This is a genomic window from Rhizobium sp. Root482, assembly GCF_001426565.1.
GTDB lineage: Bacteria > Pseudomonadota > Alphaproteobacteria > Rhizobiales > Rhizobiaceae > Pararhizobium.
Genome location: NZ_LMFA01000024.1, coordinates 56528 through 280838 on the forward strand (window position 1 = coordinate 56528; position 224311 = coordinate 280838).

The 224311-nt window shown below is 62.1% G+C and carries 221 protein-coding genes and 1 tRNA gene (2 of these 222 cut by a window edge); 111 read left to right on the top strand and 111 right to left on the bottom strand.

The annotated features are described in order from the left end of the window. The 3 genes in view from otnK to acnA are tightly spaced (at most 59 nt apart) and all read left to right on the top strand, a layout consistent with a single transcriptional unit that may run on beyond the window. On the top strand, positions 1-645 hold the 3' portion of the coding sequence (gene otnK / locus ASD31_RS20495) for a 3-oxo-tetronate kinase (RefSeq protein WP_056338440.1). The gene continues 627 nt to the left of window position 1, outside the view; 645 of the gene's 1272 nt are visible here — the last part of the coding sequence; its start codon lies off the left edge, out of view; the stop codon is at positions 643-645. After that, positions 642-1289, top strand: a complete 648-nt coding sequence (gene otnC / locus ASD31_RS20500) for a 3-oxo-tetronate 4-phosphate decarboxylase (protein ID WP_056338443.1) — start codon at positions 642-644, stop codon at positions 1287-1289. Before otnK ends, otnC begins: the two co-directional genes overlap by 4 nt. Before the next feature lie 59 nt (positions 1290-1348). Continuing rightward, positions 1349-4000: an aconitate hydratase AcnA gene (gene acnA, locus ASD31_RS20505; protein ID WP_056338444.1), complete on the top strand. Its 2652-nt coding sequence runs from the start codon at positions 1349-1351 to the stop codon at positions 3998-4000. 35 nt (positions 4001-4035) lie between these two features. Here acnA and ASD31_RS20510 read toward each other — a convergent pair whose 3' ends face one another. Both ASD31_RS20510 and ASD31_RS20515 read right to left on the bottom strand, forming a co-directional pair. Continuing rightward, the gene (locus tag ASD31_RS20510; protein ID WP_056338447.1) at positions 4036-5232 is read right to left on the bottom strand and encodes a diaminopropionate ammonia-lyase; all 1197 of its coding nucleotides are present in this window, start codon (positions 5230-5232) and stop codon (positions 4036-4038) included. 208 nt (positions 5233-5440) lie between these two features. Continuing rightward, positions 5441-6337 carry a LysR family transcriptional regulator gene (locus tag ASD31_RS20515; RefSeq protein ID WP_056338450.1) on the bottom strand — a complete coding sequence of 299 codons (897 nt, stop codon included), beginning with the start codon at positions 6335-6337 and terminating at the stop codon, positions 5441-5443. Between the two features lie 173 nt (positions 6338-6510). On the opposite strand from ASD31_RS20515, the gene ASD31_RS20520 reads away from it, so the two are divergent. The 6 genes from ASD31_RS20520 to ASD31_RS20545 all read left to right on the top strand — a co-directional run bounded on the left by ASD31_RS20520 (position 6511) and on the right by ASD31_RS20545 (position 12838). Then, positions 6511-7716: an ABC transporter substrate-binding protein gene (locus ASD31_RS20520; protein WP_056338451.1), complete on the top strand. Its 1206-nt coding sequence runs from the start codon at positions 6511-6513 to the stop codon at positions 7714-7716. A gap of 15 nt (positions 7717-7731) precedes the next feature. Beyond that, positions 7732-8514, top strand: coding sequence for an ABC transporter ATP-binding protein (locus ASD31_RS20525; protein WP_056338454.1), 783 nt, complete (start codon positions 7732-7734; stop codon positions 8512-8514). 1 nt (position 8515) lies between these two features. Beyond that, on the top strand, positions 8516-9217 hold the full coding sequence (locus ASD31_RS20530; protein WP_056338456.1) for an ABC transporter ATP-binding protein: 702 nt from the start codon (positions 8516-8518) through the stop codon (positions 9215-9217). A 2-nt stretch (positions 9218-9219) separates the two neighbouring features. After that, positions 9220-10107 (top strand): branched-chain amino acid ABC transporter permease, encoded by an 888-nt coding sequence (locus tag ASD31_RS20535; protein WP_056338459.1) that lies wholly within the window; start codon positions 9220-9222, stop codon positions 10105-10107. After that, positions 10100-11110, top strand: a complete 1011-nt coding sequence (locus ASD31_RS20540) for a branched-chain amino acid ABC transporter permease (protein WP_082520650.1) — start codon at positions 10100-10102, stop codon at positions 11108-11110. The genes ASD31_RS20535 and ASD31_RS20540 overlap by 8 nt, the downstream gene beginning before the upstream one ends. Before the next feature lie 132 nt (positions 11111-11242). Continuing rightward, a complete protein-coding gene (locus tag ASD31_RS20545; protein ID WP_056338464.1) occupies positions 11243-12838 on the top strand; it encodes a GMC family oxidoreductase in 1596 nt (531 codons plus the stop codon). A gap of 99 nt (positions 12839-12937) precedes the next feature. Here the strand turns inward: ASD31_RS20545 and ASD31_RS20550 are convergent, their stop codons facing one another. Further along, on the bottom strand, positions 12938-13642 hold the full coding sequence (locus ASD31_RS20550; RefSeq protein ID WP_082520651.1) for a 5-formyltetrahydrofolate cyclo-ligase: 705 nt from the start codon (positions 13640-13642) through the stop codon (positions 12938-12940). A 117-nt stretch (positions 13643-13759) separates the two neighbouring features. Between ASD31_RS20550 and ASD31_RS20555 the strand changes: the two genes are divergently transcribed. Together ASD31_RS20555 and ASD31_RS20560 are read left to right on the top strand one after the other, a co-directional pair. Continuing rightward, positions 13760-14668 carry a LysR substrate-binding domain-containing protein gene (locus tag ASD31_RS20555; protein ID WP_056338470.1) on the top strand — a complete coding sequence of 303 codons (909 nt, stop codon included), beginning with the start codon at positions 13760-13762 and terminating at the stop codon, positions 14666-14668. Between the two features lie 71 nt (positions 14669-14739). Then, complete coding sequence (locus tag ASD31_RS20560; RefSeq protein ID WP_056338473.1) at positions 14740-15852, top strand: HPP family protein; 1113 nt, start codon at positions 14740-14742, stop codon at positions 15850-15852. A 57-nt stretch (positions 15853-15909) separates the two neighbouring features. Here the strand turns inward: ASD31_RS20560 and metB are convergent, their stop codons facing one another. Next, positions 15910-17073 carry a cystathionine gamma-synthase gene (gene metB, locus ASD31_RS20565; RefSeq protein WP_056338477.1) on the bottom strand — a complete coding sequence of 388 codons (1164 nt, stop codon included), beginning with the start codon at positions 17071-17073 and terminating at the stop codon, positions 15910-15912. A 201-nt stretch (positions 17074-17274) separates the two neighbouring features. Between metB and ASD31_RS20570 the strand changes: the two genes are divergently transcribed. Both ASD31_RS20570 and ASD31_RS20575 read left to right on the top strand, forming a co-directional pair. Beyond that, positions 17275-17484 carry a DUF2945 domain-containing protein gene (locus tag ASD31_RS20570; protein WP_056338482.1) on the top strand — a complete coding sequence of 70 codons (210 nt, stop codon included), beginning with the start codon at positions 17275-17277 and terminating at the stop codon, positions 17482-17484. Positions 17485-17486: 2 nt separating this feature from the next. Next, entirely contained in the window at positions 17487-18011 is a 525-nt protein-coding gene (locus ASD31_RS20575) for a DUF488 domain-containing protein (RefSeq protein ID WP_320409412.1), read from the top strand. On the opposite strand, the gene ASD31_RS20580 is transcribed toward ASD31_RS20575, so the two are convergent. Beyond that, a complete protein-coding gene (locus ASD31_RS20580; protein ID WP_056338488.1) occupies positions 17999-18427 on the bottom strand; it encodes a group III truncated hemoglobin in 429 nt (142 codons plus the stop codon). The genes ASD31_RS20575 and ASD31_RS20580 overlap by 13 nt on opposite strands. 373 nt (positions 18428-18800) lie before the next feature. On the opposite strand from ASD31_RS20580, the gene ASD31_RS20585 reads away from it, so the two are divergent. The 3 genes from ASD31_RS20585 to ASD31_RS20595 all read left to right on the top strand — a co-directional run bounded on the left by ASD31_RS20585 (position 18801) and on the right by ASD31_RS20595 (position 21446). Then, positions 18801-20054: an O-antigen ligase family protein gene (locus ASD31_RS20585; protein WP_056338491.1), complete on the top strand. Its 1254-nt coding sequence runs from the start codon at positions 18801-18803 to the stop codon at positions 20052-20054. Between the two features lie 45 nt (positions 20055-20099). Next, entirely contained in the window at positions 20100-21134 is a 1035-nt protein-coding gene (locus ASD31_RS20590; protein ID WP_056338494.1) for an acyltransferase family protein, read from the top strand. A gap of 90 nt (positions 21135-21224) precedes the next feature. After that, positions 21225-21446 (top strand): hypothetical protein, encoded by a 222-nt coding sequence (locus ASD31_RS20595; RefSeq protein WP_056338496.1) that lies wholly within the window; start codon positions 21225-21227, stop codon positions 21444-21446. A 3-nt stretch (positions 21447-21449) separates the two neighbouring features. Here ASD31_RS20595 and ASD31_RS20600 read toward each other — a convergent pair whose 3' ends face one another. The 8 genes from ASD31_RS20600 to ASD31_RS20635 form a co-directional block, all read right to left on the bottom strand. Further along, on the bottom strand, positions 21450-23783 hold the full coding sequence (locus tag ASD31_RS20600) for a polysaccharide biosynthesis tyrosine autokinase (protein WP_056338500.1): 2334 nt from the start codon (positions 23781-23783) through the stop codon (positions 21450-21452). Between the two features lie 59 nt (positions 23784-23842). After that, on the bottom strand, positions 23843-24799 hold the full coding sequence (locus ASD31_RS20605; RefSeq protein WP_056338504.1) for a glycosyltransferase family 2 protein: 957 nt from the start codon (positions 24797-24799) through the stop codon (positions 23843-23845). After that, positions 24796-25731, bottom strand: a complete 936-nt coding sequence (locus ASD31_RS20610) for a glycosyltransferase (protein ID WP_056338507.1) — start codon at positions 25729-25731, stop codon at positions 24796-24798. The genes ASD31_RS20605 and ASD31_RS20610 overlap by 4 nt, the downstream gene beginning before the upstream one ends. Before the next feature lie 8 nt (positions 25732-25739). After that, a complete protein-coding gene (locus ASD31_RS20615) occupies positions 25740-26738 on the bottom strand; it encodes a glycosyltransferase family 2 protein (protein ID WP_056338510.1) in 999 nt (332 codons plus the stop codon). After that, positions 26735-27946 carry a hypothetical protein gene (locus tag ASD31_RS20620; RefSeq protein WP_056338513.1) on the bottom strand — a complete coding sequence of 404 codons (1212 nt, stop codon included), beginning with the start codon at positions 27944-27946 and terminating at the stop codon, positions 26735-26737. Before ASD31_RS20620 ends, ASD31_RS20615 begins: the two co-directional genes overlap by 4 nt. A 30-nt stretch (positions 27947-27976) precedes the next feature. Then, positions 27977-28705: a glycoside hydrolase family 16 protein gene (locus tag ASD31_RS20625; RefSeq protein WP_244483929.1), complete on the bottom strand. Its 729-nt coding sequence runs from the start codon at positions 28703-28705 to the stop codon at positions 27977-27979. Positions 28706-28763: 58 nt separating this feature from the next. Further along, entirely contained in the window at positions 28764-29858 is a 1095-nt protein-coding gene (locus ASD31_RS20630; RefSeq protein WP_274534276.1) for an acyltransferase family protein, read from the bottom strand. 428 nt (positions 29859-30286) lie between these two features. Further along, complete coding sequence (locus ASD31_RS20635) at positions 30287-31765, bottom strand: lipopolysaccharide biosynthesis protein (RefSeq protein ID WP_056338519.1); 1479 nt, start codon at positions 31763-31765, stop codon at positions 30287-30289. Positions 31766-31930: 165 nt separating this feature from the next. Between ASD31_RS20635 and ASD31_RS20640 the strand changes: the two genes are divergently transcribed. Together ASD31_RS20640 and ASD31_RS20645 are read left to right on the top strand one after the other, a co-directional pair. Continuing rightward, the gene (locus tag ASD31_RS20640) at positions 31931-32890 is read left to right on the top strand and encodes a glycosyltransferase family 2 protein (RefSeq protein ID WP_056338523.1); all 960 of its coding nucleotides are present in this window, start codon (positions 31931-31933) and stop codon (positions 32888-32890) included. Between the two features lie 89 nt (positions 32891-32979). Then, entirely contained in the window at positions 32980-33930 is a 951-nt protein-coding gene (locus ASD31_RS20645; protein ID WP_056338525.1) for a polysaccharide pyruvyl transferase family protein, read from the top strand. A 22-nt stretch (positions 33931-33952) separates the two neighbouring features. Here the strand turns inward: ASD31_RS20645 and ASD31_RS20650 are convergent, their stop codons facing one another. Together ASD31_RS20650 and ASD31_RS20655 are read right to left on the bottom strand one after the other, a co-directional pair. After that, a complete protein-coding gene (locus tag ASD31_RS20650; protein ID WP_056338528.1) occupies positions 33953-34945 on the bottom strand; it encodes a glycosyltransferase family 2 protein in 993 nt (330 codons plus the stop codon). 136 nt (positions 34946-35081) lie between these two features. Next, positions 35082-35372, bottom strand: coding sequence for an exopolysaccharide production repressor protein (locus ASD31_RS20655; RefSeq protein ID WP_056339105.1), 291 nt, complete (start codon positions 35370-35372; stop codon positions 35082-35084). Between the two features lie 778 nt (positions 35373-36150). Here ASD31_RS20655 and ASD31_RS20660 point away from each other — a divergent pair. The 7 genes from ASD31_RS20660 to ASD31_RS20690 all read left to right on the top strand — a co-directional run bounded on the left by ASD31_RS20660 (position 36151) and on the right by ASD31_RS20690 (position 43199). After that, entirely contained in the window at positions 36151-36831 is a 681-nt protein-coding gene (locus ASD31_RS20660; RefSeq protein ID WP_056338531.1) for a sugar transferase, read from the top strand. Between the two features lie 69 nt (positions 36832-36900). Then, positions 36901-38169 (top strand): polysaccharide biosynthesis/export family protein, encoded by a 1269-nt coding sequence (locus ASD31_RS20665; RefSeq protein ID WP_082520654.1) that lies wholly within the window; start codon positions 36901-36903, stop codon positions 38167-38169. Between the two features lie 219 nt (positions 38170-38388). After that, on the top strand, positions 38389-39216 hold the full coding sequence (locus ASD31_RS20670; protein WP_056338534.1) for a transporter substrate-binding domain-containing protein: 828 nt from the start codon (positions 38389-38391) through the stop codon (positions 39214-39216). Between the two features lie 71 nt (positions 39217-39287). Continuing rightward, positions 39288-40568 (top strand): NAD(P)/FAD-dependent oxidoreductase, encoded by a 1281-nt coding sequence (locus tag ASD31_RS20675; RefSeq protein WP_056338537.1) that lies wholly within the window; start codon positions 39288-39290, stop codon positions 40566-40568. Between the two features lie 20 nt (positions 40569-40588). Next, positions 40589-41560 carry an amino acid ABC transporter permease gene (locus ASD31_RS20680; RefSeq protein WP_056339108.1) on the top strand — a complete coding sequence of 324 codons (972 nt, stop codon included), beginning with the start codon at positions 40589-40591 and terminating at the stop codon, positions 41558-41560. Then, positions 41550-42434 (top strand): DMT family transporter, encoded by an 885-nt coding sequence (locus ASD31_RS20685; RefSeq protein ID WP_056338540.1) that lies wholly within the window; start codon positions 41550-41552, stop codon positions 42432-42434. The genes ASD31_RS20680 and ASD31_RS20685 overlap by 11 nt, the downstream gene beginning before the upstream one ends. Before the next feature lie 12 nt (positions 42435-42446). Continuing rightward, positions 42447-43199 carry an amino acid ABC transporter ATP-binding protein gene (locus tag ASD31_RS20690; protein ID WP_056338543.1) on the top strand — a complete coding sequence of 251 codons (753 nt, stop codon included), beginning with the start codon at positions 42447-42449 and terminating at the stop codon, positions 43197-43199. Positions 43200-43253: 54 nt separating this feature from the next. Here ASD31_RS20690 and ASD31_RS20695 read toward each other — a convergent pair whose 3' ends face one another. Both ASD31_RS20695 and ASD31_RS20700 read right to left on the bottom strand, forming a co-directional pair. Beyond that, on the bottom strand, positions 43254-44066 hold the full coding sequence (locus ASD31_RS20695; RefSeq protein ID WP_056338546.1) for a PfkB family carbohydrate kinase: 813 nt from the start codon (positions 44064-44066) through the stop codon (positions 43254-43256). A gap of 85 nt (positions 44067-44151) precedes the next feature. After that, positions 44152-45165 (bottom strand): SIS domain-containing protein, encoded by a 1014-nt coding sequence (locus ASD31_RS20700; RefSeq protein WP_056338549.1) that lies wholly within the window; start codon positions 45163-45165, stop codon positions 44152-44154. 229 nt (positions 45166-45394) lie between these two features. Between ASD31_RS20700 and ASD31_RS20705 the strand changes: the two genes are divergently transcribed. Next, on the top strand, positions 45395-46126 hold the full coding sequence (locus ASD31_RS20705; RefSeq protein ID WP_056338552.1) for a GntR family transcriptional regulator: 732 nt from the start codon (positions 45395-45397) through the stop codon (positions 46124-46126). 21 nt (positions 46127-46147) lie between these two features. On the opposite strand, the gene ASD31_RS20710 is transcribed toward ASD31_RS20705, so the two are convergent. Together ASD31_RS20710 and ASD31_RS20715 are read right to left on the bottom strand one after the other, a co-directional pair. Then, the gene (locus ASD31_RS20710) at positions 46148-48124 is read right to left on the bottom strand and encodes a CHASE2 domain-containing protein (RefSeq protein WP_056338556.1); all 1977 of its coding nucleotides are present in this window, start codon (positions 48122-48124) and stop codon (positions 46148-46150) included. Next, entirely contained in the window at positions 48124-51765 is a 3642-nt protein-coding gene (locus ASD31_RS20715; protein WP_056338559.1) for a FecR domain-containing protein, read from the bottom strand. The genes ASD31_RS20710 and ASD31_RS20715 overlap by 1 nt, the downstream gene beginning before the upstream one ends. Before the next feature lie 136 nt (positions 51766-51901). On the opposite strand from ASD31_RS20715, the gene ASD31_RS20720 reads away from it, so the two are divergent. Continuing rightward, entirely contained in the window at positions 51902-52444 is a 543-nt protein-coding gene (locus ASD31_RS20720; protein WP_413813826.1) for a Pycsar system effector family protein, read from the top strand. A 42-nt stretch (positions 52445-52486) separates the two neighbouring features. On the opposite strand, the gene ASD31_RS20725 is transcribed toward ASD31_RS20720, so the two are convergent. From ASD31_RS20725 to ASD31_RS20735, 3 genes are read right to left on the bottom strand one after another with little or no spacing between them, the layout of a single operon-like run. Then, the gene (locus ASD31_RS20725; RefSeq protein WP_056338562.1) at positions 52487-53626 is read right to left on the bottom strand and encodes an aminotransferase class I/II-fold pyridoxal phosphate-dependent enzyme; all 1140 of its coding nucleotides are present in this window, start codon (positions 53624-53626) and stop codon (positions 52487-52489) included. Continuing rightward, complete coding sequence (locus ASD31_RS20730; protein WP_056338565.1) at positions 53623-54267, bottom strand: transcriptional regulator; 645 nt, start codon at positions 54265-54267, stop codon at positions 53623-53625. The genes ASD31_RS20725 and ASD31_RS20730 overlap by 4 nt, the downstream gene beginning before the upstream one ends. 53 nt (positions 54268-54320) lie before the next feature. Beyond that, positions 54321-55058 carry a sulfate transporter family protein gene (locus ASD31_RS20735; RefSeq protein ID WP_056338569.1) on the bottom strand — a complete coding sequence of 246 codons (738 nt, stop codon included), beginning with the start codon at positions 55056-55058 and terminating at the stop codon, positions 54321-54323. Between the two features lie 210 nt (positions 55059-55268). On the opposite strand from ASD31_RS20735, the gene ASD31_RS20740 reads away from it, so the two are divergent. Genes ASD31_RS20740 through ASD31_RS20750 form a run of 3 tightly spaced genes read left to right on the top strand, consistent with a single transcriptional unit; the run spans position 55269 to position 58272 of the window. Next, on the top strand, positions 55269-56630 hold the full coding sequence (locus ASD31_RS20740; RefSeq protein ID WP_056339113.1) for an amidase: 1362 nt from the start codon (positions 55269-55271) through the stop codon (positions 56628-56630). Further along, on the top strand, positions 56627-57547 hold the full coding sequence (locus ASD31_RS20745) for an ROK family protein (protein WP_056338572.1): 921 nt from the start codon (positions 56627-56629) through the stop codon (positions 57545-57547). Before ASD31_RS20740 ends, ASD31_RS20745 begins: the two co-directional genes overlap by 4 nt. Next, a complete protein-coding gene (locus ASD31_RS20750; protein ID WP_056338575.1) occupies positions 57544-58272 on the top strand; it encodes a copper homeostasis protein CutC in 729 nt (242 codons plus the stop codon). The genes ASD31_RS20745 and ASD31_RS20750 overlap by 4 nt, the downstream gene beginning before the upstream one ends. 4 nt (positions 58273-58276) lie before the next feature. Here the strand turns inward: ASD31_RS20750 and nagA are convergent, their stop codons facing one another. From nagA to ASD31_RS20770, 4 genes are read right to left on the bottom strand one after another with little or no spacing between them, the layout of a single operon-like run. Next, positions 58277-59437: an N-acetylglucosamine-6-phosphate deacetylase gene (gene nagA / locus ASD31_RS20755; RefSeq protein ID WP_056338578.1), complete on the bottom strand. Its 1161-nt coding sequence runs from the start codon at positions 59435-59437 to the stop codon at positions 58277-58279. Further along, positions 59434-60456, bottom strand: a complete 1023-nt coding sequence (locus tag ASD31_RS20760) for an SIS domain-containing protein (protein ID WP_056339115.1) — start codon at positions 60454-60456, stop codon at positions 59434-59436. The genes nagA and ASD31_RS20760 overlap by 4 nt, the downstream gene beginning before the upstream one ends. A 28-nt stretch (positions 60457-60484) precedes the next feature. Continuing rightward, the gene (locus tag ASD31_RS20765; protein WP_056338581.1) at positions 60485-61249 is read right to left on the bottom strand and encodes a GntR family transcriptional regulator; all 765 of its coding nucleotides are present in this window, start codon (positions 61247-61249) and stop codon (positions 60485-60487) included. Then, positions 61246-62130, bottom strand: coding sequence for an N-acetylglucosamine kinase (locus tag ASD31_RS20770; protein WP_056338584.1), 885 nt, complete (start codon positions 62128-62130; stop codon positions 61246-61248). Before ASD31_RS20770 ends, ASD31_RS20765 begins: the two co-directional genes overlap by 4 nt. A gap of 193 nt (positions 62131-62323) precedes the next feature. Here ASD31_RS20770 and ASD31_RS20775 point away from each other — a divergent pair, with 193 nt between their 5' ends. From ASD31_RS20775 to ASD31_RS20815, 9 genes are all read left to right on the top strand, one after another. Continuing rightward, the gene (locus tag ASD31_RS20775) at positions 62324-63223 is read left to right on the top strand and encodes an N-acetylmuramic acid 6-phosphate etherase (protein WP_056338587.1); all 900 of its coding nucleotides are present in this window, start codon (positions 62324-62326) and stop codon (positions 63221-63223) included. A gap of 52 nt (positions 63224-63275) precedes the next feature. Continuing rightward, positions 63276-64538, top strand: a complete 1263-nt coding sequence (locus ASD31_RS20780) for an ABC transporter substrate-binding protein (RefSeq protein WP_056338589.1) — start codon at positions 63276-63278, stop codon at positions 64536-64538. A gap of 310 nt (positions 64539-64848) precedes the next feature. Then, positions 64849-65799 carry a carbohydrate ABC transporter permease gene (locus ASD31_RS20785; RefSeq protein ID WP_056338592.1) on the top strand — a complete coding sequence of 317 codons (951 nt, stop codon included), beginning with the start codon at positions 64849-64851 and terminating at the stop codon, positions 65797-65799. A gap of 13 nt (positions 65800-65812) precedes the next feature. Next, positions 65813-66652 (top strand): carbohydrate ABC transporter permease, encoded by an 840-nt coding sequence (locus ASD31_RS20790; protein WP_056338594.1) that lies wholly within the window; start codon positions 65813-65815, stop codon positions 66650-66652. After that, a complete protein-coding gene (locus tag ASD31_RS20795; protein WP_056338597.1) occupies positions 66652-67707 on the top strand; it encodes a Gfo/Idh/MocA family protein in 1056 nt (351 codons plus the stop codon). The genes ASD31_RS20790 and ASD31_RS20795 overlap by 1 nt, the downstream gene beginning before the upstream one ends. 66 nt (positions 67708-67773) lie before the next feature. Beyond that, the gene (locus tag ASD31_RS20800; protein ID WP_056338599.1) at positions 67774-68775 is read left to right on the top strand and encodes an ABC transporter ATP-binding protein; all 1002 of its coding nucleotides are present in this window, start codon (positions 67774-67776) and stop codon (positions 68773-68775) included. A gap of 222 nt (positions 68776-68997) precedes the next feature. Next, the gene (locus ASD31_RS20805) at positions 68998-70254 is read left to right on the top strand and encodes an efflux RND transporter periplasmic adaptor subunit (RefSeq protein WP_056339117.1); all 1257 of its coding nucleotides are present in this window, start codon (positions 68998-69000) and stop codon (positions 70252-70254) included. 10 nt (positions 70255-70264) lie between these two features. Further along, entirely contained in the window at positions 70265-73408 is a 3144-nt protein-coding gene (locus ASD31_RS20810; protein ID WP_056338602.1) for an efflux RND transporter permease subunit, read from the top strand. Between the two features lie 47 nt (positions 73409-73455). Beyond that, a complete protein-coding gene (locus ASD31_RS20815; protein ID WP_056338606.1) occupies positions 73456-74094 on the top strand; it encodes a TetR family transcriptional regulator in 639 nt (212 codons plus the stop codon). Positions 74095-74128: 34 nt separating this feature from the next. On the opposite strand, the gene polA is transcribed toward ASD31_RS20815, so the two are convergent. Then, positions 74129-77155 carry a DNA polymerase I gene (gene polA, locus ASD31_RS20820; RefSeq protein ID WP_056339119.1) on the bottom strand — a complete coding sequence of 1009 codons (3027 nt, stop codon included), beginning with the start codon at positions 77153-77155 and terminating at the stop codon, positions 74129-74131. Positions 77156-77565: 410 nt separating this feature from the next. Between polA and ASD31_RS20825 the strand changes: the two genes are divergently transcribed. The 3 genes from ASD31_RS20825 to ASD31_RS20835 all read left to right on the top strand — a co-directional run bounded on the left by ASD31_RS20825 (position 77566) and on the right by ASD31_RS20835 (position 80553). Next, the gene (locus tag ASD31_RS20825; RefSeq protein WP_056339121.1) at positions 77566-77997 is read left to right on the top strand and encodes a MarR family winged helix-turn-helix transcriptional regulator; all 432 of its coding nucleotides are present in this window, start codon (positions 77566-77568) and stop codon (positions 77995-77997) included. A 103-nt stretch (positions 77998-78100) separates the two neighbouring features. Beyond that, complete coding sequence (locus ASD31_RS20830; RefSeq protein ID WP_056338609.1) at positions 78101-79489, top strand: dipeptidase; 1389 nt, start codon at positions 78101-78103, stop codon at positions 79487-79489. Positions 79490-79590: 101 nt separating this feature from the next. Continuing rightward, positions 79591-80553, top strand: coding sequence for a lysylphosphatidylglycerol synthase domain-containing protein (locus ASD31_RS20835; RefSeq protein WP_056338612.1), 963 nt, complete (start codon positions 79591-79593; stop codon positions 80551-80553). A 4-nt stretch (positions 80554-80557) separates the two neighbouring features. Here ASD31_RS20835 and ASD31_RS20840 read toward each other — a convergent pair whose 3' ends face one another. The 3 genes from ASD31_RS20840 to ASD31_RS20850 form a co-directional block, all read right to left on the bottom strand. Further along, positions 80558-81052: a hypothetical protein gene (locus ASD31_RS20840; RefSeq protein WP_056338615.1), complete on the bottom strand. Its 495-nt coding sequence runs from the start codon at positions 81050-81052 to the stop codon at positions 80558-80560. A gap of 224 nt (positions 81053-81276) precedes the next feature. Further along, a complete protein-coding gene (locus tag ASD31_RS20845) occupies positions 81277-81486 on the bottom strand; it encodes a cold-shock protein (protein WP_056338617.1) in 210 nt (69 codons plus the stop codon). Between the two features lie 323 nt (positions 81487-81809). Further along, positions 81810-82208, bottom strand: a complete 399-nt coding sequence (locus ASD31_RS20850; protein ID WP_056339123.1) for a DUF1236 domain-containing protein — start codon at positions 82206-82208, stop codon at positions 81810-81812. 331 nt (positions 82209-82539) lie between these two features. Here ASD31_RS20850 and ASD31_RS20855 point away from each other — a divergent pair, with 331 nt between their 5' ends. Together ASD31_RS20855 and ASD31_RS20860 are read left to right on the top strand one after the other, a co-directional pair. Continuing rightward, positions 82540-82806, top strand: coding sequence for a hypothetical protein (locus ASD31_RS20855; RefSeq protein WP_056338620.1), 267 nt, complete (start codon positions 82540-82542; stop codon positions 82804-82806). Further along, positions 82784-84655, top strand: a complete 1872-nt coding sequence (locus tag ASD31_RS20860) for an AAA family ATPase (protein WP_082520655.1) — start codon at positions 82784-82786, stop codon at positions 84653-84655. Before ASD31_RS20855 ends, ASD31_RS20860 begins: the two co-directional genes overlap by 23 nt. 136 nt (positions 84656-84791) lie before the next feature. On the opposite strand, the gene ASD31_RS26385 is transcribed toward ASD31_RS20860, so the two are convergent. Together ASD31_RS26385 and ASD31_RS20865 are read right to left on the bottom strand one after the other, a co-directional pair. Then, positions 84792-84947 carry a hypothetical protein gene (locus tag ASD31_RS26385; RefSeq protein ID WP_200952241.1) on the bottom strand — a complete coding sequence of 52 codons (156 nt, stop codon included), beginning with the start codon at positions 84945-84947 and terminating at the stop codon, positions 84792-84794. A gap of 320 nt (positions 84948-85267) precedes the next feature. Next, positions 85268-85465: a hypothetical protein gene (locus ASD31_RS20865; RefSeq protein ID WP_056338626.1), complete on the bottom strand. Its 198-nt coding sequence runs from the start codon at positions 85463-85465 to the stop codon at positions 85268-85270. 370 nt (positions 85466-85835) lie between these two features. Between ASD31_RS20865 and ASD31_RS20870 the strand changes: the two genes are divergently transcribed. From ASD31_RS20870 to ASD31_RS20885, 5 genes are all read left to right on the top strand, one after another. Then, positions 85836-86903, top strand: coding sequence for a hypothetical protein (locus tag ASD31_RS20870; protein ID WP_056338629.1), 1068 nt, complete (start codon positions 85836-85838; stop codon positions 86901-86903). A 37-nt stretch (positions 86904-86940) separates the two neighbouring features. After that, on the top strand, positions 86941-87213 hold the full coding sequence (locus ASD31_RS26090) for a hypothetical protein (protein ID WP_156392742.1): 273 nt from the start codon (positions 86941-86943) through the stop codon (positions 87211-87213). A gap of 158 nt (positions 87214-87371) precedes the next feature. Then, positions 87372-87602, top strand: coding sequence for a hypothetical protein (locus tag ASD31_RS26095; protein ID WP_156392743.1), 231 nt, complete (start codon positions 87372-87374; stop codon positions 87600-87602). Then, complete coding sequence (locus tag ASD31_RS20880) at positions 87599-88207, top strand: hypothetical protein (RefSeq protein ID WP_056338636.1); 609 nt, start codon at positions 87599-87601, stop codon at positions 88205-88207. Before ASD31_RS26095 ends, ASD31_RS20880 begins: the two co-directional genes overlap by 4 nt. Before the next feature lie 53 nt (positions 88208-88260). Further along, positions 88261-88896, top strand: a complete 636-nt coding sequence (locus ASD31_RS20885) for an HK97 family phage prohead protease (RefSeq protein ID WP_210168919.1) — start codon at positions 88261-88263, stop codon at positions 88894-88896. A gap of 104 nt (positions 88897-89000) precedes the next feature. On the opposite strand, the gene ASD31_RS20890 is transcribed toward ASD31_RS20885, so the two are convergent. Further along, positions 89001-89210 carry a hypothetical protein gene (locus ASD31_RS20890; protein ID WP_056338642.1) on the bottom strand — a complete coding sequence of 70 codons (210 nt, stop codon included), beginning with the start codon at positions 89208-89210 and terminating at the stop codon, positions 89001-89003. Between the two features lie 160 nt (positions 89211-89370). Here ASD31_RS20890 and ASD31_RS20895 point away from each other — a divergent pair, with 160 nt between their 5' ends. Together ASD31_RS20895 and ASD31_RS20900 are read left to right on the top strand one after the other, a co-directional pair. Further along, positions 89371-89595, top strand: coding sequence for a hypothetical protein (locus ASD31_RS20895; RefSeq protein WP_056338647.1), 225 nt, complete (start codon positions 89371-89373; stop codon positions 89593-89595). Then, a complete protein-coding gene (locus ASD31_RS20900; protein ID WP_056338650.1) occupies positions 89592-92054 on the top strand; it encodes a hypothetical protein in 2463 nt (820 codons plus the stop codon). Before ASD31_RS20895 ends, ASD31_RS20900 begins: the two co-directional genes overlap by 4 nt. Here ASD31_RS20900 and ASD31_RS20905 read toward each other — a convergent pair. The 4 genes from ASD31_RS20905 to ASD31_RS20920 form a co-directional block, all read right to left on the bottom strand. Then, entirely contained in the window at positions 92047-92790 is a 744-nt protein-coding gene (locus ASD31_RS20905) for a CatB-related O-acetyltransferase (RefSeq protein WP_156392744.1), read from the bottom strand. The genes ASD31_RS20900 and ASD31_RS20905 overlap by 8 nt on opposite strands. Before the next feature lie 177 nt (positions 92791-92967). Beyond that, positions 92968-93648: a hypothetical protein gene (locus ASD31_RS20910; RefSeq protein WP_156392745.1), complete on the bottom strand. Its 681-nt coding sequence runs from the start codon at positions 93646-93648 to the stop codon at positions 92968-92970. Positions 93649-93966: 318 nt separating this feature from the next. Next, a complete protein-coding gene (locus tag ASD31_RS20915) occupies positions 93967-94182 on the bottom strand; it encodes a hypothetical protein (protein ID WP_156392746.1) in 216 nt (71 codons plus the stop codon). A 145-nt stretch (positions 94183-94327) separates the two neighbouring features. Then, complete coding sequence (locus ASD31_RS20920) at positions 94328-94528, bottom strand: hypothetical protein (protein ID WP_156392747.1); 201 nt, start codon at positions 94526-94528, stop codon at positions 94328-94330. A gap of 137 nt (positions 94529-94665) precedes the next feature. Between ASD31_RS20920 and ASD31_RS20925 the strand changes: the two genes are divergently transcribed. The 4 genes from ASD31_RS20925 to ASD31_RS20945 all read left to right on the top strand — a co-directional run bounded on the left by ASD31_RS20925 (position 94666) and on the right by ASD31_RS20945 (position 97955). Further along, positions 94666-95439: a hypothetical protein gene (locus ASD31_RS20925; protein ID WP_056338665.1), complete on the top strand. Its 774-nt coding sequence runs from the start codon at positions 94666-94668 to the stop codon at positions 95437-95439. Further along, positions 95399-95848 (top strand): hypothetical protein, encoded by a 450-nt coding sequence (locus ASD31_RS20930; protein WP_156392748.1) that lies wholly within the window; start codon positions 95399-95401, stop codon positions 95846-95848. The genes ASD31_RS20925 and ASD31_RS20930 overlap by 41 nt, the downstream gene beginning before the upstream one ends. Continuing rightward, a complete protein-coding gene (locus tag ASD31_RS26100) occupies positions 95845-96699 on the top strand; it encodes an HNH endonuclease (RefSeq protein WP_156392749.1) in 855 nt (284 codons plus the stop codon). Before ASD31_RS20930 ends, ASD31_RS26100 begins: the two co-directional genes overlap by 4 nt. A gap of 266 nt (positions 96700-96965) precedes the next feature. Beyond that, positions 96966-97955 (top strand): exonuclease domain-containing protein, encoded by a 990-nt coding sequence (locus ASD31_RS20945; protein WP_056338676.1) that lies wholly within the window; start codon positions 96966-96968, stop codon positions 97953-97955. 123 nt (positions 97956-98078) lie between these two features. On the opposite strand, the gene ASD31_RS20950 is transcribed toward ASD31_RS20945, so the two are convergent. Continuing rightward, positions 98079-98618 (bottom strand): hypothetical protein, encoded by a 540-nt coding sequence (locus ASD31_RS20950; protein WP_056338680.1) that lies wholly within the window; start codon positions 98616-98618, stop codon positions 98079-98081. 217 nt (positions 98619-98835) lie between these two features. Here ASD31_RS20950 and ASD31_RS20955 point away from each other — a divergent pair, with 217 nt between their 5' ends. The 12 genes from ASD31_RS20955 (at position 98836) to ASD31_RS21010 (ending at position 110457) form a co-directional block, all read left to right on the top strand. Continuing rightward, positions 98836-99090, top strand: coding sequence for a hypothetical protein (locus ASD31_RS20955; RefSeq protein ID WP_156392750.1), 255 nt, complete (start codon positions 98836-98838; stop codon positions 99088-99090). Next, positions 99087-99470 carry a hypothetical protein gene (locus ASD31_RS20960; protein ID WP_056338687.1) on the top strand — a complete coding sequence of 128 codons (384 nt, stop codon included), beginning with the start codon at positions 99087-99089 and terminating at the stop codon, positions 99468-99470. The genes ASD31_RS20955 and ASD31_RS20960 overlap by 4 nt, the downstream gene beginning before the upstream one ends. Before the next feature lie 90 nt (positions 99471-99560). Next, a complete protein-coding gene (locus ASD31_RS20965; protein ID WP_244483916.1) occupies positions 99561-99857 on the top strand; it encodes a hypothetical protein in 297 nt (98 codons plus the stop codon). Next, the gene (locus tag ASD31_RS20970; protein WP_156392751.1) at positions 99836-100231 is read left to right on the top strand and encodes a hypothetical protein; all 396 of its coding nucleotides are present in this window, start codon (positions 99836-99838) and stop codon (positions 100229-100231) included. Before ASD31_RS20965 ends, ASD31_RS20970 begins: the two co-directional genes overlap by 22 nt. 67 nt (positions 100232-100298) lie before the next feature. Next, positions 100299-101060 (top strand): hypothetical protein, encoded by a 762-nt coding sequence (locus tag ASD31_RS20975; RefSeq protein WP_156392752.1) that lies wholly within the window; start codon positions 100299-100301, stop codon positions 101058-101060. Between the two features lie 158 nt (positions 101061-101218). Further along, positions 101219-103477 carry a transglycosylase domain-containing protein gene (locus ASD31_RS20980; protein ID WP_056338697.1) on the top strand — a complete coding sequence of 753 codons (2259 nt, stop codon included), beginning with the start codon at positions 101219-101221 and terminating at the stop codon, positions 103475-103477. Between the two features lie 318 nt (positions 103478-103795). Continuing rightward, on the top strand, positions 103796-105718 hold the full coding sequence (dnaK, locus tag ASD31_RS20985; protein WP_056338700.1) for a molecular chaperone DnaK: 1923 nt from the start codon (positions 103796-103798) through the stop codon (positions 105716-105718). Between the two features lie 295 nt (positions 105719-106013). Continuing rightward, the gene (gene dnaJ / locus ASD31_RS20990) at positions 106014-107144 is read left to right on the top strand and encodes a molecular chaperone DnaJ (protein WP_056338703.1); all 1131 of its coding nucleotides are present in this window, start codon (positions 106014-106016) and stop codon (positions 107142-107144) included. 114 nt (positions 107145-107258) lie between these two features. Continuing rightward, a complete protein-coding gene (locus ASD31_RS20995; protein ID WP_056339128.1) occupies positions 107259-107984 on the top strand; it encodes a glutathione S-transferase in 726 nt (241 codons plus the stop codon). A gap of 108 nt (positions 107985-108092) precedes the next feature. Continuing rightward, positions 108093-109214 (top strand): DNA replication/repair protein RecF, encoded by a 1122-nt coding sequence (gene recF, locus ASD31_RS21000; protein WP_056338706.1) that lies wholly within the window; start codon positions 108093-108095, stop codon positions 109212-109214. Positions 109215-109223: 9 nt separating this feature from the next. After that, positions 109224-110009 (top strand): molybdopterin-synthase adenylyltransferase MoeB, encoded by a 786-nt coding sequence (gene moeB, locus ASD31_RS21005; protein ID WP_056338709.1) that lies wholly within the window; start codon positions 109224-109226, stop codon positions 110007-110009. Next, positions 109987-110457: a GNAT family N-acetyltransferase gene (locus ASD31_RS21010; protein WP_056338712.1), complete on the top strand. Its 471-nt coding sequence runs from the start codon at positions 109987-109989 to the stop codon at positions 110455-110457. The genes moeB and ASD31_RS21010 overlap by 23 nt, the downstream gene beginning before the upstream one ends. Positions 110458-110474: 17 nt before the next feature. Here ASD31_RS21010 and ASD31_RS21015 read toward each other — a convergent pair whose 3' ends face one another. Then, on the bottom strand, positions 110475-111479 hold the full coding sequence (locus ASD31_RS21015) for a 2-hydroxyacid dehydrogenase (RefSeq protein WP_056338715.1): 1005 nt from the start codon (positions 111477-111479) through the stop codon (positions 110475-110477). Positions 111480-111668: 189 nt separating this feature from the next. On the opposite strand from ASD31_RS21015, the gene ASD31_RS21020 reads away from it, so the two are divergent. Then, positions 111669-112208, top strand: a complete 540-nt coding sequence (locus tag ASD31_RS21020) for an SH3 domain-containing protein (RefSeq protein WP_056338717.1) — start codon at positions 111669-111671, stop codon at positions 112206-112208. Between the two features lie 3 nt (positions 112209-112211). On the opposite strand, the gene ASD31_RS21025 is transcribed toward ASD31_RS21020, so the two are convergent. Both ASD31_RS21025 and ASD31_RS21030 read right to left on the bottom strand, forming a co-directional pair. Beyond that, on the bottom strand, positions 112212-113204 hold the full coding sequence (locus ASD31_RS21025) for an adenosine kinase (protein ID WP_056338719.1): 993 nt from the start codon (positions 113202-113204) through the stop codon (positions 112212-112214). A gap of 110 nt (positions 113205-113314) precedes the next feature. Continuing rightward, positions 113315-113740 carry a VOC family protein gene (locus ASD31_RS21030; protein WP_056338722.1) on the bottom strand — a complete coding sequence of 142 codons (426 nt, stop codon included), beginning with the start codon at positions 113738-113740 and terminating at the stop codon, positions 113315-113317. A gap of 83 nt (positions 113741-113823) precedes the next feature. On the opposite strand from ASD31_RS21030, the gene ASD31_RS21035 reads away from it, so the two are divergent. Beyond that, positions 113824-114405, top strand: coding sequence for a TetR/AcrR family transcriptional regulator (locus tag ASD31_RS21035; RefSeq protein ID WP_056338726.1), 582 nt, complete (start codon positions 113824-113826; stop codon positions 114403-114405). Here ASD31_RS21035 and nth read toward each other — a convergent pair. Next, on the bottom strand, positions 114398-115153 hold the full coding sequence (nth, locus tag ASD31_RS21040; RefSeq protein ID WP_056339131.1) for an endonuclease III: 756 nt from the start codon (positions 115151-115153) through the stop codon (positions 114398-114400). The genes ASD31_RS21035 and nth overlap by 8 nt on opposite strands. Positions 115154-115175: 22 nt before the next feature. Between nth and ASD31_RS21045 the strand changes: the two genes are divergently transcribed. Further along, entirely contained in the window at positions 115176-115673 is a 498-nt protein-coding gene (locus ASD31_RS21045) for a DUF2244 domain-containing protein (protein ID WP_056338729.1), read from the top strand. 79 nt (positions 115674-115752) lie between these two features. Further along, entirely contained in the window at positions 115753-116625 is an 873-nt protein-coding gene (locus ASD31_RS21050) for a methylated-DNA--[protein]-cysteine S-methyltransferase (protein WP_056338732.1), read from the top strand. Positions 116626-116853: 228 nt separating this feature from the next. On the opposite strand, the gene ASD31_RS21055 is transcribed toward ASD31_RS21050, so the two are convergent. The 6 genes from ASD31_RS21055 to mepA form a co-directional block, all read right to left on the bottom strand. Then, the gene (locus ASD31_RS21055; RefSeq protein WP_056338735.1) at positions 116854-117489 is read right to left on the bottom strand and encodes a 2,3-bisphosphoglycerate-dependent phosphoglycerate mutase; all 636 of its coding nucleotides are present in this window, start codon (positions 117487-117489) and stop codon (positions 116854-116856) included. A 27-nt stretch (positions 117490-117516) separates the two neighbouring features. Further along, positions 117517-118335 (bottom strand): 4-hydroxy-tetrahydrodipicolinate reductase, encoded by an 819-nt coding sequence (dapB, locus tag ASD31_RS21060; RefSeq protein WP_056338737.1) that lies wholly within the window; start codon positions 118333-118335, stop codon positions 117517-117519. A 20-nt stretch (positions 118336-118355) separates the two neighbouring features. Continuing rightward, positions 118356-120158, bottom strand: a complete 1803-nt coding sequence (locus ASD31_RS21065) for an ABC transporter ATP-binding protein (protein WP_056338740.1) — start codon at positions 120156-120158, stop codon at positions 118356-118358. 96 nt (positions 120159-120254) lie between these two features. Further along, on the bottom strand, positions 120255-121280 hold the full coding sequence (locus ASD31_RS21070; RefSeq protein ID WP_056338743.1) for a glucokinase: 1026 nt from the start codon (positions 121278-121280) through the stop codon (positions 120255-120257). A gap of 38 nt (positions 121281-121318) precedes the next feature. Next, positions 121319-121699: a methylglyoxal synthase gene (locus ASD31_RS21075; RefSeq protein WP_056338746.1), complete on the bottom strand. Its 381-nt coding sequence runs from the start codon at positions 121697-121699 to the stop codon at positions 121319-121321. Positions 121700-121795: 96 nt separating this feature from the next. Continuing rightward, on the bottom strand, positions 121796-122857 hold the full coding sequence (gene mepA / locus ASD31_RS21080; RefSeq protein ID WP_056339133.1) for a penicillin-insensitive murein endopeptidase: 1062 nt from the start codon (positions 122855-122857) through the stop codon (positions 121796-121798). A 204-nt stretch (positions 122858-123061) separates the two neighbouring features. Between mepA and ASD31_RS21085 the strand changes: the two genes are divergently transcribed. The 5 genes from ASD31_RS21085 to ASD31_RS21105 all read left to right on the top strand — a co-directional run bounded on the left by ASD31_RS21085 (position 123062) and on the right by ASD31_RS21105 (position 129910). Beyond that, positions 123062-124903: an extracellular solute-binding protein gene (locus ASD31_RS21085; RefSeq protein ID WP_056338750.1), complete on the top strand. Its 1842-nt coding sequence runs from the start codon at positions 123062-123064 to the stop codon at positions 124901-124903. Positions 124904-125075: 172 nt separating this feature from the next. After that, the gene (locus ASD31_RS21090; protein ID WP_056338753.1) at positions 125076-126161 is read left to right on the top strand and encodes a microcin C ABC transporter permease YejB; all 1086 of its coding nucleotides are present in this window, start codon (positions 125076-125078) and stop codon (positions 126159-126161) included. Continuing rightward, positions 126161-127303: an ABC transporter permease gene (locus tag ASD31_RS21095; RefSeq protein WP_056338756.1), complete on the top strand. Its 1143-nt coding sequence runs from the start codon at positions 126161-126163 to the stop codon at positions 127301-127303. The genes ASD31_RS21090 and ASD31_RS21095 overlap by 1 nt, the downstream gene beginning before the upstream one ends. Further along, a complete protein-coding gene (locus tag ASD31_RS21100) occupies positions 127300-128940 on the top strand; it encodes an ABC transporter ATP-binding protein (protein WP_056338759.1) in 1641 nt (546 codons plus the stop codon). The genes ASD31_RS21095 and ASD31_RS21100 overlap by 4 nt, the downstream gene beginning before the upstream one ends. A gap of 10 nt (positions 128941-128950) precedes the next feature. Continuing rightward, positions 128951-129910 carry a 2-hydroxyacid dehydrogenase gene (locus tag ASD31_RS21105; protein WP_056339135.1) on the top strand — a complete coding sequence of 320 codons (960 nt, stop codon included), beginning with the start codon at positions 128951-128953 and terminating at the stop codon, positions 129908-129910. Here the strand turns inward: ASD31_RS21105 and ASD31_RS21110 are convergent, their stop codons facing one another. The 4 genes from ASD31_RS21110 to xseA form a co-directional block, all read right to left on the bottom strand. Next, positions 129911-130765: an NlpC/P60 family protein gene (locus ASD31_RS21110; protein ID WP_056338763.1), complete on the bottom strand. Its 855-nt coding sequence runs from the start codon at positions 130763-130765 to the stop codon at positions 129911-129913. A 6-nt stretch (positions 130766-130771) separates the two neighbouring features. Continuing rightward, on the bottom strand, positions 130772-131122 hold the full coding sequence (locus tag ASD31_RS21115) for a MarR family winged helix-turn-helix transcriptional regulator (protein ID WP_056338766.1): 351 nt from the start codon (positions 131120-131122) through the stop codon (positions 130772-130774). A 63-nt stretch (positions 131123-131185) separates the two neighbouring features. Then, the gene (locus ASD31_RS21120; RefSeq protein WP_056338768.1) at positions 131186-131776 is read right to left on the bottom strand and encodes an NAD(P)H-dependent oxidoreductase; all 591 of its coding nucleotides are present in this window, start codon (positions 131774-131776) and stop codon (positions 131186-131188) included. 25 nt (positions 131777-131801) lie between these two features. After that, complete coding sequence (gene xseA / locus ASD31_RS21125) at positions 131802-133388, bottom strand: exodeoxyribonuclease VII large subunit (RefSeq protein WP_056339136.1); 1587 nt, start codon at positions 133386-133388, stop codon at positions 131802-131804. Positions 133389-133492: 104 nt separating this feature from the next. Between xseA and ASD31_RS21130 the strand changes: the two genes are divergently transcribed. The 3 genes from ASD31_RS21130 to ASD31_RS21140 all read left to right on the top strand — a co-directional run bounded on the left by ASD31_RS21130 (position 133493) and on the right by ASD31_RS21140 (position 135328). Beyond that, on the top strand, positions 133493-133795 hold the full coding sequence (locus ASD31_RS21130; protein WP_413813827.1) for a hypothetical protein: 303 nt from the start codon (positions 133493-133495) through the stop codon (positions 133793-133795). After that, positions 133795-134856, top strand: coding sequence for a hypothetical protein (locus ASD31_RS21135; RefSeq protein ID WP_056338770.1), 1062 nt, complete (start codon positions 133795-133797; stop codon positions 134854-134856). Before ASD31_RS21130 ends, ASD31_RS21135 begins: the two co-directional genes overlap by 1 nt. Positions 134857-135103: 247 nt before the next feature. Continuing rightward, positions 135104-135328: a hypothetical protein gene (locus ASD31_RS21140; RefSeq protein WP_056338772.1), complete on the top strand. Its 225-nt coding sequence runs from the start codon at positions 135104-135106 to the stop codon at positions 135326-135328. A gap of 33 nt (positions 135329-135361) precedes the next feature. Here ASD31_RS21140 and ASD31_RS21145 read toward each other — a convergent pair whose 3' ends face one another. Continuing rightward, positions 135362-136348, bottom strand: coding sequence for a Gfo/Idh/MocA family protein (locus ASD31_RS21145; RefSeq protein WP_056339140.1), 987 nt, complete (start codon positions 136346-136348; stop codon positions 135362-135364). A 165-nt stretch (positions 136349-136513) separates the two neighbouring features. Here ASD31_RS21145 and ASD31_RS21150 point away from each other — a divergent pair, with 165 nt between their 5' ends. Beyond that, complete coding sequence (locus ASD31_RS21150; RefSeq protein WP_056338775.1) at positions 136514-137464, top strand: aldo/keto reductase; 951 nt, start codon at positions 136514-136516, stop codon at positions 137462-137464. Between the two features lie 30 nt (positions 137465-137494). Here the strand turns inward: ASD31_RS21150 and ASD31_RS21155 are convergent, their stop codons facing one another. Then, on the bottom strand, positions 137495-138127 hold the full coding sequence (locus ASD31_RS21155) for a hypothetical protein (RefSeq protein WP_056339143.1): 633 nt from the start codon (positions 138125-138127) through the stop codon (positions 137495-137497). Between the two features lie 190 nt (positions 138128-138317). Between ASD31_RS21155 and ASD31_RS21160 the strand changes: the two genes are divergently transcribed. Next, positions 138318-138677, top strand: coding sequence for a nuclear transport factor 2 family protein (locus ASD31_RS21160; protein ID WP_056338777.1), 360 nt, complete (start codon positions 138318-138320; stop codon positions 138675-138677). Between the two features lie 1320 nt (positions 138678-139997). Here the strand turns inward: ASD31_RS21160 and pheT are convergent. The 5 genes from pheT to infC all read right to left on the bottom strand — a co-directional run bounded on the left by pheT (position 139998) and on the right by infC (position 145124). Further along, the gene (pheT, locus tag ASD31_RS21165; RefSeq protein WP_056338778.1) at positions 139998-142424 is read right to left on the bottom strand and encodes a phenylalanine--tRNA ligase subunit beta; all 2427 of its coding nucleotides are present in this window, start codon (positions 142422-142424) and stop codon (positions 139998-140000) included. A gap of 83 nt (positions 142425-142507) precedes the next feature. Then, positions 142508-143593: a phenylalanine--tRNA ligase subunit alpha gene (gene pheS, locus ASD31_RS21170; RefSeq protein WP_056338780.1), complete on the bottom strand. Its 1086-nt coding sequence runs from the start codon at positions 143591-143593 to the stop codon at positions 142508-142510. A 103-nt stretch (positions 143594-143696) separates the two neighbouring features. Then, the gene (rplT, locus tag ASD31_RS21175; protein WP_056338782.1) at positions 143697-144101 is read right to left on the bottom strand and encodes a 50S ribosomal protein L20; all 405 of its coding nucleotides are present in this window, start codon (positions 144099-144101) and stop codon (positions 143697-143699) included. Positions 144102-144139: 38 nt separating this feature from the next. Beyond that, complete coding sequence (rpmI, locus tag ASD31_RS21180; protein ID WP_018323613.1) at positions 144140-144343, bottom strand: 50S ribosomal protein L35; 204 nt, start codon at positions 144341-144343, stop codon at positions 144140-144142. Positions 144344-144587: 244 nt separating this feature from the next. Beyond that, positions 144588-145124 carry a translation initiation factor IF-3 gene (gene infC / locus ASD31_RS21185; protein WP_082520657.1) on the bottom strand — a complete coding sequence of 179 codons (537 nt, stop codon included), beginning with the start codon at positions 145122-145124 and terminating at the stop codon, positions 144588-144590. 214 nt (positions 145125-145338) lie between these two features. Between infC and ASD31_RS21190 the strand changes: the two genes are divergently transcribed. Beyond that, a complete protein-coding gene (locus ASD31_RS21190) occupies positions 145339-146142 on the top strand; it encodes an alpha/beta hydrolase (RefSeq protein ID WP_056338786.1) in 804 nt (267 codons plus the stop codon). A 215-nt stretch (positions 146143-146357) separates the two neighbouring features. Next, positions 146358-146978 carry a transglutaminase-like cysteine peptidase gene (locus tag ASD31_RS21195; protein WP_056338788.1) on the top strand — a complete coding sequence of 207 codons (621 nt, stop codon included), beginning with the start codon at positions 146358-146360 and terminating at the stop codon, positions 146976-146978. A 56-nt stretch (positions 146979-147034) separates the two neighbouring features. Here the strand turns inward: ASD31_RS21195 and mbfA are convergent, their stop codons facing one another. Further along, positions 147035-148015, bottom strand: a complete 981-nt coding sequence (gene mbfA, locus ASD31_RS21200) for an iron exporter MbfA (protein ID WP_056338790.1) — start codon at positions 148013-148015, stop codon at positions 147035-147037. A gap of 105 nt (positions 148016-148120) precedes the next feature. Here mbfA and ASD31_RS21205 point away from each other — a divergent pair, with 105 nt between their 5' ends. After that, positions 148121-148960 (top strand): lipo-like protein, encoded by an 840-nt coding sequence (locus ASD31_RS21205; protein ID WP_244483919.1) that lies wholly within the window; start codon positions 148121-148123, stop codon positions 148958-148960. 24 nt (positions 148961-148984) lie between these two features. Here ASD31_RS21205 and ASD31_RS21210 read toward each other — a convergent pair whose 3' ends face one another. Both ASD31_RS21210 and ASD31_RS21215 read right to left on the bottom strand, forming a co-directional pair. Then, positions 148985-150223 carry an SAM-dependent methyltransferase gene (locus tag ASD31_RS21210; protein WP_056338792.1) on the bottom strand — a complete coding sequence of 413 codons (1239 nt, stop codon included), beginning with the start codon at positions 150221-150223 and terminating at the stop codon, positions 148985-148987. 110 nt (positions 150224-150333) lie between these two features. Beyond that, on the bottom strand, positions 150334-151233 hold the full coding sequence (locus tag ASD31_RS21215) for an EamA family transporter (RefSeq protein WP_244483921.1): 900 nt from the start codon (positions 151231-151233) through the stop codon (positions 150334-150336). A 169-nt stretch (positions 151234-151402) separates the two neighbouring features. On the opposite strand from ASD31_RS21215, the gene ASD31_RS21220 reads away from it, so the two are divergent. After that, the gene (locus ASD31_RS21220) at positions 151403-151654 is read left to right on the top strand and encodes a GlsB/YeaQ/YmgE family stress response membrane protein (protein WP_056338795.1); all 252 of its coding nucleotides are present in this window, start codon (positions 151403-151405) and stop codon (positions 151652-151654) included. A gap of 46 nt (positions 151655-151700) precedes the next feature. After that, on the top strand, positions 151701-152030 hold the full coding sequence (locus tag ASD31_RS21225) for a hypothetical protein (RefSeq protein WP_056338798.1): 330 nt from the start codon (positions 151701-151703) through the stop codon (positions 152028-152030). Positions 152031-152084: 54 nt separating this feature from the next. On the opposite strand, the gene efp is transcribed toward ASD31_RS21225, so the two are convergent. Further along, positions 152085-152654 (bottom strand): elongation factor P, encoded by a 570-nt coding sequence (gene efp / locus ASD31_RS21230; RefSeq protein WP_056338800.1) that lies wholly within the window; start codon positions 152652-152654, stop codon positions 152085-152087. 192 nt (positions 152655-152846) lie between these two features. Here efp and epmA point away from each other — a divergent pair, with 192 nt between their 5' ends. Then, the gene (epmA, locus tag ASD31_RS21235) at positions 152847-153914 is read left to right on the top strand and encodes an EF-P lysine aminoacylase EpmA (protein WP_056338802.1); all 1068 of its coding nucleotides are present in this window, start codon (positions 152847-152849) and stop codon (positions 153912-153914) included. Beyond that, a complete protein-coding gene (locus ASD31_RS21240) occupies positions 153911-154969 on the top strand; it encodes a lysine-2,3-aminomutase-like protein (protein WP_056338803.1) in 1059 nt (352 codons plus the stop codon). Before epmA ends, ASD31_RS21240 begins: the two co-directional genes overlap by 4 nt. A 69-nt stretch (positions 154970-155038) precedes the next feature. On the opposite strand, the gene ASD31_RS21245 is transcribed toward ASD31_RS21240, so the two are convergent. The 4 genes from ASD31_RS21245 to ASD31_RS21260 all read right to left on the bottom strand — a co-directional run bounded on the left by ASD31_RS21245 (position 155039) and on the right by ASD31_RS21260 (position 157500). After that, complete coding sequence (locus ASD31_RS21245) at positions 155039-155704, bottom strand: OmpA family protein (protein ID WP_056338805.1); 666 nt, start codon at positions 155702-155704, stop codon at positions 155039-155041. 147 nt (positions 155705-155851) lie between these two features. After that, on the bottom strand, positions 155852-156229 hold the full coding sequence (locus tag ASD31_RS21250; protein ID WP_056338808.1) for a hypothetical protein: 378 nt from the start codon (positions 156227-156229) through the stop codon (positions 155852-155854). Positions 156230-156377: 148 nt separating this feature from the next. Beyond that, positions 156378-156923 carry a GNAT family N-acetyltransferase gene (locus ASD31_RS21255; RefSeq protein ID WP_056338810.1) on the bottom strand — a complete coding sequence of 182 codons (546 nt, stop codon included), beginning with the start codon at positions 156921-156923 and terminating at the stop codon, positions 156378-156380. A gap of 4 nt (positions 156924-156927) precedes the next feature. Further along, positions 156928-157500, bottom strand: a complete 573-nt coding sequence (locus tag ASD31_RS21260; protein WP_056338812.1) for a helix-turn-helix domain-containing protein — start codon at positions 157498-157500, stop codon at positions 156928-156930. Between the two features lie 189 nt (positions 157501-157689). On the opposite strand from ASD31_RS21260, the gene lepA reads away from it, so the two are divergent. Genes lepA through ASD31_RS21275 form a run of 3 tightly spaced genes read left to right on the top strand, consistent with a single transcriptional unit; the run spans position 157690 to position 160114 of the window. Beyond that, positions 157690-159525, top strand: a complete 1836-nt coding sequence (lepA, locus tag ASD31_RS21265) for a translation elongation factor 4 (protein WP_056338814.1) — start codon at positions 157690-157692, stop codon at positions 159523-159525. A gap of 59 nt (positions 159526-159584) precedes the next feature. After that, positions 159585-159815 (top strand): type II toxin-antitoxin system CcdA family antitoxin, encoded by a 231-nt coding sequence (locus tag ASD31_RS21270; protein WP_056338815.1) that lies wholly within the window; start codon positions 159585-159587, stop codon positions 159813-159815. Next, positions 159815-160114, top strand: a complete 300-nt coding sequence (locus ASD31_RS21275; RefSeq protein ID WP_056338818.1) for a CcdB family protein — start codon at positions 159815-159817, stop codon at positions 160112-160114. Before ASD31_RS21270 ends, ASD31_RS21275 begins: the two co-directional genes overlap by 1 nt. Here ASD31_RS21275 and ASD31_RS21280 read toward each other — a convergent pair. The 3 genes from ASD31_RS21280 to ASD31_RS21290 form a co-directional block, all read right to left on the bottom strand. Continuing rightward, positions 160111-160569 carry a GFA family protein gene (locus ASD31_RS21280; protein WP_056338820.1) on the bottom strand — a complete coding sequence of 153 codons (459 nt, stop codon included), beginning with the start codon at positions 160567-160569 and terminating at the stop codon, positions 160111-160113. The genes ASD31_RS21275 and ASD31_RS21280 overlap by 4 nt on opposite strands. A 68-nt stretch (positions 160570-160637) precedes the next feature. Further along, positions 160638-161411, bottom strand: a complete 774-nt coding sequence (locus ASD31_RS21285; protein ID WP_244483923.1) for a pentapeptide repeat-containing protein — start codon at positions 161409-161411, stop codon at positions 160638-160640. Between the two features lie 88 nt (positions 161412-161499). Beyond that, complete coding sequence (locus ASD31_RS21290; protein WP_056338822.1) at positions 161500-162252, bottom strand: type 1 glutamine amidotransferase; 753 nt, start codon at positions 162250-162252, stop codon at positions 161500-161502. Positions 162253-162441: 189 nt separating this feature from the next. Here ASD31_RS21290 and rbfA point away from each other — a divergent pair, with 189 nt between their 5' ends. From rbfA to ASD31_RS21330, 8 genes are all read left to right on the top strand, one after another. Next, positions 162442-162861 carry a 30S ribosome-binding factor RbfA gene (gene rbfA, locus ASD31_RS21295; RefSeq protein ID WP_056338824.1) on the top strand — a complete coding sequence of 140 codons (420 nt, stop codon included), beginning with the start codon at positions 162442-162444 and terminating at the stop codon, positions 162859-162861. Next, entirely contained in the window at positions 162861-163316 is a 456-nt protein-coding gene (locus ASD31_RS21300) for a hypothetical protein (protein WP_056338826.1), read from the top strand. The genes rbfA and ASD31_RS21300 overlap by 1 nt, the downstream gene beginning before the upstream one ends. A gap of 19 nt (positions 163317-163335) precedes the next feature. Further along, positions 163336-164271 (top strand): tRNA pseudouridine(55) synthase TruB, encoded by a 936-nt coding sequence (gene truB / locus ASD31_RS21305; RefSeq protein WP_056338827.1) that lies wholly within the window; start codon positions 163336-163338, stop codon positions 164269-164271. A gap of 135 nt (positions 164272-164406) precedes the next feature. Next, positions 164407-166128, top strand: a complete 1722-nt coding sequence (locus tag ASD31_RS21310; protein WP_056339149.1) for a sensor histidine kinase — start codon at positions 164407-164409, stop codon at positions 166126-166128. 194 nt (positions 166129-166322) lie between these two features. After that, on the top strand, positions 166323-166592 hold the full coding sequence (rpsO, locus tag ASD31_RS21315; protein ID WP_056338830.1) for a 30S ribosomal protein S15: 270 nt from the start codon (positions 166323-166325) through the stop codon (positions 166590-166592). Positions 166593-166947: 355 nt separating this feature from the next. Continuing rightward, positions 166948-169080, top strand: coding sequence for a polyribonucleotide nucleotidyltransferase (pnp, locus tag ASD31_RS21320; protein ID WP_056338831.1), 2133 nt, complete (start codon positions 166948-166950; stop codon positions 169078-169080). 163 nt (positions 169081-169243) lie between these two features. Beyond that, positions 169244-170260, top strand: coding sequence for a class I SAM-dependent methyltransferase (locus ASD31_RS21325; protein WP_056339151.1), 1017 nt, complete (start codon positions 169244-169246; stop codon positions 170258-170260). A 95-nt stretch (positions 170261-170355) separates the two neighbouring features. Then, positions 170356-170598 carry a hypothetical protein gene (locus tag ASD31_RS21330; RefSeq protein WP_056338833.1) on the top strand — a complete coding sequence of 81 codons (243 nt, stop codon included), beginning with the start codon at positions 170356-170358 and terminating at the stop codon, positions 170596-170598. 223 nt (positions 170599-170821) lie between these two features. Here the strand turns inward: ASD31_RS21330 and htpG are convergent, their stop codons facing one another. The 4 genes from htpG to fabA form a co-directional block, all read right to left on the bottom strand. Then, the gene (htpG, locus tag ASD31_RS21335; RefSeq protein ID WP_056338835.1) at positions 170822-172708 is read right to left on the bottom strand and encodes a molecular chaperone HtpG; all 1887 of its coding nucleotides are present in this window, start codon (positions 172706-172708) and stop codon (positions 170822-170824) included. 97 nt (positions 172709-172805) lie between these two features. Further along, a complete protein-coding gene (gene fabI, locus ASD31_RS21340) occupies positions 172806-173612 on the bottom strand; it encodes an enoyl-ACP reductase FabI (RefSeq protein WP_056338837.1) in 807 nt (268 codons plus the stop codon). A gap of 4 nt (positions 173613-173616) precedes the next feature. Continuing rightward, on the bottom strand, positions 173617-174840 hold the full coding sequence (fabB, locus tag ASD31_RS21345; RefSeq protein WP_056338839.1) for a beta-ketoacyl-ACP synthase I: 1224 nt from the start codon (positions 174838-174840) through the stop codon (positions 173617-173619). A 79-nt stretch (positions 174841-174919) separates the two neighbouring features. Beyond that, the gene (gene fabA, locus ASD31_RS21350; RefSeq protein WP_056338841.1) at positions 174920-175435 is read right to left on the bottom strand and encodes a 3-hydroxyacyl-[acyl-carrier-protein] dehydratase FabA; all 516 of its coding nucleotides are present in this window, start codon (positions 175433-175435) and stop codon (positions 174920-174922) included. Between the two features lie 318 nt (positions 175436-175753). On the opposite strand from fabA, the gene irrA reads away from it, so the two are divergent. Continuing rightward, positions 175754-176173, top strand: a complete 420-nt coding sequence (gene irrA, locus ASD31_RS21355) for an iron response transcriptional regulator IrrA (RefSeq protein ID WP_056338843.1) — start codon at positions 175754-175756, stop codon at positions 176171-176173. Between the two features lie 10 nt (positions 176174-176183). Here irrA and ASD31_RS21360 read toward each other — a convergent pair whose 3' ends face one another. From ASD31_RS21360 to ASD31_RS21410, 11 genes are all read right to left on the bottom strand, one after another. Continuing rightward, entirely contained in the window at positions 176184-176819 is a 636-nt protein-coding gene (locus ASD31_RS21360; protein ID WP_056338845.1) for a trimeric intracellular cation channel family protein, read from the bottom strand. Positions 176820-176900: 81 nt separating this feature from the next. Next, complete coding sequence (locus tag ASD31_RS21365) at positions 176901-177689, bottom strand: YdcF family protein (RefSeq protein WP_056338847.1); 789 nt, start codon at positions 177687-177689, stop codon at positions 176901-176903. Between the two features lie 78 nt (positions 177690-177767). Then, a complete protein-coding gene (locus tag ASD31_RS21370) occupies positions 177768-178958 on the bottom strand; it encodes a TMEM43 family protein (protein WP_056338849.1) in 1191 nt (396 codons plus the stop codon). A gap of 238 nt (positions 178959-179196) precedes the next feature. After that, positions 179197-179757: a transglutaminase-like cysteine peptidase gene (locus ASD31_RS21375; protein ID WP_056338850.1), complete on the bottom strand. Its 561-nt coding sequence runs from the start codon at positions 179755-179757 to the stop codon at positions 179197-179199. 219 nt (positions 179758-179976) lie between these two features. Then, the gene (locus ASD31_RS21380) at positions 179977-182127 is read right to left on the bottom strand and encodes a GumC family protein (RefSeq protein WP_056338852.1); all 2151 of its coding nucleotides are present in this window, start codon (positions 182125-182127) and stop codon (positions 179977-179979) included. A 132-nt stretch (positions 182128-182259) separates the two neighbouring features. Further along, on the bottom strand, positions 182260-183036 hold the full coding sequence (locus ASD31_RS21385; protein WP_056338854.1) for a metallophosphoesterase family protein: 777 nt from the start codon (positions 183034-183036) through the stop codon (positions 182260-182262). After that, positions 183033-184430, bottom strand: a complete 1398-nt coding sequence (locus tag ASD31_RS21390; RefSeq protein ID WP_162251176.1) for an O-antigen ligase family protein — start codon at positions 184428-184430, stop codon at positions 183033-183035. Before ASD31_RS21390 ends, ASD31_RS21385 begins: the two co-directional genes overlap by 4 nt. Before the next feature lie 61 nt (positions 184431-184491). After that, complete coding sequence (locus tag ASD31_RS21395; RefSeq protein ID WP_056338859.1) at positions 184492-185157, bottom strand: hypothetical protein; 666 nt, start codon at positions 185155-185157, stop codon at positions 184492-184494. A gap of 271 nt (positions 185158-185428) precedes the next feature. After that, positions 185429-185845 (bottom strand): hypothetical protein, encoded by a 417-nt coding sequence (locus ASD31_RS26105; RefSeq protein ID WP_156392753.1) that lies wholly within the window; start codon positions 185843-185845, stop codon positions 185429-185431. A 140-nt stretch (positions 185846-185985) separates the two neighbouring features. After that, entirely contained in the window at positions 185986-186990 is a 1005-nt protein-coding gene (locus tag ASD31_RS21405) for an NAD-dependent epimerase (RefSeq protein ID WP_056338864.1), read from the bottom strand. 42 nt (positions 186991-187032) lie between these two features. Beyond that, complete coding sequence (locus tag ASD31_RS21410; RefSeq protein ID WP_056338866.1) at positions 187033-188340, bottom strand: UDP-glucose dehydrogenase family protein; 1308 nt, start codon at positions 188338-188340, stop codon at positions 187033-187035. A 229-nt stretch (positions 188341-188569) separates the two neighbouring features. On the opposite strand from ASD31_RS21410, the gene ASD31_RS21415 reads away from it, so the two are divergent. After that, positions 188570-189457 (top strand): hypothetical protein, encoded by an 888-nt coding sequence (locus ASD31_RS21415; RefSeq protein WP_056338868.1) that lies wholly within the window; start codon positions 188570-188572, stop codon positions 189455-189457. A gap of 61 nt (positions 189458-189518) precedes the next feature. Here the strand turns inward: ASD31_RS21415 and ASD31_RS21420 are convergent, their stop codons facing one another. The 4 genes from ASD31_RS21420 to ASD31_RS21435 all read right to left on the bottom strand — a co-directional run bounded on the left by ASD31_RS21420 (position 189519) and on the right by ASD31_RS21435 (position 191991). Next, a complete protein-coding gene (locus ASD31_RS21420; RefSeq protein WP_056338869.1) occupies positions 189519-190256 on the bottom strand; it encodes an HIRAN domain-containing protein in 738 nt (245 codons plus the stop codon). 1 nt (position 190257) lies between these two features. After that, positions 190258-191211: a HipA domain-containing protein gene (locus ASD31_RS21425; protein ID WP_056338871.1), complete on the bottom strand. Its 954-nt coding sequence runs from the start codon at positions 191209-191211 to the stop codon at positions 190258-190260. A gap of 111 nt (positions 191212-191322) precedes the next feature. Further along, positions 191323-191398, bottom strand: a tRNA-Ala gene (locus tag ASD31_RS21430). Positions 191399-191598: 200 nt separating this feature from the next. After that, entirely contained in the window at positions 191599-191991 is a 393-nt protein-coding gene (locus tag ASD31_RS21435; protein WP_056338873.1) for a TIGR02300 family protein, read from the bottom strand. Positions 191992-192238: 247 nt separating this feature from the next. On the opposite strand from ASD31_RS21435, the gene ASD31_RS21440 reads away from it, so the two are divergent. The 3 genes from ASD31_RS21440 to rpsA all read left to right on the top strand — a co-directional run bounded on the left by ASD31_RS21440 (position 192239) and on the right by rpsA (position 195415). Continuing rightward, on the top strand, positions 192239-192889 hold the full coding sequence (locus ASD31_RS21440; protein WP_056338875.1) for an FMN-binding negative transcriptional regulator: 651 nt from the start codon (positions 192239-192241) through the stop codon (positions 192887-192889). 24 nt (positions 192890-192913) lie between these two features. Next, a complete protein-coding gene (cmk, locus tag ASD31_RS21445) occupies positions 192914-193540 on the top strand; it encodes a (d)CMP kinase (RefSeq protein ID WP_056338877.1) in 627 nt (208 codons plus the stop codon). A 171-nt stretch (positions 193541-193711) separates the two neighbouring features. Next, positions 193712-195415: a 30S ribosomal protein S1 gene (rpsA, locus tag ASD31_RS21450; protein ID WP_056338879.1), complete on the top strand. Its 1704-nt coding sequence runs from the start codon at positions 193712-193714 to the stop codon at positions 195413-195415. A 78-nt stretch (positions 195416-195493) separates the two neighbouring features. On the opposite strand, the gene ASD31_RS21455 is transcribed toward rpsA, so the two are convergent. Continuing rightward, complete coding sequence (locus ASD31_RS21455) at positions 195494-197365, bottom strand: hypothetical protein (RefSeq protein ID WP_056338881.1); 1872 nt, start codon at positions 197363-197365, stop codon at positions 195494-195496. A gap of 313 nt (positions 197366-197678) precedes the next feature. Here ASD31_RS21455 and ASD31_RS21460 point away from each other — a divergent pair, with 313 nt between their 5' ends. Continuing rightward, positions 197679-199061, top strand: a complete 1383-nt coding sequence (locus tag ASD31_RS21460; protein ID WP_056338883.1) for a nicotinate phosphoribosyltransferase — start codon at positions 197679-197681, stop codon at positions 199059-199061. A 65-nt stretch (positions 199062-199126) separates the two neighbouring features. Then, positions 199127-199462, top strand: coding sequence for a DUF6665 family protein (locus ASD31_RS21465; RefSeq protein ID WP_056338884.1), 336 nt, complete (start codon positions 199127-199129; stop codon positions 199460-199462). 9 nt (positions 199463-199471) lie between these two features. On the opposite strand, the gene ASD31_RS21470 is transcribed toward ASD31_RS21465, so the two are convergent. Beyond that, positions 199472-200836 (bottom strand): hypothetical protein, encoded by a 1365-nt coding sequence (locus ASD31_RS21470; RefSeq protein ID WP_056338886.1) that lies wholly within the window; start codon positions 200834-200836, stop codon positions 199472-199474. 105 nt (positions 200837-200941) lie between these two features. Further along, on the bottom strand, positions 200942-201568 hold the full coding sequence (locus ASD31_RS21475; protein ID WP_056338888.1) for a ribonuclease D: 627 nt from the start codon (positions 201566-201568) through the stop codon (positions 200942-200944). 140 nt (positions 201569-201708) lie between these two features. On the opposite strand from ASD31_RS21475, the gene ASD31_RS21480 reads away from it, so the two are divergent. Then, positions 201709-202020 (top strand): hypothetical protein, encoded by a 312-nt coding sequence (locus ASD31_RS21480; protein WP_056338890.1) that lies wholly within the window; start codon positions 201709-201711, stop codon positions 202018-202020. 76 nt (positions 202021-202096) lie between these two features. Further along, entirely contained in the window at positions 202097-203128 is a 1032-nt protein-coding gene (locus ASD31_RS21485) for a hydroxyacid dehydrogenase (RefSeq protein ID WP_056338892.1), read from the top strand. Positions 203129-203195: 67 nt separating this feature from the next. On the opposite strand, the gene ASD31_RS21490 is transcribed toward ASD31_RS21485, so the two are convergent. From ASD31_RS21490 to ASD31_RS21520, 7 genes are all read right to left on the bottom strand, one after another. Next, a complete protein-coding gene (locus ASD31_RS21490) occupies positions 203196-203405 on the bottom strand; it encodes a hypothetical protein (protein WP_056338895.1) in 210 nt (69 codons plus the stop codon). A 132-nt stretch (positions 203406-203537) separates the two neighbouring features. Further along, positions 203538-203726, bottom strand: coding sequence for a hypothetical protein (locus tag ASD31_RS21495; protein WP_056338897.1), 189 nt, complete (start codon positions 203724-203726; stop codon positions 203538-203540). Positions 203727-203883: 157 nt separating this feature from the next. Next, complete coding sequence (gene scpA / locus ASD31_RS21500) at positions 203884-206022, bottom strand: methylmalonyl-CoA mutase (RefSeq protein WP_056338899.1); 2139 nt, start codon at positions 206020-206022, stop codon at positions 203884-203886. Positions 206023-206124: 102 nt separating this feature from the next. Next, positions 206125-208128, bottom strand: a complete 2004-nt coding sequence (locus ASD31_RS21505; protein WP_056338901.1) for an acetyl/propionyl/methylcrotonyl-CoA carboxylase subunit alpha — start codon at positions 208126-208128, stop codon at positions 206125-206127. A 179-nt stretch (positions 208129-208307) separates the two neighbouring features. Further along, complete coding sequence (locus ASD31_RS21510; RefSeq protein ID WP_056338903.1) at positions 208308-208685, bottom strand: hypothetical protein; 378 nt, start codon at positions 208683-208685, stop codon at positions 208308-208310. A gap of 10 nt (positions 208686-208695) precedes the next feature. Beyond that, on the bottom strand, positions 208696-209607 hold the full coding sequence (gene yghU, locus ASD31_RS21515) for a glutathione-dependent disulfide-bond oxidoreductase (protein ID WP_056338905.1): 912 nt from the start codon (positions 209605-209607) through the stop codon (positions 208696-208698). A 183-nt stretch (positions 209608-209790) separates the two neighbouring features. Next, positions 209791-211323, bottom strand: a complete 1533-nt coding sequence (locus ASD31_RS21520) for an acyl-CoA carboxylase subunit beta (RefSeq protein ID WP_056338907.1) — start codon at positions 211321-211323, stop codon at positions 209791-209793. 164 nt (positions 211324-211487) lie between these two features. On the opposite strand from ASD31_RS21520, the gene ASD31_RS21525 reads away from it, so the two are divergent. Further along, positions 211488-212105: a flavodoxin family protein gene (locus ASD31_RS21525; RefSeq protein WP_056338909.1), complete on the top strand. Its 618-nt coding sequence runs from the start codon at positions 211488-211490 to the stop codon at positions 212103-212105. A gap of 19 nt (positions 212106-212124) precedes the next feature. On the opposite strand, the gene ASD31_RS21530 is transcribed toward ASD31_RS21525, so the two are convergent. From ASD31_RS21530 to ASD31_RS21555, 6 genes are all read right to left on the bottom strand, one after another. Continuing rightward, on the bottom strand, positions 212125-213237 hold the full coding sequence (locus ASD31_RS21530; protein ID WP_056338912.1) for an ABC transporter permease: 1113 nt from the start codon (positions 213235-213237) through the stop codon (positions 212125-212127). Beyond that, positions 213237-214370: an ABC transporter permease gene (locus ASD31_RS21535; RefSeq protein ID WP_056338913.1), complete on the bottom strand. Its 1134-nt coding sequence runs from the start codon at positions 214368-214370 to the stop codon at positions 213237-213239. The genes ASD31_RS21530 and ASD31_RS21535 overlap by 1 nt, the downstream gene beginning before the upstream one ends. Next, complete coding sequence (locus ASD31_RS21540; RefSeq protein WP_056338915.1) at positions 214367-216130, bottom strand: ATP-binding cassette domain-containing protein; 1764 nt, start codon at positions 216128-216130, stop codon at positions 214367-214369. Before ASD31_RS21540 ends, ASD31_RS21535 begins: the two co-directional genes overlap by 4 nt. Next, complete coding sequence (gene hlyD, locus ASD31_RS21545; protein WP_056338917.1) at positions 216127-217137, bottom strand: secretion protein HlyD; 1011 nt, start codon at positions 217135-217137, stop codon at positions 216127-216129. Before hlyD ends, ASD31_RS21540 begins: the two co-directional genes overlap by 4 nt. Further along, positions 217134-217832, bottom strand: a complete 699-nt coding sequence (locus tag ASD31_RS21550; RefSeq protein WP_056338919.1) for a CerR family C-terminal domain-containing protein — start codon at positions 217830-217832, stop codon at positions 217134-217136. The genes hlyD and ASD31_RS21550 overlap by 4 nt, the downstream gene beginning before the upstream one ends. A 195-nt stretch (positions 217833-218027) precedes the next feature. Next, on the bottom strand, positions 218028-218864 hold the full coding sequence (locus tag ASD31_RS21555; protein ID WP_056338922.1) for a phytanoyl-CoA dioxygenase family protein: 837 nt from the start codon (positions 218862-218864) through the stop codon (positions 218028-218030). A 111-nt stretch (positions 218865-218975) separates the two neighbouring features. On the opposite strand from ASD31_RS21555, the gene ASD31_RS21560 reads away from it, so the two are divergent. After that, entirely contained in the window at positions 218976-220028 is a 1053-nt protein-coding gene (locus tag ASD31_RS21560) for a LacI family DNA-binding transcriptional regulator (protein ID WP_056338923.1), read from the top strand. Positions 220029-220091: 63 nt separating this feature from the next. Here the strand turns inward: ASD31_RS21560 and ASD31_RS21565 are convergent, their stop codons facing one another. Further along, positions 220092-220346 (bottom strand): hypothetical protein, encoded by a 255-nt coding sequence (locus ASD31_RS21565; protein ID WP_056338925.1) that lies wholly within the window; start codon positions 220344-220346, stop codon positions 220092-220094. A gap of 200 nt (positions 220347-220546) precedes the next feature. Between ASD31_RS21565 and ASD31_RS21570 the strand changes: the two genes are divergently transcribed. Continuing rightward, positions 220547-220801 carry a hypothetical protein gene (locus ASD31_RS21570; protein ID WP_156392755.1) on the top strand — a complete coding sequence of 85 codons (255 nt, stop codon included), beginning with the start codon at positions 220547-220549 and terminating at the stop codon, positions 220799-220801. Positions 220802-220834: 33 nt separating this feature from the next. Here the strand turns inward: ASD31_RS21570 and ASD31_RS21575 are convergent, their stop codons facing one another. From ASD31_RS21575 to ASD31_RS21595, 5 genes are all read right to left on the bottom strand, one after another. Beyond that, complete coding sequence (locus ASD31_RS21575; RefSeq protein WP_056338929.1) at positions 220835-221392, bottom strand: DNA-3-methyladenine glycosylase; 558 nt, start codon at positions 221390-221392, stop codon at positions 220835-220837. Positions 221393-221489: 97 nt separating this feature from the next. Beyond that, complete coding sequence (locus tag ASD31_RS21580) at positions 221490-223001, bottom strand: NnrS family protein (RefSeq protein ID WP_056338931.1); 1512 nt, start codon at positions 222999-223001, stop codon at positions 221490-221492. Then, positions 223001-223672, bottom strand: coding sequence for an iron-sulfur cluster repair di-iron protein (gene ric / locus ASD31_RS21585; RefSeq protein WP_056338933.1), 672 nt, complete (start codon positions 223670-223672; stop codon positions 223001-223003). Before ric ends, ASD31_RS21580 begins: the two co-directional genes overlap by 1 nt. Further along, on the bottom strand, positions 223669-224292 hold the full coding sequence (locus ASD31_RS21590) for a UbiX family flavin prenyltransferase (RefSeq protein WP_056338935.1): 624 nt from the start codon (positions 224290-224292) through the stop codon (positions 223669-223671). Before ASD31_RS21590 ends, ric begins: the two co-directional genes overlap by 4 nt. Further along, positions 224289-224311, bottom strand: partial view of a UbiD family decarboxylase gene (locus ASD31_RS21595; protein ID WP_056338937.1) — the 3' portion only. The gene runs 1489 nt beyond the window's last position; only the last 23 of its 1512 coding nucleotides appear in the window; its start codon lies off the right edge, out of view; the stop codon is at positions 224289-224291. Before ASD31_RS21595 ends, ASD31_RS21590 begins: the two co-directional genes overlap by 4 nt.

Consider the following 224311-nt stretch of genomic DNA (forward strand, 5'->3'; position numbering starts at 1 on the left):
CTTGTCGCCATTGGCACGGCTATTGCGGACAGCAAGCTTGTCACCGGAGGGTCCGGCATTGCCATTGGGCTTCCGGCAAACTTCATACGAGCCGGTCTTGCAGCCGGCAACTCTGGCGGCTCGGCGGGCGTGGAGGGGCCGGAGGCAATCCTCGTCGGCAGCTGTTCGGGTGCGACGCGCCAGCAGGTCGAGATACACAGCCGGAACCACCCCAGTCTTCCGATAGACGTCCATTCTGTCATGGGCGGAGAGACCACAGCGGACATGCTGCTGGAATTTTTGACCAGTCATCAGCGACAGGCGCCACTCGTCTATTCCTCCGGAACGCCGCAGGAGGTTGGAGCCTTGCAGAAGCGATATGGTCGTGAGGCTGTAGCCAACTGGCTTGACACACTCTTTGCCGAGACGGCGCAAAAGCTGGTGGCATCCGGCGTTCGCCGCCTCGTCGTCGCCGGTGGCGAAACCTCGGGTGCCGTCGTTTCCGCGCTCGATCTCGGCGCGCTGACGATCGGCACGGAAATCGACCCCGGCGTTCCCGTGCTTCTGTCGAACGGTGATCAGCCGATCGCGCTTGCCCTGAAATCCGGGAATTTCGGCGCGCCGGACTTCTTCGAAAAAGCGTTGGAAAGGCTGGCTGGCCGATGACCACCGAATCCAGGCTCCGCGAGCATATTGTTCGACTTTCTAAATCCCTTTTCGACCGGGGCTTTTCGGTTGGCTCCGCCGGCAATATCAGTGCCGCGGTCGAAGATGGAATCCTGATGACACCGACAAATTCATGTCTCGGCTTTCTTGATCCCGCGCGGATCAGCAAGCTGGACCGGAATGGGAATCTTGTTTCGGGCGACAAGCCCTCCAAGGAGATATTCCTGCATCGCGCCTTCTATGAAACGCGCCGGCAGACGGGAGCGGTCGTCCATCTTCACTCCACCTATGCGACGGCGCTCTCCTGCCTTGCGGATACCGATGCGGAAGACTGCATCCCGCCCCTGACGCCCTACGTGGTCATGCGCGTCGGTCGCGTCAGGCTCATCCCCTATGTGCGCCCCGGCGACGAGAAGGCAGGCGATCTCATTCGGGATCTGAAGGGCGCCTATGCCGCGGTGCTTCTTGCAAACCATGGACCGGTCGTCACCGGACATGACATCGAATCCGCCGTCTATGCGAGCGAGGAACTCGAAGAGACCGCCAAGCTGCTGGTCCTGCTGCGCGGCGCGCCGATCAGGTTGCTGACGGACGATCACGTTCAGGAATTGAAAGCCGTATTCGGCGAAGGACTTAAGCGATGAAAACTGCCGACCTGGCCGCTGCAAGGCAATTGGCCGCGGAGCTTGGGTGAGGCGACGCCATGACAGGGATTGCCAGCATCACCGTCAACGCCACCCGCTATGACATCATCGACCTGCCGGCCGAAGCGGGAGACGCGCTTGAGCACCTGCCTTACATTCACCGGATACTGCTCGAAAACGCACTGCGCACGGCAGGCAAGGACGCCGGCCTGGCAAGGCAGGCCATTCTCGACTGGCTGGAAACAGGCACGAGCGAGAAGGAAATCCCGTTTCTTCCCGGCCGGGTGCTGATGCATGATACGACCTGTGGCCCGGCGCTGGTGGATATCGCCGGAATGCGTTCGGCGCTTGCCGAAGCCGGAGGAGACCCGCGGCTCCTGAATCCTGTCGTTCCGGTCGATGTTTCCACCGACCATTCCATCGGGGTCGATGTGTTCGGAGAACCGGGTGCGCTGGAGCGCAACATGGCGCGTGAATTCCAGCGCAATGCCGAGCGCTACCGGTTCATGAAATGGGCGACCAACACGCTTGATGGTTTTCGGGTTCACCCGCCCGGAACCGGCATCATGCATACCCTCAATCTCGAAAAGCTGGCGACGGTCGTCACGAGCGGGGAGAGTGGCGGCAGGCTCTGGGCAATGCCGGACACGCTGATCGGAACAGACAGCCATACGCCGATGGTCAACGGCATCGGTGTTCTCGCCTGGGGTGTCGGCGGGCTGGAGGCGGAAAGCGTCTTGTTCGGCATGCCTGTTTCGCTGCGCGTGCCCGATGTGGTGGGCGTGCGCCTGAGCGGTCATCTGAACAACGGCGTGCTGGCAACCGATCTCGCTCTGGTCCTGACCCAAATTCTTCGCGGGATCGACCTGCAGGACAAATATGTGGAATTTTTCGGACCGGGGGTCTCGACCCTGACGGCGGGGGACCGGGCGGTCGTCGCCAATATGACGCCGGAATTCGGCGGCAATAGCGGCTATTTCCCGATCGATGACAGGACGCTGCACTATCTTCAGGCCACCGGGCGACCTGCGGAGAATATCGCCTTCGTCGAGCTTTATGCGAAGCGCACCGGTCTCTGGTTCGATCCGCTTGCCAATCCCCGCTATACCAGCGTGATCGAACTCAATCTCGCCACGGTGGAGGCAAGCCTCGCCGGTCCGACCCGTCCCCAGGACAGGATCGCGATCGGCGATACCGCAGCTGCCATTGCGCCCATGAGGAAGAATGCGGCAAGAGAGGAGAGCGGTGCAGGACCAGATGATGGCGCCGTTGCCATTGCAGCCATCACCAGTTGCACCAATACCTCCGACCCGCGGCTGGTGATCGCCGCCGGGCTTCTGGCACGCAAGGCACGAGCCTATGGCCTGAAGCCGCCTCACTGGGTGAAGACATCGCTCGGGCCGGGATCGCCGGCCGCCAAGCGCTATCTCGAACGGTCCGGACTGCTGGAGGATCTGGAGGCGGTTGGCTTCGCCATCGTCGGCTATGGCTGCACGACCTGCATCGGAAATTCTGGACCGCTGACGGATGTCATGTCGCAGGCAATGGCGGAGCGGAATATCCTTCCGGTGGCGGTACTGTCCGGAAACCGGAATTTTCCCGGCCGCGTGCATCCGCAACTGGAAGCCGGCTTTCTTGCCTCTCCGCCGCTGGTGGTGGCGTTTGCGCTGGCCGGAACCGTCGATCTTGATATTTCCAGCGACACGATCGGCAGGTCGGCGCATGGAGAGGATGTCACGCTTTCGATGCTGTGGCCGACGAGCGGGGAGATCGACGAAGCGGTCAGCCAGGCCGTTAAGGCCGAAGATTTCTTGCCGGCCTACGCCGAAGCCGAAGCGAGCGCCGCATGGAAGGCGCTGAAAGCGCCGACAACGACGCTGTTTCCCTGGGATGACGCATCGACCTATATCCGCCGGCCGCCCTTTGCCGGCTTTGGCAAAGGCACGTTGCTCGGCACATATGAGGCCCGGCCGCTCCTCGTTCTTGGCGACGATATCACCACCGATCACATCTCGCCCGCCGGAGCCATACCGGCGCGGAGCGAAACCGGCCGTTATCTCGTTGCCCGCGGCGACAGCCCCGCCGACCTGAACGTCTATGCCTCCCGGCGCGGCAATTGGGAAGCGATGGTGCGCGGGCTCTTCACCAACCGAAGCGTCGTCAATCTGCTGGGACGGGACATTCCCCCAGGCGAGACAGTGCATTCGCCATCCGACGAGATCATGTCTCTGCCGGATGCGGCGGAGCGTTATCGAGCCGAGGGTCGATCCGTGGTGATCGTCGCCGGCGAGCGATACGGCATGGGCTCGTCCCGCGACTGGGCGGCAAAGGGCGTTTCCCTGCTTCATGTCCGCGCCGTGCTGGCGACAAGCTTCGAGCGGATCCACCGGTCAAATCTGGTGGGCATGGGTATTCTGCCCATGCGGCTGCCGCCCGATCTGGGTCCACGGCAGCTCGATCTCAAGCCCGGCGACACAATCCTTATCCGTGCGGACTGTGATGACATCTCGCCGCGCTGCGAAGTGCAGGTTTCGGTCCGTCGTTCGAATGGCAGCCTGTCTACGTTCAAGGCGATGGCGGCGGTCGAAACCAGCGCCGAGGTCGAAATCCTGAAGCAGGGCGGAATCCTGCCGCTCATCCTGAGAGGCAAGTTGCCGTCGGCTCGCGTCGGCAAGGACAGGGATCTGGTTGATCTCCCCGCCGCCCGTTAAGCGGTCGAGTGTCGGCTGGATCGATGGATCGTTGCTCATGCACCCCGTGACAGGACCTGATCAGGCGAACGTCCGACGATCTCCTGATATTTGCCGGGATCGGTCGCGCCCTCCGTGTTGACGAGGAAAATGCGGGATTCGGCGCCGATGGCAAGGGCCGTCCTGATTTCGGGATCGGCGGTGGCCTTGAGGAACCCGGCAAGGCCGACGCCGCCGCTTTCGCCCGCGACAAGGGCCGGATCCGTTGCGAGCGGATCGGCAAGACGCCGCATCACCGCGATGGCGTCGTCCTCGTCGACGGTCATGAAGGCATCGGCGACGCGCGACAGGATGCGCCAGGCGACGAGCGATGGTTCGTAACATTCCAGCATGGCCATGATCGTCGGTTCGACATGCCGCACGGTCACGGGACGGCCGGCCCGCGCCGTCTCGAACAGGCAGGCGGCACGGGCCGGGTCGACGACGGTAAAGACAGGACGCTGCTCCTTAAACGCGATCGCCAGATGGCCGGCAACCGCAGCGGCGATGCCGCCGACACCGGACTGGATAAAAACATGCGTCGGCGGCGCCGGCATCTGCCGCAGCGCCTCGCGCACCAGCGCCGTATAGCCTTGCATCACCAGGCCGGGAATGCGCTCATAGCCCGGCCAGGAGGTGTCGGAGAGGATGATCCATCTGCGCTCACCGGCAATATGCGCGGCCTCTTTCACGGAATCATCGTAGTTTCCGGCGACGCGGATGATCTCGGCGCCGAACCGCGCGATCGCCGCCACGCGCTCGTCGCTGACGCCGGCATGGACGAAGATCGCGGAACGGGCGCCGACGAGGTCGGCACCCTGAGCGACGGAACGGCCGTGGTTGCCGTCGGTGGCACAGGCAAAGGTCATGGTCCTGGCGATCCTGCGAATGTCAGGTGTATGAAGCTCGTCCATATCGACCGGCCGCCCCAATCGCGTTCGCGCCTCTTCGAGAACGAGCCGGATGACGGCATAGGCGCCGCCAAGCGCCTTGAAGCTGCCGAGCCCCAGTCGCTGTCCTTCATCCTTCATGTGAATGGCCGCGACATGCGTAGCCGCCGCAAGGGCCGGGAGGGAGACAAGCGGTGTTTCGGCATGCCGGTCACGGTAGCGGAGGTGACGTTCCACGCCCGCCGCAGCGTCGAGGCCGAGAAGATCGGCATCACCAGGCTGGAGCGGAGATCGATAATCCGCATGGGTGTTGAGAATGAACATATCTGCCTCGCTTGCTGATCGTGCCGAACGATATCGCAAGGCACGCGAAAAAGGCTTTGTTATGTGAGTAGGGATTTGCAAGTTTGCTGTGGATCAACGCTTGCCGCATTGGGATTTTCTCCAGAGCGCCAACACAAAGCGCAAAGGATGACCGTCAGGATTGCCCAGGGCGGCGGATCAAAGGTCATGCGGCCAAGCGGGTGGTCGGTCACGGGCGCAGGAAGAGGGACTGGCCGGTGCGGGCCGCCTCGAAGATGAAGTCGATGACGCCGCGGATGCGCGGCACCTGGCGCAGGTCCCGGTGGCATAAAAGCCAATAGCTTCTCCGCAGTTCGACTGTATCAGGCAGCACGATCTGGAGTTCCGGGTAGCGCGACGCGATGAAATGCGGCAGGACGCAGAGCCCAAGCCCCTGCCGGGTGGCGGTGAGTTGCGCGAAAATGCTCGAACTCTGGAAATTCGCCCGGATGCCGCGGTGGACATCGCCGAGATAATCGAGGCCGGGGGCAAAGATCATGTCTTCGATATAGCCGATGAACGGGTGCCTCAGAAGATCGTCGAGAGCGACAACCGCCGGATTTTTCTCAAGATAATGCCGTGCGCCATAGATATGCAGGCTGTAGTCGCCGAGCTTCTCGCAGAAATAGGGGCCGGCCTTCGGCGGATCGAGCGCGACCGCGACATCGGCCTCCTTGCGCGACAGCGACATGATCTGCTGGATCGTCACGAGCTCGAGCGAGATGTTCGGATGGCTTGCGGTAAACGCCCCCAACCGTTCGGCGAAAAAGAAATTGGCAAAGCCTTCCGGCGCGCTCAGCCGCACCACGCCCCGGTGGAACAGCGGCCCGGACGCGATATCGGCGTGTAGCCGTTCGGCCTCCGCTTCCATCCGCTCGGCCGTCTCGATGAAACGCTGGCCGACCGCGGTCAGCACATAACCGCGCGAATTGCGTTCGAACAGCTTGACGTTGAGAGCAAATTCCAGCCGGTCGATGCGACGCGACACCGTCGCATGGCTCGACCGCAACTGACGCGCAGCCATAGACAATTGGCCGGTGCGCGCCACGGCGAGGAAAAACTGAAGATCGTCCCATGTAAATTGCATGACATCTCCAAGGTCTGTTCAAAAATGAACAGACCTTGTTCGCAATTAGCGTTGTCGCTGCTCTTGTGTCAACGGCCGAATTCCTGGAACCTGTGTGCAGGCCTGTCGCCTTGAGGAGGGCGACGATCCATTTTTGAACAGACGCGCAACTGGTATCTCTGGGAGGAGAAAACATGCGGAAGACAATCATCGCATCCGTCGCCCTGCTTTTGGCAAGCAGCACCGCCGCCTTCGCCGATGCATCGGACGGCAAGGTCAAGATCGGCATCCTGAACGATCAGTCCGGCGTCTACGCCAATTTCGGCGGCAAATATTCCTACGAGGCCGCCAAGATGGCGGTGGAGGATTACGGCGGCAAGGTGCTGGGCGTGCCGGTCGAAGTCGTCACCGCCGACCACCAGAACAAGGCCGACGTCGCGTCCAACATCGCCCGACAGTGGTATGATACCGAACAGGTCGACAGCATCATGGAGCTGACCTCGTCATCGGTCGGTCTCGCGGTCCAGGCGCTCAGCAAGGAAAAGAAGAAGATCACCATCAATACCGGTGCCGCCACGACGGAACTGACCGGCAAGCAGTGCAGCCCCTACGGCTTCCATTGGGCCTATGACACCCACGCGCTTGCGGTGGGCACCGGCGGCGCGCTGGTCAAGCAGGGCGGCGACAGCTGGTTCTTCCTGACGGCCGACTACGCCTTCGGCTATTCGCTGGAGGAAAATACCGGCAACTACGTCAAGGAAAACGGCGGCACCGTCGTCGGTTCCGTTCGCCATCCGCTGGCAACCACCGATTATTCCTCCTTCCTTCTGCAGGCGCAGTCTTCCGGCGCCAAGGTGATCGGCCTTGCCAATGCCGGTCTCGACACCGCCAATTCGATCAAGCAGGCGGCCGAATTCGGCATCGTCGCCGGCGGCCAGCGCCTTGCGGCACTGCTCTTCACGCTGGCCGAGGTCCATGGGCTCGGGCTCGAAGCGGCGCAAGGGTTGACGCTGACGGAAGGTTTCTACTGGAACCGCACGCCGGAGACGGCCGAATTCGGCAAGCGCTTCCTCGAGCGCACCGGCGCCATGCCGAACATGGTGCATGCCGGCACCTATTCCGCCGTCACCCAGTACCTGAAGGCAATCGAAAAAGCCGGGTCGGACGATGCCGACGCCGTTTCCAAGGCACTGCATGAGATGCCGGTCAGCGATATCTTCACGGACAATGGCAAGGTTGCCGCCAATGGGCGGATGATCCACGACATGTATCTGATGCAGGTGAAGAAGCCGGGCGAAAGCGACATCCCCTGGGATTATTATACCGTGCTTGCTACCATTCCGGGCGACCAGGCCTTCATCGATCCTGCCAAGAGTGGCTGCGATCTGGTGAAGCAGTAGGCGCCGGTCGACGCCATGTCGCTTGATCAGGCGAAAACGCATGAACAGCCGCGGGTGGTTCTTTCCGCCCGCGGCCTCAGCAAGACCTTCGGTTCCTTCGATGCGGTCAAGAATGTCGATATCGACGTCCTTGATGCGCGCGTGCATGCGCTGATCGGCCCGAACGGCGCGGGAAAGACCACGGTCTTCAACCTCCTGACGAAGTTCCTGCAGCCGACGCGCGGAACGATCTCGCTGCTGGGCACGGACATCACCGGCCTGGCGCCCGACAGGGTCGCGCGCATGGGGCTGGTGCGTTCCTTCCAGATTTCGGCGGTCTTTCCGCATCTGAGCGTGCTCGACAATGTCCGCGTCGCGCTGCAGCGGCCAAACAGGCTGGCGACCCAGTTCTGGAAGCCCATGTCGTCGCTCGACCGGCTGAACGGACGCGCCGACGAACTGATTTCCGCCGTCGGTCTTGGCAAGGAGCGCAATGCGATCGCGGCCGATCTTTCCTATGGTCGCAAACGGGTGCTGGAGATCGCCACGACCCTGGCGCTCGATCCCAAGGTGCTGCTGCTCGATGAGCCGATGGCCGGCATGGGGCAGGAGGATGTCGGCGTGATTGCCGAGATCGTCCGCAATGTCGCGCGCGAGCGGGCCGTGCTGATGGTCGAGCACAATCTGAAGGTGGTCGCCGATATCTGCGACCATGTGACGGTCCTTCAGCGCGGCGAGATTCTTGCGGAAGGCGACTACGCCACCGTCAGCGAGGATCCGCGCGTTCGCACGGCCTATATGGGCACCGAGGAGGCCTGAGATGAAACCATTGCTTCAACTCGGCAATCTCAACGCCTGGTATGGTGAAAGCCATGTCCTGCACGGTGTCGACATGACCGTCGGCGAAGGCGAGATGGTCACCATCCTCGGCCGCAACGGCGTCGGCAAGACGACGACGCTTCGGACGATCATGGGCATCATCCGCGAGCGCAAGGGCGAAATCCGGTTCGACGGCCGGGACATGCTGTCGGTGCCGCTGCACCGCACCGCCCATGCCGGGATCGGCTTCGTGCCGGAAGAGCGCGGCATCTTCGCGACCTTGAGTGTCGAGGAAAATCTGATGCTGCCGCCGGTCGTGGCGGAAGGCGGCATGCCGCTCGACGAGATCTACGAGCTCTTTCCAAATCTCCTGGAGCGGCGGACGAGCCCCGGCACCAAGCTTTCGGGCGGCGAGCAGCAGATGCTCGCCATGGCGCGCATCCTGCGCACCGGCGTGCGGTTGCTCATCCTGGACGAACCCACGGAAGGACTTGCGCCGGTCATCGTCCAGCGCATCGGCGAGGTCCTGAAGAAGCTCAAGGCGCGGGGCATGACCGTGCTTCTGGTCGAGCAGAACTTCCGTTTCGCCAGCAAGATCGCCGACCGTTTCTATCTCATGGACCACGGCAAGATGGTCGCGGACTTTCCCGTGGCGCAATTGCCGGAACGCATGGGAATGCTCAACACGGTGCTGGGGGTCTGACGATGATGATGATATTCGGAATCCCCCTGCAGGCCTTTCTCGGGCAGTTGCTGATCGGGCTGATCAACGGCTCCTTCTACGCACTTTTGAGCCTTGGCCTTGCCGTGATCTTCGGCCTGTTGCGCGTCATCAATTTCGCCCATGGCGCGCAATATATGCTGGGCGCCTTTGCGGCCCTTCTGCTGCTGAGCTATCTCGGCATCAATTATTGGGTCGCGCTTATCATAGCGCCGCTCCTGGTAGGTCTGTTCGGGGCAATCGTCGAGCGCACCATGCTAAGTCGGCTCTACAAGCTCGATCCGCTCTATGGGCTGCTCTTCACCTTCGGCCTGGCGCTGACGATCGAGGGCACGTTCCGCTATCTCTATGGTGCGGCGGGACAGCCCTATTCGGTCCCGCCAGCGCTTGCGGGCGGCACCAATCTCGGCTTCATGTTCCTGCCGATCTATCGCGGCTGGGTCGTCGTCGTCTCGCTCGTCGCCTGCATCGGCACCTGGCTATTGATCGAGAAGACCCGGCTTGGCGCCTATCTGAGGGCGGCGACGGAGGATACCGTGCTCGTCCAGGCCTTCGGCATCAATGTGCCGCTGCTGCTGACGCTCACCTATGGCCTGGGGTCGGCACTCGCGGCCTTCGCCGGCGTGCTTGCCGCGCCGATCTACCAGGTCTCGCCGCTGATGGGCACCAATATCATCATCGTCGTCTTTGCCGTCGTCGTCGTCGGTGGCATGGGGTCGATCATGGGCGCCATCGTCACCGGATACATGCTTGGCATCGCCGAGGGGCTGACCAAGGTGTTCTATCCGGAAGCCTCGAATATCGTGATCTTCGTGATCATGGCGGTGGTGCTGCTGTTGAGGCCGGCCGGCCTGTTCGGGAAGGATGCGTGACATGACCGACGCCATCGACACGGCAAAAACGGGATCCGCCGCCGCACCTGCGCGATCGGTAGGCACGGCGCAGATCGTCATCCTGGCGGCAGGGCTTCTGTTCCTGCTGCTGGCGCCCATGTTTCTCTATCCGATCTTCCTGATGAAGCTCCTGTGCTTCGCGCTCTTTGCCTGCGCCTTCAATCTCCTGCTCGGCTATACCGGCCTTCTCTCCTTCGGCCACGCCGCCTTTTTCGGCGGGGCTGCCTATTTCACCGCCCATGCGGTCAAAGAATGGCACTTGACGCCGGAATTCGGTCTGTTGCTGGGGGCAGCGGGTGCCGCGTTCCTCGGTCTCATCATCGGCTTCTTCGCGATCCGCCGAAAAGGCATCTATTTCGCGATGATCACGCTGGCATTGTCGCAGATGTTCTATTTCTTCTGCCTGCAGGCCGAGTTCACCAAGGGCGAGGATGGGATCCAGAGCGTGCCGCGCGGCCATCTCTTCGGCGTCATCGACCTCCTGGTCCCCACCAACATGTATTATCTGGTGCTGGCCGTCTTCGTCATTGGGCTGCTGATCATCTGGCGTTTCATCAACTCGCCGTTCGGGATGATCCTGAAGTCGATTCGCGAGAACGAGCAGCGGGCGATCTCGCTCGGCTATTCCGTGCAATATTACAAGCTTGGCGCCTTCGTGATGTCGGCGGCGCTGGCCGGGCTTGCCGGTGGGCTGAAAACCCTGGTCTTCCAGTTCGCGACATTGACCGACGTGACCTGGCAGATGTCGGGCGAAGTGATCCTGATGACGCTTCTCGGCGGTATCGGCACCCTGATCGGCCCCATTTTCGGCGCCGGGCTGGTGGTGACGCTGCAGAACTATCTCGCGACCTCCGATTTCCCGGTGACGATCATCACCGGCGTCGTTTTCATGGTCTGCGTACTGCTGTTCCGCCGCGGGCTCATCGGTGAGTTCTATGCCTCGCGACTGGGTCGCAAGCTCGGCTTCGAGCACCGCCAATAGGGGGCCTCGCCGCCTGAACGCGGCGCGCTGCCACGACAGGATGCCGGGCCATCCGGCTCCGATCAATATTCAGAGGACAAAGCCTCGCGCCTGCGAACAGGCGGGCGCGACCGATCGGCTGCGGAGTGCGCAATGGACCAGTACGACTATATCATCATCGGTGCCGGCAGCGCCGGCTGCGTTCTGGCGAACAGGCTTTCAGCCGATCGCTCCCACCGCGTGCTTCTTCTCGAGGCGGGCGGCAACGATAATTATCCCTGGATCCATATTCCCGTCGGCTATCTCTACTGCATCAACAATCCGCGTACCGACTGGTGCTTTTCCACGGAAGCCGAAGCCGGGCTGAACGGCCGCTCGCTCAATTATCCGCGCGGCAAGGTGCTCGGTGGCTCCTCGTCGATCAATGGCATGATCTATATGCGCGGCCAGGCGCGTGACTATGACCTCTGGCGCCAGATGGGCTGCGAAGGCTGGGCCTGGGACGAGGTCCTGCCCTTCTTCCGTAAATCCGAGGATTTTCATCAGGGAAACAGTGATTTCCACGGCGGTGGTGGCGAATGGCGGGTCGAGAAACCACGCGTGCGCTGGGCCGTTCTCGATGCCTTCCAGAAGGCGGCCGAGGAGGCCGGCATTCCGGTGACCGAAGATTTCAATCGCGGCGATAATGAAGGCTCGGCCTATTTCGACGTCAACCAGCGCTCCGGCATCCGCTGGAGCAGCGCCAAGGCCTTTCTGAAGCCGGCGCGGGGACGCGCCAATCTGACGGTTTTGACGCGCGCGCAGGCCCGCCGGCTCCTGGTGGCGGAGCGAGCGGTTACCGGCGTCGAGTTCCAGCACGAGGGCGAGACGAAGACCGCCCAGGCTCGCCGCGAGACCGTTCTATGCGCCGGCGCCATCGGCACGCCGCATCTGCTGGAGCTTTCAGGCATAGGTCACCCGGACATCCTCTCGGAGGCTGGCATCGAGGTGGTGCATGCGTCACGAAATGTCGGCGAGAACCTGCAGGACCATCTGCAATTGCGCCTCGTCTACAAGGTGACCGGCGTGCCGACCCTCAACGAAAAGGCAAGCACCTTCCTCGGCAAGGCGGCGATCGGTCTAGAATATGCGCTGAAGCGTTCCGGGCCCATGTCGATGGCACCGAGCCAACTGGGCATCTTCACGAAATCCGGTCCCGACAAGGATACGGCGGATCTGCAATATCATGTGCAGCCGGTCTCGCTCGAGAAATTCGGCGATCCCGTCCATGCCTTTCCGGCGATGACCGCGAGCGTCTGCAATCTGAGGCCCGAAAGCCGGGGCTCGGTCCATCTCAAGGAGCCCGGTTTCGCCGCGCAGCCGCGGATAAAGCCGAACTATCTGACGACGCAGGCGGATAGGGACGTGGCGGTGCGGGCCATCAGGCTGACGCGGGAGATCGTCAGCCAGCCATCCTTTGCGCGCTATCATCCGCAGGAATACAAGCCGGGGCCAGCCTATGAAAGCGATGCCGACCTCATGCGCGCCGCCGGCGATATCGGCACGACCATTTTCCATCCCGTCGGAACGGCGCGAATGGGCTCGGATCCCGATAGCGTCGTCGATCCCCGCCTTCGGCTTCGCGGCCTTGCCGGGCTTCGCATCGCCGATGCCTCCATCATGCCGTCGATCACCTCGGGCAATACCAATTCGCCGACGATCATGATTGCCGAGAAAGCGGCGGAGATGATTCTGGCCGACAATCGCTAACGCATGTCGCGCAAAAGTGTGCAGCGGTTTTGCGATAACGACATGCGTAGAAACAAGATTTTAAAGTGCGGGTGCGAATCCGAAGGATCGCGACGCGCTTTAAATGTTTGGCGAAGGCCGAAGCGTGGTTTCCCGGTAGCGGACCTCGCTGTCGGTGACGATCACATCCATCGGAATATCATGTGGCAAGGGATGGATGGTCGCGATCGCCTGCTGCGAAAAGCCGACGCCGATGACGAGTGGCGCCCGGCCGAGATGCGCCAGCGTGCGGTCGAAGAAGCCTCCGCCATAGCCCAGCCGGTAGCAGTCGTGGTCGAAGCCGACGAGCGGCGCGATGACGATATCGGGGATCTGTTCCGGCCCATTGGCGGGAAAGAGGATGTTCCAGACGCCCCGTTCGAGTTTCTCGCCCTGTTTCCAGGCGCGGAAGGTGAGCGGCTGGCCCTTCGCCGTCACCACGGGCAGAAGACAGGTGCCGCCGGCTGCGTTGACCGAGGCCATCCAGCCGCGCAGGTCGGGCTCGCCCTTGAACGGCCAGTAGAGGCTGACACGCTTGCCCGCGACATCGGTGACAACAGTATCGAGCCGGGCTATGAGCGCCGCGGTGAGGCTGTCTCTCTGGGTCTGGTCAACAAGCGAAGACCTCTCCTCGATCAGCCGCTGCCGCTTGCCGCGTCGCCATTCGGTGATCCACTCTTTTGATGGCGCTGGCGCCGTCAATCCCATATAGGCGGGATCGATCTCGTGCATCGAGCATGCCGGAGAAGCATAGCCACGGGATTTACCGTCGTCATCAGCGTTCATGGAACAGCCTTCTCAGCGGCGACACAATTTTGGAATGATGTTCGGCGCCCGCGGGTTGCTTATCGTTTCGACTAACAGAATAATAATGCGAGATAATTCCGCAACCGAGATTTTGATTTGGACCTCTCCTCGCTCGATATTTTTCTGGCCGTTGCCGACCACCACAGCGTCACCCGCGCCGCCACGGCGATCGGTCGCGTGCCGTCGAATGTGACGATTCGCATTCGCCAGTTGGAGGACGATCTCGGCGTCCTGCTGTTCAGCCGCGACGGCAAGAAGATGACCTTGACGCGCGAGGGGAGGGTCTTTCTCTCCTATGCGAACCGCATCCGGGCCCTGGCGCTGGAAGCCAGGCACGCGGTTAGCCCGCCAGGCCCCTCGGGCAGTTTGCGGCTCGGCAGCATGGAAAGCACGGCAGCCAGCCGGCTGCCGGACGTACTGGCGCGGTTCAACGCGCTTTGGCCTTCCATCTCCCTCGTTCTGACCATGGGATCGACCCGCGAGCTGGTTCGCGGCGTCCTTGCCGACGAACTGGATTGCGCGCTGATCGCCAGGCCGCCGATGGCCCTTGCCAGCGACCGGAACAGACTTGATCCGGAACTGGACCAACTGGACGCGCTGCCTGTCTATGTCGAGGATCTCGTGCTTGTCCTGCCGCTCAGTCACCCCGAGATAGAAACCGCGGCCGATCTCAAGGCCGGCGCGCTCGCGGCGCTCGAACCGGGCTGCACCTATCGGCGTGTGGCCGAGGATTGGGTTCGCAAATCGGCGTCGGTGCGCACGCTCGAGCTTGGCTCCTACCACGCCATCGTCGCAAGCGTTTCGGCCGGCAATGCCATCGGCGTCATGCCGAAATCCGTCCTCGACCTGATGACCTGGCCTTGCGGTATCAAAACGCATGATCTGGGGCCGGTCGAAACCCTCCTCGTGCGCCGGAAAAACGAGCGATCACCGGCCTATGACGCTTTTCTCGACGTGCTTTTGAAGCCGAAAGACGACGAGGCCGGATTTTTAAGAGCCGGATAACCTTCCAACGATAAGCCCTCCCACCATGTCCTGCGGCACCCGTCGCCGCCCCCATTCGCGGTAATTCTCCCATGTCAGACGCCATTGATCTTCGCTCGGCCCCCGGCCGGCGCCCTCGCTTTCGCCTGTTCCATCCCATTCTCGCAGGCGCGACGCTGCGCGACCGCCTGCTCGCCTGCCTCGGCGCGCTGGTCGGCATTGCGCTGACGGGCATGATCTGCGGTTATGTCTTTGGCCAGGGCGCCCATCTGCCGCTGATCGTCGCCCCGATCGGGGCATCGGCGGTCCTGCTCTTTGCGGTTCCCGCAAGTCCCCTGGCGCAGCCCTGGTCGATCATCGGCGGCAATACGATTTCGGCCCTGATGGGTGTCATCGCGGCAAACCTTATCCAGGACCCGATCCTTGCCATCGGCGTCGGCGTGTCGCTTGCCATCGGTGCCATGTCGTTCACGCGCTGCCTCCATCCGCCCGGCGGCGCCGCCGCCCTGACGGCGGTGCTCGGCGGACAGGTGGTGGCCGGCTGGGGCTTCCTGTTCCCGTTCGTGCCGGTCGCGCTCAATTCCTGCATCCTGGTCTGCGTCGGTCTGCTGTTCCACCGGATGGCGCGGCGCAACTATCCGCATGTCCCGCCCGCTCCGGCGGTCAATACCCATCAGACCCAGGATCCGCCGCCCTCGACCCGGGTCGGCTTTCGGGAAGAAGATCTCGACGCGGCTCTCGTGGCCCTCGACGAAACCTTCGATATCGACCGGAGCGATCTCAGCCGGCTGCTGCACCAGATAGAGCTGCAAGCGGCGGTGCGCTCCCATGGCGATATCCGGTGCGCCGACATCATGTCCCGTGACGTGATCTCGGTTGGCGAGGATACCCCGACCGAAGAGGCGCGGGCCTTGCTTCTGAAGCACAATATCCGGACGTTGCCGGTCAAGGACAGGAACGGTCATCTGATCGGAACGGTAGGGTTGCGCGAACTCGCCGAGGCCGGCGATCATATCGGCCATCACGTCTCGCAGGCCGCCACCGCCTTCGCAACCGCGCCGGCGCTGAGCCTGCTGCCGGTGATGACGGACAGCAAGACCCATGCGGTCATCGTCACCGACAATGACGGCCGCATTATCGGCCTGATCTCGCAGACCGACCTCCTGAGCGCGATTGCCCGCGCCCTGCCGAAAGCCGCTGCCTGACGTGCAGCGAAGGCGATGCGACGCCTAGGCGCCCGATGGCGCCGGGCATGATCGATATCAGGCTGCCGCGGCGTCGGCGAGGCTCGCACGGAGATCTTCGAGAAGGTCGTCGGCCGCTTCCAGCCCCACCGACATGCGCACAAGTCCGTCGCCGATGCCGGCGGCCAGGCGCGCCTCCGCCCCCATCCCCACATGCGTCATCGTTGCCGGATGGGCGACCAGGCTCTCGACCCCGCCCAGCGATTCCGCCAGCGTGAATATTCTGATCCCCGAAACGAATTTCCGCACGGCCTCCAGGCCGCCGGCCAGTTCGAAGCTCAGCATGGCTCCGAAGCCGGATTGCTGGCTCTTGGCGATGCCATGGCCGGGATGGCTGGCGAGCCCGGGATAATGGACGGCCGAGACTTGGCGTTGGCCGGCCAGGAATTCCGCGGTCGCCTGCGCCGTGGCTTCCTGTCGTTCGATTCGTGGAAACAGGCTGCGGATGCCGCGCAGCGTCAGATAGGCATCGAAGGGAGAGCCGGTCACCCCGGTCATGTTGGCCCAGCTCCGCAATGGCTCGACATCCTCTTCTGCGGCCGCGATGACCGCGCCGCCGACAACATCCGAATGGCCGTTCAGATACTTGGTCGTCGAGTGGATGACATAGTCGGCGCCGAGTGCGATCGGCTGTTGCAGCGCCGGCGACAGGAAGGTGTTGTCGACCACCAGTCGCGCGCCTGCTGCTTTCGCCCGCCGGGCAAGATCGCGGATATCGGTGATCCGCAGCAGCGGATTGCTCGGCGTCTCCACCAGCACAAGCTGCGGCGACAGCGCGAAGGCGGCCGACAGGGCCTCCCCATCCGCCTGGTCCACGAAGGTAACGTCGAAATGACCCTTGTCGCGGCGCGCGCACAGCAGCCGATAGGTGCCGCCGTAGCAATCATGCGGAGCGACGATCCTGTCCCCGGGCTTCAACTGGTCGAAGACAAGATTGATGGCGGCCATTCCCGAGGAGGTGACGACGGCACCGGCGCCCTTTTCAAGCTTGGCGATTGTCTCGCCCAAAAGGTCGCGGCTGGGATTGGAGGTGCGCGAATATTCGTAGGCCTGACCTTGCTCAAAGGTGGCGAAGGCATAATTGCTCGAAAGATAGAGCGGCGGCGTGACCGCCCCGAAAGCCGTATCCGTCGCAATGCCGTTCGCAGCCGCGATGGTGCGGGCATCTCTTGGTTTGTTCATGTTCGTTCCTGTCTTCCGCCTGTCTCGTCATCATCCTCATTCCGGCAATGTTACCGCGCGAATGAAGGATGACCCCTTTGCAAAGCCAGTATAATTTCTAGTTAGGCAATGACAATGGCCCATGGTTCTGCCTGCGGGAATTTCAGGCAAGGCCCGTCAGCACAAACTGTGGCAATCGAGGTTACGGAAGGAGATCGGAAAGTGGCAAAATATCAGATCGGAGACCATGTCACCTGGAATTCCGAAGCCGGTCATGTCAGCGGCAGGATCATCAAGATCCACGAGAAGGATTTCGTCTACAAGGAGCACAATCGTCGTGCGTCCACTGAGGAGCCGCAATATGAGATCAAGAGCGACAAGACGGATCATATCGCCGCCCACAAGGAAGGCGCCCTCTCCAGGAAGAGCTGATCGTGGCCGTCTATTCCGTCGGCCATTCGAACCGGACGTTTGAGGAGTTCGCCGACATCCTCGCCGATGCCGCGATCGATCTCGTTGTCGATGTCAGGACTTTTCCGCGCTCCCGCAGCAATCCGGTCTTCAATATCGATGTTTTGCCCGACAGCCTGCAAGAGCGCGGCATCGCCTACGAGCATTGGCCGGATCTCGGCGGGCGTCGAAAACACCAGGATGACGTGCCGGAAGCGTATAATGCGCTGTGGCGCAACCGAAGCTTCCACAATTATGCCGACTATGCGCTTTCGGACCCCTTCCAAGCTGCCCTGAAGGCGCTGATCCTGCGCGCTCAATCTTCCAATCTTGCCATGATGTGCTCGGAAGCGGTGTGGTGGCGCTGCCACCGCCGTATCATCACCGATCACCTGATCCTGCGGGGCCATTCCGTCCATCATCTGATGGGCAATGGCAGGATCGATCCGGCGAAGGTAACGCCCGGCGCCGTGCTTACCGATGAGGGCGAGGTTCTCTATCCGGGATGAGCGACATCCGTATCGGCCGGCGGCCACGGGCGGTCGGGGCGGTAAAAGAGCGCGAGCTTCAGGCTTTCGGCAATCCGGGCCGCTTTCTCGCGGAAAATCTGCGCCACGTCTTCCTCGAACAATTCGTCGCAGCTCTGGCGGAACAGTCCGAGCCAACGGTCGAAAAGGCCGATCTCCAGCCCCTCGATGCGCTGGTGGACCGCAACCGGATTTCCCTTGTAGCGGCCCGTCGTCCGCACCACCGAAGACCAGAAGGCATACATGATGTTGAGATGTGGACCCCAGTCGCCCGGAATCGCGCGCTCGAAAATGGGACCGAGCACGGCGTCGGCGCGGATCTTGTCGTAGAAATTGTCCACCAGCGCCCGGATATCTTCCTCGGACACGATGCTATGGGTCGGTTCTTGGCTGCTCATCTAAGCCCTGCATCTACACCATGCAGCCTTCCGCCGCCAGCGCCGCGGCAACGACGCGACAAAAGGTCCGCATGAGACATGGACCATCGAAGCCGTCCAAGGTGGTGCCGGCGTGGCTGTTGGCAAGCGGTCTGTCATGCGGGAATTGCCGTGCGGCTGTTATCGTCGTGCAAGGACGCGGCAAGCTCGGGCTCGTGAAAGAACCGGATTGAGGTTCAAAGGACTGTCCCATCCCCACATTGCCACCATATTCCTGGGGGATATCGAGGGATCACAACGATGCCGTCGAAGGCGGTCGTCCGGCACGAGCCTGCCGTCAGACCAACGCGCCGCGCCCTGCAGGGCGGCAACCGCGCAAAAACAAGGACCGCTTGTGAGATTTGCAAAGGCCAGCCTGATCAGTCCGGGGCAGAACAGCGGCTTTGCCGTCCCCGCGATCGCCGTTTCCCTGTTCGTGTTCGCCTATTCAGCGCGGCTCGGCCAGGCGTCGATCCTCGTCTACTATGCGCTCTGGCTGCCGCTGGTGCTGGTCGATTACCGGCGCGTTCTCGGCGGCTACGGTCGATATGGGTGGATCTTCGCCTTTACCGTCTTTGCCTGCCTGTCCGTCTTCTGGTCGGCGGCGCCCTCCGTCACGGCCAGGGCATCGGTGCAATATCTGTCGCATGTCGTCTGCGCGCTCATCGCCATGCGCATGGTCGATACGGCAGGGCTTGTCCGCGGCATGGTCGCCGGCATTGGCCTTGTCCTCGTCTATTCCCTGCTTTTCGGCGTCTATCACTTCGATCCGCTGGATGGGACCTATAGTTTCGTCGGTGCCTTCGCCTCCAAAAACCAGTTGGGCCTCTACGCCTCCCTCGGTGTCTATTTCTGCTTTGCCGCTCTTTTCATGCTTCGCGAGCGCGGCCCGTGGCGCATCGTCTGCATCCTCATCGGACTTCTGGCAGGCTATGCGCTCCATGCGTCCCAGTCGGCAACCTCGATGCTGACGACGGCGGCGGTTATCGGCGTCGGCCTGGGGCTTCAGGTTCTATCGGCGCTGTCGCCGCGACACCGGAAGATCGTATTTTCCATCGTGGTCCTTTCCGGCGGCGTCGCGGCCATCGGCGCGCTCCAGGGCGGTGCGGTCGATAGCGTGCTGGCGGTCTTCGGCAAGGATTCGACCCTGACCGGCCGAACCTATCTTTGGCAGCAGGGAATCGCGGCGGCACAGGCTTCGCCCCTCATCGGCACCGGCTACCAGGCCTATTGGGTCCAGGGGTTTTCGGAAGCGGAGCGGCTCTGGGAGGAATTCTATATCGGCTCGCGCAGCGGCTTTCATTTCCACAATACCTTCATCGAAACCATGGTGGAGACCGGTGTCATCGGCCTCTTGCTGTTGTGCATGGTGCTTCTTGTCACCTTCTGCGGCCATCTGCGGCGGCTGCTTTCCCGGCCGCGGGCCGTCGAGCCATCCCTGCTTTTCGGCGTGGCCGTCCTGCTTGTCATGCGGGCTTTCGTGGAGGTCGATATTCTCAATCCTTATCACGTCGGGTCCTTCCTGCTTTATTTCGCAGCCGGGCGGCTGACGACAGCGGAAGTCCGCGCCCCGGCCGGGCAGTTCCGCCTGCAGGTGCCATCCTATTGAACGGCGATCGGCAAAGCGCAGGGGACAGGAGATGAGAGAGCAAAGATGAAAACCATCTTCGGAATCCAGTATCTTCGCGCCCTTGCGGCGATCGCCGTCGTGCTGTTTCACGCCGCCGAAAAAACCGGCCATTCCTTTGCCATCGGCGCGGCCGGGGTTGATGTCTTCTTCGTCATCAGCGGCTTCATCATGTGGATGATCAGCGACCGGCGGGCGATGAGCCCGGCCGGCTTTCTCCTCGAGCGTGCCCGCCGCATTGTCCCGGTCTATTGGGCGGCAACGGCGGTCATGGTTCTTGGCGCCTTGCTCGGTCTTTTCCCGAATCTCACGCTCAGCCTCGAGCATGTGCTTGCGTCGTTGTTCTTCATTCCGGCGCACTCCCCGAGCAGCGGCGAAATCTGGCCGGTCCTGGTGCAGGGCTGGACGCTGAATTTCGAAATGTTCTTCTATCTGGTCTTTGCCCTGTCGCTCAGTCTCGCCCGGCGCTGGCGCCTTATCACCGTCGCCGCGCTTTTCGCCGCCCTGGTCGCCATCGGCGCAACGATCGACACCGGCAATGCACTCCTTTTCACCTATACGCGGCCGATCATGCTGGAATTCGTCGCCGGCATGGTCGTCGGGCAGATCTGGCTCAAGGGGAAAATTCCGGGGCAGGCAGTCGGGCTCGGACTGGTCATGTTCGGGATGGCTGGCTTCGCCATCATCGCCCTGTTCAAGCTCCCCTTTGACGTCCTGTCCTGCGGCCCTCTGGCCGTTGCCCTCGTCACCGGGGTTCTCTCGCTCGAAGCCGCCGGCAGGCTGCGCCCGTGGCGCGGCCTCGTCTTTCTCGGCGATGCCTCCTATTCCATCTATATCTGGCACACATTCGCGATCTCGGTGATCGCCAAGCTCGGCGCGGTGGCCGGCTTTCCCGCCGGCGCGGTTTTCGTCGCCGCCGTTTTCGGCGGCACTGCCCTGGGTTCCGCCGCCTATCTGCTGCTTGAGCGGCCGCTGGCGAAATATCTGAGGTCACCGAAATCCGCGCCCGGCTCAAATCTTGCGACTGCGGCAGCGAAAGAGGCGCCGCGTCTGTCTTCGTAAGGCGGCTGTGCCTGGCCTTCCTTTGCCTTGGTCCCGGCCTGTTTGGTCAATAATGTCTTTGAAAGTGAAGGAAAGGCGGAGCGATCACCCTTGGCCCATGTCACGCACCGTTACGAGAATTTCCGCAGGAACGGCATGCGCGGCTGGGCGCGTTCGCAGCCGCGCCTTCTGCACCCGCTGTGGCTGATCGTCGGCCTGATCGAATATATGGCGTTCAGCCTTCTATGCCTCGCAGGCCTTGCCGTCGTCATCGTGCTGATGGCGCTGGTCGCCCTTTCGGGTCTTGATCGGCCCGAACCGCCGGCGCGCTGAGGATTACTGGGCCGGTTTCAGCGGCTGCTCGACATAATATTTCTCGTAGCTCTTGCGGTATTTTTCCGCCGCGCCGAAATCGCTGTATTTTCCAAGCTGGTCCATGTCGGTCTTGTTCAGCATCACGCCAAGGATCTTGGCGTTGAACTGCGGATCGGATTGCAGCAGGTCGCGGACCAGCCGGAACGGCGTCCTGCCCCATTCCACGACCATCAGGAAGCCATCGGCCAGGGGCGAGAAAGCCTTGGCATCGATGACCGGCGCGAGTGGCGCCAGATCGACGATGATATAGTCGAAGGTCTTGCGCGCCTGGGCGATCAGCGCCTCCATGCCCTGCGAGGCCAGCAGTTCGTTGGTATGGTAGAGACGTTCGCGCGGCGCGACCGGCAGGATGGCGAGCCGCGTCTGAGGATCGACCCGAAGGCCCGCCGTCCATTCCTCCTCGCCCAGCACGGCCTCGACCAGCCCTGTTTTCGGCGGCGGCGAAATCATGCCGCTGACCGAGGGATTGCGCAGATCGGCGTCGATCAGCAATGTGCGCTTGCCGCTGGCCGCCAGGAGGCCGGCGAAATTCGCGGCGATCGTCGATTTACCCTCGCCCGGCAGGGCCGAGACCACGCCGATCACCCGGTTCGGGCGACCCTGAAGGATGACGTCGCTTGCGAGTTTCGCGTTGCGCAGTGTCTCGGCAAAAGCCGATCGCGGCGCCTCGACGGCAATGCGGGTCATGCGCGACAGGGGAATTTCGCTCTCGGCGGCGATGTCGGAGCCTCTACGGGAATGGCTGTGCCCTTTACCCCAGAAGGTCTTCGGCGCCTTGCCGACAAAGGGGAGATAACCGAGTGATTTGTGCCCCAGGATGGAGCGCACGTCTTCTTCGAGACGGAAGAAGCGCTCGCGAAATTCCAGGAACCCGGCGATGGCGGCCGCCAGCATGGTGCCGAGCACGATGGAGAAGGCGAGAACCATGGTCTTCTTCGGACTGGACGGCGAGGATGGGATGCCGGCCTGCGAAATCACCCGCGCCTTTGCAATGGGGAAGGATTGCTGCTGGGATGCTTCCTCATAGCGGCCGAGATAGGATTCATACAGCGTCTTCAGCGCGGTGGCCCTCTGCTCCAGCTCGCGCAGCTTCACCAGCGACCGGTTGGCTTTGGAATTATTGCCGGCCACGCCCTCGATGCTCTCGCGCAACGAGGCTTCGCGCGATTTCGCGACTTCGTATTCGTTGCGGTAGCTTCCGGTCAGTTGCTGCAGCTCGCGGAAAATCTGGCCGGAAAGCTCGGCCTTCTCGGCCCGCAGCGCGACGGCCTGCGGGTGATCGGGTTTGAAATTCTCCGCGATGGCCTGCTCGCGCTTGCTGACGGCGAGATAGCGGGTCCGCAGATCCTGGATCACGGAATTATTGGTCTGCGCGGAGGAGATCGTCGCGTTCTTCACCGCATTTTCGGCGCCCTGTTCGAGGATCGCCTTGAACTGGCTGTAGCGGGCAAAGGCGCTTGCCGTATCCGCCTGCGCGACGATCAACTGGCCGTTGAGCTCGGTAAGCTGCTGTTCCGACATCAGTTCGCCGCGGGTCAGCGTCAGCCCGTTTTCAACCTTGAACCGTTCCGCGTCCAGCGATGCCTTCTCGGAGCGCTGGCGCAGGTCTGTCAGGCGCTCCTGCAGCCACACCGAGGCTTTTTCGGTGGCGTCGAAATTGGCGTTCAGCTGGTCGGTCAGATAGGCGCCGGCATAGGCATTGGCGATCGTGGCGGCGAGCTGAGGGTCGGTCGACCGGAAGGATAGGGCGACGACCGAGCTTCTGGCGACCCGTTCCACGCTCAGACCTTGCTGAAGCAGGGCGGCCGCCTTCTGCCGCCTGCCGTTTTCCGCCTGGGCTTCGGTTATTTCAGTTCCGCCGCCAAGGCTGAAAAGCGATTTGACGGCAGCCTTGGCCATCGCTGGCAGCGATTTCGGCGGATTAAGGATGGTCTCGTTTTCCGAAAGCTTTTGCGCATCGGTGACGCGCAGCGCCAGTTCGCCCGATTTCAGGATCTCGACGGCACTGGAAATCTTCGTATCGGCCTGTTGTGCGCTTTGCGGCGATGGCTCTTCTTCCGCATATTTGGAAAGATTTTCATCAAGCAGGATCTGGGTCTGCGACGTATAGACCGGCGTCGCGACGACGAGATAGACCACGCCCAGCGCGAAACAGACAAGAACGCAGGCGGCTGCCATCCGCGCTCGCCGCGCCACGATCGCGGCCAGCCGGTTCAGATCGATGAACGAATCCGTCTCATCGCCGCGCAGCGTCGGAACAGGGGTCAGCGGAAGGGGTCTCTGGTTCATGGGCATCCTGTCTTGGAATTCTCTGCTATCTGTCTCGTCGCCGCGATCGGGCGGGTCGTCGGCGGTCAGGCGGCGCGCCGGCCCGCAGCCGGGAAGTTCACCAGGCGTCTTAGTCTGGCGGCGATGGGCATGCGCAGATGCCGGACGGCCGCGGGATTGCGCCAGGCGGTTTCGAGCGCGCCTGAAAATGATCTCGTCTTGATCTGCTCGACGAGAGTGAGGAAGGAGCGGGCCTCCTCGATGCTGCGCGTACGTCTCCGCTGGGCCGCCATTGCGGCCTTGTCCAGTCGGTGCCCTTCGAGAAACCTGATGTCGCCGGCCTGCATGGCGTCTATATGAGGCAGTTTCAGGACGCGGGAAATCGAGCCGTCACGGATATGATAGACATAGCCGGCTTCCGGCTCGATGACGCAGCGCCCGCCGCGGGCAAGGGCCGTGGCAAGGAGCAGATAATCCTCGCCGATCGCCAGTGTTTCATCGAACCGCAGCGCTTGTTGCCGCAGGAAGCGGCGCTCGAAAACCGGCTTCATATAGCCAAAATTGTGCTCGGATCTGAACAGGACATTCGAGTTGATGAAGGCGGGCAAGGTGAGGATCGAAAGCGCCGCCAGCCGCTTGCCGTCGAACATGCGCCGCCTGTGGCCGCCTTGCGTAACAACATCGATATTGTCGACTGCGATCTGCGCCTGTGCGGCCTTGGCCCGGGCGATCATCCGCCGGGTCCGGTCGGGTGCGACCCGGTCGTCGGAATCCAGAATGACGATCCAGTCGCCACGGGCGGCATCGAGCCCGGCATTGCGGGCGCCGCCGGGGCCTCGGTTTTCCTCAAGGCGGACCAGGCGGACCCGGTTGTCGCCATAGGCTTCGACGATCTCGGCCGTGCGGTCGCGCGAACAATCGTCGATCACCACCACCTCGACGCTGACGCCGGTTTGCGCCAGCGCGCTGTCGATGGCCCGCTCGATCGTATCGGCGGCATTATACGCGGCCACGACGAAACTGGCGTCCGGGTTCCCGGTCATGACGGCCTCGCTTCGGCCATGCCGTATTGCTCGATTTCGCTGAACCCCATAAGCCCGCTGACGACGCCTGCATGCAGCAGGCAGCGCAGGGCGGATCTGTTCCGGCGAACCGGCGAGAAAAGGCTGACGGCACTGCTCAAGGCGCAAAAGCCGCTCTTGGCGAGCGCAAGCGCCACCTGGGCGGCAAGACCCGCCGGCTTTGCCTTCGTGGCCAGCAACCGTCCATGCGTCTGGCCGAACCGGAATTTTCGCCGGGCAAGCCAGGAAAAGCTGGCGCGCCTGTCCGGCACCGGTTCATGCACCCAGGCGGCCGGCGCATAGGCGATCGTGCCGCCCATCCGGTGCATATGGGTGAAGAATTCGGTATCTTCGCCGCCGCTGCGGCCAAGCGACAGATCGAAGCGGCGCCCCTTGATCCCGGGGGCGGAAAGACGCAGCAGCGCATTGCAGGTGTAGCCGGTGACGATCCGCCCGCCCACCCAGACCGGATGGGTCGAATGGAAATCGCCCTGCCGCATCCAGCGCGGCGCATCCCCGTCATAGACGGCTTTGACCGGCCCCAGAACCGCATCCGCGCCGGTCACCGCCGCCGTCTCGGCAAGGCGGATGAGCCAGTCGGAGGAGGCCGTCTCGTCATCGTCGATAAAGGCGAGGAAATCGCCGTTTGCATTGTCCAGGCAGGCATTGCGGGCAATCGAGATATTGGAGGCGGGGCAATGGACATAGAGAATGTCGTGCGGGATCGAAGCCCTCAGCGCCTCCACGCGCTTTGCGGCGCTCGGATCGGCGTCATTGTCCGCAACGATGATGCGGATCGTCGTCTCCTCGGGAACGGCAAGGGCGCCCAGCGACCTGAGCGTCTGCTCGAGTTCGGTCCGCCGGTAGGTGCAGACACCGATGTCGATGGAAATGATCTGGCTTCTCTGATCCATATCCGTCCTCATGAGCTTGCCCGGTGGCTGCGGAAATCGAGAAGCTCGCGCCAGAAGCCGGCCGACCAGGCGAAATGCATGACCATGGCGGACATCGCGGCGAGCGGCCCGTAAGGGTTTTTCTGTGAAAGCGCCATCCAGGCGCCGTAGCCGAGACAGGCCACGGCCCAGAGCACGAAGGGGATGGCCGCCGCCCAATTGACCAGGGCCAGAAGCGCGCCGGCGGCAACCGGCACCACCGCCAGCGGCAGCATCTGGCGGAGGCCCGGCAAGGCGCGGTGCTTAAGGGCGTTTCTTGCCCGCCCGCGGCCATAGGCGAAATACTGGCGAAACAGGGTGCCCGCCGTGCTGCGCGGATAATAGATCATGCTTGTCCTGTCGGTCATCCAGATCCGGTAGCCGGCCCGGGTGAACCTGTAGTCGAATTCCGCGTCCTCATTGTGGCTGAAACGCTCGTCGTAACCGTCGATCGCCTGGAAGGCGGAAATCTGCATCAGGGCATGGTGGCCGTGATCGGCCCAGTGGCCGACGGCGCCGGTGCGATGCTTGGAGCCGCCATTGCCGAGCTTGGAATTCTGGGCGAAGGCGGTGGCCTTCTGGAAGGTCGAGAAACCGACGGTGCGCATGGCGACCACGACCGAATCGGCACCGGTCGCCATGGCCTCCTCCATCAGGCGCTGGCAATAATCCTCCGGATATTCGCCATGCGCGTCGATGCGGATCAGATAATCGTAGCGGGCGCCAAGCCTCGCGACGGCGAGATTGATGGCAGCACTCTGGATCCTTTTCGGATTGTCGATCAGCGTCACTCTCGAATCCATCGCCGCGATCCGCTGAACGACAGTGCGCGTTCCATCGGTGCTTCCCCCATCGACGACGACGAGATCGGCATCGAGATCGTCCAGAGCGCTGCCGAGCCTTTCGATCAGGGCCTCGATATGCCCGGCTTCGTTCAGGCAGGGAATGACGAGAAGGCAGCGTGCATGCGTCAAGCCGGCATCGGTCATGGCTGTTCACCCTTGCTGAGCGTGGTTTGGGAAATGGCGTGAATGGAACCGGTTGTCGGCACGGAACCGCGCAACGCGGCAAGCCGGCTGACCAGGGCTTCGCAGTCGGTCCTGCCGAAGGTCCATGTGCCGGGGTCCACGCGGGCGACGCGGTCCCGGGCTGCCTGGTAGAGCGCCGGCGTCATATCGGCCATCAGACCCGCAAGCGCCTCTCCGTCGTCACGCTCCAGGACAAGGCCGATCTGCTTCTCGCGGATGAAGCGGGCGGTTTCGGTGCCGGCCATGGCGATCGGCACGGCGCCGTAGCGGCATCCCTCGTAAAGCCGGTTCGGCAGCAGCCAGCTCGAATTTTCGCCTTCCTCGAAGAAATCGATGCTCCAGGAAAATTGCACCTCGCTGTAGATATCGGCGAGATCGTCTGGATTCCGGTAAGGCCCATGGAAGGACATGAAGGGCTCGTTCTCGACGAAAGTGTCGAAATCGGGAAATTCCGAATAGGCGGGGCGCCCGCGCAGGACGATTTCGTATCTTCCCTCCATCAGACGGGTGAATTTTGCCAGCAGCTGCAGGGATTTCCGGCATCTGAGCGCCCCGAACCACCCGATCCTGAAAGGTTCGCCCCTGAAGGATTCGCCAGGCCGCGGCGGAAGGGCGCGCATGCTGGCGTTCGGTACGCCTTCCGGTTCGAAGACCTTGTTTTCGAGAAGCATCACCGGCGCCTCCAGCCGCGAGACCGGCTTGAAATAATTCTCGATGAAGGCCGGGGAACTGGTGATCAGCAGGCGGACATTGCGGCCGAGATACTGTTCGGCGGCACGAAGGGCATGTCCTGCGGCATCCCGGCGCAAGAGCAGGCGGTGGATATCGAGGCATTCATAGACGATCGCCGCCCTGCCGCCGAAGATCGCATTCGCCCTGTTGGCAAGCGCCAGCATTTCGAGATTGCGGGCGAGGATGACGTCCGGCGCCGGTATCCCGCGAAGCTTCCGCCGCAGAGCCGCCGTCGCCATGGCGACGACGGCGATCCTTTGGCCGAACCGGCCGTCGCGCGTCAGCCCAAGCTCGATGAAGTCGCTGTCGACAGGACGCGCGTCGCCGCGCCGGAAACCGGCCAGCGTCACCCTGGCGCCACCCGTCTTCAGCGCCAGCAGGCGGCGCGCGATCGCAGGATCCGTCACATCATGGGCGAGATACAAGATATCCAGCATAAGCTTTCCGTTTCGCTGCGCGGTTCGCGCTCAATCGAGCGTGCAGGTCAGGGATTCGGGAAAGAGGCATTTCTCGCCCGGCGCCGTATAGGCCACGCGGTCGATCTGCATCCCTGCCGGTCCCTGATAGGCGAATTTTCCCATCCAGTCGCTCAGCGTGTCGGTGCCCCAGAGGCTGAAGAAGATCTTCTGGGCATTGACGGGGATTTTTGTCGGATCAGTCACCTCCTGCACCAAGTTGCCATTGAGATAGAAGCGCAGCCGCTCCTTCTCCCAAACGAAGGCATAGTCGTTGAAGGCCGCATTCGCGCCGCCCTCGACATCGACAAGTTTCTCATTGCCGCCCTTTGCGGAGATATACTGATTGACCTGCACCCTGGAGGAATCCTTGCCGAGCACTTCGAAATCGATCTCATCATGCGGCTTCTTGTCGGTCGGGCCGATATAGGTGAAGAAGGCGGAGTTCAGGCCGGAGCCCTCGGCCGTCTTGATCCGCGCCTCGAAAGTGCCGTAGCCGAAGCGCTGGCGCGTCTGGATTTCACCGCAGGCAAAGTCCCGTTCGCCGGTCTTGCGTTCCTCGAAGCTCAGTTCAAGCACGCCCTCCTGCACCGACACCTGATCCTTCGACCATGTGCAGTTCTGATGGCTGCCATTGTTCCAGCCGTCCGAAACGTACCAGAATTTCTGGTCCAGCCGGTCGAAGTTATCGACGAAGGACGGCGCGGTGCCGGAGGTCTGGGAATGGGCAATTGCGGGCATGCCAGCGGCAAGCACCGCGGCGACGGCGAAAATGTTGCAAATGGCTTTTGTCGTCATGTCACGTTCTCCTCTGGAGAATATCGGTCGCGCCAGCCGTCTGGTGCGATTGTTCCGTGGCCGTCCGTTTCGGTGGGCCACCGGTGCGGCTGCCGGTGAGAATGGCGTGCAGGCGCGGCAGCATCCGCCGTGCCCCGGCATGCGAGGTCGTCAGGATGAAAAGCGCGAGCGGCGGTGCTGCCATGTAGAAAAGCGGATAGAGTTCCGGCGATCCCGTCCGGTTCCACACCATCCAGAAAAGGATGAGCAGGGGATAATGGGCGCAGAAAATCCAGAAACTCAGGCCTTCCGTCTTCGACAGCGGACGCGCGAGGGGCAGGCGCACCAGCAGCGCCGAAATCGCCCAGGCGGCGGGAATGCCGCAGATCGCGGTCAGGCTGCGCAGCATGTCGAGCCAGACCGGAAATTCAGGCCCCGCCCGGTAAAGGCCGATCGCCAGCAGCGCCGTCGCGGCAAGGAACAGGACCGCGATTTTGCCCGCATGCGAATCAAGTTGACGGATGTCGACCCGGTGCAGGCTGGCGCAGATGCCGCAGCTGAAGCCGAACAGGATCGATTTCTTCAGGAAAATCCCATTGGCAACCGGAAGCACCGCATAGAGGAAGAAGATCAGCAGCGTTGCAGCCGGATAGCGCCTGATGGCGATGGCGAGCACCGGTGCAAGCAGGATGCACAGGATGAGGTCGCGCAGGAAATAGAGCGGCACGTTGATCGGCAGCGCCTCGGTCGAAAAGGCAAGCGTCGCCAGGTCGCGCGGGCTCGCATGGATCACGTCCGGAAGATATCCGAAGCCTATACCGCTTTTCTGGGCGAGCGCGACGAGAACCAGGAAGGAGAGGTTCCACAGGAGAAACGGCAGAAGGATCGTGCGCGCCTTCGAACGGATGGTCTTGCCGAAGTCGAAATCGTCGAGCCCGCGCCGAAACAGAAGATAGCCGGATATGGCGCTGAGGCAGGGAACGCCAGCGCGAAACAGGCTGTCGCCGAGAAAAACCCGGAGCCAGTCGAAGAGGCCGTTCGTACCGAGAAACGGGCTTGTCTGCGGATCGTAGGGAACATGAACGAAGACAATTCCCGAGATGAGCAAGATGCGCATCAGATTGATCCGCGATGAAATATTCGCGTCGATAACCAAGGCACCGTCCCCTGTCGGGCCGCTCTCTCCCCAAGCGGCGTTTTCAATCAGAGCAGATCAGACTGCACCGCGAAGATAGAGCAGCCCGTTCCAGAAAATATGGCGCCGCAGCAGAAAACTGGAGCGTCATGCTGCAATGCACGCAAAAACAGTGACTGGGATTTGTCGGCTCTGTCATCTGGTCATCCCGCCCCAAAAGCGAAAAAACAGCCCCGCTGTGGGACGTTGCGGCATATGCGCGTGTGTCGATAAGAGGGCTCTCAGTCACCCGGCTTGGCCGGAATCTTTCTCGGAAAAATACCTCGGTTTGCACCCTGCGGTTTAGCGCTTCTGCGCAGGCCAACCCCTTATTCTCCGAAATATGGCGCCGGCCGTCACGATCCTGCCATTCAGCCGGTGCCTTGGGTCCGATCCTGCCGTGGCTTTTTCACCAGCTGATGGATTTTCAAGAGCAGCGGCCGTTCCGTCAGGAAAATGAGGCCCGCATAGATGACCCCGCCGCACGCCGCACCAGCCAGAATCTGCAGCACCGGGTTCGGCAGCAGTTCGGCGCCGGCATTAAGCAGGAGGCGCACCGCCAGCGCCATGACGAAGGCGGTCAGCATCGGGCGGCTGCTGATGGCGAGGCCTTTCAGAAATGGCCTGCCGTCGGCGCGGAACACCACCCGGGAATAGCCTATCAGCGTCAGTCCGTTGACGATGCAGAGCCAGATCATCGCCCCGGTAAGGCCGCCGGTGCTGGCGCCATAGGCAACCGCCGCCGTGGTCGCCACTGCCCGGATGATGGCCGACCAGAACAGCGCGCGGCCATGGCCTGCCCCTTTCAGATAGGGAATGAAGGTGCTGCAGGGGGTCAGAATGCCCTTGGACAGTGCCAGCAGACCCAGCACCGGCCAGGCATAGGCCCATTGCGGCCCGAACAGCACGCGCATCGCCGGCTCGGCTACGGCCCAGAGGCCGAACATCATCGGCGCCAGGAGAACGGTGGTCACCTGGGTGCTGAACATCAGCGCCTGCGACCGGCGCTCCCTGTCGTCCATCATGCCGCTGAAGGCTGGAAACAGCACGCCCATCACGGCCGAGAGAACGATCTGGTTGGGTATGCTGGCAAAGCGGTTGGCCGCCGAATAGGCGCCGGCATCGGCAAGGCCGAGCGCGCGCGAAACGACCACCATCGGTGATTGGAACGTGATGAAATTGGCGACTTCCGAACCCATCATGCCGAGACTGAAGCGGCTGAGCGCCAGAACGCGCCGCAGTTGGAAGACCAGGCGCGGCCGATAATGCGAGACGGCGAAAAGACCGCAGAGGCGCACGAGCGCCGAGACGAAAAGCTGGGCCATCAGCGCCCAGACGCCCCATCCGAAAAGCGCCATGACGACGGCGACGACGGCGCCGAGCGATTCGGAAATCATGCTCCAGACCGCGTCCTTGCTGAAATTCATCCGGCGGGCAAGCAGCGCATAGGCAACGTCGCCGCCCAATTGCAGCGGAATGAGGAAGCTCATCACCCGCAGCAGGGGGGCCGCTTCCGGGGCGCCGAGAAAGGCGGCAAACAGGTCTGCCGAGAGGAACAATCCAAGCGCCATGAGGCAGGAAATCGCCAGATTTGCCCAGAAGACGGAATGGACCGTTTCCATATTCTCGTCGCGCTGGATGACCAGCGCCGAGGTCAGCCCCGCCCCGCCGATCATCGCCAGAAACTGCACAACGGTCAGCGCCACGGCAACGGCGCCGAACTCCTGCGGGCTCAGAAGGCGGGCCAGAATGGGCACCGTGACAAACTTAAGCCCGAATGTGCTTGTCTTGGATAAAATGCTCCAGCCGACATTGCTCGTGACGGATTTGACGTTAACTGCAGGGCGCATGGCGTAAATCCCGTGGAGGCGATGGGAGGATGAGGAGCAGGAAAACGGGCGCTCGTGAAAATGCCGGGACATGTGAAACGCACGTCCTGGTCTTCCGGCAGTCCAGGCCGCGACCTGATGGAGGAACCGGGAAGCATCTTCTAGGAAAACCGCAGGGGCAAAAAGATGGCGAAGTTTACAGTTATTATTCCCTACTACCAGAAACAGGCCGGAATCCTGCAGCGGGCGCTGATGTCCGTCTTTGCGCAGACCTGCCAGGATTTCGATATTCTCATCATCGACGATCAATCGCCCTTCCCGGTCGAAACCGACCTCGAAGGCCTGACGGAGCAGCAGCGGGCGCGCATTCGTGTGATCAAGCAGTCGAATGCCGGGCCTGGCGGCGCGCGCAACACCGGGCTTGATCATCTCGACGCGCAGACCGATTTTGTCGCCTTTCTCGATTCCGACGACCTCTGGACGCCTGATCATCTGCGCAATGCTCAGGAGGCGATGAGCCGCTTCGGCGCCGACTGCTATTGGGCCTCGATCACCGGCGGCGATGCCTTCTACTATCATTTCGACATGGCGGAACTGGAAAAGACCGAGACGGTGACAAGGCTTTCAGAAAGCCCGCTCCTCCTCGAAGTCGCCGAATTTCCGCGGGCCATGCTGCGCAACTGGAGCTTCCTGCACCTGTCTTGCATGGTCATCGGCCGGCCGCTGTTTAAGGCGATCCGCTTCGAGGCGGAACTGCGCCTGGCAGCGGAGGACGTGCTGTTCTTCTGCGATTGCGCGCTTTCGGCCGAGCGCATCATCCTGTGCAACGCGCCGGGCGCGGTGCGTGGGGAAGGCGTCAATATCTTCCACAGCATCGATGGCGATTCCCCGCAATTTCTTTCCCAGCAGTTCAATACCTGGGTGGCGCTCGATACATTGGAAGGGCGCTTTTCGCGCAAGCCGGCGGAAATTTCCTCGATCCGCTCCTACAAGCACACGGCCCGGCGCCAGGCCCTGTGGAGCCAGGCAAGGCGGATCAGGCGGCGGAAAATGCCGCAGTTCGGTCTGCTCGCACGCTGGGCTTGGCGCGATCCGAAATTGCTGCGCAGCGCGCTGCAGCTTGCCGCCGGAAAACTGTCCCGGTAGCCCTCGCGGGTGCCGCATTCTTGCGGCACCCTTTGAAGCGCGTGACCGCGCGCAGTTGACGCCCTTGGCGATGCATACAGGAGACGGTCATGGACCCCTATTACTGGGAATCCGTACACGGCAATTTCGGCGACGATCTCAATCTCTGGCTCTGGGATTTCCTCCTTCCCGGGCTTCGCGAGGTGCGCCAGGATACGCTCCTGGTGGGCGTCGGCACCGTTCTCAATCGCGCGCTCTTGCCGGCCGGCCGGCACAAGCTGGTGCTCGGCAGCGGCTTCGGCTACGGCGCCCTTCCCGATATGAGCGACAGGCGGGAATGGGACATACGCTGCGTTCGTGGGCCGCTGACGGCGAGAAAGATCGGCATCGATCCCAAGCTTGGCATCATCGATCCGGCCGTGATGGTCACCGAAATGCCGACATTCCAGAACCTGCCGAAAATCTATCGGAAAAGCTTCGTTCCGCATTGGGAATCGACCATCGCCGGCCTGTGGCCGACAATCTGCGCCACCGTCGGCCTCAATTATATCGACCCGCGCGGCGAGGCGAATGAGGTGATTCGCCAGATCGCCCAATCGGAACTGGTCGTCGCCGAATCCATGCATGGCGCCATTCTCGCCGATGCCTTCCGCGTGCCCTGGGTCGCGGTGACGACGTCAAGCAGCATCAACAGCTTCAAATGGTCCGACTGGGCAGAGACCGTCGGCGTCACCTACCGCCCGCGCCATGTCCCGGTATCCAGCCGGGCTGAGGCGATCATCAAGGGCGCGCGCTTCTGGGGTGTCGATTTCGACGCGCACCAGCCGCCGCCGGATGATCCGAACAAACGCCCGATCGATGAGGGCCTCCTCGTTGCAACCCGCGAACCCCGGCAGACAACATTGCGTCTTGCCGCCAAGCAGATGCTTGCCGCCCCCTCGACGCTTTCCCTTTGGCAGGCCGCACGCGCGACGCCGCAGCTTAGCGCCGACCATGCGCTGGCCGAGCGCAAGGAGCGTTTTCTCGATGTGATCGCCGGTGTGCGTCGCGATTATTTCTAGCTCGCGATCCTGATCCTGCAGGTCACGATCCGGCATCCGAGGGTGGCTGCAGCAGATAGCGCAGGGGCGCCATGTCGGGACGGCGCCGGAAGGCTTCCGTCTTGTCGGCAAATATTCCGGCGGCGATGGCCGGAACCGCGCCCGGATGCCGCAGGGCATGGCGTATCGCCGCCCCGGCGCCCGACTGACGCTTGATGTCGAGGAATGCCCGCAATTCGTATCGCCCGCGAATATGCTGCTCATGGCGGCGGATCAACGCCCGGGCCTGATCCGAGAGGCCCGGTTGCGAGAGAATGGCCTGGTCGGCCTCGTAAAGCCGTTTGAGATCGTCCGTCCGATGGCTGCCGCTCAGGGAATTGCCGCGAACGACGGCGCCGTAGCCGCAGCTATGGATGATCTTGTAGCGTGCGCCCCGTGCCAGGGCGCGGGCATAGAGATCGTAATCCTCGCCGAGCCGCAAGGCCTCCTGATAGCGCAGCCCGTGCCAGTCGAGGAAATCACGCCGCATGAGCGGTTTCAGGAAGCCGATTTCGCCGCGCCGCACGCCGCGCCTCGAAATATTGCCCTCGATGAAGGCATCCAGTCTGAGCAGGCGCGGCGCCGGTGGAAAGACGGCAACGGAAAGATGCGCCTCCGCCGCATGTTCCTCGTCGGTGAAGACGATATTGTCGGCGATGAAGTCCCAGTCCGGCTCCACAAGGAGAGCCCGCAGCCGGCCCGGCAGGAAAAAATCATCCGCGTCCAGAATGGCGAGGATAGGTGACGAGGACTGCGAAATGGCATGATTGCGGGCGGCGGCCGGGCCTTTGTTGTCATCGAAGCGCACCACTTTCAGCCGGCCGCTGCCATCGTCCTCTTTCAGGGAAATGCCTGCGGTATCGTCGGTGGAACCGTCGTCCACAACGATGATTTCAGCGGTCTGCGGCTCTGCAAGAGCTGATCTGATGGCGCGCCCGATCGTTTCGGTCGCATTTTTCGCTGCAATGATCACGCAGACATCCGCACTGGATTTCACGATCGCGCTCCTTTGTTTGGTGCGGCCAAACTAGGTTTGCCGGCGCCGAACGGCAAGGTGCGATGCTGCATGTGCGAAAGGATTTGCCATTTCCGCATGGTGACGGACTATGAAAATCGCGTCACGCCAAGCGGTGTCATGAATTCAGATGGCGGGGAGGATTGGACACCTGGATGGATTTGGCATCGCTCTCATCGATCTTCGAGGATGTGGATGATCTGGACTGGTCCACCGTCGCCGCGCGGCGCTCCTTCCCGGCTTTCCACACCAGAGCCAGCACGGCGACAAAATAGCCGATCTGCAGCAAGACCGCGCAAACAAGCGTCTGCCAAAACGTCGTCCAGGCGGAGCCGGTCAGGATAAAGGTGGCAAGGGCAAAAACGCCGAGCGCGCCGATCATGCTGACGAAGACACGGGGTGCGAACATCAAAGCGCCCCTGAAATCATGTCTTGCCGTGAAAACAACATCGAAAAACGTCTCCTCCCAGCCCATTATGAGCATATCGGACATGGTTTGTGGTTTCAACAAACGGTGAACGGCTAAGTTCCCGTGTTTTTACGTGCTTTTATCGAAGAAGTTCTGAGTTTGCGTTAAACGATGCTGCAGAAAACGCGCATTGGCCGTTTTCTTTCACCGTTGGACGCGCTCGCGGGCCTTGCCTGGAATGTTGCGGCCACGCGGCCACATTTCGGCCGGCATTTGCCCTAAACGCACAACCAGAACGGGATTTTTTCATATCGCGTTCCGGAGCGCCTTTCCAAAAGCTCCGGCGCGAATAAACTTTTGTTACAAATTTAGCATTTGCGCGGGGAAAAATGTGCAACGCAAAATAATGTTGCGGTGCAATATATTTGATAATTCGAAGTCTGGACTTCACTTAAATCCGGTATTTGGAGAAAAATTAAATAACGAAGGAAAGAGATTTTACGATACATGGCGTAAAAATCGAAGAAATCCTTTCTGTTGTCCAAATAGGCCTCGGGGAATATCAAAATGAAACTTGTCCGAGGCTCGGAGATTCCTTTTTTGATGGCCGTGGAGCTAGTGTGACAAATTTCCACTTGGACACATTCTTCCCCGCATTGTCGACCGGCCGGCGCGTCGCCTTTAAAAAGCAAAAACTGCCTCTAAACTCTCAGGCGGATCTGAACGTCATGCCCCTTGGGGACCCGACCAATCGCCAACCCAAATGGAGTTATCTCCCATGAAGTCTGCGACACGATCGGCAAGCTCGCCGTATTTTACGACCACCGAAACCGGGATACACCGGCCGATAGGGGGAATGTCAAAGAGGGGTTTCGATATCTTCGCGGCGTCGCTGGCGCTTATCCTCTTCAGCCCGATCTTCCTGCTCCTCATGGCGCTGGTGAAGTTTTCCGATGGCGGCAGCGTGTTCTACGGGCACCGCCGCGTCGGCCATAATGGCCGTTTCTTCCATTGCCTGAAATTCCGCACCATGGCGCCGGATGCCGACCGGATTCTGCAGGAGCATCTGCGGAAAAATCCCAAGGCCTATGAGGAGTGGCGGGCGTCCCGCAAACTTCAGGACGATCCCCGCGTGACCGCCGTCGGCAGCGTCCTGCGAAAGTTGAGCCTGGATGAACTGCCCCAATTGCTCAATATCATCCGCGGTGAAATGAGCGTCGTCGGCCCGCGCCCGGTCGTAGAGGACGAGCTTGAACTCTACGAGGCCTCGGCCGTCTTCTATCTCCAATCCCGCCCTGGTCTCACGGGCCTCTGGCAGGTCAGCGGACGCAATGATGTGTCCTATGCTGCCCGCATTGCCTTCGACACGCATTACGTCACCAACTGGTCGCTGGTGAAAGACATGGTCATCGTGGCCCGGACCATTCCCGCCGTCTGCCTGTCGCGCGGCAGCTACTGATTGCCGCGATCCTCTTCGGGACGATCGTTCCCGCCAACGGCCTCACCGGCCGCTATGAACGGAAATATCATGAAAACACGCGCCCACACCGGGTTCCAGATTGCGGATCGGCAAGGACGAAGCGCGTTGCGCTGCATCTTTCTTGCCGTCGTTTTCTGTCTTTCCGGCCTTCATCCGGCCTTTGCCGAAGACTATCGCCTCGGCGCCATGGACAAGCTTCGGATTCGGGTCGCCGAATGGCAGACCGCCGAAGGCGCCGTGCGTGACTGGTCGGCCATCAGCGGCGATTACATGGTGGGTGCCGCCGGCGACATATCCCTTCCCTTTCTCGGCGCACTGCCGGCCTCGGGAAAAACGACCGCCGAACTTGCCGACGAGGTCGGGCTGAAGCTGCAGAAACTGTTCGGGCTTCCCGACCGACCGTCCGCGTCCGTCGAGCTTGCCCAATACCGCCCGATCTACCTGGCCGGCGAGGTTCAGACGCCTGGCGAATATCCTTTCGCTCCGCAGATGACGGTTCTGAAGGCGGTAAGCCTTGGCGGCGGCCTGCGTCGGGCCGAAGGCGGGCAGCGGTTCGCCCGTGATTTCATCATGGCCCAAGGCGAATCCTCAGTGCGCATCGCCGAACGGAACCGGCTTCTGATCCGGCGCGCCCGCCTCAAAGCCGAGATCGCCGGGCAGAGCGAGATCGAGGTTCCCGCGCAATTGAAGGATGTGGCCGACGCGGCAAGTCTTGTCGAAAGCGAGACGGCCCTGATGGTCTCGCGCGACAAGAGGCTCAAGCTGCAATTGACGGCGCTCGCCGAACTCAAATCGCTTCTGAAAAGCGAAATCGAGGCACTCGGCAAGAAATCTACCACCCAGAGCCGGCAATTGATGCTGGTCATGGAGGACAAGGATCGGGTGGATGGGCTGGCGGAGAAAGGCCTGGCGCTCAGCGCCCGCAAGCTTGCCATCGAACAGAGGGTGGCCGATCTGCAGGCGGCCCTTCTCGATATCGACACCGCCTCGCTGAAAGCCAAGCAGGATGTCAGCAAGGCGAGCCAGGACGAAACAAATCTGCGCAATGATTTCGACGCGCAACTTGCCCAGGAACTGCAGAACACGGAAGCCGAGCTGGATACGCTGTCCCTCAAACTTGTTACCAGCCGCGACCTGATGACGGAAGCGCTGCTGCAATCGGCCGATACGGCACGCGCGCCCGGTGTTGCCGCGAGCGTCACCTACGCGATCGTGCGCCAGAGTGACGGCAAGACGGTCACGCTCCCCGCCAGGGAGGACACGCCCGTCCAGCCGGGCGATGTCGTCAAGGCCGAGGCCGTTCTCGGCAGCCAGTAACAAGGCGCGATACGGATAACGGCCGCCGGCCTCATGCGTCGGCGGTCTTCGCCTGCGCGGCGTATCCGCGCCATCACAAATTCGCATTGCTTTATCATCTTGTTTCATAGACTGCGCCGTCTCGGCCACTTGACTCCACCGCCTCCTTCTTTTCTATTCATGTTGTCAGACATCTTACACAACGGGAACTATGGCTGACCGATCGAACAGGAGGATTGCGTGAAAAAACTTTTCGCACAGCTGGCCCTTGGGGCGGCGGTAATTGCTTTCGCCACGATGGCGCGCGCCGGTGACACATTGGACCGCGTCATGGAAAAGAAGGCGATGGTCGTCGCCACCAATAGCGGCTGGCCGCCGCAGAGCTTTCTCGACGACAATAACGAGATGGTTGGTTTCGATATCGACGTTTCGCGGGAAATCGCCAAGCGCCTCGGCGTCGAGGTCAGCTTTGAAACGCCCGATTGGGCAACGCTGACCGGCGGACGCTGGCAGGGCCGCTACGATCTCGGCGTCGGATCGGTCACCCCGACCAAGGCGCGCGCCCAGGTCATCGATTTTGTCGGCATCTACTACTACAGCCCCTATGTTTACGTGCTTCACAAGGACAGCGAAGCAAAGACCCCTGCCGATCTCAACGGCAAGATCATCGGCGTCGAAACGGCCACGACATCGGAAGACTTCATCAATCGTCGCCTCGAAATCGACGCGCCGGGCCTGCCGCCGATCGAATACAAGGTCGAGCCCGGCGAAATCCGCACCTTCGCCGATTCCATGCTGCCCTTCGACGATCTTCGTCTGGGCGCCGGCGTTCGCCTCGATGCGGTCATCGCGCCGGAGCAGACCGCGCTGAACGCCATCAAGAACGGCTATCCGCTGCGCATCATGGAAGGTGAATATGCCTTCCGCGAGCCGCTCGTCGTCATCGCCGAAAAGGTCGATCCGGAATGGACCGCGAAAGTCGGCGATATCATCGAGGAGATGAAGAAGGACGGTACGCTCGGAACGCTGACCACGAAATGGTACGGCAAGGACTACAGCGCCGACTGATATGACCATCTCGCACGGGCGGCTCCTGCCGCCCGTGCTTTCCTTGTCGCCCATTCTGCGAGCCCATTCCCATGTCCTATCCCGATACCTACTACAAGCGGACCATGACCGAGACGAAGGCACGTGCGCCTCTCGCCGGAACGACCGACTGCGACACCGTCATCATCGGCGGCGGACTTGCCGGCCTGACGACGGCGCTGCAACTGGCCCGAGCGGGACAGAAGGTGGTGGTGCTGGAGGCCGAGAGCGTCGGCTTCGGCGCATCGGGCCGCAATGGCGGCTTCGTCAGCCCCGGTTTCGCGACGGGAACCACCGAGATCGCGCGAACGGCCGGTGCGGATGCGGCGCACAAGATCCACCTTCTTTCCATCGAGGGCGTCGATTTCGTGCGCGACACGATCCGCGATCTTTCGATCGACGATGCACTCCCGCAGCCGGGCATCACCAGCGTGCTGCGCTATGACGACGGCCCGAGCCTCAAGGCGCATGCCGAGGAGATGAAGCGGAGCTACGGTTACGAGCTGGAATATCTCGACCGCGACCAGGTGCGCGCAGTTTTGAAATCGAAGCGCTATTATCAGGGCCTGCGCGACGCCAAGGCCTTCCATATCCATCCCTTGAACTATCTGCGGGGGCTTGCCACCGAGATCGAACGTCTCGGCGGCACGATCCATGACGGTTCGGCGGCAACGGGTTGTGACCTGTCATCGGCACAGAAGCGCGTCCATACGGCCGGCGGCCAGGTGACGGCGCGCAATGTCGTGTTCACGACCGGCGGCTATACCGGCGCCCTTGATCAGCGCCTCAAGCGCGCATTCCTGCCGATCGCCACCTATGTCATGGTCAGCGAGCAGGCGCCGGATCTTATCCGCTCGGCCATCGCCACCACGGATGCGATCGGCGACAATCGCCGCGCCGGCGATTATTACCGCGTCGTCGATGGCGGCACCCGGCTGCTTTGGGGCGGACGCATCACCACCCGCGCCGCGTCCGCGGCGGCGCTTGCCGCGGAACTTCGCCAGGAAATGACCGGCACCTACCCGCAGCTCGCCGGCCTCAAGACCGAACTGGCCTGGTCCGGCCTGATGTCCTATGCGCGCCATCTCATGCCCCAGATCGGCGAAATGCAGCCAGGCGTCTGGCATTGCACGGCCTTTGGCGGGCATGGTCTGAACACGACGGCAATCGGCGGAAAGCTCGTGGCGGAAGGCATTCTCGGACAATCGGACCGCTACAAGCTGTTCAAGCCTTTCGGCCTCGTCTGGGCCGGCGGCATGGCCGGTCTTGCGGTTGCCCAGCTCACCTATTGGAAACTTCAGGCACAGGATTGGTGGCGCGAGCGCGCCGCCTGAAATCCGGAGAGAACGAGAACATGATCGGTCGTTTGATACTCAGCTATCCCGATGCCGCGCGCCGTACCGGCGGCCTGCTTATCCTTGCCCTAACGACGCTGGGGCTTTATGCGCTCGGCGTCAGTTCGGCCTGGCTGGGTTATCTGGCGCCGCCGGCCGCCGGCTGGCTGGACGAAAATCCGGCGCTCGGCCGCTTCGTCGCTGCTTTGCTGATCTCGCTGATCGTGGCTGCCAACTGGAAGGCGCTGCAGCAATTGTCGCGCCGGCAGCAGATCATCGGCGTCTGGATCGAACTTTTCGCGCTCTTGATGCTGTTCTTCTTCTCCTTCGACCTGTCCTTTACCTTCATCGCCAAGAAGATCGGCTTTCTGATCACCCAGGGCGTCACCACGACGCTTTATATTTCGGCGATTTCCATCGTCATCGCCACGATCATCGCCTTTATCGGCGCCATCGCGAAACTGTCGAAGAACGGCGTGGTCTATGGTCTGGCGACGTTCTACACCTCGCTGTTCCGCGGCCTGCCCCTTTTGATGCAGATCTACATCATCTATCTCGGCCTGCCGCAGGTCGGCTATGTCATCAGTGCGGTTCCGGCCGGCATCATGGCGCTTTCGCTGTGCTACGGCGCCTATATGACGGAAATCTTCCGCGCCGGCATCGAGAGCATTTCGCGCGGGCAGACGGAGGGCGCCACCGCGCTCGGCCTCAGCCCGAGCCAGACCATGGGCCTCGTCATCCTGCCGCAGGCCATGCGCGTCATCATCCCGCCGACCGGCAACCAGTTCATCGCCATGCTCAAGGATTCCTCGCTGGTCTCCGTCGTCGGCGTCTGGGAAATCATGTATCTTGCCCGCACCCTGGGGCAGACCGAGTTCCGCCATATCGAGATGCTGATCACCGCCTCGATGATCTACTGGGTCCTGTCCATGGGGCTCGAACTGATCCAGTCGCGCATCGAAGAGCGGTTCGGTCGTTTCAATGCCCGCTGACACGGCACTGCCTTCGAGCACGCTTGTCTCCGGAAAATCCAATGCAAGGGCGGCGCTGATCGTGCTCGTCGCCTTTGCGGTCTTTTCGGGAACCGATGCGATGGTCAAGCTGCTTTCGGCCCGGCTTGCCGTGCCGCAGGTGACCTTCATGATCACCGCGACGGCGCTGGTCCTGCTCGGCCTGCAATCGGCGGTGAAAGGCACCGGCCGCAGCCTTGTGCCGCGCTATCCCGGCCTTGCCTTCCTGCGGGCGCTGCTGCTTGCCGGCGATACGCTGCTCATCTACTACGCCTTTGCCATGCTGCCGCTGGCGGAGGCCTATCTCCTCGCCTTCCTGACCCCGGTCCTGGTCGCCATCCTTGCCTTCGTGCTGCTTGGCGAACGACTGTCGGCGGTCGCCTGGGGCGGCGTGCTCATCGGCTTTCTCGGCGTGGCGGTGGCGCTGCAGCCGGGCGTGGCGCCGCTCAACAGCGGCCATGCGGCGGCATTGGGCTCCGCCCTCCTGTTCGCGCTGTCGCTGATCCTGCTTCGCCGCACGAAGGCCGCCGAATCCGACAGGGCGCTGGTGGCAAGCCTGCTGGTCGTGCTCACCATCATGGCTTTCGTCGTGGCCGTTGCAAATGGCGGGCTGGTGGCCGTGACCGCCTTCGAATGCATCCTCGCCCTCGGCGCCGGGCTTCTGCTGCTTGCCGGCCATGCCCTGCTGGTGCGGGCTTTTCGCACCGGCGATGCCGCCGTGGTCTCGTCTTTCCAATATAGCCAGATCATCTGGGGCTGCCTCTATGGCAGCCTGCTTTTTGCGGCGCCGATCGAACTTCATACGCTGGCCGGGGCAGGGATCATCATCCTTTCCGGTTGGCTCGTCCTCAGATAACCGGGAGATTTCATGCCCACTTCACCAGATATTTTGTCGGAAATCCTGCTGCGTGGCGTCCATAAATGGTATGGCAGCTACCATGCGCTCGACGATATCAATCTGTCGATCGCGCCGCGCGAAAAGGTCGTCATCTGCGGCCCGTCCGGATCGGGCAAATCGACCCTGATCCGTTGCGTCAACAGGCTTGAAGCGCACCAGGAAGGCCAGATCCTGGTGGGCGGCGTCGAGCTCGACGGCGACGAACGCAAGGCCGAGGCAATCCGCCGCGAGGTCGGCATGGTGTTCCAGCAGTTCAATCTCTTCCCCCATCTGACGATCCTCGAGAACTGCGTGCTTGCGCCGATGTGGGTAAAGAAGATGCCGCGGCGCGAGGCGCGCGAGATCGCCATGCATTTCCTCAACCGCGTCCGCATTCCGGAACAGGCCGATAAGTATCCCGGCCAGCTTTCCGGCGGCCAGCAGCAGCGCGTGGCGATCGCAAGGGCGCTGTGCATGAACCCGAAAGTGATGCTGTTCGACGAGCCCACCTCCGCGCTTGATCCCGAAATGGTCAAGGAAGTGCTCGACACGATGGTCGAGCTCGCCGGCGAGGGCATGACCATGGTCTGCGTCACCCATGAAATGGGCTTTGCCCGCCAGGTCGCAGACCGGGTCATCTTCATGGACCAGGGCCGCATCGTCGAGGAAGGGCAGCCGGAGGATTTCTTCGCGCGGCCGAAATCGGAACGGGCCAGCCTGTTCCTGAGCCAGTTGCTCCACTAGACGGCGTTTAAGGCGGGCGCCGCGGCGGCCCGCCTCTTTCGCGATTTGAACCGATCAGAGCGGCTGCGGTACCTGCGGAAAGCCGCCGATATGGCCGCAGGTCGCGGCGGCCTGATCGCGGCCCGCCTCCAGGCACCCAGAGAGAGAAAGGCCGCCGACATGGGCGGCGATGAAGCCGGCGATAAAGCTGTCGCCGGCGCCGGTGGTATCCACCACCTCGACCGGCCGGATGCCGGTCCGCGCCCGCGTCCCGCCATTGTCCGCCATCGCGCCGCGTGCGCCGCAGGTCACGACGGCGATCCCGGCACCCTGGGCCAGAAAGGCCGTGATCATCGCCTCGGCGGCAGCCTCGTCCTCGCCGGCCGAGCCGAAGGCGATCGCAAGGCCGGCGACGCCGAGATTGGCCGGATCGGCATTGACGGAAATATCTTGCGAAAGGCTGACGCCGGCGGCCGCAAGCGTTCGCCGCAACTCGCCGCCATCGTCCATCCAGCCGATATGCACATGGTCCATGCTCTTCAGGATGTCGATCTCGCGCCTGTCCGGCCGGTAGCCGGCGCAGACGCCGAAATCCTCATGGCCGATGACGCGTTCGCCGGAGGCAAGCACGGCAATATCCGTATAGGCGGTAATGCCGGCACGGCTGTGCAGATGCGCGACATCCACGCCGTTTTCCGCAAGCAGGTCTCGTGTGCGTGTTCCGTCCCTGTCGGCGCCGACTGCTCCAAAATAGGAAGAGGATTGGCCAAGCCGGGCAAGCTGCACCGCCACATTGACGGCATTGCCGCCGACCAGCGATTGGGCAAGCGGCGGCAGGAAGCGGTCGATGCAATTGTCGCCGACGGCGGCGAAGCGGAAAATCGTCATGGAGCCTCGTCTGGTATCGGACGGCAAAGCCGCGAACACCTCTTGGCATTCGCGGCTTTGCCGTCTTGCTGTCAAGCGGTCGGGATCAATAGGCGACGCGCTTGTAGTAACGGCGCGTCGACAGCGGATGATTGCGCATGACCTCCAGATGGGCGCTGATGCGCTCCAATACGCAGGACAGAAGGGCAGGCGAGACGAGCGCGCGCACCTCATTGCTGATGCCGGGAAGCTCAAAGCCGGCGGTGTCGAGCACGGTCACCTTGTCGGTATAGTTCGGGGCGAAGTTTTCCACCCGGTCAGCCAGCGGCCGCAGCGCGTCCTCGCCCTTGAAGAGAATGACGCTGACGCCTTTCTCGACGAGTTCCAGCGTGCCATGAAAGAAGTCCGAGGCATGAACCGGGCGTGTCCGGATCCACTGCATTTCCTCGAGAATGCACATGCCGTAATAATGGGCCTGCGGCCAGGCGTTTCCGGCGCCGGTGACGATATGGTAATCCGATCCGGCAAGGATCTTGGCAAAGCCTTCCGCCTGCGGCTCATAGGCGCGCTTGACCTCCAGGAGAAGCTTGGGAAGCTGGGCGATCTCGCCGGCCAGCTGGTCGTAATTGCTGATCTCGCCGCGATGCTTCATGACCGAAAGAGCGATCAGCAGCGACTGAAGATAGAAGGATTCGCAGGACGTGTCGTCTTCGGCGAAATTGACGAAGACATGGTCGCCACCCTTGCCGAGCGGCGTTTCCTCGTGGCCGACGAGGGTCAGCACCGTCGCGCCGATCTCCTTCAGCTTGGCAAGCAGGGCGACACTTTCCTTGGTCGTGCCGGAAAGCGACGGCATGACGATGATGGATTTCTCGGTGAGATTGGCCGACCCCGTCAGGATCAGTTCCGCCGGCATGTCCAGGAAGGCCGGGAAGCGGGATTTGCGCTGCAGCAGCTGCGCTGCCGGCTGCATCAGAATGGCGGCACCGCCGGTCCCCAGGAAGAAGATATTCTCCGCGCCGGCGGCAAGGGCCGCGCCGATCACCGCATCGAAGCGTTCGGCCAGCGCCACGGCGCCCGTCTGGATGCGCACATATCTCTGTTCGTCAAAATTCAGCATGATTGGTTCTCACTGGTGGATCGCGGACTGTCCGCATATCGGGCTGACAAGGAATGTTGTAAGACAACTGACATCTTCGTTTTTTACTGTCAAGCCCGAACGCGGTGATTTCGTGGCGGAAACTGCTCCGGATTTGTCATCGGCCCGGCATATAGGCCGCGACGCAACTTGACCTGTGCAAATTTGTCAGACAAGAACAGGGGGACGAAACGACGACTGAGGTGATGATTTGGTCGAGCCCCTTCGCGATACGCGAACACTGGTCATCCAGCTTCGTGACCGCATTGCCGATCTCATTCATGACGAAGACCTGGGGCCGGGCGACAAATTGCCCACCGAGGCTCAGCTCACCCAGCGTTTCAAGATTTCCAGGCCCGCCCTTCGCGAAGCGCTGAAACTGCTGGAGCAGGACGATATCATCTATGTCGAGCACGGGCGCGGCCGTTTCGTTTCGGCCATGTCGGCGATCCGCGTCGAAAGGCCGATCACGGTATTCGAAAGCGTCACCGACATGGCGCGCCACTATGGCTACAATACCGTCAACAAGGTCTTGTCCATTGCCGAGGAGACGCCCGACAAGACGACGGCGGAAAAGCTGAAGCTGGCCGCCGGCGAGCGGGTGATCCGCATCGAGCGGCTGCGGCTGCAGGACGACGAGCCGATCATGTATTGCCTCGATTACGTTCCACGCAGCATCATTCCAACGCGGCTCTACGATATAGACTGGAGCGGCTCGCTGCTGGCGCTGCTCGAGCAATACCGGCAGCGGCCGCGGATGTCGGCGGCCACCGTCTCGGCCGTCATGCTGCCGGATGACGTCGTCGAGCGCAACGACCTGCGCGATTTCGGCCCCGCCCTGCTGATCACCGAAACCTGCTACAGCGCAGCGGGCGTGCCCGTCGTTCTTGCGATCGACTATCATCGCGGCAGCCATTTTTCTTTCAGCCTCGCCCGCAAATAGCGGCGGAGGCGGCCAGGCCCATCAGCCGATCCGCGCGCGCAGCAGCCGGTAATAATCGCGCAGTTGCGGGATGTCGCGCTCCAGCCGGTCGAAAACCGTATCGTCGGAACGCAGTGCCCCGGCATATCTGGCTTCGAGCATCAGCCTGTGTTCGCCAAGAACCTGTTCCGGCAGCGAGCCGGCAATGGTGAAGATCGGCGACAATGCCGTGCGGCCCTTGACGGTGATGCTGTCGAGCTCGACGAAGGTAAAATCGGCGGCGCATTGCGCGGCCGTCTCGCTGCCGATCAGCAGCGGCACGCCGTAATTCTTTGATTCGCCTTCAAGGCGCGAGGCAAGATTGACGCTGTCGCCAAGCACCGAATAGTCGAACCGGCGCGCCGAGCCCATATTGCCGACGACGCAGTCGCCGGTATTGATGCCGATGCCGATCTTCAGCACCCAGGCCGTTCGGTGCTCACGCCCGGCTTCTTCGCGCAGTTCCATATTCAGCCGGTCGATCGCCTCCAGCATCCGCAGCGCCGCCGCCACCGCATGGCTGGCATGGTGGGGATCGTCGAGCGGTGCGTTCCAGAACGCCATCAGGCAGTCGCCGATATATTTGTCGATCGTCCCGCCGCTTTCCAGCACGATCTCGGACAGCGGCGTCAAAAGCCGGTTGATCAGTGTCGTCAGTTGCTCGGGGTCGTCCTTCAGGGCTTCCGAGATGGTGGTGAAGCCGCGCACGTCGCAAAAGAGGATGGTGAGCGTGCGCCTTTCGCCGCCCAGCTTGAGCTGGGAGGGATCATTGGCCAGCCGCTCCACCAGCGCCGGCGAGAGATAGCGCGAAAAGGCCCGGGTAATGTCACGCCGGCTGCGCCGCTCGGCGGCATAATCCAGGCCTGCCTGGCCGACAACGACCGCGAGATAGGCGAGAACGGGCCCAACCGGCGAAATGAAGACATGGCCAAGCCGCAGCGCCGCATAACTGGCAAGCACAAAACCGCCTAGCACCGGCAGGCTGAGGGCCGCGGTCTGCCATCCGGTCGAGCGGAACACCATGGCCGATGCCAGAAGACCCGCCAGCACGATCGCCGCGATCACCGCCGCCGGTCCGGCGCGATCAATGAACAGGCCATTGCCGAGATTGTCGAAGATCGTCGCCTGTATTTCCGCCCCCGCCACCAGTTGGCCGGTATGCACGGTGAAGGAGGTGGCAAAGACATCGGCGCCGCCGGCCTGAAGCGTCGGCGTATTCTGCAGGCTCAGCCCGACGATGACGACACGGTCGCGGAAGAAGCCATCGGGCAGGAAGGCATCCGGTTCGAGCGCCTGGTAGTAGGAAACGGTCGGGTAGGTCCGTGCCGGCCCGAACATCTGGAGGAGCGCCATGCCGGTTGCCGGCTCTGCCTGCCGTCCGGCGACCTGCGCCAATTGCGCTGCAAATCCGTCGGGATAGGCCGGCACCTGCCGCAGCACGCCGTCGCCGCTCAAGGGTACCGAGGCGATACCGGTCTGCGCGCCGGTTGCGGTGAATCCCGCCAAGGGCTCGGTGCGTACGAACTGGTCGGCCTGCGGCGTCTGAATCAGCGTCTCGTCGCCCGCCAGCACCACATCCGGACCGAGCACCGCCGCCAACGCCGCGTCGTTTTCCGGCATGGTGGAAGGTTCGGCGAAGATCACGTCGAAGGCGATCGCCTTGGCACCGGCCTTGCGCAACGCCTCCGTCAGCCGTGCATGCAGCGCCCGCGGCCAGGGCCACTGGCTGCCGATCTCGGCCATGGACGGCTCGTCGATGGCAACGATCACCGGCCCATCGGCTGGCAGCGGCGGCGGCGAAAGGGTGGAGAGATAATCGAAGCTGCGCAGTTCGGTGAGCGACCAGGGGGCGGTAAGCGAGGCGAGAGAAAGCACAGCCACCGTCAGCAGGGCGAGCACGCCCAGCCCGGTTCGACGGCGCCGGATTCGTTTTGCCGTCAGATCGATACTGGGTTTGCGGCGGGTTCTGATGGCGGCCATCAGAATCGTACTTTGACCGAGCCCTTGACGGTGGGCCCCCAGCCCGAAACAAAGGGAGCGACTTCGAACTCCTCGTCGAGCAGGTTGAAGGCTGAAAGCTCGACCTCGACGCGCTTGTCGAGCGGCTCCCATGTCAGGGCGGCGTCAAGGGTCCAGAAATCGTCCAGCCGGGTGCCGTTCGCATCGCCGACGCGCTCGCCAATATAGTTGGCCGCAACCGTTGCCCTTATATTGGCGGTGTTCACCCAGGTCAGCGCAATCTGGCCGGTCTTGTCGGGAATGAAAGGAATAGGGCCGCCGATCGCTCCGGCAACCGGATCCCGGTTTTCCGTATCGATGTGAGCAGCGGTGGCGGAAAGTCCGAAGCCGTTTCCAAGTGCCAAGTTGGCGGTAAGAGCGAGCCGATCAATGCGGCCCTCCGATAAGGCGAGGCTGTCGATCCTGAAGGGGATGGAAAGGCTTAAGTTCTTTACCGCCTGATGCTGGAAATCGACGGCGGTGAAAAACCGATCGGTCCATTCGGCATCCCAACGCAACGCGAGCGTGTCGGTATAGCCGTCCGTGGCGAGACTGGTCTGATTGGACTGCAGACCGACGATGCCGATTGGTGACAATGTCGGCGTGTCGGCGCTTTCCCCTTCGCGCAATAACCCGGCGCGCAACCAGTGGCCGTCAGCCGGCTCAAAGGCGAGGCCCAGTCTCGGCTCAAGAAGAATGTCGTGATCATTGGCCGCCCCGATATAGCGGCCGAACAGACCGGCTTCCGCCTTCAGATGGGGCGTGAATTCATAAAGTGCATCGACATAGCCGCGAACGAGCCCGTGGCGTTCGGATTCACGGCCTGAAGCAAAAATATCAGGCTCGGCGGGCCTATAGATCGTCAAGGATGGCGTGTTGCTTTCCTGTACAAGGCCTCCCTCCAGCCCATAACGCCAGGTAATTTCGCCCTCGGTATAAAGATGGTTGATCGCTGCGATATAGCTTTTTTGAGACAGGTCTATATCGAGTGCCAAGCCATTCGGTCCGGCACCGGTATTGAGAATGCTGGTTATAGTGGTTGATGTATCTCGACCGCTATAGAGAAGCGCCAGGTTCAATATGCTCCTCTCGCTGAAACTGTGGCTCCAGCCCAGGCCGGCATTTGTCTGGGAATAATCCATGTTCAGCGAATCACTGCCGCCTAGCGGAAAAGCACGGGAATCCAGATAGTTATCCAGAAAATCCGTTGACTTGGCATGATTGACATAGGCGACGAGGCGGTCGTCCGGAGAGGGTGTCGCCGTCACATAGCCATTGCCGCCCAGAACATCGATGTCCCGATAAATGTCCGGGGTCGTAGGGACGGTGTCCTCACGGGCCTGCCATTCGAAATTTCCGTAGACGCTGACGGGGAATGGCGATTGCATCAATCCTCGGATTTCTGCTTCGCCTGTCCAGCCTGTATGTTCTTCATCGGCGATGATCCCGCCGCCTGCCGCTACTTCGAAGAACGGCATCTGAATGAGATTGGCCGTTCGCTCGCGGCCTGCCAGCATATGCGGGGAGATCATCAAGCCTTGGAAAAAGGCTGAAAAAGCGTCGCCATTGGCGCTGTTCACGATGGTGGTGCCGTCATAGCTGTAGATATTGCCAAAAGGATTGATACTCCCGCGCACCGCCTGGTCGATATAGCTTGATCCGGCGAAAGGATCGAACACCGCGTCGCCGTAATATTGACCCCAGGCATCCAGTCCTTGCAGGCGGAAGGCGTCGTTGAGGGTCGAGCCGGCGGACTGGTTGGCGCCGAGCGGGGCGGAATCGCCGCCGCGCGCGCGTGTCCTGCGCATGATTTCCTGGGCATTGCGGATTGCCGCATCCGCGTCATACTCGTCGATGGCGATCGCCGTGCGCACCACCGGAACGACCGGATCATGGGGGTCGAGCCGTTCGGCATTGTCGAGCGCCTGGGCGGCCGGCACGCGGTCGCCTTTTTCGTAATGGGCGGCAGCAAGCAGCAATTGCGCCTGGGAATAGCCGGGATTGGCGGTGGAGCCGGCCAGCAGGTCCTCCAGTGCCTTGTCCACTTCGCCGGACTGCATGTAGTAGCGGCCGCGTGCCACCAGCCCGATATCGAAAGCAGGATCGACCCTCAGCGCCTCGTCGATCTCGTGCTTGGCCTCGGCCATCCGCATTTCATCGAGATAGAGGATTGCCAGATTGGCATGGCCGACGGGATCCAGCGGATCGAGTTCGATCGCCTTTTTAAACGCTTCTTCCGCCTTCCGGTTGGCATCGCGATCGGACTGGACAAGACCGATCGTGTTCCAGACGGAACTGGCGCCGGGAGCGGTCTTCAGGGCGCGGTTCAGATCGTCGAGCGCGCCTTTCCGGTCGTTGGTTATGCCCATCTTGTAGAGGGCTCTTGCCTCCAGCGCGGTCGGATCCTCCGGATCGAGCGCCAGGGCCCGGCTGATCCCGTCGAGAACCTCCTTTTCGTCGGCCAGCAGGATGCCGATCTGGGCGCGCGCGGCCGGCAGCGTCGGATCGTTCGGGTTAAGCCTCTCGGCCGCCTTGATTGCCTCAAGCGCCGCCGGAATATCCTCGCGGAACCCGGCGGTCCAGGCCTTCGCCATGGCCGCATAGCCGCTATTGACCGTTGTGGGGGGCTGTTCGACATGGTTTGGATCGGCAAGCGAGCGAGCGAAATAGCCGCCATAGGCGGCGATCGCCCGACGCCTGGCGTCGAGGCGCGGTGCGGCTTTTTCGAAAAGGGCGGCGGCGTCGCGATAGCGATTTTCGGAGCCGGCCAGTAGCGCCTCGACGAGATCGGCGCGCGCCGCCTGGCCGCCGCGAAGGCCGCGGGCTCTTGCTTCTTCGAGAGCGGCCCTCGCCTTGGCGCTGCCGTCGAGTGTCAGATAGATTTCCGACAGACCAAGCCAGTCCTCCGCCGAGCGGGCATTCGCCTCCTGTGTCTCGATCCGTTCCCGCTCCAGGCGCATCTGCGGCACGATCAGCGGCGTCGCCGGCATCCATTGGAATGCATTGCGCAGTGACAGGTTGAACAGCATCTGTTCCCTGTCCTTCGGCTTGGCGATGATGATCTTCGACGGCGCCTGGCCGATCGCGGCGACAGCGCCTTCCCCTTCGGATACCTGGACACTGCCATAGGCATTGCTGAGCTCGACCAGGCCTTCGAGCACGATCAGCGAAGTCTTGCCGTCGGCGCCCACAGTCATCGTCCAGTCGGTGCCGCGAATGGCGGCGGCTGCCGCCGGCGTGTCGATGGTCAGCCCCGCGCCACCGCGCTCGGCCCGCGCCCAGAGTGTGCCGGATTGCAATTCGAGCCCGGTATCGGCACCGGCGCCCATCTTCTTGACCAGAAGCGATGTGTTGCGGCCGAGCCGGACCTGGGTGCGATCGGAAAACAGCACCGCCAGTTGGCCTGTGGCATTGGTGCGCAGCACGTCGCCGCTCAACAGATCCTGGTTGAGATCGACATAGCGCCAGTCCGAAATATCGACGAAGCGAACCTCCTCGCCGGACTTGCGGGCGATCACCGATCCGGCCGCGGGCAGCGGGCGTGCCACGGGCTCGGCCCCCGCCGGCATGGCGAGACAGAGCGCTCCCAAGGCGCAGGCAAGCCGCGTCGATGCGTATTTCATGCAATTCCCCAATAATGCACTGGTGATCACTGTATTTGACCGCCGGGAAAGTCAAGCGCAACAGACCTGCCCCTGTTGCTTTGCGCTTAAGGTGTATTAAGAGAGAAACACAATGGGATAGCGAGAGAGAGTTACCGTGGATACAGGCGCGAGGCAGGATACGCAGTTCAAGCCGCAGGAACCGGATAGCAAACTCGGCGGGCGCGACTATTTCGATCACGTCAAGAAGGTGAACGATATCTTCTACGACCAGATCAAGATTTCAGACCAGAAAGCCGCTTATATATTCACCTTCATGCTGGCCTTCCTGATCAGTTCCGGCGAGGGACGGGGCGTATTTACGCCGGAAAAATATTCAGGCGGCCATCCGGTGATCGCGTTTTTCTCGCTGCTTCTTGCGCTTTCCTCGATATTTTCGGTCATCTGCGCCATCCTGGTCATTCTCCCGAGGCGGAGCGCCAAAACCACGACATTGTTCTGGGGTGGCTGGCCCATGCACCGCGACGCCTTTCGCGAGGCGGCACGCGAAGCGGATGGCGGCTATCTGTTCCAGCAATATCTCGACAATGCCGATACGCTCTCGGTCATCGCGCGCGGCAAATACAGGTTCGTCGCCCTCGCCTTTCGCGGGCTGGTGGTAACGGTCCTGTCCTATGTGGGTTTGCTGATGGCCGCGTGAAGGCCGCCCTATGCGCCCCGGTGCCGCACACAGAGTTCGTGGTTACAAGCCGTTACGATTCAGCCAGTTGCGCAGGGCGGTTATGCCCTCCGGCACATGCAGCCGGCCGAAGCCGACCCGCAGGCAGTTTTCGGGCACGTCGGTCAAATCCGAGCGATAGACGCTCGACGGCAGGAAGAAGACGCCCGCTTCCTCCACCAGCCGCCGCGTGAAGGTCTCGACCCCGTCGGCGCCCTTGTAGCGGATGAAGGCGACGCAGCCGCCGTCCGGCTCGCGCCAGTCGAACAGATGCGGGAATTCGGCAAAGAACAGGTTCAACTGGGCGATATTGCTGCGCACGATCGCGCGCGTGCGCTCCAGGATGGCCTGCCTGTTCTTCAGGGCCATCCGCGCCAGAACTTCCGAAGGCGCGGAATTGCAGATCGACAAGAAATGCTTGTAGCGCTCGCAACGCGTCAGGAAATCGCCGTCGCGGCAGGCCAGCCAGCCGATCCTTAATCCCGGCAGGCCATAGGCCTTCGACATGACGTTCAGCGAAATACCGCGCTCATAGACGTCGACGGCCTGCGGCAGGCGCAGCGCCTCGTCCCTTTCGATCAGGCGATAGACCTCGTCGCTGAACAGCCAGAGACCGTGCTTGCGGCAGAGATCGATCAGAGCGTCGAAGCTGTCCCGGGGGAGGATCTTTCCGGTGGGATTGTTGGGAAAATTGACCGAGATCAGCTTCGTATTGGGCCGGAGCGCGGCCTCGATCCGGTTGATATCGAGATCCCAGTCCCTGTCGATATCGAGCGCCACGCCGGTGACGGCGCAGATACTGAGCGGGAGGGTTTCGGCCGCCTGGTAATTGGGGGTGACGACGATGGCATGGTCGTCGGCTGTCAGGAGCACCTTCATAGCCACATAGATCGCCTCCTCCGCGCCTGCAAAGCAGAGGATATTTTCCGGGCCGACATGATCATAGGTCCGGGCGATCTCCTCTCGCAGCGCCGGCGCGCCGAAGGTCTCGGTATAGCCGAGGCTCAGATTTTCGAAATCGGCCCGGTCGTCTTCTGTCGCCATGGCCAGAAGGTCCGGCAGGCGCAGGCTTTCCGCGTCCGAGCCGGTCATGTTGTATTTGGCGACGAATTCCCATTTGGACATGTAGGTTTCCAGCGCAAAGTCGCGCATCGGCAGCGTCATGACAGGTCCTTTCCGGATGCTGAATCCTGCGTCCGGCGGATTGCGCCCAGCCGGTTGTAGATCGTCGCGCGCGACAGTTTCAAAATCTCGGCGACATAGGGAACGGCCTTGCGGATGGCAAAGACGCCGCGCGCCTCCAGCATGCCGATCAGGGCATCGGTCTCCGCGCCCGTAAGGCCGGCAAGCGTGGTCCGATGCTCGGCCAGGAAGTCACCGATCGCCGCGTTGACGGCCTCGCGCCAATCCTGCGCCATCAGTGTCGAGGACTGGGGCAGGGGTGCCGCGATATCGATCATGGATTTCAACTGGTCGAACAGGCCGGCAAAGGCCTCGACATCGTGATTGATGCAGAGGAGCCCGATCGGCTCGCCGTCACGATCGCGCAGGACGGAGGTGATCGCCTTCAGCCTGCGGCCATCCCAATTGGTCTTGCCATAGGGACCGATCACCGGCTGATCGAGGGACGAAGCGAAGCCGGCTTCGTTGAGCGAATCGTCGCCGGCCCGCCGCTTCGAAAATGCGTTGGCGATATGGAAGATCAGCCCGCTTTCGAGATCATGCAGAACGGCTTCCGCATGCGGTGAAAACAGGGCGGCGATCGCGTCGCAGACGGGAATGAAGGGAGCCAGGGGATGAGCCATGGCGCCTTATCGGCGATATAAGACGTTTTGTCAATATGGATTGATTGTCTAAGTCAGCGCTGCAAAGCATCTCCGGAAAGCCGGCCGAATTCTGGATCGCGCCGGGAGATCGCCTTGTGCAGGTGGACCATCATTCCGGCCGCAAAAAGCGGGGTCAGTAGATTGAGCAGGGGCACGGCAAGAAAGGCGGCCAGCACCAGGCCGGCGAGGAAAACCGTGCCCGCATGTTTTGCTCTGAGAAGCCGTGCCTGTGCCGGCGAGCGATGGCGCATGGCGGCGAACTCGAAAAATTCGCGGCCCAGCAGATAGCCGTTGACGAGGAAAAACGCGATCAGGTTCACGCCTGGGATGAGAAGCAGCAGCAGCGCGATGATATTGCCCACCACAATAACGCCGAGAAATTTCAGGGTTCCGACGATCGCTTCGCCAAGCGGCAGGGGTTGTCCCGCCGGGTCTTGAGGATAGTCGCGCTTTTCCACGACCTCCGCCACATCGTCGAGAAAAAGACCGGCGATCAGGGCGGTCACGGGCGCCAGCAGCAGGGCAAGTCCAAGCGCAAGCCCGAAACTGGCGAGAATGCCAACGATGAACGAAATCCAGCCGCCCCAGGCCGGCGTGCCCGGTATCAGCGTATCGACGAATGGAAGGGCGAGATAAAGAAAGGTTTCACGCAGGCCGAACCAGAGTGCGACCAGCGCCAGGAGCGTCAGGCCCAGCACTTTCCAGAACACCGAACGGGTTTCCGGGGCGAAAAGATTGGCAAAGGAAAGCCGCGCCGCCTCGATGATCATCAACAACTCCCTGGGTTGGCACGGCGACAAGCCGCCAAGGCCATGTAGGCGGCGTGGCGACCGCCGACAAGTGCGCCGCGCCTGACGGTGAAGCGGCTGGCGGCCAAATCCGGCAAGATTCATGTGCGCAGGCGGGCCCGGGTGCTGGTAAGCGGCGCCCATGCCGATATGGTGGCGCGTGAATGCAGTGGCAAAGGGACATTGAGCGAAATGAAGGAAGACAATTCGATTGCGGGCCTCTCCGTATTGCTGCAATCGGGCGCGCTCGACCCTGTGGTGCTTGCGACCGCCACGCTGGAAAAAATAGCCGGCTATAAGGACCAGTCGATCTTCACGAGCCTCCTCGAGGAGAGAGCCCTCACGGAGGCAAAGGCGTCCGCCCGGCGTATCCGTTCCGGCCGGTCGCTCGGTTTGCTTGATGGAATTCCGGTGGCGTGGAAGGATTTGTTGGATACGGCAGGAGCCGTTACCACCTCAGGTTCGATCGTCCTGTCGGACAGCCCGCCGGCCACTGCCGATGCCGCCGTGGTCAAGGCGCTTGCCGGAGCCGGGATGGTTTCCGTCGGGCGCACCAATATGAGCGAGTTCGCCTTTTCCGGCCTGGGCATCAACCCGCATTACGGAACGCCGCACAATCCGGCCTCGGGCGATGTACCGCGCATTCCGGGTGGGTCGTCTTCCGGATCGGCCGTCGCTGTTGCCGCCGGGCTCGTTCCCGTCGCCATCGGCACCGATACCGGCGGTTCCATCCGGATTCCGGCCGCCCTGAACGGCATTGTCGGCTACAAGGCGACGCGCGGCCGCTATGCCATGGACGGCGTCTTTCCCCTGGCGCAAAGCCTGGATTCGCTCGGGCCGCTCTGCCGCACGGTGCAGGATGCCGTCTGGATCGATGCCGCCATGCGTGGCCGCACCGCGCCCGATATCGGCCGGACGGACCTGCGCGACATGAAGATCGTCATTGCCGAGACGGTGGTCTTCGACGATGCGGAGCCGGGCGTCGTCGCAGCCTTCGAGGCGGCCGTGGATCGTTTGGCAGGTGCCGGCGCGCGCGTCGAGCGGCGGGCTTTTCCGGCTTTCGCCGAGGTCTTCGACCTCATCACCCGACATGGCGCCCTCGTCACCGCCGAAGCCTATGCCTTGCACAAGGAGCGCCTTGCGGGAGACGAAGCGCGCCGCATGGATCAGCGGGTGGTCGTGCGCACCCGCCTGGGCGAGAAGATCGGCATGACCGATTATGTGGCGCTTCTGGACGCGCGCCGGCGGTTGATCACGCAGTTTGCAGCGTGCCTTGCGCCCGGCGAACTGATCGCCCATCCGACCCTGCCGCATGTGGCGCCGCCGATTGCGCCGCTGGTGGCCGATGACGACCTATTCTTCAGGACCAATGGCAAGACGCTCCGCAACACGCTGATCGGCAATTTCCTTGATGGCTGCGGCATTTCCATTCCTTGTGGCACGGGCGAGGCGGATATGCCGGTCGGCCTGCTCCTCTCCGGCCAGCGCAATGAAGACGAGCGCCTGCTCTCGGCTGCGCTGGCGGCCGAGGCCGTCATCCGGGGCGAGGCATGATCGTCTGCTTCGATATCGGCGGCTCGGCCATCAAGGGCGCTGTCGCCCATCCCAGCGCCCATGCCGAGGATCGTGTCGAACCGATGGGGCGATGGCCAACGCCGCTTGATGATTTCGATGCCTTTACCCGGACGCTCGCCAATGTCATCGCCAAGGCCGGATCGAGGCCGGACCGCATCGCCATCTCGATCACCGGCGTCGTCGATCCAGACAGCCAGGTGATCAAATGCGCCAATATCCCTTGCATCGATGGCCGCCGGCTTTCCGCCGAGCTTGCGGAGCGTCTCGGCCTGCCGGTGCTCGTCGCCAATGACGCCGATTGCTTTGCCCTGGCCGAAGCGGGTGCCGGCGCCGGACGCGGCCACCGGATCGTGCTTGGGGCCATTCTCGGCACCGGTGTCGGCGGCGGTCTCGTCGTGGATGGGCGGCTGATCAATGCTGAGGGCGGCTTTGCCGGCGAATGGGGCCATGGCCCGGCGGTGGCGGCGCAGGCAGGCACGCCGCCAGTCGCGATCCCGGTTTTCGATTGCGGCTGCGGCCAGCGCGGCTGCGTCGATACGGTGGGCGGCGCTCGCGGCATGGAGCGTCTGCATCAGGTGCTCCATGGCAAGACGCTTGCCAGCGAAGAGATCACGCAATCCTGGCAAGAGGGCGATGCCGCGGCGGCCCGTACCATCGAGGTGCTGGTCGATCTGGTCGCATCGCCTCTTGCGCTGACAATCAACATCACCGGCGCGACCATCGTCCCGGTCGGCGGCGGTCTGTCGAAGGTGGCGCCGCTGATTGCCCGGATCGATGAGACCGTGCGCTCGCGAACCCTGAGGCAATTCGACAGGCCACTGGTCGTGCCCGGCGAGTGCCGCATCGAACCGGGCCTGATCGGTGCGGCCCTTCTCGGCCTTGGAGAAAGCGGATGACGGATATTCTCCTCGAAGTCTGCGTCGAGGACGCTTCAGGATTGATCGCGGCCGTCGAAGGCGGTGCCGACCGGATCGAACTCTGCAGCGCCCTGTCCGTCGGCGGCCTGACGCCTTCGGCCGGGTTGATGGCGCTCGGCGCCCGGCTGCCCGTTCCCACCTATGCAATGATCCGGCCTCGAGCCGGCGATTTCTGCTTCAGTCCGGCCGATATCGACATCATGCGCCGGGATATCGACGCAGCCCGCTCAGCCGGGCTTGCCGGTGTCGTGCTGGGCGCCAGCCTTGCCGACGGAAGCCTCGATGTCGCGACGCTGCGGCGTCTGGCGGATCACGCCGCCGGGCTCGGCCTGACGCTGCACCGGGCTTTCGACCTGGTTTCCGATTTCGCGGAAGCCGTGGAGATCGCCGTGGCGCTTGGTTTCGAGCGCATCCTGACATCGGGTGGCGCAAGGAGCGCGCCTGAGGCTGTCGATGCGCTGGAAGAGATCATCGCTGCGGCCGGTGGGCGGATTTCGATCATGCCAGGCTCGGGCGTGACGGCAAGAGCCGTGGATGCGCTTCTGCCGCGGCTCAGGATAACGGAACTGCATTCCTCCTGCTCGGCCGATGTCCCGGCTCAGGATTCCCGGCTCGTTTCGCTGGGCTTCGTGACGCCATCTGCGCGAAGGACGGATGCAGCCTTGGTCAAGGCGCTGAAAGCGCGGCTTTCCGACGTCCGATGATGAATCAGGCCTGAAAAACGCGTTTGCCGCCAATCCAGGTCGATGCCATCTCCAGTTCTTCGGTCAGCAGCACGAAATCGGCATCGAGACCCTGCAAAAGCCGGCCCTTGCGTGCTGCAATGCCGACTGCATCGGCGGGATAGGCCGAGGCCATGCGCAAGGCTTCTTCGAGGGGCAGGCCGAGCGTCTGATGCGCAGAGCGCACCGAGGACAGCATGTCGATATCGGCGCCCGCCAGCGTACCGTCGGCCAGCGTCAGTCGACCGTCCTTGCGGTAGATCTCGCGGCCATTGAGCCGGAAGCTGGTCTGGTCGGAGCCGATCGGCGACATGGCGTCGGTAACGATGAAGATGCGCCCCGGCCCGCGTTTTGCCCGGAGCGCCACGCCCATCGATATCGGGTCGACATGAAAACCATCGACGATCAGCCCGGCATGAAGGCTGCCGATGTCGAGGGCCGCCCCCACCACGCCGGGCTCGCGATGGCCAAGCGGGCTCATGGCATTGAACAGATGCGTCACCGTGCGGGCGCCGGCTTTGGCATAGGCCGAGACCGTTCCGTAGCCCGCATCGGTATGGCCGATGCTGACGATGAAACTGGCCTCGGCAAGGGTGCGGACCTGATCCACCGTCGTGTTTTCCGGCGCCACGGTGATCATCATCGCATCGAAGATCCCGGCGCAGGCGAGCAGGGCTTCCAGATCCGCCTGATCCATCGGCCGGATCAGCGCCGGGTCATGGGCGCCCTTGCGGGCAACCGACAGATGCGGACCTTCCAGATGCAGCCCGAGGAAACCCGGAACCGCCTCCATTTTCGCCTGCCTGCCCGCCGCGATCGTTTCCGCGCGGATGTCGAACGTGTCGGTGATCAGCGTCGGCAAGAGGGCGGTCGTGCCGAATTTTGCGTGCGCCGCGCAAATGGCGCGGATGCCCTCCACATCGCGGCGATCATTGAGCATGACGCCGCCGCCGCCGTTCACCTGCAGGTCGATGAAGCCCGGCACCAGAAGGAGACCACCCGCATCTACCGTCTCCATGCCGGGCGGCAGATCGGACGGCGCCATGATGGCGGCAATGGTGCCGCCGTTCACCAGCAGCGCTTGCCCCTCGTGCCAATGCTCGCCGTCGAAAATGCGGGCGCCGGTAATTGCTGTCTGCGTGCTCATCGTGTCTCCGTGACCTTCTTGAGGGCGACGGGCGCGTCCGGGTTGAGGCCACGCGAGCGCGACCAGGCTTCGACGAAGCCGTAAAACGGCAGCACCAGCGCCAGCGCATCGGTGATCGGATGTCCGGTTTCGACGAAGGGCAGCATTTTCGCCGATTTGGCCCTGGAAGACGTGACGAAGGCCGATGCGCCCTTGGCACTGAGACCGTCGAGAATGTCGGTAACGGAGCCTTCCGCGGCATCGCGTGCCGCAAGGCCGATGACCGGGAAGCGCTTTTCCACCAGCGCCACCGGCCCGTGCAGCACTTCGGCGGCCGAATAGGCCTCGGCATGCATGCCGGAGGTCTCCTTGAATTTCAGCGCCGCTTCGCTGGCGATCGCCAGCGCCGGCCCGCGCCCGAGTACGAACAGCGATTCCGCGTCGCCGAGCTGGTCGGCAAGCATCTGCCAGTCGAGTTTCACGGCTTTCGCAAATTGCGCCGGCAGATCGGCGACCGCCCGCTGCAGGGCTTCGTCGCCCGTCCATTCGCCCAGCACGGCCAGGCCGGCGACGATGGAATTGACATAGGACTTGGTCGCGGCGACGGCGATTTCCGGGCCGGCGAGAATGTCGAGCGGATGGGTGCTTGCCTGCGAGATCGGCGAGGGCAGCGTGTTGGTGAGCGCGATCGTCACCGCTCCGGCCCGGGTTGCGGCCTCTGCCATCGCAACGATATCCGGGCTCTTGCCGGATTGTGAGATCGCGATCGACGCGGCACCCTGGAGCTGCATCCTCGCCCCGTAGATCGAGGCGAGCGAGGGGCCGAGCGAGGCAACCGGCCGGCCGGTCATCAGCTCGATCGCATATTTCAGGAATAGCGCGGCGTGATCGGACGAGCCGCGGGCGATGGTCACGAAGAAGGCGGGGTCCTTCGCCCGCAGTGCCGCTCCGGCTTCCTTCACGGCGGTTCTCGACTGGTCGAGAAGGCGGGCCGCGGCTTCGGGAATCTCGTCGATTTCACGGCGCATATTCGTCTGCATGGTCATATCTCTCTTCGTGGTATCGCTTTCAGGAATCCGACAGCGTCAGTTCCGCGACAAAATCATAGGCGTCGCCCCGGTAGAGCGAGCGGGTGAATTCCACCACGCGGCCGGAGGAAAGGTAGGAAATGCGTTCGATGGAAAGGCTGGCGGAGCCCGCCGGCACGCCGAGCATCGCCGCATCGGGGTCCTTCAGGCTGCAGGCCGAAATCCGCTGCACGGCGCGCACGGGCCGTGATTTCGTCTTGTCGAGTGCTGCATAGAGCGAGGAACCGATGCCGACCGGGTCGGGCAGGAATTCCGCCGAAATACTGGCTCTCTCGATGGCAAGCGGCATGGAATCGGCAATGCGCAGCCGGCCGAGACGGGCAACCAGAGCATCGGCCGGCAGGCCGAGCGCCATCATCTCATCCGGCGAGGGATGGAAAAGCCCGCGCTCGATCCACTGCGCGGTCGTGGTCAGCCCGCGGCGCGTCATGTCCTCGGTAAAGGAGGTCAGCCGCGAAAGCGATTGCTGCACGCGGTTCACCGGCTTGACCACGAATGTGCCCGAGCCGTGCCGGCGCACCAGGAGGCCGTCCTTCACCAAGTCGTCCACGGCCTTGCGGACCGTCACGCGGCTGATACTGGCATAGTCGGCAAGGTCGCGTTCAGGCGGCAGGGCATCGCCATGGTTCAGCTTGCCGGAAAGGATCGCCTCCTCCAGCGACTGGCGAAGCTTTAGATAGAGCGGCCCGGATCCTCCGGCCTGCAAGCCATCGAGCGGCAAGAGGGTTTCCAGGTGCTGGGTCATGCGCCCACCTCCGCCGATACGCCGAAGCGCTTGGCTGCAAGCGCCACCGATCCCGTCAGCGCATCCGCTTCCGCCTCGACGAACAGGGCTTGATGCCGCTCGGCAAGCCAGGGGCGATAAAGCGGCGCCAGTCCGCCGAGCAGGCAGAGCCGGCGGCTGCCACGCGACACGATGACGTCGAGCGCTTCGTCGATCGTCTGTGCCGACATTCGCAGGAGTGCGATCGCCACCGGATCATCCCGGCCGGCGAATTCGAAGACTTTCGGTGCATAGCGGCCGAACTCACCGGGCCGCGCAAGGCGGGCGAATTCCACCACCGCACGCGGGTCGGAGTTGAATTCCGCCATGACCAGATCGGTCAGTGGCGAGGACAAATGGATATGATCGAATGCGAGCACGCTTTCCTGCAGCAGCGCATGGCCAAGGCGCGCACCGCTGCCGAGATCGCCGATGTGGAAGCCCCAGCCGCCGATATAGCGGATATCCGCGCCCAGCCGGGAGATGTAGATCGAGCCGGTGCCGAGGATCGCCACAGCGCCGTCGCGGTCGCCGAGCGCGCCCTGGAGGGCGATCAACCCGTCGGATTCGATATCGGCCTTCGCAAAAGGCAGGCGCTCTTTCACATAATGCACGGCATCGCCGACATTGCTGCCGGCAAGGCCGAGCAGCGCGCTGGCAGAACCGATCTCGGAGGCGGCAATGCCGGCTTCCTCGAAAGCAGCCCTGGCCGCGCCGATGATATGGATCAGCGCATTGTCGGGATCGGTGAGGATATTGGCGGCGCCGCTTTTCCCGCGGCCAAGTACCCGTCCACCGGCATCCGCCACGGCCGCCCGGCAGCTCGTGCCGCCGCCATCGATTCCCAGAATATAATGTGGCATTGATACCTCCAACGAAAATGATACCAAAAAAATACCATTAACCAAGGGGGATTTACGTGCCGGCTGGAAATATCGGTTAAGAGGCTGACAAATTTCGACTATTTCATTCCGGCGGAAAAAACATCGCGGTGCCGTTAATTTTTCCTAGACAATTGGTATTTTTTTGGCATTAATTTACTGAGAGGAGATCAGAATGCCGGCAGCAAGGACGGAAGAGCGTCACGACAAGGCGGCGGGGTTGGATGTCATGCATCCGGCACTGGCGCTTCGCCTGCTTGCTTCCGGCCAGCAGGCCGCCGCTAGGGCCGTCGATTCCGCCATCGAGCCCCTTGCCGAGGCGGCCCGGATCGCCGCCGAGGCGCTCGCCGGCGGTGGCCGCCTGGCTTATGCCGGGGCGGGAAGTTCGGGCCTCATGGCCATGACCGATGCGCTGGAATTGCCCGGCACGTATGGCATCCCTCTCGACAAGATTATCGTGCTCCTGGCTGGCGGTGCGGCAAGCCTTTCCGATCTGGCCGGCGGTTACGAGGACGACACGGATCTGGCTCGCAAGGATGTGCGCAATGCCGGCATCGGGACGGGCGACTGCCTGGTCGCCGTTTCCGCCAGCGGGTCCACGCCTTATGCGCTTGCCGCAGCCGACGAGGCGCGCCAGCGTGGCGCCAGGGTTATCGCCATGGCCAACAATGCCGGTGCCCTTCTCTTCGGCAATGCCGATGTCGCGATCCTGTTGCAGACGCCGCCGGAAGTCATTTCCGGCTCCACCCGCATGGGCGCAGCCACGGCGCAGAAGATCGCCTTCAATATGTTTTCCACGCTTGTCGGTATTCATCTCGGCCATGTCCATGACGGGCATATGGTCAATCTGAAAGCCGACAACGAAAAATTGCGCGGTCGCGCCGTCCGCATAGTGTCCGATATTGCCGGGATCGATGCCGCGGAAGCCGGCCGCCATCTCGCCACCTCATACGGTTCGGTGAAGACCGCCATCCTGCTCGCCGCCGGCGCAAGGGACGCGGCCGAGGCGGAGGCCCTGCTTTCGCAAGCCGGACAAAACCTGCGCCGCGCCTTGTCCAGCCTTGCGGCACATTGACAACTGGGTTTCAAAACCGCGCCAAACCGGCGCATATAAAAGGGAGAACGGAATGACCCGCACGACTTTGAAAGGCTTGCTGCTTGCATCCAGCATTCTCGGCTCCGCCGGGCTGGCGCATGCGGAAGACGTCACGCTGACGATCGAAAGCTGGCGCAATGACGACCTCGCCATCTGGCAGGAAAAGCTGATTCCGGCCTTCGAGGCCAAGAATCCGGGCATCAAGGTAAAGTTCGCGCCGACGGCGCCGACCGAGTACAATGCCGCCCTGAACGCCAAGCTTGATGCCGGCTCGGCTGGCGACCTCGTCACCTGCCGCCCCTTCGACGCCTCGCTCGAACTCTACAACAAGAAGCATCTGGCTGATCTCACAGGCCTTGCCGGCATGGAGAATTTCTCGCCGGTCGCCAAGTCCGCCTGGACGACGGATGATGGTTCGGCCACGTTCTGCGTGCCGATGGCCTCGGTCATCCACGGCTTCATCTACAACAAGGATGCCTTCGACCAGCTCGGCATCGCCATCCCGACGACCGAGGCCGAATTCTTCGCAGCCCTCGACAAGATCAAGGCCGACGGCACCTTCATCCCGCTCGCCATGGGCACGAAGGACCTCTGGGAAGCCGCGACCATGGGCTACCAGAATATCGGCCCGACCTACTGGAAGGGCGAGGAAGGCCGCGCCGCCCTCATCAAGGGCGAGCAGAAGCTGACCGACGAAGGCTGGGTCGAGCCGTTCCGCGTTCTTGCCAAATGGAAGGATTATCTCGGCGACGGTTTCGAAGCCCAGACCTATCCGGACAGCCAGAACCTCTTCACGCTCGGTCGCGCGGCCATCTTCCCGGCCGGCTCGTGGGAAATCGGCCTGTTCAACACGCAGGCTGACTTCAAGATGGGCGCCTTCCCGCCGCCGGTCAAAGCCGCTGGCGACGCCTGCTACATCTCCGATCACAACGACATCGGCGTCGGCCTGAACGCCAAGAGCGCGCATCCGGAAGAAGCCAAGAAGCTTCTGACCTGGATCGCCTCGCCGGAATTTGCCGACATCTACGCCAATTCGCTGCCGGGCTTCTTCAGCCTGAATTCGACCCCGGTGAAGATGGCCGATCCGCTCGCCCAGGAATTCGTCTCCTGGCGCGAAAAGTGCAAGCCGACCATCCGCTCGACCTACCAGATCCTGTCGCGCGGCACCCCGAACCTCGAAAACGAGACCTGGGTGGAATCGGCCAATGTGATCAACGGTACCGATACGCCGGAAGCTGCCGCCGAGAAGCTGCAGAAGGGCCTCGACAGCTGGTACAAGCCTGCCGGCAAGTAATCTGGGTTCCAGGGGGCAATGCCCCTCACCCTAGCCCTCTCCCCGCATGCGGGGAGAGGGGATAACAGAGTTTGCGGCTTGTCCCTTCTCCCCGTTCGCGGGGAGAAGGTGCCCGAAGGGCGGATGAGGGGCTTCACGCGGTCGGATTCCTGACGCGAAAAGCAGAATCTCGTGCAAAAACATGTAATCTGAAAACACATCCTGCCAGCACCCCCAAGGCGCTGGTGATGGCATGCGCGGCGGGGACCGGCAGCGTAGCGCCTTGTCGTCCTGCGGCAATCACGAAGAACGGGTCGGAGCGGCTAAAGCCATGAGCAGCGCCATATCGTCAGAGGACATTATACAGGTTTCGGCACGGCCGAGACGCTGGCATATTCTCGTTTTCCTGCTTCCGGCCGTTATCGTCTATTCCGCCGTGATGATCCTGCCCCTGATCGAAACGCTGCGCCTGTCGCTGTTCAACACCGTCGATGGGCAATCGACCTTCGTCGGTTTCGGCAATTTCCAGGTTCTGTTCGGCGACGATCGCTGGGCCGCCGATTTCTGGCGGGCGCTGAAGAACAATTTCGTGTTCTTCGCCATCCATATGCTGGTCCAGAATCCGCTCGGCATCGCGCTTGCCGCCATGCTGTCGATCCCGAGGCTCAGGCTCGCCGCCTTCTACCGCACGGCGATCTTCCTGCCGACCCTGCTTTCCTTCGTCATCGTCGGCTTCATCTGGAAGCTGATCCTGTCGCCGATCTGGGGCATCACGCCTTTCTTCATGGACCTGGTCGGCCTGAAAGCCTTTTTCGGCCCCTGGCTCGGCAAGCCCGGATCGGCGCTGATTGCCGTATCGCTGATCTCCGTCTGGCAGAATGTCGGCATCCCGATGATGCTGATCTATGCGGCCCTTCTCACTATTCCCGACGAGGTGATCGAGGCCGCCGAATGCGACGGCATTACCGGCTGGGGCCAGTTCTGGAAAATTAAGCTGCCATTGGTCCTGCCGGCGATCGGCATGGTTTCGATTTTGACCTTCGTCGGCAATTTCAATGCCTTCGACCTGATCTACACGGTTCAGGGCGCGCTTGCCGGACCGGATGGGGCGACCGATATTCTGGGCACGCTGCTCTACCGCACCTTCTTCGGCTTCCAGTTGCAACTGGGCGACCGCTCCATGGGCGCGACCATCGCTACGGTGATGTTCCTGATCATCCTTGCCGGCGTCTCGCTCTATCTCTTCGGCATCCAGCGGCGCGTCCGCCGCTATCAGTTCTAAGGGGGACGGATCCATGTCGAAAGCACGCATGTCGCCGCTGCGCACCAGTTTCGTGCATCTGGCCCTGGCCGGCTACACGGTCATCGCCCTGTTCCCGGTTCTCCTGACCATCCTGAATTCGTTCAAGGACAAGAATTCGATCTTCCGCACGCCGCTGGCACCCCCGACGGCCAAGAGCTTCAGTCTGATCGGCTACGAGACCGTGCTGAAGCAGGGCGATTTCATCGGTTATTTCCAGAACAGCCTGATCGTCACGGTCGTCTCGATCTTCTTCGTGCTCCTGTTCGGCGCAATGGCGGCCTTCGCGCTGGCGGAATATCGTTTCCGCGGCAATACGCTGATGGGCCTCTATCTTGCCATCGGCATCATGATCCCGATCCGGCTCGGCACCGTCGCCATCCTGCAGGGCATGGTCGCCGCCGGACTGGTCAATACGCTGACGGCACTGATCCTCGTCTACACAGCGCAGGGCCTGCCGCTCGCCATCTTCATCCTGTCGGAGTTCATGCGCACAGTTTCCGACGACCTGAAGAATGCCGGCCGCATCGACGGACTGTCGGAATATGCCATCTTCTTCCGCCTGGTCTTGCCGCTCGTGCGACCCGCCATGGCAACGGTCGCCGTCTTCACGATGATCCCGATCTGGAACGATTTGTGGTTCCCGCTGATCCTCGCGCCCGGCGAAGCCACCAAGACCGTGACGCTCGGCAGCCAGATATTCATCGGCCAGTTCGTCACCAATTGGAACGCGGTCCTGTCGGCCCTGTCGCTGGCGATCTTCCCGGTTCTGATCCTCTACGTCATCTTCTCGCGGCAATTGATCCGCGGCATTACCGCAGGAGCAGTCAAGTAATGAACAAGCCCATCCGCGTCCTCGTCGCCGGTCTTGGCAATATGGGCCGCAGCCATGCGCTCGCCTATCACAACAATCCCGGTTTCGAGATCGTCGGCCTCGTCAATCGCAGCAAGCCGGCGCTGGCCCCGGAACTTGGCGGCTACACGATCCATCCGGATTTCGAGGCGGCGCTCAAGGAACTGAAGCCCGATCTCTGCTCGATCTGCACCTATTCCGACAGCCACGCCGATTATGCGGTCATGGCCTTCGAGGCCGGCTGCGATGTCTTCGTCGAAAAGCCGCTGGCGACCACGGTGGCGGATGCCGAGCGCGTCGTGGCCGCTGCCCGCAAGGCCGGTCGCAAGCTTATCGTCGGCTATATCCTGCGCCATCATCCGTCCTGGATGCGGCTGATCGCCGAGGCCCGCAAGCTGGGCGGTCCCTATGTCTTCCGCATGAACCTCAATCAGCAGTCGAGCGGCCCGACCTGGGCGACGCACAAGGCGCTGATGGAGACGACGCCGCCGATCGTCGATTGCGGCGTGCATTATGTCGATGTCATGTGCCAGATCACCGATGCTAGGGCCGTCGAAGTGCGCGGCATGGGGCTGCGCCTGTCGAACGAGGTCGCGCCGGACATGTATAATTACGGCCATCTCCAGGTGCTCTACGAGGATGGTTCGCTCGGTTGGTACGAGGCGGCCTGGGGGCCGATGATCTCGGAAACTGCCTTCTTCGTGAAGGACGTGATGACGCCGAACGGTTCCGTCTCGATCGTCATGGACCCCAACGCCAAGTCCGACGACATCGACACGCATACCAAGACGGCCGTCATCCGCGTTCATCGGGCTGAGACCGGCCCGGACGGAAAATTCGTCCACAAGGACGAGGACCTGAAGATGGACGGCGAGCCCGGGCACCAGCAGCTCTGCGATCTTGAACAGGCCTATGTGCTGAAAGCCATCACCGAAAACATCGATCTCGAACGGCATATGGACGATGCCGTCCAGTCGCTGCGCATCTGCCTTGCGGCCGATGAAAGCGTGCGCACCGGCCAGCCGGTCAAACTGTAGCGAGCCCGCCCGTCCGGCGCCGGCGCCGGACGAAAGGCTGGGCGATCATCATAAAAGGGGCCTCTCGTGGGATCACTGCAACTGAAATCCATCCGCAAGGCCTTCGGCACCCACGAAGTCCTCAAGGGCATCGATCTCGACGTCAAGGACGGCGAGTTCGTCATTTTCGTCGGCCCGTCCGGCTGTGGCAAATCGACGTTACTGCGCGTCATCGCCGGCCTTGAGGATGCGAGTTCCGGCAGCGTCCGGATCGACGACCAGGAAGTGATCAACACGCCGCCCGCCAAGCGCGGCATCGCCATGGTCTTCCAGTCCTATGCGCTCTATCCGCATCTGACGGTGAAGGACAATATGGGCCTCGGCCTCAAGCAGATGGGCGCGCCGAAAGCGGAGATCGACGCCAAGGTGGGCAAGGCATCCGCGATGCTGTCGCTGGAACCCTATCTCGCCCGCCGCCCGGCCGAACTGTCCGGCGGCCAGCGCCAGCGCGTCGCCATCGGCCGCGCCATCGTGCGCGAGCCGAAGCTCTTCCTGTTCGACGAGCCGCTGTCCAATCTCGATGCGGCCCTGCGCGTCCATACGCGCCTCGAAATCGCCCGCCTGCACCGCAGCCTGAAGGCGACGATGATCTATGTGACGCATGACCAGGTCGAGGCGATGACGCTGGCCGACAAGATCGTCGTGCTCAATTCCGGCGTGATCGAGCAGGTCGGCTCGCCGATGGAACTTTACAACAGGCCGGCCAACACTTTCGTCGCCGGCTTCATCGGTTCGCCGCAGATGAACCTCATCGAAGCCGAACGGCTCGGTGATGGCGAGGCAAAGACCATCGGCATCCGGCCGGAGCATATTTCCCTGTCGCGCGAGAGCGGCGACTGGAAAGGCAAGGTCATCCATGTCGAGCATCTCGGCGCCGATACGCTCGTCTATCTGGAAACCGAAATGACCGGCCTCCTGACGGTCCGCCTGTTCGGCGAACATCGGTACGATGTCGATGAGATCGTTTACGCGACGCCCGACCGGGCGTCCCTGCACCGTTTCGGGGCGGACGGCCGGGCCTTGCGCTGATCTCTCGGGTCGGCACGCACGCAGCATCGTGCAGGCAACCTGCGTTGTGCGTCGCAACATCCGCTTGCGTGGTCGGCGATTTTAACATACAGCTGCGTTTGTATAAATTTTTGCGGTTGTCCGGGTGTCCCGCCCGGCGTACCGTCGTCACTGATAAATTTGATCTTCCGGCCGCCGGCGCTCTCCTTCTTCGACAGGGCCGGCCAGTGCCGGGCTTTTTGCATGGAACCGACGATGCGGATGAATCGACTGTACTTGACCGCGGCCCTGGCGGGGCTCGCCCTCCTGGCCGGGTGCCAGAAACAGGACGAGCAGGCTGCCCCTGCCGCCTTTCCGCCTTCGGCGGTCGCCGTCGTCACGACGAAGGCGGAAGCCCTGCCGATCACAAACGAGCTTCCGGGGCGCATCACCGCGACTCGTATCGCCGAGGTTCGTCCGCGCGTGTCCGGCATTGTCGTCGATCGGGTGTTCGAACAGGGCTCGATCGTCAAGGAGGGCGATGTGCTCTACAAGATCGATCCGGCGCCGTTCCAGGTCCAGGTCGATAGCGCCGAGGCCACGCTCGCCCGCGCCAAGGCCGTGCAGCTCCAGGCACGCCAAGCCGCCGAACGCCAGACGCAGCTGCGCAAATCCGGCGCGGCCGCCCTGCAGCAATATGACGATGCGATCGCACAGCTGGCGCAGGCCGATGCGGATGTCGCTGTCGCCGATGCCGGCCTCGCGACTGCCCGGCTCAACCTGCAATATGCCAGCGTCACCGCGCCGATCAGCGGCCGGATCGGCCGCGCGCTGATCACCGAAGGCGCGCTGGTCAGCGCCAACGGTCAGGAAAACCTGGCAACGATCCAGCAGCTCGATCCTGTTTATGCCGACTTCACCCAGTCGGCCACGGATCTGATCCGCCTGCGAAAGGCGATGCGGGAAGGCAAGCTGATGACGGCGAGGGACGAGGCCTCGGTGCAGCTGATGCTCGACGATGGCACGCTCTACGATCACAAGGGCAAGCTTTTGTTCTCGGAAGCCGCAGTCGATGCGACGACCGGACAGGTGACACTGCGCGGCGAGTTTCCCAATCCGGACGGCAATCTTCTGCCCGGCATGTATGTGCGCGTGCAGATCCAGCAGGGCGTCGAGGAAAACGCCATTGCCGTTCCGCAGCAGTCCGTCCAGCGCACTAGCGGCGGCCAGTCGCAGGTCTATGTCGTCAATGCCGAAAACAAGGTGGAGTTCCGCAACATCACCCTTGGCCGCACTGCCGGCAATCGCTGGATCGTGACCGACGGTCTGAAGCCCGACGAGAAAGTGATCGTCGAAGGTTTCCAGAAGATCGGCCCCGGAGCAGAAGTCGTTCCGTCCGAATGGAATCCGGACGCCAAGCCGGCCGCGGATGCGGCCAAGGCCGAGCCTGCAAAGGCGGAAGCCGGCAAGGGCGAGACGGCGCCGGCCGAGGGCGAAAAGCCCGCAGCCGAGCAGAAATGAGGACTGCAGGATGCCAAGTTTCTTCATAGACAGGCCGATTTTTGCCTGGGTCGTCGCCATTTTCATCATGGTGGCAGGCGCCATCGCCATCCCGCAGCTGCCGATCTCGCAATATCCGGATGTGGCCCCGCCGCAGATCACGATCAATGCGAATTACCCCGGCGCCTCGTCGCAGGATACCTATCAGAGCGTGACGCGGCTGATCGAGGACGAATTGAACGGGGTCGATGGGCTCCTCTATTTCGAATCCACCTCCAGCGCTTCCGGCCGCGCCGAGATCAACGTCACCTTCGCACCGGGTACCGATCCGGGCGAGGCTGCCGTCGATGTGCAGAATCGCGTCCGGCGCGTGGAACCGCGCCTGCCCGACAGCGTCAAGCAGCAGGGCGTCCAGGTCGACGAGGCCGGGTCCGGCTTCCTCTTGATCATCGCGCTGACCTCGACGGACGGCTCGATGGATGCCATCGGTCTCGGCGACTACCTGAACCGCAACGTGCTGAGCGAAGTCCAGCGCGTGCCCGGTGTCGGCCGCGCCCAGCTCTTTGCCACCCAGCGTTCCATGCGCGTCTGGCTCGATCCGGACAAGATGTTCGGCCTCAACCTGACGGCCAGCGATGTCACGCAGGCGATTGGCGCGCAGAACGCGCAGGTCGCCGCCGGCTCGATCGGCGCGCAGCCGAACCCGATCACCCAGCAGATTGCCGCACCGGTGATCATCAAGGGCCAGCTCTCCTCGCCTGAAGAATTCGGCGCGATCGTCCTTCGGGCCAATGCCGATGGATCGGCAGTGCGCCTGCGCGATGTCGCGCGCATCGAGGCGGGTGGCGAAAGCTACGCCTTCTCCACCCGCCTGAATGGAAAGCCTTCGGCCGCCATTGCGGTGCAGCTTGCCCCGACCGGCAATGCCATGGAAACATCGGCGGCGATCAAGGCGCGCATGGACGAGCTTTCCGGCTTCTTCCCGGATGGCCTCGAATATTCGATGCCCTATGACACCTCGCCCTTCGTCAAGGTCTCGATCGAGAAGGTGCTGCACACGCTGATCGAGGCGATCGGCCTCGTCTTCCTGGTGATGTTCCTGTTCCTGCAGAATATCCGCTACACGATCATTCCCACGATCATTGTCCCGGTGGCGCTGCTCGGCACCTGCGCCGTCATGTATTTCATGGGTTTCTCGATCAATGTGCTGACCATGTTCGGCATGGTGCTGGCCATCGGCATTCTCGTCGATGACGCCATCATCGTCGTGGAGAATGTCGAGCGCATCATGTCGGAGGAGGGGCTGAGCCCCCGTGAAGCGACACGCAAGGCGATGAAGCAGATCACCGGCGCGGTCATCGGCATCACGCTGGTACTGGCCTCGGTGTTCATCCCGATGGCCTTCTTCCCCGGTGCCGTCGGCGTCATCTATCGCCAGTTCTCGCTCACCATGGTGGTGTCGATCCTGTTCTCGGCGCTGCTTGCCCTGTCGCTGACGCCGGCGCTCTGCGCCAGTTTCCTGAAACAGGTGCCCAAGGGTCATCATCACGCCAAGCGTGGTTTCTTCGGTTGGTTCAACCGCCTGTTCGATCGAACTTCGCATCGCTATAGCGGCTCCGTCTCCTGGATGATTCGCCGCACCGGCCGCTTCATGATCGTCTATCTGATCCTGCTCGTCGGTCTCGGCTATCTGTTCGTCAAGCTGCCGTCTTCCTTCCTGCCGGACGAAGACCAGGGCTTCGTCATCGTCATGATGCAGCTTCCCTCCGAAGCGACGGGCCACCGGACCGACGAGGTGATCGAGCAGACCGAAGCGATCTTCGGCAAGGAACCGGCGGTCGACACGATCGTTGCGATCAGCGGCTTCTCCTTCTTCGGTGCCGGGCAGAATGCGGCTCTCGCCTTCGTCACGCTCGACGATTGGTCGGAACGCGGGCCGGAAAATGCCGCCCAGGCAATTGCCGGCCGTGCCACCATGGCCATGAGCCAGATCAAGGATGCGATCAGCTTCGCGCTGTCGCCGCCGCCGATCCAGGGTCTCGGCACGACGGGCGGCTTCTCGTTCCGTCTGCAGGACCGCGGCGGTCTCGGTTCAACGGCGCTTGCCCAGGCGCGCGATCAATTGCTCGGCCTTGCCGCGCAAAGTAATGTCGTTGCCGGCGTTCGTTTCGAAGGCATGCCGGATGCCGCCCAGGCCAACGTCATGATCGATCGTGAAAAGGCCAATACCTTCGGCGTCACCTTCGCCGATATCAACCAGACGATCTCGACCAATCTCGGTTCCACCTATGTCAACGACTTCCCCAATGCCGGGCGCATGCAGCGCGTGACGGTGCAGGCCGACGAAGCTCAGCGCATGCAGATCGCTGATCTGCTCAACCTGACTGTGCGCAATTCGAATGGCGGCATGGTGCCTCTCTCCGCCTTCGCCACCGTCGAATGGGTGAAGGCGCCGACGCAGACCGTGGGCTACAACGGCTATCCCTCCGTCCGCATCAGCGGCGATACAAAGCCCGGTTACTCCTCGGGCGATGCGATCACCGAGATGGAGAACCTCGTCAAGCAGCTGCCGGCCGGCTTCGGCTATGAATGGACTGGCCAGTCGCTGCAGGAAATCCAGTCGGGCACCCAGGCGCCGATCCTGATCGCGCTCTCCTGCCTTCTGGTGTTCCTGTGCCTTGCGGCGCTCTATGAAAGCTGGTCGATTCCGGTTGCGGTCATCATGGTCGTACCGCTCGGGGTCATCGGGGCGGTGCTTGCCGTCACGCTGCGCGAAATGCCCAACGATGTCTACTTCAAGGTCGGCCTCATCGCCATCATCGGCCTTTCCGCGAAGAACGCGATCCTGATCATCGAGTTCGCCAAGGAGCAGATGGAGGCGGGCAAGTCGCTTCTGGAAGCCACCGTCGAGGCATCGCATCTGCGCTTCCGGCCGATCCTGATGACCTCCCTTGCCTTTACGCTCGGCGTCCTGCCGCTGGCGATCGCCACCGGCGCAAGCTCGGGCAGCCAGCGCGCCATCGGCACCGGGGTGATGGGCGGGATGATCTCGGCAACCGTGCTGGCCGTGTTCTTCGTGCCGGTCTTCTTCGTCTTCGTGATGAAGCTTTTCGGACGGATAAGACGTCGGCCGGCCGAGGAAACGGCCGGAACGGCAGCAACACCAGGTGAATGACGACGAGGGGCCCGCCGGCAAGGCGGGCCTTTTGTCGAGGAGTGGGCATGCGCAGGACAAAGGCCGAGGCAGAGGAAACACGCAGCAGCATCATTCGCGCGGCGGAGCGCGTCTTCTATGCCAAGGGCGTCTCCAATACGACGATGGAGGATGTCGCCAATGCCGCCGGCGTCACGCGCGGCGCCGTCTACTGGCATTTCTCCAACAAGACCGACCTGTTTCTCGAACTCTACAATTCCGTGCCGATGCCGCAGGAAGATATGATCGCCCGCGAGATCGAGCAGCCGGGGCGGGAGGTTCTCTGTCAGATCGAGAAGGCGGCGGGCGACTGGCTTGGCGAGCTGGCGGGAGACGAGCAGCGCCAGCGCATTTTTTCGATCTTGCTGCGCTGCGAATATGGCGAGGAGCTCATGCCGGTCCTCGAAAAACAGCAGGAAGTCGATGACAGGCACACGGCCTCGCTTGAAAGGGCTTTCTCCAGGGCAAGGAGCGAAGATGCTCTCGGCACGAGCTGGACGCCGCAATCCGCGACGCGGACCTTGCGCTGGATGATGAAGGGACTCTGTAGCGAATGGCTGCTGTTCGGCCGCCGCTTCGATCTGGAGGCTCAAGGCAGGGAAGGGCTGAAACATCTTTTCAGCAGCTTCCGGGAGAAGGCAGCCTCCATCGGCTCTCCCCCGGATTAAGACAATCCGGCAGACTGAGGGCGGCTTCCCGCCGTCAGTGCGCCTCGTCCCAGTTCTGCGCGGCGCGGGCATCGACCTTCAGCGGCACCTTCATGTCGAGCGCCGGCATGGCCGCGTTCTCCATCACCGAGACGACCAGCGGAATGGTGCGCTCGACATCCGCATCCTCGACCTCGAAGATCAGTTCGTCATGCACCTGCAGCAGCATGCGGGCGCGCTCGGACAGACCCGCCTCCTCCAGCGCCGGCTCCATCTTCACCATGGCGCGGCGAATGATGTCGGCGGCCGAACCCTGAATCGGCGCGTTGATCGCCGCCCGTTCGTTGAAGGCGCGATGCGAGGGGTTGGACGAGCGGATATCCGGATAATGCGCCCGGCGCCCGAAGATGGTTTCCACATAGCCGTTCTCGCGCGCGAAAGCCTTGGTGCTCTCCATATAGTCGCGGATGCCGGGGAAGCGTTCGAAATATTTCTTGATGTATTCGCCCGCTTCCGAGCGCTCGATCGACAGCTGGTTGGCAAGGCCGAAAGCTGAAATGCCATAGATGATACCGAAATTGATCGCCTTGGCGCGCCGGCGGATTTCGCTCGGCATGCCCTCGACCGGCACCCCGAACATTTCCGACGCCGTCATCGCATGGATGTCGATGCCATCGGAAAAGGCCTGCTTCAGCTGCGGGATTTCCGCGACATGGGCAAGCACCCGCAATTCGATCTGGCTGTAATCCGCCGAAACCAGCTTGTGTCCCGGCGTCGAGATGAAGGCGGTGCGGATCTTGCGGCCCTCGGCCGTGCGGATCGGGATGTTCTGCAGGTTCGGCTCGGAAGAGGAGAGGCGTCCCGTCGTGGTCGAGGCCAGCGCATAGGAGGTGTGAACCCGCTTCGTCTGCGGATGCATGAAGCCGGGCAGCGCGTCCGTATAGGTGGATTTCAGCTTGGTCAGCTGGCGCCAGTCGACGATCTTGCGGGGCAGTTCGTGACCTTCCGCAGCCAGTTCCTCCAGCACCTGCGCCGAGGTCGACCATTGGCCGGTCTTGGTCTTGGCACCGCCGGGCAGCCCCAGCCGGCCGAACAGGATATCGCCGAGCTGTTTCGGAGAGCCGATATTGAAGCTCTCGCCGACCAGCGCGTAGATTTCGTGCTCATAGCCGGCGGCACCCTGCGCCAGTTCGCCCGAAAGGCGCGACAGGATCTGCCGGTCGACGGTGATGCCGCGCTCTTCCATGCGCGCCAGAACCGGCACCAGCGGGCGCTCCAGCCGCTCATAGACGGTATTGAGGTTCTTCGCCGCAAGCCGGGGTTTGAGCACCTGCCACAGCCGTAGCGTCACATCGGCATCCTCGGCCGCATAGGCCGTCGCCTTGTCGATATCGACATGGTCGAAAGTAAGCGCCGATTTGCCGCTGCCGGCGATTTCCTTGTAGGGGATCGGCTGATGGCCGAGCCAGCGCTCGGAGAGCGAATCCATGCCATGCGTCCCGGCGCCGGCATCGGCGACATAGGACATCAGCATCGTATCGTCGAAACTGGCGATGCTGATGCCGTGGCGTCTCATCACCAGGTAATCATATTTGAGGTTCTGAGCGACCTTGAGGACGGACGCGTCCTCGAGCAGGTCCTTCAGCCGTTCCAGCGCAACGGTGATCGGGATTTGGTCGGGGGCCAGCTTCACGCCGTCGCTGAAAAGATCGTTGCCGCCGGTCTTGTGGAGAAGCGGTACATAGCAGGCGCGGATATCGAGACCGGACGGATCCTTCCGGTTGTCGGCGATCGCCAGCGAGAAGCCCACCAGTTCGGCCTGCATGGCATCGAGCGACGTCGTTTCCGTGTCGAAGCCGACGAGCCCGGTTTCGCGTGCGTCGGCGATCCACTGGTCGAGCGTGGCGACATCGCGGATCGTGACATAGGTGCTGCGGTCGATCTTCGCCGTTGCGAAAAGTGCCGCGCGCGACTGTGCCAATGCCTGTGGCGTCGCCGCATCGGCTCCGCTCCCGGCAAGCGCGGCGAGCGAGGTTGCCGCCTGCGCCGCCGTGCCCCGCGCCGGTGAATTCGCGGTCGACAGCGCCGATGGCGGTGGGGGAGAGGAAAGCTCGCCCTTGTCGAGATCAGGGCCATGCGCCTGCGCACCCCATTCGACCGGCACGAAAGCGGCCTCCACCGCCTCCGCGTCCGTCTCGGTCGCCGCCGCGACGCGGCGGGTCAGGCTGGTGAATTCCATGGCCTTCAGGAAGGCGACGAGCTTCGGCCCGTCCTGCGCATGCAGCTCGAAATCCTCGAGCGGCGTGTCGATCGGCGTATCGGTCTTCAAGGTCACCAATTGGCGCGACAGGCGGGCAAGTTCGGTATTGGCGATGATGTTCTCGCGACGCTTGACCTGCTTGATCTCGCCGGCGCGGGCAAGAAGCGTTTCGAGATCGCCGAATTCCTCCAGCAATTGCGCCGCCGTCTTCGGGCCGATGCCGGGAATGCCCGGCACATTGTCGGTGGAATCGCCGGTCATGGCCTGCAGGTCGATCATCTTCTCCGGCGGCACGCCCCATTTCTCGATCACTTCGGGGATCGAGATCTGCTTGTCCTTCATGCTGTCATACATCGACACATTGGCCGTAACGAGCTGCATCAGGTCCTTGTCGGAGGAAACGATCGTCACGTCGGCGCCGGCCGCCTCCGCCATCCGCGCATAGGTGGCGATCAGGTCGTCGGCCTCATAGCCCTCCTTCTCGATGCAGGGCAGGTTGAAGGCGCGGGTGGCATGCCGGATCAGTCCGAACTGCGGAATGAGATCCTCCGGCGGCGCGGTGCGGTTGGCCTTATAGAGATCGTAGAGCTCGTTGCGGAAGGTTTTCGAGGAGTAATCGAAAATCACCGCGAAATGGGTGGGTGTCACCCCGACCGACGTATCGCGCGCATCCGTCAAGAGCTTCCACAGCATGTTGCAGAAACCGGAGACGGCATTGACCGGCAGCCCGTCGGATTTGCGGTTGAGCGGCGGAATGGCATGGAACGCCCGGAAGATGAAGCCGGAGCCGTCGATGAGGAAGAGATGATCGCCTTTTTTCATGGCCACAGGGATAGCGCGGGCCGCGATGGGCGTCCATATTTCATTGGTGCGGCATGGGAATTTTATGGCGCTCGGCGCCCGTGCCCAAGGTTACGAATTTGTAATGACGCGGTTTCGCGTGCATCCCTTGAAAAGCCACATTTGCCACCACAAATGACAGTCAACGGCAGTCAAGCACGCCGTCGTCTGGTTGAAGGCCTGTCCCCCGCCGAAACCAGATGCAAGGACAAAGGCCTATCCCCCCTCTCCGGGCCTTTGTCCAATTCTGACAAGACCGCCGTGGCCCCGCCTCCGCCACGGCGGTTTTTGTTTGTCGGCGGGGTGATCACATCACCGTGAAAGAGGGGCTTTGGCGGTGCATCGTCTGCAATGTAACTTGTGCTGCCGCATGCCGGGAGGTACCCATGGCTATGGCCTTCGACCGTATGGAGTCTGCGACATATTTGGCCAGTCTGCTGGCAAAGTCCCTCTCTCGCGCCCTGCAGGAGAGAGGCAATAAGCTCGGCTTCGCGCCCGGCCAGTTTCCAGTGCTCCTGGAATTGTGGAGCGAGGAAGGACTGACACAGAAGCAGCTTCTCGACCGTCTCGACATCGAGCAGGCAACGATGGCAAATACACTGGCCCGGATGGAGCGAGACGGACTTGTCGTCCGCAAGAAGCATCCGACCGACAGGCGCGCCCAGCAGGTTTTTCTCACCTCCAAGGCAAGGGACATGGAGACCGAGGCCAAGGAGGCGGCGCTGGCCGCCGATCAGTCGCTATTCACGGGCTTTCGCCGTTTCGAGCGCGAACTCATGCTGGAATATATGCGCATGGCAATCGCCAACGACACGCGGAACTGATGCCGGCCACCGTTCTGGCAGAACTGATGGTTCGATCAAAATATTTTGCTTCAAGCCGCCACGATCTTTGTCTAGGTTCCGCCCCGACAGGAAGGATCAACACATGACAGATACGGCCAGCATTCTCACCCGCGCAGACGACAATCTCCCGAAGTCTCTCGAAAGGCTTTTCGATCTGGTGAGAATCCAGTCGATCTCCACCGATCCCGCCTACAAGGCGGAATGCCGCAAGGCGGCGGAATGGCTGGTGGCCGAGTTGCAGGGCCTCGGCTTCACGGCCTCGGTGCGGGATACGCCCGGTCATCCGATGGTGGTCGCCCATCATGCCGCCGCCAAGCCGGGCGCCCCGCATGTGCTGTTCTACGGCCATTACGACGTTCAGCCGGTTGATCCGCTCGATCTCTGGGATACCGCGCCCTTCGAGCCGACGATCAAGGAACTGGCCGGCGGCCGCAAGGTCATTACCGGTCGCGGCACCGCCGACGACAAGGGGCAGCTGATGACCTTCGTCGAGGCCTGCCGCGCCTATAAGGAGACTGAAGGGGCGCTGCCCTGCGAGGTCACCATCCTGTTCGAGGGCGAGGAAGAATCCGGCTCACCGTCGCTGAAGCCGTTCCTCACCGCCAATGCCGCCGAACTGAAGGCCGATTACGCGCTGGTTTGCGATACCAGCATGTGGGACCGCGATACGCCCGCCATTTCCGCCGGCCTGCGCGGCCTGGTCGGCGAGGAGATCGTCATCACTGCCGCCGATCGCGACCTGCATTCCGGTTATTTCGGCGGTGCCGCGGCCAATCCCATCCATATTCTCACCCGCATCCTTGCCGGCCTCCACGACGAGACCGGCCGCATCACGCTCGATGGTTTCTACGACGGCGTCGAGGAGACCCCGAATGAGATCAAGGCTGGCTGGGAAACGCTCGGCCAGACGGCAGAAAAATTCCTCGGCGAGATCGGGCTCTCTCTTCCCTCAGGCGAAAAGGGGCGTTCGGTCCTCGAACTTACCTGGGCCCGGCCGACGGCGGAGGTGAACGGAATCTGGGGCGGATATACCGGCGAAGGCTTCAAGACGGTGATCGCCGCCCAGGCCTCGGCCAAGGTTTCGTTCCGCCTGGTCGGCGGGCAGGATCCGGACAAGATCCGCGCCGCCTTCCGCGCCTATGTCACCTCGAAAATCCCGGCCGACTGCTCTGTGGAATTCCACCCCCATGGTGGCTCCCCGGCGATCCAGCTTCCCTATGATTCGGCGCTCCTGAACATGGCCAAATCGGCCCTCTCGGATGAATGGCCGAAACCGGCCGTCGTCATCGGCATGGGCGGCTCGATCCCGATCGTCGGCGATTTCCAGAAGATGCTCGGCATGGAATCGCTCCTGGTCGGCTTCGGCCTGTCGGACGACCGCATCCATTCGCCGAACGAGAAATACGAGCTGCAGTCCTTCCACAAGGGCATCCGTTCGTGGATCCGTATCCTCGGCGCGCTTGCGGCTTGATCTGAAGAACTGACCACGCCACCCTTGACCCACCGGGCCGGGGGTGGTCTCATCCCGACGATGAGACTTTTTACGAGACAGACTTCCAGAAGCCTTGCTCCATGAGGATGGCACGCAAATTTGCCTGGCCGCTCATCGGGTTGGCGGCGATCCTGTTTTCGCTCTATGGCCTCTACCACGAACTGCACGGCCTATCGGTCGATGATGTGCTGGCAAGCGTCGAGGCCGTACCCCTGAGGGGCTGGATGCTGGCCGGCTGCGCAACGCTCGTCGCCTACGCGGCACTGGCTGCCTATGATCATCTGGCGCTGGAGCATCTCGGACACCGCATTTCGCTCTGGTTCATCACCGTCTGCTCCTTCACGGCCTATGCCCTGTCGCACAATATCGGCGCCTCGGTGTTTTCCGGAGCTCTTGTCCGTTATCGCGCCTATGGTTCCAAGGGGCTTTCGGCCAGCGAAACCGGCATTCTCGTGGCGTTCTGTTCGTTCACCTTCCTGCTCGGAACAGTGACGCTCTCGGCCATCGTGTTGTTGATCGAGCCGGAGATCACCGCCCGTTTCGTCGATTTTCTGCCGGTCGAGGCCTCAGTCTCCACCGGCCTTGTCGTTCTTACGCTGATTTTGCTTTACCTGATCGGCAGCCTCGTCGGTTTCAAGCCGCTCAAGACTCGATGGTTTCGGCTCGAATATCCCAAGCCGTCACTGGTGCTACGGCAATTGCTGATCGCCCCGGTCGAATTGATCGGTGCGGCGGCGATCATCTATTTCGCCCTGCCGGAAGCCGGAAATCCGGGCTTCATGGTCATTCTCGGAGTGTTTCTCGCCTCCTTCTCGGCCGCATTGCTGTCCCATGCTCCGGGCGGGCTGGGCGTGCTCGAACTGGTCTTCATCGCCGCCCTGCCGGACATGGACCCCGCCGCCATCCTGGCGGCGCTGGCGATCTTCCGGCTCTTCTATCTGCTGATCCCTTTCCTGTTTGCGCTCGCCGTCGTGTTCGTCTTCGAACGCGCCCGGTTTCTGGATCATAGCCGGGGCGGCACCGGAGAAGACGAACGAAGCTGAGCGCTTACGAGGGCGGGGGGCAAGTTGCCGGAAGGGCCTTTTCGAAGGGAAGCTCGACCGCCTTCAAGGCGGCGCTTTCGATATGAAGCGGCGCGAACGGCGGCTCCTGGATGCCCGGATTGACGATGCGGGTCACGTAGCAGCCAGCAAAGACCTGTTCCTTTCCGCCTTTCTCCGTCGATTTCACGGCAACCGGTACCGGCGCATAAATGCTTCCTGCGGCCCCTTCCGGCTTCGCCGTGCCGATGATCACCTGTACATCCACCGTCCCGGCATAGCCTTCGATGAAGGATTTATAGTCGCCGGTTCCCTTCCGGTCGTCGAAATAGCTGTAGGCGCGGGCGTATTCCTTCCGGTTGATCGCATTGTAGAGCGAGCGGACCAGGGCTGGGCCATCGGACCGGTCATCGAGATAGGACGCCTGATCCTGCGCCAGGGCAGGCAGGCTGCTCGCCGCCGTTGCGACCAGAAGGGACGTAAAGAGGATTTTCATACGCATTGCTCCCGTTGTCCGGCAACAGTTTCAACGCGGATAAGGCGATTTGAGGATGTGAGGGAGATTTGCCGAAACAAAAAGGCCGCTCGACAAAAGCCGGCGGCCGGAAAAACAAAAAGGCCGGGAAAACCCGACCTTTCACAATGCACTTCGACACTTCGCCGGTACATCCGTGGTCAACCGCGGAAGCGCATTTCCCCGGCGCGTTCATCGCGCCAGATTTGATATTAGGCAGCCTGCAGGTTGTCAGCAGACATCTTGCCCGACTTGCGGTCCTTGACCAGCTCGAAGCTGATCTTCTGGCCGTCATTGAGGCCACGCATGCCGGCGCGCTCGACAGCGGAAACGTGTACGAACACGTCCTGGCTGCCGTCATCCGGCTGGATGAAACCAAAACCCTTGGTGGAATTAAACCATTTTACTGTGCCAGTGGCCATAACGATCCCTTTCTCTAGCAAATTATAGCGTACAACACCGTGAGATTACGGAGTCGTTTTTGTTCGAATCTGAAGGAAAGTTCGTCCGATTGCGCACTAAGTCGCAAAAACCAAAGTCATCTAACAAATATCGACCAAAGCCCAGATAAGTTACCTGCACATCGCCGTCAAGTTTTATTATCTTGATTTTCGGCGAACCGTTGATTTCATTGGCGCTTATCGACGCGAGTCCCACTGTGAGAGGGGATTTATTTCGTCCTGCGCCGATCGGATATCCCACCTGTGGTGACGGGCCGCCCACGGCGGCCCGTCCTCGTTTAGGCCTATTGAACGACCTGGACGACCGTATAGGTGTTGGGGTCGACGATGACCCTCTGGTCGTTGACGATCGTATAGGCATAGCGCGGATCTTCGGCGACCGGGGTCAGAACCACCTGGCGGGGAAGCGGTTTGCCGACGACGATTTCCTGCTCGATCGTCACGGACTGCGGAGCAGGCTGCTGCTGCACATAGGTGACGACCTGGGCCGGCGGCGGCTCGACGGCTGCACCCGCGACCGCGCCAACCACGGCGCCGACGCCGGCACCGACCGGCCCGCCGATAATGGCGCCGGTGGCCGCGCCGCCGACCATGCCGGTCGTGGCGTTCGAGCTGTCCTGGGCATAGGCATTGCCGGCGAGGGCGCCAGCAAGTGCGGCGGCGGCGATGATCATCCTGTTCATCTTTTTCTCCTTCATGGTTTCACCGGCAAGGAAATGCGCCTGCCGAGGCTTTGGTTCCACGCTGGCCGGACCCGGCGCGTGCCGGGTAAGCGGGCGAGCCGCTCGCAGGGGGCGCGGTTAACGCCCCCTTAGTGGCATGTTCTTGATTCCGTTGAAGGCCGTTACCGCTCCCGAAATTGAACGACCGATTCGGGGGTAAGCAATCAAATCCGATTTGTTTGCCTAATCATTCTCCGCCGCACGGCGTAGGATCTTAAAACCGCAACATCACCTCACCACTCAACCTGCCGGCACCGCTGGCGGGCGAGCATTGCTGCGCAGAAAGGCACCCATGAGAATCCTCTATCTTCAGCCGATCGACGAGCCATCCGGGGGGCATCGGGCCATTGCCGTTTTCGACCTCGAGCTAACGCCGGAAGCAAGATTGTACGGCCTGCGTCTCCTGCGGATGCGCGACGGACGACTGCTGACATTCGCGCCGCAATCGGGTTCCAGGCGGGTGGCTACATTCGCCACTGAACTGGCCGCGCGGATCACCTCCCTTGCAATCGACGAGCACAAGGCATTGACAGCCCATGACAGCCAAAAAGCAGCCTAAGTCAGATCCCCGCCGACCGGCCTGGAAAGAGTTTCGCGCGTTCTGCAACATGCTCGCGGGAGATCCGGTTCTCATGCCACTCAAGGATGGCGTGCTGGACTGGGATAGCGTCACCCGCGACACCCTCACCAAGATTTCTCATTGGTCTGACATCGAGATCGACGACATGCCTCGCCTCGCGATTCTCACGGACAGCTTCGCTCGATTTATAGGGAAGGGGGAAGACGCCTCGGTCGTTACCGCGTGGCGCGACGGCACACCTGAAATCCGCCAGATCGACGGGGAGCCATGTATTCGAGCCGTCGACCTGATCGCGGAGGCAATCGCCGATGACGTGTCGCTGGAAGAGATGCTTGGTTTGCCTTTCGCCGAGCCGTTCGACGCACCAAAAGAACCGCCTTCCAAGATGCGCGCCGACCTAGATGCACTCGCGGAAAAGTTCGAGGCGCGCAACACACCAGTTGCGGCTAACGACAACTTGCCAGCGGACGAACGGCTGCTCCCTTACTTGGCGGCCTATGGCGGTCCAAATGCCATCATAACGGCCGGCGCTTTGTTTGGTGCCGTCGTCGATGGCGTTGCCGGCCAGATTCGCATCATGGACGACGGACGTGCACTGTTTGCCTCGCGGCTGGCCAGTAGGTACATCACGCTGCCGGTTAAGCCGAAGCGGCTGACGGCTACGCGGTTTTCCCTTCGTTCGTCCACAGCGATACCGCAGCGGGAATGGCTTCACGCCGCTCACTATATGCGGCGCTTTCTCACCGTGACGGTAGGTGCTGGCGGCGGCGGCAAGTCCGCTCACGCCGTCACCGAGGCGCTTGCAATGGTGACAGGTCGCCCTTTGCTGGATCCATATGGGCCGCTCACGAAGCCGCTCCGCGTCTGGTTGATCAATGCCGAAGACCCCGCCGACGAGATCGAGCGCCGTGTTACCGCGGCTGCCATACATTTTGGCATCAACGCCGAAGCAATAGGCGATCGGCTCTTTACCGATTCCGGTCGTGATCAGGAATTTGTAATCATGCGCCAGGAAGGACGCGACACAAAAGTCTGCGAGCCGATGATTGCCGACATGCTCGACGCCATCCGCCAAAATCAAATCGACGTGGTTGTCCTTGATCCGTTTGTCAGCAGTCACGAAGTCCCCGAGAACGACAACAGTCTCATACAGCGCGTGGCCAAGGCTTGGCTGCGGGTGGCCGATGAAGGAAATTGCAGCGTCGAGTTGATCCATCATGTCACCAAGGGCAACTTCGAAGTGACGGCCGATTCCGCGCGTGGCGGTGGTGCCTTGAAGGACAAGGCGCGTTCCGTCCGTACGATTAACCCCATGACGAAAGAAGAGGCAGAACGGGCCGGACTGGACGATCCGCATGGATATTTCCGGATTGACTTCGGCAAAGCCAACATGGTGGCTCGCACGTCATCCTCAGAATGGCGCCGGTTCGAGCCGGTATCGCTGGGGAACGGCAAGGGTCTACTGTCGGCGGGCGACAGCATTGGCGTTGTTGAGCCGTGGTGCTGGCCGACGCGGGACGCAATCGCTGAGCGGGCGGCGGCAGAGCGCTCCACGTTGATTTCCGACGTTCCTGCCGAGACGTTGGCGGGGCTGAAAACGAGACTTAGCGCAGGTGGCTACAAAGCCAGCGCGCAAGCGTCGTCATGGGCGGGAAAACTGGTTGCAGAGTTCTTCGACATTGACCTGACGATCAAGTCTGAGAAGCGCCGAGTGAAAGAGATGCTTGCCGCCTGGATTGACGCTGGGGAACTCGAAATCGTCCAACTGCAGGACGCCTATCGGAGAGTGACACCACACGTGAAACCCGTTGCGGCACCACCTGTTTGAGGTGCCGCAAAAGCAGTGCCGCAGTCTCACAAATACTTGCGGCACCACCCCCCAATCCCTTGTGGATGGGGGTGTGCCGCAGTGTGTTGTATAAAAAATAGTGGTGCCGCAAAACGGAGGTGCCGCACTACTGAAATTACAGAGCGATCCGGCGAGCCGCTTTGTCCGCGGACTTCCGATCCGTGCCATGCTGGTCTAAAATGTTCTGAGCATCCGTCATTTCAATGCGATGCTTCTGCGCGAATGCCTTCACGTCTTTCAAAGGCGTTGCCGCCTGCTTTTCTAGGGTCATCGTCTTCTCCTGGGAAGGGACGGCACTGGGCGCGGTCGGCGCGAGTGGTGCCATTCGTGTCTATATGGGGCGCCAGCTGGGAATTGCCAGGCGCACCCGGGGGGGTAGGCGGAGATTGCCCGCCTTTGGCGCTGCGTACCGCCGTCACCCAATCGCACGAATGCTAACTCAGAAATTCCTTCACGCGCGATCGCGCGTAACGCGCGCGCGAGAAATCATTGAGGAATTTTGAATAGACTACGTCCTCCCCCTCAAGACGAACAGCGCGCGACCAGTCAGCGAACTGGGGCCGGAAGTAGGGTTGGACAAGTTGTCCACCCCTAGTCCATCAGGTCGTCGATATCCTTATCCAGCGCACGCTCAATTCCTTTGCGAACGCCCATCAAGAATGCAGTGCTGTTGCCGCGCGTACCAGGCTGCCCTGGCGTGCCTGGCATACCCACCGAGGTTCCTTTGACGGCACGATATCCGACCTCAAAACCATCCCTGAAACTGCCTGCTCGTATGATATCGACCATCGTTGCTCCCCCTCGATAGCATGACCATCGCACAACCCGGGGTCGGTCGTCAATTTTGGCCTCCTGGCTCCCTACCACCCGCGCCCTCCAACTCGCAATTTAATCGAAATAGGAATTTCAGGTGGGGTGCCTCGATCTTCAAAGATCGGGAAACCGCCCAACCCGCGTCACAAACACGTGTGCACAATTTTGGATTCTTTGATTATTCGAAAATCAAAGCCGGCGCACAAGCACATCTCGATGACTGTGTCAATAGAAAATCCTTGACAAATTTGATAAAATAGCATATGGTCAAAAATCACTGCAGCCGCAACGACGGCCACCCCGGAAGACCCTGAACGGGCGCCATCCTCCTTCCCTGCGAGACCGTATGAAAACCACTGAAGTGAACCGTGCCGCTGTTGCGGCGGGGCGCATGATTGCGCCTGCCAATGATTCCCAGATCTCGACCGACACGAAGCAGTCAAAACCTCGACATTCCGAACTATCCGAGACGCTGGGGGCGCTCCTGACCTGGCGCGCCATGAGCAGAGCGCCACGCGAGCCTCTGCAGACTAACTGGCGCATCGTCCCGGCCAATGACAACCGACCGGAAGAGTATCGGGAAGATCTCGAGGCCGCCGAGCCCGAGCCCATCTTGATGGATTGCATCCACGAAATCCGGCCGCGTCCTGCCGAGTTGATCCGCGCTGTACGGCAGGTGGAATTCTCCGGCAGGCGCGAGCGGCTTCCCGTCGGCGGCGACATCGAGACCCGCGGCGGCGCTATCGTGCGTCTAGGTGATCTCCGGTTCGGGACGCTTCCCACTAGTGCATTCGGATGCTCGACCCTTCCGGGCAACGACCGTCACATCGTCAAATGGCGTGGGCGCTGGCCGGTGGACCGGTTCACTTCGGCTAAAGGCCCCGACATCGACGAGGACAAGGAACGTGAGCGACGTGAACGTCTGGCTGATTGGCTTGGTTGCGAACCCGGCTGGCACGTCGTGTCGACGAAAGAGGCCAGACAGGCGGCAAGGGAGAAGCGAAAACGGCTGGCTGGGCTACCTGATCCCAAGTTACCCCTCACTACGCTATCCTTGAACGAGGCACGTGCCTTCGCCGGCCTAGAACCAGTGACACCGGATGAGCGTCCCGCGTTGCCTCTAGGATCGCCGGATATTGGCAACATTTTCTCAAGCTGGCTGAGTATGCCCAAGAAGGGCAAGGGCGGCGCGGTCGCTCGTGACGATGACGGGGACTTCGAGCGAGAAGTGGTCGCTGCGAATTTATCTCAGCAGGACGTGGCAATCCTCGATGCCGCCATCACGGTCCCGAACATGAAAGATGTCGGCGCCATCTTGGGAGCGACCGGCAAAACTGCGGAGCGCGCCGGAAAGAAGGCGCTCATCAAGGCCGTTGCCAATCTTTCGAAGGTTTTAGACAAAATCGCCGCATAGCTGTCCCTTTTGTCCGAGTTGCGCGGATTAACAGTAGATGGTCCCGCAGACCCGACTCACCGGCCGCAGAAATGCGCGCCGGTTTTTCTTTGCCTTCATCATTGCGGCGTGCCGCACCCATAACCTCATCGCGCCGGAGCGTCCTGCCGGCGTGTGTGTCCCGCTGCCGTTTGAGTTCGCTCCGGCAGCGGGCATCTTAAAAAAGGAAACCATATGGATAAAAAATACACTCTTGCGCTCGCCCGGAGCGCGAGCAGATCCGCGTCCAACGCTCGCCAAATCCTCCGCGCCCTCCGAGAAGCAGGCTTAGTACCTGGCCATAGCGGGCTCCCCACATCAACGCACATAGCTCGGATCGTCATGGCGCTGGCTGCGGACCTAGTTAAGGACGTAGTGCCCACGGTGACAGTGCTGCGCACGCTGCCGATTAGCACGCCTTGCGGGTTACCCGCGACGGCGGAGGCCATGTTGACGCGCCTGATCGACATTCTGCCGCATGGCCCAGTTTTCGGCGACTACGATGTTGATGATGGGTTCGTCCATATCGCCGACGACAGTATCAGTCTGGAGTGTCTGACACTCGCCGGTCACCGAGCTTGCGCACGGTATGGCGCTTTGTTCACCGGCATTGCCCACACGGTTACCATCCCCGTTTCAACCATCCGCGCAATTACCGTGGCTATTAAGGACCAGAAATGAAACCGATTCCGATTCCAAGGCTTTCGAGCTTTTCAACCGCAATCGCCGACGTCACAAAACGGCGTGACGATATGGGCGCGCAAATCGTCGCCGCCGAAAAGGAGCGCCATGAGACTATCCTAGCCATCCACCGCCGCGGCATACTAGAGTCACCACCGCCAACCGAACCTGCCGCTCTGCGTGTCTCCCGTCTGCTTGGCGAGGCGCCTCCGCCGATCGTGCCGGAAAGCCGTGCCCAACTTGCGGAAATGGCCCAACGGATCTTTGACCTAAAAGCGGCGTGGGCAATCCTCGATGCCCGCCTGAAGGTCGAGCAATCGAAGGCAAACGCGCATGCGCTCGCAGTTGTGGCTCCCGAATATCGAAAGCGTATCCGTGCAGTTTGTGAGGCCTTGAGGGGCGTCCACGCGGCCAACGTCGAGCTTCACGCATTCACGAACGCACTCGACAACGAAGGCATCGCGTGGGCTTCTCTGGGCATCGTGGCGCCCAACGCGGTCGGAAATCCGGGCAACCCTTACTCGCCAGCAGGCCAGTACCTGAAGGACGCCGCGGACCAGGGATTTATAGAGCGCAACGAAATCCCCGAAAGCATCCGGCAATGAGACCGGCCGCCATTCACATACCCGGCGGGCGTCCACGTTCGGTTGAAGACTTCATGGGATGGTCTCGCGGCCAGTCTCGGCAGCCATCTATACCTAAAGCAAAGTTCTTCACAGCATCCGGCCGTGAGATTAAGCGACCGGCGATTCAGGGTTGGGCGTGCCTCTACGGACAAGCGTTCTTCGCCTCTGGTCGATACCGAGTCATGAAAGCCGGCGCGTTCATTGACACCATCTACGATTGTCAATCCAAGCGGATGCTGTTCGACCACAATGATAGCGACGTGGTCGGTGGCACGTCTTCAGGACTGGAGTTTGCGAACTCGCTTGATGGGCTGGCATTCCGCATGCCGCTCGATCGAAACGCTCGCGCTGCCGAGATTGTTGACGCGGTCAAGTCGAACAGCAGGGCTTGCGTTTCCGTCGGTGTCGAGTTGGTCGAGAATATTGTTAGAAAAACCACGGATGGCGTGGAGTTCGACTATTGCTTGAAAGCGAAATTGACCGAAATCAGCCTGGTTCCAGAGGGCGCGATTAGCGGGACTTACAGCGCTATAGTAGACCTTGACGACGAAAATCCAAATCTTTGGTTAGCCTGCCGGGCTAACGCATTTGCGACGGCTAAGGCGGTCGCAAATACCACCGCCCGAGGGCAACGGATCGTCGATATGCTCGCACGGCTGAAGGCATGACCCCAGCCGGGGGGCGATCGAGATCGCCATGGCCCCTGCCAAATCAACTACCGGTCGTGGGGGTTTTTGCACATTTTCTTGATTGAAATGTTGGGGGTCAGCCCCTACTCGGCGGCCGTTTCTGCCGGCATGCGATCACCCTTCAGCAGTACGTCGGCACCTTCAGTGCTCTGGGCGTCTGCCGCAATGCTTGCCGTCGTGATCGTCTTATCGACGTCTACCGCGGCATTGACTTTAGAATGGTACTCGCAATCGGCGAAAGCGGCTGGTGCCGAAAGGCCCATTGCAGCGGCAATAATCAGAACGGATTTCATCGAGTAGTCCTCCAAGTTGCGCGGTGATCATACTCCGTTTCGAAGAAAACGCGAAATCACAATTGCGGCCGGCCGCTCGTTAGCACGTCGAGGCCGCCCCCAATAATTCCCAGCCCTCTTTGCCCGCCTTCGCGCGGGCTTTTCCGCATGGAGAAACCTCTTGAACAATCACGATTTCTGCATCTGTGCAGGCAACCTGCTCGGGGCCCTCGTCGGGTCCGGGGCACTTCAGCGCTCCGTCGCTATCGGACTTGCCAACGAAATGGCCGCGGCAGCAGACCCACGCGTTGTTGAATATTTCCGCGTTACGGCGGGACTTTTGGCCGACATACCGGTCACGGAGAACGCCTGGCGCGACTGGGATCCGTCGGAGGCCGGCCAATGAGCATTCACATAAAGCCGGGGCAGCAAATCTTTGCGCCCGTGGATGAGAACGGTGACGCGCGTTCGGTCTCCAATCAGGAGGTCCAGGTCTGGTCGACTGAGGTTGAGCGGGTCATCGGGCTATTTGTCTCGTCGGGCGGCCTGATCTTCGAAAGCAAGGCATCTCTGGACGCCGACCTCGCCCATGCCACCAACAGCATGGCATGGGTACTTGGCGACGCCACGGCCGCCAACAATGGGATTTACCAGAAGCAAGGCGCGTCCGGCGCGGGATCGTGGACGCGCCTTGCTGACCTGCCGTATTCGTTCATCATCGCGTCTGATGCTGGCGCCGGCACCCCTAACGCCATCATTGCGACCACGGCGATCCCGGTTTCGGAATCCGCGCTGATCTTACTGAATATCGCCGACACGAATACCGGCTCGCCGGTAACGGTTGCCTTCAATGGCGGGGCAGCGCTCGCCATCAAGACGAACAGCGGCGAGAACGTATCTGCCGGTGGTCTTGTGTCTGGCATGGTCCTCATGGGCATTGTGTCGGGCTCGACGTTTCGGCTGGCCAGCGACGAGGCAATTGCATCGCTGGTGTACGCCGCTCGGGATGAGGCGGAGGCACAAGCTGACCGGGCACAGCTTATCGCTGATACGGTGGCTGCACTCTCTGCCGGGCCGGGTTTCGTCAGCGTGGCCGAAGTACCGTTCAGCGCCACTCCATCTGAGGTTCAGACTCCGGCTCAGCGTCGTGCGGCAATGCAGGATGCTATCGATTATGCTGCTCTGGCTGGCCTGGAAGTGCGCATCCCCCTCGGGACATGGACTATCGACCGAGACCTTGTCTGGCATAGCGGATCACGCATTTCAGGCTATGACCGCGACTTGACCATCATCAAGCTCGACTTGACGGCGGATATCGAATGCGCTGGCTTCCGCCCCAATTTGAGAGACAGCTCTATTACCGGCTGCGTGATTCAAAACCTCACTGTTGACCTTGATGCTGATTTCCGTTCGCCTACGAGCGCCGGTACGCTTCGCCCCGGCGGGTCGTGCGTCTCGACTGACGGCGCAAAGTGGGTGTACCTCAAGAACTTGAGGCTAAAGAACGCGGTCCTGCACTGCCTGGACATCTGCTCGGGTGGCGAGGTCGATGGAGACGTCCGGTATTACGTCAATCCAGCGAATTATACTGGCGACGAATATCCTACCTATTACCCGGCCAACGCTTCACAGTTCGTTTTTGCTGATGATGTGATCGTAGATAACCCGGGTGATGACGGGATCACGACGCACTATAGCCGCTATATCTGGATCAACCGTCCGCGCTGCATGAACGGTTCGCGGCGCCATTCCGAGGGCACAGGCGCCGGTTCCGGCGTCGGCATTGAAATCGATGACGGTTCGCGTGATGTTTGGATCAACTCGCCACACATCACCAACTTCCTCGGCGGTATCGGCGTCAAGGCCCACGACTTCAATCCGGCTCCGCAGAACGTTCACATCAACGACCCGCTTATCGAGGACTGCCACTGGCCAATCAATTGCCAGATCCCATACAATTATTCTCACGTTCCGGCTGAAGCGAGAAACATCTGGATCACCAATCCGCACATCAAAGATTGCGCGGTTTGGGCTGGATTTGAGGCCGAGACCGTCACCGCAATCCGCGTCTTGGCGTATCAGGGTGTCCGCATTGTCAATCCGGTGATCGAGGGCACAGGAGCAATCACAACCGGCTTCGGCTCCGCCATCGTCGCTGGAAGCTACACGCTTGATCTTTCCATCGAAAACCCTCGCATCGTGAACTGGCAGCCTGGCGGCTCCGATCCTGTGATTGCTCTCTCAAGCAGCGTCCAGGAATGGGCAATCATCGGTGGCAGGGTGCTTAATTCTGGCGGCGATGTCGGGCTCTCGTATGGTGGCAGCGCCAAGTTCACTCTTGATGGCCTTCGCTTGCAGGCGGGTGCGAGCATCGCGGGCGGCGCGGGTGTCGTTCTCACGAGTTCGCCTGAAGATAGCAGATCGGCTATACTTGGATTGGAAGTTTCAGGCTTCCCCGTCTACACCAGAATTGCTGGCGTAGAGCGAACGATCGGGCAAGGTTTTGTGCCGGGCGGCCTTACTGTTCCCGGCGTCTTCAGCGTCGGGAAAAGTGTTGTGAGTACGATTGCAGGAGGCATTATCGCACTCGGCAGTTCTTCGCATATTCGCCTGGTCGGTGAAGGGGGCGTTGCTGACAATCTCGACCGGATTACGGGTGGGAGCGAAGGCGACATAGTGATCCTACGTGCAGGATCAAACTCGGTCGATATCACGGTGCGTCATAACCAAGGAACTGACGGTAGCAATATTTTGCTGAACGGCGCGGCAAACTTCGTGCTCGATCATGGGCGAGACAAGCTCGTCCTCATTTGCGACAGCGCAGGCGACTGGTGCGAAATGGGTAGAGGCAACAACTTCACGTAAGCGCCTTAACCTGTTCGTACAGGTTGGTGGTTTTCGGCGACCACAGTGACAAGTCTGGCTCCATGGCATCAAAACCTTTGATGAATGCCATGGGGTCGGCGAAATCGAGCGTCATGACCTGCCCCGGATCGTAGCGCCACCACTGACTTTCCACCAGGCTCTGCCGCAACCCCTCGTCTTCGAACCGCCATCGGATAAAATCAGCCTTGTTTCCTCCGACAATAGCATAAGGGGCCACGTTTCGGGTGACGTTGGCGCCCCCTGCTAAAACCGCTCCATCGCCAATGGTGATCCCGCGCGCGAGAGAGACGTTCTTGCCTATCCAGACATCGTTTCCGATCACAGGCAAAGGTTTTTGGGGCGCCTCGACGTAGTGGAAGTTTTCGACGTTGAAATCTGCCTTGGCTTGTTGCACCCACCGCACATCCGGGATGCAGGCGATAGGGCTGGTCGTAACTGCTGCTACCGGGTGGTTCCACCCGGCTATCTCGACGCCGCCTGCGATCGAGCAGTAGCGCCCGATCTGGATATTCATCGGGAACTCTGAGTTTGTGTAAGAGAAGGCCCCAAGTGGCGTCAGACGGTTGCCGGTCCTGAAAGTAACGTAGGGTTCGAAGTTTGCGTCTTTTCGGAAGGTCAGTCGGTCTTCGACTTTCCAACGGCGCGGCGAACCCTTCTTCTGTTCGTGACAATAGATACGGCGGTCATCGAGCAAACTCAACAGCGCGTCCGTCACGCGGACGGTCACCTGTGCTTTATTCTCTGCGATGAACGTAGACTGAGGCTTTGTTCTTAACACAAGAACACACTAATCAAAGTGCGCGGAAGTTGTCTAGAGGGTGTAGGACCGCATCATCGCAACCCATCCACCGACCAAGGCGGTTAGGTTGCGGCGTTGCTCGGGAGGGCGGCGTCATCCAAGCAGGCACATCATAAAATCGCGACCACCGGTGCCTATTTTACATCCGTGCAGTATGCTTGCGAAGAAAATGAGCGCGAGACTTCCGAGAGTGGGCAGCTCGTCGCCGTATGGCCGGCCACCAAAAAATGCGTAGATATGGTGTTTGTCTCGGCGGAGTTCAGCTTCGAAACCGTCAATAATCGCGGCTTTGTAAAAACCATAGGTCGTGAGTAGCTTGCAGAAGCTTGGATCAAGAGTTTTTACTGGAAAGAATAGTTCTTTCCATCGGCAAAGAGCGCGGTGAACCCTTTTTCGAGATGGAGGCGCATCTTTCCAACTAGGTATTATCCCCGGCGAAAGTGCCATTTCCTCATTGGTCAAAGGGCGAGATATTGCAATCGCGATCGCGGCCTCGCAGGCCCACCTTTGAGAGGTACTGCGGCGCCGCGCAACCAAAAGCCATCTGATGAAGATATGGTTAAATAAAAGGGCAACGACAACCCCGAGCAACGCCCACCAGTTCCGATCGTCGTCAAGACCGTACTGAAAAACAGCCAATGAAAGCGCGCAAGCAATGTAGACGACGCTTTCTTTGTGCGCGATATATCCCCGTAAATCAGTCCGAATTAGCTGCAGGTCATTGATGATGGCAGCTTGCTGTTTTCCCAAGGCATCTTCAACGGTATCGGTCAAAGCGGCGCCCCCCGTTTTGCAATATCGTCTGATAGTAGGCCGGCGGATGAATTGCGACCAGTCCGCCACCGATGTGCGTCTCGTGGAGCATGATCCGATCCAACTTTGCCCAATGACATGACTGTCGGGAGAGGGCGTGGGATGCCACCAAAGCCCGATGCGCGGTCGGAATTCCCGTCCAAATCCAGGGGGCCGGTTCCACCCGCCAGCATTGGAAAATGTTTGCCGGTGCCGATGAGTCGCAGTTTTCTCTTTGAGATGGCTCAAGTCTTCCGGTGCCCACACGCCGATACCGGCGACAAGGCGACGCCAGTCTTCCTAAAGAAACGCGCGACCCTTAAGAACTTTCAAGAATGCTGCCACCGGTTCGCGAACCGTGAGTGTCTTCGTCGCCTGCTTCCCGGTTGAATTTTCTACCGCCATCTGAAAATGAATCGCAGTGCCGCCCTTGGATGCATCACAGATATACATGACCTTGGAAAAATCGACGAGCGTAGGCTTGCCGTTTTTAAGCGTTGCCAGATGCCAAGACAATTTCGTCTCCATAAAATGTTTCAATATGAGACCTTTATACTCCCGGTGCGGCATGCCAGGCAAATGTGAAGTTTACAAATGGTTAATTTAGAAGGCCATTAATAATAGCTGATGCTGTCTCAACTCTTTGTAACGATGAAGGGAGTCACCTGACGTCGCTAAAAAACATGAAGTCGGACGATCTCCTGCGGGATATGATCTGCACCGTTCGGTCGGGCTGGATTTGATAGACCTCATACCAGCGCGTGCCGTGACCACCACCACCCACCACCCCCAAAAAGGAAAACCAAATGACCATCACCACCACGTCATCGCGTGGGCGGGCCAAGCGGGCGGCAGCCGCCAACGCTGGTACTCTGATTGCGGGCCTCATGCGGTGCATATACCGACGTAGTGAGGCTTAGGGGCACCGGGTCGAAGCCACAAAAATGGTTTACGTTTTGCCGCTAGGATGCATTATAGAAACGAAATGTGGAGTGGACATTGACCTGGTGTGACAAACTTTCCTCCACCCCTGCGGTGGGATATCTGTACGAACCATATGCGGCATCAGGTGACCGAATTATCGATAGCCTCACGCCATTGATCAATACGTGGTACACGGGCCCGAAGGCCAATTTCACGGTGGCAAAGCATGAAACCTTATCGGTAGAATTGCAACACGATAACGGGTTCGTGTATCACGTGTCAGATACCAAGGCGTCCGTCTCTTATCAACACCGTTTAAAATTAAGAAACACAAGTGCGGGCCTGCCGGTAGCGGAGTTGATCTCACAACCTTTGCAGTTCTCGAAGATTTTGGACAGTGCCTTTGATGAGCTGGTGAAGGTAGCACTCGCACTACCTCAACCTCATGGCCGCAACATAAGTCGCGTTGGAGTTGTGTCTACAACTATCGCGGCCAGAGAAGATATCCCCCCGGGGATAATGAAGATGATCGAGTATTTCGGAAGGCCTTGGGATAATAAAGTCCAATCATTCAATCTCTCGATTCAATCAGAGTTGAGAAAAGACGATCAATTTGTTGATCGATGCACCCATTTTCTTATTCAGGGCGATGACGAAGAGAGCGATCTCATCACCTTCAAATTTGACTGGCAAAGAACGATTTTGAAGCCCGTTGCCGCGGTAGTTGCAGACTTAAACAAGTTGAACAGCAGTGCGGTCAAATCTGCGTTGGCATATTTCGAAGATCTTGCTGTAGGGAACGCCTTTGATGAGCATCTTATTAGACAAAGAGAAAACGTTTCGGAATGATACAAACGGCGGATCACAGGAAAGTAGCTTTGCGAAGTCATCAAGAGCAGAGCCTGCCTGGACAACCGACCCTCTTGTCCTTCCTAGATTGAACACGCGCTCCGCCTATGCAGCGGGCGCCAAGGCGGCTGCCAGGCTAAATGCTACCACGGCAACCGCAAAAGAGGAGGAAGACTTGCTGTCGGAGCGCCAGCGCCTACTAGACAGGCTTTTCAGTGGAGAAATAACTACCGAAGAGAAAAATCGTCTAGACTATGTGCGTTGGTCTCTCGACAGAATTGAAGACGCTAGACATGGTGCAACTCTCGACGCCCTAGAAATACAAGCAGACGCCTACGAAAGTTTCGTTGTCGAAGTTAATAAGTTTTATGAGCAGCTAAACAGCAGAGTACAGCGCCCAAAGAGATGAATAGCGGTTCCGAAGTCGGCGATCCACAGACTATTAGCACGGCCTTGGTAATTCGCAGCCAAGTGCCGGTAAGGTCGTCGTATAACGAGTACAAACAAGAACTTAGGTACGATTTTTTTTATTCATGTGCATATTGCTGTATTGCCGAGACCGAAGCGGGAGGCATGCGCTTCACAATCGACCACTACGAGCCCCAGAAAGCCCGGAATGATCTTGTGAATGTTTATGACAATTTGATGTGGTCGTGTGACGTCTGCAACCAGAGAAAAGGCGATCGATATCCTCCGGTGAAAGCTAGGCAGAACGGATTTCGTTTCTTCCGCCCAGACGTAGACGTTCACCTTGAACATTTTTCCCTTGAGGGGAATATCCTGAAACACAAAACTAACATCGCATATTACACGATAGAATCGCTCGATTTGAATCGAGAGAGTCTTCAACGGGTAAGAGATATTCGTCGTCGCATCTACTCGTGCGACGAAGCAGTGAGCGGCGGCGTGCTAGCCCTTAGCAGATTTCCGATCGATCGCCTTCCAACAAACATCAGAGGGCCAGCTTACAGAGCCATCAAGCAATTGGTTGACACCTACGAAACGATGGCGGACGCAGTCGAAACGGCTCTTAAAAGTCATGCTCGATCACCGATACTTGATGAAGACGACAGTGCATCAGAGCGAGCCAAACAGCGGAAGGAAAAATTGGCAGCTCTCGAAGGCATGTTTCCTGGAAGCTGGCGCGGCCCGAGAAAGGTGGCAAAGGGTAAACGGGGGGGTAACCCCCCAGAACCCGCACCTGATTCCCCGACAGCAACTCGACCGCACCATAATGCGCCAGATCGAACAATGCGTTGACTACCGGGTTCTGATCGAACCCGGCGCCGACCAGCGGCACGCCGACCTCATATAGGCTGACGGGCGCGCCAACTGCCTGGCGGCCAGCGGCGAGTGTGGGTGCCGGTGGTGACTCGCCCGGACGGCTGGGCATTCATCGAGGCGTGCAGCGGCCTGATGGGCGGGCATACGATCGGAGGAGTAGGCCTGAGCGATGTAAACGTTGGTTGAGGAATAGACAGTTTAACAAACTGAGGCCATGATCCTCCATTGGAGAGGGGAAAAGCATGGACTACATTGTTCTTGATGTTGAAACAGCAAACCCAAATTATGCGTCAATATGCCAAGTCGGCCTCATTGATGTTCGTGGCGGACATGTCGTCGACACTCAATCAATCCTAATCAACCCCGAGGATTTCTTCGATCCGTTCAATATATCGATCCATGGGATTACTGAAGAACGGGTAAGGGGTGCCCCAACATTCCGGGACGTACATGCCGACCTTTTGTCCCGGCTTGGACAAAGGGTCGCAATCCATCACGGCCCATTCGATCGAGTTGCGTTTACACGGGCATCGGACAAGTATGGATTGCAGCCCCTGTTGCCGATCTGGCTGGACAACCAGTCTGTTGTCAGGAGAACCTGGCCGGATTTCGCCCGCAGCGGCTACGGCTTAAAAAATCTATGCAGACATTTCGACTTTGCTTTTTCACATCACGATGCGCTCGAAGACGCAAGGGTCACTGAACTCATTTTTCGACGGGCGTTAGCTGAATCAGGCACTACTTTGCCGGATTGGCTGGTTCGTTCGAAATTACCCATTTCCGCGGCTACGGTGGGCCAGGCTGGTAATCCGCAGGGCCGCTTTCATGGGCAGACAATTGTATTCACCGGGGATATGGGGGTACCAAGATCGGAAGCGGCCGGGATAGCGGCAAAGTTGGGATTTGATGTCCTTGAGTCGGTCAATAAAAAGGTCACGCTCCTTGTCGTTGGACTGCAAGACCTCAGCCGGCTCGCTGGCTATGAAAAGAGCAGTAAGCAAAGGAAGGCCGAGACGCTCCGCGAGGCAGGACACGACATTGAGATTGTGTCCGATTCTGATTTCTGGGCAATGATCCCAAGCTCGATGAGGCCGCCGCAGAGGCCGGTTCGACAAGCCCAAACCGCGCGCGGAACAAAGCACCTGGCCGTAGAAATCTCGCTTGAATCGCTGTTTTCAGATGCGGAATTGGAAGAAATGTTCGGCGTCCTGCTCAATGATGAGCTTGGCTGAGGCACGGCATCTCGGAACTGCGCCCGCCGTATTCTGCCGTATCGCAAATGAAATCCTGCCCTCTTGCGGGGATGACGGACTTTCACCACCTGCTATCTTAACAAATTTGTCAAGAATTAACGTTCAAGAGGATACCAGATCGCCAACATGGCCAAGTGTTACTTGGCTGAACCTCGCAATGAACTGCAGATCGGCAAAGGGGCGTGGTTCACTCGGCGCCCGATAATCCACTCGTCCAGTGCTGGTGGCTAATTCCCATTCAATGCGTGCTCGAGGTGTGGGGCCGTATAGCCACACCTCAATTGTCCCGCCGTCACGGCCGGCATAGGCATCTCGGTCAGCCGGCACGGCCTCAAGCATTGCAGAAAGCGCGTCCGCAAAATTATGCCCGCGCTTAATCTGCCCGAAGACAAGTGGTTGCGACGCAACAAGGCCTGCATAATCTCGGACGGTCTTAACGCTGTCTTTGACGTTCCGGCTGCCGGCGACAGCTATCAGCAAATTAGCCGCGTCTTGATAGTTAACGACAGACCGTCCCCGCCCTCGCTGGCCTTCACTGCGCAACCCGGCGTTCATCAGATTTCGGTCATGCAAGGTGACGGTGCCCTCAGGCACCCCGGTTTGGTGCGCAATTTGCGCGACCAGTTCTTTGGGCGTGGCCATGAATTCCTCGGTGTGGTGGGTCGCGTGGTGAAGGCGACAATTGCGCGTAGCACTGTTTTATTTTGCGCGCCACACAAAATATGCATTGACTCAATTTCCTATTTAACGCAATAAACAATTATTGACGTTCACTAGGAGATTCGAAATGCGAACGAACCCGCACTCCCAGCCCACAGAAAGAATAGCACTCCCACGCAGACTGGTGCCGAGAAGACCGGTGCACTTTGAAATGGATACCAGATTTGCCTATCTCGAATGGCTCAGGCAGGAGGCGCGATTCCTTCAGATGGAACTCGGCTGCGGCGATAAGGGCGAGTTTTCACCCATCGGAACTTTCACGCACCGTTACCACATTCCTTTCGGCGAGAGTTGGCGCGATCAGCCGCAGCCATCGACTCGCGCCGAAACTGTATTGCGCGCTGTCGGCGTCAAGTTTCCGCGAGGATTGCTCGTGCCGGAGGATGCGGCATGAGCAAACGCCGGCACAAAATTCGCGGGCAGGCGGTTCCGCTTTCGGCCTTGATCCAGGGCGACTATGACTACATTTCGGCATGCATCGAAGCCGACGCGCTCGCCGAGCGAGGTATAGGAAATGGTGCCGACGACGTACCGGAATACAACGTCCACGACGAAATCATGGCATTCCGCTGCAGGACTCTTGCAGAGATCCGCGCCAAACTTGCGTGGATGACTGGGGAAGGTGGCGGTCTGAGCGGCGAGGAGGAGGCCTTCAAGTTGATGCTCGCCGATATCGACGACCTGCTTACAACTAATTCACAATTACAGAAGGCGGCCAGAACACCACCGGACCCTACACGTTCCGCTGGCCGCCAGGGAGTTGGCGCGCGCTAGTCGCAGCGCCCTTTGGCCCGCTACCCTTCTGCATCGGGGTAGCGGGCTTTTCCCCCCAACTCATTCTAAAGCCGACCATAGGAGGCGCCTTTGACACTAAAGCACTCGCCGGCCAACGATAACGATCCATTTTGGCGGCTTCCGATGTTCGCGAAGGATCTGGAACTTGCCGAGGCAATCGTCGGCAAATCCGAGGCAGCCAAATGGGTGAAAGAGCGCCTCCCCACATTGGCGGTGAAACCTGGCTTTCCGCCAGTGGACGCCTTTCATGGTGGTCGGCCGGTGCCGCTCGTCCGCATGTTTTACCAAAGCTATCTGGGCGTCGCGACTGGCATGGTCGGCTCCCCAGACGGGGAGGAGGGGCAATGGAGTCGGTTAAGGCAATAGGCCTCAAATGGATGAAGCGGACCTCCGGTCGGGTTCCGGTTTGGGTGGCCGACGAGAACGACGTGAAGCGCGGCTATGAGCCGAAAACAGTCAACCTCGATTACCTGCGCGACGAACCGGACATGCTCGTGGCAAAGTGCAACGCGCTCCAGGCTGATATGTTGCTTTGGCGGTCGGGATACAGACGCAATGTCAGCGTATTCGATGGAAGTGTCCGATCGCTGTTATCTGTGTACCAGCGAGATGAAGAAAGCGCCTTTCACCAGTTGAAGCCGGGATCGCTCGTTCCCTATAAGCACTATCTCGCGAAACTCGAGGAGCATATCGGGCCGCGGCGAGTCGACTCCATCAGCGGCATCGATGTGCTGGCATAAGATTTGGAGCCGAAACGGAAAGCACCTGGCTGCGGCGTCGACGTCGCGGGCGGTTCTAGAGGCCGCTGTGAAGCATGGCATTCTTCGCAGATTCGCCGGTTGCATCGAGTTGCGCGAAATCCTGCAAACGGCTCGCTCAGGCTTGCCACAGCCAAGCCGACGCGAAATCGTGATTACGACAGACCAGGCAACCGCCGCACGCCAGGCAGCACACGCCGCTGGGCGGCCCTCGTCCGCCTTGGCATACGCCATCGCCTACGAGACGACGCTGCGTTTGTGGGACGTTGTGGGGCAGTGGTGGCCATTGGGAAAGGGCGGCATCTCTGACGTCGTCGATGCTGAGCGTGGACTGAAGTGGTTTGGCCTTCGATGGGATAACATCGACGATAATCTGGTTCTCAAGTTCAAGCCATCAAAGACCGACGGCACAACTGGCCGGACGGTGACTTATCCTCTGACGAAGGCGCCCATGGTGCTGGAGGAACTCGAGCACTGGCCAGCCGACAAGCGAATCGGCCCGGTCATCGTCTCTGAAGCCACCGGTCTGCCTTACATCTCTCGGGCTGTCACAGACCGGTGGGGGGACGATCGCAACGCGGCGGGCATTGATCCGAAGGCTTGGGCTCGAGACCTGCGCGCATCGGGAATTACCGAGGGACGTGCCGCAGGTGCCACGACCGACGACGCTTCGAAGGTCGCTGGTCACGCCGGCACGAAGACCACGAGCGCAGTTTACGATCGCGCTTCGGAAGAGGCTGCTGGCCGATTCGCTGACGCCCGAATTGCGGGTCGAGAACGGAACGGTAACGGCGGCGGTAACGGGCGGTAACGGCGCGGCGGCAAGCCCATGAACCAACAGGGTTTTCCCGCCAACGGTTCTTAACGCCCCCTTAAATCGCCGCATTTACACTTCATCGCACTCGCCGAACGCAGGCCCTCCGGGCCGGTCGTCTCCCCGAAACGCTCATCTGGAGAAACCATCCCGGCATGGCAGCACAGCGCAGATCACCGCAAAGGATTGAACCGTCGTTCGAACATGGGCGAGACGATGGCGACCTGCGTGTGACGGCTGGCGAGCGCGTTGTGGGCGGCGGCAATAAGGCCGGTCGTCCGAAACCTTCCGGCAAGAAGAAGGCGCGCCGGGGCAAAGCTTCGGCAGGCGGCGGCGCGCGCGGCGGTGGCCTTGCCGGCCTCGTCCGGTCGCTGGTCTATTGGTGTCTCGTGCTCGGTATCTGGGGCGCCATCGGTGTCGGCGGGCTGGTGCTCTATTATGGCGCGCGCATGCCGAGCGCCACCAGCTGGGCCATTCCCGACAGGCCTCCGAACGTCAAGATCCTGGCAGCCAATGGCGAAATCATCGCCAATCGCGGCGCAACCGGCGGCGAGGCGCTGAGCCTCGAAAACATGTCGCCCTATATTCCGCAGGCGGTCATCGCCATCGAGGACCGGCGCTTCTATTCGCATTTCGGCGTCGATCCGCTGGGCCTTGCCCGCGCCATGCTGACGAACATCACCACCGGCCGCATGGTTCAGGGCGGCTCGACGCTGACCCAGCAGCTGGCCAAGAACCTGTTCCTCTCGCCCGAGCGCACGATCGAGCGCAAGGTGCAGGAAGTCTTGCTCGCCATCTGGCTGGAGCAGAAATATACCAAGGACCAGATTCTGGCCATGTATCTGAACCGGGTGTTCTTCGGCTCCAACGCCTATGGCGTCGAGGCGGCCTCGCGGCGCTATTTCAACAGGTCGGCCCGCGACGTGAACCTTGGCCAGGCGGCGCTGCTGGCCGGCCTGCTGAAGGCGCCGTCGCGGCTTTCGCCGGCGCGCGATCCGCAAGCGGCGGAAGAGCGGGCGCAGCTGGTGCTCGGCGCCATGCGCGAAGAAGGCTTCATTACCGACGCCGAGGTCAAGACGGCCATGTCGCAGCCGCCGACAAAGGCGAGGAGTTTCTGGTCGGGCGCGCAATATTATGTCGCCGACATGGTCATGGACCAGTTGCCGGGCATGATCGGCGACGTCACCCAGGATCTGGTCGTCGATACCACGCTCGACCTTGCGCTTGAGAAGAAGGCCGAGGAAACGCTTGCCGCAAGCCTCGATGCCGATGGTGAGAAGCTCGATGTCAGCCAGGCGGCGCTCGTCTCGATCGACGGCACCGGCGCCATCCGCGCGCTGGTCGGCGGCCGCGATTATGCGGTGAGCCAGTTCGACCGCGCCGTCAAGGCGAAGCGCCAGCCGGGTTCGGCCTTCAAGCCCTTCGTCTATGCCGCCGCTATGGAAATCGGCCGCACCCCGATGTCGGTGCGCAACGACGCGCCGGTCCGGATCGGCAATTGGACGCCGGAAAACTACGACCAGAAATATCGCGGCGAGGTCACGCTCTCCAATGCGTTGGCCCATTCTCTCAATACGATCGCGGCCCAGCTGGTCATGGAAGTCGGCCCGAAACAGGTGGTCAAGCTCGCCCATCGGCTCGGCATCGAATCCGAAATGCAGGCCAACGCCTCGATCGCGCTCGGCACATCGGAGGTCAGCCTGGTCGAACTGACCTCGGCCTATGCGCCGTTCATGAATGGCGGCTTCAAGGCGACCCCGCATGTCATCAAGCGGATATCGACGGCCGACGGCACGGTGCTCTACGAGAATACCTACGACAACCCGCCCCGGGTGCTCGATCCGGCCGTCGTCAGCGAGATGAACCGGATGATGGTCGGCGTGATCGAGCGCGGTACCGGCAGGAAGGCGCAGCTGGAGGGCTGGCAGGCGGCCGGTAAGTCCGGCACCACGCAATCCTTCCGCGACGCGCTGTTCGTCGGCTTCACCAATCATCTGACGACCGGCGTCTGGTTCGGCAATGACGATGGCAAGTCGATGAAGAAGGTGACCGGCGGCGGTCTTCCGGCAGCGGCCTGGCAGGATTACATGACGGCCGCGCATGAAGGGCTCTCGCCTTCGCCGATCTTCGGCACCACCGGCATCCAGCCGGTCTTCGGTAGTGAACAGACGCCGCCCGCCACCGTCGGCGACGTGATTTCCGGCACTTTCGGAAATGATGCCGGCTATCCGCAGGTCCCGGACAGGGCGAATGAGGCGGCGGCAGGCCAGGGCGTTCTCCCGGTGCAGACGCAAGAGCAGCCACAAGGGCAGACCGAGGCCGCCAGCTCCGGCCTCCTGCCGCCCGCCGATGTCGGCGAAACGACCGGCACCACGCGGCGGACGACGCTTTTCGATATTCTCACCGGCGGCTGATCACCCGTCGTGCCATGGACCTTCCCAGATTGGTGCCGGCGGCGCAACAGCTTCTCGCGAAGGCGGTTGCGCCGTGGAATGAGCCGTACGGCGTGGCCGTTTTCGTCCGCCGATGGGTGTTTTTCCCCCTTGCCCGGCGCGCCCCTGCTTTTTGCGTGTTTTCGCCTTTCAACATGCCTTGCAGTCCGAAACGCTGCTCCTTATATACGCCCCATCACCGCGGCCAAGGCTGCGATCATTCCACAGACCATCCCGTTAGGGGCTGTCGCATGAATGCCTGACCGGGTTCAGACAGTCCGCTGCAAGGAGAGAACGAACATGGCTAAAGTAATCGGTATCGACCTGGGAACGACCAACTCCTGCGTCTCCGTCATGGACGGCAAGGATGCGAAGGTCATTGAAAATGCGGAAGGCGCGCGCACGACCCCTTCGATCGTCGCCTTCAACGACGACGGCGAGCGGCTGACCGGCCAGCCGGCTAAGCGCCAGGCGGTCACCAATCCGGAAAACACCCTGTTTGCCGTGAAGCGCCTCATCGGCCGCCGCTATGACGACAAGCTCGTCGAGAAGGACAAGGACCTCGTTCCCTACAAGATCGTCAAGGGCGACAATGGCGATGCATGGGTCGAAGCGCAGGGCAAGGGCTATTCCCCCTCGCAGGTCTCCGCGATGATCCTTCAGAAGATGAAGGAAACCGCCGAATCCTATCTCGGTGAAAAGGTCACCCAGGCGGTCATCACCGTTCCGGCCTATTTCAACGATGCCCAGCGCCAGGCAACCAAGGATGCCGGCAAGATCGCCGGCCTGGAAGTCCTGCGCATCATCAACGAGCCGACGGCTGCTGCCCTTGCCTATGGCCTCGATAAGAGGGACGGCAAGACCATCGCCGTCTACGACCTGGGCGGCGGCACCTTCGATATTTCCGTTCTCGAAATCGGCGACGGCGTCTTCGAAGTGAAGTCCACCAATGGAGACACCTTCCTCGGCGGCGAAGACTTCGACATGCGTCTCGTCGAATATCTTGCGGCCGAGTTCAAGAAGGACCAGGGCATCGACCTGAAGAACGACAAGCTTGCCCTGCAGCGCCTCAAGGAAGCCGCTGAAAAGGCCAAGATCGAGCTGTCGTCCTCGCAGCAGACCGAGATCAACCTGCCGTTCATCACGGCGGACGCGACTGGTCCGAAGCACCTGACGATGAAGCTGTCGCGCGCCAAGTTCGAAAGCCTGGTCGATGATCTCGTCCAGCGCACTGTTGCCCCGTGCAAGGCAGCCCTCAAGGATGCCGGCGTCACCGCGGCCGAGATCGACGAAGTCGTCCTGGTCGGCGGCATGAGCCGCATGCCCAAGGTGCAGGAAGTCGTCAAGCAGCTGTTCGGCAAGGAGCCGCACAAGGGCGTCAACCCGGATGAAGTGGTCGCCATGGGCGCCGCCATCCAGGCCGGCGTTCTGCAGGGCGATGTCAAGGATGTGCTGCTTCTCGACGTGACGCCGCTGTCGCTCGGCATCGAAACGCTGGGTGGCGTCTTCACCCGCCTGATCGAGCGCAACACGACGATCCCGACGAAGAAGAGCCAGACCTTCTCGACGGCAGAAGACAGCCAGAATGCCGTGACCATCCGCGTCTCGCAGGGTGAGCGCGAAATGGCTGCCGACAACAAGCTGCTCGGCCAGTTCGACCTGGTCGGCATTCCGCCGGCACCGCGTGGCATTCCGCAGATCGAAGTGACCTTCGATATCGATGCCAACGGCATCGTGCAGGTCTCGGCCAAGGACAAGGGCACCGGCAAGGAGCACCAGATCCGCATCCAGGCCTCCGGTGGCCTCTCCGATGCCGATATCGAAAAGATGGTCAAGGACGCCGAGGCCAATGCCGAAGCCGACAAGACGCGTCGCGAAGGCGTCGAGGCGCGGAACCAGGCCGAAAGCCTGATCCACTCCTCGGAGAAGTCACTGAAGGAATTCGGCGACAAGGTAACCGAAGCCGAGCGCACCGCGATCTCGGATGCGATCGCTGCGCTGAAGACCTCGGTCGAGGCCTCCGAGCCGGATGCCGAAGACATCAAGGCGAAGACCCAGACGCTTCTGGAAGCCTCGATGAAGCTTGGCCAGGCCATGTATGAGGCCCAGCAGTCGGATGCGGCCAATGCCGACGCGCAGGCAGATGCCGCCCGTGATGGCGATATCGTCGATGCCGACTACGAAGAGGTCAACGACGAGGACGATCGCAAGAAAACCGCGTAATCCGTCTTCGCTTGGAACTTCGGGAAGCCCGGGATTGAAAAATCCCGGGCTTTTCCATGTCCTCTGTCCGCCGGCGCAAGACGCAAAGGCCGGTTGCAACTGAAGCAAGGGCCGCCCGGGCATCCGGATCGACGGCGAAATGGCCGGAAATCCGGGCTTTTCCGACAAAAACCGGCGGGCATCGTGGTTTACCTATGGTATCGCGCGCCAAGGTTTACTAAATCCTGTGCAAGGAAATTTGGCGACGCCGGGCAGCCGGCTTTTGCGCGCCTATTCAACAGGACAATCTGCAAGAATGAAACGTGATCTTTATGAAACGCTCGGCGTTGCGAAAACAGCGGACGAGAAGGAGCTGAAGAGCGCCTTCCGCAAACTGGCGATGAAGTATCACCCGGACAAGAACCCCGGCGACGCCGAGGCGGAAAAGACCTTCAAGGAAATCAGCCTGGCCTATGAGATCCTCAAGGATCCGCAGAAGCGGGCCGCCTATGACCGTTATGGCCACGCCGCCTTCGAACAGGGCGGCATGGGGGCCGGTGGTGCCGGCATGGGCGCCGGGGCCGGCGGCTTCTCCGATATTTTCGAGGACATCTTCGGCGAGATGATGGGCGGTGGTCGCCAGCGCCGCTCCTCCGGCGGCCGCGAGCGCGGCGCCGACCTGCGCTACAATATGGAAATCTCGCTGGAAGAGGCCTATGCCGGCAAGACGGCGCAGATCCGCGTGCCCACCTCGATCACCTGCGACGTCTGCACCGGCACCGGCGCCAAGCCCGGTACCAAGCCCACCACCTGCGCCACCTGCCAGGGCTCCGGCCGCGTGCGCGCCGCACAGGGCTTCTTCTCGGTGGAACGCACCTGTCCGACCTGTCATGGTCGTGGCCAGATCATCACCGATCCTTGCGTCAAGTGCCATGGCCAGGGCCGCACGACCGAGGAGCGTTCGCTCTCGGTCAATATCCCCGCCGGTATCGAGGACGGCACGCGCATCCGCCTGTCCGGCGAAGGCGAGGCCGGCCTGCGCGGCGGACCTTCGGGCGATCTTTATATCTTCCTGTCGGTCAAGCCGCATGAATTCTATCAGCGCGACGGGGCCGATCTCTATTGCAGCGTACCGATCTCGATGACGACGGCGGCGCTCGGCGGCAAGTTCGACGTGGCGACGCTCGACGGCACCAAGTCGCGCGTTTCCGTGCCAGAAGGCACCCAGGCCGGCAAGCAGTTCCGCCTCAAGGGCAAGGGCATGCCGGTGCTGCGCTCCAGCCAGGTCGGCGACCTCTATATCCAGATCGGCATCGAGACGCCGCAGAAGCTGACCAAGCGCCAGCGCGAACTTCTGAAGGAATTCGAGGAACTCTCCTCCAAGGAGAACAATCCGGAATCGGCAGGCTTCTTTTCCCGCATGAAGGATTTCTTCGACATCGAGTGACTGGCAAGCCGGTGGAGCTGCCATATATCCCGGCCGGAGGCAGCAATGTCTCCGGCCTTTTTCGTGCGTCCGGGCGCCGGACAGCATGCCTCACCTCCTGCGAAAGGCGCATCCATGACCTTCGAACTCTATTATTGGGACGGCATTCCGGGGCGCGGCGAATTTGTTCGCCTGGCACTGGAACAGGCCGGAGCCGATTATACCGACATGGCGCGAGCCGATGGCGGCACGGAGCGCATGATGGCGATGATGAAAAGCTCGCCGACGGAAACGCCGCCCTTCGCGCCGCCCTTCCTGAAGCATGGCGAACTGCTGGTATCGCATGTGGCCAATATTCTCCTTTATCTCGGCGGCAGGCTCGATCTCGCGCCGAAGGACGAAGCTGGCCGGTTGGAGACGAACGGCCTGCAACTGACCATTACCGATTTCCTCACAGAGATACATGATTGTCACCATCCGGTCGGCACCGCCCTCTATTACGAGGACCAGAAGGCGGAAGCCTTGCGCCGGTCCGAAAGCTTCCTTGGCGAACGCCTGCCGAAATTCCTCGGTTATTTCGAGCGGCAATGCTCGGCCAGTGCGCAAGGCAATATCCACGCCGTCGGCGGGATGCTGACCTATGTCGATCTGTCGCTGTTCCAGGTTGTCGAGGGGCTGCGCTACGCCTTCCCCAAGGCGATGAAGGCGGCCGAGCCGGATTATCCGCAATTGGTGGCGCTTGCCGCCCAGGTCCGCGCCCTGCCGCGCATCAAGGCCTATCTCTCTTCGGAGCGCAGGCTGGCCTTCAACGAGAACGGCATTTTCCGTCATTATCCGGAGCTCGACCGTCCGCCGGCGTGATGCGTTTGGCGCAAGCTAGTGCGCGCCTTCTGGCAGGAGTGCCATGTTCAGCCTTGCCATAGCGGCTTAGGCGGCTTAGCTCTCGGCGGACACGCAACCGGAATCCCCATGCCGCACAAGGTTTCCCTCACTCGCCTGAAACTCGGCGACTTCCGCAATTATGCGGCCCTGTCGCTCGACCTCGACGCACGCCATGTGGTGCTGACCGGGGAGAATGGCGCCGGCAAGACCAATCTCATGGAGGCGGTCTCCTTCCTTTCCCCCGGGCGCGGCCTGCGCCGGGCCGCCTATGGCGATGTCGCGCGGGTGGGCGAGGCCGGGTTTTCGGTTTTTGCGGAACTGGAGGGGATGGAAGGCTCCGTCGAGATCGGCACCGGTACGGCAGGCGTCGAGGAAGGCCAATCACGCCGCCTGCGCCTCAACGGCACGACAGCAAGGACGATTGACGAATTGCAGGACCATCTGCGCGTGCTCTGGCTGACGCCGGCCATGGATGGGCTGTTCACCGGCGGCTCGGGCGACCGTCGTCGCTTCCTCGACCGGCTGGTGCTGTCGCTCGATCCCGAGCACGGCCGCCGCGCCGCCGATTTCGAGCGCGCCATGCGCAGCCGCAACCGGCTGCTGTCCGAAGGACGGGCGGACCCGGTATGGCTGACGGGCCTCGAGCGCCAGATGGCTGAACTCGGCATATCCATGGCGCTGGCTCGGCAGGAAATGCTCGGCCTTCTGGCCGGACTTGTGGACCAGAACCACGAAGGCGGGGTCTTTCCGGCCGCCGATCTGGCCTTGGCCGGATTTCTCGATGGCGAATGGCATCGCCCGGCCTTCGACCTGGAAGAGCAATATCTGGAGATGATGAAAAACGGACGCCATCGCGATGCCGGCGCCGGCCGCACGCTCGATGGCCCGCATCGCAGTGACCTGCTGATTCGCCACCGGGCGAAGAACATGGAGGCCGCGCGCTGTTCGACCGGCGAGCAGAAGGCGCTTTTGGTCGGCCTCGTGCTTGCCCATGCGCGCCTGGTCGGCAACATGACCGGCCATGCACCGATCCTGCTTCTCGACGAGATCGCCGCCCATCTCGACGAAGGGCGTCGTGCCGCGCTGTTCGATCTTGTCGACAATCTCGGCGGTCAGGCGTTCATGACTGGCACCGACCAGTCGATGTTTTCCGCCCTCGGCGACCGCGCGCTCTATCTCACGGTTGCTAACGGCACCATTTCGAGGTGACATCCGGCCATGAGCACACAGCCCCTCCAGCCTGAAGAAATCGAACGCTACGCCCGCCATATACTGCTGCCGGAGATCGGCGGCACCGGCCAGCAGGCTTTGAAGGCGGCAAGCGTGCTCGTCATCGGCGCCGGCGGCCTCGGGGCGCCGGTGCTCCACTATCTGGCCGCGGCAGGCGTCGGCCGGCTGGGCATCGTCGACGACGACATCGTGTCGCTCTCCAACCTGCAGCGGCAGGTCATCCATGGCACGCCCGATATCGGAAGGCTGAAAGCCGACAGCGCCACGGATACGCTTTCCCGGCTGAACCCGCATGTGGAGGTGATCCGCCACGTCGAGCGGCTGGACAGTGCCAATGCCGAGACGATCTTTTCCGGTTATGCCATTGTCGTCGATGGCTCGGACAATTTCGAAACCCGCTATCTCGCGGCCGATACGGCCGAGCGGCTGCGCATCACGCTGGTGACGGCCGCCGTCGGGCGTTTCGACGGATCGCTGACCGTGCTGCGGCCATGGGAAACCGCCGCCGATGGCCGGCGAAACCCGCGCTACCGCGATCTCTTTCCAGCGGCGCCGCCGCCGGGCGTGGTGCCGTCCTGCGCCGAGGCTGGCATTGTCGGCGCGCTGACGGGCGTGCTTGGAACGTTGCAGGCTATGGAAGTCATCAAGGTCATCACCGGCGCCGGCGAGCCGCTGGTCGGACGCCTGTTGATGTATGACGCGCTGTCGGCGCGATTCGAGACCATCAGATACAGGCGGAAGGAAACGGAAGATGAGGCGGGTGCCGCTCGATGAGACATTCGAGGATTGGGACGGGCTACTGGCGCTCATCCTGTCCGCCTTCGCCTCCATGCATGGGCGCATTGACCCTCCATCCTCGGCCCTCTCGTTGACGCCGCAATCGCTCCGGCAGAAGGCGATGGCGGAAAGGGCAGTGGCGCTCGCTGAAGGCGACCGCCTGCTTGGATGCATCTTCTGCAAGCCGGAGCCGCCGGACGGTCTCTACATCGGCAAGCTCGCCGTAACCCCGGAGGCGCAGGGGAAAGGCATCGGCCGGGCATTGCTGCGGGTGGCGGAAGAGGAAGCGGCACTGCGCGGCTTTTCCTGGCTGCGCCTCGAAACACGGATCGAGCTTGAGGAGAATCACCGCGCCTTTGCACGCTGGGGATTTGAGAGGAGCCGCGACGGCACCCATCCCGGCTTTGCGCGTCCGACCTATGTCGAAATGCGCAAGGAACTTTGATCCGTCGCCGTGAACCGTCACGCCCGGTTGGGTAGCACGCGGTCGGGCGGTCGGTGACCGTCGAAATAGGTGCGGATATTGATCACCACCTTTTCGCCCATGTCGATCCGGCCCTCAAGTGTCGCCGAACTCATATGCGGCAGAAGCACGACCTTGCCCTCGCTGGCGAGCTTCACGAGCTTCGGGTTGACCGCCGGCTCGTTCTCGAACACGTCGAGCCCGGCTCCGGCGATCTTGCCCTCGCGCAGGCATTTGATCAGCGCCGCCTCGTCGACGATGCCGCCGCGCGCCGTGTTGACGATGTAGCTCGTCGGCTGCATCAGCGCCAAACGCCTGGCCGACAGGAGATGATAGGTCGCCGGCGTCGAAGGGCAGTTGACCGAGACGATATCGACGCGGGCAAGCATCTGGTCGAGGCTGTCCCAATAGGTCGCCTCCAGCTTTTCCTCGGTCTCCGAACTGACCCACTTGCGATTGTGATAGTGGATCGACAGGCCGAAGGCCTTGGCCCGTCTGGCAACCGCGGTCCCGATGCGGCCCATGCCGACGATGCCGATGCGCTTTCCCGAAATCCTGCGCCCGAGCATCCAGGTCGGCGACCAGCCGGCCCATTCTCCCCTGCGGTCGGTCAGGATGGTGGCGCCTTCCGCAAGGCGCCTCGGCACGGCAAGAATCAGTGCCATCGTCATGTCGGCGGTGTCTTCGGTCAGCACATTCGGCGTATTGGTGACCGTGATGCCGCGCTTGGCGGCGGCATCGATGTCGATATGGTCGGTGCCGTTGGAAAAACTGGCGATCAGCTTGAGCTGCGGCCCGGCCTGCTCGATCAGCGCCGCGTCGATCCGGTCGGTGAGGGTGGGAACCAGCACGTCCGCGCGCTTCATCGCCGCCACGAGTTCGGGCTGGCTGCGCGGCGTATCGTCGATGTTCAGCTCGGCGTCGAACAGCTCGCGCATGCGCGTTTCGACGATGTCGGGCAATTTGCGGGTGATATACACCTTGGGCTTTTTCTTGTTTGTCATCGCTGCTTGCCTGGCTCTGTTGACGGGTTTTTAACCAAGTTGATGGATCGTCTGCCTGTGGTCCATTTTCTACCAGACCCGGTGTGGAAGACAACCAAACTCTGGGTTTACCGACGATTTGCCTGCTTGGCGGACCCGGTCGGGACTTGGCCGCACGTTTCTAGATCTCATCGGAAAACGGATTTCGTCATGCGTCCATTCCTTTCCAGGCTTTTCGTGATCGCTGCCGCCGGCCTGTCGCTGGCGGTGACGAGCGCGCTTCCGCTCCATGCCCAGGCGGTCAAGGGGGCAAGCGGCCTGCCGCTGCCGCGCTTCGTCAGCCTCAAATCCAAGAGCGTCAATCTGCGGATCGGGCCGAGTATCGATTATGCGGTTGCCTGGCGTTACCTGAAATCCGGTGTCCCGGTGGAGATTATCCAGGAATATGACAACTGGCGGCGCATCCGGGATGCCGACGGCACGGTCGGCTGGGTCAACCAGGCGCTCCTGTCGGGAGACCGCACGGCGGTCGCCGCCCCGTGGATGCGCGGCAAGGGCGAGGGCGTCTTCGTCAATATGCGCCGCGAAGCGCAGGCGGCCGGCGCCATCGTCGCGCGGATAGAGCCCGGCGTGGTCATCCATGTCGGCGAATGCAACGGCGAATGGTGCCGCGCCGAAGCCCAGGGAACCGAGGGCTGGATCTCGCAGGGCGAGATCTGGGGTGCCTATCCCGGCGAAGCCTTCAAATAGCGCTCAGGAAAGCCCGGCATCCTTTGCCGCCGTCGCCAGCGAGATGAGCGGGCGCGGCCCGACCTGCTCGATGACGATGCCGGCGGCGAGACTGCCGAGCCTGCCGCAATCCGCAAGCGTCCTGCCTGTCGTGTAACCGTGCAGGAACCCGGCGGCATAGAGGTCGCCGGCGCCTGTTGTATCGACGACACGGCTGACCCTCGTCGCATCGACCTTGATTCGCTCGGAGCCCTTCAGCACGATCGATCCGTCCTCGCTCATCGTCACCGCCGCAAGCTTGCAGTCGCGGGCGATCATCGACAATGCGTGCTCGAAGTCTTCCGTCTCATAGAGGGCGAGCGCCTCGGCGCGGTTGGCAAAGACGATATCGACGGTGCCAGAGCGCATCAGGTCGAGGAATTCGCCGCGATAGCGGTGTACGCAGAAACTGTCGGAAAGCGTCATCGCCACTTCGCGGCCGTTCTCATGGGCGATGCGGGCGCATTCACGGATCGCATCCTTGGCGCGCGGCGGGTCCCAGAGGTAGCCTTCGAAATAGGTCACCTTCGCCGCGGCGACCACGGAAGGCTCGACGTCGTCCGATCCGAGCTCGACACAGGCGCCGAGATAGGTGTTCATCGAGCGTTCACCATCCTCGGTGACGAAGATCATCGAGCGGGCGGTGGGTGGAACCGTGTCCAGCGGCTTCGTCTCGAAATGTACGCCCTGGGCGCGGATGTCATGGGCAAAAATCTCGCCGAGCTGGTCATTGGCGACCTTGCCGAAATAGGCGGCCTTGCCACCGAGGCTGGCCACGCCCGCCGCCGTATTGCCGGCACTGCCACCGGAGGCTTCAAGGGCCGGGCCCATGCGCGAATAGAGCAGTTCCGCCCTCTCCGCGTCGATCAGGTTCATCGCACTCTTGATGATGCCGTTGTGAACGAGGAACGCGTCGTCGCAGCGCGCAATGATGTCCACGATGGCATTGCCGATCGCGAGCACGTCGAATTTGGTCATGCGGAACCGCCTGGATTATGTGTCAGCCGGTATCCGGTAATAGCGAAATTCCCGCAGTTTGAAAGGGAAAAGAGCAGTATGGCCGGGACTTCCGGCTTTTTGCGGGTTTTTCAGCCCGGCAAGGCCGAAGCTTCATACAGTGCGGCAAACTCCGCACTCGGCGGGATAGGTTTGATGATATCGATCAGGACGCCGTTCGGATCGGCGGTGATGAAATGCCTTTGCCCGAAATCCTCGTCGCAGATCGCTTTCAGGATCGGCAGGCCGGCCGCCTGGAACCTGGCATAAAGCGCATCCGGGTCCTCGACCTCGAAATTGAGGAGAAGGCCGCCGGCGCTTCCCCGGCCGGATTCCGGAATGGTTTCGTGCCGGCCGTCGAGCACGGCAAGGGTGACATGTTCATTCTGCTTCGATTGCAGATGCACATACCAGTCCGCGGAAAACAGCGCTTCGAAATCGAAATGCCGGAGATAGAAGTCCGTCGTGGCCTTCACGTCGTTCGTCATGATGACAGGATAATAGCTGGTAATTTTCATGGCTTTCCTCACCTCGGATAATAACATACAGTCTGCATGTTTCTTCAATTAACATACATACAGTTTGTATGTAAAGGCAGAAAATGCGACGCAGCAACAAGGAACGGTCCGACAGCATGCGCATTGCGCTGGTCGAGGCGGCACGGGAGCTTTTCATCGAGAAGGGCTATGCCGAAACGACAACGCCCGAAATCGTCGCGGCGGCCGGCGTGACGAGGGGCGCCCTCTACCATCATTTCGAGGACAAGAAGGCTTTGTTCCGCGCGGTAATCGAGCGTGAGGCCGGCATGGTCGCGGACGAGATCGAGATTGCCTCCGAGGCGGGAGGCGGCACGGCGCGCGACGCGCTGATTCTCGGAACAGGCGCCTATTTCGATGCGATGGCCGAGCGTGGAAGAACCCGGCTTCTGTTGCTCGATGGCCCGGCCGTTCTGGGTGTCGAGGCCATCCGCCAAATCGATGCCGCCCATGCCGGAAGCAGCCTGATGGAGGGCCTGGCTGATCTTTTCGCCACTCATGAAAAGACGCCGGACCGGCTCGATATCCTCGCCGATCTTTTGTCCGCCGCCTTCGACCGCGCGGCACTTTCCATCGAGGCCGGCGGCAGCCGTGAGGCGTATGAAAAGGCGATCTACGCCCTGATCGACGGCATCGCCGTCAGATGATCTGCGCTGGAAGTTCGACCAGCGGGGCGGGGATTTCATTGGTCTTGACTGCCGCCTTGCAGAGATCGGCAATGACGCAATGCTCGCATTCCGGCCGCCGCGCCTTGCAGCAATAGCGCCCGTGCAGGATCAGCCAGTGATGCGCATGGTAGAGGTAGTGATCCGGAATGATCCGCATCAACAGCGCCTCCACCTCGTCCGGCGTTTTCCCCGGCGCCAGGCCAATTCGGTTGCCGATGCGGAAAATATGCGTGTCGACGGCCATGGTCGCCTGCCCGAACGCCATGGAGAGAACCACATTGGCGGTCTTGCGGCCGACGCCGGGCAGGGTCACCAGTTCTTCGCGCGTGCGGGGGACTTCACCGCCGAAATCGGCAATCAGCTTCTCGCTGAGCGCAATCACGTTCTTTGCCTTGTTGCGGTAGAGCCCGATCGTCTTGATATAGTCGCGAACCCGTTCCTCGCCCAGCGCCACCATTTTCTCCGGCGTGTCGGCAATGGCGAAAAGCGCCCGTGTCGCCCTGTTGACGCCGACATCGGTGGCCTGCGCCGATAGCGCCACGGCAACCACCAGCGTGAACGGATTGACATGCTCCAGCTCGCCTTTCGGCTCCGGACGCTGCACGGAGAAGCGGCGGAAGATTTCCTCGATTTCCGCCGGGTCATAGGCGGTTTTCGTCCGGGCGGCGGTGCGGCGGGCTGTCGCTTTTGGTGGCTTTGGCACCGATTTCGGTTTCACGTTCTTCATCAGGCATCTATAATCGCTGGTCATGAACGATGGCAACGACCAGATGCCGGGAATGGACCGGCCGGTTTTCCTGGCCGAGCTGACGCCGCACCGTTCGCTCGGCATCAGGGGTTTCAAGATCCTGCTTTTCATCGGCGGGTTGATGAGCCTCGTCCATATCTTCGTCTTTCTCGTGCTCGGCGCCTGGCCGGTGGCTTTCTTCTTCGGGCTCGATTTCCTCTTGCTGTTCGGCGCCTTCTGGCTGAACTACCGCAGTGCCCGCGCCCGCGAGGAGATCAGCGTCTCGCGGACCGATGTTTCCGTCCGCAAGTTCACACCCGCCGGGCATATGACCGAGCAGCGCTTCAATCCGTTCTGGGCGCGGTTCAACATCTTCCGCCACGAGGAGATCGGCATCGTCTCGATGCAGATCACCGAGCGGCAGCGCACGACGGATATCGGCTCCTTTCTCAATCGCGACGACCGGGAAAGCTTTGCTGCCGCCTTTTCGGGCGCCCTTGCGAGCGTCAGACGTCGATAGCCCCAATATCCGATAGCCTCAAGAATCGGGTGGCGGCGCCGGCTCCCGGCGATTATCTCTTGTGGCAAGGAGATAGATGATGAACATCACCACATCGATTGCCGCCGACATCACGCCCAAGGGCAGTGACTATGAAACGGTCAGCCGCGTCGTCGAGCTGCTGACCGAGAATTATCGCGACCAGCCCTCACTCGACCATATCGCCGGTGCGCTTGGCCAGTCGCCAACGCAATTGCACAAGACGTTCACGCGCTGGGCGGGCCTGTCGCCCAAGGCCTTCCTCCAGGCGGTCACGCTCGACCATGCCAAGCGCCTGCTGCGGCAGGAGGAATTGCCGCTGCTCGAGACCAGTTTCGAGCTTGGCCTGTCCGGCCCCGGCCGCCTGCACGATCTCTTCGTCACCCATGAGGCGATGTCGCCCGGCGAATGGAAATTGCGCGGCGGCGGCCTGACCATCCGCTACGGCTTCCATCCGAGCCCCTTCGGGGTGGCGCTGGTCATGATCACCGACAGGGGCCTTGCCGGCCTTGCCTTCAATGATGCCGGCGATGAAGCGGTCAGTTTCGAGGATATGGCGCGGCGCTGGCCGAATGCCCATTATGTCGAGGACAGCGCCGCGACGGCCGGTTATGCCGCCCGCATCTTCGATGCGCAGAAATGGCGCGCGGAAGAGCCCTTGCGGGTGGTGCTGATCGGCTCCGATTTCCAGATTCGCGTCTGGGAGGCGCTTTTGAAGGTTCCCATGGGCAAGGCGGTCACCTATTCCAACCTCGCCTGCGATATCGGCCAGCCCACCGCATCGCGTGCCGTCGGCGCCGCTGTCGGCCGCAACCCGATCTCCTTCGTCGTGCCCTGCCACCGGGCGCTCGGCAAGAGCGGCGCGCTCACCGGCTACCATTGGGGGCTCACTCGCAAGCGGGCCATGCTCGGCTGGGAAGCGGGCAAGGTCTGATTCGGGAGGACTGGCTCACCGGCGGGCGGCAAGTCTGTGGTCTGCGGCAGTTGCCATGGTCTCCGGAGCATCTCACGCTCCGTCATCCCTGTGCTTGTCACAGGGGTCCAGCCACCGCGCGTCCGCGCGGTGAGAAACTGAATCAATCTGCAAAAAGTCTTTTGACCCGACGGACGTTGGGTCGCTGTATCCCGGAACAAGTCCGGGATGACGGCGAACGAGGAACGCTCAATGCGCGCCGGACATGTCTCCGAGCACTTCCTTGGACGCGACGGTGGAATCCGCCTTCAGCTTGTAGACCATGGGCACGCCGGTCGCGAGGTTCACGGACAGGATCTGTTCGCGGTCGAGCCGGTCGAGCACCATCAGAAGCGAGCGCAGAGAATTGCCATGGGCGGCGACCAGCACGTTCTGGCCGGAAAGCACCCGCGGCAGGATCTCGGTCATGTAATAGGGCCAGACGCGGGCGCCGGTGTCCTTCAGGCTCTCGCCGCCCGGCGGCGGTACGTCGTAGGAACGGCGCCAGATATGCACCTGTTCCTCGCCCCATTTGGCGCGGGCATCGTCCTTGTTGAGACCGGAGAGATCGCCATAGTCGCGCTCGTTCAGCGCTTCGTTCCGGATCGTCTCGAGCCCCGTCTGGCCGATATTGTCGAGGATGATGTCGAGTGTCTTCTGGGCGCGGATGAGCACGGAGGTGAAGGCGATGTCGAAGCTGATGCCGTAATCGGCAAGTGCCTTGCCGCCGGCATTGGCTTCCTGGATGCCGAGTTCCGTAAGGTCGGGATCGCGCCAGCCGGTAAACAGGTTCTTCAGGTTCCAGTCGCTCTGGCCGTGGCGCACAAGGACGAGAGTGCCGCTCATGATGGTATTCCTCCGGTATTTTAGGGGTCAGGACAGTCCGAGCACGTCGGACATCGAATAGAAGCCGGGTTTGCGATCGCGCGCCCAAAGGGCAGCCGTGACGGCGCCGCGGGCAAAGATCGACCGGTCGGTCGCCGAATGAGACAGGGTCACTTGCTCGCCTTCGCCCGCGAGAATGACGGAATGTTCGCCAATCACCGAACCGCCGCGCAGGGTGGCAAAGCCGATCGCACCGGCCGCGCGCGCGCCGGTATGACCGTCGCGGACCCGAACCGAATGGGCCGCAAGATCGATGTCGCGGCCACGGGCCGCCGCTTCGCCGAGAAGCAATGCCGTGCCCGAAGGCGCATCGACCTTGTGCTTATGGTGCATTTCCAGGATCTCGATATCCCAGCCTGCCGGGTCGAGCGCCCGTGCCGCCTGCTCGGTAAGCGCGCCGAGAAGATTGACCCCGAGGCTCATATTGCCGGATTTGACGATCCGGGCATGGCGCGCCGCCGCCTTGAATTTCGCTTCGTCCTGCGCCGAGGAGCCGGTGGTGCCGATCACATGGACGATACGGGCCTGCGCGGCCAGGCCGGAAAACTCGACGGAAGCCGCAGGCGAGGTAAAGTCGAGCACGCCCTCGGCATCGACGAAGGCTTCGAGCGGCTTGTCGGTGATGGTGACGCCGATCGGGCCGAGACCGGCAATTTCGCCGGCATCACGGCCGATGAAGGCCGAGCCCGGTCTTTCGACCGCGGCAAAGAGCACGGCGCCGGGCATGGCGCTGATCACCCGGATCAGCGTCTGGCCCATGCGGCCGGCAGCGCCCACCACTACGAGTTTCATATTCGTCCCGCTCATGCCGCGCCCTGTTCCGTCTTTCAGATTTCGGTATCGGCCGCCTGCTGTGCCGCATTGCCCTGGAGATTGTGCAGGCGAGCGTAAAGGCCGTCGGTGCGCTGTGCAAGCGCCTCATGGGTGCCTTCTTCCACAACCAGCCCGTCCTTCATGACGATGATCTTGTCGGCATTGACGACAGTCGACAGGCGATGGGCGATGACCACCACGGTGCGGCCGCTCATGGCATGATCGAGCGCCTTCTGCACCGCCGCTTCCGATTCGGTATCGAGCGCCGAGGTCGCCTCATCGAGCAGGAGGATCGGCGCCTGGCGCACCAGTGCGCGGGCGATCGACAGCCGCTGCCGCTGGCCGCCCGAGAGCGTCACGCCGTTTTCGCCCACCGGCGTGTCATATCCTTGCGGCTGGGCGAGGATGAAATCGTGCGCATACGCAAGCCGTGCCGCTTCCTCGACCTCGGCATTCGTCGCCTCCGGCCGTCCGTAGCGGATATTGTCCCGGATCGAGCCCTCGAAAAGATAGGGCTGCTGCGAGACATAGGCGAGCCCGTTACGGAGCGATTGCTTGGTCACATGGGCAATGTCCTGCCCGTCGATGAGGATCTGGCCCTGTGCCGGATCGTAGAAGCGCGGGACAAGGCTGATGACGGTCGACTTGCCGGCGCCGGACGGGCCGACGAGCGCCGTCGTCCTGCCGCCTTCGGCGATGAAGCTGACACCCTTGAGGATCTCGTCGCCCTCGCCATAGCTGAACCGCACGTCGCGGAACTCGATCGCCGCCTGGCGAAGGTTGAGAGCGCCGGCATCGGGCTGGTCGTGCTGGTGTGGCACGGTGTCGAGGATTTCGTAGATCATCCGCGCATTGACGACGGCCCGCTCCAGCGAGACTTGCAGCTTGGCCAGCCGCCGTGCCGGGTCATAGGCCATCAGAAGTGCTGCGACGAAGGCGAAGAAGGCGCCCGGCTGCACATCATGATAGATCGAGCGGAACGCCGCATAGGCAAGCACGCTGGCGATGGCGAAGCCGGCAAAGGTTTCCGTCATCGGCGAGGTGCGTTCGCTCAGCCGGGCGATGCGGTTTGCGCGGTTCTCGGCGCGGTCGATAATGGCCTCGACCTTGGTTTTCAGCTGCTTTTCCATCGTAAAGGCCTTGACGATGGTGATGCCCTGGATGGTCTCCTGCATGGCGCCCAGCACATGGCTGTTGATTTCAACCGCCTCGCGTGTCGCCAGCCGCAGGCGCCGCGAAACATAGCGCAGGCCGATCAGGAGTGGCGGCGCGATGACGAAGACGATCAGCGTCAGCAGCCAGTCCTTGCTGATCATCACGCCGATCAGCGCTACCAGTGTCAGGAGGTCGCGCGCCAGCGAGGTGACCGTCATGTTCAGCACATCGCGGATGCCCGAGACGTTCTGGCTGATCTGGGCGGAGATGCGGGCGGAGCGCGCATCGCTGAAATAGCCGACGCTCAGCGCCATCAGATGGGCATAAAGCCGACGCTGATAGCTGGCGACGATATTGTTGCCGATCTTGGAAAGGGCAACCGCCTGGCCATAGGTCGCGAAACCGCGCAGTACGAAGGCGAGAAAAATCGCACCGCAGATATAGATGACGATATCGGCGCGCTTGTTGGCAAAGGCCTCGTTGACCACCGATTCCATGATCCAGGCGGTAAAGGCGGTCGTCAGGGCGACGACGACAAGACAGGCGATCGCGAAAGCATAGCCTCGCACATGGGCGCGCCCGTTTTCGGTAATGACCCGCCTGAGAACCTTGGTGATCGTCTCGCGATCGACGGCAGGCAGCTTCGTCTTGGCTTGTTTCAAGCTGGTTTCCTTAGAGCCCGGCGCAAGGCGGCGCCTTCCTTGCCGGGCTCTATAATCCCTTGATCCGGGTTTGGCGAGTCCGGCCTGTCCGGGGCCTCAGGCGCGCCAGCGCCGTCCCTCGGTCGAGACGCCGAAGCGCAAGGGGGTGCGGGCATAGGCGGCAAGCCCGGAAAGGGCAGCCGTCGGATGGGTCACCACGAAGGTCGGGATGGTCCGAAGCAACTCCGAATGCGGAGCCTTGTCCTCGAAGGCCTGGCGAAATTCCGGCTGTTTCAGCGCCGGCAGGATTTTTTGCGAAATGCCACCGGCGAGAAAGACGCCGCCGCGCGCCATGAAGATCATCGCCATGTCGCCGGCGACCCTGCCGAGATAGGTGGAAAACAACGAAATCGTCTCGACGGCTTTCTCGTCCGCGCCGGAAAGCGCACCGGTCGTCACTGCCGCCGGATCGGCGAGCGTCGGCTCGAATGACAGGGATTCGCAGACGGCCCGGTAGATATTCATGATGCCGCGCCCGCAGAGCAGCTGCTCCGCCGAAATGCGTCCTTCCAGCGGCTCCAGGAAAGGCCAGATCTTGTAATCCCGCGCGCTGCGCGGCCCGACATCCACATGGCCGCCCTCGCCCGGAATGGGAAACCAGGTGTGCCGGGCGTGAAGCAGGCCGGCAACGCCAAGGCCGGTTCCGGGGCCGAGCACGGCGCAGGAGGCGGATTCCAGGACGGTTCCGGGGCCGATCTGCTCACGGCCCTCCTCGCCGATGGAGGCGATGGCAAGCGCCTGCGCCTCGAAATCATTGATGATGATCACGTCTTCCAGCGACAATGCCTCGATCATGTCCTTCGGCCGGATCACCCAGCCGGCATTGGTCAGCGGAATATCGTCGTCATTGACCGGGCCCGCCACGGCAATGATCGCCGAGCGCGGCTGCACCGAGGTTTTGTCGAGAATGCTCGTCTGCAGCGCCTCCTCGATGCTGGCATAGCTGGTCGTCGGGATGATCGGAAACAGCTTCGGCTCGGCAAAGGCGTCGATCAGCAGCGCGAAGCGGGCATTGGTGCCGCCGATATCGCCGATCAGGATCGGGAAGGCGAGGCTGGTTTCTGTATCTGCGGAAGTGAGCATGGGAACGTTCCGTTGAGCACGTGCGGGCGGGGAAGCCGTCAGGGGTGGTGAAAATCGATCAGCCGTTCCGCGGTCGCACGGTTGAGCGCCATCGGAATGTCGTAGACGGTTGCAAGCCGCATCAGCGCCTTGACATCGACGTCATGCGGCATGGCGGTCAAGGGGTCGGTGAAGAAGATCAGCATATGCACGTCGCCGGTGGCGATCATCGCGCCGATCTGCTGGTCGCCGCCGAGCGGCCCGCTCTTCAGCCGGAGCACTTCCAGGCTGGGGCAGGCCTCCTGGACCCGGCCGCCGGTCGTCCCTGTCGCGACGATCTTCCAGCCGGAAAGCTCGGCCTCGTTCGCCTTCGCAAATGCGGCCAGATCATCCTTCTTCTGGTCATGCGCGATCAGCGCGACGCATTTTCGACGGATCATCCGCTTCCCTGCCGTATGGTGGTTTAAATCGATTTGAAGTCCTGTACAGCAATGCCCGGCTTTTGAAAAGACAAGCCGTTCGTCCGGCAGGCAGCCTTATTGCAGCGCCGGTCGCGGCAGCGGAATGGGAACGTCGCCGCCGGGCAGATCGACGGCCTGCGCATTGATGACGCGCTGAATTTCGGCATCGCTCGATTGCGGCTGAGGTGCTGCATAGGCCAATCCGGAATTTGCCATCCCGCCAACCGCCGCCGGTGCGGTAAGCACGGCCGCGCACGCCCTCGGCAGGTCGGAAAGCATGGTGAATCTCGGCTTCACCGGTTTTGCGTTCGGATCCTTCTTGGGCTTTGCCCAGGGTTCCTTGCTGAACCACCAGGCCAGCGATTTGTCGCAGCCATCGCCGCTGGCGACCGGCGCCTGCGCCTTGCAGCCCCTGGCTCCGGGCGGGCAGTGCATGCGGATATGGAAATGCTCGTCATGGCCATAGACCGGGCGCACCTTGCCGAGAAGCGCGCGGTCGCCGTTCCAGGTGTCGCACAGCTTCTTCTTGATGGCCGGGTTGACGAAGACCCGCTCCACCTGTGGATAGCTCGCCGCCTGCATGACGAGCTTCGCATGCGTCGGCGTCCAACGGCCGGGGCTGACCGTCAGGAACTTGCTCTTGTCGAGCATGGAGGTGAAGGGCTTGGTTTCCCTCTCCTCGACCGAGAGCGGCTGCGCCGGCATCGGCGTGAACCAGATATCGGCATCCAGGCCGATCTGGTGGGAGGCATGGCCGGTCAGCATCGGCCCGCCGCGCGGCTGAGAAATATCGCCGATCAGGATGCCGGAGCCCCAGCCAAGGCGAACCGCATCCTGCGAAAACTGTTCGAGCAGCGATACCATGGCCGGATTGCCCCAGCGGCGATTGCGCGACAGGCGCATTGCCTGCCATGTCGGCCCATCCGCGGGTATGGCCACAGCCCCCGCCATGCAGCCCTTGGCATAAAAGCCGATCGGGGCTGGCGAGGCATCGCTCGGAAGCTGGACCTTGCCGAATAGCTGCTTGGCAGGCGTGCCATCGGCGAAAGCAGGCCCGGCCACGGGACCGAGGCCTATCATGGCGGCAAGCCCGATCAACGCCATTTGGCGAATGAAACCCGTTTTCGTAATCGTCATGTCCGTCCGTTCCGATGCCATCCGACGCATGACGCCGGTCGCTGTTTCCAGCTATTAGGTCATGCGGCCTTTGTGTCAGCCTTGTGCCGGGCGAGGATGGTCCAAAAAAAATGCCTGTTTTGAGGCGGCTCCTGTCAATTGCCCGCATTTTGCCTATTCTGTCGCTCAAACAACGAAAAGCATGAACGAACGGGATAAGTTGGCATGATCTTCAGACGCATTCTCACCCTGGCCGCCGCCACGCTCCTGTCGCTTTGCCCGCTGGCCGGTATGGCGCAGGACAAGCTTGAATGGCACGGCGGCACGGCGACGATCGGCGAGCTGAAATACAAGGATGGCTTCGCCCGCTTCGACTATGTCAATCCGGATGCGCCCAAGGGCGGCACGCTCGACCTGACCACCTTCGGAACCTTCGACACGCTCAATCCGCTTCTCGCCAAGGGCGATGTCGGTGCTGGTGTTGCCGGATTGGCATTCGAAACGCTGATGAAGCCGTCGATGGACGAGATCGCCTCGGATTATGGTCTGCTGGCGGAAGCGATTGCCTATCCGGATGATTTTGCCTTCGTGAAATTCCGCCTGCGGGCAGAGGCGAAATGGGCGGACGGAAAACCGGTGACGCCGGAGGATGTCGTCTTCAGCTTCGACATGGTCAAGGCCCATGATCCGCAAAAGGAATTCTACTACAAGCATGTGGTGAAAGCGGAAAAGACCGGCGAGCGCGAAGTGACCTTTACCTTCGACGAGAAGAACAATCGCGAATTGCCCAAGATCGTCGGCGAGCTGGTGATCGTCCCGAAGCACTGGTGGGAGGGCAAGGGAGCCAATGGCGAGACCCGCGATATTTCAAGGACGACGCTCGAAATTCCGATGGGCTCCGGCCCCTACAAGGTCGCAAAGATGACGCCCGGCTCGGTCATCCGCTATGAACTGCGCGATGATTACTGGGGCCGGGACCTCAACGTGAATATCGGCCAGAACAATTTTGGCACGATCACCTATTCCTATTATGCCGATCTCGGCGTGTCCTTCGAGGCGTTCCGCTCCGGCAATGCCGATTACTGGTGGGAGAATTCGGCCAAGCGCTGGGCCACGTCCTATAATTTTCCGGCCGTCAAGGATGGCCGCATCAAGCAGGAGGTCCTCGACAACGACTATCGCAGCAGCGGTGTGCTTGTCGGCTTCATTCCCAATTTGCGCCGCGAAAAATTCAAGGACGAACGGGTGCGCAGGGCGCTCAACTATGCCTTTGATTTCGAGGAGTTGAAGCGGACGATCTTCTACAACCAGTATGATCGCATCGACAGTTTCTTCTTCGGCTCGGAACTCGCCTCAGACGGCCTTCCGCAGGGCCGGGAACTGGAAATCCTCAACGAAATGAAGGATCTGGTTCCGCCGGAGGTCTTCACCACCGAATATCAAAACCCCGTGGGCGGCGACCAGAAGAGGCACAGGGACAATCTTCGCCAGGCGATCGCCCTGTTCAAGGAAGCCGGTTACGAGCTGAAGGAAGGTCGGATGGTCGATGCCAAGACCGGCGAGCCCTTCACCTTCGAGATCCTGCTCGACGGCCCGACGATCGAGGTCGTCGCCCTACCTTTCGCGCAGAACCTGAAGAAGATCGGCGTCGAGGCCCGAGTGCGGACGGTCGATGCATCGCAATTCACCAATCGCTGGCGTTCGCGGGATTTCGACATGATCTATAGCGGTTGGGCCCAATCCCTCAATCCCGGCAATGAGCAGGCCGAATATTGGGGCTCGGCGTCCGCCAAGCGTGATGGTTCGCAAAATTATGCGGGTATCAGCGACCCCGGCGTCGATGCGCTCATCCGCCGGATCATCTTTGCCAAGGATCGCGACGAACTGATCGCCACGACAAAGGTACTCGATCGCGTCTTGCTTGCGCATCACTATGTCATTCCGAGCTATACCGGCCGCTATTCGCGGATCGCCTATTCGGCCAGGCTGCAGCGCCCGGCCGAATTGCCGAAATATGCGGTCGGCTTCCCGACGATCTGGTGGTCGAAACCCGCCGCTGCGCAATGAAAGCCTTGCACAGGGCTCGCCCGCTACAGCAAATGCACAGAGACGAATCAGAACCGGCCCCGCTTACGGCGGGCGTTTCAGGGGAGACCGGCATATTGACGGATGACAGGCGGGTTGCCGAGAGCGGATCGGATCGCATTGCCGGGCCGGCCGGCAGGCGGGAGGCGCGCTGATGGGGGCCTATATCCTGCGGCGGCTGCTTTTGATGATCCCGACGATCGTTGGCATCATGGCCATTTCCTTCGCCGTCATCCAGTTTGCGCCCGGCGGCCCGGTCGAACAGGTGATCGCCGATCTCACCGGGCAGAACCAGGGCAGCGACCGCCTGTCGGGCAGCAGCGGCGATCTCGCCATGCAGGCGGATGATTCCTCCGGCAGATATCGCGGTGCGCAGGGGCTTGATCCCGATTTCATCAAGAAGCTCGAACAGCAGTTCGGCTTCGACAAGCCACCGCTCGAGCGCTTCGGCCAGATGATGTGGGATTATATCCGCTTCGATTTCGGCGAAAGCTTCTTCCGCAATATTTCGGTGATCGACCTGATCCTCGATAAAATGCCGGTGTCGATTTCGCTCGGCCTTTGGATTCTTCTGTTCTCCTACGCGATATCCATTCCGCTCGGCATCAAGAAAGCGATGTCGGACGGCTCCACTTTCGACGTCTGGACCTCGGGCATCATCATCGTCGGCTATGCGGTTCCGGGCTTCCTGTTCGGTATTCTTCTGATCGTGCTGTTCGCCGGCGGATCCTTCTTCGACTGGTTCCCGCTGCGCGGCCTCGTCTCGGACAATTTCGCGCAACTCACCTGGTGGCAGAAGATCCTCGATTATTTCTGGCACATGACCCTGCCTTTGATCACGCTGTTGATGTCGGCCTTCGCCACCACGACGCTGCTCACCAAGAATTCCTTCATCGACGAGATCAAGAAGCAATATGTGACGACGGCAAGGGCCAAGGGCTTGAACGAGCGCCAGGTGCTCTATGGCCACGTCTTTCGCAACGCCATGCTGATCATCATCGCCGGCTTTCCGGCCGCCTTCATTTCGGCCTTCTTCACCGGTGCGCTTCTGACGGAATATATCTTCTCGCTCGACGGTCTTGGCCGTCTTGGCTATGAGGCCGTCGTCAAGCGCGATTATCCGATCGTCTTTGCCACCCTCTACATCTTTTCGCTGATGGGCCTGCTCGTCAGTCTCCTGTCGGACCTGATTTATACCTGGGTCGATCCGCGCATCGATTTCGACCGGAGGGATGTGTGATGACGGATATCGTCTCCGCCAGCCCCGCTCTCGTGACCGGTGCGCCAAGCCGGCTTTCGCCGGTCAACCGCCGCCGCTGGGAGAATTTCAAGGCCAACCGTCGCGGCTACTGGTCGTTCTGGATCTTCCTTGTGCTGTTCGGCCTTAGCCTCTGCGCCGAGTTCATCGCCAATGACAAGCCGGTCATCGCCTCCTACAAGGGTGAAATCCTCGTGCCGGTGCTGGTGGATTATCCGGAGGAAAAATTCGGCGGATTCCTGGCCCAGACCGACTATCGGTCCGATTTCATTCGCGACGAGATCGAGGCCAATGGCTGGATGATCTGGCCGCCGATCCGCTATTCCTACCAGTCCGCCAATTCCAACATCCCGCACTCCGCGCCGACGGCGCCCTTCTGGCTGATGGACAGGCAGGAGCGTTGCTCCGGCTATCCGCAAGGGGCCGACGATCCCGCCTGTACACTGGGCAATCTCAACTGGCTCGGCACCGACGACCAGGCCCGCGACGTGACCGCGCGGATGATCTACGGCTTCCGCATCTCGGTTCTGTTCGGCCTGGCGCTCACCATCGCGTCCGCCGTCGTCGGCGTCACCGCCGGCGCGGTGCAAGGCTATTTCGGCGGCTGGACGGACCTTCTCATGCAGCGCTTCATCGAGATCTGGTCGTCCATGCCGGTTCTCTACATCCTGCTCATCATCGCCGCGATCCTGCCGCCCGGCTTCTTCGTGCTACTCGGCATCATGCTTTTGTTCTCCTGGGTCGGCTTCGTCGGCATCGTGCGGGCCGAATTCCTGCGCGCCCGCAATTTCGAATATGTCCGCGCCGCCCGCGCGCTCGGGGTCGGCAATGCAACGATCATGTTCCGCCACCTCCTGCCCAATGCCATGGTGGCGACGCTGACCTTCCTGCCCTTCATCCTGTCGGGCTCGATTACCACGCTGACATCGCTCGACTTTCTTGGCTTCGGCATGCCGCCGGGCTCCGCCTCGCTCGGCGAACTGATCGCCCAGGGCAAGTCCAACCTGCAGGCACCCTGGCTCGGCCTCACCGCCTTCGTCGTCATGTCGGTCATGCTGTCGCTCCTGATCTTCATCGGCGAAGCCGCCCGCGACGCATTCGATCCGAGGAAGACGTTCCGATGAACCCTGCGCCCCAAGACACACTCCTTTCCGTGCGCGATCTTTCCGTGGCTTTCCACCAGGGCGGCAAGACGACGGTGGCGGTCGATCATGTCTCCTTCGATATCCGGCGCGGCGAAGTCGTGGCGTTGGTCGGCGAGTCCGGCTCCGGCAAGTCGGTATCCGCCAATTCCATCCTCAAGCTCCTGCCCTATCCGGCTGCCAGCCATCCGAGCGGCGAAATCCTCTTCAACGGCAAGGACCTGATGACGGCATCGGACGCGGAACTGCGCCAGGTGCGCGGCAACGACATCACGATGATCTTCCAGGAGCCGATGACATCGCTCAATCCGCTGCATTCGATCGAGCGGCAGATCGCCGAAATCCTCGATCTGCACCAGGGCATCACCGGGGCGCAAGCGCGCACCTGCGTGCTCGAACTGCTCAACCAGGTCGGCATTCGCGAGCCTGAAAAACGGCTTGCCGCCTATCCGCATGAGCTTTCCGGCGGCCAGCGCCAGCGGGTGATGATCGCCATGGCGCTCGCCAACCGGCCCGAACTCCTGATCGCCGACGAACCGACCACGGCGCTTGATGTGACGGTGCAGGCGCAAATTCTGGAGCTTTTGAAGACGCTCAAGGACGAGCACGGCATGTCGATGCTGTTCATCACCCATGATCTCGGCATCGTCCGCAAGATCGCCGACCGGGTCTGCGTCATGACGAAGGGCAAGATCGTCGAGACCGGGCCGACAGCGGAGATTTTTGGCAATCCGCAGCATGCCTATACCCGCCACCTGCTCGCCTCCGAGCCCAAGGGCGCGCCACCCGTCTCCGACGTGACGAAGCCGGTGGTGATCGAGGCGAAGGACATGAAGGTCTGGTTCCCGATCAAGGCGGGCTTCCTGCGCAAGGTGGTCGATCACGTCAAGGCTGTCGACGGCATCGACCTGACGCTGCGCGCCGGCCAGACGCTCGGCGTCGTCGGCGAATCCGGCTCCGGCAAGACGACGCTCGGCCTGGCGCTGACGCGACTGATCTCCTCGCAAGGCCGGATCGGCTTCATCGGCAATGAGATAGCCGGCTATTCGTTCAAGCAGATGCGGCCCCTGCGCAATCGCATGCAGATCGTCTTCCAGGACCCCTTCGGTTCGCTCAGCCCCCGCATGGCGGTGAGCGATATCATCGCCGAAGGCCTGAAAGTGCATGAGCCCGCGCTTTCCGACAAGGAGCGCGACGCCCGTGTCGCGGCAGCGCTCGAGGAGGTAGGCCTCGATGCGGCGACGCGCTGGCGCTATCCGCATGAATTTTCCGGCGGCCAGCGCCAGCGCATCGCCATTGCCCGCGCCATGGTGCTGAAGCCACAATTCGTCATGCTCGACGAACCGACCTCCGCCCTGGATATGAGCGTACAGGCGCAGGTCGTCGATCTCCTGCGTGATTTGCAGGCGAAACATTCGCTCGCCTATCTGTTCATCAGCCACGACCTGAAGGTGGTGCGGGCGCTTGCCAATGACATGATCGTCATGCGGCTCGGCAAGGTGGTCGAGCAGGGGCCGTCCGAGCGCATCTTCACAGCGCCGCAGGAAGACTATACCAAGGCGCTGATGGCCGCCGCCTTCAACATGGAAGCGGTCGATGCCGCCGCAATCCGCCAATAGAGTTTCGTCCATGCCCGCCAGAAGCCCCGTCATCGTCGATCTGAAATTCATTCCGCGTGAGGTGGAAGAGGCGCTGAAAGGTGCTTTCCCGGACCGGGAGGTCATCAATCTCGCCGACCCCGCCCATAAGTCCCGCGATCTTTCCGGCATTGACTATGCCGTCGTGTGGAAATCCGATCCGGATCTGTTTTCCCGCGCACCGGATCTGAAGGTCGTGTTTTCCGGCGGTGCCGGCGTCGATCACGTGCTGACGCTTCCAGGCCTCCCGGATGTGCCGCTGGTCCGTTTCGTCGACCGCAGCCTGACGATGCGGATGAGCGAATGGGTGGTCCTGCAATGCCTGCTGCATCTGCGCCAGCATCGCGCCTATGAGACGCGCGCCCGCGCCCATCTCTGGGAGGATTTGAGCCAGCCGGAGGCCGCCGACGTCACGGTCGGCGTCATGGGGCTCGGTGTGCTCGGGCAGGATGCGATCCGCAAGCTTTCCGTGATGGGCTTCAGGACCATCGGCTGGTCGCGCTCGAAAAAGTCGATCGACGGCGTGGAATGCTTTTCCGGCGACGAACTCGATGCCTTCCTCGCAAAGACCGATTTCCTTGTCGGCCTTCTGCCGCTGACGCCGGAGACGAAGGGCATTTTTAACGCGACGCTGTTTTCCAGGCTCAGCCGCAAGGGGCCGTTCGGCGCCCCGGTCTTCATCAATGGCGGCCGCGGCGGCAGCCAGGTGGAGGTGGATATTCTGGCAGCTCTGCAATCCGGCGTGCTGGGTGGCGCCTCGCTCGATGTGTTCGAGCGCGAGCCTTTGGCAAAAGACAGCCCGTTTTGGGAGATGGACACTGTCTATGTCACCCCGCATGTGGCCGCCTCATCGGACGTCAGGGCGCTGTTTTCGCATGCCGAGCATCAGATTGGTCGCTTGGAAAGCGGCCAGCCGCTGCAGCATCTGGTGGATCGCAAAGTCGGCTATTGATCAGGGGCGGCGATAGGCCGTCGGCTGCTGGTAGAGCCAGCCGATGCGCTTGATCGCCTCCTCCAGTCCCTCATGCGAAACATTCATCGTATGGCCGTTTGCATGCAGCAGCGTCTTTTCGTCTTCCATGATCGCCACATGGCCCTTCCAGAAAACGAGATCGCCGCGCCGCAGTTCCTCGCGCCCGATCGGTGTTCCGAGCCCGCTTGCCTGCATGTCGGTGTCGCGCGGCGCGGTCCGCCCGGCCATCATCATCGACAATTGCACCAGGCCGGAGCAATCGATGCCGAAACCGGACCGCCCGCCCCAGAGATAGGGCGTCTCTAGAAACCGCTCGGCAATATCCACATAATCGCCGGAAAGCGGCTTTCCGGCTTCGGCGCAATGATTGGCGATGATGGCTTGTCCGCCTTCCATCAGGAAATAGCGCGTGCCGCGTGTCTCCCGCTCATCGACGACGGCGATCCGGTTGCCCATGGAAAGCGCCTGCACGGTCGGGAATTTGAGGTCCGGCCCTGAATAGACGAAGGTTCGAGGCGCGGTGACGATATGCGTCAGGCTGCGGATGACCGGCGAGACGGCATAGTCCGGGATATAGCCGACATAGCCGTCAAAATCCGCCTTCACCCAGGCCCAGCCGCCATCCGTGTCGAGCACGCGCACGGTCTCGCCCAGCAGCAGTTCGTTGTCGGTGCCGCATTCCAGGTCGGGCCTTGCCCGCATCTGCACGACCGGCACGCAGATCAGCCCCGGCGAACCCGCGACATATTGGGTTGCCTTGACGGTGCCGCGAAGGCGCTCCTCGGCGAGGTCGTTTCGATAGGCATTCAGCCGGCGGTCGGGAAGGTCTGACATGGAGCCTCAGATAGACAGTTTGCGGCCCTGATCAATGATCAGGTCGCCGAGTTTTTCAAGATAGAGCGCGCCGTTCACGGTGCGCTTGATGATCACATTGCGCTTGTCGCGTTCGTCGCGCATCCGGGAAACGAGGCCGAGATCGCCCATCGTGTCGAGCGCCCGGGTGATCACCGGCTTGGTGACGCCGAGAATGCCGGCGAGCCCGCGCACCGTGTGCGGCGGCGGAACGAGATAGATATGCAGCAGGATGGAAATCTGCCGCAGCGTCAGGTCGCGATTGTCGATCCTGACCTGTTCCAGCGAAACGCCATGCCAGAGGTTCAGCGCCTGGGAAGCTGACAGTTCGACCGGCATCGGACACCCCGTGGTTCACGTGCGGGAGTCTAGCGCAGGGTCGTTACGGAACCGTTACGTGATTCACAGTCGCGAGATGTCTTTCTCGATTCGTGTCAGATGCGCCGCGCGTTTCTCCGCGGTGGCCCGGTCCATATCGTGCAGCGCGATCATCCGGAAATTGAGCTTCCTGGCGCAGAAGGCGGCAATGCCGCGTTTCAGGAGCCGCCGGACCGGATTGCCCATATAGAGCCTGACCACCCACCAGGGCGATCCTGTTGTCGTCAGCGCCCAGAACAGCTTGATATGGGTGAGCCGGGGAATGATGCGGCCACCGGTCGCCTCGTGGTCGAAGGCGATGCCGGGCGCAAAGACACGGTCGAAAAAGCCCTTGAGGATGGCGGGGAAATTGAACCACCATTGCGGAAAGACCAGGATCAGCCCGTCCGCCGCCAGCAGGCGCTCGACATAGCCATCGACTGCGGATGTGTCGTAGGGCCTGTCGAAATAGCCTCGCCGTTCGCTTTCGCTGAGCAGCGGATCGAATTTCTCCGCGTAGAGATCGATGAGGTCGACGCTGTGGCCGTTCCGCTCCAGCGCCGCCTTTGCCGTGGCAGCCGTGCCGGCTGCAAAACTATCGGCGAGCGGATGGGCAAGGATGATGAGGATGCGCATGGGGCTATTCCCGAAGGCGGTACGTTCAGAACAAGCTGCCCTGTTTCGGCGGATCGGCCGGGGTCGGTTTTTCGGGCCGCTTCTTCTGTGAAGGTGGCGTCGTCGTCCCCTCGGTCGTCACGGCATTGATCGATCCGTCGGCGAATTCCACGGCAATGGCCTGATGGAGGGAAAGGGCGGCAGCCGATTTCACCGGCAGGCCGGAACCGTCGCGCACCAGCGCATAGCCGCGTTTCAACACATTGCGATAGGAAAGCGACTGGAGGATGCGATCCTGCGCCATGACCTCGCCGCGCCAGCGCCTGAGATCGCCGGCGAGCGCCCCGTCCGCCTTTCCCATGAGACCGGCAACCCGGTCCCTCGACCGGTGGATTTGCCCGACCAGCCGCGCCGGCAGCGCGCGCAGGGCCGCATCCGCCGATGAGATCCGTGTCTCGAAGCGCTGGATCGAGCGTTCGACCACGCGTTCGGCGCGGATCATCCGCTCCTCGATCGTCCTGCGGCGCTCAGAAATGCGGTTCGAAAGCATGTCCGGGCGCAAGTGCGCCGCCATGCGTTCGAACAGACGCCGCTTATTGGCCGTGTTCATCTGTAGCCCGCGCCCAAGCCCGAGCGACGCCTCGTCGAATCGACGGCGCGGCAGGGCAAGCAGTTGATCGAGCGACGGCAGTGCCCGGGTCAGTGCGCGCAGGCCCTGGCGTCTGTCGTCCATCCTGCGGGTCACGGCTGCCTTCAGCCGGGCCGATCGCGCCGAAACCGCCGCTTCCAGATCCGCCTTCACCGGCACCGCCATTTCCGCGGCCCCGGTCGGCGTCGGCGCCCGCTGGTCGCTGGCATAATCGATCAGCGTCCAGTCGGTTTCGTGACCGACGGCCGAGATCAGCGGAATCTGCGAATTGGCCGCAGCACGCACCACCGCCTCGTCGTTGAAGCTCCAGAGATCTTCCAGGCTGCCGCCGCCGCGCGCGACGATCAGCACGTCCGGGCGGGCAAACGGGCCATCCACGGCAAAGCCATTGAAGCCCTCGATCGCGGCGGCCACCTCATTGCCCGAACCTTCGCCCTGCACGCGCACCGGCCAGACGATCACATGCACGGGGAAACGGTCGGATATCCGGTGGAGGATATCGCGGATGACGGCGCCGGTGGGTGAGGTGACGACGCCGATGACGCGCGGCATATAGGGCAGGGGGCGTTTGCGGGCCGGATCGAACAGGCCCTCGGCGCCAAGCTTGCGCTTGCGCTCCTCGATCAGCGCCATCAGCGCGCCCGCGCCTGCCGGCTCCAGCGTCTCGATGACGATCTGGTATTTCGACGAACCGGGGAAAGTCGTCACCTTGCCGGTGGCGATCACCTCCATGCCTTCCTCCGGCCGGAACTTCAGCCGGCCCATCGTGCCCTTCCAGATCACGGCATCGATGCGGGCCTTGTCGTCCTTCAGCGAAAAATAGGCATGTCCCGAGGAATGCGGGCCGCGATAACCCGAAATCTCGCCGCGCACCCGCACCTGGTCGAACGCCTGCTCTACCGTTCGCTTGATCGAGCCGGACAGTTCCGAAACCGAATATTCGGCGAGATTGCTGGGCGAATCATTGTCGAAGAAGGAACTCATGCGCCCATTTTGACGCGCCCCGCCGCAGATGACCAGCCGCCGGCGCACACGCTCAACAGGCCTTTCTCCATCCCCGTCCGTCCCCGGTCGTTGAAACCATGCGCATGATTGTATCCGTGACCATCAACAGCGAGGACCAGATCATGCCCGACCGCTTCTCCAGCAATGCTCCCTCCCTTACCAGCCCGGCGACCCATGCCTTTGCCGTGACGCCGAATGACGGCGCCGACCTGCCCGAGGCGACCAGGGCGCTCTATGTCGGCACGGGCGGCGCGCTCGCCCTGCGTCTTTTGTCCGGCCAGTCGGTCGTCTTCACCGGCCTTGCCGGCGGCAGCATCCTGCCGGTGCGCGCCGATCGCGTCCTTGCGACAGGCACAACGGCATCCGCCATCCTGGGTCTCGTCTGATGCTGTCGCTCGGTCTCGCCTTGAGCCCCGGCTTCCAGCCATCGTCCTGGTTTGCGGATACGGCGCTTGCAGCGCCGGATGTTTCCGACGGCATCGCCAAGCCGCCGGCCTTCATCGCCGATTTTCGAAGGGGGCGCCATGCGCTGACATCTGTTCCTCCGGCCAATATTCCCTCGGCTCCGGTCGAGGCACTGGTCGCGCCCCAGCCGGCGGATTTCGCCGCACTGTTTTCGTTCACGCGTGCGTCACCCGCCGAATATGTCGATGCGTCCGGCGCAGCGTTTCAGGCGCCGGTCGATACGCCGCGCTTCGACCATCGCAATGGCTATCCGCAACTGCTTCTCGAAGGGCCGGCCACCAATCTCTTCCTGAATTCCCATGCGCCGGCAACGCAAATAATCGCCGTTGTCAGCGGCATGCAATATACGGTCTCCTGCCGGGGTGCCGGGTCGCTCACGCTTTCCGGCGCAGCGAGCGGGTCGGTGACGCAAGCATCGCCACAGACCTTTACCGCCGCGACGGCGAGCCTGTCGGTGACCGTCTCGATCTCTCTCAGCCGCGCCCAAGTGGAGGCTGGTGCAAGCGCCAGCTCGTTTGTGCAGACGGGGGCCTCGCCAGCCACGCGCGCTGCCGATAGCTGCCGGTTTTCGCCGGCGGCGGAAGCGTTGGCGCAGAAAACCGCGGCCACCGTGCTCGTCAGGGGAGAGGGCATCACCGGTTCTCTCGGCCGGCTTGTCGGAGCCAGCGCCAGCGATGAGATCATCCGGCTGAACACGCCGCAAACGGCGGTTCTGAGCGGCACGACGCTGGCGCTGGCCGCCGTGACGACACCGCTTCCGGCTTTCGGGCTCAGTCTTTCGTGGAACGGTTCCGGCCGGAGCGGCAGCTACAACGGCTCCGCCGCCGTCTCGGAAGCAACCGTGCCGGCGGCCTCGGGTCAGATCTTTCTCGGGCGCAGCCAGGCCGGCCTGTTTGCCTCCGGCCGCTACGACAGCCTGACGATCTGGCCCTTCCGGGCCACCAATGCCGCGCTCCAGGCGAAATCCACCGCCTATATCTGACGACCGGCTTGCAGGTGCCTCACGTAAAATCGAGAGGCCGGTGAAACTTCCGGCCTCTCTCCGTCGTTACGCATCAGGAAATTAAGCGGATATTAGCAAGCCAGGGGCAAACTTCCCGGCCTAGGCATGTCGGGCAGAAATGTGCAGCGGTTTTGCGATAGCGACATGCGGGGAATGATGGACTAGTGCGCGGCAAGCGAAACTGAAAGATCGCGCCGCGCTTTAGGATGAAGCGCAGGAGAACGGCATGCTCGTCTTGACCGCATTTGCAATCGGGGTTCTTTCGGCCGCCACACGCTCCGCCTTCGGCTGCATTCTCGCCGGCCTGCTGATCGTTGCCATGTTTTTCCTCGTGACATTGGTCGCGGAAGTTTCCGGCCTTGCCCTGGTTTCGGCCCTGCTTGCCTATAATGTCGGCATCGCCGCCGCGATCGTCTCGGCGTTCATTGCCACGCCCGGCCATCGGGCCTAGCGCGGCCATTCTTCCCTTTCGGCCGGATTCTGGTCAGACCCCTTCCCAGCCGTCCTTGTCGCTTGCCCTGTAGATGGCGTCGATCAGCTTCTGGTTGAGCGCCGAGCTCTCCAGCGTCACGACATCTTCGCTTTCTCCCTTCGCTGCCCGCGAAAATGCTTCCGCCTGCAGCTTGTACTGGCGCGCATCCTGGAAGCGGAAGAGCTGGGATTGCGAATGGTTCTGGTTGGTCAGTTCCACTTCCTCGGCGCCATAACGGTCGGCATTGAACGGCGACTTGACCTCGATGAAACCCTTCTCGCCATGGAAGACCATGATCTGGCGGGCGGCGAGCTGGGTGGAAATGTAGAAGCTCAGCTCGAAATCGCCGAAATCGGCCCGCACGCTCGAATAGATGTCGGTGCCGAATTCGGCGTCGCGCTCGGTGGTCGCCTGGACGCGCAACGGCTCCTTGCCGGTGACGAAGCGCGTCGAGATGGTCGGATAGACGCCGATATCGGGCAGTCCGCCACCGCCGAGTTCCGGGATGTTGCGCATATTGCCGGCATCGCGGTTGTAATAGGTGAACGCGCCCTGGACATGGCGCAGCCGGCCGATCGCGCCCTCCTCGAGAAGGGCGCGGACCTTGCGCCAGACGGGGCTGTAGGTGACCATATAGGCCTCCGAGATCAGCACCTTGTTGCGGTCGCGCGCCTCGATCAGCGCCTCGATCTGCGAGGCCTTCAGCGCGATCGGCTTTTCGCAAAGCACGTGCTTGCCGGCATTGGCGGCCCTGATCGTCCATTCAACATGCTGCGAGGTCGGCAGCGGAATATAGACCGCGTCGATCAGATCGCTCGCCAGCATGTCGTCATAGGAGCCGAAGGCATGCGGCACGGAAAACCGGTCCGCCATCGCCCGGGCCCTCGGCAGGTCGCGGCTGGCGATGGCGGTGACGACGCAGTTCTCCGCGTCCTGGATCGCCGGAACCACGAGTTCGCGGCCGATCTTCGCCGTAGACAGAATACCAAAACGCAACATGCCATCCTCCATTCGTTGGCTGCACCCTATCCATGAGGTACGTGCCTATCAAGCACTGGAGAAGCGAATAAATTCGAGCGCCGCATGTAAAACCGCGCTACCCTGCCTTATGTGCGTGGGGCATGCCATCGCCCCTGACCGATTCCCCCTACCCGGAGCATTTTCATGGAAAAGCGAATTCTCGGCCGCACCGGCCTGTCGATCGCGCCGCTGGTGTTTGGCGGCAATGTCTTTGGCTGGACGGCCGATGAGAAGACCTCCTTTGAACTTCTGGATGCCTTCTTCGACGCGGGCTTCAACGCCATCGACACGGCGGACGCCTATTCCAACTGGGTCCCCGGCAATAGCGGCGGCGAATCCGAGACGATCATCGGCAAATGGCTGAAGCAGTCGGGACGTTCACGCGACGAGGCGGTGATCATCACCAAGGTCGGCTGGGACATGGGGCCGGGCCGAAACGGCCTGTCCGAAAAATGGATCCTGCAGGCCGTGGAGGATTCGCTGCGGCGTCTCAAGACCGATCATATCGACCTCTATCTGTCGCACCGGCCGGATCCCGAAACACCCTATGAGGAAACCCTGCGCGCCTATGAAAGGCTGATCGGCGACGGCAAGGTGCGCCATGTCGGCGCCTCCAATCTCGATGCGGGCCAGTTGCGCGACGCACTCGACGTCTCGGCCGCCAACAACCTGCCGCGCTATGATGTGCTGCAGCCGGAATATAATCTCTACGATCGCGCCGCCTTCGACGGGCCACTGCGCAATCTGTGCGTGAGCGAGGAGATTGGCGTTATCTCGTATTTCGGCCTGGCACGCGGCTTTCTTTCCGGCAAATACCGCTCGCACAAGGATCTCGAAGGCTCGGCCCGCGGCAGTGGCGTCGGCAAATATCTCGACGGCCGCGGCATGCGCATTCTCGGCGCTCTGGACGAAGTGGCCGCCGATACCGGCAATACCCAGGCCGAGATCGCCCTTGCCTGGATCATGGCGCGCAAGGGCGTCACCGCGCCGATCGCCAGCGCCACCACCATGGCGCAATTGCAGAGCCTGGTGAAATCAGCCTCCATCACCCTGTCCGACGAGGCCTGCCGCCTGCTGAACGAAGCCAGCGAATAGGCTCGGCAAGGCCGACGGTCCCGCACGCGTCTAGTCGAGGCTCCAGCCTCGACCGGGAGCCGGAAAGCCCTGGTAATGCTGCGCATGGCTGCCTGCCTGGTTGGCCATGCCCTTTTTTGTCAACAGTCCGGCCGGCGCCACATAGCTGTGGATGCGGCGGACCGGCCGCTCGTGCCACTGGATGTTGAAGGCCCAGTATTTCGGAAAGAAGCACAGCGAGGCATAGGGCAGATGGTCGTGGATCCACCAGGCAAGCGATTGCCAGCCTGGTAGCGAGGCTCGGCGATCCCAGACCGAAGGGATAACGATGCAGGCCGTCGCTCCCATGCAGCCCTCGGCGTCGCGCATGTCCCAGATATGATCGGCGGCCGTCGCGGCGTTGGTCGAGCAATTGAGCCTGTTGCGGTTGCCGAAGGCGTTGACGCTGCGCGAGCGGTAGCCGGAGCGGATATGCAGGCGCCCGAAACTCCGCTGCAGCGGCTCCAGTAAGGTCTCGCAAAGCTGCGTGCCCGCCTCGATCGCAAGCTCCGGATCGTCGGGAATATTCGGCATGCCGTAGAAGCTGGCGATTTCGGAATGCAGGAAGTCGCGCAGGAAGAAATTCTCCGAAAGCCGGGCGCGGCCCATCTCCTCCAGCGATTTCATCGACCCGGGCTTCTTCATGGCGTCCCCCTCTTCCCTGACGGTCATTTACGCATGGCTGATCCCCGTCTTCCACCCGTTTCCATCCGCCGCAACAACAGGGAAGTCGGCGAGGTCGCATCCTGCCGGCAGGGGACGCGTGCCGCCGGCCGGTCTTTGTTCGTCCTTGCCGCCGTGATAGGATCGGCTCGAAGCGGAAGGAGGTCTTAAAATGTCCGACGAGCAGGCAATTGGCGCAGTCGTCCACCTCTATGTCGACGGCATGGCATTCGGCAACGAGGCGGCCTTGAGGAAGGCGTTCCACCCCGATGCCAAGGTCATTGGCCACTTTCAGGGCAAGATGGAGTGGATGTCGCGTGACGATTTCATCGCCGCCGTCCTTTCCGAACCACCCGCCTCTCCGGGGTCCCAGCCGCTGATGGATATCGAGATCACCGATGTCGAGGGCGACGCCGCCTTCGTCAAGGTCGCCGACGAATTCGCCGGCATGCGCTTCACCGACTATCTGTCGCTCCTGAAGACCGACGGCCGCTGGGTGATCGTCAACAAGCTGTTCCATCTGCATCGATAGGCTCTTCTTGGGCGGAGAAGGGATATGCGGCACGCCCCGTTGTTGCCTTTACTCCGTACTTGCCGCCGATCTCCGTCGTCCCCTCGCCCGCCTGCATCTCCCTTCTCCCCAGCGGGGAGAAGGTGCCCGAAGGGCGGATGAGGGGGTGGTGGTGCGGCATTGGTGGAACATTGCTTTCCTTGCCATGTTTCAGGCCTCTTATCCGTCTGGCCACGCGGTGTGATGTGGCTTCGCCCCCCTCATCCGGCCCTGCGGGCCACCCGGGGAGAAGGGAAGTTCGGAGAATGTCGGTACCCTCAACGACCTTTGGCCACGCCCGGAAATCCGTCGTGGGTTTGCTCTGCATTCATTCACTTGGCCGGGGCGCTGGAAAGTGCCGTGACTAAGTAAATTTATATGACGCCTTCCAGCGCCCCGTTCAGTGTTGGTCGATGAACAATTCCGGTCTCTCTGCGGGGGTGGCGGCACCTTTTTCTGGCACAGGGTGACGCTCGCCGTGACCGGATTGCTCCGGTGCCGGTGGCGCCACGAAAGGGATTGCTTGTGGCAAGCCCAGTCGCCGCTCCTCATGTGCGCCTCACAAGCGCGCCCCGCCCTGTTTCAGGCGAGAGGGAAACCATTNGCTCTTCCGATCTAAAGGGATTGCTTGTGGCAAGCCCAGTCGCCGCTCCTCATGTGCGCCTCACAAGCGCGCCCCGCCCTGTTTCAGGCGAGAGGGAAACCATTTTCTGCCCATCCACCGAATGAAGACTTGCGTCCCGCCCCCATCCGGCACCGGCCCCGCCTCACCACCACGCCTGGCAGCGTATCCAATGACGGAACGGGAGTAAGGTGACACAGGTTCATGGGGCGGGGATGAGCGGGGATGAATTTTTGTCGCGGGGGGGTAGTGGGTGGAGGGAGGCTGGCTTCTTCAAAGGCCGCTGCCCTAGGCTGTGAGGGAGCCGTTCATCATCCAACAGGCTTTCCCCATGGCCGCTCCTCTCTCTCCGTCATCCTCGGGCTTGACCCGAGGATCCAGGGCCACGCCCATTAATCCATCGTTCGGGGCGTGGATCCTCGGGTCAAGCCCGAGGATGACCAAGAGGGGGAGTGGTGACCAAGCGGAGAGGTCGAGGGTGATGCCGGAGGACCCGTGTGTGACCAGGGCCGAAGGGGAGGTCGAGGGTGATCACGAACGCGTCCGAGGGTGACCGCGAGGAGGTCGGGCGGATTCGACGGCCAGGATCGGATCGTCACGCCGGCATGGGTGATGCCCGGCGCACCTGCCCGTACGGGTGGAAGGCGCGAGAGGAGCAGGGTGCCCTCCCGCGGCCTGCCTTATGCGCGCAGGACGCCGCCGGTGTTCTTCGTCACATTGGCGATGATCTTGGCCGTGAGGGTTTCGAAATCCTCGTCGGTCAGGGTGCGTTCGGCCGGCTGGATGACGACTTCGATCGCCACCGACTTCTTGCCTTCGCCGAGCGAGGCGCCCTCGAAAATGTCGAAGACGTTGACGCCGGAGACCAGTTTGCGGTCGGCGCTCGAGGCGGCCTTCAGGATGGCGCCGGCTTCGACCGACCTGTCGACCACGAAGGCGAAATCGCGCTTGACGGCCTGGAACGGGGAAAGCTCCAGCGCCGGCTTTGTGCGGGTGGCCTTCTTCTTCGGCTCCGGCATGGCATCGACATAGATTTCGAAGCCGCAGAGTGCGCCGGAGACGTCGAGCGCCTCCAGAACCTTCGGATGGAACTCACCGAAATGACCGAGCACGATCTTCGGGCCGAGCTTGATCGTGCCGGAACGGCCGGGATGATACCAGGAGGGGCCGCCGGCCTCGAACTGGACATTGCCCATCGGCACGCCGCAGGCTTCGAGCACGGCGATGGCATCGGCCTTGGCGTCGAAGACATCGACCGGCTTGCCGCCGCCCCGTGCCGCATTCGACCAGGAGCGGCCGGCGCCTGCAAGCGAGGCCGTGCCACGGCGGATGCCGCCGGCAACGCGACGCTGGCCGGCCGGCGTGTCGTTCTCATAGATGCCGGAGACCTCGAAGATCGCCACGTCGCCAAAGCCCTTGTCGGCATTGCGCTGGGCGGCGGTCAGGAGGCCGGGCAAAAGCGACGGGCGCATGTCGGACATGTCGGCGGCGATCGGGTTTGCCAGAGAAAGGGCCGGTGCGCCGCCGCCGAAAAGCTCGGCCTGCGCCTTCGAGACGAACGACCAGGTGACGGCCTCGAGCATGCCGCGCGCTGCAAGGGCGCGCTTGGCAAGCCGGGTGCGAATCTGGAGCGTGGTCAGGATCTTGCCGTTGACGGCGCCAAGCTTTTCGATCGATTCCGGCTTGATCTTGTCGACGCCATGGATGCGCATGACCTCTTCGACCAGATCCGCCTTGCCATCGACATCCGGCCGCCAGGAGGGGACGGAGACTGAAACACGGTCGCCGTTGCCGGTGACACCAAAGCCGAGCCCTTTAAGAATCGAGACGGCTTCTTCCGCGCCGACCTCAAGGCCGGTCAGGCGCTTGACCTCGGAAACCGGAAAATCGACGATCTTGGCGGTATAGCCGGCATAACCGACGACATCGGTTTTCGCGGCCGTGCCACCGCAGATATCGACGATCAGTTGCGTGGCCTGTTCCAGTCCCGGGATCATATAGTCCGGATCGACGCCGCGCTCGAAGCGGTAGCGTGCATCGGTGATGATGCCGAGGGCCCGGCCGCTTCTGGCAATGTTGATCGGATCCCAGAGCGCCGATTCGATGAGGACGTCCACGGTGTTCTCGTCGCAGCCCGAATGTTCGCCGCCCATGATGCCGCCGATCGATTCGATGCCCTTCTCGTCTGAAATAACGACGTTAGCCGGCGAAAGAGTATACTCGCGGGTATCGAGCGCCAGCACCTTCTCGCCCTCGACGGCGCGACGGACGGTGAGGTTGCCCTTGACCTTGGCGGCGTCGAAGACGTGAAGCGGGCGGCCCTGGTCGAAGGTCATGTAATTGGTGACGTCGACCAGCGCATTGATCGGGCGAAGGCCGATGGCGATGAGCCGCTGCTGCATCCATTTCGGGCTTGGGCCGTTTTTCACGCCGCGCACGAGGCGCAGCGCAAAGCCGGGGCAGAGATGCGCATCAGTGCCGAGATCGAGCTTGACCTTGGTGGTCGTCTCGCCTTCGACGGCAAATGTCGGCTGGGGTGCCGCCTTCAGCGTGCCGAGGCCGGAGGCCGCGAGATCGCGGGCAATGCCGTGGATCGAGGTGCAGTCGGGACGGTTCGGCGTCAGGTTGATCTCGATCATCGGATCGTCGAGGCCGGCATATTCGGCAAAGCTCGTGCCGACCGGCGCGTCTTCAGGCAAGTCGATGATGCCGTCATGATTGTCCGACATGTCGAGTTCTTTTTCCGAGCACATCATGCCATGGCTTTCCACGCCGCGAATGGTGCCGACCGACAGCGTCACGTCGATGCCGGGCACATAGGCGCCGGGTGCCGCGAAGGCGCCGACGAGGCCTGCACGTGCATTCGGCGCACCGCAGACCACCTGCACGGGCGCGCCCTTGCCGGTATCGACCATCAGCACCTTCAGCTTGTCGGCCTGCGGGTGCTTTTCCGCCGAGACGACCTTGGCAATGACGAAGGGCCGGTAGGCTGCCTTGTCGTCGACATGCTCGACCTCGAGCCCGATCGCCGTCAGGCGTTCGCAGATCTGTTCAAGCGTCGCATCCGTTTCCAGATGATCTTTCAGCCAGGAGAGTGTGAATTTCATGATTTCACTCGTGTCCTAAAGTCTTGCGGGTCGGGAATCTTCGCGGTGCGGAAATCCGGACGGGAATGGTTCAATCGACAGTCTTACGTACTCAAACCGCCAAACAATGTGGGCATGTCGAGCGGCCTGAAGCCGTAATGGCTCATCCAGCGCACATCGGCGTCGAAGAAGTTGCGCAGATCCGGCATGCCGTATTTCAGCATGGCGATGCGGTCCAGCCCCATGCCCCAGGCAAACCCCTGGTAGACATCGGGATCGAGGCCGCCGGCGCGCAGCACGTTCGGGTGGACCATGCCGCAGCCGAGGATTTCCATCCAGTCGGTGCCTTCGCCGAACTTGACGATCGGGCCGGACGAGCGGTCGCACTGGATATCCACCTCGAAGGAGGGCTCCGTGAACGGGAAGAAGGACGGGCGAAAACGCATCGTCACGTCGTCCACCTCGAAGAAGGCCTTGCAGAACTCCTCGAGGATCCAGCGCATATGGGCGACGTTCGACTTGGTATCGACGACGAGGCCCTCGACCTGGTGGAACATCGGCGAATGGGTGGCGTCGCTGTCCTGGCGATAGGTCTTGCCGGGAATGATGATGCGGATCGGCGGCTTTTGCGCCTCCATGGTGCGGATTTGCACCGGCGACGTGTGGGTGCGCAAAACCTTGCGCTCGCCGTTTGCGTCCGGATTGAAGAAGAAGGTGTCGTGCATCTCGCGCGCCGGATGACCGTCGGGGAAGTTCAGCGCGGTGAAATTGTAATAATCGGTTTCGATATCCGGGCCTTCGGCGATCGAGAAGCCCATATCGGCAAAGATCGCGGTGATCTCGTCAATGATCTGGCTGATCGGATGGATGCGGCCGCGCTCGGCGGGCGAGGCACGCACCGGCAGCGAGATATCGACCGTTTCGCGCGCCAGCCGTGCGGCGATCGCGGCGTCCTTCAGGTCTGACTTGCGCGCGCTGATCGCGGCAAAGACATCGTTCTTGAGCGCATTGATGGCGGCGCCGCGTGTCTGGCGCTCCTCGGGCGACATGGTGCCGAGCGTCTTCAGAAGCTCGGAGATCGAGCCCTTCTTGCCGAGCGCATTGACGCGGACGGCCTCGATGGCCGCCTCGTCGCCGGCGCCGGTCACTTCGGCCAGCAGGTTCTCTTTCAGTGCTTCCAGATCGGACATCGCAATATTCCCGGTTCAGTGCCGTGATCGGTCAAAGAAAAACCCGCGCCAGCCGTGCCAGCGCGGGTTTCCCAATAATTCAGATAGTTTGGGAAGCGCTGGTTTACTTGACCGCGCTTTCAAATTCGTTGTTGGTGCCCGTGTCCTTGAGATATTCGAGCGCCTTCTTGGCAGCGGCGACGAGCGCGCCGAAGGCTTCCGTCTCATGGATGGCCATGTCGGACAGAACCTTGCGGTCGACTTCGATGCCGGCCTTGGAAAGACCGTCGATGAAGCGGCCATAGGTCAGGCCATGTTCGCGGACGGCGGCATTGATGCGCTGGATCCAGAGGGCGCGGAAATTGCGCTTGTTGACCTTGCGGTCGCGGTAGGCGAACTGCTTGGAACGATCCACCGCGGCCTTGGCGGCGCGGATGGTGTTCTTGCGGCGGCCGTAGAAGCCCTTGGCTGCCTTGAGTGTCTTCTTGTGCTTGGCGTGGGAAGTTACGCCGCGTTTTACACGTGCCATGTCATGATCTCCTTAAAAATCCAAAAGTGCCAGACGTCTCAGAGACCGTTGGGCAGGTAGTTCTTGATGACCTTCTTGCCATCAGGCTCTGCGAGCACCATCGTGCCGCGCGCATCGCGAATGAACTTGTTGGACCGCTTGATCATGCCGTGGCGCTTGCCTGCGGCAGCCGCCATGACCTTGCCGGTGGCGGTGATCTTGAACCGCTTCTTGGCCGAGGACTTCGTCTTCATCTTGGGCATTTTGCTACTCCATTTTTCTTGATTTCGAGATCGACTGACGAGGTCGTCTCCAGCGTAAAGAACGGCCACGGCATGCCCTGCCGGACCGTTCGGACGGGGGCTTGTAACCGAAGCATGGGAAAAGTGCAATGGCCTCAAGTGAGGCCGCGCCGATATTTCCGCGCGCGCCATGCATCCGGCTGGTCCCAGGCGCGAAAAAGCCGCCAAGCGGCGGCTTCATCGGCGGACTGGTGGATGCGGACGCCTATCTCGGCGCCAGCACCATCATCATCTGGCGGCCTTCGAGCTTGGGCTCGGCTTCGACCTTGGCGATCGCCACGGTGTCTTCCTTGACCTGGAGCAGGAGCTTCATGCCCAGTTCCTGGTGCGCCATTTCGCGGCCGCGGAATTTCAGGGTCACCTTGACCTTGTCGCCCTCTTCGAAGAAGCGGTTCATCGCCCGCATCTTCACGTCATAATCATGCGTGTCGATATTGGGACGCATCTTGATCTCCTTGATCTCGATGATCTTCTGCTTCTTGCGAGCTTCCGCCGCCTTCTTCTGGGTGGAGTATTTCAATTTGCCCAGGTCAAGAATCTTGCACACCGGCGGTTCCGCGTTCGGCGAGATTTCCACCAGGTCGAGACCCAGTTCCTCGGCCATGCGAAGCGCGTCTTCCGTGGGAATGCTGCCGTGGTTGGTACCCTCGGCGTCGATGAGCTGAACCCGGAGCGACCGGATTTCCTTGTTAGAGCGGGGCCCGTCTTTAACAGGGGCGTCCGTTTTGAACGGTCTGCGAATGGTCGTACTCTCCTCGAGCTGTTAAAAACATTGTCGAATGATGGCGCAATGTCCCGGCTGGATGCCGCGCAATTGCCGCCTGTCTTGATGTCTGAATTGCTGCGGAAAAGTCAATAACACAGGTCTTGGCGAAAATCACCACCTGTCGAGTGGCCGGAGAATCTGTTTTAGGAAGAAAAACAGCCGCAAGCGCTCAAAAGAGGAAAAAGCCCCGATGTCATTGCCCGTTTCCGATGCCGATCCCGATTATCTCGTCGTCGGCGAAGGCGCCGATTCGCGCCGCATCGCGCTGCGCCTGCTACCGTCGGCAGTGGGCAACGGCTTGCCGGCTCTCGTCTGGCTCGGCGGCTACCGCTCGGACATGGCCGGCACCAAGGCGGTGGAACTGGAGCGCCATGCCGCAAAAACGGGTGCTGCCTGCGTCCGCTTCGACTATTCAGGCCATGGCCTGTCGGGTGGGGAATTCAGGGACGGGACCATTTCCCGCTGGCTGGAGGAAAGCCTTGCCGTCGTCGATCACGTCAGGCCGGAGCGCATGGTGCTCGTAGGCTCGTCCATGGGCGGCTGGGTGGCGCTGAGGCTGATCGAGGAATTGCGCGCCCGCGGCGAGGGCGCCCGGATCGCCGGCCTGGTATTGATCGCTCCGGCCCCCGATTTCACTAGCGAACTGATCGAGCCCAACCTCACCGATGCCGAGCGGGCCTCGCTTTCCGAGCGCGGCTATTTCGAGGAGCCGACGCCCTATGGCCCCGATCCGAACATCTATACAGCGGCACTGATCGAGGATGGCCGGGAAAACCGCGTTCTCGAGGGCATCATCGAGACCGGCTGCCCGGTCCATATCCTGCAGGGAATGTGCGATCCCGACGTTCCCCACGGCCACGCCTTGCGACTGATGGAGCATCTTTCCTGCGATGACGTGGTGATGACACTGATCCGCGACGGCGATCACCGGCTGTCGCGGCCGGAGGATATCGGGCGGATTCTGGCGGCCGTGGAGGGCGTTTCGCGGGGCTGAGACGGGGCGGGCAAATCACTTTCCCGCGCATCTTAACCATAAGCCGCAATCCCTAATTCTGCAGATTGACTTCGTTTCGGACGCGCTGTTAACTCTTTGTTAAGGATTAGAGCAGCGCGCGACGGGGATATACCGCGAAGCTGACGACAGGCTTCAGATTTTCGCGGGGATTCTTCGGGACTGTTTTTGAAGAAGACCGCGCCAAGGGGACATGTATGGCGCAGTTGACTGGGGTTAGACGGGCGGTCGTGGCACTTGCGGCTGTTTTCGCATCGGCGAGCGCGGCCGTTCCGGCGCCGAATGCCACCACGCTGTCGATGCAGACGGGAGCCATCACCTCCCAGCCGATCGGCCATTACGAATTCTGCCAGAAGCATCGCTCCGAATGCGAGATCAAGTCGCGCTCGTCCACGCCGCCGCGCGTCACCGATCACGGCTGGGCCGTCATCCGTGAGATCAATACGGCCGTCAACCGCGAAATCACCCCGATGACCGACATGGACCTGTTCGGCAAGGAAGAGGTCTGGACCTATCCGGACACGGCCGGCGATTGCGAGGATATCGCGCTCGTCAAGCGCCAACGCCTGATGCAGAAGGGCTTTTCGCCCTCCGACCTGTTGATCACCGTGGTCCGCAAGGCCGATGGCGAAGGCCATGCGGTGCTCACCGTGCGCACTGCCCAGGGCGATTTCATCCTCGACAATCTCGACGGCGACGTAAAGCTCTGGACCAGGACGCCCTATCGCTTTCTCAAGCGCCAGGCTTCCTTCAACACCGGCCGCTGGGTCACCATCGAAAACGGCGCGGAAGTGCTGGTCGGCTCCGTCGGCAACTGATCGCCAGGAATTTTGGCAGGTTAAAAACGGGCGCCCGGATGGCGCCCTTTTTGGTTTCAAGCATTGCCGATCAGGACGCCCGCCGCCAGCACGAGGCCGCCGCCGAGCACTACCTGGAAGGCGGCGCGCAGGAATGGTGTTTCCATATATTTGTTCTGGATGAAGGCAATCGCCCAGAGTTCGAAGAAGACGATGATGATGGCGGTCACCGTCGCGGTCCAGAAATTCGGAATGAGATAGGGCAGGGCGTGGCCGAGCCCGCCCAGCGTTGTCATAATGCCGCAGGCAAGGCCGCGCTTGATGGGAGAGCCGCGGCCGGACAGCTTGCCGTCGTCATGCGCAGCCTCGGTGAAGCCCATGGAAATGCCGGCGCCGACCGAGGCGGAAAGCCCCACCAGGAAGGTTTGCCAGGTATCCTGCGTCGCAAAGGCGGCGGCGAAGATCGGCGCCAGCGTCGAGACCGAGCCGTCCATCAGTCCGGCCAGTCCCGGCTGCACATAGGTCAGGAGGAACTGGCGATGTGCCGCCTCGTCCTCCACCTTGCGGGCACCGGCCGGCAGGTGTCTGTCCATGAGCATGCGGGCGATATCCTCGTGGCCCTGTTCGGCCAGCGCCAGGTCCCCCAGCAATTGCCGGGTGGCGGCATCCGACATGTTCCTCGCCGCCTCGACGTAGAATTGGTAGGCCTGCTGCTCCATGGCTTCCGCTTCGCCGCGCACGGCATCGAGCGACAGGTTGCGGCGCAGCCAGTCGGGCCGGCGCTGAAGGAAGCCGCTGACATGCTCGCGGCGGATCAGCGGGATGGTTTCACCGAAGCGGCGCCGATGCATGTCGATGAGCATGGTCCGGTGGGTGTTTTCGACCTCGGCCATATCCTCGAAAACCCGGGCCGTGTCCGGATAGGTCTCCTTCAGCGCCTGCGCGTAGGCGAGATAGATGCGGGCGTCGTCCTCTTCGGAGGAAATGACAAGCGCCAGGACCTCCTGCTCGGAAAGTGAGGCCATGGAGCGCTTGCGGGAAAACAGGCGTGAAAACATGATGAAACGGACCTAGTTTAGAATTGTTCTAAATTTAGGCGCGTTCACCGGAAGATCAAGCGGAAAAGACGAGCGGACTCGACAGGGCGGCAAAGAAATTCCTAGATGGTGGTCACGTCGACCAATTCGAAGGCCCGCATGAACCCGCTTCTGTCCAGCAAGGATACGTTTCTCGACCGCATCGGCGTAACGCTGGCCGGAAAGCTGACCGCAAAAACGTCCGGATACGAGCCCTATACGCCGTCCGATCCCGAAACTCTGGCGCGGTCATTGCGGCCCGGCGATATCCTGCTGATCGAGGGCAACAGCCGTGTCTCGGCCGCCATCAAATACCTAACCCAGTCCACCTGGTCGCATGCCGCCTTCTTTGCCGGCGACCAGATTCCGCTGACGCTCGACCAGGCGACACGGGCGGTCATCGACCGGCCGCAACTGATCGAGGTCAATCTGGGCGAGGGCTGCGTTGCCGTGCCGCTGAGCAAATATGCGACCTACAATACCCGCATCTGCCGGCCGGTGGGGCTTACTCCGGAGGACCGCCTGACGGTCCTGTCCTTCATGATTTCGAGGCTCGGACTGAAATACGACATGAAGAACATTCTCGACATGCTGCGCTATTTTCTACCGACGCCGCCGGTTCCGGTGCGCTGGCGCCGCCGCATGCTGGCCTTCGGTTCAGGCGATCCGACCCGCGCCATCTGCTCGACGCTGATCGCCCAGGCCTTCGAGCAGATCCGCTATCCGATCCTGCCGGAGGTGACCCGCGCGCCGGGGCGGGCAGCGGCGGTTTCTTCCTATTCGCGCGCCGAAATCCTGCATATCCGCCATTATTCGCTGTTCACGCCGCGTGATTTCGATCTCTCGCCCTATTTCGCCGTCGTCAAGCCGACGCTCGAATACGGCTTCGACTACAAGCGGCTGCAATGGCAGGGGCAGGATGGATGATGCCAGGGCTCGGGAGATCGGGGCTCAGGAGATATTGAGCGTCTGCTCGCGGATCATATAGGCCTTCTGCCGGTCGGTGATGTAGTCGCGCACGATCGGGGCTGCGTCGCGCGAGCGCGACAACTGCATATGGAAGACCATCTGGCTGCCGGTGCGGAACATCATTTCGCAGCTGATCAGGTAGAATTCCCACATCCGGGCAAAGCGTTCGTCATACATCTCGACGATCGTGTCGCGATTCTTCTCGAAGCGCTCGATCCAGTGCCTGAGCGTCGTGGCATAGTGGACGCGCAGGAATTCCAGATCGCTGACCCACAGGCTGTTGCGCTCCACCACCTCGAAAACCTCCGAAAGTGCGGGCGAATAGGCGCCGGGGAAGATATATTTGCGCAGCCAGGCGCTGGCCATGCCCGGCGGGCTCATATGGCCGATCGAGTGCAGCACGGCAATGCCGTCGTCGTTCATCAGGGCGTTCAGCTTCCCGAAGAACTCGTCATAATGGCTGACGCCGACATGCTCGAACATGCCGACGGAAACCACGCGGTCGAATGTTTCGCCGACCTCGCGGTAATCGGTGAGTTCAAAGCGCACCCGGCCCTCGAGCCCTGCATCGCGGGCGCGCTGCGTCGCCAGTGCCTGCTGTTCGCGCGACAGCGTCACGCCGAGCACTTCGACATCCTCCAGCCGCGCGAGATAGAGCGCCAGATCCCCCCAGCCGCAGCCGATATCGAGCACCTTCATGCCCGGCCGCAGGCAGAGCTTGGCCGCCAGCAGCCGCAGCTTGTTGCGCTGCGCCTGCTCCAGCGTTTCCTCGGGATCGCGGAAATAGGCGCAGGAATAGAGCATGTTCTCGTCGAGGAACAATTTGTAGAAATCATTGCCGAGATCATAGTGATGGGCAACGTTGCGCTGGGCCTCGCCCTTCGCATTCGATTGCTGGCGCTTGCGAAAGAGCATCTTGACGGCGCGCAGCATCTTCTGGACCGGATAGGCGCCTAGCGACAGCCGATTGATCGAGAACAGGGTGAGGAAATCCTTGAGCGTCGAGCCTTCCTCGAAGCGAAGCGTGCCATCCATATAGGCCTCGCCGGCGGCAAGCTCGGAATTGAAGACGAGGCTGCGGTAGAGCTTCGGATCGGTGAGCCGCATGGTCACCTCCGGGCCGGGTTCGCCCGAAAAGACGTGGTGTTTGCCTTCAGCGTCGATGACCGTCAGGCGGCCCTTGCGGATGAAGGCCTTCATCATATGCGACAGTGGAAACATGCACACCTCGACAGGATAAAGCGATGCTCGCGCACGCCACTTTATCACCGCCTTTTGAAAATGCGCGGCATTCTTTCGTAATTCGGCCTTTGAAATTCAGGCTTGGAAAATCAGCGGCCGGTCGCCGTCGCGCCGGCGCTTGCCATGACGACGAGCGCGGTGCCGCCGACCTGCAGGGCGGTCATCGGTTGGCTGAGCACGAGAAAGCCGGCGACGGCGCCAAGCGCCGGCTCGAGGCTCATGAGAATGCCGAAGGAGGAGGTTTTCATGCGCCGCAGCGCGATCATTTCCAGCGCATAGGGGATCAGCGGCACGAGAAGGGCAAGGCCGGCAACGACGACGATAGCCTGCGCGTCGATCCGCGGCAGATCAAGGAGTCCGAAGGGCGTGGCGACCAGGGCCGCGACGATCAGCGACATGGAAAGGCCTTGCAGGCCCTCGAAGGCGGCGCCGGCCTTCTTCATGAGGATGATATAGAGGCCCCAGCCGGTGGCAGCGCCGAAGGCAAAGAGAATGCCGATGGGATCGCCGATCCAGCCATCGCCGTCATGGGCAAGCAGCAGTACGCCGGCGCCGGCGATCAGCGGCCAGACGAGCCGCCAGCCGAGGCCGAAGGCGAAGGTGGCGACCGCCAGCGGCCCGAGAAAATCGATGGCGACGGCAAGGCCGAGCGGAATGCGCTCGATGGCGGCGAAGAAACACAGGGTCATGCCGGCCATCGAGGCGCCGAGCAGGCCGGCCGTCTGCCACTGCGCCCGCGAATAGCTGCGGAGCGGCGGACGCACGATCGCGGCCAGCAGAACCGCTGCCCAGACCAGCCGCAGCCAGGTGGTGCCGGCCGGGCCGTAGGCTGCGATCGCCGGGGCGGAGAAGGCCGAGCCGAACTGCACGCTCGACATCGACAACAGGCACATCAGCCCGCCGGAGAGGGCCGCGGTCGAGTCTGGCCCAAGCGGGGACGGGGGAGACGGAACCGCGCCCTCGGCCTGTGTGACTGCCTGCTGATCCAAGTCCTGTCCTCCGACGAAATGCCGTGCTGCCAAGCGCTGTAGCGGAAGCGGCATCCCCGGACAAAATCATATTTATGGGGGTGCACATAAGTAAATCTGATGGCGGGAACAAAATGGCCGGTAAACCGTTATCGCCAAGCATTATCATCGTTCAGGAGAGGGAAATCAGATGGACGTAAATGGCGTGGGTTGGATCGCGGCAATCATCATCGGCGGCTTTGCCGGCTGGCTTGCCGAACAGTTCATGAAGTCCAATATGGGCATGCTGATGAACATCATTCTCGGCATTATCGGCGCAATCGTGCTCAATGCCATCCTTGCCTTCGCCGGCATGGCTTTCACCGGCTGGATCGCCTATCTGATCATCGGCTTCATCGGCGCCTGCATCCTGATCGCGATCGGGCGTGCCGTGCGGCGCTAAAGCGCGGAACACTTTGCGCGACATGCTTTAGCGGCAGGAGAAAACCATGTTGACATTCGCGGCCGAAGGCAATGGCCAGGGCAAGCTGGAGATCAACGGCCATTCGCAGCCGGTGACCTATGAACTGGTGGTGGCGCGCGAGGAAGACGACAGCCGTCAGGTCCGCATCCGCCTCAATGCCCCGCGCGACTGGCTGTTGAAGCAGGGTTTTGACGGCGAGGCCGTGCTGGTGCGCAACAACGGCTCGCGCATCGCGGTCCGCCGCGAAGGCGGGCTCGATGTGGATGACGCTATTTCAGTGACGCTCGAAGGGTGCGACGACAGCCGCATCGGCGCCGACGATCTGGCGGATGCCTATCCGGAGCTGAAACACTGAATTGAAAATTCGAAAGCGGGCGCGGCAAGGCTGCGCCCGTTTCACGTTCCGGGATCAGTCCTTGGCGCGCTCGACATAGGAGGCGTCTTCGGTGAGGATGACGACGCGCGTGCCGACGCCGATATGCGGCGGCACCATGGTGCGCACGCCATTCGACAGGATCGCCGGCTTGTAGGACGAGGAGGCCGTCTGTCCCTTGACGACCGGTTCCGTCTCGACGATTTCGAGCGTCATGCGGGTCGGCAGCTCCATTGCAAGTGCCAGGCCTTCGAACATTTTCAGCTGAACGACCATGCCTTCCTGCAGATAGGCCTTGTCATCGCCGATCACATCCGGCGAGACCGCCACCTGGTCATAGCTGACCGGGTTCATGAAATGGAAGCCTTCGCCGTCCTCGTAGAGGAAGGTATGATCGCTGTCCTCGACGAAGGCGCGCTCGACCTGTTCGGTCGTGCGCCAGCGCTCGGAAACCTTTACCCCGTCGGAAATGCGGCGCATGTCCACCTGGGTCACCGGAGTGCCCTTGCCGGGGTGAAAATTCTGCGCGGTGAGAACGGCGTAGAGCTTGCCGTCCACTTCGAGAACATTGCCCTTGCGGACCGAGGAGGCGATTACCTTGACCATAAGTCTTCCTTGTAACTGAATTGGATGCGTCGTAGAGGAGCGCACGAAACAATGCGCGTCAAAGACGCCTAAATGTGTTTTCGGGCCGCACCTATCCTATATTCGGGCAAATTGCCAGTGTGACGTCAACCGGGGCTCGAAGAAACCGCGATGCGCGCCGGCCATTGCCGACACTCTGGACACAGGACCCTCATGCCCGCTGCCTCTCCCTGGTGGACACCCGATATCCATGCCGACCGCCGCGGCTTTCTCATCGCCCGCAACCGCATCCAGGCCGGCCTGCGCGCTTTCCTTGGCGCGCGCGATTTTATCGAGGTGGATACGGCAACGCTCCAGGTCTCGCCGGGCAACGAGGCGCATTTGCATGCCTTCGCCACGCAGGCCATCCACCACGACGGCAGCCGGGTGCCTCTCTATCTCCATACCTCGCCGGAATTCGCCTGCAAGAAACTGCTCGCCGCCGGCGAAGAGCGCATCGCCTGTTTTGCCCATGTCTATCGCAACCGCGAGCGCGGGCCGCTGCATCATCCGGAATTCACCATGCTCGAATGGTATCGCGCCGGCGAGACTTATGAGGCGCTGATGGCCGATTGCGCCGACATGCTGCGCCTTGCAGCGGAGATCGCCGGCACGCGGCAACTGACCCATCGCGACCGCAGCGCCGATCCTTTCCTCGAAGCTGAACGCCTGACCGTGGTCGAGGCCTTCGAGCGTTTTGCCGGCATCGATCTCTTCGCCTCCATCGACGCCGACGGCCGGACCGATCGCGACCGGCTGGCCGCGGATGTGAGCCGGGCGGGCATGCGGGTGGCGGGCGACGATGTCTGGGCCGACCTCTTCAGCCGGGTGATCGTCGAGAAGGTGGAGCCTAATCTCGGCCTTGGCCGCCCGACCATCCTCTACGAATATCCGGTGGCGGAGGCAGCCCTTGCCCGGCCGACACCCCATGACCGGCGCGTTGCCGAACGCTTCGAGCTTTACGCCTGCGGCGTCGAGCTTGCCAATGCCTTCGGAGAACTCACCGATGCCGGTGAGCAACGCCGCCGCTTCGAGATGGAAATGGCCGAGAAACTGCGCGTCTATGGCGAGACCTATCCGCTCGACGAGGATTTCCTCTTAGCCCTTGCGATCATGCCGCAGGCAAGCGGCAGCGCGCTCGGCTTCGACCGGCTGGTGATGCTGGCAACCGGCGCGACGCGTATCGACCAGGTGATCTGGGCACCGGTGGCGGAAACCGACAGGCGGGAAGACCGGCCGTGAGCGGAAGTTCGTTCCTGAAGAGCGTTGACGATCTCAAGCGGGCGGGGCTGGTCGCCGGCGATCGCGCGACGGCGCTTGCCGATGTCGCCGCCCGCTATGCGATCGCCATCACGCCGGCCATGGACGCGCTGATCGATCGGAGCGATCCGAACGATCCGATCTCCCGCCAGTTCGTGCCCGATGCCGCCGAACTCATGCGCCTGCCGGAAGAACGTGAAGACCCGATCGGCGACGCCGCCCATAGCCCGGTCGAGGGCGTGGTCCATCGCTATCCGGACCGGGTGCTGTTGAAGGCGGTGCATGTCTGTCCGGTCTATTGCCGCTTCTGCTTCCGTCGCGAAATGGTCGGGCCGCAAGGGCTCGGCACGCTTTCACCGCGGGCGATGGACGAGGCCTTCGCCTATATTGCCGGCCATCCGGAAATATGGGAGGTCATTCTCACCGGCGGCGATCCGCTGGTCCTGTCGCCGCGCCGGCTGGCGGCGCTGATGGAGCGGCTTTCGGCCATCGACCATGTGAAGGTGGTCCGCTTCCATACCCGGGTGCCCGTGGTCGAGCCCGAACGGGTGGACGGGGCGCTGATCGCGGCACTAAAGGCGAGCGGCAAGGCGACCTATCTGGCGCTCCATGCCAATCATCCGCGCGAACTGACGCCGGACGCGGGGGCCGCCTGCGCCCGGCTGGTCGATTCCGGCATCGTCATGGTCAGCCAGTCCGTGCTCCTGAAGGGCGTCAACGACGATCCGGACATCCTGGCGGCGCTGATGCGTGCCTTCGTCGAAAACCGGATCAAGCCATATTACCTGCATCATCCCGATCTTGCGCCCGGCACCAGCCATTTCCGCCTGACGATCGAGGAGGGGCAGGCGCTTGTCGCCTCGTTGCGCGGCCGCGTTTCCGGCCTCTGCCAGCCCACCTATATCCTCGATATTCCCGGCGGCCACGGCAAGGCAGTGATCAGCGCATCGGATATCGAAAACCAGGGCGGTGGCTGTCACACGGTGCAGGATTTTCGTGGCGGGCGGCACAGCTATCCCCCGCAAGCCGGGGAATAAAGACCTATCATTGGCACGAAAAAGCCGGCCGCTGCAAAACGGCCGGCCTTACAAAATCCGTGTCGCGGATCAGCCTTCCTTGATCGGCGCGATCGAGATCTCGACGCGGCGGTTCTGCGCCCGTCCGGCCTCGGTGCTGTTGGAGGCGACCGGGCGCTCCGCGCCATGGCCCATGGCCGACATGCGGCGCTGGTCGACGCCGCGCGATCCGAGATAATTGGCAACCGATGCGGCGCGGCGCTCGGAAAGGCCCTGGTTATGGCTGGCGCTGCCGGTCGAATCCGTATGTCCATCGACATCGACCAGCGTCTTGTTGAACTTGCGCAGCACGATGGCGACCGAATCCAGCGTCGAGTAGAAGCCCGGGATCACCTGGTCCTGGTCGGTCGCGAAGGTGACGTTGGACGGCATGTTGAGGATGATGCGGTCGCCGGCGCGGGTGACCGAAACGCCGGTGCCCTGCAACTGGGCGCGCAGTTCGGATTCCTGGCTGTCCATGTAATTGCCGATCAGCCCGCCGCCAAGCGCGCCGATGCCGGCGCCGACAAGCGCTGCATCGCGACGTCCGGCAGAACTTCCGCCGACGAGAAGACCGGTTGCGGCGCCAAGACCGGCACCGATCAGCGCGCCGCCGGCGGTGTTCGACATCTTCTGCTCGCCCGTATAGGGGTCGGTGGTGGTGCAGCCGGAAAGATAGACGACGGCCACAGCCGCGACGGCGAATTTCCTGATCATGGAATCATATCCCCAATAGTGTTCCTTCGCTTCATACTACCGATTGCGGCAGGAAGATGAAGAGCGGGGGGCGCATTATCGGGCAGGCGCGAAAATCCGTACCGCCGTGAGCGGGGAGCAGCGGGGTCGCCGCTCCCCGACCTATGCCTATTCGGTCAGGTCGATTTCCTCGGTGTTGCCGCCTTCGCAGGTATAGCAGCAATCGCTGCAGGTCTCGGCATTTTCCGGCCCGGTGCCCCAATAGGTCGTCTGGTCGCCGGAAACCCAGGCGCCGTAGCAGATCTTCTCGCCTTCATCGCAGGAGAGCGGGATCTGCTTGGTTTCGCCGTCGTCCAGCAGGTAGACCTGGTTGTTGCCGGGCCAGACATGGTCGCGGTCCTGGCTGTAGAGCTCGACCTCGACGGCGTTCGGATGGCTGTTCTTCAACTGGAAGGTCACATCGGCAGCCGATGCGGCCGAGCCGGAGCCAAGAGCAAGAAACATGGAAAGGGCGGCGAGAGCCGCGCGCTGGCGAATGATTTTCATGGGTTCCCCTTAAGAAATAATGGCTTGCGCCGGATGCCAGCTAACACAATGCCGGCCGTTCCGAAACGGGCCAACCCGCCTATTTCACCCTGCCGATCCGGCCATTTTTGGTGACGAGACAGGGTGGGCCTGCATGCCTGTTCCGCGCCTATGCGGGCCAAATCTCGATGGGCTGGAGCGCCTTGTAGAAAAAGGTCGATCCGCAATAGCGTCCATCCGGCATCAGCGCATAGTGCGGAATGACGCCGACGCGCTGCCAGCCGAGTTTTTCGTAGATCATTTCCGCCGGGCTTCCGGTGGCCGTATCGAGAACGAGAATATGCCGGCCATGCGCCGCTGCCGCCTTTTCGGCTGCGTCCATCAGCAGGCGGGAAAGTCCGAGGCCTCGTGCGCGGCGATGGACGAGCAGCTTCTTCAGGTCGGCACGGTGCGGCTGGTTTGGCAAGGTGCCGATGCCGAGCTGGACCGTGCCGAGGATCGCGCCGTTCTTCTCGGCCACCAGCAGCACGGTTTCGCCATTGCCGACGGCGCGGGCAACGCCCTCCCAATAGGGCATCGCATCCTGGGGACGATAGGGCGACAGGAAGCCGACCGAAGCGCCGCCCTCGACGCAGTCGGCGAGGATGTCGGCAAGTGCCGGCAGGGCGGCTGTGGCCTGCGCCGGGGTGAGGAGGCGGATCGAGACGTCGCTCATGGATTCAGGCCCTGTTGCGGTTGAGAATGATGGCATAGCGCGCCGGCCTGTCGGACGGATTGTGAAAGGCATGGTTTTCGCAAAGCCGCATGAACAGGCAGTCGCCGGCTTCCAGCCTGTGGGTTTCGGTGCCGGCGGTCATGATGAGCTCGCCTTCGAAAAGCCAGAGATGCTGGGTGAGGCCCGCATCGAACTGCTGCTGCTCGAAGACGACGCGGGCGCCCGCCGGGAACTCGACCTCGACGATATCGACCGACGATCCCATTCCATCGGGCGAGACCGAGCGGCGAAGATAGCTGGTGTCCGGATCGCGCCAGACATGCTGATCCTGGCGCCGGCGAAGCGGCATGGCAAAGACCTCACCGGCAGCAAAGAAGCGCGACAGGGTCGTGCCGAGCGCGCTGCAAAGCCGGGCGAGAAGCTGGGCGGTGGGACTTGCCTCGCCCCGTTCGATCCGCGAAATCATCGCCCGGCTGACGCCGGCGCGACCGGCAAGGCCATCGAGCGTCATGGCCTTCGCCAGTCGCAGGGTTTTAAGGTGCGCGCCGATATCGGCGTCGGAGAGAGTATTTTCCATTATCGTAGAATTATAGATTTCTATAATGGAGTCAACGGCTTTGGCGAGGGAATGCGCCCCTGCCGCGCTCGCTGTTGATGGTGCCTTTTGACCCGGACCATGCCGGCAGCCGGCAGCCGCGCATCCGCCCGCAATTATAGTGAACAAAGCCTGCATTTCCCGCTTTGCGGCGGTTGAGTGCGCTGCTATATGCGGCCCATGAGCACAAACCCTTCAAAGACGCCCCTGTCGCATATCCGCAATTTCTCGATCGTGGCCCATATCGACCACGGCAAGTCGACGCTGGCCGACCGGTTGATCCAGTCGACCGGCGGCCTGGCCGCGCGCGAAATGTCGGAACAGGTTCTCGACAATATGGAGATCGAGAAGGAGCGCGGCATCACCATCAAGGCGCAGACCGTGCGCCTGCACTATCAAGCCAATAATGGCGAGACCTATGTGTTGAACCTGATCGACACGCCGGGCCATGTGGACTTCGCCTATGAAGTCTCGCGCTCGCTGTCGGCCTGCGAAGGCTCGCTGCTGGTGGTAGATGCGAGCCAGGGCGTCGAAGCCCAGACGCTCGCCAATGTCTACCAGGCGATCGACAACAACCACGAGCTCGTCACGGTCCTCAACAAGATCGATTTGCCGGCCGCCGAGCCCGACCGTATCCGCGAGCAGATCGAGGAGGTCATCGGCATCGATGCCAGCCAGGCCGTGCTGATCTCGGCCAAGACCGGCCTTGGCATTCCCGATGTGCTGGAGGCCATCGTCCACCAGCTTCCGGCACCGAAGAGCGAGGGCGGCGAGACCGCGCCTCTGAAGGCACTTCTCGTCGACAGCTGGTACGACACCTATCTCGGCGTCATCGTTCTCGTGCGCATTCTCGACGGCGTCCTGAAAAAGGGCCAGACCATCCGGATGATGGGCACCGACGCCAAATACCAGGTGGAGCGCGTCGGCGTCATCACCCCAAAGATGGTCACCGTCGATGCGCTCGGTCCGGGCGAGATCGGCTTCATCACCGCCTCGATCAAGGAAGTGGCCGATACCCGCGTCGGCGACACGATCACCGAGGACAAGCGCCCGACCGCCACCATGCTGCCAGGCTTCAAGCCGGCCCAGCCGGTGGTGTTCTGCGGCCTGTTTCCGGTCGATGCCGCCGATTTCGAGGATCTGCGCGCCGCCATGGGCAAGCTGCGCCTCAACGATGCCTCGTTCTCTTTCGAAATGGAAAGCTCGGCGGCGCTGGGCTTCGGCTTCCGCTGCGGCTTCCTCGGGCTGCTGCACCTGGAAATCATCCAGGAGCGGTTGGAGCGCGAATTCGATCTGGACCTGATCGCGACCGCGCCGTCCGTTGTCTACAAACTGTTCATGACCGATGGCACCGAGCGGGAGCTGCACAATCCGGCCGACATGCCCGATGTCGTCAAGATCAGCGAAATCCACGAGCCCTGGATTCGCGCCACCATTCTCACTCCCGATGAATATCTCGGCGGCATTTTGAAGCTCTGCCAGGACCGGCGCGGCATTCAGGTGGAACTCACCTATGTCGGCTCGCGCGCCATGCTGACCTATGACCTGCCGCTCAACGAAGTTGTCTTCGATTTCTACGACCGGCTGAAGTCGATCTCCAAGGGCTACGCCTCGTTCGACTACAGCATCACCGAGCATCAGGAAGGCCATCTGGTCAAGATGTCGATCCTCGTCAACGGCGAGCCGGTCGATGCGCTGTCGATGATGGTGCACCGCATGGCGGCGGAAAAGCGCGGCCGCGACATGTGCGAGAAGCTCAAGGAACTGATTCCCAAGCACATGTTCAAGATTCCGATCCAGGCGGCCATCGGCGGCAATGTGATCGCCCGCGAAACCATCTCGGCGCTGCGCAAGGACGTGACCGCCAAATGCTACGGCGGCGACGCCAGCCGCAAGCGCAAGCTGCTCGACAAGCAGAAGGCCGGCAAGAAACGCATGCGCCAGTTCGGCAAGGTCGAAATCCCGCAGGAAGCGTTCATCGCAGCGCTGAAGATGGGCGATGAGTGAGGTCTTTTCTTCCAAGGCTCATGCGCATATGATACGCGCATGAGCCTTAGGAGAGCGACATGCCCCAATCCCTCCGCAAGCCTGCCAATCTCTCGCTGGATAGCGATCTCGTTTCCCGCGCCCGCGACCTGAAGATCAATATTTCCCGTGCCGCGGAAGACGGCATCGCGGCGGCCGTCAAGGCCGAGCGGGAACGTCTGTGGCGGCTGGAGAATGCCGAGGCGATCCGGCTGGAAAATGAGTATGTCGAAAAACATGGGCTACCATTGGCGAAATATCGCCAGTTCTGATGGCAAGGTTCCATGTATACCGGCTGAAGCCGGATGGTGTCTCGGCCATTGATCTGCAAGCGAATATATTGAGCGACCTGCCGTCGCGCCTGATGGCGCCGCTCTATCCGGTGGCTGAAATGTCCTGGTCCATCTCCCGGCTCAACCCTCGCTTCATTATCGGGGGCGAACTCCACGCCATGGCGACCCAGCGTATGGCGGCCATTCCGATATCGGAAATTGGGGCCGAGCTTGCAGATCTTTCAGCAAGAAGTGACGACATCATCGCCGCCACGGATTTCCTGTTCCAAGGTTTTTAGGAAGACACCCGCCCGGCAAACTCGGCAACCAGGCCTTCATAGTCCTCCATCGGCGGAAAGGTCTCGTAGGAGTGCACAGCTGCCGTCGTGGCCCACGGCAGTTTCTCGCTGGTGAAGGTCTCGATGAAGGGCGAAAATCCGCTCGGGTCGTCGAGCATGGTCGGACGCAGATTGACGAACCAGTCCATGCCTTCGGGGCGGGTGAACATCCAACTCATGCAGTGCGGGCAGAAATAATGGCGGGCGGCGCCGTGCAGGCCGCCGATCACCGGATCGCCGTCGGTCACCGAAAACCCGTCGGCCGGAATGGCGGCGCTCAGCGAATAGGCGCTGGACGACATCTTCTGGCAGCCGCTGCAATGGCAGGCCATGGTCAGGATCGGCGGCGCGGTGATCTTCAGCCGCACCTGCCCGCACCGGCAGCCGCCCTCCCAGGGTAAATCGCGATTGTGCATGCTCTCTCCTCCCGCGTTTGCTTTCCCGCGATGACGGTCCGGCCTGCCCGTCGCTGCCGGCTTGGCGGCTATTCCGGGGCGCAGGGCCAGTCGGGCGGTGTCTTCAGGCCGGCCGGCAGCTTGGTCTTGTCGTCGCCGCAGGCAATGTCGATCTGCGCTTGCTCAAGGCCCTTTGCCTGGGAAAGGTCCAGCCCTTCGATCCGGGTCAGGAACAGGAAGGCGCGGTCGAAGTCGAGCGGGCCTTCAAAACTGGCGTTGGACAGATGGGCGCGCGAGAGATTGGCCAGCGCAAACCGGGCGCCGGTCAGCACCGCCTTGTCGAAGTTCGCCCTTCCGGCCTCGGCCTTTTCGAAATCGGTGCCGGTGAGATCCGCTCCTGTGAAATCGGCGCGCTGCAGTTCGGCGCCGGCAAAGGATGCGCCGGCCGCCGCAAGGCCGGTGAAATCGGCCCGATAGGCCTCCGCCTTGGCAAAACTGGCTTTCTCGGCCTTAGCGCCGCGCAGCGATGCGCGCATCAGATTGGTTTTCTCCAGGTTCGCCGTGCTCAGGTCGGAATGGCCGAGATCCGTCATGGAGAAGTCGGCACCCGCCAGATTGGCGCCCTGAAGCACGCTGGATTGCAGGAGCAGGTTCTTCTTGCTGCAGTCTCTCCAGTCGAGCCCCGGTCCCGGCATGCCGCCACAATCGGCCGCTGCGGCCGGAGCGCCGACGAAAGCCAGAGCCAGGAAAAGGGCCGCGCAGAGCGGGCGAGTGGCGTCGCGGACCTTTGCATGCCCGCCTGCCAAGACGTTGGAAATCCCTTTTCGCGCCACTTTCGCCTGCATGCTCGCTATCCTGCTCATCATAGACTTCTTCCAGCGCCTGATGGGCGCAAAGACCAAACGATCACCGTTTTATACGGTTTCAGCCGCGATGAAAGCCTTTGGTGGCTCAGGCGGATGCCTCGGCCATTTCCCGTCGGCCGTCGTCGGAGGGAACACTTGTCCGGATCGTCGAAACCCAGGCGCGCGCCAGGACAAGGCCGGCGGCGTCGGCGTCACCGCCGTGCCGGGCGGCCTGTTGCGGATAGGTCTCCGGCCAATGCGGATCGAGACCGGCGATCTGGCCGGCAAAAATCCTGTTCCAGTCCTCGACCACCCGCGTCGATGCTTCGAAGTGGAACTGCATGCCATAGGCGGCGCGGCCGATGCGGAAGGCCTGGTTGGCGACGGCCGGGTTGCCGGCGAGACGAACGGCGGCGTCCGGCAGGGTAAAACTGTCGGAATGCCATTGAAAGCTGGTGAAGGCGGCGCCGGCAGCGCTCAGCACCGGGTCTTCAAGACCTTCCGCCGTCAGGTGAATGCCGTGCCAGCCGAATTCGCGGGTTTGGCCAAGCAGGTTCTCTGCCCCCAATCCCCGTGCCAGAAGCTGGCTGCCGAGACAGATGCCGAGCACCGCCTTGTCGGCCTCGGCAAAGGCGCGCATCAGGCGGGCAAGGTCGGGGAGATAGGGATGGCTGTGGTCGTCCAGCGCGCTCTGGTCGCCGCCGAGCACGACGATGGCGTCATGGCCGCTTGCGTCGCCGGGCAGCGTATCCGTGGCGAAAGGCTGGCGCAGGTCGATTGCGGCGCCGGCCTCGGCAAGCGCCACGCCCACCTGGCCAAGGTCGGCATGGGCCATGTTTTCCACCACGAGAACCCGCATCTGTCACTCTCTCCGCCGCGTTGCCGCCCAGATTGATCATGCCTGAAAGCCGCTTTCAAGAGGCTTTTTGGGCGCGTGCCCGGCCCGCGCGACCAGCCGGTTTCATCGACCAGCCTTGACCTTTTGCCCCGAAAGTAGCATTGCACGCCCTTGGTCGCGTTCCTTGAAACGCCAGACAGCGGAAAAACCATGAGCAAAGCTACATCCTCTGACCCCTCGCAGCGCATGCTGAGGGTCGGCGAACAGGTTCGCGCAGCCCTGACCCAGGTGCTGCAGCGCGGCGAGGTGCGCGATCCGCTGATCGAAACGACGGTGATCTCGATTTCCGAAGTGCGCATGTCGCCCGACCTGAAGATTGCCACCGCCTTCGTGACGCCGCTCGGCATTGCCGATCACGCCGCCACCATCGAGGCGCTGAACCGTAACGCGAAATATATTCGCGGCCGGTTGTCGCCGCATCTGCGCCAGATGAAATACATGCCGGAAGTGCGCTTCCGCGATGATACCAGCTTCGACAATTACAAGAAGATCGACGCCTTGCTGCGGTCTCCCGAAGTCCTTCGCGACCTGAAGGACGAAGACGGCCCGAACGATAAAAACGGGGCGTGATGGCAAAGCATATCGGTCTCGACGAGCTGAACGGATGGTCCTTCGAGCAGCGCCAGACATTCTACCGCAGCGGCCTTGCCCGCTTCGACAATGTCGAGGCCGTCCGCCTCGTGGAAATGATGGTCGCCTCGGGCCTGCCGTTCCGCCGGGGTAGCGACATCGCCCATGGCGACCGCGAGATGAAGGCGCTCGAAGCGGTGATCGACGCGCCGTATAACGAGAAACTGTTGCTTGAGGCCGCCGCCGCCGGCAAGCCGCCGCTCGGCGCCATCGAGCCGCTTCTCGTCGAGCATCTGGGTGAAGATTACCGGGCGGACAATGGCGCGACGATCGCCGCCGGCTATCTGATCGCAAGGCGGCTTTACGCCTTGGGATATGACAAGGGCAACAGCCAGAAAATGCCCGATGGCAGCATTGCCAGGACGGCCGCGACCTTCCGCAAAAAAAGAGCATAAGCCGAAAAAGAGCATAAGAATGTCAAGACCTCGCAAACCCAAGGGCCGCCCGGTTTCCGGCTGGCTGATCCTCGACAAGCCGCTCGATTTCGGCTCGACGGAAGCCGTGTCGAAGATCAAATGGCTGTTCAAGGCGCAGAAGGCCGGTCATGCCGGCACGCTCGATCCGCTGGCCTCCGGCATGCTGCCGATCGCGCTGGGCGATGCGACGAAAACCGTTCCCTATGTCATGGACGGGCGCAAGATCTACGAATTCGCGGTTGCCTGGGGCGAGGAGCGCTCGACCGACGACCTGGAGGGCGAGGTCGTGCAGTCCTCCGATCTTCGCCCGACGGAGGAGGATATCCGCGCGCTGCTGCCCAAATATACCGGCGTCATCAGCCAGGTGCCGCCGCAGTTTTCCGCCATCAAGATCGACGGCAACCGGGCCTATGACCTGGCCCGCGAAGGCGAGACTGTCGATATTCCCGCCCGCGAGGTGGAAGTGTTCCGCCTGTCGCTGCTCGGCTGTACGCCGAACCTTGCCCATTTCGAGATCGAATGCGGCAAGGGCACCTATGTGCGCTCGCTGGCGCGCGATTTCGGCCGCGATCTCGGCTGTTTCGGCCACATCGCCTCGCTGCGCCGCAGTTTCGTCGCGCCCTTTGCCGAGGACATGATGGTGCCGCTGGCGGATCTGGTCGCGCTGGAAAAGATCGAGGACGACGCCGAGCGGCTGCAGGCCCTCGACGCCTTCCTGATCGATACCGGCGAGGCCCTGTCGAACCTGCCGCATATCGCCATCAGCGAGGACCAGGCGCATCGCCTGAAAATGGGCAATCCCATCATCCTGCGCGGCCGCGATGCACCGCTTGCCGAGCCGGAAGCCTATGCGACCTCGCGCGGCAAGCTGGTGGCGATCGGCGAGATCGGCGAGGGCGAGTTTCGCCCCAAGCGCGTCTTCGTTTCCGGCTGAGCATGCGTCCGCCGTCCCGCCATATCTTGCGGTTTGCCATCGCCGTCGGCGTGACGCATGATCGGCCCCTGACGGGTGAGATTCGCCCGGATGCGGACCGGGGGAATATCGGGGGATGGCACGATCGGCGACGGTATGAGTAAACGCCTGTTCAGCGGTGGCGAGCGGGGCACGGCGCCGACCGGACTGGCCTTCCTGGCCCGGCTGCGTTCGCGTCTGCGTCGCCCCCTGTCCTTCTATCTTGCGGCATTGCTGGCGATCGCGCTCGTGCCGTCTTTCCTGTTTTCGCTGTTCATCCTCAAGCGCAGCACCGATGAGCAGGAGAAGGTCGTCGGTGCTTTGCTCATGGCCTCCACCGGCTCCGTCACGCGGGTGGTCGAGCGGCAGGTCGACAGCATATTGACCACGCTGCGGGTTCTATCGACGGCGCGCTCCATCGATACCGGCGATCTTCAATCCTTCTACGAGCGCGCCTCGACGGCGCTTGCAGGCACCGATTCCCATCTCATTCTCATCGACGGTGCGCACAACCAGTTGTTCAACACGCGCGTCCCCTACGGCACGCCCCTTGCCAAATCCTCCGATTCCGCTTCCATTGACCAGGCATTCAAGAGCAGTGCGCCGCTGATCAGCAATATCTTTTTCGGCAAGACGGCACAGAAATGGGTCTATAACGTCTATCTGCCCGTCACCACGCCGGTCGGCAATCATCGCTATCTGCTGACCTTGACACAGGATGCCGACAGCATGCAGAGGGCGGTGAGCCGGGATGTACTGTCGGCGGGCTGGAACGCGGCGCTGATCGACGCGGCCGGAAACCTGATCGCATCTTCCGATGCAGAGCTGCAAACCGGTCGCCCCTTCTTCCTCGACATTGTTCCGGCGCTGCGCGTCGGCGTCGGCGATGTGGAGCATGAAGGGGTCAACTACCGCACCGTCACCGAATTTTCGCTTGTGACCGGCTGGAAGATCGTTGCCTGGGCCAAAAGCGCGGATGTCGATGCGCCTGCCTATTGGTCCTATTTCTGGCTGGTGCTGGTTGGCATCCTTTCAGCCGTCTGCGCCGTGCTCGGCTCCTTCGCCATCGCCCGTCTCCTGGCGCAGGGCGTCACGCTTCTTGCCCGCGACGCGCATCTGCTTGGCGCCGGACGGCCGATCGCGCCGCGCAGCCATATGATCTCCGAGGTCGAGACGGTGTCGGCGGCCCTTGCGGAAGCGGCGCTTGCCCGCGCCAAGGCGGAAAACGAGATCCGGTTCCTGATGCGCGAGGTCGCCCATCGCTCCAAGAACCAGCTGACCGTGATCCAGTCGATGCTGAACCAGTCGCTGAATACCTCGGAAAGCAGCCAGGATTTTGCCGAATCCTTCCGAAAGCGGATCTCCGGCCTTGCCCGCTCCACTGACCTGATGATCGCCAATGCCGCTCAGGGCGTCGATTTCCACGAGCTTGCCCAGAACCAGCTTCAGCCCTTCATTCCCGACGATCCCGAGCGCGTCCGCCTGTCCGGTCCGCCTGTCCGGCTTGATGCGCAGGTGTCGCAGACTTTGGGCATGGCCCTGCACGAGTTGGCGACCAATGCGACGAAATACGGAGCGCTTGCCAATGGACGCGGCTTGATCACGCTCGATTGGTGGCTGGCCGGCGAGCTGTTCTGCTTGACCTGGCGTGAAAGCGGCGCCGATCTCGACCCCGAAATCCGCCCGATGCGCAAGGGCTTCGGCACGATGGTGCTGGAGCGCATGCTTGCCATGGTACTCGGCGCCGAACTGAACCGGACGCTGCATGCGGACGGCATCGAATGGCGGGTGACGATCCCTCGCGAAAGGCTGAACGAGCATCTCCCGGCGGCGCGCTGAGGCCGGTCCGCTCCCTGCCGCCTTTCCCGTTGCCGGAGCGGCTTTCACGCCCTCTTTCCTTTTGTCATGGGATGGTTTATAGGCAGCGCCAGCATCGGGCCCGCGCATCTGCGGCCTTTTGCCTTCATGGCCGCAGCTAGACGACATCCCGGCTGCCGGCGACCCTAAATCCTCACCATCGAAAGGATGACACGATGTCGATCACTGCAGAGCGCAAGGCTGCGCTTATCAAGGAATATGCAACCGTCGAAGGCGACACCGGTTCTCCGGAAGTCCAGGTTGCGATCCTCACCGAGCGGATCAACAATCTGACCGAACACTTCAAGGGCCACAAGAAGGACAACCACTCGCGTCGTGGCCTTCTGGCAATGGTTTCCAGCCGCCGTTCGCTTCTTGATTATCTCAAGAAGAAGGAAGAGGCGCGCTACACCAAGCTGATCAGCGCTCTCGGCATTCGCCGCTAAGCTTACCATCCGGCGGGGTCCTCCAGCGAGGAGCCCGCCGGCTCGTTTTTCCGCGGGAATCGTCCCGCCTTCTACGCTTCCGGACCAGCCCTTGCGGCCCCGCCGAAGCGGATGATCCAGCAGACCGGATGGGCCGGCTCTGCGGAACCAACCGATGACCTGTCATGGGGCAGGATTGCAGGATGCTTCGGCGCTTGCTCGTTTCCAGGCACCGGAAGGCAATGGCTTTCAGGAGCGGAACGACCGCCAGCCATATCGAAGCCTCCCGTTGTCTTGCCCGTGATGCGTCATAGCTGCGGACCGCCCGCGCCGATCGAGGCTGCGGCGCGGATTTCCCGCACATGAAGGACACAACATGTTCGATACTCATACGGTAGAAATTGAATGGGCAGGACGCCCGCTCAAGCTCGAAACCGGCAAGATCGCCCGTCAGGCTGACGGCGCCGTTCTCGCCACCTACGGCGAAACCATCGTTCTGGCCACCGTCGTTTCGGCCAAGTCGCCGAAGCCGGGCCAGGATTTCTTCCCGCTCACCGTCAACTATCAGGAAAAGACCTATGCCGCCGGCAAGATCCCGGGCGGCTATTTCAAGCGCGAAGGTCGTCCGTCGGAAAAGGAAACGCTGGTTTCCCGCCTGATCGACCGTCCGATCCGCCCGCTGTTTCCCGAAGGCTACAAGAACGACACCCAGGTCGTCGTCACCGTTGTCCAGCACGATCTCGAAAATGATCCGGACGTCCTGTCGATGGTCGCCGCTTCCGCAGCCCTGACGATTTCCGGCGTTCCCTTCATGGGCCCGGTCGGCGGTGCGCGCGTCGGCTATATCAACGGCCAGTACGTCCTCAACCCGCATCACGATGAAATGCCGGAATCGGTTCTGGATCTGGTCGTCGCCGGTACGCAGGACGCCGTCCTGATGGTGGAATCCGAAGCCAAGGAACTCAACGAAGAGATCATGCTCGGCGCCGTGATGTTCGGTCACAAGGGCTTCCAGCCGGTCATCGACGCGATCATCAAGCTCGCCGAAGTGGCCGCCAAGGAGCCGCGCGACTTCCAGCCGGAAGATCATTCGGAACTCGAAGCCGAAATGCTCGGCATTGCCGAAACCGAACTGCGCGCCGCCTACAAGAACACCCAGAAGGCGGAACGCTACGCTGCTGTCGACGCCGTCAAGGCCAAAGTGAAGGCGCATTTCTTCCCCGAAGGCGCAGAGCCGAAATACACCAATGAAGTCATCGGTGCCGTCTTCAAGCACCTGCAGGCCAAGATCGTTCGCTGGAACATCCTCGACACCAAGAGCCGCATCGACGGCCGCGATCTCGACAAGGTTCGTGCGATCGTGTCCGAAGTCGGCATCCTGCCGCGTACCCACGGTTCGGCGCTCTTCACCCGCGGCGAAACCCAGGCGATCGTCGTTGCCACGCTCGGCACCGGCGAAGACGAGCAGTATGTCGATAGCCTCACCGGCATGTACAAGGAAAAGTTCCTGCTGCACTACAACTTCCCGCCCTATTCGGTCGGTGAAACCGGTCGCATGGGCTCCCCGGGCCGCCGCGAAATCGGCCATGGCAAGCTCGCCTGGCGCGCCATCCGTCCGATGCTGCCGAGCGCGGACCAGTTCCCCTATACGCTCCGCGTCGTCTCGGAAATCACCGAGTCCAACGGTTCCTCCTCGATGGCAACCGTCTGCGGCACCTCGCTGGCGCTGATGGATGCCGGTGTTCCGCTGGCAAAGCCGGTCGCCGGTATCGCCATGGGCCTGATCCTCGAAGGTGAACGCTTCGCCGTTCTCTCCGACATTCTTGGCGACGAGGATCACCTCGGCGACATGGACTTCAAGGTCGCAGGCACCGCCGACGGCATCACCTCGCTGCAGATGGACATCAAGATCGCCGGCATCACCGAAGAGATCATGAAGGTTGCGCTGAGCCAGGCGCAGGGCGGCCGCAAATACATCCTCGGCGAAATGGCCAACGCCATCTCCGAAGGCCGTGGCCAGCTCGGCGAATTTGCTCCGCGCATCGAAGTGATGAACATCCCGGTCGACAAGATCCGTGAAGTCATCGGTTCGGGCGGCAAGGTCATCCGCGAGATCGTCGAGAAGACCGGCGCCAAGGTCAACATCGAAGACGATGGCACGATCAAGATCGCCTCGTCCTCGGCCAAGGAGATCGAAGCCGCCCGCAAGTGGATCCACTCGATCGTCGCGGAACCGGAAGTCGGCCAGATCTACGAAGGCACGGTCGTCAAGACCGCCGATTTCGGCGCCTTCGTCAACTTCTTCGGCCCGCGTGACGGCCTCGTGCATATCTCGCAGCTGGCGGCCGATCGCGTCGCCAAGACCTCGGACGTCGTCAAGGAAGGCGACAAGGTCTGGGTCAAGCTGATGGGCTTCGACGAGCGCGGCAAGGTTCGCCTCTCCATGAAGGTCGTCGATCAGGCGACCGGCAAGGAAATCGCCAAGGGCGAGGGCGAAGCTGCTGAATAAGCGCTCGGCCGTTTGAACGACGATGGGCGCGGAGCGGAATGTTCCGCGCCCTTTCTTTATTGATCCCCCGAGAGCCCGTTCGAACAGGGCTCGCACCGATTTTCTACCGTTTGTCCTGCCGGAATCGGTTCCGATGTCGCAGACAAATTTGAGGACCACAACGATGAGCCGCGACACGCTGAAGACCCTTTTCCATCCTTTCGAGACCGGCGTGGTACCCGCCCCGGCCGAAGGCGAGCGTGTCCTGTTTCTCGGGGCCGAGGCGGGCTATCGGCTGCCGGAGGAATTTGCAGGCTCGATCGCCGCGGTTCAGGCCTTGAAGCCTCTCTACAGGGGCCTGGAGGCGGCGAAGGCGGCGGTGACGCCCGTCGTCGAAGGCGAGGACTATGACGCGGCGCTCATCCTCTGCGGCAAGCACAAGGGCGAGAACGAGGACCGCATCGCCGAAGCCCTGAAGCGGGTCAAGGTCGGCGGCCTGATCGTCGTCGCCGGCGGCAAGGAGGATGGCATCCAGTCGCTGCGCAAGCGCGTCAACCAGCTCGGCTGGGGTGGCGACAGCCTGCCCAAATATCACGGCATCGCCTTCTGGTTCGGCCGGCCGGAAGAGGTTGCCGATGTGATTGCCAAATTCTCCAAGAAGCCGGTTCGCGTCGAGGGACGTTTCGACGCGGCGCCCGGCATGTTCTCGCACGAGCGCGTCGATGCCGGCTCAGAGCTTCTGGCCTCGCGCCTGCCGGACGATTTCAAGGGCCATGCCGCCGATTTCGGCGCCGGCTGGGGTTATCTGTCGGTGATGCTCGCCGAGAAATCGCCGGGTCTGAAGGGAATCGACCTTTTCGAGGCCGATCATCACGCATTGGAAGCCGCCCGTGCCAATCTCAAGGCCAATTGCCCGAATGTGCCGACCCGCTTCTTCTGGCAGGACCTGACATCGGAAGAAACCCGCGACAAATACGACCTGATCGTCATGAACCCACCTTTCCATGAGACCCAGGCCGCCGACCCGGCGCTCGGCGTCGCGATGATCAAGGCGGCCGCGCGGGCGCTGAAGATCGGCGGAAAGCTGATGCTGGTCGCCAATCGCGGCATGCCCTACGAGCCGGTCATGGCAGAGACCTTCAAGGAATGGGGCGAAACCTGCCGCAACGCCCGCTTCAAGGTGCTCTGGGGCAAACGCTGAGCCTTTCCGCCGGATTGCTTTATCGGCGAAACGGGTAGAAGCTACGGCTCGCGCGCTTTCGTGACCACACGCTAAGACGCCGATGGGGTGTGCCAATGGTTTCAGGTTCCGGGCACCGCCCGCCCGTCACGGAGGGCGTCGCGGAAGTGATCGTCAAGGATATCAATAGCGGCGAGGACCGAGCCGGCCCTTCGGAAGTACCGATGGCCTTCCTGCCGGGCCTGCCCGTCGCGGAGCAGGCGCCCACCGGCGCGCCGCGCCCGCTTGGGAAACTCCTCCTCGCCTTCGTCACCGGCGGCATTCTGGCAATAGGGTTACTTCTCTGGTGGAGTGCCTGACAGGCAATGCCAGAAAAATCCTGTAACACGATCTGCATCCGAGTATGCCGCACCTCACCCCCCTCTGTCCCTCCGGGACATCTCCCCCTCAAGGGGGGAGATCGGCCGAGAATGTCGTGCCCGTCTTACTAAGAAGCAGATAAGGGAAAAGAATGATCTCCCCCCTTGTGGGGGAGATGTCACGAAGCGACAGAGGGGGGAAGCCGCAGGCGCCGGCTCAGTTTCAGCCCCGCATCGCCCGCTCGAACAGACGCGACAGGCGCTCAGTGAAGGCGCGGGGGTCCTGGGGCTTGTCGCCATCGAGAACGCGGGCCTGGTCAAGGAGGAGTTGGACAGCATCCGTGCGGAATTCCTCGCTGCCGTCGGCGGAAAGGGCGGCGATCAGGCCGTGGCTCGGATTGATCTCGAGGATCGGTCGGGCGGCCATGTCCAGCCGGCCGGCGCCCTGCAGCAATTTTTCCAGCTGTCGGTCATAGCCCTGTTCCGGCGCCACCAGGCAGACGGCGCTTTCGGTCAGCCGCTCGGAGGCCCGAACGTCGGAGACCGCGTCGCCAAGCGTCGTCTTCGCAAAGGCGATGAAATCGCTCACTGCCTGCGGGGTCTCCGGTGTTGCCGGTGCCTCGCCCTCGGTCTGCGGCACCTGGGCAAGGTCGGCGCTCCCCTGGGTGACGGATTTGAACGGCTTTCCTTCGAAATCGGGTGCGGCGGTAACCCAGAAACTGTCGACCGAATCCGTCAGCAGCAGCACCTCGATGCCACGGGCGCGAAACCCCTCGAGCTGCGGCGAGGCCTTCAGCTGGTCGAGATTGTCGCCGGTGAGGTAATAGATCGCCGCCTGCGCGTCCTTCATGTCCTTGACATAGTCGGCAAGCGACCGCTGTGTCTCGCCCGACGTAGTGGTGCGGAAGCGTGACAGCGCCATCAGTTGGGCGCGGCGCTCGAAATCGTCGTAGATGCCTTCCTTCAGAACGGCGCCGAAGGCGTCCCAGAGCTTGCCGAATTTATCCGCATCACTGTCCGCCAGCTTCTCGATGGCTGTCAGCACCCGGTTGGTCAGGCCCTTGCGAATGGCGGCGAGGATCGGGCTTTCCTGGATCATCTCGCGCGAGACGTTGAGCGGCAGGTCGGACGTATCGACGAGACCGCGCACGAAACGCAGATAGCGCGGCAGAAGCTCGGCATCCTCGGTGATGAAGACGCGCTTGACATAGAGCTTCATGCGGCCCTTGGCGGAAGGATCGAACATGTCCATCGGCTTGGATTCCGGCACGAAGGCAAGGCCGGTATATTCGTGCCGGCCTTCGGCGCGGAAATGCACGGTCAAGGCCGGCTCGTCATACTGGCCGGAGACGCCGCGATAGAAATCGGCATATTCCTCCGTCGTGATCTCGCTGCGGGGTTTCGTCCACAGCGCCGTGCCGTCGCCGATCCGCGTGGGCTCCTCGCCGGGCTTCTCGACCAGGTCGATCGGCACCGGCACATGGCCGGACTGGTCCTTGACGATACGCTCGACGCTCCATATCGACGTATAGGACTTGGCATCATCCATCAGGTGGAGCGTGATGCGGGTACCACGCGCCGGCGCCTCTGCCGGGTCCGCTTCCGCCACCGTGTAACTGCCCTTGCCGTCCGACGACCAGAGAAAGGCCTCGCCGCTGCCGGCGCGGCGCGAGACGACATCGACCTTGTCGGCGACCATGAAGGCCGAATAGAAGCCGACGCCGAACTGGCCGATGAGCTGGGCGCCTTCGCCGGCCTTTGCCGCCTCGACGCGCTCCATGAAGGCACGGGTGCCGGAGCGGGCGATGGTGCCGAGCGCCTCGACCATATCGGCGCGGCTCATGCCGATGCCATTGTCTTCAACCACGAGGTTGTTGTTGTCGGCATCGAGCGTCAGGGTGATGCGTGGCGCCGGATCGTCAGCGATGAGGTCCGGTGCGGCGATCGCCTCGTAGCGTAGCTTCTCGCAGGCGTCCGCCGCATTGGAAATCAGCTCGCGCAGGAACACGTCCTTGTCGGAATAGACGGAATGCACCATGAGATGCAGAAGGCGCGCGACATCGGCTTCGAAAACGTGATTTTCGACGGGTTTTTCAGCGGCATCAATCATGCGGATGTGACCTCGGCTTGGCTTGGATGATTTGGCCCTGAACTGGCAAGTTCAGCGCCAAAATTCAAGAGGCGGCGAGGGATGAGCGGCGCGGAATTTAATCCGCGTCCGCCTTGTTCAGCGTGTCGAGCGCCGGCATCGAGGTAATGTTGTAGCCGGAATCGACATAGTGGATTTCGCCGGTCACGCCGCGCGACATGCCCGAAAGCAGGTAGAGAGCAGAGCTGCCGACATCCTCGATCGTCACTGTACGGCGCATGGGCGAGTTCTTCTGCTGCCAGGAGAGCATGGCGCGCGCATCCGAAATGCCGGCGCCGGCCAGCGTGCGGATCGGTCCGGCCGAAATGGCGTTGACGCGGATGCCGCGCGCACCGTAATCGGCCGCCAGATAGCGCACCGAGGCTTCGAGCGCGGCCTTGGCGACGCCCATGACATTGTAGTTCGGCATGACCCGCACGGAACCGCCATAGGTCAGCGTCAGCATCGTGCCGCCATCCGTCATCAGTTCGGCGGCGCGCTTGGCGATCTCGGTGAAGGAGAAGCAGGAAATCAGCATGGTGCGGCTGAAATTGTCACGCGTCGTATCGGCGTAGAGGCCCTTCAACTCGTTCTTGTCGGAAAAGCCGATGGCATGCACGATGAAGTCGAGCTTGCCCCATTTTTCCTTGAGTGCATCGATGACGGCATCGACGGAGGCGATATCCTCGACGTCGCAGGGAAGCAGGATATCCGATTTCAGTTCCGCCGCCAGCGGCTTGACGCGCTTGCCGAGCGCCTCGCCCTGATAGGTGAAGGCCAGTTCCGCGCCTTCCGCCGCCACCGCCTGGGCAATGCCCCAGGCGATCGAGTGGCTATTGGCGACGCCCATGATGAGGCCGCGTTTTCCGTTCATGATGCCGGTCATTGGCTTATCCGTTATAGCGCTGGAAAACGAGCGTTGCGTTGGTTCCGCCGAAACCGAAGGAATTGGACAGCGCGATATCGATCTTGGCATTGTCGATGCGCTTGCGCACGATCGGCACGCCTTCGAATTCCGGATCGAGTTCGGTGATATGGGCGCTTTCGCCGATGAAGCCGGCCTGCATCATCAGGAGCGAATAGATCGATTCCTGCACGCCTGCGGCACCCAGCGAATGGCCGGTAAGCGATTTGGTCGACTGGATATGCGGGATCCTGTCGCCGAAGACCTCGCGGATCGCGCCGATCTCCTTCGAGTCGCCGACCGGCGTCGAGGTGCCGTGGGTGTTGACGTAGTCGACCTCGCCCTTGACCGTCGAAAGGGCCTGGCGCATGCAGCGCACGGCGCCTTCGCCGGATGGGGCGACCATGTCGTAGCCGTCCGAGGTGGCACCATAGCCGGTGATTTCGGCATAGATCTTGGCGCCGCGCGCCTTGGCATGTTCCAGTTCTTCCAGAATCAGCACGCCGGCGCCGCCGGCAATGACGAAGCCGTCGCGGGTAATGTCGTAGGCGCGCGATGCGGTGGCCGGCGTCGCGTTGTGCTTGGAGGTCATGGCGCCCATGGCGTCGAACAGGTTCGACATGGTCCAGTCGAGATCCTCGTGGCCGCCGGCGAACATCACGTCCTGCTTGCCCCACTGGATCATTTCCATGGCATTGCCGATGCAATGCGCCGAGGTCGAGCAGGCCGACGAGATCGAATAATTGACGCCGTAGATCTTGAACCAGGTGGCCAGCGTGGCCGAGGCCGTCGAGGACATGGCCTTCGGCACCGCAAAGGGGCCGATGCGCTTGGGCGAATTATTCTTGATGGTGATGTCGGCCGCTTCGATCAGCGTGCGGGTGGAGGGGCCGCCGGAGCCCATGATGATGCCGGTGCGCTCATTGCCGCCGACATCGCTGTCTTCCAGGCCGGAATCGGCGATCGCCTGCTTCATGGCGACATGGTTCCACATGCCGCCCTGCGAAAGGAAGCGCGCCGCCCGGCGGTCGACGAGATCGGTCGTGTCGATGTTCGGCGCTCCCCAGACCTGGCACTTGAAGCCGTGGTCGGCGAAATCCTGGCTGAAGCTGATGCCGGAGCGGGCATCGCGCAAGGACGCCGTCACTTCGTCAGCATTGTTCCCGATGGAGGATACGACCCCCAGGCCTGTGACAACTACCCGTCTCATATCTCTGTCCTTTTCTAGAACATCTCGTTGCGAAGGCGGCTGTCGCCGCCCTCAGGCTTCCGGCAGCTATCGCGCCGCCTTAGGCTTCCTTGTCCTTCGACAGGCCGACGCGCAGGTCGGTGGCCTGATAGATCGTCTCTCCATCGGCCTTCAGCCAACCGTCGGCCGTGCCGAGCACGAGGCGGCCACGCATGACGCGCTTGAAGTCGATGCCATATTCGAGCAGCTTCGTATCCGGGCGCACCATGCCCTTGAACTTCACTTCGCCTGTCGACAGCGCCATGCCGCGACCGGGCTCGCCGAGCCAGCCGAGGAAAAAGCCGGTCAACTGCCACATGCCGTCGAGGCCAAGGCAGCCCGGCATGATCGGATTGCCCTGGAAATGGCAGGGGAAATACCAGTCGTCGGGACGCACGTCATATTCGGCGCGGATATAGCCCTTGTCGAAGGCGCCGCCGGTTTCGGAAATATCGGTGATGCGATGAACCATCAGCATCGGTGGCAGGGGCAGCTGGGCATTGCCCTGTCCAAACAGTTCGCCACGACCGCAGGTCAGGATTTCTTCATAGTTGAAGCTGGATTGTCTGGTCGTCATGAACTGTCGTTTCCCCACTGCATCCGTTTTTGGTTGACTTGGTTTAGAGCAAGATAGGCACAATTTGAAGCATCGCCAGACGAATCCAGGTCGTTTCGCCGTTTTCCATCCCGCCAAGCCTAAGCCCTATTTCCGCCGTCGCATACAGGAAGGGGCGTGCAACAGCTAGAGATAATTGGCTTTTGCCCCAAGATTCGGGCTGTTTTTCGCGCCTTGGCCGCCGCTGGCGGCTAACGTCTATTGAAAGCATTGTCGGCAAAAGTTATATCGGCGGTCGAATACTGTTCCGCAATAGCCAGAAAGTCCGGATCCGTTTCCATGACGAATGCCATCGAGATCTGTTCGGAAGAACGCCTGCGCCGCTCCGGCCTGAGGCCGACGCGCCAGCGCATGGCGCTTTCGGACCTGATTTTCGCCAAGGGCGACCGTCACCTGACGGTGGAGGAACTGCACGAGGAAGCGGTCGCGGCCGGCGTTCCCGTATCGCTGGCAACAGTCTACAACACCCTGCACCAGTTCACCGAAGCCGGCATGATCCGCGTTCTGGCGGTGGAAAGCGCCCGGACCTATTTCGACACCAATGTCTCCGACCACCATCATTTTTTCGTGGAAGGCCATAATGAGGTGCTCGATATCCCGGTCAACAATATCTCGATCGGCAACCTGCCCGAGCCGCCCGACGGCATGGAAATCGCCCATGTCGACGTGGTGATCCGCCTTCGCCGCAAGCGCGGCTGATTTTCCCGCCTCACATCACATCGTCCGGATTCCGGCCCGGCCGCGGATCGCCGGTCGGCAAGGTCCAGCCGTAAATCAACGCGCCGCCGCGCACCGCAAAGGCCGTGGCGACACCGAGGGTCGATGCGACGACAAGCGGCGCGCCGAGCCAGTCGGCGGCGGTAAAGACGGCGGCGCCGGCAAGGGCGGCAGTCACGTAGATTTCCGGGCGCCGCAGCACCGAGGGTTCGCCCGCCAGAAGATCGCGCAGGATGCCGCCGAAGGTCGCCGTCAGCATACCGGTGACGAGCGCCACGATTGGCGAGCCGGTCGCCGCCAGCCCCTTGGCGGCACCCATGACGCTGTAGGAGGACAGGCCGATCGCATCCAGCCAGAGCAGGTACCGGTAGCGTGATTCCATCAGGTGAGCGGAGAAGAAGACGAGGAAGCTCACGGCGGCGCAGACGACGAGATAGATCGGATTGGTAACCCAGAACACCGGCGTGGCGCCGAGAATGACGTCGCGCAGCGTGCCGCCGCCAATGCCGGTCACCGATGCGAGGAACAGATAGCCGATGATGTCGAGCTGCTTGCGCGATGCCGAGAGCGCCCCGGTCGCGGCGAAAACCGCCACGCCGGCATAATCGAGAATTTCCAGGATCGGCATGTTTCCCCTCCGCAGAGATCGAGAAGGACCATAATGCCGCCCTGCCGTCAACGGCAGGACCGCCTGCCGCCAACGGCGCTCTCAATCCGGAAAAAGTGTATGCGTCCGGCCGGTGAGATAATAGGCGAGGAGGCCCGTCCATTCGCGCATCGCGGTGGTCGTCAGTTGTGCATTCAGCGACGGCTGGCTGAAATCGAGGGAAAGATTGAGGACGCTGCTGGTGCGGTAATCCACAGGCCAGGGCGTCACCGTCAGGCCGAGCTTGCGAAACAGCCCGACGGAGCGCGGCATGTGGAAGGCCGAGGTGACGAGAAGACAGTTCGAAAGCCCGTGGCTCTCGAGCATGTCCTTGCTGTTATCGGCATTTTCGGAGGTGGTCCGCGACCGGTCCTCGCGCAACAGCCGTTCCGGGGCAATGCCGAAGGCGGAAAAGAAGGCTTCGGAGGCGTGCGCATCGCCTTCATAGGTTCCGCTGAACGAGCCGTCGCCGCCGGAGACGAGGATGCGCGCCGCCGGATAGCGCCTCGCCAGCTTCGCGCCCTCGATGAAGCGATCCGCCGCCTGGTTGAACTCCGTGCCGCCGCGTGCCGCGATCACCTCGTTTTCGAAGGCGCCGCCGAGAATGATGATGCAGGAGGGGTCGGCGGGAAGGTTTGCTGGCCGGGCGATGCGGTTTTCGAGCGCCTGCAGCAGGACGCCGCCGGTGCTGGTGAACAGGGTAAGGAAAAACAGGGTAGCGGCGATCCCCGCCAGCGCCCCATGCAGCCGCTTGAAGCCGGCGGCCCCGAACATATAGCTCGCCAGCAGAAGAAAGAAGATCAGCGACAGCGGCTGGGCGAGCAGCCAGAAGATTTTTGAGGCAAGAAACATCGATACCTTACGGCCTTGCGGCCTGTCTTTCATGGGCGCGCCGTGGGCGGGTGAATCGACGGCGCGGCTGAAAGTGCTTCAGCCGCGCCCGAATGTCGAGACCGGCGCTGTCTTCGCGAGTGGCGCCCGGTTGCGCCTGAGATAGATCAGTCCGCCGGCTGCGAGCGCGCCGATGGCGATGACGGCGATTGCAAGAACGGGGCGATAGGCAATCCAGGCGATGGCGATGACCAGCGGCCCCAGGAGCAGTGTCAGGATCGCCGCGATCACCGAGGTGCCGAAGCCGACGATCGAGCCGATGAAGGGGATGACATCGGCGGCGATACCGAGGATCGACAACATCATCGCGAAGCCGATGAACATGCCGACAAGCCCGCCGATCCGCACCAGCCAGGTGATCAGCGTATTCTCGCTCTGGGCGGCATCGAACATTTCGGCCGGCGTTGCCCGGCCGGCGGCGCTCAGCAAGAGGTCGCGGCCATTGGAGGCCTTGTAGGGGATGAGGCTCGTGCCTTTCTGCGCGCCGACAAAACTGGCCTCGGAAATATCCTCGCGCAGAAAGCTGATGCGCAGGTCGCCGATCGCCGGACTTTGCCGGTTGCGCGAGACGTGGATCGTCGTGCCGTCCGCCTTCACCGGGCGGTCTGCATCGAGCGCCGCGGCAACGGTCTGGACGACATCGGGCGTCAGCTTGACGGGACTGTCCGTGCCGAGATTTGCGACGGTTTCGCCATCGACCGTGAAGACGCCCAGCTTGGCCGTGGCCACCGTGAAGCGCTCGCCCTCGATCGGCATGTCGGGATTTTCATGCTGTGCGGATTGCGTGAAATCGGAGGAATCGACCCGGCGCGGCCGCCACTCCTTCTTGTAGCTGTAGGTGGTGACCGTTTCCTCACCGCCGCCGAGGGTCTTGCTGGTCTCGCTGCTCTTTTCCTCGACCCATTGGTACATCTCGACCTTGCGGGTGAGGCCGGCAGCCCCCTCGGCGCTCATGCCGAGGGCCGGATCCTCCGGCGTGCCATCGGGCGTGACCGAGCCGGAAATATGAATGAGCCTGCCCTCATTGGCTGGATCGGCGGCATTGCTGTCAACCGAGACGACGATGCCGGCGCCCTCGTTGAGGGCGCGATAGGTCTGCACCGAGCGCCCCTCGTTCCAGGACAAAAGCCAGATCATTCCCAATACCAGAAGCGGGCCGATGATGAGGCCGGCAAGGCCGTTCTTCAGCCGGGAGAACCACGATGTCCTTGTCGTTTCGGTAAAGCTCATATCCCTGCTCCCCCAGGCGCTCCAGCATAGGACGGCTGGCCTGCCGCGCTTATTCATTCGCCTCAGGTGCTAGCAGAAAATCAGGGAAATTGAAGAGACCTTCGCGCGCTGGCGTGAACCCTCTTTGGGGCCTTTCGCGGGGTGACGCCGGTTTGTCCAACCGTATCGGACAAAAAGCAACTGGCGGGAAAGCCGCGCTTTCCCGCCAGACGGATAGGAAGGGTTGTTGTGTGGCCGGTCAGTGTGCCGTCCAGCGGGTCGGGTCGGCGGAGGCGACACTCAGGAAGCGGTAGCCGGTCTGGTTGCGCTTGACGATCGTCTTGCGCAGATTGTCGAGGGCGAATTCGCCGGCAGAGGTCTTGACGAGCAGGATCGCATGGCCTTCGCCGCGCCGCGTGCGAACCACCGCTACCCTGAGCGCGCTTGCCGGAATGCCGGCGCGGATGAGGCGGCTGCGCTTGGTCATGACGTAATCGTCGCAATCCCCGGCGCGCGGATTGAGCGACCAGACGTCGCGGCGCTCGGCGAGCGGACGGATGCTGCGGTTGACGGAGCGATTGACCGAGGCGAGAAGCCCCCGGATCTTCGACGTATAGGCAACCTGCGACTTGGCGCTTTTCGTGCACTCGGCGATATGATCGAGGCAATAGAGCGAAAAGGCGATCGGTGCGACCGACGTCTGCCGCTGGATTTTGGCGCCGCCGCGCGTGGCTCCCAGATTGATGGCATAGGCCGAGGAAATGCCGGTGGCGCCGAACACCGCCAATGTTGCCAGCGCAATGACCGTCTTCTTGAACATGATCCCGTGTCCCTGTCGTGTCAGCCTTCTGTCCAAGGCCTTGTTATGGGACCGAATTCATTTCGGATCAGGCGGAGCGCGTCATGCCGAAGCGGTTATCCGTTTCGTCCACCTGTATCATCACGATACAGATGACGTTTTTCGGCGCGCTTAAATGGAAAGAGACAATTTTACCGGTTTTGCTTTTTCTGCCCGACCGACATTGAGGGACGCAGGGCGCTATTCGGTGTAGTAGCCCGAATAGCTGTAATTGCCCGACATCTTGTTGCGGTCCTGCTGGTTGAGCAGGGCAACGATGCCGGTCTCCGGGCTCTTGTTTTCCCTGAGCGCCGCCACCGCCTGCCTGGCGCTTGATTGCGGCGTGCTGGCCCATTTGATGACGAAGACGATCATATCGGCATGGCGGGCGAGATAAAGCCCGTCGACCACCGGTTCAACCGGCGGCGTGTCGAGGATGACATAGTCGAAATGCTTGCGGGCGCTGGCGAGAATCCGGCCCATCTTGTCGCTCATCACCAGTTCGTCGGTGGCGATGTCGCTGCGGCGCCCGCCCAGAAGCACGGTCAGGCTGGACAAAGGATCGCGCATGATCAGCGAGGTCAGGGTCGCCGAACTGCGGTCCTGGCGCAGATAATCGATGAAATCATGGTTGGGCTCGAGATTGAGATGCTTGTTGACGCTCGGCTTGCGCAGGTCGCAATCGATCAGCAGCGTGCGCTTGCCGGTCAGGGCATAGGCCCGGGCCAGCGACAGGGCCATGGTCGATTTTCCTTCCGCCGGCAGTGCCGAGGAAACCATGATGATGGTGCCTTCGTCGCCGTCCTGCGGTTTCGGCAGGCCGCGCTTGCGTTCCTGCTGGTCGAGCGTCAGCCGCAGCCGCCGTACGCTTTCGCTGAACAACGACAGGGGCGCGGTGACCATCAGATCGGCGAGGCTCGACGTGGGATTGGCGAGCTTATGGTGTTCGTCGCCTGTCGCCTGGCGGGGCGCAATGGCCGAGAGCGGTACTTTCAGCACGGCTTCGATCTGGTTTTCGCTGATGAAGCCGCCGATGAAATATTCGCGCAGGACGGCAAGCCCGATCCCCAATCCAAGTGCTGCCACCAGCGACAGGGCCAGCATCATCCGACGGTTGGGAAAGGACGGTGCCGTCGGCACCAGCGCCGCCGAGACGACGCGGCTGTCGGGCAATTGCAGCGCCGATTGCGCGTCGAGATCCTGAAGCCTTGTTTTCAGCTTCTGGTACTGGTTGAGCAGAATTTCCGAGGATTGCTGCAGGCCGTAGATCCGCGCCTGTACTTCCGGGGGCAGATTGCTGCGCAGAAATGTGGTGCGGATTTTCTGCCGAACCTCGTTGGCGCGCTCGTCGTAACCGGTCACGGCTTCCTGTAGGCTCCCGACCTCGCGCGACGCGAGGCTGGCGAGCGACGTATCGATCTTGGCAAGCTCCGCCCTCAGATTGACGGCTTCGGGATTGTCATCTGCAAGCTGGGCGATCCGGCCTGCGAGGTCTTCCCGCTGGCTCTGATATTGGTTGAGTGCGTCGGATTGCAGCTGCGCCACCAGTGTCGAATAATCCTGCGAGCGCAGCGATTTCTGCAGCGTCTCGACCCGGCTCATCTGGCTGGCGCGATCCGTCTTGATCTGTTCCAGCTGGGTGCGCAGGGCCGCGAGGGTGAGCGAATTGGTCTGCTTCTCCAGCCGGTCTATATTGGCGGTGATATAGGAATCGAACGCCTTCTCATTCTCGATGATGGCGGCACTGGCTGCCTCCACCTGGTTCTGGACCGTATCGCGATTGGCGAGAGTCGCGGAAACCTTGGCGTCGATCTGTGCCTGGATATAGATTTCGCTCATCGAATTGGCGAGCCTGGCCGCCTTGGCCGGGTCCTTCGAGGTCACGCCGACGGTGATGAGATAGGTGAGGCCGTTTCGGTTGACCGCCGTTGCCTTCCTGAAGGAGCCGAGAACCTTTGCCAGGGCCACTTCGCCGGTGGGGGCGGGCGGCAACGGGATTTTCAGCCAGCTCAGGGCTCGGTCCTTGAAGGACAGGTTGATGCCGAACTCGCTATCGGCGACGAGATCGTTCTCGCGCACGACATTGAGCAGCACGCTGTCCGACTTCAAAATGCCGACTTCGCTTTCGACGCGGGAATTATCGGCATTCGGATTGGAAATGATATTACTGGAATCAAGAAGGTTCTTGGTGCTTGTATCCACAAGTATGAGGGACGAAGCCGTGTATCTGGGCGTCAGAGAATAGGTAAAGATGATCGTCAGGACAAGAACGACCGCGATTGTCGATAAAATCAGCCATAATTGTCGGCGCACTAATCCAAGGATGGCCTTGAGGTCGATTTCAGCGTCCATTAAAACTTAACCATTACTTTCAGCTTGCGCCGATATTGAAATATGAAAGATTCTTAAAAATAAGGTAGGTGCTCTATTTGCCGCATTTTTACCAGAACCGGCGCGGGCGACAATCGCGAAGTTCAAACATTGTTAACTGCTCTGGATGATCTCCGGCGGATTGCGGCGCGAAAGACGCACCGCCGAAAGGATGCCGCTCATATAGGCGCCGGTATCGACGTTGATCCGCGCCGGCCCGATCTCGACCGCATCGACCGGCGTATGGCCATGGACGGTGACGAAACCGGCCGAAGCCGGACTTGCCCCAAGGTCTCCCGGACGTAGCCACAGCAGGTCCATGTCCTGTTGCGCCTCGAGCGCCACGCCGGGCCGGAGGCCGGCATGGACGAGACAATGGCCGGGCACGCTGAGAAGCGAGGGCAGGCTTTCCAGGAAGCCGATATGCTCGTCGGGAATATGGGCCTGCAACGCGCTTTTCAGCGCCTTGCGGCCAGTGGGAAGCGTGTACAGACCATAGGAATAAAGAGTTTCCAATCCGCCGAAATCCAGCCAGCGATGGTCCGGCGAAGGATTGCGCAGGAAGTCCAGCATCGCGTCTTCATGATTGCCGGCAAGGCAGATGCGGCGGATATCGCCGCGCGGCTTTGCTGTCAGCCGGTCGAGCACCGAGGCCGATTTCGGCCCGCGATCGACATAATCGCCGAGCATGACCAGCCATTTGCTGCCGTCACGCCCGCGACTGTCCTTAAGAATCCGGTCTTCCAGCCTGGCAAGGAGATCGTCGCATCCATGCACGTCGCCGATCGCATAGAGATGATCGGGCCCTTCGTTGAAGAAGAGCTTCCGCCTTTGTCCGGCCGGCGGCAGATCGGCGCCGCCGCGCAGAAAATCGAGTATCCCGCGGATCATCGCCGTTCCCCTTCGCCCGGACGCCGAAGTTCGAATTGCCTCGCCCAGGCGGTGGCCAGGATGGCGACGAAGACGAAGGTGACGGCCTGGATCTCAAGGCTGAAATCCACCAGCGAATGCACGGCGGCGACGAGAATGGTGCCAAGCCCGCAGCGGACCAGCATTTCCTGCCCCGACGCCCTCACATAGGCCAATGCCAGTTCGAACAGGATGAGCCCGGTAATGACCAGCGGCAGGCTTCCGAATACCAGTCCATATTCCGCCCACAGCGCCAGATAGGTGGAATGGGCCTTGTCCCAGACGAGATCGACGCTGACCGGGGCCTGGTGAAACAGCGGATAGGCATATTCGAAACTATTGCCGCCGAAGCCGAGGAGCGGCCTGTCCCTGATCATCTCCATCACCTGCCCGTAAAGCTCGAGCCGCACGTCGGAGGCTTCGCCGATCGAGCCCAGCCTTTCGAGGAAGATTGTCCCAAATCCGAGGAGGCCGAGGCCGGTAAGGGCGGGAATGGCGAAGAGCAGCAGCCAGATGCCCCGCCGGCTGCCTTCGCCCGTTCGCTTGGCAAGCGCCAGCAGGAGCGAAGCGATCATGCCGCAGAGCCCGGCAAACAGGCCCATGCGCGAATTGGTCGCCACCAGCGTGATGACGAGGATAAGCCAGCCGAGACCGAGGATGGCGACGCCGTTCCTGCCGAAATAGGTGCCGAAGACGGATGTATCGCCCTTTTCCTGGGGTTTCTCCGTCATGCGCTCGATCATGAGATTGATGCCCAGCACACTGCCGAAGGCAAGGAAGGTGGCAAAGGAATTGCGGTTAATGAAACCGCCCATGGCCGAGCCGAAATATTTCCATTTCGGAATGCCGAGGATGGTATCGCCGAACTGCAGGAGGAACAGCAGCGAAATCACCGCGTGAAGGACGATGGCCCAGTAGATGAGCTGAATGAAAATCCTGGCGCGTTGCGGATTGCTGGTGATCTGCACCACCAAGAAGAACAGGAGCCCGTAGGTGCCCCAGCGCAAGAGGGCAAGCAATGTGTCGCCCGGCGTGAGGCTGATCGTGGCGCTGTCGATCATGGCCTGCGGATCGGCAATTGTGGGTACCGAAGGCGCCAGTCCACCGATCGGCAGGATCTGGACGATCATATAGGCGCCAAGCGCTGCGAACAGGCCGAACGGGACCGCAAGATGGCGCGGCCCGACGCGAAACCGCGCCTTCGCCAGCGCCATGCGGCCGAAAAGCGCGGCCCCGCAAAGCGAGATCAGCATGGCCCACAAAAGCCAGAAGGCCGGCTTGGTGCTTCCGAAGGCGAAAGGTGCGAGAAACACGATGCCGGCGATAGGCCAGACAAGCTGGTTGTTCAGCCGGAAGCGCTGTGAGTGGTAGCGCATGGTTTTTCTCATCTCCTTGGCCGTCTCCATGCTGCCTGCCCATGCCGTCTCGAATATCGCCTCATCCCTTGTCCATCGCCCTCTTGACCGATCGGAGAAAGCTCATCTGCCGCTGCGGGGGCATTGTTTCCACCACTGCGGTGATCCGCGCGCGGAAATCCGGGCTGGCGATATAGCGTTGCGCGATCAGCTTGACGCCGCGCTCGCTGCTGGCCAGGAGCCTGAGATCGGCATCCTCCGCCTTGCGCGCCGCTGGGTTCAGCTGCGTAAAATAGGTCTCCGCCAGATTGACGCGATAGCGTGCGATCCATTGCTCGTTGGGGGCCGTCAATTGCGAATTGCGCAAAGCGAGATTGAAATCCTCCATCCTCAACAGCCGCGCGGAGGCGGCCGCCCGGGTGAGCCAGGCAAAGCCATTGCTCGGAGCCTCCGCGACAATCTCGCCGGCCCGATCGGCGCATGTTTGGACGATGCCGCGCGCCGCCGCGTCGATCATGTCGAGATCGCTATAGGCGAGCACGATGCGGAAGCAATCCTTCATCACCAGCGTTCGCGAATAGGAGGAAAGCCCCAGGGCGAAATCCTCGCCGCCATAGGCATCGGGCGTGACGGCCTGCTCGATCGGCTTGGCGAGGAACGGCGACAATTCCCGCCACAGTCCGTAGCCGCTCGCCGCCGAGACCAGCAGACAGCAGAACGCCGCCACCCATTTTTTCCACATCACCATGATGCGACGCTTCCGGCGAACCCGCTCGGACCGCCCCGCATGGGCAGGGCCGCACCGCAACCTGACCGGCTTGTCATTCCTGTCATTCCAGCGAAATCCGTTTCTTCAACCTGATCATGGCGCGGTTCCACCGCCTGCGTCTACAGGTATCTCGAAGGCTCGGCATGTCCCGAGCCAGGAGCCGCCTCGCTTTCGGGCGGATGCCTTGTCCCGACAGCCGGACAAAAAAAGCGCCCCGTGGGGCGCTTTGGGCGAAAGATGTGCAATCGGCTCAGCTCGCCGGCTCGTCTCCGAAACCCTCGTCTCCGAGTGCCGCGGTCGCCTGGCCAGGATTGCCGGCCTTCAGTGCGGAGACAACCTGCTGGACGAAGGGCATGGCGGCGACGGCGGCCGGGCTGAGCCCCGTCTGCGCCGTGGCGGCGATATTGCCAAGCTGGACGGAGATTGCCGGATTGGTGATGGCAAGCGTACCGATCGCCTTGACCAGCGAAAGCAGCAGCTTGTCCTTGGCGGGGCCGGTCGGCATGGAGGAGATTTCGCTGGCGAGAGACTGTGCCTGCGACACGCAATTGCCGGTGCAGCTGGCAAGGCCGGAGACAGCCGCCGAAGACGGTGCTGCCTGTGCCGGAACGAAGGAGAATGACGCGCAAATCGCGACAGCGGAAATCAGCAAGGATCGCTTGAACATATTGGACCTCTGAAAAATAAACTAAATAGGAAAATCCTGCAAAATTAATTCTATACTAACCACATTCCTGATCGCTTGTAAATTCCGTCCGAATCGAATTCCGGTGCGGTCGGCCTGTCTGCGCAACGGCGAAACGGCCGTCAGGCCGCCGCCATTTCGGCGCGATACCAGTCGACGAAGCGCCTGACGCCGTCTTCCACCGGGATGGACGGCTTGAAGCCGGTGAGCGCGGCGAGCAGTTCGGGCGCGGCGAAGGTTCTCGGCACGTCGCCCTGCTGCATCGGCAGCATCGTGCGGATCGCATTCCGGCCGAGCGCCGCCTCGACGGTCTCGACGAAATGCATCAGTTCGACCGGCTGCCCGCCGCCGATATTGACGACGCGGAACGGTGCGTGGCGCGACAGCGTGTCGATCCCCTCGATGCGGTTTTCTTCCGCCGGCACGACGCTCATCAGTTGGACGATGCCTTCCACCAGATCGTCGATATAGGTGAAGTCGCGGCTCATCCGCCCTTCGCCATAAATCTCGATCGGCCGGCCGTTCAGGATATTGTCGACGAATTTGAACAGCGCCATGTCCGGGCGGCCCCATGGGCCGTAGACGGTGAAGAAGCGGAAGGCCGTGGTCGGGACATTGTAGAGATGGGCGTAGCTATGGGCCATCAGCTCGGCGGATTTCTTCGTCGCGGCATAGAGCGTCATCGGCTCGTCGGCCCGGTCGGTCTCGGCGAAGGGGATTTTCTCGTTGGCGCCGTAGATCGACGAGGTCGAGGCAAGCAGCAAATGGCGCGGCTTGACCGCCTTGGCCAGTTCCAGCACGTTCCATGAGCCGAGCAGATTGGAATCGACATAGGCCTTGGGGTTTTCAAGGCTGTAGCGCACGCCGGCCTGGGCAGCGAGATGGACGATGACGTCCGGTTCGCCGGCCTCGGCCGCCCTGTCCAGCGCATCCCTGTCCTCCAGCATGCCGATCACCGGCTTGAAGCCGTTCGAACGGGCAAGGATGGCATGGCGCCGTTCCTTCAGGCGCACATCGTAATAGGGCGTCATGCCGTCGAAGCCGGTCACGAAGTGACCGTCGTCGAGCAGGCGCCTGGCCAGATGAAAGCCGATGAACCCCGCCGTGCCCGTGATCAGATAGCGCATGCCGGCTCCTTGATTGCCTGGTGGATGGGAAAAGATCGCCGCCTATTCCGGCCGGCCGACGCTGGTATAGGCAAAGCCGTGCCTTTCCACATCGTCGCGGTGATAGATGTTTCTGAGATCGACGAGGACAGGCACCTTCATCACCGCCTTCAGGCGTTCGAGATTGAGCGCCCGGAACTCGTTCCATTCCGTGACGATCACCAGCGCATCGGCACTGTCGGCCGCCGTATAGGGATTGTCGGCATAGAGGATGTCCGGCATCATCTGCCTTGCATTGCACATGCCCTCCGGATCGTAGCCGGTCACAATGGCGCCGGCATCGGTCAGCGCCTGGATGATGGCGATCGCCGGGCTGTCGCGCATGTCGTCGGTATTGGGCTTGAAGGTCAGGCCGAGTACCGCGACCTTCCGGCCACGCACATCGCCTCCGGCGGCCGCGATCACCTTGCGGCCCATGGCCCGCTTGCGGTTGTCGTTGACGGAGACCACCGTCTCGATCAGGCGCACCGGGCTGTCATGGTCCTGCGCCGTCTTCACCAGCGCCAGCGTGTCCTTCGGAAAGCAGGAGCCGCCATAACCGGGGCCGGCATGCAGGAACTTTCCGCCGATGCGCCCGTCGAGCCCAATGCCGCGCGCCACTTCCTGCACATTGGCGCCGACTTTTTCGCAAAGATCCGCCATTTCGTTGATGAAGGTGATCTTCATGGCGAGAAAGGCATTGCCGGCATATTTGATCAGTTCGGAGGTCCGCCGCGTGGTGAAGAGCAGCGGCGCCTGGTTGAGATAGAGCGGCCGGTAGACCTCTGTCATGACAGGGCGGGCGCGCTCGTCGTCAAGACCGATGACGATGCGGTCGGGCCGCTTGAAATCGTCGATGGCCGCGCCCTCGCGCAGGAATTCGGGGTTGGAGACCACGGCGATGTCGGCCTCCGGATTGGTTTCGCGCATGATCCGCTCGACCTCGTCGCCTGTCCCTACAGGCACCGTCGATTTCGTGACGATGACGGTGAAGCCGGTCACATGGGCGGCGATCTCGCGGGCGGCGTCATAGACATAGCTGAGGTCGGCATGGCCGTCGCCGCGCCGCGAAGGGGTTCCGACGGCAATGAAGATCACGTCGCTCTCGGCGACGCTCCCCGCCAGGTCGGTGGTGAAGGAGAGACGACCGTCCCTCACATTGTCGGCCACGAGTTGTTCAAGCCCGGGCTCGAAGATCGGGATGCGGCCGGCGGTAAGCGCCTCGATCTTGCCCGCATCCTTGTCGAGGCAGGTGACCTCATGGCCGAAATCGGCAAAGCAGACCCCGGAAACCAGCCCGACATAACCCGCGCCGATCATGGTGATTTTCATGACTTACTCCAGAATGACCCGAACGCGCCTGAAGGCGTCAAGCCTGGCGCGCGTCGTGCATCCATAGTCAAACAGAGGCGCCTTGCCAATGCCGGTGGCACTTTCATTGGGTTTGCCGCTATCGGGCGGTGTGTTGCTACAGCGCGACAACAAGTACCGGCGTAAAATGATAGGTTGTATTGTTAGAGCGGATTGGCTTTGATGAGCGCTCATCTCATCAGGTATCCATATGTCCGTCCGATATTACATCTTTCCCGAAAGCGAAGAGCCTATGCGTCTGTCTCAGCGATTGGTCGAAGGGCTGACACATGGCAAGGATGCGATGCCGCAGTATGCGGGTACACGGCAAAAAATCGTCGGTGCACTCATCCACAATGAGGGCGGCAGGCCCGTTCAAATTGAACAGACGTACGGCACGATCTGGACGTTTGACGAAGCTGGAGAAATCAGAGAAGGGCTTCATGAAGCTCTAGCCGAAATCATGAACGCTATGGAGGAAACGCAATCATCCTCCGCCACGGTGGTTTCACTCCGTCCCCAGTTGAACAAGAAAAGGCTGGCTGAAAAGTTTCGATGGGAACCCACCAAGGCGGATATTGATCGTGTGGTTGGAGACCTCTGGCCGGCGTCTAAGGCTGACCGCCTCAAAGAAGCCAAGGGGACGTCAAAGCGAAAGCCGCCCCTCTCATATGATGCCTCTCACGCGTTGACGAAAGTTTCACAAGGATTCTGGGAGATTGCCCGGGAAATTGACCGGCTAAAAGAGCCGAGCCTGAAAGGTTTTGCGTTCGAGAGCCGGAGTAAGGCTAAAGAAGACCCGGAATACAGACACCTATACGAGGCGCTGGCCAAAATGGCTGACGACAGGGTCGAACTCTTGAAGCGAAAGCGTTCAGGTAAGGGCATCTGGTACGCAGTTATCGAAGTCATGCACCAACGTGAGGACTACGTCGAAACAGTTCAAGTGATCCGGGAACGCTGTGAAGGGCGCAAAGCCGCGGTGGCCGCAGCTCGTCAGCTGTTGGCCAAAAATCTACACCTTTTCGATGATCTGGTCGCACTGGAGACAAGGGTTATGACGGATCTTGAGTGGGAGGTGATGAGCTTTCCCAACTGATTGATCCTCCATGTACTAAACCTTCAAACGGAAGCGATGATCCGCGCTAACGCGTAAAGAACTAAGCTGCCAGCGAGCTGGCTTTCCCACCTGCAATCCGAGCGAATACGTGGGCCCTCGGACGCCCTGGCTCACCATTCAGGCGTTCAATCACAGCCGTTATCCGTCCTTCACGCATCCACGTTAAGAATGCTGAACATTGAAACTTGTTCACATAGCCAATCTTCTGAGAAAGGGCATTTATCATTACGGCATTCTTGTCATAGGCGTTGTCCCGCTCTGCGACAAACTCCACGCCCTCGCCTATCGAGTTCTCAAGACTGCAGTTTTTCGCATAATGCCTGTAACCTGCGACTTCGAGTAGAATTTCGCGGGGCTGCACTCTGTCATCAAACGGGTCAACAAGCGCAAAACCATCTCCGGGCAACTTCGCCTCAGTGATTCCAAGTAGCGCGAAGTCCGATACTTTCACATTCAGGCCTAAGCGAAAATGCGCTCGGTAGTCTGCGAAGTCGGAGCGGCTTCGCGGTGGAAGCCTTCGTGAGAAAGCCTCCAACACGCCGCTGTTGTGAATGGGACGATCTGGATTGAACGCAGGATACTGCGCGAATCCCAAACGCCGGACGATACCGAGCGGAGTGTCATTGATGCTGAAAAACTCTTCCTCTGAGAAATAACGGAACGTGGCCGCCAACCCCGCTTCAAGCTGCCCTACGGCGAAGCGAGTCCGGTTATTGGCACTGTCCGGTGCCTGCCAAGTCAGAAGGAGCCTGTTGGGCTCAACAATGTGTTCGATCATATTAAGCATTATCCGCACATAACGCTAAAAGGAGTTCGCGACGACGAACCAGAAGGGAACGAAGAAAATCTGCACGCACTTCACTGAACTCGACAGGCGAGTCGAAGTTCCTACACCAACTGAGAACATCAGTTATTTCTTCGTCAGTGAATCGAATCATAAATTCGTCGGCAATGCCAGCAGGTTTGTAGGCAACGAGAAACATTTCGCACAATTCGATGAATCGGTCACCTTTGGCGATATTTCCCGCAGCACAGTGATGGCGACCGCGCCGGATGTACGCATCCAAGTCCCGCAACCTATTCAATTGCTCATCCGTCTCACCATAGCTCAGACTGGAACCGTTATCGAACAATGGTGCCATGCTGTACCCGTAGTTATTGGCTCCGGTTGGAAGGGCTAAAAGCCCCCAGTTGTCTGGATGCCTATCACCGTTCCCGATCAGCGCATCAAAGAAGAACGCTTTGGCCCACCACTCCTTGAAATTGCTAATACCAAGGCTTCTTGCAATTGTCAGATTGGCTCGCATCGAATGGGGCCTGCCCCGTCTTCGATCATAGTCTCCAGACAGCCAGGCGTGGATGAAGTCGCTGCCTGGTATGAAGCGTAGTGGGGGCTCATTTTCATAGCCATAAAAGAACTCCATCAATACGCCTACCTGACCTTCTCTGCTATCGATGGCGAGGAAACAGGGAGGGACCATCGGCCCCACCGCCCTTGAAAGCTCGTAGGCAATTAGCTCGGACCAAATTTGCCTCTGCTGCCAGCCTGACGGGGTTTTGAAAAGATACTTGTGATTCGGTAACAAAAATGGAAGCAGTTCGCCGGTCGGTGACGTCAGGAGGCGTTTCGGCTGCTTACCTTCCGGGTAGTACGGATAATCAGGGTCGCCCATCCAATCGGCAACGTCAACGATCTCATCAGGCTGCTGGCGTATTCGATGCTGTAACGCCATGCGCCTCGCTCCCCTGGCAACAGTTCGTGCTGCCTGTGTGCTGCTCGGTAGAAAATTACTTCACACTGGGTCGAAATTGACCGGCTAACCAATTGATACGAAAAGAAAGATTGGTGGAGCTAAGCGGGATCGAACCGCTGACCTCTTGCATGCCATGCAAGCGCTCTCCCAGCTGAGCTATAGCCCCATTTCGGGTCCGGCGATGCCGGTTCCGGGAACCCGTCCGAAGCGCTTGCCCCGGGCAGGTGCGGCTTCATACTTCCGCTTTTGGAAGATGGCAAGCCGAAAAAGAGTGTCGGGCGAGATTTTGTCGGGGGCGCCCGGTTCCTTGCGTTCGCGGATCGGCCGAAACCACCCGCGAACGCGATTCAGTGCGTTTTGAGAGGCTTAGACCTCGTCGTCGTCGTCCGATACGCCGATCAGGTCGGACAGGCCGTCCTCATCGTCTTCGTCGGCCTCGAGGAACGTATCGTCGTCATCGTCGCCGTCAATCTCGACTTCATCGTCGCCGAGATCCGGAATGTCGTCGCCGCCGGACGCTTCGCTATCGGCGTCCTCGAGCGAAACCAGTTCGACCTCGGTGTTCTCGGTGTCGACTTCCGCCACTTCGTCTTCCTCGGCGACTTTCTCCATCACCTTGGCGACCGATGTTTCCTCGAAGAAGGACAGCGGATAGGATTTGCCGGTATAGGGAGAGACGATCGGGTCTTTGTTCAGGTCGTAGAATTTACGGCCGGTCTCCGGATCGACGCGCTTTGTTCCAAGTTCCGCTTTTGCCACAGTCAAAGCCTCTTGAATGGCCGGGGTCACCGGCTTTAGCCGGAAAGCCGGCGTTGAACATGAAATGAATTAGCCGGTCCCCATAATCGTCTTGGCCTTATCTGTCAAAGCTTAACTTGCCCCGCCTCTCGTCTCGCCACTTGCCATTCCCATGGCCGCTCCCCTGGCTGCGCTTTTCTTCTGCGGCATTGATGACCGCGCGGTCGCTTCATGATAGGCAGCGCGAAAAGGGAGGAGAAAGGCCGCGATGTACGAGCCGCCGCATTTCAGGCAAGACGATCTCAGCGCCCAGCATGCGCTGATCCGGACCTTTCCGCTCGGGCTGCTGATCACCTGCGCAGCCGATGGCCCGGTCGCCAATTCCATTCCGTTCCAGCTTATCGAGGACGATGGGGAAAAGGGGCTCCTGCGTTGCCATCTGGCGCGGGCCAATGCTCAATGGCGCGGCATCGGCGAAGGTTGCCCGGTCCTGGTGGTCTTCCAGGGCGTCGATTCCTATATCACACCGTCCTGGTACGAAACCAAGCGCGAAACCGGCAAGGTCGTGCCGACCTGGAACTATGCAACTGTCCAGGTGCGTGGCCCGGCCCGCCTGGTCGAGGACGCCGGCTGGCTGCTGCGCCATGTCAGCGCGCTGACTGATCGTCATGAAGCAGGTCGGCCCGAGCCCTGGGCGGTGACCGATGCGCCCGAGACCTATATCGAGGCGCAGATCAAGGGCATCATCGGCATCGAGATCGAGATCGCCGCGATCACCGGCAAGTGGAAAGTCAGCCAGAACAGGCCCGCCGCCGATAGCGCCGGTGTCGCGGATGGGTTGGCCAAGGGGCGCGGCGGTTCGTCCGGCGCCGCGATGGCGCAGATGGTGCGCGACTACGCGAGGCCGACTGTAAAATAGCATGCACGGAGCCAGGAACACTTTATGATCATCGCCATCGACGGGCCCGCGGCAGCGGGCAAGGGGACATTGTCGCGCCGCGTTGCGCAGGAATACGGTTTCCACCATCTCGATACCGGCCTCACCTACCGCGCCACCGCCAAGGCGCTGATCGACGCGGGCCTGCCGCTCGACGACGAGGCGCTGGCGGAAGGTGTGGCACGCGAGATCGAGCTTGCCGATCTCGATCGCGAAATCCTGTCGGCCCATGCGATCGGCGAGGCGGCCTCGAAGATCGCCGTCATGCCGCTGGTGCGCCGGGCATTGGTGGAGGCGCAGCGCGCCTTCTCGGTGCGGGCACCCGGCACGGTGCTCGACGGTCGCGATATCGGCACCGTCGTCTGCCCGGATGCCCCGGTCAAGCTCTATGTCACGGCGTCGGCGGAAGTGCGGGCGCGGCGGCGCTTCGACGAGATCACCGGCAATGGCATTCCCGCCGATTTTCTGGAAATCCTCGCCGATATCGTCAAGCGTGACGAGCGCGACATGGGCCGGGCCGACAGCCCGCTTCGGCCGGCACCCGATGCGCACTTGCTAGATACGTCCGAAATGAGTATAGAGGCCGCATTCTGGGCGGCAAAGACCATCATCGATGCCGCATTGAAGCATTAGGCAGGTTCGGAAAGTGTATCACGGTTTTCCGATCTGAACCTGCGCAACGAAAGTTCGATCCACCATCCCCGCGCCGGATTTGCTCCTTCATGATTGGAGCGGATGGTTTTCGGACATGTCAACACCAACCCCCGGCGCCGTGTCCCCATGAGGGACGCATCAGGAGTATTCATGTCTGAAGCTAACCCCACCCGCGACGATTTTGCCGCGCTGCTGCAGGAATCCTTTGCCACGCAGGATCTTGCCGAAGGCTACGTCACCAAGGGTATCGTTACGGCCATCGAGAAGGACGTCGCCATCGTCGACGTCGGTCTGAAGGTCGAAGGCCGCATCGCTCTCAAGGAATTCGGCGCCAAGGCCAAGGACGGCACGCTGAAGGTCGGCGATGAAGTCGAAGTCTATGTCGAGCGCATCGAGAATGCGATGGGCGAAGCCGTTCTGTCGCGCGAGAAGGCTCGCCGCGAGGAAAGCTGGATCCGTCTCGAAGTCAAGTTCGAAGCCGGCGAACGCGTCGAAGGCGTCATCTTCAACCAGGTCAAGGGTGGTTTCACCGTCGATCTGGATGGTGCCGTTGCCTTCCTGCCGCGCTCCCAGGTCGACATCCGCCCGATCCGCGACGTTACGCCGCTGATGCACAACCCGCAGCCCTTTGAAATCCTCAAGATGGACAAGCGCCGTGGCAACATCGTCGTGTCGCGTCGTACGGTTCTTGAAGAGAGCCGTGCTGAACAGCGTTCGGAAATCGTCCAGAACCTCGAAGAAGGCCAGGTTGTCGACGGCGTCGTCAAGAACATCACCGATTACGGTGCGTTCGTTGACCTCGGCGGCATCGACGGCCTGCTGCACGTCACCGACATGGCATGGCGCCGCGTCAACCATCCGTCGGAAATCCTGAACATCGGCCAGTCGGTCAAGGTTCAGATCATCCGTATCAACCAGGAAACCCACCGCATCTCGCTCGGCATGAAGCAGCTCGAGTCGGATCCCTGGGATGGCATCGGTGCCAAGTACCCGGTCGGCAAGAAGATCTCCGGTACCGTCACCAACATCACCGACTACGGTGCATTCGTAGAGCTGGAGCCGGGCATCGAAGGCCTGATCCACATCTCCGAAATGTCCTGGACCAAGAAGAACGTACACCCCGGCAAGATCCTGTCCACGACGCAGGAAGTCGACGTGGTCGTTCTCGAAGTCGATCCGACCAAGCGCCGCATCTCGCTCGGCCTCAAGCAGACGCTCGAGAATCCGTGGCAGGCCTTCGCGCACAGCCATCCGGCTGGCACGGAAGTTGAAGGCGAAGTCAAGAACAAGACCGAATTCGGCCTGTTCATCGGCCTCGACGGCGACGTCGACGGCATGGTGCATCTCTCCGATCTCGACTGGAACCGTCCGGGCGAACAGGTCATCGAAGAGTTCAACAAGGGCGACGTCGTCAAGGCTGTCGTTCTGGATGTGGACGTCGAAAAGGAGCGCATCTCGCTCGGCATCAAGCAGCTCGGCAAGGATGCGGTCGGCGACGCCGCTGCTTCCGGCGACCTGCGCAAGAACGCCGTTGTCTCGTGCGAAGTGCTTGCCGTCAACGATGGTGGCATCGAAGTGAAGCTCGTCAACCACGACGACCTCACCTCGTTCATCCGTCGTGCCGATCTGTCGCGTGACCGCGACGAACAGCGTCCGGAGCGTTTCTCCGTTGGTCAGGTTGTAGACGCCCGCGTCACCAACTTCTCCAAGAAGGACCGCAAGGTCATGCTGTCGATCAAGGCGCTGGAAATCGCCGAAGAGAAGGAAGCCGTCGCACAGTTCGGTTCGTCCGACAGCGGCGCTTCGCTCGGCGACATCCTGGGTGCAGCCCTGAAGAACCGCGGCGGCGAATAAGCCTCCGCCTCTTGAATGAGAAAGCCCGCGGAAAGCGATTTCCGCGGGCTTTTTTGTGCGCATCGGCAGGGTGACCGGTCAGCCGATCTCGCCCATGCGGCGATAGAATCCGTAACCCGTATCGACATCGCCTCCATTTTCCGTCGCGTTTTCGTTGGCTTCGCCCGCAGCCTGTTCTTCTCCGGCCGGCTCCTCGCCATCGTCCTGGAACAGGCTCCCGTCCTCGCGTTTCTCTTCGTCTCCTGCAAGGTCCGGCCGATCCTCCGTATCGACTTCGGCTTTGCGCATATCCTCGGCTCTTGCCGGCAGATAGGGGATCATCGCAAAGGGGATCGCGTCCCTTGCAAGGCCCGTTTCCGGCCGGGCTGGCCGGGCGTCCTGTGCCGCGTCTTCGCCGGTTTGCGGACGCGTGAATGCCGGCCGGCCCGAGGGCTCTTCCTCCGGTGCGCCCATGGCTGCCCAGCCATCGGCTTCGAGGCCGACGAGCTCGGCCCGCCCACTGACGTAGGATGCCGGTCGCGGCTGCGGTGCGGTATCTTCAGCACTGTCCAACTGGGCAAACAGCGCATCGGCCTGCATGTCGGCGGTGTCGCCGGAAAACAGGGAAAACGGCGCCTCCTGCGCGCCATCGCTTGTGCCACCGGGGAGTGGTAGCGCCGATTCGATCAGGGTCTTCAGTGCCTGAACCAAAGTCTTTTCGGGACGGTTCGTCGGGGCCTCATCCGGCTCGGACTGCAATTGCCCGGCGGCAGTGCTGCCGTTCGTCTCGGTGTCCGGGCCGTGGCTTCGAATATCGGTGCTTTCTCCGATCGATCGGGATTGCTGCGGACGGGCGGGCGTGCCGGCCGCATCCGCGGCAGGATCGGCGTCGCTCGCCATGGCCCCTGCTGTCGCGCGCGGCGCCATATCCCTGGAGGCAGCCTGGTTTGCCGATAACGTGGCCTTCTGACCCTCTTCATTCCGAAGCGCCTGCCGATGCGGCTTCTCGTCCGGCATCTCCGCCTCCGGAGAGTCCGTCTGCTCCGGTTCGGCCGGCCGGTCGAGCCCCAGTTCCTGCTCCAGTTCCGCCTTCAATTGTCCATCCATCTCGCCGGCGATGGCGGCAACCAGGGCAAGGGCCTGCGGATCGGCGGCAAGAAAGGCGGCTGCCGCCCGCAGCAGCGGGATCGTTTCCAGGCTTGCCCTGCCAGCCAGGCCGATCTGAGCGGCAGCCGTGTCGGCGCCACGACGTGCGGTAGGCGCGTCTGCCGTCTGATCGCTCCGGCGTGCCGGTCTTGCGGCGGCACTCTCGCTCTCCTCCTGCGCGCCGGTCGATATCGGCGCCTCGTCGTCATTACCGAAGGCCTGCCGGAGTGCCGCCTGCAAACGACCCGCATCGGCGGGCATCGGCGCGCCACCCGGTATGGCCTGCTGCATCGGCAGAGTGGCCAGCCGGTTCGGCATGGCGGTCTGGCCCTGCGCGCTGGCGGGAGGAGGGGCGGATCTGCCATCCGTTCGGCCCGGAAACGGGGCGGGCGTCGAAGGACGGTCCGGAAACCGCGACGCGTCGATGGCGGCGGGATGTTTCAGGGCCTCCGCAAGGAGCCGCACCGAGAGCCCAAGATTGCGCTGCGCAAGCTGTTTTTCCAGTGCCGTCCGGGCCGCCGGCGTCAGGGTTTCGAGGAAGACGGCGAGCCTCTTCGAGAAATCGCGCAGGCTCTCCTGCGGCAGCGGCGGGAATTTCAAAAGCTTCGCCAGCGTGTCCAGAAGCCGGATCAGCGCTTCCTTGGGCATCGGCTCGCTGCCGACGAAATGGCGGTTCAGCGTTTCGAGGATCTTGAGCACCGCCTGCGACTGGCTTCCCGAAATCCGGACCGGGCCCGCCGGCATGCGCTCATTCAACCGGGCCGTCTCGGCCGCTACCGGCATCGCGGCGGTGGCCGTCCTGACGGTGAGAAGAGGCATCAGCATCGCAATCTCCGTCGGTTCGGGTTGGATCAAGGGCGCCGCATGGCAACGGGACAGGCGCCAGCGCAGGCAGATGGATCGAAGAGAAGGGCGCGTCATGCGCATGCCCGACGGCGTTCACGGCCTGGCCAGACTGCGGCGGGCTTCGAGGCCTTCGACAGGCCGAGCATTGATCATGGATCATAGGCGGGAAAGGTTGACGGAATATTAACCATGTTGGATGCGCCGCCCCGCTCAGTCCGCTTGCCCCGTTTCGAGCGCTCGCGTACATCTTTCCTCATGGCGATACGGCCTGCAACTGCCTGCGGGGAGCGCGATGAACCTGACCAACCTGATCCTCAACACCGACAGCTACAAGTTCAGCCACTACCTGCAATATCCGCCGGAAACCCGGGCGATTTCCGCCTATATCGAGACGCGCGGTCGTGAGGATCAGGCCGATGTCGTGTTTTTCGGGCTGCAGATGTTCCTCAAGGACTATCTTGGCAGGCCGGTGACGCGGGCCGATGTCGATGAGGCCGAGGCGGTGGTCCTTGCCCATGGGCTGCCCTTCAACCGGGCCGGCTGGATGCGCATCGTCGAGCGTTTCGGCGGCTTGCTGCCGCTTGAAATCCAGGCCCTGCCGGAAGGCACGCTTCTGCGCCGCGGCGTACCGATGGTGCAGGTGGTCAATACCGATCCCGGCAGTTTCTGGCTGACCTCCTATATCGAGACGGCGCTTTTGCGCGCCGTCTGGTATCCGTCCTCCGTGGCCAGTAATGCCCGCAAGATCAAGCAGATCATCCGCCCGATGCTTGAGAAGACCGCAGACGATCCGGCCGCCGTCCTGCCCTTCCGGCTGCATGATTTCGGCGCGCGCGGGGTCGGCGCGCAGGAGCAGGCGGCGATAGGCGGTGCCGCCCATCTCGTCCATTTCATGGGAACGGACACGATGGCCGGCCTCCTCCATGCACGGCGCTATTACGGTGCCGAAATGGCCGGCTTTTCCATCCCGGCCTCCGAACATTCGACCATGACGGCCTGGGGGATAGAGCGGGAGGCAGAGGCCTATTCCAACATGATCGACCGCTTTGCCGGTGGTGGCCTATTTGCCGTCGTCTCCGACAGCTACGACATCGACCATGCCGTCTCGGAAATCTGGGGCGAGCAATTGCGTGAAAAACTGAGAGCCAGCGGCGGCACGGTGGTGATCCGCCCCGATAGCGGCGATCCGATCGAAACGCCGATCCATGTCATCCGCCAGCTCGACTATCATTTCGGCTCGACGCTGAATGGCAAGGGCTACAAGGTGCTCGATCCGTGCGTCCGCGTCATCCAGGGCGACGGGGTTTCCAGCGCCGATATCGGCCAGATTCTCGGGCGGCTGGAGGCATTCGGCTTTTCAGCCGAGAACATCGCCTTCGGCATGGGTGGTGGCCTGCTGCAGAAGGTCAATCGCGACAGCTATTCCTTCGCGATGAAGACCAATGCCCTTCAGGACGACAAGGGCCAGTGGCATGATGTCTTCAAGCGTCCGGCCACCATGAATGTCAAGGCGTCGAAGGCCGGCCGCCAGGCCGTCGTCGAAGGCCCAGGCGGCCTCGAAGCGATCCGCCTCGATGAACTCAAGGACCGCCGCAACCATCTGGAGACCGTCTGGAAGGATGGCGTTCTCCTGAAGGACTGGGGTTTCGCCGAAATCCGCGCCCGGGCGTTTTAGATCTAACTCTTGCCCTCGTGCCTGCCGCATCCCATCTTTGCCTCGTCCAGATCGTGGAGCAGCAGATGACGGTTCGTCCGCCCCAGTCCCTCGCACCGGGCTCTTCCCGGGATACCGGCCTCAACCTCCTCGAATATGAGTTGATGTCGGAGCGTGCCGATGCGCTTGGGCGACACGGTTTGAAGGTGGAAAAGGCAATCGCCGCTCTTCAGGCGCTCGATGATGGAGCCGCGACGTCTGACCATCGAGAGCGGTTGCTCGACGAAGCCGCCGATGTGGTCTGGGCCTTCTTCATTCAGCGTGAAATCTGCGGCCTTCGGTCAAACAGCGATGCGGTCCGCCGTTACTGCATCCCCGGGGAAGTCATCGCACGGCTGGGGATCGTTAGGCCCAAGGCCTGATTAGCCTGATCAGGCTCCGAGCCTTGCTTCCTCGGTCTGACGTTTCAAAATATCGTAAATCCCGTTTTCGTCGATACTGACGGAGAGGATTCCGCCTGCCGCAGAATCGCCGCCCACGGGTGCCATCGCATCGCCTGGGCCGGCGCGGGCCAGAAGCACCGTCATGTCGGCCTCGTCCTTGGCTTCTTCGGAGGCATCCGTCGTACCGGTCTCGGTATCGATCGCTTCGATCCGCGCAGCACCGGCCACGGCGGCGGCGCTTTCCACCTTTTCCTCGATCTCGGCCATCTCCGCGCCGGCCGCCAGCGTCAGCAGCAGGTCGGCGGCGGTCACGGTTTCAACGCTGGGCTCACCCTCGGCAGGTGTGGAGTCTGTGCCGGATGGGGCGTCGCGGATCGCCTCGTTGACGTCAGCGATCGTTTCCTGGACCTGTTTGACGTCTTCGAGTTTCTCCCCGGCTTCGAGCTTGCGGATGTCTTCCTCGCGCTCCTTGCGTGTCTCCTCGTTCTCGACGCGGGTCGGATCCGGCTGATGGGTCCGCTCGAGCTTCAGTTCCTCGACCGATTTCGGGTTGGCGACTTCCTCCAGCCGCTGGATCGCGATCTTCGCGTCCTCCGCCGACAGGCCTTTGGCACGCTCGGCGTCGTCAAGGGCTTCCTGGATGATCTTCGCCTGCTCGCCCGACGGATTCCTGATCGCATCGACCATCTGGGCCGTTGTTATGCCGAGGGCCTTGAGACCGGTCTTCTCCTCAAGCTGCGAGATGCTTTCCGGCATCGACTTACGCACGTCCGCCATCGCCTCGCCGATACGTTTGCTGTAGAGCTTGTCGCTCTCGTTCTCGTTCTGCGAAAGCCCGTAGCGCGTGACGAAGCGGGCGGCCATCTCCGCCATCGCGGTGGGCTTTTCGGCCGTGCCGTCCAGCACCGCGTCGAGATCGTCGATCGTCACCCGGAACCGCGCCAGCGTGATTTCCTGCGCGCCTCCCGGAATCGGCGAAGAGATGGGAAGGTTCGCCTCTTCCTTGCCGATCATCGCCACCAGCGTGAGCGCGTCTTCGACGCGGGTGCCCAGATCTGTGTTGAGTTCACCCTCGTCGGGCGTCACGCGCAGAATGTTCAGGAAGCGCGAGATCAGTTCCGCCATGGCATTGTCGTCGCTCTTCAGCGCGCCGAAGAAATGCGCATTAACCTTTTCGTTCAGGGCCGCATGGCTCTTGCTCGCCGATACCCTCGCCTTGAGGATATCGTCCTGCTTGGTTTCCTTGCGCGCCTTCTTCTCGTCCTCGACGCGCTTTTCCTCCGCCTGGTCGATCATCGACTGCATGAGCGTGGTGGAAACGGTTCCGGCGGCGGACTGGAGAGGAGTGATCATGGCGCCCTACGTGGTTGCAATGGGGGATACCATGGCACACTAACCCGCGAGCATTAATGCCTGATTAACCTGTTTCGGGGAGCGGCCGCCGGCGTCCGGAACCCGTCAGCTATGGGCGAAGATGTCGGTTTCTTCCCAGCCGATCAGGTCGAGCTTGGAGCGCGTCGGCAGGAAGGCAAAGCACGCATCGGCAAGCTCGGCCCGACCGTCGCGGAGAAGGCGGGCGGTCAGCTTGTCGCGCAGCGCGTGCAGGTGCAGCACGTCGGAGGCGGCATATTCCAGCTGCGCCGGCGACAGCGTTTCGGCCGCCCAGTCGGAGGATTGCTGCTGCTTGGAAATATCGACCTCCAGCAATTCCTTCAGATTGTCCTTCAGCCCGTGGCGGTCCGTATAGGTCCGGGTCAGCCGCGAGGCGATCTTGGTGCAGAACACCGGCGTCGTCGTCACGCCGAAGGCATTGAACAGCACGGCGATGTCGAAACGGCCGAAATGAAAGATCTTCTGCCGGGTCGGATCTTCGAGCATGGCGACGAGATTGGGCGCCTGCATCTGCCCCTTGGCGATCTGGATCACGTCGGCCGTCCCGTCGCCGGGCGAAAGCTGGACGACGCAGAGCCGGTCGCGGCGGGGGATGAGGCCGAGCGTCTCGGTGTCGATGGCGATCGCGCCCCTGTAGCGGGCGGCGTCTTCCGCCGAGATATCGCCCTGGTGAAACCGTATTGTATTTGCCATGGAAATCCCCACATCAGCCGGACCGGCGTTGCGCTCGGTTCAAGTCATCGGGCTATAGCGCAACTTCACCGGAAGCGATACCGTCTCAAAAGCGCAAGGGCGGGGATGCCCAAACCGCCAACTGAAAAAGCGATACCCCAATGAAAGCGCTTCGCACCGCCATTCCGGCCCTCTTCCTGTCCGTCGCCTGCCTGTCGGCGGGGATGCCGGCCGCAGCCGAGCCGTTCCGGCAGCCGGTGCAGGCCTTTATGGACCTGCCCGGCGTGAAATCGCAGGAAGAGATCGACCGGGAGAATGTCGTCCGGTGCAAGCAGGTCGTGGTGCGCCGCGATCCCGGCATGAATTCAGGCTATGCCACCACCAATTTCTGCCGGCGTGGTTCCGGCCCCATCTTCCAGTCCGGCCGGTTGCCGCCATCAACGATCCGGCAGTTGCGCGGTTTCAACTACTGATCGCCGGCATTCTTGCAAATCACGGCATCCCCGATACAAGGAAGCACCGGCCCATGCCGGTCCAGGAGGGGATGTCATGACGGAATTGCAGCGGCCTCTGGTCATCTCGGCGCCCGCGCCGCGCACGCTCGACCTGATCTTCACGCGAGAGGCACGGCAACAGCTCGCGGCGAAATACCGGATCGTCGAGGCCGAGCCGGACGGGTTCGCCGCGCTTGGCGACGCCGTGCTGGGCGAGGCGCGTTACATCATCGGCCAGCCGCCGCTTGACGCGGAAACACTTGCGCGCATGTCGCAATTGCGCTGCGTCCTCAATGTCGAGAGCAACCTGATCGACAACATGCCCTATGAGGTGCTGTTTGCGCGCGGCATTCATGTCGTGACCACCGGCCAGGTCTTTGCCGAGCCGGTTGCCGAACTGGGAGTTGCCATGGCGCTCAACCTCGCCCGCGGCATCGTCGATGCCGATCTCGCCTTCCGTGAAGGCCGCGAACTCTGGGGCGGCGAAGGCAATGGCACGGCTCGATTGCTCACCGGCGCCGATGTCGGCATTATCGGTTTCGGCGATCTCGGCCGGGCGCTGAACCGGGTTCTCTCCGGCTTTCGCACGCAGACGAAAGTGTTCGACCCCTGGATGCCTGCCTCGATGCTCAACGACCACGGTGTCCGTCCGTCGAGCCTTGAAGAGGTGCTGACGCAAAGCGATTTCATCTTCGTGGTGGCGGCGGTGACCAGCGAAAACCGCGGCTTCCTCGGCGCGGACGCCTTTGCCAGCATGCGAAAAGGGGCCGCCTTCATCCTGCTCAGCCGTGCCGACGTGGTGGATTTCGAGGCGCTCACGGCGGTGGTCGAGAGCGGCCATATCCTTGCGGCGAGCGACGTCTTCCCGCAGGAGCCGCTGCCGGCCGATCATCCGGTGCGCGGCCTCAAGGGCTTCCTGCGCTCCGCCCACCGGGCCGGAGCGCTCGACAGTGCCTTCAAGAAGATGGGTGACATGGTGCTGGAGGACATGGACCTGATGGACCGCGGACTGCCGCCGATGCGCTGCAAGCGGGCCGAGCGCGAAACCGTGTCGCGCATGCGTTCCAGGCCGGTGACGGTGAACTGAGCCGGCGGCGCCGGCGCCTGGAATGACGAATGCTGCCCAAGAGCCGGTAGATCGACCCTCGTGTCTCTCAGTCGTCGCCGTTGACGCGGCGCATCGCCTCGAGGATTGAATCCTTGGTTTCGTGCCCGGTCTTGTAGAGCCCCAGCATCACGGTGGCGGCATCGCGGCCATCGTCGCTGTCGAGCGCGGTCCGGTTCTGCGCGCACCATTCCGCGAGCGCGCCGTAGACCACTTCGATTTCCCCCTGGTTCAAGGCCATGTCCGACAAAAACGACATTGCTTCACCCTATCGTTCGAAACGCAACATGCTGAATGAAGCGGCAGTCTAGAGCCGTTCAGCCGGTTGGCAATTCCCAGATTTAGGGGGGACGGGCGGGTCCTTCCGCGTCGCCCGGGTTGCAAGCCCGTGCTATTCCGGCCTGGCGGCAGAGGCCTCCATGAGCGAGGCGGCAATGGCGGTGGCAAGCAGCTTGCCTTTGGCGCGAATGGCGCCGCTGTCGAAATCCCGCGCCGAAAGGGCGAGATCCATGCCCTCGCGCATCAGAATTTGTTGTGCTCTGTAGACAGCCCAGTTTTCGACGTCGTCGCGCTTGCGCATTGCGCTTTCCCCCATGGCTAAACCATTTAGCATCGCCGCCCGTCTTCGCCTCACCAGGCACAAGGGACGAATCACCCGGGCACGATATCAGAATGCGGCAATTCTAATATTTGGAAACCACAACTTTTCCACGATGATTTATTGGGGCTCCCGTATTTCACGTGTTGCGCAGCCTGCCCTCCAGAAGATCGAGAACTGCCCGTCCTGCCTCCATGACATTGGTGCCCGGGCCGAAGACGGCGGCGACGCCTCTGTCCATCAGATACTGGTAATCCTGGCGTGGCACGACGCCGCCGCAGACCACGATGACATCGCCGCCGCCCTTTGCCTTGAGGCTGTCAACCAGTTGCGGCAGGAGCGTCTTGTGGCCGGCGGCAAGCGAAGAGACGCCGATCACATGCGCTTCCGCCGCCAGTACCATGTCGGCGGCCTCCTCCGGCGTCTGGAACAGGGGGCCGGCCAGGACCTCGAAGCCGATATCGCCGAAGGCGGACGCAATGATCTTGGCGCCCCGGTCATGGCCGTCCTGGCCAAGCTTGGCAACCATGATCTTCGGCTTGCACCCGATTGAACGGGAGACATCGGCAAGCCGGGCTGCAAGCGTCGCCAGTTCCGGCTCGTCCCTGTAGGCATCGCCATAAATGTTGCTGACCACGTCGGGGACGGCGGTGTGATCGCCGAAGACCTTTCGCAGCGCATCGGAAATCTCGCCGACCGTGGCCCGAGCCCGCGCAGCCTCGACGGCGGCGCCGAGAATATTGCCTTCTCCCGTACGGGCGACCGCCTGGAGCGCGTCAAGGGCCCTTGCGACCTCGGCGCTGTCGCGCCGGCGGCGGGTCTCCTCGATGCGGCGGATCTGGGCGGAACGCACGGCGGCATTGTCGATGTCGAGAATGTCGAGATCGTCCTCGGTCTCGAGTCGGTACCGGTTGACGCCGACGATCACCTCTTCGCCCTTGTCGACGGCCGCCTGGCGGCGGGTCGCGGCCTCCTCGATCAGGCGCTTGGGCAGCCCCTCGGCCACGGCCTTCGTCATGCCGCCGAGCGCCTCCACCTCTTCCATCAGCGCCCAAGCCTTTTCGGCAAGCTCACTCGTCAGGCTCTCGACATAATAGGAGCCGGCCAGCGGATCGACGACTTTCGTCACGCCGGTCTCGTGCTGGAGAATGAGCTGGGTGTTGCGGGCGATGCGCGCGGAAAATTCCGTCGGCAGCGCGATCGCTTCGTCGAAGGAATTGGTGTGCAGCGACTGGGTACCGCCGAGCACGGCCGACATGGCTTCGAAGGCGGTGCGGACGATATTGTTGTAGGGGTCCTGTTCCTGGAGCGAGACACCGGAGGTCTGGCAATGGGTGCGCAGCATCAGCGAGGATTGCTTCTTCGGCGCAAAACCTTCCATGATCCGCGTCCAGAGCAGCCGGGCGGCCCTGAGCTTGGCCGCTTCCATGAAGAAATTCATGCCGATGGCGAAGAAGAACGACAGGCGGCCAGCAAATTCATCGACGCTCAAACCCTTGGCGATCGCCGCGCGGACATATTCGCGGCCATCGGCGAGCGTGAAGGCCAGTTCCTGAACCAGCGTCGCGCCGGCCTCCTGCATGTGATAGCCGGAGATCGAGATCGAATTGAATTTCGGCATTTCGCGCGCCGTATAGTCGATGATGTCGGCGACGATCCGCATCGATGGCTCGGGCGGATAGATATAAGTGTTGCGGACCATGAACTCCTTGAGGATGTCGTTCTGGATGGTGCCCGACAGCTCGGCCCGAGACACGCCCTGTTCCTCGCCGGCGACGATGAAGGAGGCAAGGATCGGGATGACCGCGCCATTCATGGTCATCGACACGGAAATCTTTTCGAGCGGGATGCCGTCGAACAGGATCTTCATGTCCTCGACCGAATCGATCGCCACGCCGGCCTTGCCCACATCTCCCTCGACGCGGGGGTGGTCGCTGTCATAACCGCGATGGGTGGCAAGATCGAAGGCAACGGAAACACCCTGCTGACCGCTCGCAAGTGCCTTGCGATAGAAGGCATTCGAGGCTTCGGCGGTGGAGAAGCCCGCATATTGGCGGATCGTCCAGGGCCGGCCGGCATACATGGTGGCGCGCGGGCCCCGGGTGAAGGGCGCAAGGCCCGGCATCGAGCCGAGATGATCGACGGTCTCAAGATCGGCCTCGGTATAGAGCGGCTTGACCGCAATCCCCTCCGGCGTCTGCCAGGTGAGCGCGTCGGGCGAGCGCTTCAGTTCCTTTTCGGCAAGGGCCTGCCAGTCGATCAGGGTTTTATCGGACATCGGAATGTCTCCCTTTGTTTGAGGTCGTACGGCTGGCTCAGTCCGATCTCCCTCTTGAGGGGGATGTCACGGACACCGGCACTTTAGTGTGGCGAGCAGTTCCTACTCGAACTCCATGATCAATTCGTCCACCGCCAGGCTCGACCCGGCTAGGACGGCCACGCGCTTGACGGTGCCGCGGCGTTCGGCGCGCAGGATGTTTTCCATCTTCATCGCCTCGACGGTGGCGAGCGCCTGGCCGGCTTCGACGGCCTCTCCTTCGGTCACCGTGATCGTCGTGACGACGCCCGGCATCGGGCAGAGCAGCATCTTCGACGTGTCGGGCGGCAGCTTCTTCGACATCAGCCGGGCAAGCTCGGCCACGCGCGGACTGCGGACATGGGCGGTGACATCCATGCCGCGCCAGCGCAGGCGGATGCCGGTGCCGACCAGATCGATCTTGACGCCCATGGCGGTGCCGTCGACATTGAAACGTGCATGGCTGCGGCCGGGCGTCCAGTCGCCGGCGACGGTGAGGCGGATGCCGCCGTCCATCTCGACATAGGCGCCATCGGCGGAATTATCCAGCGACAATGCCTGTTCCCGGCCGGCAAAGCTGACGACCCAGTCCTTGCCGATGACGCGGCGATGATTGCCGATCGTGCCGGAAATCTGCGCCGCCCGGCTTTGCAGCGCCTGATGAACGAGTGCTGCGACGGCGGCCAGTTTCCGGCCCGAGGCTGGATCCGGTTCAACTCCGTGGAAGCCGTCCGGGAATTCCTCGGCGATGAAGGCGGTGGTGAGCCGACCCTCGCGGAAACGATCGTGCTGCATGACCGCCGACAGGAAGGGCAAATTATGGCCGATGCCCTCGACCTCGAAATCGTCGAGCGCCGCACTCATCGCATCGATGGCCGTCAATCTGTCGGGTGCCCATGTGCAGAGCTTGGCGACCATCGGATCGTAATACATCGAGATCTCGCCGCCCTCGAAGACGCCGGTATCGTTGCGCGCCACGGTGCCATCGGCCTGGGTTCCTTCCTGCGGCGGGCGATAGCGCGAAAGACGCCCGATCGAGGGCAGGAAATTGCGATAGGGATCCTCGGCATAGAGCCGGCTTTCGATCGCCCAGCCATTCAGGCGGATATCGTCCTGGCCGAAAGAGAGTTTTTCCCCGGCGGCGACACGGATCATCTGCTCGACGAGATCGATTCCGGTGATCAGTTCGGTCACCGGATGCTCGACCTGCAGGCGGGTGTTCATTTCGAGGAAGTAGAAATTTCTGTTGCCATCGACGATGAATTCGACGGTGCCGGCCGAATGATAACCGACCGCCTTCGACAGGGCGACGGCCTGTTCGCCCATGGCGCGGCGGGTTTTTTCGTCGAGGAAGGGCGAGGGTGCCTCCTCGATGACCTTCTGGTTTCGCCGCTGGATCGAGCATTCGCGCTCGCCGAGATAGAGCACCGTGCCGTAGCTGTCGCCGAGCACCTGGATTTCGATATGGCGTGGCTGGGTTACGAATTTCTCGATGAAGATGCGATCGTCACCGAAGGAATTTTTCGCCTCGTTCTTCGAGGACTGGAAACCCTCGCGCGCCTCGGCATCGTTCCAGGCGATGCGCATGCCCTTGCCGCCGCCGCCGGCCGAGGCCTTGATCATCACCGGATAACCGATCTCGCCGGCGATCTTCACCGCCTCGTCGGCATCCGCGATCAGTCCCATATGGCCGGGCACGGTGGAAACGCCGGCTTCCGCCGCCAGTTTCTTCGACGTGATCTTGTCGCCCATCGCCTCGATGGCGCCAACCGGCGGGCCGATGAAGGCGACGCCTTCCTTTTCCAGCGCCTGCGCAAAGACCGCATTTTCCGAGAGGAAGCCATAGCCCGGATGCACCGCATCGGCGTCGGTCTTGCGGATCGCATCGAGAATGCGATCGATGACGATATAGGACTGGTTCGATGGCGCCGGCCCGATATGCACCGCCTCGTCGGCCATTTTCACATGCAGCGCATCGGCATCGGCATCGGAATAGACGGCGACGGTAGCGATGCCCATCTTCCTGGCCGTCCTGATGACCCGGCAGGCGATTTCGCCGCGATTGGCGATGAGGATTTTTTTGATCATGCTGTCCCTAGCCCGTCTTTCTTCTTGTTTCGTCATCCTCGGGCTTGACCCGAGGATCCATGCCAAAACCTCGAATGGCGTGTGCTTCCCTGGATCCTCGGGTCAAGCCCGAGGATGACGGAGTTTGAAGCCAATCACGACGGCAACCACTGCTGATTGGATGCACGATCAACACGGTCTCACACCTCGAACACGTCTTCAAATGCGTCCGGAAAGCTCTTGCGCGCCACCCGTTCGTCGATCCGCAGCAAGGCCTCATACGATGCGGCATCGAACGGTTCTTCGGCGGGCACGACTTCGCGGCCGAAGAGGAGATTGAGCCTGCCGGCGTCGAGATTGCCGCGTTCGAACGGTTCGGCCCCGAAATGGTGCCAGAGCGCATGCAGGAAGGCGGCGTCTACCTTCTGCTCGATCGAATTGGGCCGGGCGAGGCGTTGCAGCGCCTTCAGCGGCGTCACGGCCTTCTCGTTTGCACGCCGGATGGTGAAATGATGGCCGTGGCCCGGCAAACCGGAGGGAAAGCCGCGATGCTTGGTCATGTCGGGCCGCTTGGCCATTATCGTCTCCTTACGCCTTGGCTGCGTTGTCCGGCGCAAGCTTGTCCTGCGTCTTCGTGTCGAAGTCGGAGGCGTCGTGGCGCTCATGCAGCTGCTCGGAGGGATCGCCGGAGACGCGGTTGACCATGCGGCCGCGCTTGACGGCCGGGCGCTCGGCGATCTCGGCGGTCCAGCGCTGGACATGCCGGTAGCTCTGAACGTCGAGGAAGGTGCCGGATTCGCCGTATTGCTTGCCTTGCGCCAAGTTTCCGTACCAGGGCCAGATGGCCATGTCGGCGATCGAATAGTCTGTTCCCGCCATGTAGCGGTTGTCGGCCAGATGCCGGTCGAGCACGTCGAGCTGGCGCTTCACCTCCATCGAAAAGCGGTCGATCGCATATTGGATATGCATCGGCGCATAGGCATAGAAATGGCCGAACCCGCCTCCGAGATAGGGCGCTGATCCCATTTGCCAGAACAGCCAGTTCATGGTTTCGGTGCGTGCTTTGTGATCACTAGGCAGGAAGGCGCCGAACTTGCTGGCGAGATAAAGCAGGATCGCGCCCGATTCGAAAACGCGGGTCGGCTGCGGTGTCGAGCGGTCCATCAGGGCCGGGATCTTCGAGTTCGGATTGACATCGACGAAACCGGAGCCGAACTGGTCGCCATCGCCGATCCTGATCAGCCAGGCGTCGTATTCGGCACCGGTGTGCCCCGCCGCCAGCAGTTCCTCCAGCATGATCGTCACCTTGACGCCGTTCGGCGTCGCCAGCGAATAGAGCTGCAGCGGATGTTTGCCGACCGGCAGGTCCTTGTCATGCGTCGGCCCGGCGATCGGCCGGTTGATATTGGCGAATTCTCCGCCATTCGCCTTGTCCCAAGTCCAGACCTTGGGGACTACATAGCCGGCGGGAAAATTATCGGCGGGGGATTTTTCGGTCATGAGCGGGATCCTTGATAGTGGCGGCGCATGCGGGAAGGGCAGCATGGCCTGGTGGTCTGAATTCTCTCCGTCATCCTCGGGCCTGACCCGAGGATCCATGCCCGGAGCACGAAGGAGTTTGGTGCGGCAGATCCTCGGGTCAAGCCCGAGGATGACGGCTGTGGTTTGCGACGTATGTAATCCTCACAAAGGAATCGTGTCGTGTTTCTTCCAGTGGGTGGTGACCTGCTTGCCCCGAAGCGAAGCAAATGCCCGGGCAATCCGTCGCCGCGACGAATGCGGCATGATCACTTCGTCGATGAAGCCGCGTTCGGCGGCGACGAAGGGATTGGCGAAGCGTTCCTCGTATTCCTTCGTCCGCGCCGCGATCTTTTCCGGGTCGCTGAGTTCCGAGCGGTAGAGGATTTCGGTCGCCCCCTTGGCGCCCATCACGGCGATCTCTGCGGTCGGCCAGGCATAATTGACGTCGGCGCCGATATGCTTGGACGCCATGACGTCATAGGCGCCGCCATAGGCCTTGCGGGTGATGAGCGTGACCATCGGCACGGTCGCCTCGCTATAGGCAAACAGGAGCTTGGCGCCGTGCTTGATGACGCCGCCATATTCCTGCGCGACGCCGGGCAGGAAGCCGGGCACGTCGACCAGCGTCAGGATGGGAATGGAGAAGGCATCGCAGAAGCGCACGAAGCGGGCCGCCTTGCGCGATGAGTCGATGTCGAGGCAGCCGGCCAGCACCATCGGCTGGTTGGCGACGACACCGACGCTCTGGCCTTCGATGCGGATGAAGCCGGTGATGATGTTCTTCGCGAAAGCCTGCTGCAGTTCGAAGAAATCGCCTTCGTCGGCGATGGCCAGGATCAGTTCCTTCATGTCGTAGGGCTTGGTCGAGGAATCCGGGATCAGCGTGTCGAGCCGGTTCTCGATGCGGGCAGGGTCGTCGTGGAAGGGGCGGACCGGCGGCTTCTCGCGGTTGTTGAGCGGCAGGAAATCGAACAGCAGGCGGACCTGCTCCAGCGTCTCGATGTCGTTTTCATAGGCCGCATCGGCGACCGAGGATTTCTTCGTATGGGTGCCGGCCCCGCCGAGTTCCTCGGCCGTGACGATCTCGTTGGTGACGGTTTTCACCACATCCGGACCGGTGACGAACATGTAGGAGGTGTCGCGCACCATGAAGATGAAATCGGTCATGGCCGGCGAATAGACGGCGCCGCCGGCGCAGGGGCCCATGATGACGGAAATCTGCGGGATGACGCCCGAGGCCTCGGCATTGCGGCGGAACACTTCGGCATAGCCGGCAAGCGACGCGACGCCTTCCTGGATGCGGGCGCCGCCACTGTCGTTGAGGCCGATCACCGGCGCGCCGTTGCGCACGGCCATGTCCATGATCTTGCAGATTTTCTGCGCATGTGTTTCCGAGAGTGATCCGCCGAGCACGGTGAAATCCTGGGAGAAGACGTAAACCTGGCGGCCGTTGATGGTGCCCCAGCCGGTGACGACGCCGTCGCCGGCCACCTTCTGCCCAGCCATGCCGAAATCCACGGCGCGGTGGGTCACATACATATCGTATTCTTCAAACGAGCCTTCATCGAGCAGCACCTCGATGCGCTCGCGCGCCGTCAGCTTGCCCTTGGCGTGCTGTGCATCGATGCGCTTCTGCCCGCCGCCTGCCCTTGCCTCGGCGCGCCGCGCCTCCACGGTTTCGATGATGTTGCGCATGCCACCTCCGGTCGTCTTCCTCTCCTGCTTAGCCCCAAAATGGCTTGAAGGAAATCGCCGATCGCGTCGGCGGCGCTTCCTTAGACAAAAGGCGAAGGCATTTTTCGTGCATCTTTTCCGGGGTTGCAAACGTTTCATCCGAGAACAAGCCGGGAGAAACCGCGATGCCCCTGAAAGCCCTCGCCCTCAACGCAACCCTCAAATCCTCATCCTCAACGGAAAAATCATCCACCGCCCATATGCTCGATCTGATCGCCAGGGAGTTTGAAAAGTTCGATGTGATCACGACGACCGTGCGGCTCGCCGATCACAATATCAAGCCCGGCGTGACCTCCGACGAAGGCGAGGGGGATGAATGGCCGGAGATCCGCAGAAAAATCCTCGCTGCCGATATTCTCGTCATGGGCACGCCCATCTGGATGGGACAGCCGGGCAGTATCTGCAAGCGGGCACTGGAGCGGATGGATGCGTTTCTCAGCGAGAAGGACGATGCCGGCCGGATGGTCTCCTATGGCAGGGTCGCGGCCGTCGCTGTCGTCGGCAACGAGGACGGCGCGCATCATGTCTCGGCGGAACTCTATCAGGCGCTGAACGATGTCGGTTTCACCCTCCCGGCCAATGCCGTCGCCTATTGGGTGGGAGAGGCAATGGGTTCGGTCAATTTCGTCGATCTGAAGGAGGTGCCGGATGTCGTTACGAACACGATCTCGATGCTGACGCGCAACACCGCCCATCTGGCCGGTCTCCTGAAATCATCGCAATATCCCGGTGAAGAGAAATAGCCTCCTGAACGGCCTGAAACTATTCCAGCCGCCGGCGGAATAGCCAGGCGGCGGCCGAGAGCGTCGCAATGGCGATCAAGAGGAGCGGCACCGTCTGGGCGATTACCTCGGCAAGGCTGATATCCTTGAGGAAGACGCCCTTCACGACGACGAGGAAATAGCGCAGCGGATTGACGAGCGTCACCGGCTGCAGCCAGCCGGGCATGTTCTCGATCGGCGTCGCGAAGCCGGAAAGCAGCATGGCCGGCACCATGAACAGGAAGGCGCCGAGGATTGCTTGCTGCTGCGTCATCGACAGGGCCGAGATGAACAGGCCGATGCCGACGACCGAGGCGAGGTAGAACAGCGAACTGCCGTAAAGCAAAAGAAGCGAGCCGCGCAGCGGAAGCCCGAACAGGAAGACCGCCGCCAGGATATAGACGGTGATGTGAAACAGGCCGATCATCATCGGCGGCACCAGCTTTCCCACCAGGATTTCGTGGACGCGCAGAGGCGAGACCATCAGCTGGTCGAAGGTGCCGAGCTCGCGTTCGCGGGCGATCGACAGCGCCGTGACGATGAGCCCGATCAGCAGCGCGATGCTGGCGATGAGATTGGGCACCATGAACCACTGATAGGTGAGGTTCGGGTTGAACCAGTTGCGGGCGACGGTCGAAACGGTGCGCGCCGCGGCGCGTTTTCCGGCCGGCGTCTCGGCAGCCAGCGCCGCAGTGATCTGGCTGAGATAGCCGGAGACGATCTGGGCGGCATTGGAGCGGCGCCCGTCGAGGATGAGCTGCAGGTCGGCCGGTGCTCCCGCCTCGATGGCGCGGGAGAAATCCGCGCCGATCACGACGGCCGCAATGACCTCCTGGCGATCGATCGCGGCGCGCATCCGGGCGGGGTCGGCGGTGAATTCGACGCTGCGGAAGGTCGGCGATGCCTCGATGCGTTCGATCAGTTCCTCGCTCCAATGGCCGGCATCGCGGTTGAGGATCATCACATCGACATTGCGCACTTCGAGCGTCGCCGCATAGGAAAAGATGAGAAGCTGCAGGATCGGCGGGCCGATCAGGATGGCGCGGCCCTTGGGGTCGCGCAGCACGGCCAGGAACTCCTTGACGATCAGCGCGCGAAGCCGCGTCCACCACATCAGCCGATCCTCTTCCTGGTATTGCGGGCGGCGGCGGCGAAGAAAACCGCGCCGATTAAAAGCATGATGGCGATCGACTGCAGGAACATCGGCCAAATGTCGCCGGCGAGGAAGACCGTCTGCAGGCTCGGGATCAGGTAGCGGGCCGGCACGAGATAGGTGATCCACTGGATGGCAGTGGGCATGGAATCGATCTCGAACAGGAAGCCCGACAGGAGGAAGGCGGGCAGGAAGGCCGAGATCAGCGCCAGCTGCGAGGCGAGGAACTGGTTCCTTGTCGCCGCCGAAATAAGTAGGCCCTGGCCGAGCGCGGGCACGAGGAAGGCGGCCGAGAGAGCATAGAGCGCCAACACCGAGCCGCGAAAGGGCACGCCGAACAGGAGCACCGCAAGCAGCACGCAGAGCGTCATTGCCGCGAGGCCGAGGACAAAATAGGGAAAGATCTTGCCGACCAGAAGCTCGATCGCCGTTACCGGCGTCGCCATCATCGCCTCCATTGTGCCGCGCTCCCATTCGCGCGCCACGACCAGCGAGGTCAGCAGCGTTCCCACCAGGGTCATGACGATGGCGATCGAGCCGGGCACGAGGAAATAGCGGCTGGTCAGCTCCGGATTGAACCAGAATCGCTGCTCGACGGAAATGGATGGCAGGGCGGACGCGACCAGTGCCTGACGCTGCCGCTCCCAGTTGGCGACGGTGCCGCGCGCATAATTCTGCACGAAGCTGGCCGTGTTGGGCTCCGAGCCATCGACGATGACCTGGATGCGCGGTTGATGGCCGGCGGCAAAATCGGCGGTGAAATTGGCGGGGATGACCAGGATGCCGCGAATATCGCCATTGACCAGATCTTCCTCGAAATCGCGGCGATCGCGGCTGGACGTGACCGAAAAATAACGCGAGGCCTGGAAGCTTGCGGCAAGATTTTCCGTGAGCGGCGTCGTTTCCTCCAGCACCAGCCCGACACGGGTGCGGGTGGTATCGAGCGAGACGCCATAGCCGAACAGGAACAGAAGGATGAGCGGCAGCACGAAGGCGATCAGCACCGTGCTCGGATCGCGGATCGCCTGCAAGCTTTCCTTGCGCACGAGGGCGAGGAAGCGTCTGGTCCTGCCGGATGTGCGGGAGCCGCTCATGCCGCGTCCTTCGCTTGCCCTTCGGACCGCTCTACCAGCGCGATGAAGGCGTCCTCCATGGTCGGGTCCGGCATATCGGCGCTTGCGACCTCGGCCTTCAGCTCATCGGGCGAGCCGAGCGCAATCGAGCGGCCGCGATAGATCAGCGAGATCCGGTCGCAATATTCCGCTTCCTCCATGAAATGGGTGGTGACGAGCACGGTGACGCCCTTTTCCACCAGTGCATTGATATGCGTCCAGAATTCACGCCGGGTGATCGGATCGACGCCCGAGGTTGGCTCGTCGAGAAACAGCGCCTGCGGCTCGTGCATGACGGCGCAGGCGAGCGCCAGGCGCTGCTTGAGGCCGAGCGGCAGGTCCTTGGAGGACTGCCCGGCATGGCGGCCGAAATCGAAGATGTCGCTGACCAGCGTCATGCGCTCGCGCTTCTTCTCGCCGGAAAGCCCGTAGACGCCGGCGAAGAAATCGAGATTCTGGGCGATGCTGAGATCGCCATAGAGCGAAAATTTCTGCGCCATGTAGCCGAGCCTGTTGCGCGCGGAGGCGGCATCGCGGCGCAGATCGAAGCCGGCGACCCGGCCCTCGCCGGCGGTCGGCTTCAACAGGCCGCAAAGCATCTTGAAGGTGGTGGACTTTCCCGCGCCATTGGGGCCGAGCAGGCCGAAAATCTCGCCGCGGCGGATATCGAAACTGATGTTTTCGGCGGCGGTGAAATCGCCGAAGCGCTTGGTCAGCCCGCGCGCCTCGATCACCGGCCGTTCGTCTTCGCCCTTCTCGTCGCCCTTGTCCTTGCCGGTAAACGGCGCCTGTGCCTCGGCAAGCCTGGAGCGCCCGCCCGGCCCGCCGCCGAGCATGTCGATGAACGCATCTTCGAAACGCGGCGTGGCGGGAACGGCGCTTGCGCCTTCACCCGCCTGCGCCAGCGCGGGCCGGGTGTCGTTTCCGGTGACGATGCGGATCGCCTCGCCCTGGATCACCCCGTCGATGATGCCGTCCTCGTCGAGCAGCCTCGCCAGCACCTGCCGCTTGCGGCCCCTGATGCCTGAAACGCGGAACACGCGGTTTTCGACGCGGGCGGTCATCTCCGCCGGCTTGCCGGAAAAGAGCAGCTTGCCCCCATTGAGGAGCAAGACCTTGTCGCAGGCCTCCGCCTCGTCCAGATAGGCCGTGGACCAGAGGACGCCGATGCCTTCCTCGGTGAGGTTCTCGACCATCTTCCACAATTCGCGCCGCGAGATCGGATCAACGCCGACGCCCGGCTCGTCGAGCAGCAGCAGGCACGGCTTCTTGAGGAGCGCGCAGGCAAGCCCGAGCTTCTGCTTCATGCCACCCGACAATTTGCCCGCCAGCCGGCCGGTGAAGCGCTTGAGATCGGTAAAGGCAAGCAGTTCCTCGAACACATCGGGCCGTTCGCCCTGCGGCAGGCCGCGCAGATCGGCATAGAGGTCGAGATTCTCCTGAACCGAAAGGTCCTCATAGAGGCCGAAGCGTTGCGGCATGTAGCCGATCGAGGCCTGGATGCCCGCCGGGTTTTTGGCGCTGTCGAAGCCGAGCACTTCGAGCGCGCCGTCATCGGGCAGCATGAGGCCGGTCATCAGCCGGATCAGCGTCGTCTTGCCGGCGCCGTCCGGCCCGACGAGCCCGGTGATTTCGCCACCGAAAAGAGACCCGGAAACAGCATCCAGCGCCAAGGTATGCTCGAAGCGCTTGGTGACGCCCGACAGCCGGACCAGTTCGCGCCCTTTCGCCTCATTGGTCATCGCGGTTCGGCCGATAGTGACGGAAAGCGCACGGTGACCGGCATGCCCTGGCGCAGATCCTTGCCCGGCTTGTCGATGACCACGCGCAGCCGATAGACGAGGTCGGTGCGAAGCTCGGGCGTCTCCACGGATTTCGGGGTGAATTCGGCGACCGGCGAAATGAAGCCGACCGTGCCTTCGCTGGGCGCGTCCGGTCTCGTATCGGAGGTCACCAGCGCCTTCATGCCGGGATGGATGCGGCCGAGATCGGGCTCGGCGATATAGGTGCGGACCCAGACCGGCTCGGTGAGCGACAGGACGAGCACGCTATCGGCCGGCGAGACGATGGCGCCCTTTTCACGCACCCGCGACAGGACGATGCCGTTGTTGGGCGCGCGAAGCTCGGTATCCTCCAGCGCGGTGCGGGCCGAGGCGAGTGCCGCCTCCGCCGCCTGCAGCTGTGCTTCAGCCACGGCGATATCCTCCTTGCGGCTGCCCTCCTCGATCAGCTTCAGGGCTTCATGGGCAGCTTCTGACCGCGCGGCGGCCATGGCGCGGGCGGCCATGGCCTGGTCGAAGGCCGCCTGCGAAATCGTGCCCTGCGGGCGAAGCTGCCGGGCGCGGGTGAGGGCAAGCTCGGCATTTTCGAGGTCGGCGAGGCTGGCATTGTAGCTGGCGCGCGTCTGGGCGATCTCGGTCGGCCGCGGGCCGGCCTTGAGCTTGTCGAGTGCGGCGCGGCGGCCCGCCACGTCGGCCTCTGCGGAACGAACCGCATATTGGTAGGGCCGGGCATCCAGCCGCGCCAGCACCGCGCCGCTTTTGACGCTGTCACCCTCATCGACAAGCATGTCCGATATCCGGCCCTCGACGCGAAAGCCGAGCGACACCTGGCGGATATCGACATTGCCGTAGAGCCGGAACTCTGTCTCCTCGCCCGTCTGCCAGCCTAACCTCTGCGGCAGGTCGAACCACCAGGCGGCCGCGCCGGCTGCGACAAGCAGAAGGAGGACGGGGATGATCTTCTTCATGCCGCAGGTCCTTTTGTGGGTTCGAGCGCCGCGACCAGATCGGCGGCGAGGTCGTGCAGGGTCTCCAACTGTCGTGGGCCGACCGTCTCCCATTCCATCTGGGCAAGGATGGCGGCATGGGCGACGCGGAAGACGAGGATGCCGCCGACGAAGGAAAGCGCACGCAGCCGCACAGGCTCGCTGGCCGGGTCGGCTTCGAGAATGGCGGCGACCAGCCGGCGGACGATACCGATCATCGGCGCCATGATGCCCTGATAAATCCGCTCGAAGGCCTCCGTCGGCTCCATCTGTTCCCGGATGATGAAGCGTGCCCAGGCTTCGGACTGTTTGCTGACGAAGAGCGTGATCATCGTCCGGGCGATCCCGGTCAGGAGCAATCGGGCCTCCGTCGATGCCAGGCTTTCGCCGGCCGCATCGAGTGCCGCAAGCCGCGCGCCCATCTGCCGGCGCATCTCGCCGACATGGGCCTCGATCAGCGACACAAGATGATCGGCCGTGGCGATATAGAGCCCGTCCTTGCCGCCGAAATAATAGGGAATGGCCTGTAGATTGACGCCCGCAGCGTCGGCGAGCTGGCGGGTGGAGGTGCCGTCGAAGCCGTAACGGCCGAAGATGTCGAGCGAGGCGGCAAGCAATTTCTCCTTGCGGGAGGGGTCGCTGCGCGGCGTGGTGCTGGTGGGTTCATCCTTGATCATGCAGCAAGGATATACCGACTACAAATTAAGTCAATCGAATGAATTTAAGCGGCGCTGTGAGCGGGCGCAGTCAAAAGAAAACCGCGCCTGCCGGAGGGGCGGGCGCGGTTCTTGATCCGCGGTGGAGCGCGGCGCGTCTGCGGCCAGTCTTGCCGGGACCGCCCGGCTATGAGGCAGGCATTCGGTGCCGGTGGCTCAGGCCGGATCGGCGCCCATGACGAGGCCTTCGATATCGTGCTTCTGACTGATCGGCACGAGCTCGTCGACGACCCGGCAGACAAGGTGCTTCTTGGCCTTTTCCGGCAATGCGTCGAAATAGTCCTGGGTGACCATCATGTCGTGAAGTTCGGCATGGCCGGCGCCGGGCGCATCGACGCCGAGCACCATGACGGGGCGTGCGATCGGCGACAGATGTTCGGTGCCGCGATGGACGGTGAGCGCCGAGCGGCAGGAAATGTCGCCGCGCTGCGGATATTTCTTGCTGGCGCGCTCCTGGAAACGGCCCCAGAGTGACTTGTCGGGAAACATTTCATGTTTCCATTCGCGGCCGTCGTCATACTGCGTGCCGGGCGCCACCTCGAAAGGGCCCATGTCCGGGGTGACATCGACGCCGGTCAGGTTGAAGGCGAGCGAGGTGATGCGCCGATCGACATAGGTATCGGTGGGCGACGGAAAATCGCGATGCCAGGGCTGGTAGCGCGCACCCTGGAAAGGCACGTCGAGGCCGATCTCGACGATCTGGTAGTCCGGCCCCAGCGCGTTTTCACACATGGCGACGACCCAGGGATGGGTGATGAGATCGACGAAGCCGCCGAAATCCTGCGGATGGATTTCGACATACCAGCGCCTCGGGCCGCGACCGACCGCACCGCCGGGCCGCTGGATGGCCGACCAGAAGGCGGTCATCATGTCCTCGCGCATCGCATCGGCCCATTCGGACGAAAAGGCGCCCTTCAGGCCGGTAATGCCATCGGTCTGCAGGGTCTTGAGATTTTCGGTGACGTCGTAGGAAATATTGGCGGGGGCGTTCATCTGTGTCTCCTTCTCCCTATGCGGCCAAAGGGTAGCGTAACTAATAATTATTAGTCAATATGCTTATGGCGATTAATAAGCTAGGGTCGCGGTTCCAATCGGGAAGCATCATTGACCAGAACCAGACATGAAAAGCCGCCGCGCCGCGTCACGATGACGGATGTGGCGCGACTTGCCGGCTGCTCGCAGGCGACCGTCTCCTTCGTCCTCAACAATGCGGCGGGGGTGAAAATCTCAGCCGATACGCGCGCCAAGGTCGTCGAGGCGGCGCGCAGTCTCGGCTACGGTGCCCTGTCGCTGATTCATCGGCCGCATCTCGCTCCCATGCGCTCGGGCAGCATCGGCTTTCTCTGCGACCAGCTTGCCACCAGTCCCGAATCGGTCAATGCGATCGAGGGCGCCCGCCAGGCCTGCTGGGAGGACGGCGTGACCATCCTCGTGACCCAGACCATGGGCAATCCGGAGATGGAGCGGAAAGCCGTCGAGACCATGCTGCGCAGCGGCATCGACGGGCTAATCTATATGACGATCTTCACCCGCCAGGTGGTTCTGCCAGCCTTCCTGCATGACTTGCCGGTGCCGGTCGTGCTGCTTAACTGCCATTCGGCCGATCACGCCTTCCCGGCGGTTGTTCCCGATGAGGTTGCCGGCGGCCTTGCGGCGACCGAGGCGCTGCTTGCGTTGGGGCATCGCCGTATCGCCACCATTGTCGGCGAGCCCTTCATGCCGGCCGCGCAGGACAGGCTCAAGGGCTATAGGAAGGCATTGGCCAGGGCCGGCATCGATTACGATGCGCAACTGGTCGGCGAGGGCAACTGGTCGCCAACCTCCGGTTTCGAGGCCACGCAGCGCTTTCTTGGCCTGAAGGAAAGACCGACGGCCTTTTTCTGCCAGAACGACAAGATGGCGTCGGGCTGCTACAACGCGCTGCGCGATGCCGGCCTTGCCATTCCGGGCGATGTCTCGGTGATCGGCTATGACGACGACGAGCTTTGCCGCCATTTGCGCCCGCAACTGAGCACGCTGATCCTGCCGCACCGGGCCATGGGCGCCTGGGCGATCGGCCGGCTTGCGCAGCCGCGCACGGAAAAAACCCATGCGCTGACCAAGATGGATTGCAACCTGATCGAACGGGAATCGCTGGCGCCGTTCATGCCGGCATGATGATCGCTGGCATGCGGCGGCCATCGGTTGCTGGGCGACGATGCACGCATGGATGCCGTCGCTTCAGTACCTCGGTTCGCCACCGGGCGCATAGGCCGTCGTCTGCTCGAACTTGAACTTGTGGCCGCAGTGGCAGCGGATCACGTGCTTGCGCGGATTGGTGGAGGCAAATTCGGTCTCGAAGCCCGGCGCCAGGCTGTCGATCTGGAATCCGCGCGTCTTGCGGCGGGGATCCTCCTCCTCGGAGACATCCGCAAAACCGGCATGGCCGCAATTGCCGCATTCGAGCTTGCGTGAATATCGATCTCGTGCTGCCATGGTCGTTCCTTAACATATCTCGGGCGAATCTCGCTTTCTCATTGTTTTCGTGAACGATCATCTAGCTTTGCGCAAGCTTCCCGTGCGATTGTACAGGCTTGGACGGATGCCTGCGCACCCGTCATGCCGATATGCGCTGCCTGAACCAACAGCGGATCATCTTTATATCCGGCTTGGAAAAGCCGAAGAAGGAGGGTTCATTGCTCACCCAAGCCGCTATTCGATCGGAGCTTATCCTTACCTCCGACGACCTCGATCTCTTGACCGAATTTCTCAACGCCTGGTGCGCCGAGAACTCGGTTCACATCGAATCAGAAGCCGCGCGCGAGGTGGCGACCGCGCTGATCGACTGGTACCAGTCGGGCATCACCGATCGCACCCAGCTGAAATCCATGCTGAGGGACAGCCTGCCCATGTCGCCGGAGCTGCAGCACCTGCTCGGCCAGATCGGCTAAGCCGCCCCGTCTTGACCTCTTCTCGCGCCGCCGTCACTGCGGGAACTTCCGGCTGACGAAAGCCGATCCCTTGAGGCCGAACCGCCAGAGCCGGTCGGCCGCCTTGGTGATGCCGATTCGCGTACTGATCGAGATCTCTGGCTGTTGCGGCGGCAAGACCAGCTGGAAGGGCGGTGCAAGGAAATTCGTCCCGTCCTGCTCGATGCCGATGGCAAGCGCCTGGCAGAGCCGCCCGGGGCCGGCGCAAAGCAGCCGAAGCTCGCTGCGGCCGCGCCGCGACTGCATGAGGTCGGTCCGAAGGGTTGGCTCAAGCGCCCTGATCAGCACCGCATCGCCGCTTTTGCACACGACGTTCAGGCACCAGTGCATGCCATAGGAGCGGTAGACATAGGCAAGTCCCGGGCCGGCGAACATCGTCCGGTTGCGCGGCGTCATGCCGATGAAACTGTGGGAGGCCGGATCGTCGCCCTGATAGGCCTCGGTCTCGACGATGATGCCGCCGACGCCCCCGAAGGTAAGCTCCGCGCCAATGAGAGACGGCGCGACGAGGCAGGCGTCGCGGTCGAACAAGGCCTGATCCGTCTTCGTCATTTTCGATCCGCGCAAATCATCATCAAAGCCGGCCCAAAATCAGCAGTCAGCCACCGGGCGTCAAGCCCGGCGATGGCCGTGAGACGGGCAGCCGGCCTCAATCGTAGGCGGCGCCTTCTGCGCCGAGCCGCTCGCGGGCAAGCTGGCGGATGGCGTCCTTGGCATCCTCAAGCTTCCAGCCGACGCTTTCCGCCCGGCGTGCAAGGGCGACCAGCGCCTCCGGCATGTCGGTGCCGGCTGCGGCACCAAGACTGATGTCGGAGAGTTCGACAAGATCGTCGAAGGAGGGGCGAATGGCCTCGATCGCCTCTGTCTGCGGGTTGGTATCGGGCGCGGGTATCGACTTCATCGGAGGCATCGGCAAGTTCCTCGTTTTCCATCGCTCACTAACGGCGCATTCGCGCGGTTGTTCCAGGCTGTGGTCACGAAGATGGGCCGCGCTCAGGACCGGTCCTTCGAGCGGGCCGGTGAGGGCGCGCGGATAGGCGGAGAGGAAAAACAGCCAGCCCAGCATCCAGGCCGCGGCCGGGATGGTGGTCGGATCGAGCCAGTCGAGCGTAAGCATCGGTGCGAGCACGCGCAGCGCCGCCGAAAGAAAGACGAGGGCAAAGGCAAGGGCGAGCCGCAGCCCAAGCCGAAGCTTGCCGTCCTCCCGCACCATCGCCGCGCGCGCCATGATCGCCAGCACCATACTGCCCATAGCCCCCATGGTCAGCCCGTGCAGGGCGGTGGCGCGGTCGATGATATCGGGCGCGGACAACGCCAGGCCGGTGAGCGCAAGCCCCAGAGGCAGCCAGAGCCAGGCGAGATGAAGGATGAACAAGGCCGGATAGCGCAGGGCGTGCCAGCTGCGCCATCGCGCCAGGCGGACGAGTTGCAGCAGGGCTGAGAGGATCAGGCAGAACCCGGCTTCCCGCTCCCATCCGCAAAGGAGCGCGATCAGAGCGGCGAGGTGGAGAACGAGAGCGGCCGCCTGGAGTAGGGGCGTATCGGCCAGGCGGGTGCCCGAGTTGGTTCGTGCCAGCCAGTGGCGCGTAAAGGCCGGCACGGCGCGGCCGCCGACGAGGCTGATCGTCAGTGCAAACAGGAGCGTCACCAGGATCGACCCGTCGATCGTGCCGCCGCTATCGCCCGGCCACGCCAAGAAAGCCTCCGCCGTTCCCAGCGCTGTCACCACCAGCACGGTCCAAAGCCGGTTCCACAGGCGCGCTTGGAGAAGAGATTTTGCCAGGAACGACGCCAGGAGGACGAAATAGGCGGAGCCGCCGATGAGATGGATGGCGAAGGGCAAATGGCCGGACAGGGCGAAGGACAGCCGGGCAAGCAGCCAGAGAAGGCAGAGGTGACCGGTGATGCGCGGACCGACCCGGCCCCTGCAGGCTCTGTTGGTCCAGGCCGGCAGGGCGGTCAGCAGATAGCCGCCGACGGCCGCGCCGCCCATGCCGAAGAGAAGTTCGTGCCGGTGAAAGGAGACCGGCTCCGGGCCGAAGTCCGCCGGCAGCAACCAGGCCAGCGGCGCGGTGAGCGCCCACAGCCCGGCAAGGAAAAAAAGGGGCCGGTGCGGTGCCTGCCACAGGGCATGACCGAACCCACCCCCTAAAGCCCGCATCAGACGGATGCGGGCTCAGCCTCGAAGCGCGGGAACAGCACCGCGTTTTCGAGGTGCATGTGATGGACGAGATCGTCGGCGAATTTCCGCACGCCGGTATAGAGCGCGGTCCAGGAGCCGCAGGCCCCTTGCGGAAGCGCAAGACCATGCGTCACATGCTCGATCATGACCAGGTGGCGTGCCTCATCCTCATGCTCGTGGCGCATCTGCGCGATGGCATGCACGGCTGCCGGGCTGCCGCCACGCTGCATCATCGGAAACAGCACCTGTTCCTCCTTCTTCATGTGTTCGGTAAGGTCATCGCGTAGCGCGATCAGGGTGGTGGCAAGCCCGACCGGTGCATCCGGATGGTCGCCATGGACCCGCTCCACCTTCTGGGCAAGCGGGATCAGCCATTCGAGTTCAGTGCGATGCGTGTCGTGGTAGCGGCTGAGAAGATGGGCGATCAGTGCCGGCGTGTCTTCCGGCGCATCCCGTCCCGCCGCCGCGACAAGCGCTTCCAGTTGCGAAACCAGTTCGGCAGGCGCAAGCCCCGCCTTCTCGGCGGCGTCGGCAAGGGTAACGTCGCCGCCGCAGCAGAAATTGATGCCCTTGCTGCGAAAAAGTTCGGCCGCGCCGGGCAGGTCTGCCGCGACAGCGCTGACGGTCTTGGTGAGGGTGATGTCGGTCATGTCCACTCCTTGCTTTGGTTTGTCGGGGAAAGATCGGTGTCTGGTTTTTCGCCCTGCCAGGGGCGGGCCATCGGCGCGCGTGAAAGTGCCAGGAGATCGATGGCACGGGCGGCGAGGTGATCGACGATCTCCGCAACCGTCTGAGGCCGGTGATAGAAGGCCGGCACCGGCGGCATCACAATCGCACCCATCTCGGTCACCGTGCACATATTGCGCAGATGACCGAGATGCAGCGGCGTTTCGCGGGCAAGCAGCACCAGCCGGCGGCGCTCCTTCAGTTGCACATCGGCGGCGCGCGAAAGCAGCGTGTCGGTATGGCCGGTGGCGATGGCCGAGAGCGTGCGCATCGAGCAGGGCGCGACGACCATGCCGCTGACCGGAAAGGAGCCGCTGGCGATCGCCGCACCGATATCGGCCTGGGGATAGACGCGGTGGCTGAGCGCCGCGATCTGCGCGAGCGCTTCCGGTCCGTGCTCCAGCCGCAGCGTCCGGCGCGCCGCATCCGAAACGACCAGATGGACCTCGACGCCGGCAAGCGCCGCCAGCTTCTCGACGATCCTGACCGCGATCACCGCGCCCGAGGCGCCGGAAATGCCGACGATGACCCGTTCCGCCATCATGCGACCCGCTCCCCAAGGC

Excerpts from the sequence above, each read along its gene's own strand:
- ASD31_RS21020 (WP_056338717.1), top strand. The coding sequence starts at position 111,669 with ATGCGTCCATTCCTTTCCAGGCTTTTCGTGATCGCTGCCGCCGGCCTG.
- dapB (WP_056338737.1), bottom strand. The coding sequence starts at position 118,335 with ATGAGCGGGACGAATATGAAACTCGTAGTGGTGGGCGCTGCCGGCCGC.
- ASD31_RS20795 (WP_056338597.1), top strand. The coding sequence starts at position 66,652 with ATGAACAAGCCCATCCGCGTCCTCGTCGCCGGTCTTGGCAATATGGGC.
- ASD31_RS21280 (WP_056338820.1), bottom strand. The coding sequence starts at position 160,569 with ATGCACAATCGCGATTTACCCTGGGAGGGCGGCTGCCGGTGCGGGCAG.
- ASD31_RS20665 (WP_082520654.1), top strand. The coding sequence starts at position 36,901 with ATGAAAACACGCGCCCACACCGGGTTCCAGATTGCGGATCGGCAAGGA.
- moeB (WP_056338709.1), top strand. The coding sequence starts at position 109,224 with ATGAGCACACAGCCCCTCCAGCCTGAAGAAATCGAACGCTACGCCCGC.
- ASD31_RS21140 (WP_056338772.1), top strand. The coding sequence starts at position 135,104 with ATGCTCGTCTTGACCGCATTTGCAATCGGGGTTCTTTCGGCCGCCACA.
- ASD31_RS20840 (WP_056338615.1), bottom strand. The coding sequence starts at position 81,052 with ATGCGTATGAAAATCCTCTTTACGTCCCTTCTGGTCGCAACGGCGGCG.
- ASD31_RS21220 (WP_056338795.1), top strand. The coding sequence starts at position 151,403 with ATGGACGTAAATGGCGTGGGTTGGATCGCGGCAATCATCATCGGCGGC.
- dnaK (WP_056338700.1), top strand. The coding sequence starts at position 103,796 with ATGGCTAAAGTAATCGGTATCGACCTGGGAACGACCAACTCCTGCGTC.
- ASD31_RS21370 (WP_056338849.1), bottom strand. The coding sequence starts at position 178,958 with ATGAGCTTTACCGAAACGACAAGGACATCGTGGTTCTCCCGGCTGAAG.
- ASD31_RS21045 (WP_056338729.1), top strand. The coding sequence starts at position 115,176 with ATGAACGATGGCAACGACCAGATGCCGGGAATGGACCGGCCGGTTTTC.
- rplT (WP_056338782.1), bottom strand. The coding sequence starts at position 144,101 with ATGGCACGTGTAAAACGCGGCGTAACTTCCCACGCCAAGCACAAGAAG.
- xseA (WP_056339136.1), bottom strand. The coding sequence starts at position 133,388 with ATGAGTTCCTTCTTCGACAATGATTCGCCCAGCAATCTCGCCGAATAT.
- mbfA (WP_056338790.1), bottom strand. The coding sequence starts at position 148,015 with ATGTTTTCACGCCTGTTTTCCCGCAAGCGCTCCATGGCCTCACTTTCC.
- ASD31_RS21275 (WP_056338818.1), top strand. The coding sequence starts at position 159,815 with ATGGCAAGGTTCCATGTATACCGGCTGAAGCCGGATGGTGTCTCGGCC.
- ASD31_RS21135 (WP_056338770.1), top strand. The coding sequence starts at position 133,795 with ATGCTGTCGCTCGGTCTCGCCTTGAGCCCCGGCTTCCAGCCATCGTCC.
- ASD31_RS21575 (WP_056338929.1), bottom strand. The coding sequence starts at position 221,392 with ATGACGAAGACGGATCAGGCCTTGTTCGACCGCGACGCCTGCCTCGTC.
- ASD31_RS20980 (WP_056338697.1), top strand. The coding sequence starts at position 101,219 with ATGGCAGCACAGCGCAGATCACCGCAAAGGATTGAACCGTCGTTCGAA.
- cmk (WP_056338877.1), top strand. The coding sequence starts at position 192,914 with ATGATCATCGCCATCGACGGGCCCGCGGCAGCGGGCAAGGGGACATTG.
- ASD31_RS20740 (WP_056339113.1), top strand. The coding sequence starts at position 55,269 with ATGAAGGAAGACAATTCGATTGCGGGCCTCTCCGTATTGCTGCAATCG.
- fabA (WP_056338841.1), bottom strand. The coding sequence starts at position 175,435 with ATGACGACCAGACAATCCAGCTTCAACTATGAAGAAATCCTGACCTGC.
- ASD31_RS21395 (WP_056338859.1), bottom strand. The coding sequence starts at position 185,157 with ATGGTGATGTGGAAAAAATGGGTGGCGGCGTTCTGCTGTCTGCTGGTC.
- ASD31_RS21255 (WP_056338810.1), bottom strand. The coding sequence starts at position 156,923 with ATGAGCGACGTCTCGATCCGCCTCCTCACCCCGGCGCAGGCCACAGCC.
- ASD31_RS20515 (WP_056338450.1), bottom strand. The coding sequence starts at position 6,337 with ATGCAATTTACATGGGACGATCTTCAGTTTTTCCTCGCCGTGGCGCGC.
- ASD31_RS21460 (WP_056338883.1), top strand. The coding sequence starts at position 197,679 with ATGAACCTGACCAACCTGATCCTCAACACCGACAGCTACAAGTTCAGC.
- ASD31_RS20775 (WP_056338587.1), top strand. The coding sequence starts at position 62,324 with ATGCCGGCAGCAAGGACGGAAGAGCGTCACGACAAGGCGGCGGGGTTG.
- ASD31_RS21465 (WP_056338884.1), top strand. The coding sequence starts at position 199,127 with ATGACGGTTCGTCCGCCCCAGTCCCTCGCACCGGGCTCTTCCCGGGAT.
- ASD31_RS21110 (WP_056338763.1), bottom strand. The coding sequence starts at position 130,765 with ATGTCAGACCTTCCCGACCGCCGGCTGAATGCCTATCGAAACGACCTC.
- ASD31_RS20805 (WP_056339117.1), top strand. The coding sequence starts at position 68,998 with ATGGAACCGACGATGCGGATGAATCGACTGTACTTGACCGCGGCCCTG.
- ASD31_RS21085 (WP_056338750.1), top strand. The coding sequence starts at position 123,062 with ATGATCTTCAGACGCATTCTCACCCTGGCCGCCGCCACGCTCCTGTCG.
- ASD31_RS20835 (WP_056338612.1), top strand. The coding sequence starts at position 79,591 with ATGAGGATGGCACGCAAATTTGCCTGGCCGCTCATCGGGTTGGCGGCG.
- scpA (WP_056338899.1), bottom strand. The coding sequence starts at position 206,022 with ATGTCCGATAAAACCCTGATCGACTGGCAGGCCCTTGCCGAAAAGGAA.
- ASD31_RS20970 (WP_156392751.1), top strand. The coding sequence starts at position 99,836 with ATGGAGTCGGTTAAGGCAATAGGCCTCAAATGGATGAAGCGGACCTCC.
- ASD31_RS21455 (WP_056338881.1), bottom strand. The coding sequence starts at position 197,365 with ATGCTGATGCCTCTTCTCACCGTCAGGACGGCCACCGCCGCGATGCCG.
- ASD31_RS20620 (WP_056338513.1), bottom strand. The coding sequence starts at position 27,946 with ATGCTGGATATCTTGTATCTCGCCCATGATGTGACGGATCCTGCGATC.
- ASD31_RS20785 (WP_056338592.1), top strand. The coding sequence starts at position 64,849 with ATGAGCAGCGCCATATCGTCAGAGGACATTATACAGGTTTCGGCACGG.
- ASD31_RS20695 (WP_056338546.1), bottom strand. The coding sequence starts at position 44,066 with ATGACGATTTTCCGCTTCGCCGCCGTCGGCGACAATTGCATCGACCGC.
- ASD31_RS20815 (WP_056338606.1), top strand. The coding sequence starts at position 73,456 with ATGCGCAGGACAAAGGCCGAGGCAGAGGAAACACGCAGCAGCATCATT.
- ASD31_RS20675 (WP_056338537.1), top strand. The coding sequence starts at position 39,288 with ATGTCCTATCCCGATACCTACTACAAGCGGACCATGACCGAGACGAAG.
- ASD31_RS21360 (WP_056338845.1), bottom strand. The coding sequence starts at position 176,819 with ATGCCGATCCTGGAAATTCTCGATTATGCCGGCGTGGCGGTTTTCGCC.
- epmA (WP_056338802.1), top strand. The coding sequence starts at position 152,847 with ATGCCCGCTGCCTCTCCCTGGTGGACACCCGATATCCATGCCGACCGC.
- ASD31_RS21225 (WP_056338798.1), top strand. The coding sequence starts at position 151,701 with ATGTTGACATTCGCGGCCGAAGGCAATGGCCAGGGCAAGCTGGAGATC.
- ASD31_RS20870 (WP_056338629.1), top strand. The coding sequence starts at position 85,836 with ATGAAAACCACTGAAGTGAACCGTGCCGCTGTTGCGGCGGGGCGCATG.
- acnA (WP_056338444.1), top strand. The coding sequence starts at position 1,349 with ATGACAGGGATTGCCAGCATCACCGTCAACGCCACCCGCTATGACATC.
- truB (WP_056338827.1), top strand. The coding sequence starts at position 163,336 with ATGTCAAGACCTCGCAAACCCAAGGGCCGCCCGGTTTCCGGCTGGCTG.
- ASD31_RS21070 (WP_056338743.1), bottom strand. The coding sequence starts at position 121,280 with ATGCTCACTTCCGCAGATACAGAAACCAGCCTCGCCTTCCCGATCCTG.
- ASD31_RS20520 (WP_056338451.1), top strand. The coding sequence starts at position 6,511 with ATGCGGAAGACAATCATCGCATCCGTCGCCCTGCTTTTGGCAAGCAGC.
- ASD31_RS21130 (WP_413813827.1), top strand. The coding sequence starts at position 133,493 with ATGATTGTATCCGTGACCATCAACAGCGAGGACCAGATCATGCCCGAC.
- ASD31_RS20830 (WP_056338609.1), top strand. The coding sequence starts at position 78,101 with ATGACAGATACGGCCAGCATTCTCACCCGCGCAGACGACAATCTCCCG.
- ASD31_RS21120 (WP_056338768.1), bottom strand. The coding sequence starts at position 131,776 with ATGCGCATCCTCATCATCCTTGCCCATCCGCTCGCCGATAGTTTTGCA.
- ASD31_RS20635 (WP_056338519.1), bottom strand. The coding sequence starts at position 31,765 with ATGCGCCCTGCAGTTAACGTCAAATCCGTCACGAGCAATGTCGGCTGG.
- ASD31_RS20900 (WP_056338650.1), top strand. The coding sequence starts at position 89,592 with ATGAGCATTCACATAAAGCCGGGGCAGCAAATCTTTGCGCCCGTGGAT.
- ASD31_RS20810 (WP_056338602.1), top strand. The coding sequence starts at position 70,265 with ATGCCAAGTTTCTTCATAGACAGGCCGATTTTTGCCTGGGTCGTCGCC.
- ASD31_RS21300 (WP_056338826.1), top strand. The coding sequence starts at position 162,861 with ATGGCAAAGCATATCGGTCTCGACGAGCTGAACGGATGGTCCTTCGAG.
- ASD31_RS20605 (WP_056338504.1), bottom strand. The coding sequence starts at position 24,799 with ATGACCGGGAACCCGGACGCCAGTTTCGTCGTGGCCGCGTATAATGCC.
- ASD31_RS20645 (WP_056338525.1), top strand. The coding sequence starts at position 32,980 with ATGGACCCCTATTACTGGGAATCCGTACACGGCAATTTCGGCGACGAT.
- ASD31_RS21550 (WP_056338919.1), bottom strand. The coding sequence starts at position 217,832 with ATGATCAAGGATGAACCCACCAGCACCACGCCGCGCAGCGACCCCTCC.
- ASD31_RS20625 (WP_244483929.1), bottom strand. The coding sequence starts at position 28,705 with ATGCCCGCAATTGCCCATTCCCAGACCTCCGGCACCGCGCCGTCCTTC.
- ASD31_RS20845 (WP_056338617.1), bottom strand. The coding sequence starts at position 81,486 with ATGGCCACTGGCACAGTAAAATGGTTTAATTCCACCAAGGGTTTTGGT.
- pheT (WP_056338778.1), bottom strand. The coding sequence starts at position 142,424 with ATGAAATTCACACTCTCCTGGCTGAAAGATCATCTGGAAACGGATGCG.
- ASD31_RS21030 (WP_056338722.1), bottom strand. The coding sequence starts at position 113,740 with ATGAAAATTACCAGCTATTATCCTGTCATCATGACGAACGACGTGAAG.
- ASD31_RS21190 (WP_056338786.1), top strand. The coding sequence starts at position 145,339 with ATGTCATTGCCCGTTTCCGATGCCGATCCCGATTATCTCGTCGTCGGC.
- ASD31_RS21405 (WP_056338864.1), bottom strand. The coding sequence starts at position 186,990 with ATGCGCTATCTGATCACGGGCACGGCGGGGTTCATCGGCTTTCATCTG.
- ASD31_RS20680 (WP_056339108.1), top strand. The coding sequence starts at position 40,589 with ATGATCGGTCGTTTGATACTCAGCTATCCCGATGCCGCGCGCCGTACC.
- ASD31_RS21470 (WP_056338886.1), bottom strand. The coding sequence starts at position 200,836 with ATGATCACTCCTCTCCAGTCCGCCGCCGGAACCGTTTCCACCACGCTC.
- ASD31_RS21100 (WP_056338759.1), top strand. The coding sequence starts at position 127,300 with ATGAACCCTGCGCCCCAAGACACACTCCTTTCCGTGCGCGATCTTTCC.
- rpsA (WP_056338879.1), top strand. The coding sequence starts at position 193,712 with ATGTCTGAAGCTAACCCCACCCGCGACGATTTTGCCGCGCTGCTGCAG.
- ASD31_RS20725 (WP_056338562.1), bottom strand. The coding sequence starts at position 53,626 with ATGACGCTGCCGATGCGCGACTTTGCGCTGGAAACCTACATGTCCAAA.
- ASD31_RS21090 (WP_056338753.1), top strand. The coding sequence starts at position 125,076 with ATGGGGGCCTATATCCTGCGGCGGCTGCTTTTGATGATCCCGACGATC.
- ASD31_RS21050 (WP_056338732.1), top strand. The coding sequence starts at position 115,753 with ATGAACATCACCACATCGATTGCCGCCGACATCACGCCCAAGGGCAGT.
- ASD31_RS21015 (WP_056338715.1), bottom strand. The coding sequence starts at position 111,479 with ATGACAAACAAGAAAAAGCCCAAGGTGTATATCACCCGCAAATTGCCC.
- ASD31_RS20745 (WP_056338572.1), top strand. The coding sequence starts at position 56,627 with ATGATCGTCTGCTTCGATATCGGCGGCTCGGCCATCAAGGGCGCTGTC.
- ASD31_RS20750 (WP_056338575.1), top strand. The coding sequence starts at position 57,544 with ATGACGGATATTCTCCTCGAAGTCTGCGTCGAGGACGCTTCAGGATTG.
- ASD31_RS21025 (WP_056338719.1), bottom strand. The coding sequence starts at position 113,204 with ATGACCAAATTCGACGTGCTCGCGATCGGCAATGCCATCGTGGACATC.
- ASD31_RS21390 (WP_162251176.1), bottom strand. The coding sequence starts at position 184,430 with ATGCGCTACCACTCACAGCGCTTCCGGCTGAACAACCAGCTTGTCTGG.
- ASD31_RS20590 (WP_056338494.1), top strand. The coding sequence starts at position 20,100 with ATGAAAACCATCTTCGGAATCCAGTATCTTCGCGCCCTTGCGGCGATC.
- ASD31_RS21475 (WP_056338888.1), bottom strand. The coding sequence starts at position 201,568 with ATGGCAAATACAATACGGTTTCACCAGGGCGATATCTCGGCGGAAGAC.
- ASD31_RS21115 (WP_056338766.1), bottom strand. The coding sequence starts at position 131,122 with ATGCCGGTCGAACTGTCAGCTTCCCAGGCGCTGAACCTCTGGCATGGC.
- ASD31_RS20735 (WP_056338569.1), bottom strand. The coding sequence starts at position 55,058 with ATGATCATCGAGGCGGCGCGGCTTTCCTTTGCCAATCTTTTCGCCCCG.
- ASD31_RS21195 (WP_056338788.1), top strand. The coding sequence starts at position 146,358 with ATGGCGCAGTTGACTGGGGTTAGACGGGCGGTCGTGGCACTTGCGGCT.
- ASD31_RS20615 (WP_056338510.1), bottom strand. The coding sequence starts at position 26,738 with ATGACCGATGCCGGCTTGACGCATGCACGCTGCCTTCTCGTCATTCCC.
- ASD31_RS20850 (WP_056339123.1), bottom strand. The coding sequence starts at position 82,208 with ATGAACAGGATGATCATCGCCGCCGCCGCACTTGCTGGCGCCCTCGCC.
- pheS (WP_056338780.1), bottom strand. The coding sequence starts at position 143,593 with ATGTCCGATCTGGAAGCACTGAAAGAGAACCTGCTGGCCGAAGTGACC.
- ASD31_RS21105 (WP_056339135.1), top strand. The coding sequence starts at position 128,951 with ATGCCCGCCAGAAGCCCCGTCATCGTCGATCTGAAATTCATTCCGCGT.
- ASD31_RS21245 (WP_056338805.1), bottom strand. The coding sequence starts at position 155,704 with ATGATCAGGAAATTCGCCGTCGCGGCTGTGGCCGTCGTCTATCTTTCC.
- ASD31_RS21590 (WP_056338935.1), bottom strand. The coding sequence starts at position 224,292 with ATGATGGCGGAACGGGTCATCGTCGGCATTTCCGGCGCCTCGGGCGCG.
- pnp (WP_056338831.1), top strand. The coding sequence starts at position 166,948 with ATGTTCGATACTCATACGGTAGAAATTGAATGGGCAGGACGCCCGCTC.
- ASD31_RS20770 (WP_056338584.1), bottom strand. The coding sequence starts at position 62,130 with ATGCCACATTATATTCTGGGAATCGATGGCGGCGGCACGAGCTGCCGG.
- ASD31_RS20600 (WP_056338500.1), bottom strand. The coding sequence starts at position 23,783 with ATGCCCATGAACCAGAGACCCCTTCCGCTGACCCCTGTTCCGACGCTG.
- ASD31_RS21010 (WP_056338712.1), top strand. The coding sequence starts at position 109,987 with ATGAGGCGGGTGCCGCTCGATGAGACATTCGAGGATTGGGACGGGCTA.
- ASD31_RS26105 (WP_156392753.1), bottom strand. The coding sequence starts at position 185,845 with ATGTTCAAGCGATCCTTGCTGATTTCCGCTGTCGCGATTTGCGCGTCA.
- ASD31_RS21580 (WP_056338931.1), bottom strand. The coding sequence starts at position 223,001 with ATGCGGGCTTTAGGGGGTGGGTTCGGTCATGCCCTGTGGCAGGCACCG.
- ASD31_RS21505 (WP_056338901.1), bottom strand. The coding sequence starts at position 208,128 with ATGATCAAAAAAATCCTCATCGCCAATCGCGGCGAAATCGCCTGCCGG.
- ASD31_RS21205 (WP_244483919.1), top strand. The coding sequence starts at position 148,121 with ATGGTGGTCACGTCGACCAATTCGAAGGCCCGCATGAACCCGCTTCTG.
- ASD31_RS21150 (WP_056338775.1), top strand. The coding sequence starts at position 136,514 with ATGGAAAAGCGAATTCTCGGCCGCACCGGCCTGTCGATCGCGCCGCTG.
- ASD31_RS21480 (WP_056338890.1), top strand. The coding sequence starts at position 201,709 with ATGAAAGCGCTTCGCACCGCCATTCCGGCCCTCTTCCTGTCCGTCGCC.
- ASD31_RS21035 (WP_056338726.1), top strand. The coding sequence starts at position 113,824 with ATGCGACGCAGCAACAAGGAACGGTCCGACAGCATGCGCATTGCGCTG.
- ASD31_RS20640 (WP_056338523.1), top strand. The coding sequence starts at position 31,931 with ATGGCGAAGTTTACAGTTATTATTCCCTACTACCAGAAACAGGCCGGA.
- ASD31_RS21420 (WP_056338869.1), bottom strand. The coding sequence starts at position 190,256 with ATGATCGAACACATTGTTGAGCCCAACAGGCTCCTTCTGACTTGGCAG.
- ASD31_RS21285 (WP_244483923.1), bottom strand. The coding sequence starts at position 161,411 with ATGAGCAGGATAGCGAGCATGCAGGCGAAAGTGGCGCGAAAAGGGATT.
- htpG (WP_056338835.1), bottom strand. The coding sequence starts at position 172,708 with ATGATTGATGCCGCTGAAAAACCCGTCGAAAATCACGTTTTCGAAGCC.
- ric (WP_056338933.1), bottom strand. The coding sequence starts at position 223,672 with ATGACCGACATCACCCTCACCAAGACCGTCAGCGCTGTCGCGGCAGAC.
- ASD31_RS20560 (WP_056338473.1), top strand. The coding sequence starts at position 14,740 with ATGTCAGACGCCATTGATCTTCGCTCGGCCCCCGGCCGGCGCCCTCGC.
- yghU (WP_056338905.1), bottom strand. The coding sequence starts at position 209,607 with ATGACCGAAAAATCCCCCGCCGATAATTTTCCCGCCGGCTATGTAGTC.
- ASD31_RS21520 (WP_056338907.1), bottom strand. The coding sequence starts at position 211,323 with ATGCGCAACATCATCGAAACCGTGGAGGCGCGGCGCGCCGAGGCAAGG.
- fabI (WP_056338837.1), bottom strand. The coding sequence starts at position 173,612 with ATGACCGGCATCATGAACGGAAAACGCGGCCTCATCATGGGCGTCGCC.
- ASD31_RS20960 (WP_056338687.1), top strand. The coding sequence starts at position 99,087 with ATGAGCAAACGCCGGCACAAAATTCGCGGGCAGGCGGTTCCGCTTTCG.
- ASD31_RS20700 (WP_056338549.1), bottom strand. The coding sequence starts at position 45,165 with ATGCTGAATTTTGACGAACAGAGATATGTGCGCATCCAGACGGGCGCC.
- polA (WP_056339119.1), bottom strand. The coding sequence starts at position 77,155 with ATGAAAAAAGGCGATCATCTCTTCCTCATCGACGGCTCCGGCTTCATC.
- ASD31_RS20690 (WP_056338543.1), top strand. The coding sequence starts at position 42,447 with ATGCCCACTTCACCAGATATTTTGTCGGAAATCCTGCTGCGTGGCGTC.
- ASD31_RS21415 (WP_056338868.1), top strand. The coding sequence starts at position 188,570 with ATGTCCGTCCGATATTACATCTTTCCCGAAAGCGAAGAGCCTATGCGT.
- ASD31_RS20630 (WP_274534276.1), bottom strand. The coding sequence starts at position 29,858 with ATGCGCATCTTGCTCATCTCGGGAATTGTCTTCGTTCATGTTCCCTAC.
- ASD31_RS21075 (WP_056338746.1), bottom strand. The coding sequence starts at position 121,699 with ATGATCCGTCGAAAATGCGTCGCGCTGATCGCGCATGACCAGAAGAAG.
- ASD31_RS20760 (WP_056339115.1), bottom strand. The coding sequence starts at position 60,456 with ATGCAGACGAATATGCGCCGTGAAATCGACGAGATTCCCGAAGCCGCG.
- ASD31_RS20945 (WP_056338676.1), top strand. The coding sequence starts at position 96,966 with ATGGACTACATTGTTCTTGATGTTGAAACAGCAAACCCAAATTATGCG.
- ASD31_RS20790 (WP_056338594.1), top strand. The coding sequence starts at position 65,813 with ATGTCGAAAGCACGCATGTCGCCGCTGCGCACCAGTTTCGTGCATCTG.
- nagA (WP_056338578.1), bottom strand. The coding sequence starts at position 59,437 with ATGAGCACGCAGACAGCAATTACCGGCGCCCGCATTTTCGACGGCGAG.
- ASD31_RS20890 (WP_056338642.1), bottom strand. The coding sequence starts at position 89,210 with ATGAAATCCGTTCTGATTATTGCCGCTGCAATGGGCCTTTCGGCACCA.
- rpsO (WP_056338830.1), top strand. The coding sequence starts at position 166,323 with ATGTCGATCACTGCAGAGCGCAAGGCTGCGCTTATCAAGGAATATGCA.
- ASD31_RS21155 (WP_056339143.1), bottom strand. The coding sequence starts at position 138,127 with ATGAAGAAGCCCGGGTCGATGAAATCGCTGGAGGAGATGGGCCGCGCC.
- ASD31_RS21330 (WP_056338833.1), top strand. The coding sequence starts at position 170,356 with ATGGTTTCAGGTTCCGGGCACCGCCCGCCCGTCACGGAGGGCGTCGCG.
- nth (WP_056339131.1), bottom strand. The coding sequence starts at position 115,153 with ATGAAGAACGTGAAACCGAAATCGGTGCCAAAGCCACCAAAAGCGACA.
- ASD31_RS20685 (WP_056338540.1), top strand. The coding sequence starts at position 41,550 with ATGCCCGCTGACACGGCACTGCCTTCGAGCACGCTTGTCTCCGGAAAA.
- mepA (WP_056339133.1), bottom strand. The coding sequence starts at position 122,857 with ATGACGATTACGAAAACGGGTTTCATTCGCCAAATGGCGTTGATCGGG.
- ASD31_RS21440 (WP_056338875.1), top strand. The coding sequence starts at position 192,239 with ATGTACGAGCCGCCGCATTTCAGGCAAGACGATCTCAGCGCCCAGCAT.
- ASD31_RS21555 (WP_056338922.1), bottom strand. The coding sequence starts at position 218,864 with ATGAACGCCCCCGCCAATATTTCCTACGACGTCACCGAAAATCTCAAG.
- rpmI (WP_018323613.1), bottom strand. The coding sequence starts at position 144,343 with ATGCCCAAGATGAAGACGAAGTCCTCGGCCAAGAAGCGGTTCAAGATC.
- ASD31_RS21410 (WP_056338866.1), bottom strand. The coding sequence starts at position 188,340 with ATGAAAATCACCATGATCGGCGCGGGTTATGTCGGGCTGGTTTCCGGG.
- ASD31_RS20885 (WP_210168919.1), top strand. The coding sequence starts at position 88,261 with ATGGGATGGTCTCGCGGCCAGTCTCGGCAGCCATCTATACCTAAAGCA.
- ASD31_RS20545 (WP_056338464.1), top strand. The coding sequence starts at position 11,243 with ATGGACCAGTACGACTATATCATCATCGGTGCCGGCAGCGCCGGCTGC.
- ASD31_RS21380 (WP_056338852.1), bottom strand. The coding sequence starts at position 182,127 with ATGGACGCTGAAATCGACCTCAAGGCCATCCTTGGATTAGTGCGCCGA.
- ASD31_RS21310 (WP_056339149.1), top strand. The coding sequence starts at position 164,407 with ATGAGTAAACGCCTGTTCAGCGGTGGCGAGCGGGGCACGGCGCCGACC.
- ASD31_RS21250 (WP_056338808.1), bottom strand. The coding sequence starts at position 156,229 with ATGAAAATCATTCGCCAGCGCGCGGCTCTCGCCGCCCTTTCCATGTTT.
- ASD31_RS26100 (WP_156392749.1), top strand. The coding sequence starts at position 95,845 with ATGAATAGCGGTTCCGAAGTCGGCGATCCACAGACTATTAGCACGGCC.
- hlyD (WP_056338917.1), bottom strand. The coding sequence starts at position 217,137 with ATGAAGAAGATCATCCCCGTCCTCCTTCTGCTTGTCGCAGCCGGCGCG.
- ASD31_RS20880 (WP_056338636.1), top strand. The coding sequence starts at position 87,599 with ATGAAACCGATTCCGATTCCAAGGCTTTCGAGCTTTTCAACCGCAATC.
- ASD31_RS20530 (WP_056338456.1), top strand. The coding sequence starts at position 8,516 with ATGAAACCATTGCTTCAACTCGGCAATCTCAACGCCTGGTATGGTGAA.
- rbfA (WP_056338824.1), top strand. The coding sequence starts at position 162,442 with ATGAGCAAAGCTACATCCTCTGACCCCTCGCAGCGCATGCTGAGGGTC.
- ASD31_RS20780 (WP_056338589.1), top strand. The coding sequence starts at position 63,276 with ATGACCCGCACGACTTTGAAAGGCTTGCTGCTTGCATCCAGCATTCTC.
- ASD31_RS20710 (WP_056338556.1), bottom strand. The coding sequence starts at position 48,124 with ATGGCCGCCATCAGAACCCGCCGCAAACCCAGTATCGATCTGACGGCA.
- ASD31_RS21055 (WP_056338735.1), bottom strand. The coding sequence starts at position 117,489 with ATGAGCGGCACTCTCGTCCTTGTGCGCCACGGCCAGAGCGACTGGAAC.
- ASD31_RS21525 (WP_056338909.1), top strand. The coding sequence starts at position 211,488 with ATGCCCCTGAAAGCCCTCGCCCTCAACGCAACCCTCAAATCCTCATCC.
- ASD31_RS21365 (WP_056338847.1), bottom strand. The coding sequence starts at position 177,689 with ATGTTTCTTGCCTCAAAAATCTTCTGGCTGCTCGCCCAGCCGCTGTCG.
- ASD31_RS21490 (WP_056338895.1), bottom strand. The coding sequence starts at position 203,405 with ATGTCGTTTTTGTCGGACATGGCCTTGAACCAGGGGGAAATCGAAGTG.
- ASD31_RS21270 (WP_056338815.1), top strand. The coding sequence starts at position 159,585 with ATGCCCCAATCCCTCCGCAAGCCTGCCAATCTCTCGCTGGATAGCGAT.
- ASD31_RS21425 (WP_056338871.1), bottom strand. The coding sequence starts at position 191,211 with ATGGCGTTACAGCATCGAATACGCCAGCAGCCTGATGAGATCGTTGAC.
- ASD31_RS21260 (WP_056338812.1), bottom strand. The coding sequence starts at position 157,500 with ATGGAAAATACTCTCTCCGACGCCGATATCGGCGCGCACCTTAAAACC.
- ASD31_RS21485 (WP_056338892.1), top strand. The coding sequence starts at position 202,097 with ATGACGGAATTGCAGCGGCCTCTGGTCATCTCGGCGCCCGCGCCGCGC.
- ASD31_RS20660 (WP_056338531.1), top strand. The coding sequence starts at position 36,151 with ATGAAGTCTGCGACACGATCGGCAAGCTCGCCGTATTTTACGACCACC.
- ASD31_RS26385 (WP_200952241.1), bottom strand. The coding sequence starts at position 84,947 with ATGACCCTAGAAAAGCAGGCGGCAACGCCTTTGAAAGACGTGAAGGCA.
- ASD31_RS20855 (WP_056338620.1), top strand. The coding sequence starts at position 82,540 with ATGAGAATCCTCTATCTTCAGCCGATCGACGAGCCATCCGGGGGGCAT.
- ASD31_RS21160 (WP_056338777.1), top strand. The coding sequence starts at position 138,318 with ATGTCCGACGAGCAGGCAATTGGCGCAGTCGTCCACCTCTATGTCGAC.
- fabB (WP_056338839.1), bottom strand. The coding sequence starts at position 174,840 with ATGAGACGGGTAGTTGTCACAGGCCTGGGGGTCGTATCCTCCATCGGG.
- ASD31_RS26090 (WP_156392742.1), top strand. The coding sequence starts at position 86,941 with ATGGTCCCGCAGACCCGACTCACCGGCCGCAGAAATGCGCGCCGGTTT.
- ASD31_RS20765 (WP_056338581.1), bottom strand. The coding sequence starts at position 61,249 with ATGACCCAGCACCTGGAAACCCTCTTGCCGCTCGATGGCTTGCAGGCC.
- ASD31_RS20865 (WP_056338626.1), bottom strand. The coding sequence starts at position 85,465 with ATGGTCGATATCATACGAGCAGGCAGTTTCAGGGATGGTTTTGAGGTC.
- ASD31_RS21565 (WP_056338925.1), bottom strand. The coding sequence starts at position 220,346 with ATGGCAGCACGAGATCGATATTCACGCAAGCTCGAATGCGGCAATTGC.
- ASD31_RS20995 (WP_056339128.1), top strand. The coding sequence starts at position 107,259 with ATGACCTTCGAACTCTATTATTGGGACGGCATTCCGGGGCGCGGCGAA.
- ASD31_RS21145 (WP_056339140.1), bottom strand. The coding sequence starts at position 136,348 with ATGTTGCGTTTTGGTATTCTGTCTACGGCGAAGATCGGCCGCGAACTC.
- efp (WP_056338800.1), bottom strand. The coding sequence starts at position 152,654 with ATGGTCAAGGTAATCGCCTCCTCGGTCCGCAAGGGCAATGTTCTCGAA.
- ASD31_RS20525 (WP_056338454.1), top strand. The coding sequence starts at position 7,732 with ATGTCGCTTGATCAGGCGAAAACGCATGAACAGCCGCGGGTGGTTCTT.
- ASD31_RS20535 (WP_056338459.1), top strand. The coding sequence starts at position 9,220 with ATGATGATGATATTCGGAATCCCCCTGCAGGCCTTTCTCGGGCAGTTG.
- recF (WP_056338706.1), top strand. The coding sequence starts at position 108,093 with ATGCCGCACAAGGTTTCCCTCACTCGCCTGAAACTCGGCGACTTCCGC.
- ASD31_RS21530 (WP_056338912.1), bottom strand. The coding sequence starts at position 213,237 with ATGTGGTGGACGCGGCTTCGCGCGCTGATCGTCAAGGAGTTCCTGGCC.
- ASD31_RS20825 (WP_056339121.1), top strand. The coding sequence starts at position 77,566 with ATGGCCTTCGACCGTATGGAGTCTGCGACATATTTGGCCAGTCTGCTG.
- ASD31_RS21495 (WP_056338897.1), bottom strand. The coding sequence starts at position 203,726 with ATGCGCAAGCGCGACGACGTCGAAAACTGGGCTGTCTACAGAGCACAA.
- ASD31_RS20655 (WP_056339105.1), bottom strand. The coding sequence starts at position 35,372 with ATGTTCGCACCCCGTGTCTTCGTCAGCATGATCGGCGCGCTCGGCGTT.
- ASD31_RS21385 (WP_056338854.1), bottom strand. The coding sequence starts at position 183,036 with ATGATCCGCGGGATACTCGATTTTCTGCGCGGCGGCGCCGATCTGCCG.
- ASD31_RS20510 (WP_056338447.1), bottom strand. The coding sequence starts at position 5,232 with ATGTTCATTCTCAACACCCATGCGGATTATCGATCTCCGCTCCAGCCT.
- ASD31_RS20550 (WP_082520651.1), bottom strand. The coding sequence starts at position 13,642 with ATGAACGCTGATGACGACGGTAAATCCCGTGGCTATGCTTCTCCGGCA.
- otnC (WP_056338443.1), top strand. The coding sequence starts at position 642 with ATGACCACCGAATCCAGGCTCCGCGAGCATATTGTTCGACTTTCTAAA.
- ASD31_RS20540 (WP_082520650.1), top strand. The coding sequence starts at position 10,100 with ATGCGTGACATGACCGACGCCATCGACACGGCAAAAACGGGATCCGCC.
- ASD31_RS21210 (WP_056338792.1), bottom strand. The coding sequence starts at position 150,223 with ATGTTTCCACTGTCGCATATGATGAAGGCCTTCATCCGCAAGGGCCGC.
- irrA (WP_056338843.1), top strand. The coding sequence starts at position 175,754 with ATGACGAATGCCATCGAGATCTGTTCGGAAGAACGCCTGCGCCGCTCC.
- lepA (WP_056338814.1), top strand. The coding sequence starts at position 157,690 with ATGCGGCCCATGAGCACAAACCCTTCAAAGACGCCCCTGTCGCATATC.
- ASD31_RS21290 (WP_056338822.1), bottom strand. The coding sequence starts at position 162,252 with ATGCGGGTTCTCGTGGTGGAAAACATGGCCCATGCCGACCTTGGCCAG.
- ASD31_RS20715 (WP_056338559.1), bottom strand. The coding sequence starts at position 51,765 with ATGAAATACGCATCGACGCGGCTTGCCTGCGCCTTGGGAGCGCTCTGT.
- ASD31_RS21535 (WP_056338913.1), bottom strand. The coding sequence starts at position 214,370 with ATGAGCGGCTCCCGCACATCCGGCAGGACCAGACGCTTCCTCGCCCTC.
- ASD31_RS21325 (WP_056339151.1), top strand. The coding sequence starts at position 169,244 with ATGAGCCGCGACACGCTGAAGACCCTTTTCCATCCTTTCGAGACCGGC.
- ASD31_RS20950 (WP_056338680.1), bottom strand. The coding sequence starts at position 98,618 with ATGGCCACGCCCAAAGAACTGGTCGCGCAAATTGCGCACCAAACCGGG.
- ASD31_RS20610 (WP_056338507.1), bottom strand. The coding sequence starts at position 25,731 with ATGGATCAGAGAAGCCAGATCATTTCCATCGACATCGGTGTCTGCACC.
- ASD31_RS20730 (WP_056338565.1), bottom strand. The coding sequence starts at position 54,267 with ATGGCTCATCCCCTGGCTCCCTTCATTCCCGTCTGCGACGCGATCGCC.
- metB (WP_056338477.1), bottom strand. The coding sequence starts at position 17,073 with ATGAACAAACCAAGAGATGCCCGCACCATCGCGGCTGCGAACGGCATT.
- ASD31_RS21375 (WP_056338850.1), bottom strand. The coding sequence starts at position 179,757 with ATGTTCAAGAAGACGGTCATTGCGCTGGCAACATTGGCGGTGTTCGGC.
- ASD31_RS21095 (WP_056338756.1), top strand. The coding sequence starts at position 126,161 with ATGACGGATATCGTCTCCGCCAGCCCCGCTCTCGTGACCGGTGCGCCA.
- ASD31_RS21510 (WP_056338903.1), bottom strand. The coding sequence starts at position 208,685 with ATGGCCAAGCGGCCCGACATGACCAAGCATCGCGGCTTTCCCTCCGGT.
- ASD31_RS20930 (WP_156392748.1), top strand. The coding sequence starts at position 95,399 with ATGAGCATCTTATTAGACAAAGAGAAAACGTTTCGGAATGATACAAAC.
- dnaJ (WP_056338703.1), top strand. The coding sequence starts at position 106,014 with ATGAAACGTGATCTTTATGAAACGCTCGGCGTTGCGAAAACAGCGGAC.
- ASD31_RS21540 (WP_056338915.1), bottom strand. The coding sequence starts at position 216,130 with ATGACCAATGAGGCGAAAGGGCGCGAACTGGTCCGGCTGTCGGGCGTC.
- ASD31_RS20580 (WP_056338488.1), bottom strand. The coding sequence starts at position 18,427 with ATGAGCAGCCAAGAACCGACCCATAGCATCGTGTCCGAGGAAGATATC.
- ASD31_RS20860 (WP_082520655.1), top strand. The coding sequence starts at position 82,784 with ATGACAGCCAAAAAGCAGCCTAAGTCAGATCCCCGCCGACCGGCCTGG.